Origin of the sequence: Streptomyces sp. WAC 01529, assembly GCF_003945545.1 — a bacterium.
Taxonomy (GTDB): Bacteria; Actinomycetota; Actinomycetes; order Streptomycetales; family Streptomycetaceae; genus Streptomyces; species Streptomyces anatolicus.
Window position 1 is genome coordinate 5145149 of record NZ_CP029617.1, and the last position, 230686, is coordinate 5375834.

General features: G+C 70.6%; 170 protein-coding genes, 2 tRNA genes and 3 pseudogenes (2 of these 175 cut by a window edge). 102 read left to right on the plus strand and 73 right to left on the minus strand.

Annotated features, from left to right (window positions below; genetic code table 11):
- Nucleotides 1–1075, minus strand: the 5' portion of a protein-coding gene (locus DMA15_RS23330) for a hypothetical protein (RefSeq protein ID WP_125514694.1). It extends 44 nt beyond the left edge of the window; only the first 1075 of its 1119 coding nucleotides appear in the window; its start codon is at nt 1073–1075; its stop codon lies beyond the left edge, outside the window.
- Nucleotides 1076–1200: 125 nt separating this feature from the next.
- On the opposite strand from DMA15_RS23330, the gene DMA15_RS23335 reads away from it, so the two are divergent.
- The gene (locus DMA15_RS23335) at nt 1201–2364 is read left to right on the plus strand and encodes a cystathionine gamma-synthase (RefSeq protein WP_125514696.1); all 1164 of its coding nucleotides are present in this window, start codon (nt 1201–1203) and stop codon (nt 2362–2364) included.
- 71 nt (nt 2365–2435) lie between these two features.
- On the opposite strand, the gene DMA15_RS23340 is transcribed toward DMA15_RS23335, so the two are convergent.
- The 3 genes from DMA15_RS23340 to DMA15_RS23350 form a co-directional block, all read right to left on the minus strand.
- Nucleotides 2436–2687, minus strand: a complete 252-nt coding sequence (locus tag DMA15_RS23340) for a hypothetical protein (RefSeq protein ID WP_125514697.1) — start codon at nt 2685–2687, stop codon at nt 2436–2438.
- The gene (locus tag DMA15_RS23345; protein WP_125514698.1) at nt 2684–3160 is read right to left on the minus strand and encodes a sigma factor-like helix-turn-helix DNA-binding protein; all 477 of its coding nucleotides are present in this window, start codon (nt 3158–3160) and stop codon (nt 2684–2686) included. Before DMA15_RS23345 ends, DMA15_RS23340 begins: the two co-directional genes overlap by 4 nt.
- 85 nt (nt 3161–3245) lie before the next feature.
- Nucleotides 3246–3764, minus strand: a complete 519-nt coding sequence (locus DMA15_RS23350) for a MarR family transcriptional regulator (protein WP_125514699.1) — start codon at nt 3762–3764, stop codon at nt 3246–3248.
- Between the two features lie 157 nt (nt 3765–3921).
- On the opposite strand from DMA15_RS23350, the gene ilvA reads away from it, so the two are divergent.
- The 4 genes and pseudogenes from ilvA to DMA15_RS23370 all read left to right on the plus strand — a co-directional run bounded on the left by ilvA (nt 3922) and on the right by DMA15_RS23370 (nt 7417).
- Nucleotides 3922–5151 (plus strand): threonine ammonia-lyase, encoded by a 1230-nt coding sequence (ilvA, locus tag DMA15_RS23355; RefSeq protein ID WP_125514700.1) that lies wholly within the window; start codon nt 3922–3924, stop codon nt 5149–5151.
- A gap of 117 nt (nt 5152–5268) precedes the next feature.
- Nucleotides 5269–6249, plus strand: coding sequence for an ATP-binding cassette domain-containing protein (locus DMA15_RS23360; RefSeq protein WP_125514702.1), 981 nt, complete (start codon nt 5269–5271; stop codon nt 6247–6249).
- Nucleotides 6246–6368 (plus strand): annotated as a pseudogene (locus DMA15_RS37580) (ABC transporter permease); the annotation flags it as partial. The gene DMA15_RS23360 and the pseudogene DMA15_RS37580, both read left to right, overlap by 4 nt.
- A gap of 182 nt (nt 6369–6550) precedes the next feature.
- Nucleotides 6551–7417 (plus strand): ABC transporter permease, encoded by an 867-nt coding sequence (locus tag DMA15_RS23370; RefSeq protein ID WP_125514703.1) that lies wholly within the window; start codon nt 6551–6553, stop codon nt 7415–7417.
- A gap of 392 nt (nt 7418–7809) precedes the next feature.
- Here DMA15_RS23370 and DMA15_RS36745 read toward each other — a convergent pair whose 3' ends face one another.
- Nucleotides 7810–7962 carry a hypothetical protein gene (locus DMA15_RS36745; protein WP_164551646.1) on the minus strand — a complete coding sequence of 51 codons (153 nt, stop codon included), beginning with the start codon at nt 7960–7962 and terminating at the stop codon, nt 7810–7812.
- A gap of 529 nt (nt 7963–8491) precedes the next feature.
- On the opposite strand from DMA15_RS36745, the gene DMA15_RS23375 reads away from it, so the two are divergent.
- Together DMA15_RS23375 and DMA15_RS23380 are read left to right on the plus strand one after the other, a co-directional pair.
- Nucleotides 8492–8956: a hypothetical protein gene (locus tag DMA15_RS23375; RefSeq protein WP_125514705.1), complete on the plus strand. Its 465-nt coding sequence runs from the start codon at nt 8492–8494 to the stop codon at nt 8954–8956.
- Nucleotides 8957–9430: 474 nt separating this feature from the next.
- Nucleotides 9431–9888: pseudogene (locus DMA15_RS23380) on the plus strand (ABC transporter permease); the annotation flags it as partial.
- 96 nt (nt 9889–9984) lie between these two features.
- Here the strand turns inward: DMA15_RS23380 and greA are convergent.
- Nucleotides 9985–10482, minus strand: a complete 498-nt coding sequence (gene greA, locus DMA15_RS23385) for a transcription elongation factor GreA (RefSeq protein ID WP_125514706.1) — start codon at nt 10480–10482, stop codon at nt 9985–9987.
- A gap of 188 nt (nt 10483–10670) precedes the next feature.
- The gene (locus tag DMA15_RS23390; protein ID WP_125514707.1) at nt 10671–11090 is read right to left on the minus strand and encodes a DUF4307 domain-containing protein; all 420 of its coding nucleotides are present in this window, start codon (nt 11088–11090) and stop codon (nt 10671–10673) included.
- A 115-nt stretch (nt 11091–11205) separates the two neighbouring features.
- Here DMA15_RS23390 and mca point away from each other — a divergent pair, with 115 nt between their 5' ends.
- The 3 genes from mca to DMA15_RS23405 all read left to right on the plus strand — a co-directional run bounded on the left by mca (nt 11206) and on the right by DMA15_RS23405 (nt 13720).
- Nucleotides 11206–12087, plus strand: coding sequence for a mycothiol conjugate amidase Mca (gene mca, locus DMA15_RS23395; protein ID WP_125514709.1), 882 nt, complete (start codon nt 11206–11208; stop codon nt 12085–12087).
- Nucleotides 12088–12106: 19 nt separating this feature from the next.
- Nucleotides 12107–12388 carry a hypothetical protein gene (locus tag DMA15_RS23400; protein ID WP_206302953.1) on the plus strand — a complete coding sequence of 94 codons (282 nt, stop codon included), beginning with the start codon at nt 12107–12109 and terminating at the stop codon, nt 12386–12388.
- Nucleotides 12389–12616: 228 nt separating this feature from the next.
- Nucleotides 12617–13720, plus strand: a complete 1104-nt coding sequence (locus DMA15_RS23405; RefSeq protein ID WP_125517961.1) for a serine hydrolase domain-containing protein — start codon at nt 12617–12619, stop codon at nt 13718–13720.
- A gap of 40 nt (nt 13721–13760) precedes the next feature.
- Here the strand turns inward: DMA15_RS23405 and DMA15_RS23410 are convergent, their stop codons facing one another.
- The 7 genes from DMA15_RS23410 to DMA15_RS23440 all read right to left on the minus strand — a co-directional run bounded on the left by DMA15_RS23410 (nt 13761) and on the right by DMA15_RS23440 (nt 23028).
- Nucleotides 13761–15089 carry a wax ester/triacylglycerol synthase domain-containing protein gene (locus DMA15_RS23410; protein ID WP_125514713.1) on the minus strand — a complete coding sequence of 443 codons (1329 nt, stop codon included), beginning with the start codon at nt 15087–15089 and terminating at the stop codon, nt 13761–13763.
- A 23-nt stretch (nt 15090–15112) separates the two neighbouring features.
- Nucleotides 15113–16318: a beta-ketoacyl-[acyl-carrier-protein] synthase family protein gene (locus DMA15_RS23415; protein WP_125514714.1), complete on the minus strand. Its 1206-nt coding sequence runs from the start codon at nt 16316–16318 to the stop codon at nt 15113–15115.
- Complete coding sequence (locus DMA15_RS23420) at nt 16315–16590, minus strand: acyl carrier protein (protein ID WP_125514715.1); 276 nt, start codon at nt 16588–16590, stop codon at nt 16315–16317. The genes DMA15_RS23415 and DMA15_RS23420 overlap by 4 nt, the downstream gene beginning before the upstream one ends.
- A gap of 56 nt (nt 16591–16646) precedes the next feature.
- Nucleotides 16647–17969: a wax ester/triacylglycerol synthase domain-containing protein gene (locus DMA15_RS23425; RefSeq protein ID WP_240659903.1), complete on the minus strand. Its 1323-nt coding sequence runs from the start codon at nt 17967–17969 to the stop codon at nt 16647–16649.
- A gap of 139 nt (nt 17970–18108) precedes the next feature.
- Nucleotides 18109–19428 (minus strand): WS/DGAT domain-containing protein, encoded by a 1320-nt coding sequence (locus tag DMA15_RS23430; protein WP_164551807.1) that lies wholly within the window; start codon nt 19426–19428, stop codon nt 18109–18111.
- 16 nt (nt 19429–19444) lie between these two features.
- Complete coding sequence (locus DMA15_RS23435; protein ID WP_125514719.1) at nt 19445–19699, minus strand: acyl carrier protein; 255 nt, start codon at nt 19697–19699, stop codon at nt 19445–19447.
- A 113-nt stretch (nt 19700–19812) separates the two neighbouring features.
- A complete protein-coding gene (locus DMA15_RS23440) occupies nt 19813–23028 on the minus strand; it encodes a tetratricopeptide repeat protein (RefSeq protein WP_125514721.1) in 3216 nt (1071 codons plus the stop codon).
- 134 nt (nt 23029–23162) lie between these two features.
- Here DMA15_RS23440 and DMA15_RS23445 point away from each other — a divergent pair, with 134 nt between their 5' ends.
- Entirely contained in the window at nt 23163–25184 is a 2022-nt protein-coding gene (locus tag DMA15_RS23445; protein ID WP_125514723.1) for a thioredoxin domain-containing protein, read from the plus strand.
- 235 nt (nt 25185–25419) lie between these two features.
- Here the strand turns inward: DMA15_RS23445 and DMA15_RS23450 are convergent, their stop codons facing one another.
- Both DMA15_RS23450 and DMA15_RS23455 read right to left on the minus strand, forming a co-directional pair.
- Nucleotides 25420–26154 carry a Mut7-C RNAse domain-containing protein gene (locus tag DMA15_RS23450; RefSeq protein WP_125514725.1) on the minus strand — a complete coding sequence of 245 codons (735 nt, stop codon included), beginning with the start codon at nt 26152–26154 and terminating at the stop codon, nt 25420–25422.
- A gap of 28 nt (nt 26155–26182) precedes the next feature.
- Nucleotides 26183–26899 carry a hemolysin III family protein gene (locus DMA15_RS23455; protein ID WP_125514726.1) on the minus strand — a complete coding sequence of 239 codons (717 nt, stop codon included), beginning with the start codon at nt 26897–26899 and terminating at the stop codon, nt 26183–26185.
- A 288-nt stretch (nt 26900–27187) separates the two neighbouring features.
- On the opposite strand from DMA15_RS23455, the gene DMA15_RS23460 reads away from it, so the two are divergent.
- Nucleotides 27188–29032, plus strand: coding sequence for a phosphoenolpyruvate carboxykinase (GTP) (locus DMA15_RS23460; protein ID WP_125514727.1), 1845 nt, complete (start codon nt 27188–27190; stop codon nt 29030–29032).
- A 75-nt stretch (nt 29033–29107) separates the two neighbouring features.
- Here the strand turns inward: DMA15_RS23460 and DMA15_RS23465 are convergent, their stop codons facing one another.
- Together DMA15_RS23465 and DMA15_RS23470 are read right to left on the minus strand one after the other, a co-directional pair.
- Nucleotides 29108–29518, minus strand: a complete 411-nt coding sequence (locus tag DMA15_RS23465) for a hypothetical protein (RefSeq protein WP_125514728.1) — start codon at nt 29516–29518, stop codon at nt 29108–29110.
- Nucleotides 29519–29614: 96 nt separating this feature from the next.
- Nucleotides 29615–30826: a pyridoxal phosphate-dependent aminotransferase gene (locus DMA15_RS23470; protein ID WP_125514729.1), complete on the minus strand. Its 1212-nt coding sequence runs from the start codon at nt 30824–30826 to the stop codon at nt 29615–29617.
- A gap of 208 nt (nt 30827–31034) precedes the next feature.
- Between DMA15_RS23470 and DMA15_RS23475 the strand changes: the two genes are divergently transcribed.
- Nucleotides 31035–31889: a trypsin-like peptidase domain-containing protein gene (locus DMA15_RS23475; RefSeq protein WP_125514731.1), complete on the plus strand. Its 855-nt coding sequence runs from the start codon at nt 31035–31037 to the stop codon at nt 31887–31889.
- Between the two features lie 74 nt (nt 31890–31963).
- Here the strand turns inward: DMA15_RS23475 and DMA15_RS23480 are convergent, their stop codons facing one another.
- The 3 genes from DMA15_RS23480 to DMA15_RS23490 form a co-directional block, all read right to left on the minus strand.
- A complete protein-coding gene (locus DMA15_RS23480) occupies nt 31964–32362 on the minus strand; it encodes a DUF2267 domain-containing protein (protein WP_125514732.1) in 399 nt (132 codons plus the stop codon).
- Nucleotides 32363–32417: 55 nt separating this feature from the next.
- Complete coding sequence (locus DMA15_RS23485; protein WP_125514734.1) at nt 32418–32840, minus strand: Hsp20/alpha crystallin family protein; 423 nt, start codon at nt 32838–32840, stop codon at nt 32418–32420.
- Between the two features lie 149 nt (nt 32841–32989).
- On the minus strand, nt 32990–33367 hold the full coding sequence (locus DMA15_RS23490; RefSeq protein ID WP_125514736.1) for a hypothetical protein: 378 nt from the start codon (nt 33365–33367) through the stop codon (nt 32990–32992).
- Nucleotides 33368–33814: 447 nt separating this feature from the next.
- Between DMA15_RS23490 and DMA15_RS23495 the strand changes: the two genes are divergently transcribed.
- The 6 genes and pseudogenes from DMA15_RS23495 (at nt 33815) to DMA15_RS37070 (ending at nt 38225) form a co-directional block, all read left to right on the plus strand.
- Nucleotides 33815–34162, plus strand: coding sequence for a MerR family transcriptional regulator (locus DMA15_RS23495; RefSeq protein WP_125514737.1), 348 nt, complete (start codon nt 33815–33817; stop codon nt 34160–34162).
- A 319-nt stretch (nt 34163–34481) separates the two neighbouring features.
- On the plus strand, nt 34482–34685 hold the full coding sequence (locus DMA15_RS23500; RefSeq protein ID WP_010986199.1) for a cold-shock protein: 204 nt from the start codon (nt 34482–34484) through the stop codon (nt 34683–34685).
- 274 nt (nt 34686–34959) lie between these two features.
- On the plus strand, nt 34960–36510 hold the full coding sequence (locus DMA15_RS23505; protein ID WP_125514738.1) for a DEAD/DEAH box helicase: 1551 nt from the start codon (nt 34960–34962) through the stop codon (nt 36508–36510).
- A 56-nt stretch (nt 36511–36566) separates the two neighbouring features.
- A complete protein-coding gene (locus tag DMA15_RS23510; RefSeq protein ID WP_125514740.1) occupies nt 36567–36854 on the plus strand; it encodes an SCO5918 family protein in 288 nt (95 codons plus the stop codon).
- A 255-nt stretch (nt 36855–37109) separates the two neighbouring features.
- Nucleotides 37110–37727 (plus strand): annotated as a pseudogene (locus DMA15_RS23515) (class I SAM-dependent methyltransferase); the annotation flags it as partial.
- Nucleotides 37719–38225, plus strand: a complete 507-nt coding sequence (locus DMA15_RS37070; protein ID WP_206302954.1) for a DinB family protein — start codon at nt 37719–37721, stop codon at nt 38223–38225. The pseudogene DMA15_RS23515 and the gene DMA15_RS37070, both read left to right, overlap by 9 nt.
- Nucleotides 38226–38281: 56 nt before the next feature.
- On the opposite strand, the gene DMA15_RS23520 is transcribed toward DMA15_RS37070, so the two are convergent.
- The gene (locus DMA15_RS23520) at nt 38282–39910 is read right to left on the minus strand and encodes a D-aminoacylase (RefSeq protein WP_125514741.1); all 1629 of its coding nucleotides are present in this window, start codon (nt 39908–39910) and stop codon (nt 38282–38284) included.
- 638 nt (nt 39911–40548) lie between these two features.
- Nucleotides 40549–41832 carry an amino acid deaminase gene (locus DMA15_RS23525; protein WP_125514743.1) on the minus strand — a complete coding sequence of 428 codons (1284 nt, stop codon included), beginning with the start codon at nt 41830–41832 and terminating at the stop codon, nt 40549–40551.
- Nucleotides 41833–42043: 211 nt separating this feature from the next.
- Between DMA15_RS23525 and DMA15_RS23530 the strand changes: the two genes are divergently transcribed.
- From DMA15_RS23530 to DMA15_RS23550, 5 genes are all read left to right on the plus strand, one after another.
- A complete protein-coding gene (locus DMA15_RS23530) occupies nt 42044–43108 on the plus strand; it encodes a sugar kinase (protein WP_276314394.1) in 1065 nt (354 codons plus the stop codon).
- Nucleotides 43105–43863, plus strand: a complete 759-nt coding sequence (locus DMA15_RS23535) for an IclR family transcriptional regulator (RefSeq protein ID WP_125514747.1) — start codon at nt 43105–43107, stop codon at nt 43861–43863. Before DMA15_RS23530 ends, DMA15_RS23535 begins: the two co-directional genes overlap by 4 nt.
- Before the next feature lie 10 nt (nt 43864–43873).
- Nucleotides 43874–44284 (plus strand): RidA family protein, encoded by a 411-nt coding sequence (locus DMA15_RS23540; protein WP_125514749.1) that lies wholly within the window; start codon nt 43874–43876, stop codon nt 44282–44284.
- Between the two features lie 115 nt (nt 44285–44399).
- On the plus strand, nt 44400–45896 hold the full coding sequence (locus DMA15_RS23545; protein WP_125514751.1) for a gluconate:H+ symporter: 1497 nt from the start codon (nt 44400–44402) through the stop codon (nt 45894–45896).
- 211 nt (nt 45897–46107) lie between these two features.
- Nucleotides 46108–46398: a DUF6355 family natural product biosynthesis protein gene (locus DMA15_RS23550; protein WP_125514752.1), complete on the plus strand. Its 291-nt coding sequence runs from the start codon at nt 46108–46110 to the stop codon at nt 46396–46398.
- 69 nt (nt 46399–46467) lie between these two features.
- Here DMA15_RS23550 and DMA15_RS23555 read toward each other — a convergent pair whose 3' ends face one another.
- The gene (locus tag DMA15_RS23555; RefSeq protein WP_125514754.1) at nt 46468–47811 is read right to left on the minus strand and encodes a M14 family metallopeptidase; all 1344 of its coding nucleotides are present in this window, start codon (nt 47809–47811) and stop codon (nt 46468–46470) included.
- A gap of 292 nt (nt 47812–48103) precedes the next feature.
- On the opposite strand from DMA15_RS23555, the gene DMA15_RS23560 reads away from it, so the two are divergent.
- The 15 genes from DMA15_RS23560 (at nt 48104) to DMA15_RS23630 (ending at nt 60630) form a co-directional block, all read left to right on the plus strand.
- A complete protein-coding gene (locus DMA15_RS23560; protein ID WP_125514756.1) occupies nt 48104–49435 on the plus strand; it encodes an Nramp family divalent metal transporter in 1332 nt (443 codons plus the stop codon).
- A 151-nt stretch (nt 49436–49586) separates the two neighbouring features.
- Nucleotides 49587–50498: a hypothetical protein gene (locus DMA15_RS23565; protein WP_125514757.1), complete on the plus strand. Its 912-nt coding sequence runs from the start codon at nt 49587–49589 to the stop codon at nt 50496–50498.
- Between the two features lie 100 nt (nt 50499–50598).
- The gene (cpaB, locus tag DMA15_RS23570; protein WP_125514759.1) at nt 50599–51309 is read left to right on the plus strand and encodes a Flp pilus assembly protein CpaB; all 711 of its coding nucleotides are present in this window, start codon (nt 50599–50601) and stop codon (nt 51307–51309) included.
- Nucleotides 51310–51319: 10 nt separating this feature from the next.
- Nucleotides 51320–51535, plus strand: a complete 216-nt coding sequence (locus DMA15_RS23575) for a hypothetical protein (RefSeq protein ID WP_125514761.1) — start codon at nt 51320–51322, stop codon at nt 51533–51535.
- 10 nt (nt 51536–51545) lie between these two features.
- A complete protein-coding gene (locus DMA15_RS23580; protein WP_125514763.1) occupies nt 51546–53183 on the plus strand; it encodes an AAA family ATPase in 1638 nt (545 codons plus the stop codon).
- A 62-nt stretch (nt 53184–53245) separates the two neighbouring features.
- On the plus strand, nt 53246–53572 hold the full coding sequence (locus DMA15_RS23585; RefSeq protein WP_125514765.1) for a TadE/TadG family type IV pilus assembly protein: 327 nt from the start codon (nt 53246–53248) through the stop codon (nt 53570–53572).
- A gap of 33 nt (nt 53573–53605) precedes the next feature.
- Nucleotides 53606–54943 carry a CpaF family protein gene (locus tag DMA15_RS23590; protein ID WP_125514767.1) on the plus strand — a complete coding sequence of 446 codons (1338 nt, stop codon included), beginning with the start codon at nt 53606–53608 and terminating at the stop codon, nt 54941–54943.
- Between the two features lie 34 nt (nt 54944–54977).
- Nucleotides 54978–55925, plus strand: coding sequence for a type II secretion system F family protein (locus DMA15_RS23595; protein WP_125514769.1), 948 nt, complete (start codon nt 54978–54980; stop codon nt 55923–55925).
- Between the two features lie 17 nt (nt 55926–55942).
- On the plus strand, nt 55943–56833 hold the full coding sequence (locus DMA15_RS23600) for a DUF5936 domain-containing protein (RefSeq protein ID WP_276314367.1): 891 nt from the start codon (nt 55943–55945) through the stop codon (nt 56831–56833).
- 308 nt (nt 56834–57141) lie between these two features.
- The gene (locus DMA15_RS23605) at nt 57142–57348 is read left to right on the plus strand and encodes a hypothetical protein (protein WP_125517963.1); all 207 of its coding nucleotides are present in this window, start codon (nt 57142–57144) and stop codon (nt 57346–57348) included.
- 8 nt (nt 57349–57356) lie between these two features.
- On the plus strand, nt 57357–57950 hold the full coding sequence (locus DMA15_RS23610; RefSeq protein ID WP_276314395.1) for a pilus assembly protein TadG-related protein: 594 nt from the start codon (nt 57357–57359) through the stop codon (nt 57948–57950).
- Between the two features lie 32 nt (nt 57951–57982).
- The gene (locus DMA15_RS23615; RefSeq protein ID WP_125514771.1) at nt 57983–58582 is read left to right on the plus strand and encodes a hypothetical protein; all 600 of its coding nucleotides are present in this window, start codon (nt 57983–57985) and stop codon (nt 58580–58582) included.
- A 2-nt stretch (nt 58583–58584) separates the two neighbouring features.
- Nucleotides 58585–59265: an OmpA family protein gene (locus DMA15_RS23620; RefSeq protein ID WP_125514773.1), complete on the plus strand. Its 681-nt coding sequence runs from the start codon at nt 58585–58587 to the stop codon at nt 59263–59265.
- Nucleotides 59266–59307: 42 nt separating this feature from the next.
- Nucleotides 59308–60138 carry a class I SAM-dependent methyltransferase gene (locus DMA15_RS23625; protein WP_125514774.1) on the plus strand — a complete coding sequence of 277 codons (831 nt, stop codon included), beginning with the start codon at nt 59308–59310 and terminating at the stop codon, nt 60136–60138.
- 27 nt (nt 60139–60165) lie between these two features.
- Nucleotides 60166–60630, plus strand: a complete 465-nt coding sequence (locus DMA15_RS23630; protein WP_125514775.1) for a helix-turn-helix domain-containing protein — start codon at nt 60166–60168, stop codon at nt 60628–60630.
- 212 nt (nt 60631–60842) lie between these two features.
- Here the strand turns inward: DMA15_RS23630 and DMA15_RS23635 are convergent, their stop codons facing one another.
- A complete protein-coding gene (locus tag DMA15_RS23635; protein WP_125517965.1) occupies nt 60843–61217 on the minus strand; it encodes a DUF192 domain-containing protein in 375 nt (124 codons plus the stop codon).
- A gap of 331 nt (nt 61218–61548) precedes the next feature.
- Between DMA15_RS23635 and DMA15_RS23640 the strand changes: the two genes are divergently transcribed.
- The gene (locus DMA15_RS23640) at nt 61549–62058 is read left to right on the plus strand and encodes a hypothetical protein (protein ID WP_125514776.1); all 510 of its coding nucleotides are present in this window, start codon (nt 61549–61551) and stop codon (nt 62056–62058) included.
- Nucleotides 62059–62060: 2 nt separating this feature from the next.
- On the opposite strand, the gene mgrA is transcribed toward DMA15_RS23640, so the two are convergent.
- A complete protein-coding gene (gene mgrA, locus DMA15_RS23645; protein WP_125514777.1) occupies nt 62061–63098 on the minus strand; it encodes an L-glyceraldehyde 3-phosphate reductase in 1038 nt (345 codons plus the stop codon).
- 131 nt (nt 63099–63229) lie between these two features.
- Here mgrA and DMA15_RS23650 point away from each other — a divergent pair, with 131 nt between their 5' ends.
- The 4 genes from DMA15_RS23650 (at nt 63230) to DMA15_RS23665 (ending at nt 68220) form a co-directional block, all read left to right on the plus strand.
- Nucleotides 63230–63991: an isoprenyl transferase gene (locus DMA15_RS23650; RefSeq protein ID WP_125514778.1), complete on the plus strand. Its 762-nt coding sequence runs from the start codon at nt 63230–63232 to the stop codon at nt 63989–63991.
- 329 nt (nt 63992–64320) lie between these two features.
- Nucleotides 64321–65643 carry a PhoH family protein gene (locus DMA15_RS23655; RefSeq protein ID WP_125514779.1) on the plus strand — a complete coding sequence of 441 codons (1323 nt, stop codon included), beginning with the start codon at nt 64321–64323 and terminating at the stop codon, nt 65641–65643.
- A 380-nt stretch (nt 65644–66023) separates the two neighbouring features.
- A complete protein-coding gene (locus DMA15_RS23660) occupies nt 66024–66770 on the plus strand; it encodes a lytic transglycosylase domain-containing protein (protein ID WP_206302810.1) in 747 nt (248 codons plus the stop codon).
- A 133-nt stretch (nt 66771–66903) separates the two neighbouring features.
- A complete protein-coding gene (locus tag DMA15_RS23665; RefSeq protein WP_125514781.1) occupies nt 66904–68220 on the plus strand; it encodes an AI-2E family transporter in 1317 nt (438 codons plus the stop codon).
- Between the two features lie 99 nt (nt 68221–68319).
- Here DMA15_RS23665 and DMA15_RS23670 read toward each other — a convergent pair whose 3' ends face one another.
- Nucleotides 68320–68853: an alkyl hydroperoxide reductase gene (locus DMA15_RS23670; protein WP_125514782.1), complete on the minus strand. Its 534-nt coding sequence runs from the start codon at nt 68851–68853 to the stop codon at nt 68320–68322.
- Between the two features lie 15 nt (nt 68854–68868).
- The gene (locus tag DMA15_RS23675) at nt 68869–69423 is read right to left on the minus strand and encodes a peroxiredoxin (RefSeq protein WP_030793682.1); all 555 of its coding nucleotides are present in this window, start codon (nt 69421–69423) and stop codon (nt 68869–68871) included.
- A gap of 132 nt (nt 69424–69555) precedes the next feature.
- Here DMA15_RS23675 and DMA15_RS23680 point away from each other — a divergent pair, with 132 nt between their 5' ends.
- On the plus strand, nt 69556–70521 hold the full coding sequence (locus DMA15_RS23680; protein ID WP_240659905.1) for a hydrogen peroxide-inducible genes activator: 966 nt from the start codon (nt 69556–69558) through the stop codon (nt 70519–70521).
- A 111-nt stretch (nt 70522–70632) separates the two neighbouring features.
- On the opposite strand, the gene DMA15_RS23685 is transcribed toward DMA15_RS23680, so the two are convergent.
- From DMA15_RS23685 to DMA15_RS23695, 3 genes are all read right to left on the minus strand, one after another.
- Nucleotides 70633–72945: an FtsX-like permease family protein gene (locus DMA15_RS23685; protein WP_125517967.1), complete on the minus strand. Its 2313-nt coding sequence runs from the start codon at nt 72943–72945 to the stop codon at nt 70633–70635.
- 101 nt (nt 72946–73046) lie between these two features.
- Complete coding sequence (locus DMA15_RS23690; RefSeq protein ID WP_125514783.1) at nt 73047–73733, minus strand: ABC transporter ATP-binding protein; 687 nt, start codon at nt 73731–73733, stop codon at nt 73047–73049.
- On the minus strand, nt 73730–74257 hold the full coding sequence (locus DMA15_RS23695; RefSeq protein WP_125514784.1) for a PadR family transcriptional regulator: 528 nt from the start codon (nt 74255–74257) through the stop codon (nt 73730–73732). The genes DMA15_RS23690 and DMA15_RS23695 overlap by 4 nt, the downstream gene beginning before the upstream one ends.
- Nucleotides 74258–74534: 277 nt before the next feature.
- Between DMA15_RS23695 and DMA15_RS23700 the strand changes: the two genes are divergently transcribed.
- Complete coding sequence (locus DMA15_RS23700; protein WP_125514785.1) at nt 74535–76790, plus strand: transglycosylase domain-containing protein; 2256 nt, start codon at nt 74535–74537, stop codon at nt 76788–76790.
- A 76-nt stretch (nt 76791–76866) separates the two neighbouring features.
- On the opposite strand, the gene DMA15_RS23705 is transcribed toward DMA15_RS23700, so the two are convergent.
- From DMA15_RS23705 to DMA15_RS23720, 4 genes are all read right to left on the minus strand, one after another.
- Nucleotides 76867–78762 carry an ATP-binding SpoIIE family protein phosphatase gene (locus tag DMA15_RS23705; protein ID WP_240659906.1) on the minus strand — a complete coding sequence of 632 codons (1896 nt, stop codon included), beginning with the start codon at nt 78760–78762 and terminating at the stop codon, nt 76867–76869.
- A gap of 200 nt (nt 78763–78962) precedes the next feature.
- Nucleotides 78963–79604 carry a methyltransferase domain-containing protein gene (locus DMA15_RS23710; protein WP_240659907.1) on the minus strand — a complete coding sequence of 214 codons (642 nt, stop codon included), beginning with the start codon at nt 79602–79604 and terminating at the stop codon, nt 78963–78965.
- A gap of 116 nt (nt 79605–79720) precedes the next feature.
- Entirely contained in the window at nt 79721–80410 is a 690-nt protein-coding gene (locus tag DMA15_RS23715) for a DUF402 domain-containing protein (protein WP_125514787.1), read from the minus strand.
- Nucleotides 80411–80491: 81 nt separating this feature from the next.
- Nucleotides 80492–81943 (minus strand): class II fumarate hydratase, encoded by a 1452-nt coding sequence (locus DMA15_RS23720; RefSeq protein WP_125514788.1) that lies wholly within the window; start codon nt 81941–81943, stop codon nt 80492–80494.
- Between the two features lie 122 nt (nt 81944–82065).
- On the opposite strand from DMA15_RS23720, the gene DMA15_RS23725 reads away from it, so the two are divergent.
- The gene (locus DMA15_RS23725; RefSeq protein WP_125514789.1) at nt 82066–83601 is read left to right on the plus strand and encodes a ricin-type beta-trefoil lectin domain protein; all 1536 of its coding nucleotides are present in this window, start codon (nt 82066–82068) and stop codon (nt 83599–83601) included.
- Nucleotides 83602–83741: 140 nt separating this feature from the next.
- Here DMA15_RS23725 and DMA15_RS23730 read toward each other — a convergent pair whose 3' ends face one another.
- Nucleotides 83742–85409, minus strand: coding sequence for a fumarate hydratase (locus DMA15_RS23730; protein ID WP_164551809.1), 1668 nt, complete (start codon nt 85407–85409; stop codon nt 83742–83744).
- A gap of 179 nt (nt 85410–85588) precedes the next feature.
- Between DMA15_RS23730 and DMA15_RS23735 the strand changes: the two genes are divergently transcribed.
- Nucleotides 85589–86272, plus strand: a complete 684-nt coding sequence (locus DMA15_RS23735; RefSeq protein WP_125514791.1) for a DUF1707 domain-containing protein — start codon at nt 85589–85591, stop codon at nt 86270–86272.
- A gap of 126 nt (nt 86273–86398) precedes the next feature.
- Nucleotides 86399–86773, plus strand: coding sequence for a WhiB family transcriptional regulator (locus DMA15_RS23740; protein WP_125514792.1), 375 nt, complete (start codon nt 86399–86401; stop codon nt 86771–86773).
- A gap of 139 nt (nt 86774–86912) precedes the next feature.
- Here the strand turns inward: DMA15_RS23740 and glpX are convergent, their stop codons facing one another.
- Nucleotides 86913–87944 (minus strand): class II fructose-bisphosphatase, encoded by a 1032-nt coding sequence (glpX, locus tag DMA15_RS23745; protein ID WP_125514793.1) that lies wholly within the window; start codon nt 87942–87944, stop codon nt 86913–86915.
- A gap of 163 nt (nt 87945–88107) precedes the next feature.
- On the opposite strand from glpX, the gene DMA15_RS23750 reads away from it, so the two are divergent.
- Complete coding sequence (locus DMA15_RS23750; RefSeq protein WP_125514794.1) at nt 88108–88632, plus strand: DUF4245 domain-containing protein; 525 nt, start codon at nt 88108–88110, stop codon at nt 88630–88632.
- Between the two features lie 106 nt (nt 88633–88738).
- Here DMA15_RS23750 and DMA15_RS23755 read toward each other — a convergent pair whose 3' ends face one another.
- From DMA15_RS23755 to DMA15_RS23770, 4 genes are all read right to left on the minus strand, one after another.
- Nucleotides 88739–89329 carry a malonic semialdehyde reductase gene (locus tag DMA15_RS23755; RefSeq protein ID WP_125514795.1) on the minus strand — a complete coding sequence of 197 codons (591 nt, stop codon included), beginning with the start codon at nt 89327–89329 and terminating at the stop codon, nt 88739–88741.
- Nucleotides 89330–89447: 118 nt separating this feature from the next.
- The gene (locus tag DMA15_RS23760; RefSeq protein WP_125514796.1) at nt 89448–89720 is read right to left on the minus strand and encodes an exodeoxyribonuclease VII small subunit; all 273 of its coding nucleotides are present in this window, start codon (nt 89718–89720) and stop codon (nt 89448–89450) included.
- 95 nt (nt 89721–89815) lie between these two features.
- Nucleotides 89816–91030, minus strand: a complete 1215-nt coding sequence (gene xseA, locus DMA15_RS23765; RefSeq protein WP_125514797.1) for an exodeoxyribonuclease VII large subunit — start codon at nt 91028–91030, stop codon at nt 89816–89818.
- Between the two features lie 176 nt (nt 91031–91206).
- Nucleotides 91207–92610, minus strand: coding sequence for an APC family permease (locus DMA15_RS23770; protein WP_125514798.1), 1404 nt, complete (start codon nt 92608–92610; stop codon nt 91207–91209).
- Nucleotides 92611–92687: 77 nt separating this feature from the next.
- Here DMA15_RS23770 and DMA15_RS23775 point away from each other — a divergent pair, with 77 nt between their 5' ends.
- Both DMA15_RS23775 and DMA15_RS23780 read left to right on the plus strand, forming a co-directional pair.
- On the plus strand, nt 92688–93680 hold the full coding sequence (locus tag DMA15_RS23775; RefSeq protein WP_206302814.1) for a 4-hydroxy-3-methylbut-2-enyl diphosphate reductase: 993 nt from the start codon (nt 92688–92690) through the stop codon (nt 93678–93680).
- 80 nt (nt 93681–93760) lie between these two features.
- Nucleotides 93761–94504 (plus strand): polyphosphate--glucose phosphotransferase, encoded by a 744-nt coding sequence (locus DMA15_RS23780; RefSeq protein WP_125514800.1) that lies wholly within the window; start codon nt 93761–93763, stop codon nt 94502–94504.
- A gap of 26 nt (nt 94505–94530) precedes the next feature.
- Here DMA15_RS23780 and DMA15_RS23785 read toward each other — a convergent pair whose 3' ends face one another.
- Nucleotides 94531–95166, minus strand: a complete 636-nt coding sequence (locus tag DMA15_RS23785; protein ID WP_125514801.1) for a DUF6542 domain-containing protein — start codon at nt 95164–95166, stop codon at nt 94531–94533.
- Nucleotides 95167–95391: 225 nt separating this feature from the next.
- Between DMA15_RS23785 and ychF the strand changes: the two genes are divergently transcribed.
- The 8 genes from ychF to DMA15_RS23825 all read left to right on the plus strand — a co-directional run bounded on the left by ychF (nt 95392) and on the right by DMA15_RS23825 (nt 108865).
- Nucleotides 95392–96480, plus strand: a complete 1089-nt coding sequence (gene ychF / locus DMA15_RS23790; RefSeq protein ID WP_125514802.1) for a redox-regulated ATPase YchF — start codon at nt 95392–95394, stop codon at nt 96478–96480.
- 556 nt (nt 96481–97036) lie between these two features.
- Nucleotides 97037–99469, plus strand: coding sequence for a class I SAM-dependent DNA methyltransferase (locus DMA15_RS23795; protein ID WP_125514803.1), 2433 nt, complete (start codon nt 97037–97039; stop codon nt 99467–99469).
- The gene (locus DMA15_RS23800) at nt 99466–100668 is read left to right on the plus strand and encodes a restriction endonuclease subunit S (RefSeq protein WP_125514804.1); all 1203 of its coding nucleotides are present in this window, start codon (nt 99466–99468) and stop codon (nt 100666–100668) included. The genes DMA15_RS23795 and DMA15_RS23800 overlap by 4 nt, the downstream gene beginning before the upstream one ends.
- The gene (locus tag DMA15_RS23805; RefSeq protein ID WP_125514805.1) at nt 100665–103751 is read left to right on the plus strand and encodes a type I restriction endonuclease subunit R; all 3087 of its coding nucleotides are present in this window, start codon (nt 100665–100667) and stop codon (nt 103749–103751) included. Before DMA15_RS23800 ends, DMA15_RS23805 begins: the two co-directional genes overlap by 4 nt.
- A complete protein-coding gene (locus tag DMA15_RS23810) occupies nt 103738–104460 on the plus strand; it encodes a SprT family zinc-dependent metalloprotease (RefSeq protein ID WP_125514806.1) in 723 nt (240 codons plus the stop codon). The genes DMA15_RS23805 and DMA15_RS23810 overlap by 14 nt, the downstream gene beginning before the upstream one ends.
- A 197-nt stretch (nt 104461–104657) precedes the next feature.
- A complete protein-coding gene (locus DMA15_RS23815; RefSeq protein WP_125514807.1) occupies nt 104658–106184 on the plus strand; it encodes an AAA family ATPase in 1527 nt (508 codons plus the stop codon).
- Nucleotides 106185–106204: 20 nt separating this feature from the next.
- Nucleotides 106205–107053 (plus strand): hypothetical protein, encoded by an 849-nt coding sequence (locus tag DMA15_RS23820; protein WP_125514808.1) that lies wholly within the window; start codon nt 106205–106207, stop codon nt 107051–107053.
- A 429-nt stretch (nt 107054–107482) separates the two neighbouring features.
- A complete protein-coding gene (locus DMA15_RS23825; RefSeq protein ID WP_240659908.1) occupies nt 107483–108865 on the plus strand; it encodes a site-specific integrase in 1383 nt (460 codons plus the stop codon).
- Here the strand turns inward: DMA15_RS23825 and DMA15_RS23830 are convergent.
- The gene (locus DMA15_RS23830; RefSeq protein ID WP_125514809.1) at nt 108785–109768 is read right to left on the minus strand and encodes a hypothetical protein; all 984 of its coding nucleotides are present in this window, start codon (nt 109766–109768) and stop codon (nt 108785–108787) included. The genes DMA15_RS23825 and DMA15_RS23830 overlap by 81 nt on opposite strands.
- Nucleotides 109769–111246: 1478 nt before the next feature.
- Here DMA15_RS23830 and DMA15_RS23835 point away from each other — a divergent pair.
- A complete protein-coding gene (locus DMA15_RS23835) occupies nt 111247–111921 on the plus strand; it encodes a sigma-70 family RNA polymerase sigma factor (RefSeq protein ID WP_240659909.1) in 675 nt (224 codons plus the stop codon).
- On the opposite strand, the gene DMA15_RS23840 is transcribed toward DMA15_RS23835, so the two are convergent.
- Together DMA15_RS23840 and DMA15_RS23845 are read right to left on the minus strand one after the other, a co-directional pair.
- The gene (locus DMA15_RS23840) at nt 111886–112239 is read right to left on the minus strand and encodes a hypothetical protein (RefSeq protein ID WP_125514810.1); all 354 of its coding nucleotides are present in this window, start codon (nt 112237–112239) and stop codon (nt 111886–111888) included. The two genes, DMA15_RS23835 and DMA15_RS23840, sit on opposite strands and share 36 nt — an antisense overlap.
- A 162-nt stretch (nt 112240–112401) precedes the next feature.
- Nucleotides 112402–113079 (minus strand): class I SAM-dependent methyltransferase, encoded by a 678-nt coding sequence (locus DMA15_RS23845; protein WP_125514811.1) that lies wholly within the window; start codon nt 113077–113079, stop codon nt 112402–112404.
- Nucleotides 113080–113383: 304 nt separating this feature from the next.
- Between DMA15_RS23845 and DMA15_RS23850 the strand changes: the two genes are divergently transcribed.
- From DMA15_RS23850 to DMA15_RS23950, 14 genes are all read left to right on the plus strand, one after another.
- On the plus strand, nt 113384–114874 hold the full coding sequence (locus DMA15_RS23850; RefSeq protein WP_125514812.1) for a DHA2 family efflux MFS transporter permease subunit: 1491 nt from the start codon (nt 113384–113386) through the stop codon (nt 114872–114874).
- A 106-nt stretch (nt 114875–114980) separates the two neighbouring features.
- Nucleotides 114981–115727 (plus strand): alpha/beta fold hydrolase, encoded by a 747-nt coding sequence (locus DMA15_RS23855; RefSeq protein WP_164551810.1) that lies wholly within the window; start codon nt 114981–114983, stop codon nt 115725–115727.
- A 243-nt stretch (nt 115728–115970) separates the two neighbouring features.
- On the plus strand, nt 115971–122495 hold the full coding sequence (locus tag DMA15_RS23860) for a type I polyketide synthase (RefSeq protein WP_125514814.1): 6525 nt from the start codon (nt 115971–115973) through the stop codon (nt 122493–122495).
- On the plus strand, nt 122492–133147 hold the full coding sequence (locus DMA15_RS37585) for a type I polyketide synthase (RefSeq protein ID WP_125514815.1): 10656 nt from the start codon (nt 122492–122494) through the stop codon (nt 133145–133147). Before DMA15_RS23860 ends, DMA15_RS37585 begins: the two co-directional genes overlap by 4 nt.
- A gap of 56 nt (nt 133148–133203) precedes the next feature.
- Complete coding sequence (locus tag DMA15_RS23870) at nt 133204–143880, plus strand: type I polyketide synthase (RefSeq protein WP_125514816.1); 10677 nt, start codon at nt 133204–133206, stop codon at nt 143878–143880.
- 55 nt (nt 143881–143935) lie between these two features.
- Entirely contained in the window at nt 143936–155164 is an 11229-nt protein-coding gene (locus tag DMA15_RS37590) for a type I polyketide synthase (RefSeq protein ID WP_240659910.1), read from the plus strand.
- A 56-nt stretch (nt 155165–155220) separates the two neighbouring features.
- A complete protein-coding gene (locus DMA15_RS23915; RefSeq protein ID WP_164551811.1) occupies nt 155221–156654 on the plus strand; it encodes a cytochrome P450 in 1434 nt (477 codons plus the stop codon).
- Between the two features lie 52 nt (nt 156655–156706).
- Nucleotides 156707–157291 (plus strand): DUF2867 domain-containing protein, encoded by a 585-nt coding sequence (locus tag DMA15_RS23920; RefSeq protein WP_125514818.1) that lies wholly within the window; start codon nt 156707–156709, stop codon nt 157289–157291.
- A gap of 122 nt (nt 157292–157413) precedes the next feature.
- Nucleotides 157414–165627 (plus strand): type I polyketide synthase, encoded by an 8214-nt coding sequence (locus tag DMA15_RS23925; RefSeq protein WP_125514819.1) that lies wholly within the window; start codon nt 157414–157416, stop codon nt 165625–165627.
- Between the two features lie 44 nt (nt 165628–165671).
- A complete protein-coding gene (locus DMA15_RS23930; RefSeq protein WP_125514820.1) occupies nt 165672–166829 on the plus strand; it encodes an acyl-CoA dehydrogenase family protein in 1158 nt (385 codons plus the stop codon).
- Nucleotides 166830–166952: 123 nt separating this feature from the next.
- Nucleotides 166953–167978: a phosphoribosylglycinamide synthetase gene (locus DMA15_RS23935; RefSeq protein ID WP_240659911.1), complete on the plus strand. Its 1026-nt coding sequence runs from the start codon at nt 166953–166955 to the stop codon at nt 167976–167978.
- Between the two features lie 231 nt (nt 167979–168209).
- The gene (locus DMA15_RS23940; protein ID WP_240659912.1) at nt 168210–171173 is read left to right on the plus strand and encodes a BTAD domain-containing putative transcriptional regulator; all 2964 of its coding nucleotides are present in this window, start codon (nt 168210–168212) and stop codon (nt 171171–171173) included.
- Nucleotides 171174–171301: 128 nt separating this feature from the next.
- Complete coding sequence (locus tag DMA15_RS23945) at nt 171302–171487, plus strand: hypothetical protein (protein WP_125514823.1); 186 nt, start codon at nt 171302–171304, stop codon at nt 171485–171487.
- 143 nt (nt 171488–171630) lie between these two features.
- Nucleotides 171631–172344 carry a response regulator transcription factor gene (locus DMA15_RS23950; protein WP_125514824.1) on the plus strand — a complete coding sequence of 238 codons (714 nt, stop codon included), beginning with the start codon at nt 171631–171633 and terminating at the stop codon, nt 172342–172344.
- 3 nt (nt 172345–172347) lie between these two features.
- On the opposite strand, the gene DMA15_RS23955 is transcribed toward DMA15_RS23950, so the two are convergent.
- The 5 genes from DMA15_RS23955 to DMA15_RS23975 are packed head-to-tail and all read right to left on the minus strand — an operon-like array spanning nt 172348 to nt 180728.
- Complete coding sequence (locus tag DMA15_RS23955) at nt 172348–173421, minus strand: acyl-CoA dehydrogenase family protein (RefSeq protein WP_125514825.1); 1074 nt, start codon at nt 173419–173421, stop codon at nt 172348–172350.
- Nucleotide 173422: 1 nt separating this feature from the next.
- A complete protein-coding gene (locus DMA15_RS23960; RefSeq protein ID WP_125514826.1) occupies nt 173423–174595 on the minus strand; it encodes an acyl-CoA dehydrogenase family protein in 1173 nt (390 codons plus the stop codon).
- Nucleotides 174596–178723: a non-ribosomal peptide synthetase gene (locus DMA15_RS23965; RefSeq protein WP_125517972.1), complete on the minus strand. Its 4128-nt coding sequence runs from the start codon at nt 178721–178723 to the stop codon at nt 174596–174598.
- 5 nt (nt 178724–178728) lie between these two features.
- A complete protein-coding gene (locus tag DMA15_RS23970) occupies nt 178729–179853 on the minus strand; it encodes a M20/M25/M40 family metallo-hydrolase (protein ID WP_125514827.1) in 1125 nt (374 codons plus the stop codon).
- The gene (locus tag DMA15_RS23975; RefSeq protein ID WP_125514828.1) at nt 179850–180728 is read right to left on the minus strand and encodes a RimK family alpha-L-glutamate ligase; all 879 of its coding nucleotides are present in this window, start codon (nt 180726–180728) and stop codon (nt 179850–179852) included. Before DMA15_RS23975 ends, DMA15_RS23970 begins: the two co-directional genes overlap by 4 nt.
- A 279-nt stretch (nt 180729–181007) precedes the next feature.
- Between DMA15_RS23975 and DMA15_RS23980 the strand changes: the two genes are divergently transcribed.
- The 6 genes from DMA15_RS23980 to DMA15_RS24005 are packed head-to-tail and all read left to right on the plus strand — an operon-like array spanning nt 181008 to nt 186607.
- The gene (locus DMA15_RS23980) at nt 181008–181739 is read left to right on the plus strand and encodes a sulfotransferase family protein (protein ID WP_125514829.1); all 732 of its coding nucleotides are present in this window, start codon (nt 181008–181010) and stop codon (nt 181737–181739) included.
- Nucleotides 181740–181795: 56 nt separating this feature from the next.
- Entirely contained in the window at nt 181796–182392 is a 597-nt protein-coding gene (locus tag DMA15_RS23985; protein WP_125514830.1) for a hypothetical protein, read from the plus strand.
- Between the two features lies 1 nt (nt 182393).
- Nucleotides 182394–183446: a BtrH N-terminal domain-containing protein gene (locus DMA15_RS23990; RefSeq protein ID WP_125514831.1), complete on the plus strand. Its 1053-nt coding sequence runs from the start codon at nt 182394–182396 to the stop codon at nt 183444–183446.
- A gap of 52 nt (nt 183447–183498) precedes the next feature.
- The gene (locus DMA15_RS23995; protein ID WP_125514832.1) at nt 183499–184794 is read left to right on the plus strand and encodes a DegT/DnrJ/EryC1/StrS family aminotransferase; all 1296 of its coding nucleotides are present in this window, start codon (nt 183499–183501) and stop codon (nt 184792–184794) included.
- A complete protein-coding gene (locus DMA15_RS24000) occupies nt 184791–185633 on the plus strand; it encodes a transketolase (RefSeq protein ID WP_125514833.1) in 843 nt (280 codons plus the stop codon). Before DMA15_RS23995 ends, DMA15_RS24000 begins: the two co-directional genes overlap by 4 nt.
- Complete coding sequence (locus DMA15_RS24005; RefSeq protein ID WP_125514834.1) at nt 185630–186607, plus strand: transketolase C-terminal domain-containing protein; 978 nt, start codon at nt 185630–185632, stop codon at nt 186605–186607. Before DMA15_RS24000 ends, DMA15_RS24005 begins: the two co-directional genes overlap by 4 nt.
- A 64-nt stretch (nt 186608–186671) precedes the next feature.
- On the opposite strand, the gene DMA15_RS24010 is transcribed toward DMA15_RS24005, so the two are convergent.
- The 3 genes from DMA15_RS24010 to argC (DMA15_RS24020) all read right to left on the minus strand — a co-directional run bounded on the left by DMA15_RS24010 (nt 186672) and on the right by argC (DMA15_RS24020) (nt 190226).
- On the minus strand, nt 186672–187880 hold the full coding sequence (locus DMA15_RS24010; RefSeq protein WP_125514835.1) for an ATP-grasp domain-containing protein: 1209 nt from the start codon (nt 187878–187880) through the stop codon (nt 186672–186674).
- Between the two features lie 11 nt (nt 187881–187891).
- Nucleotides 187892–189124 (minus strand): ATP-grasp domain-containing protein, encoded by a 1233-nt coding sequence (locus DMA15_RS24015; RefSeq protein ID WP_125514836.1) that lies wholly within the window; start codon nt 189122–189124, stop codon nt 187892–187894.
- A gap of 70 nt (nt 189125–189194) precedes the next feature.
- The gene (gene argC, locus DMA15_RS24020; RefSeq protein ID WP_125517973.1) at nt 189195–190226 is read right to left on the minus strand and encodes an N-acetyl-gamma-glutamyl-phosphate reductase; all 1032 of its coding nucleotides are present in this window, start codon (nt 190224–190226) and stop codon (nt 189195–189197) included.
- Between the two features lie 319 nt (nt 190227–190545).
- Between argC (DMA15_RS24020) and DMA15_RS24025 the strand changes: the two genes are divergently transcribed.
- From DMA15_RS24025 to DMA15_RS24050, 6 genes are all read left to right on the plus strand, one after another.
- Entirely contained in the window at nt 190546–191739 is a 1194-nt protein-coding gene (locus DMA15_RS24025; protein WP_240660253.1) for an ATP-grasp domain-containing protein, read from the plus strand.
- The gene (locus tag DMA15_RS24030) at nt 191736–192803 is read left to right on the plus strand and encodes a fatty acid desaturase family protein (protein ID WP_206302819.1); all 1068 of its coding nucleotides are present in this window, start codon (nt 191736–191738) and stop codon (nt 192801–192803) included. Before DMA15_RS24025 ends, DMA15_RS24030 begins: the two co-directional genes overlap by 4 nt.
- Entirely contained in the window at nt 192790–194121 is a 1332-nt protein-coding gene (locus DMA15_RS24035; protein WP_125514838.1) for an O-acetylhomoserine aminocarboxypropyltransferase/cysteine synthase family protein, read from the plus strand. The genes DMA15_RS24030 and DMA15_RS24035 overlap by 14 nt, the downstream gene beginning before the upstream one ends.
- Entirely contained in the window at nt 194118–194837 is a 720-nt protein-coding gene (locus DMA15_RS24040; protein WP_125514839.1) for a gamma-glutamyl-gamma-aminobutyrate hydrolase family protein, read from the plus strand. The genes DMA15_RS24035 and DMA15_RS24040 overlap by 4 nt, the downstream gene beginning before the upstream one ends.
- Before the next feature lie 18 nt (nt 194838–194855).
- Nucleotides 194856–196028, plus strand: a complete 1173-nt coding sequence (locus tag DMA15_RS24045) for a homoserine O-acetyltransferase (RefSeq protein WP_206302821.1) — start codon at nt 194856–194858, stop codon at nt 196026–196028.
- Between the two features lie 84 nt (nt 196029–196112).
- On the plus strand, nt 196113–197156 hold the full coding sequence (locus tag DMA15_RS24050; RefSeq protein WP_125514840.1) for an aminotransferase class I/II-fold pyridoxal phosphate-dependent enzyme: 1044 nt from the start codon (nt 196113–196115) through the stop codon (nt 197154–197156).
- Nucleotides 197157–197226: 70 nt separating this feature from the next.
- Here the strand turns inward: DMA15_RS24050 and DMA15_RS24060 are convergent, their stop codons facing one another.
- The gene (locus tag DMA15_RS24060; protein WP_240659913.1) at nt 197227–198435 is read right to left on the minus strand and encodes a phosphopantetheine-binding protein; all 1209 of its coding nucleotides are present in this window, start codon (nt 198433–198435) and stop codon (nt 197227–197229) included.
- 2 nt (nt 198436–198437) lie between these two features.
- Complete coding sequence (locus tag DMA15_RS24065; RefSeq protein WP_125514841.1) at nt 198438–199382, minus strand: alpha/beta hydrolase; 945 nt, start codon at nt 199380–199382, stop codon at nt 198438–198440.
- 289 nt (nt 199383–199671) lie between these two features.
- On the opposite strand from DMA15_RS24065, the gene DMA15_RS36750 reads away from it, so the two are divergent.
- The 3 genes from DMA15_RS36750 to DMA15_RS24080 all read left to right on the plus strand — a co-directional run bounded on the left by DMA15_RS36750 (nt 199672) and on the right by DMA15_RS24080 (nt 202044).
- Nucleotides 199672–199845, plus strand: a complete 174-nt coding sequence (locus DMA15_RS36750; RefSeq protein WP_240659914.1) for a lysine biosynthesis protein LysW — start codon at nt 199672–199674, stop codon at nt 199843–199845.
- 149 nt (nt 199846–199994) lie between these two features.
- On the plus strand, nt 199995–201278 hold the full coding sequence (locus tag DMA15_RS24075) for an MFS transporter (protein WP_125514843.1): 1284 nt from the start codon (nt 199995–199997) through the stop codon (nt 201276–201278).
- Nucleotides 201271–202044, plus strand: coding sequence for an SDR family oxidoreductase (locus DMA15_RS24080; RefSeq protein ID WP_125514844.1), 774 nt, complete (start codon nt 201271–201273; stop codon nt 202042–202044). The genes DMA15_RS24075 and DMA15_RS24080 overlap by 8 nt, the downstream gene beginning before the upstream one ends.
- A gap of 98 nt (nt 202045–202142) precedes the next feature.
- Here DMA15_RS24080 and DMA15_RS24085 read toward each other — a convergent pair whose 3' ends face one another.
- The 11 genes from DMA15_RS24085 to DMA15_RS24135 form a co-directional block, all read right to left on the minus strand.
- Nucleotides 202143–203171 carry a C45 family peptidase gene (locus DMA15_RS24085; protein ID WP_125514845.1) on the minus strand — a complete coding sequence of 343 codons (1029 nt, stop codon included), beginning with the start codon at nt 203169–203171 and terminating at the stop codon, nt 202143–202145.
- Nucleotides 203162–203779, minus strand: a complete 618-nt coding sequence (locus tag DMA15_RS24090; RefSeq protein ID WP_240659915.1) for a GNAT family protein — start codon at nt 203777–203779, stop codon at nt 203162–203164. Before DMA15_RS24090 ends, DMA15_RS24085 begins: the two co-directional genes overlap by 10 nt.
- Nucleotides 203780–203784: 5 nt before the next feature.
- Nucleotides 203785–204060 (minus strand): acyl carrier protein, encoded by a 276-nt coding sequence (locus tag DMA15_RS24095; protein WP_125514847.1) that lies wholly within the window; start codon nt 204058–204060, stop codon nt 203785–203787.
- Nucleotides 204050–205570, minus strand: a complete 1521-nt coding sequence (locus DMA15_RS24100; protein ID WP_125514848.1) for an AMP-binding protein — start codon at nt 205568–205570, stop codon at nt 204050–204052. Before DMA15_RS24100 ends, DMA15_RS24095 begins: the two co-directional genes overlap by 11 nt.
- Nucleotides 205567–207546 carry a class I tRNA ligase family protein gene (locus DMA15_RS24105; RefSeq protein ID WP_125514849.1) on the minus strand — a complete coding sequence of 660 codons (1980 nt, stop codon included), beginning with the start codon at nt 207544–207546 and terminating at the stop codon, nt 205567–205569. Before DMA15_RS24105 ends, DMA15_RS24100 begins: the two co-directional genes overlap by 4 nt.
- Complete coding sequence (locus tag DMA15_RS24110) at nt 207543–208610, minus strand: FAD-dependent oxidoreductase (RefSeq protein ID WP_125514850.1); 1068 nt, start codon at nt 208608–208610, stop codon at nt 207543–207545. The genes DMA15_RS24105 and DMA15_RS24110 overlap by 4 nt, the downstream gene beginning before the upstream one ends.
- The gene (locus DMA15_RS24115; RefSeq protein WP_125514851.1) at nt 208598–209938 is read right to left on the minus strand and encodes a SidA/IucD/PvdA family monooxygenase; all 1341 of its coding nucleotides are present in this window, start codon (nt 209936–209938) and stop codon (nt 208598–208600) included. The genes DMA15_RS24110 and DMA15_RS24115 overlap by 13 nt, the downstream gene beginning before the upstream one ends.
- Nucleotides 209939–209979: 41 nt before the next feature.
- Nucleotides 209980–211161, minus strand: coding sequence for a saccharopine dehydrogenase C-terminal domain-containing protein (locus DMA15_RS24120; protein ID WP_125514852.1), 1182 nt, complete (start codon nt 211159–211161; stop codon nt 209980–209982).
- Nucleotides 211154–212185, minus strand: a complete 1032-nt coding sequence (locus DMA15_RS24125; RefSeq protein WP_125514853.1) for a saccharopine dehydrogenase — start codon at nt 212183–212185, stop codon at nt 211154–211156. Before DMA15_RS24125 ends, DMA15_RS24120 begins: the two co-directional genes overlap by 8 nt.
- Nucleotides 212186–212226: 41 nt before the next feature.
- Nucleotides 212227–213378 (minus strand): acyl-CoA dehydrogenase, encoded by a 1152-nt coding sequence (locus DMA15_RS24130; protein WP_125514854.1) that lies wholly within the window; start codon nt 213376–213378, stop codon nt 212227–212229.
- Between the two features lie 189 nt (nt 213379–213567).
- Nucleotides 213568–214917, minus strand: coding sequence for a hypothetical protein (locus DMA15_RS24135; protein WP_125514855.1), 1350 nt, complete (start codon nt 214915–214917; stop codon nt 213568–213570).
- 238 nt (nt 214918–215155) lie between these two features.
- Between DMA15_RS24135 and argC (DMA15_RS24140) the strand changes: the two genes are divergently transcribed.
- From argC (DMA15_RS24140) to argF, 6 genes are all read left to right on the plus strand, one after another.
- A complete protein-coding gene (argC, locus tag DMA15_RS24140) occupies nt 215156–216187 on the plus strand; it encodes an N-acetyl-gamma-glutamyl-phosphate reductase (protein WP_125517977.1) in 1032 nt (343 codons plus the stop codon).
- Nucleotides 216188–216208: 21 nt separating this feature from the next.
- Nucleotides 216209–217081, plus strand: a complete 873-nt coding sequence (locus tag DMA15_RS24145; protein WP_125514856.1) for a [LysW]-aminoadipate kinase — start codon at nt 216209–216211, stop codon at nt 217079–217081.
- Nucleotides 217078–217641: an adenylyl-sulfate kinase gene (gene cysC, locus DMA15_RS24150; RefSeq protein WP_125514857.1), complete on the plus strand. Its 564-nt coding sequence runs from the start codon at nt 217078–217080 to the stop codon at nt 217639–217641. The genes DMA15_RS24145 and cysC overlap by 4 nt, the downstream gene beginning before the upstream one ends.
- A gap of 77 nt (nt 217642–217718) precedes the next feature.
- Complete coding sequence (gene cysD, locus DMA15_RS24155) at nt 217719–218591, plus strand: sulfate adenylyltransferase subunit CysD (protein ID WP_240660255.1); 873 nt, start codon at nt 217719–217721, stop codon at nt 218589–218591.
- 2 nt (nt 218592–218593) lie between these two features.
- Nucleotides 218594–219895: a GTP-binding protein gene (locus DMA15_RS24160; RefSeq protein WP_125514858.1), complete on the plus strand. Its 1302-nt coding sequence runs from the start codon at nt 218594–218596 to the stop codon at nt 219893–219895.
- Nucleotides 219896–219993: 98 nt separating this feature from the next.
- Nucleotides 219994–220977, plus strand: a complete 984-nt coding sequence (gene argF, locus DMA15_RS24165) for an ornithine carbamoyltransferase (RefSeq protein WP_125514859.1) — start codon at nt 219994–219996, stop codon at nt 220975–220977.
- 73 nt (nt 220978–221050) lie between these two features.
- Here the strand turns inward: argF and DMA15_RS24170 are convergent, their stop codons facing one another.
- The 6 genes from DMA15_RS24170 to DMA15_RS36755 form a co-directional block, all read right to left on the minus strand.
- Nucleotides 221051–221230, minus strand: coding sequence for an acyl-CoA carboxylase subunit epsilon (locus DMA15_RS24170; RefSeq protein ID WP_125514860.1), 180 nt, complete (start codon nt 221228–221230; stop codon nt 221051–221053).
- 20 nt (nt 221231–221250) lie between these two features.
- The gene (locus DMA15_RS24175) at nt 221251–222795 is read right to left on the minus strand and encodes an acyl-CoA carboxylase subunit beta (protein WP_125514861.1); all 1545 of its coding nucleotides are present in this window, start codon (nt 222793–222795) and stop codon (nt 221251–221253) included.
- 44 nt (nt 222796–222839) lie between these two features.
- Nucleotides 222840–223271, minus strand: coding sequence for a hypothetical protein (locus DMA15_RS24180; RefSeq protein ID WP_125514862.1), 432 nt, complete (start codon nt 223269–223271; stop codon nt 222840–222842).
- Nucleotides 223272–223432: 161 nt separating this feature from the next.
- Nucleotides 223433–224224: an AfsR/SARP family transcriptional regulator gene (locus DMA15_RS24185; RefSeq protein ID WP_125514863.1), complete on the minus strand. Its 792-nt coding sequence runs from the start codon at nt 224222–224224 to the stop codon at nt 223433–223435.
- 409 nt (nt 224225–224633) lie between these two features.
- A tRNA-Val gene (locus DMA15_RS24190) sits at nt 224634–224731 on the minus strand.
- 30 nt (nt 224732–224761) lie between these two features.
- A tRNA-Val gene (locus tag DMA15_RS36755) sits at nt 224762–224856 on the minus strand.
- 197 nt (nt 224857–225053) lie between these two features.
- On the opposite strand from DMA15_RS36755, the gene DMA15_RS24195 reads away from it, so the two are divergent.
- The 6 genes from DMA15_RS24195 (at nt 225054) to fabI (ending at nt 230095) form a co-directional block, all read left to right on the plus strand.
- Complete coding sequence (locus DMA15_RS24195; protein WP_125514864.1) at nt 225054–226046, plus strand: DUF2156 domain-containing protein; 993 nt, start codon at nt 225054–225056, stop codon at nt 226044–226046.
- 57 nt (nt 226047–226103) lie between these two features.
- Nucleotides 226104–226268, plus strand: a complete 165-nt coding sequence (locus DMA15_RS36760) for a hypothetical protein (protein WP_164551814.1) — start codon at nt 226104–226106, stop codon at nt 226266–226268.
- 187 nt (nt 226269–226455) lie between these two features.
- Nucleotides 226456–227574, plus strand: coding sequence for an acyl-CoA desaturase (locus DMA15_RS24200; RefSeq protein WP_125514865.1), 1119 nt, complete (start codon nt 226456–226458; stop codon nt 227572–227574).
- Nucleotides 227574–228974, plus strand: a complete 1401-nt coding sequence (locus tag DMA15_RS24205; protein ID WP_125514866.1) for an MFS transporter — start codon at nt 227574–227576, stop codon at nt 228972–228974. The genes DMA15_RS24200 and DMA15_RS24205 overlap by 1 nt, the downstream gene beginning before the upstream one ends.
- Nucleotides 228975–229010: 36 nt before the next feature.
- Entirely contained in the window at nt 229011–229334 is a 324-nt protein-coding gene (fdxA, locus tag DMA15_RS24210; RefSeq protein ID WP_125517979.1) for a ferredoxin, read from the plus strand.
- Nucleotides 229331–230095 (plus strand): enoyl-ACP reductase FabI, encoded by a 765-nt coding sequence (gene fabI, locus DMA15_RS24215; RefSeq protein WP_125514867.1) that lies wholly within the window; start codon nt 229331–229333, stop codon nt 230093–230095. The genes fdxA and fabI overlap by 4 nt, the downstream gene beginning before the upstream one ends.
- Before the next feature lie 86 nt (nt 230096–230181).
- Here the strand turns inward: fabI and serS are convergent, their stop codons facing one another.
- Nucleotides 230182–230686 carry the 3' end of a serine--tRNA ligase gene (serS, locus tag DMA15_RS24220; RefSeq protein ID WP_125514868.1) on the minus strand. 773 nt of this gene lie beyond the right edge of the window, so only the last 505 of its 1278 coding nucleotides appear in the window; its start codon lies off the right edge, out of view; the stop codon is at nt 230182–230184.

The window sequence follows — 230686 nt, forward strand, 5'->3', positions numbered from 1 at the left end:
CCGCCACGGCGAGCGCGCGGTACACCGCGTAGCTCTCGGCCGGGTCGGGGGTCAGGGTCCAGGGCAGGGCGCCGACGTGGCCGTCCACGTGCACCAGCTGGTGCATGGCCTCGCCCCAGCGCTCGCAGCGGACCAGGAAGAACACCAGGAGGTGGCGGACGTGCGCCAGCATCGGGTCGTCCGGCCGCGCGGCGTGCACCGCGAAGAGGGCGCCCTCGATGGCCTTGGTGACGACCTCGCTCTCATAGAAGCCGCGGACCAGATTGACCTCGGGCATGTGCTCGTAGACGGCGAAGAGCGGGAGCGCCGCGAGCAGGGAGGCGCGAGGGGCGCGCGCCGCCGCGGCCTCCGCGAAGCCGTACGCGAGGTCGCGCGAGCCGTGCCACTTCTCGCACCAGTAGTGCAGCGCCGCCAGATGCGCGCCCATGTGCGCGGGCGCGCGGTCCAGGATCTTCAGCCACAGCTGCTCGAACTCCTCGCGGGGGTACGCGAGACCGCGCGCGATGGACAGCTCGATGATGTACGGGACCGGGTCGCCCGGCGCGAGCAGCGCCGCCTGCGCGCACGCCTCCCGGGCCTCCTCCAGAATGATCCGGAACTCGTCCGTCCCCCGGTCGGCCGTCCGCCACGCCTGCTGGACCAGGAACTCCGCGTGCACCGCGGCGCCACCGGCGTCCTTGGGCGCCTCGGCCCGCCACACCCGCAGCCACTGCCCGCCGGGGCTGTCGCTCACGCCGCCCGGCCGCTGCTGGAGCTCCAGCGAGGCCGCCCCCGCGAAGGCCTGCACCCGCTGCCAGCGCTGCTCGCCGTGCGTCTCCGTGCCCGCGAGGAGCTGCGAGGCGGCCTGCCACCCCTGCGTGCGCTGCACCAGGTCGAGGACTTCCAGGAGATCGGCGTCCGCGCCCGGCATGCGGATGTCCAGCTCCTCCTGGCGCAGGAAGCCGTAGTCCGCCGGGTCCGCGGCGTCCGGCGAGCCGGGCTCGACCTGCCGGATCCCGCCGCGCCTGCGCAGCAGCACGGGTCCGAGGACCGCGCCGATCATGACCACCGCGAACAGGAACCAGAGAATCTCCATGGCTCAAGCGAACCAGACGGGTCCGACAATTGGCGAACCTGCCGGGACGTACCCGTACCGACGTGGACGGAAAGCACCCCCGCGCCCAGGCGGGACGCCCCACCCGCGCACTACGCTCAGGCCGCATGAGTGACTTGCACAGCACGCCCGGCACACAGAGTTTCGAGACCGTGGCGATCCACGCGGGCAACACGGCCGACCCGCTCACCGGAGCCGTCGTCCCGCCCATCTATCAGGTGTCGACCTACAAGCAGGACGGCGTCGGCGGACTGCGCGGCGGCTACGAGTACAGCCGCAGCGCGAACCCGACGAGGACCGCCCTTGAAGAGAACCTGGCCGCGCTGGAGGGCGGCCGCCGCGGGCTCGCCTTCGCCTCCGGCCTCGCGGCCGAGGACTGCCTCCTGCGCGCGCTGCTCGGCCCCGGTGACCACGTGGTCATCCCCAACGACGCGTACGGCGGCACCTTCCGCCTCTTCGCCAAGGTCGTCTCCCGCTGGGGCGTCGAGTGGTCGGTGGCCGACACCTCCGACCCGGACGCGGTGCGGGCCGCGATGACCGACCGTACGAAGGCGATCTGGGTGGAGACCCCCTCCAACCCGCTGCTCGGCATCACCGACATCGCCGCGATCGCCCAGATCGCCCGCGAGACCGGCGCCCGCCTCGTCGTCGACAACACCTTCGCGAGCCCCTACCTCCAGCAGCCCCTCGCCCTCGGCGCGGACATCGTCGTGCACTCCATGACGAAGTACATGGGCGGCCACTCGGACGTCGTCGGCGGAGCGCTGGTCGTCAACGACGCGGCGCTCGGCGAGGAGCTGGCCTACCACCAGAACGCGATGGGCGCCGTCGCCGGGCCCTTCGACGCCTGGCTGGTGCTGCGCGGCATCAAGACCCTCGCGGTGCGCATGGACCGGCACAGCGAGAACGCCACCAAGGTCACCGAGATGCTGACCCGCCACGCGCGCGTGAAGCGCGTCCTGTACCCGGGCCTTCCGGAGCACCCCGGTCACGAGGTCGCCGCCAAGCAGATGAAGTCGTTCGGCGGCATGGTGTCGTTCCAGGTCGAGGGCGGCGAGGAGGCGGCCGTCGAGGTCTGCAACCGCGCCAAGCTCTTCACGCTGGGCGAGTCCCTGGGCGGCGTCGAGTCCCTGATCGAGCACCCGGGCCGCATGACGCACGCCTCGACCGCCGGCTCGCTCCTCGAGGTCCCGGCGGACCTGGTACGCCTGTCGGTGGGCATCGAAGCGGTGGACGACCTCCTCGCCGACCTCCAGCAGGCACTGGGCTAGTCCGTCCGGCACGGACATCCCTCCGCTGCCGGCGAGCAAGCGGCGGGCAGTCCGGCACGGGCATCCCCCCGCTACCAGCGAGTAAGCGGCGGAGTCGTCTCCGAAGGCGGCTCCGCCCACGGCTGCGCGGCCGACGCCCACACGGCGAACGCCACCACGCAGGCGAGCAGCACCACCCACAGGAGCCTGCGCAGCACCACGCGCCTCCGCAGCATCCGCCCGCCCCGCCGCACGGCGTCGTCGAAGAGCCCCGGCGGCACCGACGCCTGCGCACTCTCCAGCAGCCGCCGCACGGCCGTCTCCTTGCGCTCGTACTGGCTCATGGCCGCACCACCCCGCTCAGCGCCCCCGCGGGCCCCCGCGGCGGATGCAGGGCCGTCGCCATGGCACGGGCGCAGATCCCCCGGACCCGGTCGGCGGGCAGCCCGAGAAGCGCGGCGGTCTGTTCCTCGGCCACTCCCTCGTACATCCGGAGCACGAGGATCAGCCGTTCCTGGGGGTTCAGCCGCTCCAGGACGCCACCGTGGCCCCGGTGGCGACGCCAGGCCCCACGGGCGAAGCGGAGGGCGACCTGCTGGCGTGTGCGGTCGTACGGATCCTCGCCGCGCAGCCGGTCCCACGCCGCGTACGTATGCGCGAGGGCGGCGGTGAGCAGGGCACGCGCGCGTGGGTTGTCGTCGGGGCGTTCCGCGGTGAGCAGCGTCGCGGCATGCAGGAGCCTGCCTGCCGCGCCCGCGACGAACGCCTCGAACTCCCGGGCACGGCGGGCGTCCTGGAACGCCTGCCGTTCACGCACCGCGCCTCCCGGCCGCAAGCAGAGGAGGGCAACCCCCGGCAAGGGGGCGTCCTGGTCTCATATGAGGCCAGACGCGGCGCCGGGGTCAAGACTCCGGAGTGGCCGGAACCTCTCCGCCGGGTGCCGCGTGTGACATCTGCCGGGCCGAGAGGGCGGAATTGAAGCGTGTGAGGAGCGCGCAGAAGCTCTCCCGCTCCTGTGGCGCCCAGTCCTGCGTCAGCTCGGCCATCAGCTCGCGCCGCGAGGAACGCACCTCGTCGAGCCTGGCCTGGCCGCGCGGCGACAGCTGGAGCACCACGGCACGGCCGTCCTCGGGGTGCGAGGTGCGCTTGACGAGCCCGGTGTCGACCAGCGGGGCGACCTGCCGGGTGACCGTCGAGGAGTCGATGCCCATGCTCGCCGCGAGCGCCTTGACGCCCATCGGCCCTTCCTTGTCGAGGCGGTTCAGCAGCAGATAGGCGGCACGGTCCATGGAGTTGCGGACCTGGCCTACCCCGCCGAGGCGGGTCTGCTCCGCGCGGCGGGCGAAGACGGCCACCTGGTGCTGCAGGCTGTCGAGAAGGCCGGGTTCACTGGCGGTCGTCATGTCCGGAGTTGTGGGCATGGCCGGGGGCTCACTTCATGCGAGGGCGGTGGGTTGGGGGACAGGGTACGCGGCCACGGCGCGGACCGTACCTGCGCTGCGCAAACCTACGCGCAGAACAGTCTCGGCCCTTGGTCACCGAAGGAGGACTCCGGCGACGGCTGCGAGACTTGGGACCATGAGCTACCGCACGCCGCACTTCCTGCCGACAGTCACCCTCGACGACGTGCGCGGCGCACGGAAGATGCTCTCCGGAGTGGCCCGGATGACGGCGATGGAGGGCAGCAGGCACCTGTCCCAGCTGGTCGGCGCGCCGGTCCACCTCAAGTGCGAGAACCTCCAGCGGACGGGTTCGTTCAAGCTGCGCGGGGCCTACGTACGGATCGCGGGGCTGCTCCCCGAGGAGCGCGCCGCGGGTGTGGTGGCCGCCAGCGCGGGCAACCACGCGCAGGGCGTGGCCCTCGCCTCCTCGCTGCTCGGCGTGGGCTCCACCGTGTTCATGCCCGCCGGCGCACCGCTGCCCAAGGTCGCGGCGACCAGGGAGTACGGCGCCGAGGTGCGGCTGCACGGCCAGGTCGTCGACGAGACGCTGGCCGCCGCGCAGGAGTACGCGCGCGAGACGGGCGCGGTCTTCATCCACCCCTTCGACCACCCCGACATCATCGCGGGGCAGGGCACGGTCGGCCTGGAGATCCTGGAGCAGTGCCCGGAGCTGCGCACCCTCGTGGTCGGCGTCGGGGGCGGCGGTCTCGCGGCGGGCATCGCGGTGGCCGTCAAGGCTCTGCGCCCCGACGTGCGGATCGTCGGCGTGCAGGCGGCGGGCTCCGCGGCCTACCCGCCCTCGCTCGCCGCCGGGCACCCGGTGTCGATCGACAACCCCGCGACCATGGCCGACGGCATCAAGGTCGGACGCCCCGGAGACGTGCCGTTCCAGCTGATCGAGGACCTGGTCGACGACATCGTCACGGTCTCCGAGGACGAGCTGTCCAGCGCCCTGCTGCTCTGCCTGGAGCGCGCCAAGATGGTCGTCGAACCGGCCGGCGCCAGCCCCGTCGCGGCCCTGCTGAGCAGCCCGAAGTCGTTCGACGGCCCGGTCGTGGCGCTGCTCTCCGGCGGCAACGTGGACCCGCTCCTGATGCAGCGCATCCTGCGCCAGGGCATGGCGGCGGCGGGCCGCTACCTGTCGCTGCGGCTGCGCCTGACCGACCGCCCCGGCGCGCTGGCCGACCTCCTCGGTGTGCTGACGGTGATGGATGCCAACGTCCTCGACGTGAGCCACGTACGCACCGATCCGCGCCTCGGTCTCACGGAGGTGGAGGTGGAGCTGCACCTGGAGACGAAGGGCCCCGAGCACTGCGCCGAGGTGGGCACGGCGCTGCGCGAGGCGGGCTACACGGTCATCGGCTGAGCCGCCCGCGGTGCGCCCGCGCGACGGCCGTACCGGCATTTGCCGGGCGCGGAAGGTCCGGCAAACCTAGACTTCTCCCAGAAAGTCCTTCATCCCCGGACCTCTGGGAGAACCCACATGCCAGGCGCCATATACGCCGAAGGCCTGGTGAAGACCTTCGGCGAGGTCAGGGCTCTGGACGGCGTCGATCTGGACGTCCCGGAGGGCACCGTGCTCGGTCTGCTCGGACCGAACGGCGCGGGTAAGACCACCGCGGTGCGCTGTCTGACGACGCTCCTGACCCCCGACAGCGGCCGGGCCTTCGTCGCCGGGATCGACGTGCTCAAGCATCCGAACGAGGTGCGCCGCTCCATCGGCCTCTCCGGTCAATTCGCGGCCGTGGACGAGTACTTGACGGGCCGTGAGAACCTCCAGATGGTCGGTCAGCTCTACCAGATGAAGGCCAAGGAGGCCAAGGTCAGAGCGGGCGAGCTGCTCGACCGGTTCAACCTCGCCGACGCCGCCGACCGCCCCTCCAAGACGTACTCGGGAGGCATGCGCCGCCGCCTCGACCTCGCGGCCGCGCTCGTCGTCTCGCCGCCGGTGATGTTCATGGACGAGCCCACCACCGGCCTCGACCCGCGCAACCGCCAGCAGCTGTGGGAGGTCATCGAGGAACTGGTCTCGGGCGGTACGACGCTGCTCCTGACCACGCAGTATCTGGAGGAGGCCGATCACCTGGCGCACGACATCTGCGTCGTCGACCACGGCCGCGTCATCGCCCGCGGCACCGCCGACCAGCTCAAGGCCAGGACCGGCGGCGAGCGCGTCGAGGTCGTGGTGCACGAGCGCGAGCACATCGCCACCGCCTCCGAGGTCCTGCGCGGCCTCGGCAAGGGCGAGGTCACCGTCGCCGAGCACACGCGCAAGCTGACCGTGCCCGTCACCGGCGGCGCCAAGCTGCTCGCCGAGGTCATCCGCGAGCTGGACACCCGCGGCATCGAGATCGACGACATCGGTCTGCGCCGCCCCACCCTCGACGACGTCTTCATCTCCCTCACCGGCCACGTCGCCGCGCTGGAGGACGAGGACGAGGGCACGAAGGAGGCCGGCAAGTGAGCACCCTCACCGACACGCCGCGCGCGACGGCCCCCAGGCCCGCGGGCGGCATCGGCCAGTCCGTCAGGGACTCCCTGGTCGTCGCCAAGCGGAACCTCATCCGCATGTCCCGCACCCCGAATCCTGTTGGCACAGCTTCGATTCGGTCCAGCTCACCACAGGCCATCCGAGAGACTGACTCCCTTGCCCTTGCGCTCAGGAACCTGATCCGCGTGAGCCGCGACCAGGATCGTGCTCGCGCGTCTCAGCTAGGTAGCGCCTCAGGCATGCGGCGGCCTGACGCCGGGAAGGAGCAGACGAAGTGAGCGCTGTATCCGACCGTCGACCGCTCTTGGCACCTCGCCCTAAAGGCGGCATCAGCCAGTCGGTCCGGGATTCGCTGGTCGTGGCACGCAGGAACCTGATTCGTATGACCAGGATTCCTGAAATGATCCTCTTCGGGGTCATTCAGCCGGTGATGTTCGTGGTGTTGTTCACGTATGTCTTCGGCGGCTCCATCAACATTCCAGGTGCGCCCGGGGGGAGCGCGAGTGCCTACAAGGAATTCCTGATGGCGGGCATCTTCGCGCAGACCGTCACCTTCGCCACCGCGGGCGCGGGCGCCGGTATCGCCGACGACATGCACAAGGGTCTCATCGACCGCTTCCGGTCGCTGCCCATGGCGCGCGGCGCGGTACTCACCGGCCGCACCCTCGCGGATCTGGTGCAGACGGCCGTGACCTTGGCCGTGCTGGCGCTGGTGGCCCTGATCGTCGGCTGGCGCACGCACGAGAACCTTGGAAAGGTACTGGCGGGCTTCGGCCTGCTCCTGCTGCTCGGATACGCGTTCACCTGGATCGGCGCACTGATCGGCCTGTCTGTGCGGACCCCGGAGGCAGCGACCTCGGGGGGGCTGATCTGGTTGTTCCCACTGACGTTCATCTCGAATGCGTTTGTGCCGGTCAACGGGATGCCGAGGTTTCTCCAGTACATCGCCGAGTGGAACCCGTTCAGCGCCACGGTGGCGGCAGCCCGAGAGCTGTTCGGCAACACGATCGAGGGTGTTCCGAAGTCAGTCACCGGAGCTTGGCCGATGGAGCACCCCGTCTTGGCTTCGTTGATTTGGTCCGTGATCATCATCGTGGCGTTCCGCACGCTGGCGGTCCGCAAGTATCGCTCGGCGACCTGACCAAGAGGCGCAGCCACCAACGGAGAGAGCCCCTGCCAGGGGTACAGGCAGGGGCTCTCGCGCTTAAGCCTACGGGGTCAGACCGTCTGAGTGCGCAGGGCGCTTACGAAGGCCCTCAGGCATCACCTGAAACGTCAAAGACACCACCTCAGGAACCTAGCTGTCCCTGACGGTGACACTCCCGTGCGCGAGGGCTCGGGCCCGCGCCCAGAAGATCGGGCGCGTGTCCGCGCTGCCAGGGCGGCGCAACTCCTGGAGCAGGCACAGATCCGTGCGATGCCGGCGACGCTGATCCCGCAGGTCTGCGGCCGAGGGCCCCACGATACGAACGTGAGGCACCAGGACGAGGTCACCGGACACGAGTGATCGAGGGATGACGGCTGAGTGTCCCCTCAGCCGACCGTCAAAACTAGCCCTTGGCCGAGTGCAATCAGCACGGCCATGATGGCACCGACCACCACCAGGACTCCGAGGAGCCGGGCAGTCCGGCGCTGCTCTCCGATGGCGTACCGCACTGTGCGCCACCACTCCTTGCCGAGCTTCATAAGCCTCACCCTTCAGTCTGTGCAGGTGAGTTGAGAGTCCAGGACCCCTCACAGTGATGATTCACGGCGATACGCTGTGCTCCACAAAGAACCGTGGTGAATCGTGGTGAACCGAGCCTTCGGCTCCACGAAAGGGAGGGACACCTTGCCAGGGTCAGCCAGTCGAGCGGTAGAGATTCCGGACGCAATCCCTAAGGGGCCGCTCCGCACGTGGTTGGAGTGGCTGAAGGAGCTGCGCTGGAAGGCGGGAACGCCTTCGCTGTCCGCCATCGCGGAGCGGACCGCAGCGAGAGGGCAGAAGATCAGTACCGCCACGGTGCGGCGCCTGCTGTTGGGAGAGACATGCAGTGAAGGCCCCGCGGTTGCCTTGGCCTACACCCTGGCTGAACTTGACACTCGGCCGGTTGTAGGCCGACCTGCTGACGATTGGGATGCTTTCGATTCACGGTTGTCCGCCCTAATCTCTGGACTGCGTTCCACGAGCGGGATCACACGGAAACTTGCTCCGCTCTATCCTTCTACGTGCCCTATGGAACGGACTGCTACCGGTATCTGTCCCCTCTGCGACCAGTCACATGAAACGGCGGGTGACGAGGGGATCAAAGCAGGGGCAAGAATTGAAATTTTTCAGAAGTTGAACCACCGCGCTCTGCCCGTTCCTGAAGGAGTTTCCGGTGAGTTTGAGCTACCAAGGTCCATCGGCGCTTGCGCCGATGTCGAGCCAGAGGCCAAACGAGTCCTGGCTGAGACGTTGCATGGGATGCTTGGCGCGCTTGAAATAGATGCCGCTGCATTCACACAGAGATGGCACCTGGAGCCCTGGGGTGCACGGGTTTACACAACGGGTGTTGTGGTCCCTTCAAGGGAATTCATCGATCTCCTCGTGCGGCTGTACGAGGAAAAGCATGGCCCGCTGAGCGAAAGGGCAAGAACTCATCTTCTGGCGATGTATGTGGCAGCTCTTGAAGCTGGCACCGGAGCCCCAAGGGCATAGACCAACCGACTCCAATGATGTTGTTACCGCACCCCATCTGATGCAGCATCGCGAGCCGTCTGAGCCTGCGTTGCCGGCTGGCTGTTTGAGACCGAAGGGCAGGAAGGCAGGGCGAAGAAGATGCTGGCTGCGGTGGACAGGTTGGTACCCGCCTTGACAACTTCACCTTTGAACAGAAGCTCGACAGGCTCGATCTGCTTGACGTTCGAGTGCAGATCACCGGCAACGCCCCCTGTCGAGGTCACTGATGAGATGTGGGACAAGGTGCGGGGAACCCTGTCGGGGAACCGACAGTGGACGGAGTTTGGCTCCGGGGAGTAGGAGCGGGCTCTAGAGGCCCTGGCGCCTTACGAGCGTGTCCCTGTGCCGCCTGCACGCGTGCTGCCCCCCATGCTGGTGACAGGCGCGGCCGACCCGGAGTTCGCCGCCGAACGTGCAGCTCAAGGGCGGTGCGAAGACAGCTGCAACAACGCAAAGACCGCGCTGACCCTGCTCGTCCTCGCGGTCGTGGCGCTGCTCGTCGGCTGGCGCGTCCACGAGGGGATCGGGAAGGCGCTCGGCGCCTTCGGCCTGCTGCTCCTGCTCGGCTACGCCTTCACCTGGGTCGGCGCGCTCATCGGCCTCTCGGTGCGCACCCCGGAGGCGGCCACCTCGGGCGGGCTGATCTGGCTCTTCCCGGTCACGTTCATCTCGAACGCGTTCGTGGACTCCAGCCAGATGACGCCCTGGCTGCGGCACGTGGCCGACTGGAACCCCTTCAGCGCCACCGTCCAGGCCTGCCGCGAGCTCTTCGGCAACCCGGGCGTCTCGGCCTCCACGGCCTGGCCTGGCCCATGGAGCATCCGGTCTGGGCCTCGGTGATCTACTCGATCCTGATCATCCTGGTCTTCCGCACGCTGGCGGTCCGCAAGTACCGCTCGGCGACGGCCTGAGGCCTCTGAGAAGACTCCTGAGACCCCTGAGGCACCCTGGCACACGACGGGGCCCCGGCACTCACCGTGCCGGGGCCCTGTCGTGGAAAAGCGGCGTCAGGCCTTGTACGGCTTGGCGTCGAGGATCTTGACGGAGGCGAGCTTGCCGTTCGGCAGTTCGTACTGCGCGTCCGCGCCGATCTTCTTGCCGTTCACGCCCGAGCCCAGCGGGGACTGCGGCGAGTACGTCTCGATGTCGTTGCTCGCGTACTCGCGGGAGGCGAGCAGGAACGTCAGGGTGTCGTCCTCGTCGCCGTCGAAGGCGATGGTCACGACCATGCCGGGCGCCACCATGCCGTCCGCGGCCGGGGCCTCACCGACCTTGGCGGTCTCCAGGAGCTGGGTCAGCTGGCGGACGCGGAGCTCCTGCTTGCCCTGCTCCTCCTTCGCCGCGTGGTACCCGCCGTTCTCGCGCAGGTCCCCCTCCTCGCGCGCCGCCGCGATCTTCGCGGCGATCTCGGTGCGCGCGGGACCAGACAGGTGCTCCAGCTCGGCCTTGAGCTGGTTGTACGCCTCCTGGGTCAGCCAGGTGACGTTCTCGCTGGTCTGGGTCACAGGTGCTCCTCGTAGGTACTGGGAAGACAAAGCATCGCCCTACCCAGAAGGATGTTCCCTTACGGGTGGGCGAAACCACGAGCCTAACAATTGAGGCGGGCCAGGGGGAGGACATAAGCCATCAGAATCGCGTCAACGCAGGTGAGGACGGTAAAGCCGGCCTCGCCGCCGTCGTGTCGGTCCGCGTGTCAGTCGGCGTGGCAGCCCAGCAGCTCGACGCTGGTCGCCTTCGACGTCGTACGGAGCGTGACGACCTTGTCGATGCGGCCCTCGCGCTGGTCGAAGCGGAAGTCCGCGCGGCCGACCTCGGCGCCGGACTCGGCCTGCGAGCGCAGGGTGCAGTAGCCCTTGGCCCCGGCGTCCTTGCGCACCTCCAGGTGCGCCTCGACGGTGGTGGCCGAAACGACGTCGAATTTGATGACCTCGGCGCTGACCTTCGTACCGTTGATGTAGTCGTAGCCGAACCAGCCGACGACGCCGAGCAGGACCACGCCCAGCACGGAGCCCACGACCTTGAGCTTGCGGTCGGCGGCCTCGTCGTCCGTGCGCGAGCGGCCGTACCGCCCTTGGGGAAGCCCCTCGGAAGGCTTCGGACCCACCGCCGCCATGATCGTCCTCCAGGAACAGGGGATGCCGGAATTTTCCGCCCCCCGGTTCCGTCACTATAGAAGCCGCGTGTTGCGCCGGATCACCGAGGGCGCCCGATTACTTGAGGATCGAGTCTTGACTGAGCAGCTTCGACTGATGGCCGTGCACGCCCACCCCGACGACGAGTCGAGCAAGGGCGCGGCCACCATGGCCAAGTACGTGTCCGAGGGGGTGGACGTGCTCGTCGTGACCTGCACGGGCGGTGAGCGCGGCGACATCCTCAACCCGAAGCTCCAGGGTGACACCTACATCCAGGAGCACATCCACGAGGTGCGCAAGAAGGAGATGGACGAGGCGCGCGAGATCCTCGGCGTCAAGCAGGAGTGGCTCGGCTTCGTCGACTCGGGGCTGCCCGAGGGCGACCCGCTGCCGCCGCTGCCCGAGGGCTGCTTCGCGCTGGAGGATGTCGACAAGGCGGCCGGTGAGCTGGTGCGCCAGATCCGTTCCTTCCGTCCGCAGGTCATCACGACGTACGACGAGAACGGCGGCTATCCGCACCCCGACCACATCATGACCCACAAGATCACGATGGTGGCGTTCGAGGGCGCGGCGGACGCGGAGAAGTACCCGGAGAGCGAGTTCGGCCCGGTTTTCCAGCCGCAGAAGCTCTACTACAACCAGGGCTTCAACCGCCCGCGCACCGAGGCGCTCCACCAGGCGATGCTCGACCACGGTCTGGAGTCGCCGTACGGGGACTGGCTCAAGCGGTGGGACGAGTTCGAGCGGGTCGAGCGCACCCTGACCACCCACGTCCCGTGCGCCGACTTCTACGAGATCCGCGACAAGGCCCTGATCGCCCACGCCACGCAGATCGACCCCGACGGCGGCTGGTTCCGCGTCCCGATGGAGCTGCAGAAGAAGGTCTGGCCCACGGAGGAGTACGAGCTGGCGAAGTCGCTCGTCGATACTTCCCTCCCCGAGGACGACCTCTTTGCGGGCATCCGCGACAATGCCTAGCGTGAACGCACATCTGGCAATGACGCATCTCGTCCCTCTTGCCAAGGAGGTCGACGACGACAAGGTGACCCCCGGCGTCCTCGGATTCATCGTCTTCGCGGTGATGGCCCTGGCCGTGTGGGGCCTTATGAAGTCGATGAACCGGCACATGGGCAAGGTCGACTTCAAGGAGCCGGAGACCGGTCGGCGGCCGGGAGCGGGCGAGAAGACGGATGACCGGGCGGTCGGCGCGGCGGCCGGCGGGGACGGCGCTCCGGCGGCGAACCCGGCCCGCAAGCGCGCCGACGGCGACAGGTCCTAGCCGACCGCGAGCCCGGGGGTTAGCCCCACCCGGGCCGGGAGGGCAGCCGGATGCCCTTGGAGGGGTGCGGCTGGGGATGCTGGACGCGGCCTCGGCGCACGCCCTGGCCGCCCCGGATTCCGTAGGAGTTGGCCCGTGCGTGAGCAGGCTTGGCAGAGGTTCCGTTCCCCCTGGACGCGCGGTCGGCGCGGGGTCGTGTCGGTCGGCGCCGCGGTGGCGCTCGGCGTCATGGCGACCGGCGCCCTCGCGCCCGTGGCGTCCGCGGCGTCCGCGGGGCCCGCGCCGCACGCCCCCAGGACGGACGCCGTCCAGCGGGGCCTGGACTCCCTCGTCCGCTCCGACCACGTGCCCGCCGCGCTGGCGAGCGTCAAGCACGGCAAGGGCCCCACCCGCACCTACACCGCAGGCGTCGGCGATCTGGCCACCGGTGCGCCGGTGCCCAGGGACGGCCGGGTGCGGATCGGCAGCAACACCAAGACGTTCACCGCCGTCGTCGTCCTGCAACTGGTCGGCGAGGGGAAGATCGCCCTCGACGCCCCGGTCGACACCTACCTCAAGGGCGTCGTACGCGGAGACGGGATCGACGGCCGCCGCATCACCGTCCGCCAGCTGCTCCAGCACACCAGCGGGCTCCCCGACTACACCAAGTACCTCGGCGACGACGTCCGCCACTACGAACCCCGCGAGCTCCTCGACATCGCCCTCCGGCACAAGGCCGACTTCGACCCCGGCGAGAAATGGGCGTACAGCAACACGAACTACGTCCTGGCCGGCCTGATCGTCCAGGAGGTCACCCGGCGCCCCCTCGCCGAGGCGATGGAGCAGCGGATCATCAAGCCCCTCGGACTGCGCCACACCTACTTCCCCGCCCCCGGTGACGCCACCATCCGCGGACCGCACCCCAAGGGCTACTACCAGGACCCGGCGGGCGGCGCGCCGCACGACATCACGGAGATGGACCCCTCCTGGGGCTGGGCGGCGGGCCAGCTGATCTCCACCAACTCCGACCTCAACCGCTTCTTCACCGCACTCCTCTCCGGCGACCTCCTCCGGGACGAGCAGCTCGCCCAGATGCGTACGACGGTCCCCGCGGAGACGCCCTTCGCCCCGGGCGCCCGCTACGGCCTGGGTCTGGTCAGTACGCCGCTGTCGTGCGGCGGCGTCTACTGGGGTCACGGCGGCAGCATCCCGGGATACGAGACCCGGGGCGGGGTCAGGGGGGACGGGAAGGCGGCCGCCAACGTGGCGGTGACCATCCAGCCGAACGACACGGCGACCAAGAGGCACGTCGAGCGCGTCGTGGACACGGCTCTGTGCCGCCCCGGCCGGTGAGCCTCGGCGGGGCGCCCCGAGCGCCGCTACCGGTGCCGGTTCACGGAGCGGGCGCCGCCTGGGCGGAAGTGGACGCCGTCTGAGCGGAAGGGGGCGCCGCCTGGGCGGGCGCGGGCGCCGAGGTCGCCACCGCTGCCAGTTCCTCCGCCACGGCGTCGGCGATCCGCCCGGAATCGTCCGGGCCGAGGTGGCTCACGACGGTGAGCACGTAGGCGTCGGCGGTCTGGACGAGGCTGACGCTCGTGGTGCCGGGGGAGGAGAGCGCGGGCAGGGAGACGACGCTGCTCAGGCGGCGGCCGTGCAGGTGGCTCGGGTTGTCCCGCCACTTGAACGCCGTGCACACGGCGGTGGTGATCTCGGGCCGCGCCATGCGGGTGGCCAGCACCGTCGTCAGCCAGGGCAGCCTACGTACGACACGCTCCAGGACGGGGAGGACCACCTGGTGCGTCCCGCGGCGCTCGGGGAGGTCCGCCATCAGCTTCTGGCACGCGTGCAGGCGCCCCGCCGGGGAGTCGGTGCCGAGCGGCAGCGGCAGACGGACGGCGGTGATGAGGTTGCCGAGCTGCTGCGCCTCGCACCGGCTCCGCAGATCCACGGGCACGGTGGCGTAGAGAGGAGCCGAACCCCGGGGCCCCGACGAGGCGGTGCCGTAGCAGGCGGGGAGGGCCCCGGCCAGGGCGCCGAGGAGTAGTTCGTTCAGGGTCGCCCCGCGTCCGTCGGCCGGACGGCGGCGGGCCGAGCGCACCACGTCCGGGTCGAGCCGGGTGACGGCGAGCGAGGGACGGGTCCCGCCGGGCGCCGACGGCAGGCGCATCCCCGGGGCGTTGCTGTCCCGGAACTCCCTGAACAGGTCGGCGGGCCGGACGGAGAGCCGCCGCCGCGCCGCGGGACCCGGCACCGCTGCCCCGGTCCGGGCGGGCCGGGAGTCGTCCATGAGGAGGCGGAGGAGCGTCCCCATGGAACTGCCGTCCAGGAGCGCGTGGTGGGCAAGGAGCACGAGGGCGTGTTCGCCGGTGGGAGCCGCCTTCGGCACAAGCAGCTGCCACGGGGGCCGGTCGGACCGCAGCCGCCGGCCGACAGACGCGGCCATGAGCGGCTGCGGCTCCAGGTCGGAGGCGCGGACGTGCTCAGCGGCGTCGAACGGCCCCGGGACCGCCCAGCGGTGGCCGGAGAGCGCCGCCGGTCCGCGGGGCGGCACAAGGACCTGGTGCATCCGGTCGAGCCCTCCCCACCGCTCGCTGACGCGGGACCGCAGCTCGCCCAGGTCGAAGGGGTCTCCCGTGAACAGCGCGACGGTGCCGATCGTCCCGGGCAGCCCGTCGCGCACGAAGCCCTCGTCAAGCCCCGAAAGCCTCGGTTTCCGCCCCATCAGCGACCTCGGTTTCCGCCTCATCAGCGCTGGGCCGAGTCGAGGACGACGCAGGCGTTGTGCCCGCCGAAACCGAAGCTGTTGCTGAGCGCCGGTCCCGCGGAGAGCTTGCGGGGCCGGACGACGACGTCCAGCTCGCACTGGGGGTCGAGCCGCGTGAGGTGGGCGGTGGGCGGCAGGAGCCCTTCGTGCAGCGACATGGCGGTGATCACGGCCTCCAGCGCTCCCGCCGCCCCCAGGGAGTGGCCGGTCACCGACTTGGAGGCGGTCACCGGCACGGCGGCGGGACCGAACACGGAGGTGATGGCGCGCGCTTCCGCCAGGTCGTTGAGCGTGGTGCCGGTGCCGTGCGCGTTGACGTGGGTGACGGCGTCGGGCGCGATACCGGCGTCGGCGAGCGCCTGCTCCATGCACGCGGTCGCACCGGCGCCGTCGGGGTGCGGTGCCGTGAGGTGGTGGGCGTCGGATGTGCACCCGTACCCGATCAGGGTGGCGTAGATCCGCGCGCCCCGGGCGCGGGCGAGGTCCAGCCGTTCCAGCACCATGAAGGCGGCCGCCTCCGCGAGGAGGAACCCCCGCCGCTCCGCGTCGAACGGCCGTGACGCGCGGGCGGGTTCGTCGCACTCGGTGACCATGGCGCCGGACCGTGCGAAGGCGAGCGCGGTCGTCGCGGTGAACGGGCTCTCGTGGCCCCCGGTCACGACGGTGTCGGCGCGCCCGCTCCGGATCAGCTCCATCGCCTCGCCCACCGCGTGGGTGCCCGAGGCGCAGGCGGTGGAGAGGGTGAGCGAGGGGCCGGTGATACCGAACTTGGAGCTGATCCAGTACGCACCGGCGTTGGGCATCACCCGGGCCGGGTAGAGCACGTCGGGCTGCCCGATGCCGTGCTCCTGGCTGATCACTCCACCGTAAGTGGTGCCGGTGACGACCGCCGCGCGACCGGCGGGGGTGTGCAGCCCTCCGGCGTCCGTGACCGCGTCCATGGCGGCGCAGACCCCCAACTGCACCGAACGGTCCGTCCGTTTCACCTCTTTCGGGGTGAGGTAGCCCTCGGGCGTGAAATCGGGCATGGGGTAGGCGGGGTGGACGACGGTGTTCTCGTCGTCGAAGGCGTGCAGGGTGGCCGTGGAGCGTGAGTGGAGGAGGTTCTCCCACAGTTCACGCGTCGTGGCCCCGGCCCCGCAGCGGACTCCGAGGCCCGTGACCGCGACTGCGTCTTCGCGTGTCATCCAGCGACCACGCCCGGGGCGGACTCGGTGCGCTGCCTCACGATGAGGTCGGCGACGTCGCCGACCGTGGAGACCGCGGCGGGGTCGGTTCCCTTGAGGGATACGCCGAACAGTTCCTCCGAGGCCACCTGCAATTCGGTGACGTCCAGGCTGTCGGCTCCGAGATCGGCCACGAGCCGGGCCTGCGGCACCACGTGCTCGGGTGGTACGGACATGATGTGCGCGCAGAGGGTGCGCAGCTCGTCCCAGACGTCTTCGTACTCTGCTTCCACGGTGCTTTTCCCTACTTCTGCTGTCGTCACTTCTGCTGTCGTGTCTTTTGGTGTCGTCATGTCTTCCGCTGCCTCCGTGCCAACGCCTCGAACTCGTCCACCACGGCGTCGGCGAGCCGCTGGGCGCTGTGGGGAAGCAGGTGGCAGACCACGGTGAGCGTGCAGGCACTGTTGTTCTGCGCCAGCAGGAAGCTCGCGCTCCCCGGCCGGTGCAGCGGGGGCAGCCCCACGACGTGCCGCAGTCGGCTGCCCTGGAAGGCGGATGACGTGTCACGCCACTTCAGGACGGTCGTCGCTGTCGCCGCGAAGGTGGGCCGAGCGGCTCTGTCGGCCATCCGCGCGACCGTCCACGGCGCCACACGCTTGACCGTTTCTCCCCACGGGAGCAGTGCGGCGGCGTGGACGCCGGACCGTGCGGGCACCGTCTGCAGCGACGTACGGCAGACCCGCAGGCGAGCCACGGGGTCGTCGACGTCGAGGGGCAGCGCGACCTGGACGGCCGTGGCGCCGTTGCCCAGTTCGTGCTCGTTGTCCCGGGCGCGCAGATCGCACGGCACGGCCGTGTACACGGGCCGCGTGCCCGGCCAGTGGGGCGAGGGGCCGAAATGCGCGCGCAGCGCCCCGGCCACCGCACTGATCAGCAGCTCGTTCGGCGTCGCGCCGCGCGTGCCCAGGGGGTGCCGACGCGCGGCTCGGAACGTATCGCTCGACAGTGTGCGTACGGCGATCGAGGGGGACGTCCGGTGCGGCGAAGGCGTGGGGAGGGCCTGTCCGCGGGCCGTCAGCGCCTTGAGTTCCCTGCCCACGGCACCGAGCCGGACGCGGGGCAGCGGCGGGCGGCCGGTGGCCCGTACGGGGACGATGTCGTCCATCAGGGCGTGCAGCAAGGTCTCCAGGGAGCGCCCGTCGAGCAGCACGTGCTGGGCCACGAGCGCCAGGGCGAAGCCGCCTTCCGGCCCGCCCGGGACGACGTGGAGCCGCCAGGGCGGCGGACCGTCGGGGAGCGGGCGGTCGAATACATCCGCCCACAGGTCGTCCAGCCCGTGCCGCGCGGCGAGGACGTGCGTCGCGGGGCGGAACGGCTCTCGTACGACCCAGTGGGCGCGGCGTCGGTGCGCCGCCCGGCGCCCGTCGCCCCCCGAGACGCCCGAGGTATCCGGGGAGTCCGGGGCGCCCGGGGAGTCCGGGGAGTCCGAGGTGCCCGGGGCGTTCGAGGTGTCGAGCACCTGGCTCATCCGCCGCAGGGCCGTCCAGCGTTCGGCGACGCGTGCCCGGACCTCCCGCAGCTCGGGCGCTTCCCCCTTGAAGACCGCCGCCATACCGACCACACCAGGGCACCCGTTGAGCAACAACGCCTCATCGGGGAAGGACAGTCTCATGCGATACGTGGCCAACTTCTCCTCCGCTGCGGGATCTTCACTCCTCGACGCCTGTTGCTCACGGTCACAGGAGAAACGAGATTCACATCGGTGAGTTACGATCCGGCGCTTCCTGTCGGTGTGCCGGGCCCCGCGCCGGTCACCGTGCCGGAGCGCTGAGTTGGGGCCCGACGGCCCCGGCGAGGGAGGTCAGTTCGCGGCCGAACGCGTCGGCCAGCAAACGGGCTTGGCCCGCGGGGGTGTGGCTGACCACGCAGAGGGTGAACGTGTTCGCGTAACTCGTCAGGGTGAGGCTGACCGCCCCCGGGATCTGTACCCGGCCCAGCGGGATCACCCTCTCCAGCGGCGCGCCGTCCAGGGACCACGGGCCCCGGGGCCATCTGATCGCCGTACAGGACACGGGGGCCCACCGGGGCGAGGCGGCGCGCCTGGCGAACAGGCGCAGCCCCCAGGGGCCCAGCCGGGCGGCGGCGCAGAGCAGGCGGGTGGTGGTGTCCGGGCCCTGCGTGGGGCCCGGGGCGGCCGACGAGGCCCGGCAGGCCGCCAGGCGCTCCCGGGGGTCGGCGATTTCCACGGGGAGCGGCAGCCGCACCGCCGAGACGATGTTGCCGAGCGTCGCCGCCTGCTCCGGCGTGCGCAGGTCCACGGAGTACACGCCGTGCAGCGGGCGGGAGGCCCCTGCCCGGCCTTCCGGCTCGCCGTGGACGGCTCGCAGGGCGCCCGCGGATGCCGCGAGCAGCACTTCGTTGAGGGTCGCGCCGAGGCCGGGCAGGGCCCGGCGGGCGGCCCGCACCGCGTCCGTGTCCAACTCCGTCCAGGCGAGGTCCCGCCGGGTAAGCAGCGGCTTCGCGGAGAGCGGCAGGGCCCGCCCGGAGCGCAGCGCGTCGAACAGCCGACCGGAGTCCTGCGCCTGTCCGTCCGGCGTCCTGCCTTCGGGGCGGGTGGGCCGAGGAATCCGAACAGGTGGCGCAGCCTTGGGGGTTGCGGCCCCGCGACCCGTGCCTCCGTCGAGGAGTCCGCTCATCAGCAGCTCCAAGGACCGCCCGTCCATGAGCGCGTGATGGACGGTCAGTACGAGCGCGAACCGCTGCTGCGCGGCGTCCTCTTGGCGGCCCGCCCGTACGAGCCGCAGCCGCCAGGGCGGAAGGCCGTAGGGCACGGGCTGGGCGACCAGGCGGCCGAGCAGACCCGTGAACGCCCCCTCGCCTTCGCCCTCGTCCTCTGCTTCGAGGACATGGGTGCGTACGTCGAAGTCGTCGAGCGGCAGCCAGTGATGCGGGCGCAGCCACGCGGGCCGGGCGGGCCGCAGCAGGGCCCGGCGCAGCAGGGGCAGGCCGCCCCAGCGCTCGGCCACGCGGTCGCGGAGATCGGCGAGGCGCGGCGGTTCCCCCGTGAACAGCGCGGCCATTCCGATAGGGGGGTCGGGGAGGGCGCCCGTGCCGCAGAGAAGTTCCTCCACGGCCGAGAGGGCAATACTATTTTTCATGTGAGGCGCTGACGGCCGGCGCGGCATCGAGGAAGGCGGCGATCTCGCCCAGCGTCGTGTCGAGGGTGAGCTGGTCCTCGCTGAACGGCCGGCCGCTCCGGTTCTCCAGGGCGACGGCGAACTCGACCTGCGCGAGCGAGTCCAGATCCACGTTCTCCATCGTGGAATCGGGTGACAACTCCTCTTCCACACAACGGAATTCGCTCACCAGAATATCCACGACGGTGCTGTATCCCGTGGCCATCACATCTCCTCGTGACGTCGGAACGAACCGGCTGCCGCCGGTTCCTGTGACCCCCAATCCTCACGCCGCGACACGGCATTACCGGCCGACCATGGGCATTTCACCTATATGGATTAATCGCGCGGTACCTCCACCCCCATCACCTCGCGCGCGTGCCGGCTCGGCACCATGCCGAGGCGCCACGCCTGCCACCCCGTCTCCAGCTCGGCGCCCCGCTCCAGGAGCAGCCCGTACGCCTGGAAGTAGTCGGCGAGCTTGCCGTCGCGCGTCGGGTGGTCGGCGCGGGCCAGCTGGTTCAGCTCCTCCTGGGCGACGGCCGTGCCGATCTCCCAGCCGCCCGGCGAGGCGTACGGCAGCAGGGTGCAGCGCAGGAAGCGGGCCCAGTCCTCGCCGCGGCGGTCGCCGTAGGAGGTGAACAGGGCGACCGCCTCGTCGCACAGGGCCAGCGCCTGCTGGGCGCGGGTGTTGCCCGCGTCCACGACCGCCAGCTCCAGACACGTCCACGCCTCGCCGTGCGCGACGCCGATCCGCTGGAAGTCGGCGCGGGCGTCCACCAGGAGCTGGCGGGCGAAACCGGAGTTGCGCAGCGAGCCGGTCTGGGCGGCGCGCTGGTCGCGGGTGACGCGCGCGGAGTGGTGGCGGGCGCACGCGAGGCCGTACACGTCCCGCATCCGGGAGAACATCGTGCGCGCCCGCTCCAGGTCGCGTACCGCCTGGTCGAGGCTGCCGGTCTCCTCCAGGGCCTGGCCGAGGTAGTACAGGGTCCAGGCCTCGCCGCGCGCGTCCTCGTTGTCGCGGTGCCGGGAGGCCGCCTGGCGCAGACCGTCGACCGCGGGCGAGGGGTCGCCGTCCACCAGGCGGGCCCGCGCGAGCTGGGTCATGGCCCAGGCCTCGCCGCGCTGGTCGCGCGTGCGGCCGTACAGGTCGAGGGCCGCGCGCAGCTCACCCTCCGCGCGCGGCACGTCGCCCATGCGCAGGCGCAGCTGCCCGAGCTGGAAGTGCGTCCAGGCCTCGCCGTGCACGGAGCCGCTGGCGCGGTGCAGGGCGAGCGCGCGCCGGAGCATGTCGAGGGCGTGCGCGAGGTGGGCGCGGTCGCGCTCCACCGCGGCGAGGGCGTGCAGCGTCCAGGCGCGGTCGCCCGCCAGCTCGTCGGAGGCCTGTAGGTCCAGCGCCTCCGTCAGCCGGGCCGCGGCCTCCGTGAGATTGCCCTGGTGGTGCAGGGTGATGCCGAGGGAGCCGAGCGCGCGGGCTGCGGCGGCGTCCTGGTGGGCCTCGAAGTAGAGGTCGACGACGGAGTTCAACGTCGTACGGGACTGGTCGAGTTCGCCGAGCTGGCGGGCCGCGATGCCCGTGCGCCACTGCACGCTCCGGCCGAGCAGACCCTGGTCGATGGCCTGGGTGAGTTCGTTGATCTCGCCCAGGCGGTAGAGGTCGCCGCGCAGCAGGCAGTAGTCGCACAGGGCGCCGAGGAGGTTCAGGACGACGCGCTGGTCGACGTCCTCCGCGTGCCGCAGCGCCGCCGTGATGAACGTCGACTCGTCGTCCAGCCAGCGCAGCGCCGCTTCCAGGGAGGCGAAGCCGTGCTGCCCGAACTGGTCCGCGCGCGTGGACGTCTTGCCGTCGACCAGGCGGATCACCGTGTCCGCCAGCTCGCCGTAGCTGGCGATGAGCCGCTCCTGCGCGGTGGTGCGCTCGGCGGGCTCCTCCTCGTCCAGGAGGCGGGCCAGGGCGAAGGAGCGTACGAGGTCGTGCAGGCGGTAGCGGCCGCCCTTGAGCCGGTCGACGAGGCCCGCGTCGGAGAGCGCGGTGAGGTGGCGGCCCGCCTCCTGCTCGTCCGTGGCGAGCAGCGCCGCCGCGGCGGCCGGGCCCAGCGAGGCGCGCCCGGCGAGGGCGAGGCGCCGCAGCAGCCGCCGGGCGGTCTCGGACTGGTCGGTGTAGCGCAGCCACAGGACGCGCTCGACGGGGGCGACCTTCTCGGCGGGACCGTACGCCGCCAGGTCGGCGGCCAGTTGGCGCGGTGTACGCGGGCCGAGCGAGGAACCGGCGGCGCGCAGCGCGAGCGGCAGACCGCCGCACAACTCCCTTACCGCGTCCGCCGATTCGGCGTCGTAGGGCCCCGAAAGATCCTCGGCGGACTCGCGCAGCAGCTCCTCCGCGCCCGCCTCGTCCAGTGCCTCGACCGGCAGCCGGTGCACCCAGGCGGGCAGGTCGGAGGGGAGTTCCAGGGGCTCACGGGCGGTGACGAGGACGAGGCTGTCGGAGCGCTCGGGGATCAGAGTGCGCACCTGTTCGGCATCGCCCGCGTCATCGAGGACGATCGCCACCGGCACGCCCGTCAGATACTGGTGGTACAGCTCGCTGAGCCGCTTGACCTGCTGTTCCTGCGAGGAACGCTCCCGGAAGAGCAGCTGCTCGCGCGGCGCGCCCAATCGGTTCAGGAGATGCATCAGCGCGTCGCGCGTCGACAGCGGGGTCTCCCGCGGGGCGGCGCCGCGCAGGTCCACCAGGCACGCGCCGCGGAACTGGTCGCGCAGATCGTGCGCGGCCCGCACCGCGAGCGACGACCTGCCCGAGCCCGGCGCGCCGTACAGCATGACGACCGTGGGCCGGGTGTCGGTGCTGGCGCGCGCCGCGTGCACCCAGCGGGCGATCTGTCCCAGCTCGTTCCTGCGGCCGGCGAAGGGGCCGTCGTTCTGCGGGAGTTGGGAGAAGGACCGTTCCAGCGCGGAGCGCCTGCGGGCGGCCGCGCTCTTGTCGGTGCCCCGCAGCTGCGGCGCGGTCTTCTTCGTCGTACGCGTGCCCGTCGACGCGGCGAGGACCCTCTGCTGGTCGATGAAGGGCCTGATGCCCCGCACCTCCAGCGCCGTCAGCCACTGGAGCCGCAGCTGCTCGGGCCCGCCCGGCTGGCTGAGCGCCCCGGCGCGGCGGCTGGCCGCCGGCACGTGGGAGGCCGTCACCTTCAGGACCGTCGCCGCCGCGCCCGCCACGGCGACGACCGCGCCGGTGCCGAGAGCCGTGCCGACGCTCGTGCCGAACGACAGGTCGGAGACCCCGGCGGCAACGGCGGCAACCACCGCCACCAGCAGGGGAGTTCCGGCGCCCTCGCGCGCGTACCGCTCGCCGAAGCTGAGCCGTCCGGCGTCCGCCTCGTCCAGCGCCCGGGTGTACGCCTCGTACTCCTCGGCGGCCGTCTGCGCCATGGCGTCGAGCGAGGCGCGCGCCCGCGAGAGCAGGATGCCCCCGTCGACACGCCCGCCCGAGCGCCGCACCTCTTCCTCCACGGCCCGTGCCAACAGCCGCTCGGCCTCGGCCCGATGGCTGTCCCGCATATGGGTCCCCCTCCGAGAGCAACAGTCACCAGCGGCCACAAGTGTGCTGCGTACGGGCGCTCGGCGCGAGGGAGTGGGCGGATCAGGGCCCGGCGTACGTGAGCCGGGCGCCCGGTGTGCGCGAGTATGGGGGCATGCCGAACCGACTGGCCCATGAGACGTCCCCCTACCTGCTCCAGCACGCCGACAACCCCGTCGACTGGTGGCCCTGGTCGGCCGAGGCCTTCCAGGAGGCGCGCGAGCGCGGTGTGCCGGTGCTGCTCAGCGTCGGGTACAGCAGCTGTCACTGGTGTCACGTCATGGCGCACGAGTCCTTCGAGGACGAGGCGACGGCCGCGCTCATGAACGAGAAGTTCGTGAACATCAAGGTCGACCGCGAGGAGCGGCCCGACGTCGACGCCGTCTATATGGAGGCCGTGCAGGCCGCGACCGGCCAGGGCGGCTGGCCCATGACCGTCTTCCTCACCGCCGACGCCGAGCCCTTCTACTTCGGTACGTACTTCCCGCCCGAGCCCCGGCACGGAATGCCCTCCTTCCCGCAAATCCTCGACGGCGTCCACCGGGCGTGGACGGACCGGCGCGGCGAGGTCGCCGAGGTCGCGCAGAAGATCGTGCGCGAGCTGGGGGAGCGGCAGCTCACCCACGGCACCGGGGAGAAGCCCGGCGAGGACGAGCTGGCGCAGGCGCTGCTCGGCCTGACCCGTGACTACGACGCGGCGCACGGCGGCTTCGGCGGCGCGCCCAAGTTCCCGCCGTCGATGGCGGTGGAGTTCCTCCTGCGCCACTACGCCCGCACGGGCGCGGAGGGCGCGCTCCAGATGGCCGCCGAGACCTGTGAGCGGATGGCGCGCGGCGGCATCTACGACCAGCTCGGCGGCGGTTTCGCCCGTTACTCCGTGGACCGGGAGTGGGTGGTGCCGCACTTCGAGAAGATGCTGTACGACAACGCGCTGCTGTGCCGGGCGTACGCCCATCTGTGGCGGGCCACGGGCTCGGACCTCGCGCGGCGCGTGGCGCTGGAGACCGCGGACTTCATCGTCCGCGAACTGCGCACGAACGAAGGCGGGTTCGCCTCCGCGCTCGACGCGGACAGCGAGGACCCGGCGACGGGCAAGCACGTGGAGGGCGCGTACTACGTATGGACGCCCGCGCAGCTGCGTGAGGTGCTGGGGGAGGCCGACGCGGAGCTGGCGATGGCCTGTTACGGCGTGACGGAGGAGGGCACCTTCGAGGAGGGCGCCTCCGTGCTGCAACTCCCGGCTGTCGAGGGCCCGTTGGCGGACGCCGCGCGGCTCGCCTCGGTGCGGGAGCGGCTGCTCGCCGCGCGTGCCGAGCGGCCGTCGCCCGGCCGTGACGACAAGGTCGTCGCCGCCTGGAACGGCCTCGCGATCGCCGCGCTCGCGGAGGTGGGCGCGTACTTCGACCGGCCGGATCTCATCGCTGCCGCCGTGGGCGCCGGCGATCTTCTCGTACGTCTCCACATGGACGCCCGCGCGCGGCTCGCCCGCACCTCGAAGGACGGTCGCGTCGGTGCCAACGCGGGCGTCCTGGAGGACTACGCCGATGTGGCCGAGGGCTTCCTCGCGCTGGCCTCCGTGACGGGGGAGGGTGTGTGGCTGGAGTTCGCCGGTTTCCTGCTCGACCACGTCCTCGCGCACTTCGTCGACGAGGAGAGCGGGGCGCTGTTCGACACGGCGGTGGACGCGGAGCGGCTCATCCGGCGGCCGCAGGATCCCACGGACAACGCGGCGCCCTCCGGGTGGACGGCGGCGGCCGGTGCGCTCCTGTCGTACGCGGCGCATACGGGGGCCGAGCCGCACCGGAGCGCGGCGGAGCGGGCGCTCGGCATCGTCAAGGCGCTCGGCCCTCGCGTGCCGAGGTTCATCGGGCACGGGCTGGCGGTCGCCGAGGCGGCGCTCTCCGGTCCGCTGGAGGTGGCCGTCGTGGGCGAGGTCCTGGGGGACCTGCACCGGACGGCGCTGCTCGGCTCGGCGCCGGGGGCGGTGGTGGCGGCGGGTCCGCCCGGCTCCGACGAGCTGCCGCTGCTCGCGGGGAGGGGGCTGGTGGACGGGCTCCCGGCGGCGTACGTCTGCCGTTCCTTCGTGTGCGGGGTGCCGGTGACTGATGCGGGGGCGCTGGCCGAATCCCTCTCCTAGCCGGTGGCTCCGGGCTCCTTCCTGGCCCGCCGCTTCGCGGCGGATGCCTCCCACCCACCCACCCGTTCGCCCCGCGCTGGAGACGTGGACGTAGGGGGTGGGTGGGCGGGAATCTTGAGCCTGTCCGGGGACGTGCCGGGTGGCGTGAATTGGAGCCCGTCCAAGGACGTGCCGGGTGCGGAAATCTGAGCCCGTCCGGCGTTTGAGGACGAGTCCGGCGGAGCCGGGGATTGGGCTAGCGCAGAGCCCCGCCGAAGTCCCTCAGCGCCCCCGCCACAATCGCCGAGAGCCGATCATGATGGGCGCCCCGCCAGTAAACGCGGGAGCACTCCCCGCACTGGGCGAACACCTCGTACGTGCCCCGGGTGCCGCCTTCGAGGAGGTCCGTCACCTCCTCCTTCGTGGTCGCCCGCAGCGAGCCGTTGCAGGCCGTGCACCGCGTCCAGGGCCGCAGCTCCGGGGCGAACCGGCCGAGTACGTCACGGAGCTGGTCCTCGGGGCGGTCGCTGTAGACGTACGCTCCCGCCCACAGCTCGCGGCGCCGCAGCAGCCCCCGGTCACGGCTCAGCAGAACGCGCCGCTCGGCGGCGGAGAGCGCGGCGAGCGCCGGATCGCCGAGGTCCGTGCTCTCGTACGCCGCGTCGACGCCGAGCAGCCGCAGCCGCCGGGCCAGCGTGCCGAGATGGACGTCGAGGAGGAACCGGAGCGGGGCCCCCGGCACCGGCTGGGGGCGGCTCACCGCGCGTACGAAGAGGGACTCGCCCGCCCCCGGAACGTGTCCGGCGGCGACCTCGCGGCCGTCCACCACGAGCGCGCCGACCTCGGTCAGCGGGACACCGAGGGACTCGACCACGTGCCCGAGCGTGGCCGCGCCGTCCGTAACGGCCCTGGTGGGGCCATTCCTACGCTCCTGGGGGACGAACACGCCCAGCTCGGGGGCGAAACTGACGAGGATCTCCGGACCGTTCATGCGGTCAGGATGGCAGCCGGGGGACGGATCAGCCGTGTCGGTATGCCACCAGGGAGATGCCGATGTAGTGCACGGCGAAGGCCGCCAGCGTCAGCGAGTGGAAGACCTCGTGGAAGCCGAAGAAGCGGGGCGAGGGGTTCGGCCGCTTGATGCCGTAGATCACGCCGCCCGCGCTGTAGAGCAGCCCGCCGACGACGACCAGGACGAGCACGGCGATGCCGCCCGTACGCATGAAGTCCGGCAGGAAGAAGACGGCGGCCCAGCCCATCGCGATGTAGCACGGCGTATAGAGCCAGCGGGGGGCGCCGACCCAGAACACGCGGAAGGCGATGCCCGCGACGGCCGCGCCCCAGATGCCCCAGAGCAGCCACCGCCCCTTCGAATCGGGCAGCAGCAGCATCGTCAGCGGGGTGTAGGTGCCCGCGATGATCAGGAAGATGTTGGAGTGGTCGAGCCGACGCAGGACGCCGTCCGCGCGCGGGCTCCAGTTCCCCCGGTGGTAGAGCGCGCTCACACCGAAGAGGAGGCAGGCGGTCAGGGCGAAGACACCGCAGGCGATCCGGCCGCGGGTGGAGTCGGCGAGCGCGGTCAGCACCAGGCCGGCCACGACCACCGCGGGGAACATGCCGGCGTGCAGCCAGCCCCGCATCTTCGGCTTGACGGGCAGCGGCATTTCCTGCGGGGACGGGACGAGCGAGGGGGAGTCCTCGGGTTCCGGAAGCGCTTCGGAGACGGAGGCGGTCATGGTCCGCATCGTACCTACGCCCCCGTAAGTCGGACATCAACCGGACATCAACCGAACGTAAACCACTCATCAAATCGGACGGAACCCCCGCCCGCGCCCGAAGCCGTACAAGTGGCGATCCTCACGCCGCTCAGGTGTGAGGCCCTCTGGACAGATGCGCGGCCGCGTCGGATGATCAAATGAGTGCGGTCGGCACCGGATGAGCGCCAGAGGATTTACACGTGAAGCGTCCGGGTCGCAGCCCCCACGGGGCATACATCCTCAAAAACCCCTCGATTAGGAGCAATCGTGGCGCGCGACATCGCGGCTCCCAGCACCCCGACCAACACCGTCCCGACCCGTCACAAGGAGCTTCTCGCCTGGGTCGAAGAGATCGCCGACCTGACGCAGCCGGACAGTGTGGTCTGGTGTGACGGCTCCGAGGCGGAGTACGAGCGCCTGTGCGAGGAGCTCGTCGCCAAGGGCACCTTCAAGAAGCTCGACCCGGTCAAGCGCCCGAACTCGTACTACGCGGCCTCCGACCCGACCGATGTCGCGCGCGTCGAGGACCGCACCTTCATCTGCTCCGAGAAGGAGGAGGACGCGGGCCCGACCAACCACTGGAAGGCCCCCGCCGAGATGCGGGAGATCTTCCAGGGCGCCGATGGCGAGGGCGGCGTCTTCCGCGGTTCGATGAAGGGCCGCACGATGTACGTCGTGCCCTTCTGCATGGGCCCGGTCGGCTCGCCGCTGTCCGCGATCGGCGTCGAGATCACCGACTCCGCGTACGTCGCCGTCTCCATGCGCACCATGACCCGGATGGGCCAGGCGGTCCTGGACGAGCTGGGCGAGGACGGTTTCTTCGTCAAGGCCGTCCACACGCTCGGCGCCCCGCTCGCCGACGGCGAGGCCGACGTGCCGTGGCCCTGCAACTCCACGAAGTACATCTCGCACTTCCCCGAGGACCGCGAGATCTGGTCGTACGGCTCCGGCTACGGCGGCAACGCCCTGCTCGGCAAGAAGTGCTACGCCCTGCGCATCGCCTCCGTCATGGCGCGCGACGAGGGCTGGCTGGCCGAGCACATGCTGATCCTCAAGCTGACGCCTCCGCAGGGCGAGTCCAAGTACGTCGCCGCCGCGTTCCCCTCCGCCTGCGGCAAGACGAACCTCGCCATGCTGGAGCCCACGATCTCCGGCTGGACCGTCGAGACGATCGGCGACGACATCGCCTGGATGCGCTTCGGCGAGGACGGCCGCCTCTACGCGATCAACCCCGAGGCCGGCTTCTTCGGCGTCGCGCCCGGCACCGGCGAGCACACCAACGCCAACGCGATGAAGACGCTGTGGGGCAACTCCGTCTTCACGAACGTGGCGCTCACCGACGACGGCGACGTCTGGTGGGAGGGCATGACCGAGGAGACCCCGGCCCACCTCACGGACTGGAAGGGCAACGACTGGACCCCCGAGTCCGGCACCCCGGCCGCCCACCCGAACGCCCGCTTCACCACGCCCGCCTCCCAGTGCCCGATCATCGCGCCCGAGTGGGAGGACCCCAAGGGCGTGCCGATCTCGGCGATCCTCTTCGGCGGCCGCCGCGCCACGGCGGTCCCGCTGGTGACCGAGTCCTTCGACTGGCAGCACGGCGTCTTCCTCGGTGCGAACGTGGCCTCCGAGAAGACCGCCGCCGCCGAGGGCAAGGTCGGCGAGCTGCGCCGCGACCCGTTCGCCATGCTGCCGTTCTGCGGCTACAACATGGGCGACTACATGGCGCACTGGGTGAAGGTGGGGGCCGACAAGGACCAGTCCAAGCTGCCGAAGATCTACTACGTGAACTGGTTCCGGAAGAACGCGGACGGCAAGTTCGTGTGGCCCGGCTTCGGTGAGAACTCCCGCGTCCTGAAGTGGATCGTGGAGCGCCTCGACGGGAAGGCCGAGGGCGTCGAGACCCCCATCGGCGTCCTGCCGACGGTGAACGCGCTCGACACCGACGGCCTCGAACTGGCCGACGCGGACCTGGAGTTCCTGCTCACGGTCGACAAGGAGGCCTGGCGCGAGGAGGCCGCCCTGATCCCCGAGCACCTCAACACCTTCGGCGACCACGCGCCCAAGGAGCTGTGGGACGAGTACCGCGCGCTGGTGGAGCGCCTCGACTGACGTCCCGCGCCGCTCTGGCCCACGGGGTTTGGTGGCACCCGGTCCGCGGCCTCACCGGCCGCGGACCGGGGCCGATCAGGAGGCGCCGACCAGGCGCGTGGCGGCCGCGTGGGCGTCCATGCGCTCGGCGGCGAGGATCGCCGCCGCGGTGTCGGCGCGGGAGGCCGCCACGACCAGGGCGCGGCCCGCGAGGGCGTGGGCGCGCTGGTGCAGGGCGGCCAGGTGCGGTTCGTGGATGGCGGCGGCCACGGAGGAGCGCGCGGGCTCCTCGCCGCGGCGCAGCCGCGCCACCTGGACGGCCAGCCGCTCGGCGGCGGTGTCCAGCTCCGCGCTCGGGGCCAGGGCGCGCAGCTCGTCGGTGACGGCGAGGAGCGCCGCGAGGTGCCCGGCGAGCTGGATGTCCAGCTCTTCCTCGCGGGAGCGGTGCGGGAAGCTCGCGTCGTCGGCCATCGAGTGGACCGACTTGGTGCGGATCGGCTCGTACATGGGTGGCCTCCAAGCGGTATGGGGACCATCCTATCTTAGATTCCGTCTAAAGTTGAGCGCGGTCCGGGCGGGCCTGTCGCCCTCGGCCCGGACCCGTCAGGGCTGGCTGTAGCCGTCCAGGAAATTGCCGATCCGGGTGATGGCCTCCGTGAGGTCCGTCGCCGTGGGCAGCGTCACCACGCGGAAATGATCGGGCTCGGTCCAGTTGAAGCCAGTACCATGCACGACCATGATCTTCTCGGCGCGCAGCAGATCGAGGACCATCTGCCGGTCGTCCTTGATCTTGAAGACCTTCGGATCGAGCCGCGGGAAGAGATACAGCGACCCCTTCGGCTTCACACAGCTCACGCCGGGGATCTGCGTCAACAGGTCGTACGCGATGTCGCGCTGCTCCAGGAGCCGCCCGCCGGGCAGCACCAGGTCGTTGATCGTCTGGCGCCCGCTCAGCGCGGCGACGACGCCGTGCTGGCCCGGCATGTTCGCGCACAGGCGCATATTGGCCAGGATCGTCAGGCCCTCGATGTACGAGGTCGCGTGTGCCTTGGGCCCCGAGACCGCCATCCAGCCGACGCGGTAGCCCGCCACGCGATAGGCCTTCGACATGCCGTTGAAGGTGAGGGTCAGCAGGTCGGGGGCGATGGCGGAGGTCGGGGTGTGCGTCACACCGTCATAGAGGATCTTGTCGTAGATCTCGTCCGAGCAGACCAGGAGGTTGTGACGGCGCGCGATGTCGGTCAGGCCGCGGAGCATCTCGTCGCTGTAGACGGCGCCGGTCGGGTTGTTCGGATTGATGATCACGATCGCCTTGGTGCGGTCGGTCACCTTGCGCTCGATGTCGGCGAGGTCCGGCATCCAGTCGGCCTGCTCGTCGCAGCGGTAGTGCACGGCGGTGCCGCCGGAGAGCGAGACGGCCGCGGTCCACAGCGGGTAGTCCGGTGCCGGTACGAGGACCTCGTCGCCGTCGTCGAGCAGGGCCTGCATGGCCATCACGATCAGCTCGGAGACGCCGTTGCCGATGAAGACGTGCTCGACGTCGGTCTCGATGCCGAGGGTCTGGTTGTGCATGACCACCGCGCGGCGGGCCGCGAGGAGGCCCTTCGCGTCGCCGTAGCCGTGCGCGTCGCCGACGTTGCGGAGGATGTCCTCCAGGATCTCGGTCGGGCACTCGAAGCCGAAGGCGGCGGGGTTGCCGGTGTTGAGCTTGAGGATGCGGTGGCCTGCCGCTTCCAGCCGCATCGCCTCCTCAAGGACAGGGCCCCGGATCTCGTAACAGACGTTGGCGAGCTTCGTCGACTGGATGACCTGCATGGCGGCGAGCTTACGGGGTGTTCCGGCGGGCGGGGGAGCGGATTTCCCCGGGCGGTCCTCTGTGTGCGGGTCGGTGTGTGGCTGGTCGCGCGGTTCCCCGCGCCCCTTACGGGGCGGGACAAGGCGGTCTTGTCCCTGCGGGGTCGAGGCCCAACAATGCGCATGACAAAACAACCGGACTGGACTGTCAGCGGAGGGGACCCCCCACATGAACAAGCCTCTCGTCGGTGCGTGTTTCGCCGTGCTCTTCCTGGGAGCGACGGCGGGGCCCGCGACGGCCGTCGGCCCTGAGACGTCCGTCGAGCCGAAGGTCAAGGCCGTCGACTTCGCCGGGACCGTGGCGCTCAGCAACTGTTCCGGAGCCGTCGTCCGCGTTCCCGGCTCGCAGTCGGGAGACCCCGCGTTCGTCCTGTCGAACGGCCACTGCCTGGAGAGCGGCTTCCCCGCGCCCGGCGAGGTCGTCGTCGACAAGCCCTCGTCGCGGAGCTTCACCCTGCTGAACGCCTCGGGCGGCCGCCTCGGGACGCTCAAGGCCAGCAAGATCGCGTACGCCACGATGACCGACACGGACATGTCGCTCTACCAGCTCACCAGCACCTACCGCGACATCGAGAGGAAGTACGGGATCAAGGCGCGGGAGCTGAACGCGGCACGGCCCGAGCAGGGCCGGGCGATCACCGTCGCCTCCGGGTACTGGAAGAAGATGTACAAGTGCGGCGTCGACGGCTTCGCCTACCGCCTCAAGGAGGGGAGCTGGACCTGGAAGGACTCGGTCCGCTACACCCCCGCCTGCCAGACGATCGGCGGCACCTCGGGCTCCCCGGTGATCGACGACGTGACCGGCAAGGTCATCGCGGTCCACAACACCGGCAACGACAGCGGCGGCCGGTGCACGGACAACAACCCCTGCGAGGTCGACGAGAACGGCAAGGTCACCGTGCGCGAAGGCATCAACTACGGCCAGCAGACCTACACGCTCGTGCCGTGCGTCGGCATCGGCAACAAGATCGACCTGGGCCGGCCCGGCTGCACGCTGCCGAAGCCGGTCGGGGGCCTTCGCTGACCCCCGAGAACGGTTCGGGCGCCGTCCGGCCGCCCCGCGCGGGGGGGCGTGGACGGCGCCCGTGTGTCACGTCCTCAGGCCGCCGGCGCCAGCTCGGCCCTGCCGAACAGCAGGGCGTAGCCCGGCGGCAGGAGGCTCAGCAGGCGGTCGACGAGCTGCTCGTCGACCGCCCGCGCCAGGGTGGTCAGGACGGAGCTGACGTCCCATCGGGCGGTGGCCGGCGTGGCGCCGTCGAGCCGCAGCGCCACGCTCTCGACGAACTCCGGTGCCGTGAGCCGCCGCGTCACGGGCACCTCGTCCGCGATCACCTTCGCGGCCTCGACCGGCAACTGGCTCGCCAGGTCGACGCGTTCGTCCCCGACGACGTGGCCGCCGAGGGCGGACAGGACGGCGCGCGTCACGCGCTCCGCCTCCGCCGCGGTGGCGTACTGGCCGGACTCCCTTACCGCCGCGATGAGTTCGCTCCATCTCATCGAGTCGTTCTCCTCCGTTTCGTGTGGTCGACCGCCGTTTCCGTCCCGTCGGCCGTCAGCCGCTGATCTGCCTGCGTCCGCTTCCGCCGCCGCTGATCTGGATCTTGCGCGGCTTCGCCTGCTCGGCCACCGGGATGCGCAGCGTCAGGACACCCGCGTCGTACGAGGCGTCGATCCGCTCGGTGTCCAGGGTGTCGCCGAGGAACAGCTGGCGGGAGAAGGTGCCGGTGGGGCGCTCGGCCGCGATCATCTCCACGCCCTCGGGGGCGGGGGAGCGGCGCTCGGCCCGTACGTTCAGCACGTGGCGTTCCACGTCCAGGTCGATCGACTCCGGGTCGACGCCCGGCAGATCGAAGTGGACCACGAAGTCGTCGCCCTCGCGGTAGGCGTCCATCTGCATTCCGGCCGGACGCGCGCTGTTGAAGACCTGCTGGGCGAGACGGTCGAACTCGCGGAACGGGTCGGTGCGCATGAGCATCACGGGTCACTCCCTTCCTCAGGTGCTGGGTGCGATGCCCTACGTTTTTCTATATAGCCCGAAGGAAGAAAATTGACAAGGCCGGACTCAGGTCTGGTTCCGGACGCCCGTCGTGGCGCGGCGCGGGGCCAGACCTGAGTCCGGGGCGGTCAGTGATCGGAGTAGCTGAGGTCCCCCACGGTCCAGGCGCTCACGTCCTGGATCGGGATGCGGTACATCCCGCCCGTCTCCGGCAGGGCCACGCTGCCCTGAAGGATCCGGGCCAGGTGGAAGTGCAGGTGGGTGGGGGGCGTGGCGTCCCGCGGCGGAGCGGCAGAGGTTCCGTCGGCCTCGAACACGGAGGCGAACGGACCCAGCTGGTCGGAATCCTTGAGGACTTCGGCGACGCGTCGGCGCCACAGGGATTCGGGGGCCAGCCGTCCGGTGATGACGGCACCGGCCACGACCACGGTGAGGGACATCTGATTGCTGTGCTCGGACTCCACCAGGGTGGCGATGTCTACGAGCAGTTCGTCAGGCTTCGACATGACTGGTGAGCCTACCGAGGGGAGGGGGCGTGTGGGTGCCCCGATCCCTCCTCCTCCGCTCCCGAAAATCTATCGCGGCTGGAGTAGACATGCGTGACCACCGTTGTTAGAGTTCCTGGTGTAGTCAGAGACTTGCAGCAAGGCGTTCTCTCCGGACGTCCGGCAAGCCCCGTACGACAAGACCCGTTCAGAAAGCCCCGTTCAGCAAGAGAGGAGTGGACGCCATCAGGATCGCCTGGGCGAGTTCGTCATCGCCCGGGTACCGCAGACCCCGGATTGGAAGGTGGTCCCCGGTCACGCATCCGCGATCCCCGCATCCCCGCCCCTCCGGGCGGCCGTGCGGAAACAGATAGCCGGCACACGCGGCCGGTAGATGGTGTTGAAACCCCTCGGGGCCTGGTGCCGCTACGGCACCAGGCCCCTCGACGCGTTCCAGAAAAGGTGCAAATGCCCCCAGAGACCCTGACGCAAGGCCCCGACCGGTTCGACGACGAGGATTACCCCGCCTACACGATGGGCCGGGCCGCCGAGATGATCGGCGCCACGCCCGGCTTCCTCCGCGCGGTCGGCGAGGCCCGCCTGATCACCCCGCTGCGCTCCGAGGGCGGCCACCGCCGCTACTCGCGCTACCAGCTGCGCGTCGCCGCGCGCGCCCGCGAACTCGTCGACCAGGGCACGCCGATCGAGGCCGCCTGCCGCATCGTCATCCTGGAGGACCAGCTGGAGGACGCGCTGCGCCTCAACGAACAGCTGCGCCGCTCCCCGGTCGGTTCCGAGGGGGCGCCGTCGTCCTGAGGGCGCCGCCGACGAAACGCTGCGTCTGACGGCGCCAGATATCTGTGACGGCAAATGCAGAATTTCGCGTGATGCGCGATGAGGGTTTATCGGCCGACCGGCTGAACGATAAAGAAACCCCTGCGCCGCCGGCGACGGCATGCTACTGTCGTTACCAGTTGCAGTTGTGGTTCCCAAGAGACTTCAAGTGCTCAGTCGACGTTATGGTGTCGGCGGGGCACTTTGTATTGCCGGTCATTACCGGACGGGGTAATCATTGCGGCGACGCGGAGTTCGCACAGTGTGGACTCCACGGGCACTGCCCCGAAGGAGATATGACATGGCTACTGGCACCGTGAAGTGGTTCAACGCGGAAAAGGGCTTCGGCTTCATCGAGCAGGACGGCGGCGGCGCCGACGTCTTCGCTCACTACTCGAACATCGCCACCCAGGGCTTCCGCGAGCTGCAGGAGGGCCAGAAGGTGACCTTCGACGTCACGCAGGGCCAGAAGGGCCCGCAGGCCGAGAACATCGTTCCCGCCTGACGCTGACGCGCACTTCGTAGCTGGGGCCCGCACCTTGGGTGCGGGCCCCAGCTCGTTTTGTTTCCGGGGAAACGCTCCCCGATGATCCGACGCAACACCCAGACACCCCGGTGAATCCGCCCCGGAGCGTGTCCTCTTCTTGACCGGCCGCTCTCGGACGAATTCCGGCGGCCGGAATTATGTTTCATTTTTCCCGGCCGTTCCTGCAATTCTCGACACCGTCACGGTGTCGGTATGAATTCCTCGATACGCGCCGCATCGAGGAAGGTTCTTCATGAACCGCTCAACTCGCACGAACGGCCGACAGGGCAGCCCCCGCTCCTCCGGCGGCTTCCGCGCCTCGGAGGGCTCCCGTTCCGGCGGCGGCCCCCGCTCCGGCGGACCCCGCTCCGGCGGACGGTCCTACTCCAAGGGCCCCTCGCGCCGCCCCGCCGCACTCCAGGGAGAGTTCGCCCTCCCGGTCACCGTCACCCCGGCCCTGCCGCCCGTCGAGGACTTCGCCGCGCTCGGCCTGCCGGACGGTGTGGTGCAGACCCTCACCCGCCTCGGCGTCACCCAGCCCTTCCCGATCCAGGCGGCCACGCTGCCCAACTCCCTCGCGGGCCGCGACGTCCTGGGCCGCGGGCGCACCGGATCGGGCAAGACCCTCGCCTTTGGCCTCGCGGTGCTCGCCCGCACCGCCGGACAGCGCGCCGAGCCGCGCCGCCCCCTCGCCCTGGTCCTCGTACCCACCCGCGAGCTGGCGCAGCAGGTGACCGACGCGCTCACCCCGTACGCCAAGGCGGTGCGGCTGCGCATGGCCACCGTGGTCGGCGGCATGTCGATCGGACGGCAGGCCGGTGCGCTGCGCGCCGGGGCCGAGGTCGTCGTCGCCACGCCCGGACGGCTCAAGGACCTGATCGAGCGCCGCGACTGCCAGCTCGACGATGTCGCCATCACCGTCCTCGACGAGGCCGACCAGATGGCCGACATGGGCTTCCTGCCGCAGGTCACCGAGCTTCTCGACCAGGTGCGGACCGGTGGCCAGCGCATGCTGTTCTCGGCCACCCTGGACCGCAACGTCGACCTGCTGGTCCGTCGCTACCTCAACGACCCGGTCGTCCACTCGGTCGACCCCTCGGCGGGCGCCGTCACCACGATGGAGCACCACGTGCTGCACATCCACGGTGCCGACAAGTACGCGACCACGACGGAGATCGCCGCCCGCGACGGGCGAGTCCTCCTCTTCCTCGACACCAAGCACGGGGTCGACCAGCTCACCACGCACCTGCTCAACAGCGGGGTGCGGGCCGCGGCGCTGCACGGCGGCAAGTCCCAGCCCCAGCGCACCCGCACGCTCGCCCAGTTCAAGTCCGGCCAGGTCACGGCGCTGGTCGCCACGAACGTCGCGGCGCGCGGCATCCACGTCGACGACCTGGACCTCGTCGTCAACGTCGACCCCCCGGCCGACCACAAGGACTACCTGCACCGCGGCGGCCGCACCGCCCGCGCGGGTGGTTCCGGCAGCGTCGTCACGCTGGTCACCTCGGCGCAGCGGCGCGACATGAACCGCCTGATGATGGCCGCGGGCATCACCCCGGAGACCATTCAGGTGCGCTCCGGCGAGGCCGAGCTGACCCGCATCACCGGCGCGCGGACCCCCTCGGGGGTTCCGGTGACCATCGCCGCCCCGCCGAAGGAAGGCGCCCGGCGCGGCGGCTCCCCGGCCCGTGGCCGCCGCCCCCGCGACGGCCGCGCGCGCCGCGCCTACACCGCCCGCGCACAGGGCGGCGGCGCGGCGCAGGGCGGGGCCTCGCAAGGGGCCTCGCAGAGCAGGGCCGCCTGAGGCCCGTCCGGCCCGGCCCGTCAGGTCTTCCCGCCCCTTCCCTTCTGTGAGGCACCATGCGCTGTGTCATCGCCCGATTCCCCTTCGACCTGTTCAAGAGTGAGGTCGAGCAGGCCATGAAGGGCGTCAAGCCCGAACCCGTCACCGGTGAGTCCGTGATCATCGGCCGGCGCCACTACCCCGTCAAGCAGGTCGGGGAAGTGATCACGCGGCAGGACCGCCGTGACTTCTCGGCGCAGGAAGTGACCCGGGCGCTGTCCGGCCTCGGCTTCACCTGCCGCGCCATGCCCGCGCCCGTCGCGCCGGAGCCCGCGGAGCAGGCCTGGCCGACTACGGTCGTCTAGCCTCAGCAGGCCCGAACGGCGCCTGATCGGTCTCTCAAGGGACCGGTCGGGCGCCGTTCGCATGTGCGCGCGCGTTCCTTGCGGGCCGAACAGGATGAGCAGCTCCAGGGGGCCCGGCGCCGCCCGCTCGCCGGCCGGGACAGCGTGCTCCGCGAGGCGGGGTCCACCGCGCCATCTTGCCGGAACCGCAAGATGGCGTGCCAGATCTGGGGGGCCGGAGAAGACTGCGGGCGTTCCCGACAGAAGGAGCCCCCGATGAACTCCACCAGCGCGGTCACGTTCTGGGACGGCGTCTACGCGGCACGGCCCGCGGCCACCGAGCCGCGGCCGAACGCACGGCTCACCGAGACGGTCACCGGCCTGCCGCCCGGCGACGTGCTCGACCTCGGCTGTGGCGAGGGCGGCGACGCGCTGTGGCTCGCCCGCCAGGGCTGGCACGTCACCGCCGTCGACGTCTCGGCCGTGGCGGTCGAGCGGCTCACCGCGCTCGCCCGCGCCCACGGCCTCGACGACCGGCTCACCGCCGAACGGCACGATCTGCCCGGGTCCTTCCCGCGCGGCGCGTTCGACCTCGTCAGCGCCCACTACCTCCAGACCCCCCTCGCGCTGGACAGGGCCACCGTCCTGCGCAAGGCCGCACACGCCCTGCGGCCGGGAGGGGCGCTGCTCGTCGTCGACCACGGGTCGACCGCTCCCTGGTCGTGGAACCAGGACCCCGACGTGCGGTACGCGACGCCCCACGAGGTCGCCGCGGACCTCGGCCTGGATCCGGCGGCGTGGACGGTCGAGCGGGCCGACGCGCCGCGCCGGACGGCGACCGGGCCGGATGGCCGCACCGCCGAGGTCACCGACCACGTCCTGATCATCCGCCGCGCCCGCCATGTCGGCCGCGCCCGCCGCGGTGACACCCCGCCGCCCAGGACCGGCGGCAGCGAGGCCGAGGTCCTGCGCGGCTTCCTCGACTACCTGCGGGAGTCGGTCTCCGTGAAGGTCGAGGGCGCGCCCGAACCGGCTGTCCGCACCGCCGCGGTGCCCTCGGGCACCCATCTGCTCGGCCTGCTCGGCCACCTCACCTCCGTGGAGCGGGCCACCTTCCTCGGGGAACGGGTCGACGACTGGTCGGCGACCTTCCGGGCCGCGCCCGGTGACAGCGTGGCCGATGTCGTCGCCCGCTACCGGCAGGCGGTCGCCGAGGCGAACGGCGTACTCGACGGCTGTACGGACCTCAGCGCGCCCGTGCCGCGTCCGCGGTCCAACGGCCCTGCCCCGAGCCTCCGTTGGGCGCTCACCCATCTGATCGAGGAGACCGGGCGGCACGCCGGTCACGCGGACATCCTCCGCGAGCTGATCGACGGGGCGACCGGGCGCTGACGGTGGTCGCGGGTGCTCGCCGTGGGCGCGGTCGGGGGCTACGGCGTACGAAGAGGTCAAGGCGTACGGCGTACGGCGCGTCCCGCGAGGACGTCGGTGCGCCGGCCGTCGCGCATCACGAACCGGCCGTCGATCAGGACGTGCGGGATGCCGGTGGGGAGTGTGCGGGGCGCCTTGAAGGTGGAGCCCGCCGCGACCGTCTCCGGGTCGAAGAGGACCAGGTCGGCGCGGTAGCCCTCGCGGACCAGGCCCCGGTCGGGGAGGCGGAGGCGGGCGGCGGGCCGCGAGGTGAGATGGGCGACGGTCTCCTCGACCGACATGACACCCAACTCCCGTGCGTAGCGCCCGAGATACTGCGGGAACGTGCCGTACGCGCGCGGGTGCGGCTTGAACCCTTGCAGGATGCCGTCGCTGCCGCCGGTGTGCACGCGGTGGCGCATGATCGCCCGTACGTTCTCCTCGTGGCCCACGTGCTGGAGGATCGTCGAGCCCAGCCTGTCGGCGATGAGCAGGCGGCGGGCGGTGACCCAGGGCTCCTCGCCGCGCGCGTCGGCGGACTGCTGGATCGTCTTGCCCACGCAGGACGCGAGCCCCGGATCGCTGACGCCGGAGATCTCGATCGTGTCCCACTCGATGGGCACGCCGTGGCAGCCGTCGGCGCCGATGACCTCCATGTGGTGGCGGATCCTCTCGGCGGTCCCCTCGTCCTTCAGGCGGGCGAGGATCGCGTCGGGCCCGCCTTCACTCGCCCAGCTGGGCAGCATCGCGACGAGCGTCGTGCAGCCGGGGGTGTAGGGGTACGTGTCCAGGGTGATGTCCGCGCCCCGCGCGAGGGCGTCGTCGAGGAGGGCGAGGAGGTCGGGGGCCTTGCCCTTGTTCACGCCGAAGTTCATGGTGGCGTGGGCCAGGTGCAGGGGGCAGCGTGCGGTGCGGGTGAGGTTCACCATCTCCTCGTACGCCTGGAGGGCGCCCGCTCCGTAACTTCGGTGATGGGGGCAGTAGTAGCCCTTGTGGGCGGCCACGACCTCGCACAGCGCGGTGAGTTCGGAGTCGTCGGCGTACATGCCGGGGGTGTAGGTGAGGCCCGACGACATGCCGACGGCGCCCTCGCGCATGCCTTCGGCGACGAGCTGCTTCATCCGGGCCAGCTCGGCGGGGGTGGCGGGCCGGTCGTCCCAGCCGACCGCGTACATCCGCACCGTGCCCTGGGGGATGAGGTAGGCGGCGTTCACCGCGATGCCGTGGCCGCCGTGGGCGGTGTCGAGGGCGTCCAGATAGCCGCCGACGGTGCGCCACGTGAAGTCGATGTCGGCGCCGTCGCCGTTCCAGCCGGTGATGGCCTGGCGGACCTGGGCGAGCGTGCGGTCGTCGACGGGGGCGTAGGAGAGTCCGTCCTGGCCGATGACCTCCAGGGTGACGCCCTGGGCGGCCTTCGCGGTGTGCGCGGGGTCGCGGAGCAGGGCGAGGTCGCTGTGCGCGTGCATGTCGATGAAGCCCGGCGCCAGCGCGAGGCCCTGGGCGTCCAGGGTGTGCCGGTGCCCTGTCGGGCGCCGGTCGCGGTTGCCCCGGGCCCCGTCCTCCCTGTGGATCGTGGCGATCCTGCCCTCGTGTACGCCGATGTCGGCGCGGTAGGCGGGGTGGCCGGTGCCGTCCATCACTTGGGCGTCTCGGATCACCAGGTCCATGGTTGGCCTTTCTTGCGGGGCGCTTGGGCGGTCGGTCCTGTCCGGCCTCCGGCCGGGGTCTTGCCCACCCGTGCGGGTGGGCCAGGTGCGGGTAGGTCCGGCCTTCGGCCGGATGGGTTCCCACCCGCACCACCCGTGCGGGATTCGTGTTCACCTGCGGGTGGCCCTGGTGGGGGTTTGCCGCCGTCGGCGAGTGCGGGTGGGTCCGGCCTTCGGCCGGATGGGTTCCCACCCGCACCACCCGTGCGGGTCTCGTGTTCACCTGCGGGTGGCCCTGGTGGGGGTTTGCCGCCGTCGGCGGCTGCGGGTGGGTCCGGCCTTCGGCCGGGGATTCTCCGCCCGCCTGGCCGTGCGGGTCTCGTGGACGGGTTCGGCCTCCGGCTGGGGCGTTCCCCACCCGCCCACCCACCCGTGCGGGTTCGTGGTCAGGTGCGGGGGCCCTCCGTCCACCCGTCCAGCACAGGGCAAACGGGTGGGTGGGTGGGGGGCATCCGTCGCGGAGCGACGGGTCAGGGAATGGTGCCGGGTACGCGTCCCGCCCCGCCAGGGGAAACCTCGCTCGAGACCTCCAGGTCAGGGAACGGCGCCGGGTCCGCGCCCCGGCCCGCCAAGGGCGAACCCCGCTCAAGACCCCCAGGTCAGAAGAGCGTTCGGAGGTAGTCCACTACCTCCCCCTCCCCCTCCACCACCGGAATCAACTGCCACTTGTCGAACACCGTGCACGGATGCGAGAGCCCCATCCCCACCCAGTCGCCCACGGTGATCTCCGCCTCCGGGGCGGTCCGGAGCCAGCCGTGCTGGTCGGAGAGGCCCGTGACCGTGATCCCGGTCGCGGGGCCGAGCACGCCGTCCCGGCGGACGACCCGCGCCTCGGGCAGGTCGAGGTCGTACGCCGCGTCCCGCTTCCCCGCGTTGGTGAACGCCTGCACCGAAGAGGGCCGCGACACCACCTGCGCCCAGAGCAGGAACGCGGGCTCCAGCGCCCCCTCCTCCGGCACCCGGTTGAACGGCGTCAGCCGCCGGTAGTGACCGTCGTCATGAGAGACGTACGCACCCGAACGCAGCAACTTCAGCAGCGGCACGGACAGTTCGGGGATCTCCGCGAACACCGACGCCACCGCGTCGAACCACGCGCTGCCCCCGGCACTGACCACGACCTCCGGCAGATCCGTGAACATCCCCGCCTTGTCCAGCTCGACGAGGAGCGCGACGAGCCGCCGCAGCCACGCCGTGACCCGCTCCGTGGAGGCTTGCGGCACCTCGCCCTCGTACCCGGCGACGCCCACGAGCCGCAGCGTGTCCGCGCCCGCGACGGCGTTGGCGATCTCGAAGCACTCGGCCTCGGTCCGCACGCCGGTCCGCGCCTCGTCGCCCGCCGCCAGTTCGAGCACGACGTCCACGGGACGGTTCGCGCCCGCCTCGCTGAGGGCGGCGTGCATCAGCTCGACGCCGCGTACGGAGTCGACGTAGCAGATGAAGCGGAAGGCCGGGTCGGCGTTGAGTTCGCCGGCCAGCCAGCGCAGCGCCGCCGCGTCGACCAGTTCGTTGGCGAGGAAGATCCGCGGGGTGCCGAACGCCCGTGCCACCCGCACCTGGTGGGGGACCGCGAGCGTGATGCCCCACGCCCCGCGCTCCATCTGCCGGGCGAAGAGCTGCGGCGCCATCGACGTCTTGCCGTGCGGCGCGAAGGCGAGGCCGTGCCGCTCGGCGTACGTCTCCATGAGCGCGAGGTTGTGTTCGAGGCGCTCGGCGGAGAGCGCGAGGACCGGAGTGGTGAACCCGCCGGTGAAGAGGTTCCGGCGCTGGGCCGCCAGCTCGCCGACGGTGAGGCCCTCCGCGTCCGGGGGAAGGCCCTTGAAGCGGTGATCGATCCGCTCGTCCGCGAGCGCGGCCAGCGAATCGGCGGGGTTCCGGGCGGCCATGGGCGCCTCCTCCAGAGGTGCGTTGCATCATCTGCAACAGTCATTGCGTATGTCGCTGACAGCTGTCTAACATCCGAGCCAACGCCGGGTCAACGGATCCGAGGAGACGGTCAGAGAGAGTCCGAAGAGACGGTTGAAGGGCTGGGAGAGCGTGACCGCACAGGCAGCCGCAGGGGTCGTCACGGAGTCGGAGACGGCCGCACGGGCGGCGGTGGACGTCGTCACGGAGACCGCCGCACGCGCGGCGGTGGACGTCGTGGCGCTCGGCGAGTCCATGGTCACCTTTCTGCCCGCCCGGCCCGGCCGCCTCGCCGACGTGCCCTCCTTCGACCGCGGGATCGGCGGCGCCGAGTCGAACGTCCTCTGCGCGCTCGCCGCCGCCGGGCACACCACCCGCTGGGTCAGCCGCGTCGGCGCCGACGGCTTCGGCGACCACCTCGTCGAGGCGATCGCCCGCTATGGAGTGGACACCTCCGCCGTCGGCCGCGACCCGCACCGCCCCACCGGCATCTACTTCCGCACCGCCGACGACCGCGACACCGACGCCCACGAGGTCGTCTACTACCGCGCGGGCTCGGCCGCCTCCGTCATGGCCCGGGGCTCCGTGGACGAGGACGCGCTCACCTCGGGCCGCGTCCTGCACCTGTCGGGCATCACACCCGCCCTCTCCGCCGACTGCCTCGACCTCGTACGCCACCTCTGCGCCCGGCGCACCGGCCGCGCGCCCCTCGTCTCCTTCGACGTCAACCACCGCCCGGGGCTGTGGAAGGACGCGGCCGCCGGACCGGACGTCCTGCTCGACCTCGCCCGCGGCGCCGACCTCGTCTTCGTCGGCGAGGACGAGGCCGCCACGGCCTGGGGCGTGACCGGCGGGCCCGACGCCGTGCGCGCCGCCCTGCCCGAACCCGCCACCCTCGTCGTCAAGCAGGGCCACCGCGGCGCCACCGTCCTGCGCCACGGCGAGGACCCCGTCTTCCAGGCCGCCCTGCGCGTGGACGTCGTCGCACCCGTGGGCGCCGGTGACGCCTTCGCCGCCGGGTTCCTCTCCGCCACCCTGCGCGGCCTGCCCGCCGCCCAGCGGCTGCGCCACGGCCACCTCATGGCCGCCGCCGCCCTCACCGTCCCCGGCGACCTCGCCACGCCCCCCGCCCGCGCACACGCCGACCGCCTCGCCGCTCTGGACGACGCCGCCTGGGGGACACTGCGTCTCGGCCCCGGCTGGACGGCGAACGCCCCGGAGGAAAGCGGGGCCGAGGAGGAGGTACGTACCCCATGAGCCAGACCGTCGACCGCGCGCTCTCGATCCTGCCGCTGCTCGCCGAGGGCCCCGCCGACCTGGGCCAGGTCGCCGACCGGCTCGGCGTCCACAAGTCCACGGCGCTCCGGCTCCTGCGCACCCTCCACGAGCACGGCCTGGTCTTCCGCCAGTCCGACCAGCGCTACCGCCTCGGCGCGCGCCTCTTCGCGCTCGCCCAGGAGGCCGTCGAGAACCTCGACGTGCGCGAGATCGCCCACCCCCACCTCCTCGCCCTCAACGAACGCTGCGGCCACACGGTCCACCTCGCCGTCCACGAGGACGGGGAAGTCCTCTACATCGACAAGGTCGAGAGCCGCTACCCGGTGCGGATGTACTCCCGCATCGGCAAGCCGGTGGCGATCACCGTCGCCGCCGTCGCCAAGCTCCTCATCGCCGACTTCCCGGAAGCCGAGCGCCGCGCCCTCGCGGAGAAGCTCGACTACCCCACCTACACGTCCCGTTCCACCCCCAACGCCCCCGCGTTCCTGCGGGAGTTGGAGAAGGTGCGCGAACAGGGCTGGGCCACCGACCTCGGTGGCCACGAGGAGTCCATCAACTGCGTCGGGGCGCCCATCCACGGCGCGGACGGACGCGTCATCGCCGCCATGTCGGTCTCCGCGCCGAATGTCGTCGTCACCGCCGAGGAACTCCTCACCCTGCTCCCGCTGGTGCGCCGCACGGCGGACGCCATCAGCCGGGAGTACTCCGGCAAGTCACCCCTGAAGGAAGCCTGAAGGACAGCTCATGACCGAGAAGACCGCCCTCACCCCCGCCACCCACACCGCCCCGCCCGCCAAGTTCTCCCACGGCGTGCGCAAGGGCAACATCCTCCAGGTCGCCGGGCAGGTCGGCTTCCTCCCCGCCGAGGAGGGCAAGGCCCCCACCCCGGCCGGCCCCACCCTGCGCGAGCAGACCCTCCAGACCTTCGCCAACGTCAAGGCGATCCTCGAAGAGGGCGGCGCGACCTGGGACGACGTGATGATGATGCGCGTCTACCTCACGGACGTGGACCACTTCGCGGAGATGAACGAGATCTACAACGCCTACTTCGAGGAGCAGGGCCTCAAGGCCCCCGCCGCGGCCCGCACCACGGTCTACGTGGGTCTGCCCAAGGGCCTGCTCATCGAGATCGACGCGCTCGCCGTGCTCGGCTGACCCACATCACTCTCCCGCAAGCCGTACGTCGTCACGGCACGGTGCCCCCTCGCGACGGGGCGCCGTGCCGCGATCCCCCCTGCCCCGAAAGCCTTATGCACTTACGAGGTCAACGATGTCCCCGTCCCCCACCGCCACCGCCGTGCTCGCGGCCGCCCCCGCCGCCGAGGCGCCACCGCACACCGGCGGCATCCTCGCCCTGATCGACGGCACGGCGGGCCTGCTGACCGTCGCCGCGCTCGGCATCGTGCTCCTGCTCTTCCTGATCATCAAGGTCAGGCTGCAGCCCTTCGTGGCGCTGCTCGCGGTCTCCATAGCCGTCGGCCTCTCGGCCGGCCTCTCCGTCACCGAACTCTTCGGCACGGTCCAGAAGTCCGACGCGGTCTCCGTCATCGAGTCGGGCATGGGCGGCATCCTCGGCCATGTGGCGATCATCATCGGCCTCGGCACGATGCTCGGCGCGATCCTGGAGGTGTCGGGCGGGGCCGAGGTGCTGGCCTCGCGCCTGCTGGGCCTCTTCGGCGAGAAGCGCGCGCCGCTCGCCATGGGCCTGACGGGCCTGATCTTCGGTGTCCCGGTCTTCTTCGACGTGGGCATCTTCGTCCTCGCGCCGATCGTGTACGCCGCCGCCAAGCGCAGCGGCAAGTCGATCCTCCTCTACTGCCTGCCGCTCCTCGCGGGCCTGTCGATGACCCACGCCTTCCTGCCCCCGCACCCGGGCCCGGTAGCGGCGGCCGGGCTCCTGAAGGTGGACCTCGGCTGGGTCATCCTCATGGGCATCGTCTGCGGTATCCCCGCGGTGCTCGCCGCCTGGGTGTACTCGGCGTGGATCGGCAGGCGCGTCTTCGTACCCGTTCCCCAGGACATGGTCGAGGCCGCCGAGGAGGCGAAGGCGGCGGTCGTCGCCGAGCAGCGGGAGGCGGGGGTCGCCCCGCAGGAGAAGCCGGTGCCGCTGGGCGTCGTCCTCGCGATCATCGGCACGCCGCTCCTCCTGATCCTCCTGGCGACCTTCTCCTCCATCGCCTTCGACCCCTCGACAGCCCGCTCGGTGATCGAGTTCTTCGGCAGCCCCTTCGTGGCGCTCACGATCGCCCTCTTCATGGCGTACTACCTGCTGGGCATCCGGCGCGGCTGGTCCCGCAAGTCCCTGGAGCGGGTGTCGACCGCGTCCCTGAAGCCGGTCGGCAACATCCTGCTCGTGGTCGGCGCGGGTGGCGTCTTCGGCGCGGTCCTGAAGGCGAGCGGCGTGGCGAAGGCCCTCTCGGACACCTTCCAGGACGTGGGCCTGCCGGTCCTCGTCCTGGCCTACCTGCTCTCCCTGATCCTGCGCGTCGCCCAGGGCTCGGCGACGGTGGCGATCGTCACGACGGCGGGCATCGTGGCCCCGCTGCTCGCAGAGGGCGACTACTCGCAGGCGTTCGTGGCCCTGGTCATCATGGCGATCTCGGCGGGCTCCATCTTCGCCTCGCACGTGAACGACGGCGGGTTCTGGATGGTGGCGAAGTACTTCGGCATCAGCGAGCGGGACACGTTGAAGACGTGGACGGTCCTGGAGTCGGTGCTCTCGGTGGCGGGGTTTGCGGTGGCGGCGGTGGTGAGCCTGTTCGTGTAGGGCCGTGCGGAGCACAGGTCCTCGCCGGAGCGGTCCCGACCGGCGAAGAGCCATCCGATCGGCCCAGAGGCGGAACGATTCGGCGGGTGAAGCGGCCGGGGCCCGCGACTGGCCGAGTTCACCGGCGGGCAGTCCTGCGGCGGCAAGTTCCTAACGGGGCGGCATCCGCGAGGCGTTGCGGACGACCCCGTCGTAGCTCAAGGAGTACACCTTGCGTGTTCGTCGACTCGTGACCAGTGCCTTCGCCGCCGCCGCACTCACGCTCACCTCTCTCGGCGCGGTGACCGTCACCGCGAGCCCCGCGGCAGCCAACCCCTGCGGCTTCTACGAGACCCACTCCGACGCCTATTACAACCACTGCACCAGCGACGGATCGAAGGTGGTCATCCACGTCAGGGTCGCCCTCGCGCCCGACTACGAGCGGTGTGTCGCACCCGGCCGGACCTGGCTCGGCTCCGCCAGCAAGATTCAGGGTGCCCACTACATCGGCCGCACCTGCTGACCCGTTCCGGGGCCCGCCACGTGCCGCGGCCCCGGACCCGTGCGAGGTCCGGGGCCGCTGCCGCGAGGGTCAGCCCGTGCAGTACTGCTGTTCCTTGCCGATCGAGCGGTACATGCAGTCCGAGTTCTCCAGGAGTTGCAGGACCGCGTCACGGTTGCGCGAGGTCTCGCGCTCGATGACCTCGTCGGGCGGGTAGAAGCCGCCGCCGCCCGCCGACGACGGGTACATCTCGAACGTGTAGCTGAAGATCTTCTGGTTGCCCCACAGCCAGTCGTCGATCGTGCCGTCCGTGATGTAGAGGTCGCTGGCCTGCTCGGGCGTGTAGCCGTTGCTCGCGGCCATCTTCCTGCCGACGGCGGCGTGCGCGTCGCGGTCGTCCTGGGTCAGGCCGGGGGCCGTGTCCGCGTACGTGTAGCCGTAGGGCCACAGGATCAGTTCGCTGTACGTGTGGAAGTCGATGGACGCCCTGATCTGCTGCTTGCCGCCGACGACCCGGCTGCGCACGAAGTCCGCGACGACCTTCACCTCGGGCGCCGACTCGGGGGCACGCCCGCGGTAGGTCTCCGAGCCGGTGGAGCCGGAGGAGCCGCCGCAGCAGCCCCACTTGTAGTTCCAGTTGCGGTTCATGTCGGTGCCGACGTTCGACGAGCCGCTGTTGGGCTGGCGGTTCTTGCGCCAGCTGCGGTAGGAGCCGGTCGCGATGTCGTACTCGCCGCCGTCCGGGTTCATGTCCGGCACGATCCAGATCTCGCGCGAGTCGACCATCTTCTTGACCCGCGCGTCCGTGGCGTAGTCGTCGCCCAGCTCGCGCAGCAGGTAGAGCGCCATCTCCACCGTCAGGTGCTCGCGGGCGTGCTGGTGGTGGGTGAAGAGGACCTCGGGCTCGGCCTCGTCCGTGGCCACGTTGTCGCTGATCTTGATGGCGACGATGTCCCGGCCCGCGTACGACTTGCCGATGACCCTCTTGCTCATCAGGTTCGGGTGGGCCGCGACGCGCTGGTCGATCGCGGCCGTCATCTCGGCGTAGTTGTGGTACCGCGCGTCGGCGGGCGGGAAGTCCTGGGGCTCCACCGCGTGGCCGCCCGTGCGCTTCGGGGGGCCGGGCAGGGCCTTGAGCGTGTAGCCAAGGCCGCGCAGCTTCGCCGCCTCGCGGCCGTCGGCGGAGACGACCACCGCGCGGGCGTCGACCTCGTCGATGGCGACGCCGGTGCGGGCGAGCGCGGTGCGCGCGGTGCGGTCGTCGGGGAGGGGGATCTCGTACTGGCGGGTCTCGTTGTCGTCCGCCGTGGCGGTGCTGCGGGCGGCCGGGTCGGCCGCGGACGGGGTGGCGTTGGCGGTGAGAGGGGCGGCCACGGCCAGGGCGAGCAGGGTCGCGAGAGCCGCGGATCTTCTGCCGCGTATGCGGAGTCGCATGAAGTCTCCTCAGGGGTGGGGGGTGGTCCAGTGCGACGCGTGGGGTGTGTGTGGGGGGCCTGGCCCGGGTGGTGCGAGATGTGGGGTGCGGGGTGTGGGGGTGTGTCCGGGCCGTGCGGGACGCGGGGTGCGCGATACGTGGTGCGGTGGGTGTGCGCGGTACGTGGTGCGCGGTGCGTGGTGCCGGGTGCGGGGTACGCCGCCCCATCGTCGGGGCGTGGCATGCTCCGGTCAACGCTGTCTTCCGGCCAACCCCTTGTGCCCCGCGCCGCTTTGCGCTTTCTTGATCGGCATGGCTGAAACCACAGGCAGTGGCACCACCGCCGGCGCATCCGCCCCCCAGCCCCGCAAATCGAGCTGGAAGTACATCGGCCCCGGCATCGTCGTCGCCGCGACCGGCGTCGGCGCCGGTGACCTCGTCGCGACCCTCATCGCGGGCAGCAACTTCGGCTACACCCTGCTGTGGGCCGCCGTCATCGGCTGCGTCGTAAAGATCTCGCTCGCCGAGGCCGCCGGCCGCTGGCACCTGTCCACCGGCACCACCCTCTTCGACGGCTGGGCGAGCCTCGGCCGCTGGACGACGTGGTTCTTCGTCGTCTACGTGGTGATCTGGGGGTACGTCTACGGGGCCGCGGCCATGTCCTCGTCGGGCCTGCCCCTCCAGGCGCTCTTCCCCGACGTCATGGAACTCAAATGGTGGGCGATCCTGACCGGCCTCGTCGGTCTGGTCTTCGTCTGGTTCAACAAGTACGCCGTCTTCGAGAAGGTCATGACGGTCCTGGTCGGCGTGATGTTCGTCGTCACCGTCTACCTCGCCGTCCGCGTCACCCCGCACCTGGGTGAGGCCTTCGCGGGCCTGCTGCCCGTCCTGCCCGACGAGAAGGACTCGATCCTCAACACGCTCGGCCTGATCGGCGGCGTCGGCGGCACCATCACCCTTGCGGCGTACGGCTACTGGGTGAATGCCAAGGGCTGGACCAACACCGGCTGGATGAAGGTGATGCGGCTCGACAACCGCGTCGCGTACATCACCACCGGCGTCTTCGTCGTCGCCATGCTCTTCGTCGGCGCCGAGATGCTGCACTCCGCGAACGTCGCCATCGCCAGCGGTGACAAGGGGCTCGTACAGCTCTCCGACATCCTGGAGAAGGAGTACGGCGGCGCCACCGCCAAGCTGTTCCTGGTCGGCTTCTTCGCCACCTCCTTCACCTCGCTGATCGGCGTCTGGCACGGCGTGAGCCTGATGTTCGCGGACTTCGTCGAGCGCTACCGCAAGCAGCGGGTTGGCGCGGACTCCACCGCGCTGAGCGGCGAGGAGGTGGCGTCCGGCGCCCGCGAGAAGTCGGTGCCGTTCCGCGCGTACCTGCTCTGGCTGACCTTCCCGCCGATGATCCTGCTCTTCCAGGGCCAGCCGTTCCGGCTCATCATCATCTACGGCGTCCTCGGCGCGGCCTTCATGCCGTTCCTGGCGCTGACCCTGGTCTGGCTGCTCAACTCCTCGCGCACGCCCAGGGAGTGGCGCAACGGCTGGCTCAGCAACGGCATGCTGACGGTCGCGGGCCTGCTCTTCCTGGTCCTGTGCGTCAAGCAGATCTCCGACCAGGACTGGAGCAGCTTCTTCTAGCCCGCGCCCACGCCTCGGAACACCACCCGCTTCCCGGTACGGAACAGTCACCTCTGCGTGAACACTGGGAAGTTGGGTGTTGAGGCGGGCCCCGCGTGGATATGGTGCTTGAGCCGAGGAGAAGTGCAGGGGGAGCCTCAGGGGGGCGCGCATGCCGACCGCCGTAGCCGTCACCGGCCCCGACCTCGTGCTGCCCTCGCCCGACCGGCACACCCCCTCGGCCGCCGTCCTCCAGTGCGCCGTGCGCTCCCCGCGGGCGTACTCCCTGGACCAGGCGCTCACCGAGATGGACATGCTCATCGAGCACCACGGATACGTGATCGTGCTCTGCCCCGCCTCGGCGCCCGCGGCCCTCACGCACCGGTTGTACGCGGTCCGCTCGGTCCTGGAGAGCGACCGGATCGCCGTCGTGCGCTCCGACCTGCCCCCGCTCGGCCTCGCCGTACTCGCGCTCCAGTTACGGCAGTTGTCGGTCTGCGACTTCAGCCCCGGCGTCCTCGCCTCCGCCGCCCGGCTGCTCTCCCACTACATCTACGCGGGCGCCCTGCTCGGCTCCGTCGCCAAGCTCGACCGCGTCCCCGTCACCCTCCAGTCGCACGCCAAGTCCTGGCTGCCCGGCGCCCGGTTCGCGGTCCTCGCCACGCCGCGGCCCGAGCTGGTGCGGCTCTCGGGAGACGGCTCGCAGGCGGGTCTGTCCGGCCCCGGGTTCGGTACGAAGATGCTGTACGCGCCCGGGCAGTTGGCCTCCGACTGGGTCACCGGGCACCTCGCCCCCGACTGGCGCTCCCAGGGTGTCGAAGAGGTCCGCCTGCCCGCCGAGTCCACGCGGTGGTGGGCCACCGGCAAGCTCGTCGAGTTCGCCGCGGCCATCCCCGACATCTCCGTGCTCTACCAGCTCGTGTCGTCCGTCCGCCGCGACGACTGCCACTGGTGCGGGCTCGAACTCATCGGCGACCGTTGCGCGTTCTGCGCCGCGCCCCTGCCGCCGCCCGAGGACCGCCCCGACCGCTCCGTCCGTCCCGGCCGCCCCGTGCGCGGCCTCCTGCCCCGCGGCGCGACCTAGCCGCCCTCCGCCCTCGACCCCTGCCCCTCGACCCTCGTACGTGACGACCCGCACCGCTCACTGTCCGTAGCCAACCGCACCGATCGAGGTAGTCCGGTCCATGAACTCACGCCAGCGCCGCGGCGTCATCCTGCTGGTCCTCTCGGTCCTGTGCGCGTTCGGCGCGTTCGCGGGGGTGCTCTCGGTGATCCGTGACGTGAACTCGAAGGTGGGGCCCGAGGTCGCCGCGTACAAGCTCAAGGGGGACATCGCGCCCTACAAGGAGCTGACGGCGGAGCAGTTCGAGAAGGTCGAGATGCCCGAGCGGTGGCTCTCCGACAACGCCGTCACGAACCTCCGCGAGATCCGCGGCAAGATCGCCGTCACCCAGCTGCGCAAGGGCTCGCTGCTCCAGAACGACATGATCGTCAAGCGGCCCGAACTCGGCCCGGGCCAGCAGGAGATCGCCATCATGATCGACGCGGCGACCGGTGTCGCCGGCAAGATCACGCCGGGCTCGACGGTCAACATCTACGCCACCTTCGAGGGCGAGAGCGACAAGGCGAAGGACCAGTCCAAAGTCATCGTGGAGGGCGCCAGGGTGCTCGACGTCGGCAAGCTGACCCCGCTCGAACCGGACCAGGACGACCGCACGCGCCGCAGGGCGAGCGAGGCCGTGCCGATCACGTTCGCCCTCGGCACGGCGGACGCGCAGCGCGTCGCGTACGCGGAGTCGTTCGCCACGCATGTGCGGCTCGCCCTCATCGGCGCGGGCGGCGATTCGACGGTGCCGCCGCGGGATCGTACGTACACCCTCGACGAGGACAAGTAGGAGGTCACGTATGGCCACGCGGATCCTGCCGGCCGTCGGGGACATCGAGGCGGCGCGGGCGTTGTCCACGCTCACCGGGCGGCTGCCGGACGCGGGGCCGGTCCTGCCGGCCGGTGGCTGCGCGGCGGTGCCCGATGCCTTCGTCCGGTCGGCGCGGGCCGGCGCGGGCGGCGATTCGACGGTGCCGCCGCGGGATCGTACGTACACCCTCGACGAGGACAAGTAGGAGGTCACGTATGGCCACTCGGATCCTGCCGGCCGTCGGGGACATCGAGGCGGCGCGGGCGTTGTCCACGCTGACCGGGCAGCTGCCCGACGCCGAACCGGCGCTGCCCGTCGGGGACTCCACCGCGCTGCTCGACACCCTCGCCCGGCTCGCCGCCGAGTCCGTCGACGAACTGCCCGAGGTCGTCCTCGTCCACGAGCGGATCGGACCGGTCCCGGCGCTCGACCTCATCCGCGACCTCGTCCTGCGCTTCCCCGCCGTCGGCGTCGTCCTGATCACCGCCGACACCAGCCCCGGCATCCTCACCGCCGCCATGGACTGCGGGGCACGCGGCATCGTCGGCGTACCGCTCGCCTACGACGCCCTCGCCGAGCGCGTCCAGGCCGCCGCCGCCTGGTCCGCCGGGATGCGGCGCCACCTCGGCAGCGGGGGCGGGGGGCTCGAACTGTACGGCGGCGGCGCGGGCGGGCCCGGGGCGCCCGGCGGCGCCGGCACCGTCGTCACCGTCAGCGGGGCGAAGGGCGGCGTCGGGGCCACCCTCGCGGCCGCCCAACTCGCCCTCGCCGCGCAGGCGTCGGGCCGTACCGTCGCCCTCCTCGACCTCGACCTCCAGTCCGGCGACGTCGCCTCCTACCTGGACGTGCAGTTCCGCCGCTCGGTCGTCGACCTCGCCGCCATCACCGACATCACGCCCCGCGTCCTCCAGGACGCCGTCTACACCCACGAGAGCGGCATCGGCCTGCTCCTCGCCCCCGCCGAGGGCGAACGCGGCGAGGAGGTCACCGACCGCGTCGCCCGCCAGATCCTCGGCTCCCTGCGCGCCCGCTACGACGTCGTGGTCGTCGACTGCGGCGCCTACGTCACCGCCGCGAGCGCCGCCGCCGTGGAACTCGCCGACCACGCGCTGCTGCTCCTCACCCCCGACGTGGTGGCGGTACGCGCCGCCAAGCGCATGGTGCGGCTGTGGGACCGCCTCCAGATCCGCAAGGCCGAGGAGACCCTCACCGTCGTCAACCGCCACGGCAAGGGCGCGGAGATACAGCCCTCCCTGGTGGAACGCGTCACCGGCACCCGGGTCGCCCGCACCACCGTGCCCGCCGCCTTCAAGGAGCTCCAGGCCGCGGTGGACGCGGGCCGCGTGCAGGACCTCGACAGCCGCTCCTCGGTGAAGCAGGCGCTGTGGGGCCTCGCCGGTGAGCTGGGGATCGTCGACGCGGAGGCCGCGGGCGGGGCGGCGGGCAAGCGGGGCGGGCTCTCCCTGAGGAGGAAGGCGGCGGGCGGCGACCGGGGAGCGGTCACGCTGGAGTTCGCCGGGATGTTCCCGCTGCTGCTGGCCGTCATGGCGATCCTGTGGCAGTGCGCGCTGTACGGCTACACGTACTCCCTCGCCGGGAACGCGGCGGACGAGGCGGCACGGGCGGCCACGGCGGCGTACGCGGTGGGGGAGGGCGGCGCCGGGGCCTGCTCCGACGCGGGTAAGGAACACCTGCCCGACGCCTGGCAGGACGCCACGGTGACCTGCACGGACGAGGGCTCGGTCTGGAAGGCCCGCGTCTCGGTGGACGTGCCCGTGTTCTTCCCCGGCCTCGACGCGGGGTGGCACGTCGACGGGGAGGCGGGCGCGGCCAAGGAGGGGGAGGACGGATGAGGGCGCCGAGGTTTCCGCGGTTCCCGAGGCGCCGCCGCTGTTGGGGCGATCGCGGGGTCTCGATGCTGGAGTTCGCCGGTTTCCTGCCGGTGCTGCTCCTCGTCGGCCTCGCCGCGATCCAGCTCGGCCTGGTCGGTTACGCCGCCAACCAGGCGGGCTCGGGCGCCCGCGCGGCGGCCCGCGCGGCGTCCCAGGGCGAGTCGGGGGAGGCGGCGGGCGCTGCGGCCATGGACGGCGGACTCAGCTCCTCCATCGGGGTCGGCACGGGCGGCGACACGACGACCGCCACCGTCGAGGTCCAGGTGCCGACGCTGCTGCCCTTCGTGGACGCGGGCTGGAGCGTCACCAAGGAGGCCACGATGCCCAATGACGACGACGGCGAGTACTGAGCCCCGTACCCCTGAAGGAGGTCGAAGGACGCCATGAGCCTGCGCGACCGCGTCGCCCCCACCCACCAGACCGAGCCGAGCCGCGACGACGGCCTCGTCGCCGTCTACCGCGCCAAGCTCCTGGAGGAGATCGACCTCGCCGAGATGTCGTCGCTCGCTGCCGCGGACCGCCGCGTCCGCCTGGAGCGCGTCCTCGGCCACATCATCAGCCGCGAGGGCCCCGTACTCTCCACCTCCGAGCGCGCCCAGCTGATCCGCCGCGTCGTGGACGAAGCGCTCGGACTCGGCGTCCTCGAACCTCTCCTCGCCGACGCCTCCATCACGGAGATCATGGTCAACGGCCCCGACTCCGTCTTCGTGGAACGCGCCGGCCGCGTCGAGCAGCTGCCCCTCCGCTTCGCCTCCAACGACCAGCTGATGCAGACCATCGAACGCATCGTCTCCACGGTCAACCGCCGCGTCGACGAGTCCAACCCCATGGTCGACGCCCGCCTGCCCACCGGCGAGCGCGTCAACGTCATCATCCCGCCGCTCGCCCTGACCGGCGCCACCCTCACCATCCGCCGCTTCCCGCGCGCGTACACACTCCCCGAACTGATCAGCCTCGGCTCGCTCGACGAGCAGATGCTGATGCTCCTCGCGGCCTTCGTGCGCGCCCGCTTCAACCTCATCGTCAGCGGCGGCACGGGCAGCGGCAAGACGACCCTCCTCAACGCGCTCTCCGGCCTGATCCCGGCCCACGAGCGCATCATCACCATCGAGGACTCGGCGGAGCTGCAACTCCAGCAGGACCACGTCATCCGGCTCGAATCGCGCCCGGCCAACGTCGAGGGCAAAGGCCAGATCACCATCCGCGACCTCGTCCGCAACAGCCTGCGCATGCGCCCCGACCGCATCATCGTCGGCGAGGTCCGCGGCGGCGAGACCCTCGACATGCTCCAGGCGATGTCGACGGGCCACGACGGCTCGCTCGCCACCGTCCACGCCAACACCGCCGAGGACGCCCTCATGCGCCTGCAGACCCTCGGCTCCATGTCGGAGGTCCAGATCCCCTTCGAAGCGCTGAAGGACCAGATCAACTCGGCCGTCGACGTGGTCGTCCAGCTCGCCCGGCACAGCGACGGCTCCCGCAAGATCGCCGAGATCGTGCTGCTCGTCTCGCACGGCCGCCAGCAGTTCCGCATCGCGCCCGTCACCCGCTTCGTGCCGCGCCCGATCGGCCCCGACCGCGTCGTCCACGGCCACTTCGAGCACCTGCCGCTGCCGCGCGAGATCGCCGACAAGCTGTACGGGGCGGGGGAGCCGGTGCCGCCCGCGTACGGGGTGGCGGAGGCCATCGACGTACTGGACACGAGGGAGGCGATCGGATGACGCCGTACGCGTCCTCGGCGGAAGGCACCGCACGATGAACGACCCCGCGCTCCTCGCCCTGGGCGCCACGGTCCTGACCGGCACACTGGCCGTCGCGGGCGTCCATACGTACGCCTCCGGGCGCGCCCAGCGCCAGGCGCTCGTCGACCGGCTGGCGCTCGGCCCGGGAAGCGGGGACGGCGGCCCGCCCGGCCGCGCGCGCCGTTTCGCGGCCGTCGACCGCCGCCTGCGCCGCACGCGCCTGGGCAGATCGATCCAGCTGCGGCTCTCCTCGACGGGGCTCGACCTCACGGCGGGGGAGTTCTTCACGTACGTGGTCGCCGTTGTCGCCGCGCTCTGGCTGATCGCGGCGGCGACGCTCGCGCCCTTCTTCGGCCCGATCGCGGGCGTCGTCGCGGTGTGGAGCGCGGTCGCCTTCCTCAACTGGCAGCGCCAGAAACGCATCGAGGCGTTCATCAACCAACTCCCCGACGTGGCCCGCATCCTGGCCAACGCGACGGCGGCGGGCCTGGCCCTGCGGACCTCGCTGGCGATGGCGGCGGAGGAACTGGAGGCGCCCGCGGGCGAGGAACTGTCCCATGTCGCCGACCAGTTGACGCTGGGCCGCTCCATCGACGACACCCTGGGCGAGCTGGCCGCCCGCCTTCCGTCCCGCGAGCTGATAGTCCTCGTCACCACGCTGGTCCTCTCCAACAAGGCGGGCGGCACGGTGGTCAACTCGCTGCGGAACCTCACCCAGACCCTGGAGGACCGCAAGGAGACGCGGCGCGAGGTCCGCACGATGCTCTCGGAGGTCCACGCGACGGCGTTCACGGTCCCGCTGCTCGGCCTCGGCTCCCTGCTCCTGATCAACTCCTCGAACGAGGGCGCGCTGGAGCGGGTGACCGGCTCCCCGATGGGCCAGACGCTGATCCTGATCTCGCTCGGCCTCTATGGGATCGGCTTCTTCGTGATCAGACGCCTCGGAAAGATCGAGGTCTAGATGGGAGGGGAGTTGCGTTGCTGGGCTTGCTGCTAGCGGTGGCGATGGGCCTCGCCGTGGCCGGTGCCTGCCAGGGCGTCCGCATGTACCGGGCGGACGCGAAGCTGCCCTCCGACCTGGCCGTGGCCCTGGAGGTCGGCGCGACCCGCGTCTCGGCAGCGGGCTCGGCGGTGGACCGGCTCGGGATGCGCTTCGCGCCCCTCGTGCTGCGCCTGATGGGTCCCAGGCGGGTCGACGCCAAGCGCCGCAGGATCGACATGGCGGGCAACCCCGGGGGCCTCACGATCGACCGCTACGCGGCTCGGCGCGCGGTCTACGGCGTCTTCGGCGTGGTCCTCGGCCTGGTCTTCCTCACGAACGGCTCCCCGCTCCTCGGCCTGCTGACGTTCGCTTTCGGGGCGACGGCGGCGGACGCCCTGATCTGGCAGGCCATCCGGGAGCGCCGCGAGGTCATCGACCGCACCCTGCCGGACTTCCTGGACGTGCTGGCGGTGGTGGTCTCGGCGGGCCTCGGCTTCCGCCAGGCGCTCGACCGGGTGGCGGAGCGGTACGAGGGGCCCTGGGCGGACGAACTGCGCATCACCCTGCGCCAGATGGACATGGGCGTCAGCCGCCGCCAGGCCTTCGACGAACTCCGCCGCCGCAACGCGTCCGAGCAGGTGGCCCAGTTCGTCTCGGCGCTGCAACAGGGCGAGGAGCTGGGGTCCCCGATCGCGGACACGCTGATCCAGATCGCCACGGACATGCGGCGCACGGACGCGCAGAACTCCCGCCGGCGTGCGGCGAAAACGATCCCCAAGGCGACGATGGTGACCCTGGTCTTCATGCTCCCCGCCACGATGATCCTCATCGCGGCGGGCATGTTCCTTGGCTCGGGGTCGAACTTCGGCTCGATTCTGGGGCGATGACGATGGCGATGGCGACGATGACGGCGCGGCGTACAGCGGCTGCTTCATCAACTGTGCGAAACCCCTTCGCGGGTGCAATGCGATGTGGGACAGTCGGATCCGAGTTCACGGTTCGCGGGAGGGGGCGTCGTGCATGGTGATCTCACCGAGGGGGAAGGGAACCCGCCAACTTGCGGACGGGGCACCCCGGTTACCGCATACGTCGCGCAGAGTCGCTGCCGATGCACGCCTTGTGGCGTACGTTGCCTCTGACCACAAAGGGCGCGGTATCTGGTGGGAGAGAAGGGGCCGTCGTGCTGAAGGAACGCGTGCTCGAAGTCTGGATCTTTTGGACGGCGTCCGTGGCGTCCCGGGTCCGGGGGAGGGATCGGGATGCGGGGGCGGGGTTCGTGGAGTATGCGGGGCTCATGATTCTTATTGCGGGGATCTTTACGTTGATCGACCAGCTGGGGCTGGACGGGACGATCTCCAGCGCTATCGGGGACGCAGTCGACGATGTGGTCGGAGGCGGCTGAGCGCCCGCCTGCACAGCGACCGAGGGCAGACTCTCCCCATCTATATCTGGATGACGGGGATTCTGCTCTTTGTCGCGTTCGCCTTCTTCGCGTTCGCCCAAGCCGCCTCAGCCCGCAATGGTGCGCAATCAGCCGCTGATGCGGCGGCGTTGGCGGCAGCGCAGGACGCCAGAGACGAACTCATGGATGGATTCGAGCTGTCCATCGGCGAAGGAGACGACTGGCTCGACTGGCTCGGCGGAGACAAGTTCACCGGCGAGGGGGCGCGAGGCGCGGCGGATGCCCTGGCTGCCGAGAACGACTCCACCGTCATCGGGTTCGGGCCCGCCGAAGTGAACGGCTACCCGGGGTTCCGCGCGGAGATCGAGACCACGTACACCGTCGGCGACTCGATCATCCCGGGTACGGAGTCCCAACACGCCAGGGCCGACGCTACGGCCATCGTCAAGCCGCGCTGTGACGTCGACCCATCGGCCGACCCGGAGAAGGCCGTGGAATTTGATTGCGACGGGGGCGAGTCCTTCGAGATCGATCCGGACGAATTCGAACTGGGTGATCTCCCTGAGGCATCCGCCCTCTTCTCTGTCCACCTGGCCGACTGACCGGAGATCGACGAAAGAAGGAAGCGGTAGCGATGAGCATTCGGCGCTCCATGTTGACCCGCAGGGCAATGACCGCTGTGGCGATCACGACTGGGCTGGTTCTCACGGTCGTCGGCTGCGGTGGCGGGGACAACGGAGATAATAAGCCGGACAAGTCGGGTCCTTCAGCTTCGGCGGGCAAGAAGGGCGGAGATGGCGATGGGCAGAAGCAAACTGAGTCGCCTTCGACCGACGACATATTGGCGGAGTCCAAGGACGGTGACATCAGTGTCACGATCAATTCGGCCCGCCGGGACGGAGGCGGATTCGTCACGGTCTCCGGCACGGTGAAGAATAACGGCGCCCGGTCGTGGATGGGCGCCAACTGGGCCAGTGACGAGCGCGAGTTGAGGTCGAACGGAGGTTCCCTTTCCGGGGCCAGTTTGGTCGACCACGACGGGAAGAAGAAGTACCTGGTTCTCAGGGACACCTCGGGGCGTTGTCTCTGCACCAAGTTCAATGGCCGTGTGAAGCAGGGGGAAACCGCCAGTTGGTTCGCCCAGTTCCCCGCACCGCCCGAGGGCACCGACAAGGTCACCTTCCAGGTGGGGTCCATGCCCCCCGCCCCCATACAAATCTCCGAGGGCGAATAACCATGACCCGCCACCACCTCCGAACCACCGGCGCCGCCACCCTCGTCGCGCTGGCCCTGCTGGCCGGTCCCGTGCCCGCCTGGGCCGATGGGGGGGACCCCAGTTCGCCCCCCGGCAGCACCACCACCTCCCCGCCCCCGGACGTCGACTCCAACAGTCCGGGGCTGAAGCTCGCTGACGGGGCCACGCTCGCGCCCGCGAAGGTGCTGGACATCAAGTCCGTCGTCGAGGACCTCGGCGGCGAGGAGCGGCGCGAGGACACCAACACGGACGTGAAGTTCGCGCTGCAGGCGGAGGTCCTGTTCCCCAAGGACAGCGCGAAGCTGAACCCCGAGGCGAACGCCCGTATCAAGGCGATCGCCGAGGAGGCCAAGGCGCAGAAGGCCACGGACGTCAGGGTGTTCGGCTTCACGGACAACCTCGGCTCCTACGGCCACGGCAAGAAGCTCTCCCGGCAGCGCGCGGAAGCGGTGCACGACGAGCTGGCCGGCCATCTCGGCCCCGAGGTCACCTTCTCCGTACGCGGCTACAGCGAGGACTACCCGATCGCGGACAACGGCTCCGAGGAGGGCCGCAAGAAGAACCGCCGCGTCGAGGTCTCCTTCCCCCGGGGAGCGTCCGGCAACGACACCGGCACCAGCAGCGGCAAGGGCACCGGCAGCGGCGCCGACAACACCGCGTGAGCCATCTCCGCACCCCCGCACATCCGGTGCCACGATTACCCCATGAGCACCGATTCCCCCGAGCCCCCCGCCACCCCCACTGACCCCACCACCCCCCGCACCTTCGAGGACCTCGTCGCCGAAGCCGAGGCCGCGCCCACCGAAGGGTGGGACTTCTCCTGGTTCGAGGGGAGGGCAACCGAGGCGCGGCCCTCCTGGCGGTACGCCGACGCGATGGCCCGGCGCCTCGCGCGGGCGGAGGCCTCGCTCGACATCCAGACCGGCGGCGGCGAAGTGCTCGCCTCCGCCGCCACCCTGCCGCCGCTCGCCGTCGCCACCGAGGGCTGGCCCGCGAACGTGGCCAAGGCCACCGCACTGCTGCACCCGCGAGGCGTGGCCGTCGTCGCCTCCCCGGAGGAGGCCCCGCTGCCGTTCGCGGACGGCGCCTTCGACCTCGTCACCAGCCGCCACCCGGTGCGGGCCCGGTTCGACGAGATCGCGCGCGTACTGCGGCCCGGCGGCACGTACTTCGCGCAGCACGTCGGACCCGCCAGCGTCTTCGAGGTCGTCGAGTACTTCCTCGGGCCCCAGCCGGCGGAGGTCAGGAACGCCCGCCACCCCGACCTGGAGCGCGCCGAGGCCGAGAAGGCGGGCCTGGAGGTCGTGGACCTGCGGGCCGAGCGGCTGCGGATGGAGTTCTTCGACATCGGAGCCGTCGTCCACTTCCTGCGCAAGGTGGTGTGGATGGTCCCCGACTTCAGCGTGGAGAAGTACCGCCCGCTCCTGCGCGAGCTGCATGACCGGATCGAGGCCGAGGGGCCCTTCGTCGCCCACAGCGCCCGCCACCTCTTCGAACTCCGCAAGCCCGTACAGTCTGTACTGTCGTTGCGGTAAGTGGCCCAGCGCGCGGAGGAGTTGGTCGTGGTGGAGGAGCAAGCGCCGTACGCCTGTGGGCTCGACGCCGCCGTGGACGTCGTCGGCGGCAAGTGGAAGCCGATGATCCTGTGGGCGCTGCACGCGGGCCGCACGCTCCGGTTCGGCGAGCTGAAGCGGCACATCCCCGGGGTGAGCGAGAAGATGCTGATCCAGCAGCTGCGGGAGCTGGAGTCGGACGGCATCGTGCACCGCGAGGTCTACCGCGAAGTGCCGCCGAAGGTCGAGTACTCCCTGACCGATCTCGGCCAGTCCCTCAACGCGGCCCTGCTTCCCCTCGGGTTGTGGGGCGACACGCACATGGCGCAGATCGTGGCCAGTAAGGCGAGTAGGGCGGGAAAAGCGAGCAAGGGGAGTGAGGGGAGTCATAAGGGGAGTGGGGGGAGTAAGGGGAGTGCGGCGGCCAAGGGGAGCAACGCGAGCGCGGGGAGCACCGTGGCGCGCGCCGTCTGACGGGGCGCCTGGTGCGCGATTCCGGCAAAGTCCGCCTACCGCCCACATCCTGACGTAACTCCCGGAATCGAAGCCCTGATTCCGCATCGTTATCAATACTGGCTCGATCCACCCCTGATCGTCACGTAAGTTCAGACCAAGGCTAATTCGCGTGAGCAAAGCTGCGCGTGCGGTGCCGCGCGGTGGAGGGGGCCGCGCGGCACCGCGAGCCGTCATCCCGCGCCGCGCACGACGATCCGCGCGCCCCGGCGTACGCCCCACCCCGCCATCGCCCCGGCCTCCGCCTCGATCACATGCCTGGCCCGCGGCCGCGGCAGCCCGATCCGGCCCGGGCGCATCGTCCGGACCGCCAGCACCCGCAGCTCGCGGTCGAGATACGCCACGTCGACGGCGAACCGCATCCCTACCGTGTGCACGCCGCTTGCCGGTGTCAGCAGCAGCGCCCCCGCCACCCCCGCGCGCCCGAGCAGGCCGCGCCGCCGTGCCCGCGCGGAGTCCGCGATCTCCAGCGGGATCTCCCACGGGGCCTCCGAGGCGGCCTCCGCGGTGATCCCCGCCGCCGACCCCGCGGGGCCGATGACCTCCATCGTCGCCATGCCCGCGAAATTAGCGGTCCGGACACCCGGCGCGTCAAGCGCGCGAACCCTGCCGGGGTCCCCCGTGGGGAGTACCGCCGGGCCCGGCCGAAATCCGCCTCCGAACCCCGGATTCCGCCCGGAGAACGGGGGTCTCGCAGTCGTCGCGTGACTTCGGAGAGTAGTTGTGGGGCGCCAATGCACGCAGCATCACTTACAAAGGGTTATGGTGGAAACCCCCCCTCGGGCCGGTCCGTCTCCCCCCCACGGACCGGCCCGTTTTTTGTGCCCGCGCGTCAGGGCCCGCCGATCAAGGTCGCCCGCCCCCGTTATGGTCAGGGACATGTCGAACGACTTCCCCCCGCCGCACCAGAACCCGCAGGTCACCCCGGAGCCCCACCCCCAGAACCACCCTCAGCCCACCCCGCACACAGGCCTGCCCGCCTACCCCGGCCCCGCCCAGGACGCCGCGTACGCCTACGGCCCGATGGCCCCGCAGCGGATGCCCGGCAGCGTCCGGGCCGCGCAGATCGTCCTCTGGGTGCTCGCCGGACTCGTCCTGCTCGCCGCGATAGTCATCGGCGCCACGGGCGACGCGGTGACGGCAGGCGCCGTCATCGGAGTGAATGTGCTGGTCATGGTGGCCGCGAGCCTGGCCTGGACGTTCCACAAGGCCGGCTCCGGTATCCGCGTGACGTGCATCGTCCTGATGTCGCTGCACGCCCTGAGCGCGCTCGGCGGGGCGGCCAACGGCAACCCCGGCGGTCTCCTGCCGCTGCTCGGCGCCATCGCGGTGGTCGTCCTGCTCTCCCAGGGGACCGCGGGCGCCTGGTTCAAGCGCCCGCGCCCCTAGCGTCAGCCCCGCCCGGCCCAGATGTTGGTGCCGGGCGTCGAGACCGCGAACGTGTCGATGGCCGACAGCTCCGCGTCCGTCAGCTCCGGGCCCGCCAACGCCGCCACGTTCTCCTCCAACTGCTCCACGCTGGACGCGCCGATCAGCGCCGAGGTCATCCGCGCGTCGCGGAGCACCCAGTTGAGGGCGAGCTGGGCGAGCGACTGGCCGCGGCCCGCCGCGATGTCGTTCAGGCCGTTGAGCCGGCGTACGACCTCGTCGCTCAGCAGCTCCGGGTCCAGGGACTTGCCCTGCGTCGCACGCGAACCCTCCGGGATGCCCTTCAGGTACTTGTTGGTGAGCAGCCCCTGGGCGAGCGGCACGAAGGAGATGCAGCCCATCCCGGCCCGCTCCAGCGTGTCGAGGAGGCCGTCCTCCTCGGTCCAGCGGTTGATCATCGAGTACGACGGCTGGTGGATGAGGGCCGGGACGCCCATCTCCCGCAGCAGCCGCGCCGCTTCGGCCGTCTGCTCGCTGTTGTAGGACGACACGCCCACATAGAGCGCCTTGCCCTGCTGGACCGCGGACGCGAGCGCGCCCATCGTCTCCTCCAGCGGGGTGTCCGGGTCGAAGCGGTGGGAGTAGAAGATGTCGACGTAGTCGAGGCCCATCCGCGCCAGCGAGGCGTCCAGCGACGACAGCAGGTACTTGCGGCTGCCCCACTCGCCGTACGGGCCCGGGTGCATGAGGTATCCGGCCTTGGTCGAGATGACCAGCTCGTCGCGGTACGAAGCGAAATCCTGTGCGAAGAGCTTGCCGAAGTTCAGCTCCGCGGAGCCGGCCGGCGGCCCGTAGTTGTTCGCCAGGTCGAAGTGCGTGACGCCCAGGTCGAAGGCGCGGCGCAGGATCGCGCGCTGCGTGTCCAGGGCCTTGTCGTCACCGAAGTTGTGCCAGAGACCGAGGGAGACCGCGGGCAGCTTCAGGCCGCTGCGGCCCGTGCGCCGGTACTCCATGGTGTCGTAGCGGTCCGGGGCCGCTCGGTACGAAGACGTGTCGTTCATGGGGATGAAGCTACTTCAGCCGAGCGCACCCGACTTCGGTGGGAGGTCCGTGCAGCGGTAGGGTGTCGCCCTCGGGGACTGCCCTACGCACACCCCTTGAGGACCGCCATCTGCTGGAGGGGCTGACAGACGTGAACCTGCGCGACCTGGTGTACGGACTTTACGCACGCCGGGTGGAAGGCCGCCTCGACCACGACCAGGTGCCCAAGCACATCGGGGTCATCCTCGACGGCAACCGCCGCTGGGCGAAGGCGTCCGGCGGGACCACCGCACAGGGCCACCAGGCGGGCGCGTACAAGATCGAGGAGTTCCTCGGCTGGTGCGCCGAGACCGACGTCGAGGTCGTCACGTTGTGGATGCTCTCCACCGACAACTTCGACCGGCCCGAGGAGGAGCTGACCCCGCTCCTCGGCATCATCGAGGCCACCGTCCGCTCGCTCGTCGCCGACGGCCGCTGGCGCGTGCACCACGTCGGCGCGCTCGACCTGCTGCCCGCCCGCACCCAGGCCGTCATGAAGGAAGCCGAACAGGCCACCCACGACAACACCGGGATACTCGTCAACGTCGCCGTCGGCTACGGCGGCCGCCAGGAGATCGCCGACGCGGTGCGCTCCCTGCTCCTGGAGCACGCGGCCAAGGGCACCAGCCTGGAAGAGGTCGCGGAGAGCGTCGACATCGACCTCATCTCCAAGCACCTCTACACCAGCGGCCAGCCCGACCCCGACCTGGTGATCCGTACGAGCGGGGAACAGCGTCTGTCGGGCTTCATGCTCTGGCAGTCCGCCCACTCGGAGTACTACTTCTGCGAAGTCTTCTGGCCGGCCTTCCGCAAGGTCGACTTCCTGCGCGCGCTGCGTGATTACGCGGCCCGCCACCGCCGCTACGGCGGCTGACGCGCGCACGCCCCTGAGGTCGGGGTCATCCGGAGTTAACCAACGCGTCGTCATATGCCATGGCATGGCTGCGCTTGTTCGAGGGAATAAGCCTTCCAGGTCGACGTTCCGCAGTATCCGAGAGGGACGTCGTATCTCAGCGGACGCCATGAGGCCGTCCGCCCGGGAGGCCCTTTGCACCAGGACGACCGTGTGAGCAGCGCGGGCGACGTGGAGGGCCGGCGTCCGGCCCGCGCATCGCGGCCGCGCCGGGCCTGGATCACCTTCGCCGGCCCGCCCGGATTCCCTCCCGTCGCTCCCCGACCTCATCCGAGGGGGTACGTCCTTCCGTGATGACCAGCACAAAGCGCCGCATGCCCGACAGGCGCACCTACGTTCTCGACACCAGCGTCCTGCTGGCCGACCCGAACGCCCTGACACGCTTCGACGAGCACGAAGTCGTGCTGCCCGTCGTCGTGGTGACGGAGCTGGAGGCCAAGCGGCACCACCCGGAACTCGGCTACTTCGCCCGGCAGGCGCTGCGCCTGCTGGACGACTTCCGCATCCGGCACGGCAGGCTGGACGCCCCGATCCCGATCGGGGACCTCGGCGGCTCGCTGCGCGTCGAGCTCAACCACTCCGATCCCGGCGTGCTCCCGGCCGGCTACCGGTTGGGGGACAACGACTCACGGATTCTCGCCGTGGCCCGCAACCTCCAGGCGGAGGGGTACGACGTCACGGTCGTCTCCAAGGACCTCCCGCTCAGGATCAAGGCGTCGTCCGTCGGACTGCTCGCCGAGGAGTACCGCGCGGAGCTGGCCATCACGGACTCCGGCTGGACCGGCATGGCCGAACTGACCCTCTCGGGCGAGCAGGTGGACCTCCTCTTCGAGGAGGACCAGCTCTACGTCCCCGAGGCGGCGGGCCTGCCCGTCCACACGGGCCTGACCATCCAGTCCGAGCGCGGCAAGGCGCTGGGCCGCGTCACGGCCGAGGGCAACGTCCGGCTCGTACGCGGCGATCGCGAGGCCTTCGGCATCAAGGGCAGGAGCGCCGAGCAGCGGATCGCGCTCGATCTCCTCCTTGACCCGGACGTCGGGATCGTCTCGATGGGCGGGCGCGCGGGCACCGGCAAGTCGGCGCTCGCCCTCTGCGCGGGCCTGGAGGCCGTCCTGGAGCGCAGGCAGCACCAGAAGGTGATGGTCTTCCGGCCGCTGTACGCGGTCGGCGGGCAGGAGCTTGGCTATCTGCCCGGCACCGAGGCCGAGAAGATGGGCCCCTGGGCGCAGGCGGTCTTCGACACGCTCGGTTCGGTGGCGGGGAAAGAGGTCATCGAGGAGATCAGCGCGCGCGGGATGCTGGAGGTCCTGCCGCTCACCCACATCCGCGGCCGCTCGCTGCACGACGCGTTCGTCATCGTGGACGAGGCCCAATCCCTGGAGCGGAACGTCCTGCTGACCGTTCTGTCCAGGATCGGGGCGAACTCCCGTGTCGTCCTCACCCATGACGTCGCCCAGCGCGACAACCTCCGAGTCGGGCGGTACGACGGGGTGGTGGCCGTCGTCGAGAAGCTGAAGGGGCATCCGCTCTTCGCGCACGTCACCCTCACGCGCTCCGAGCGTTCGCAGATCGCGGCCCTGGTGACCGAAATGCTGGAGGACGGCCACATCTGAGTCAGTTCACCGCGTATGTACGGTAGTTGGCGCCGCCCGGCGAAGCGAAGGAGCCTAGCCGGGCGGCGTCGTCGTGCGCGCCGCTTTCCGGAAAACTGCTGGGCCAAACGGCGTGTGAGCTTTCCCACGCAACGGAGAATTGCCTTGCGGCGTCGAGCTGGGGCAGAGTCTGGGTCCTGTCAGGCCCCGCATGCGACACACCTGTACCCCCAGCGGTACTGAACCCCAGAACTTCATAGTGGCCGTCGCATGCCGCCCGAGCACCACGCGGCGCTCCCGCCAAGGGAGTTGTCCACCGGGCCCGTGCCTCCCGTGACCGAACGCAAGCGGAGGCCAGCGCCAGGGGCACGATTGCGTCCGCGAGGTCACCTATGCGGGCGATGCTGGAAGGAAACCGTGTGAGCCGGATTTCGGTCCGGGGATTCGCCGTGGCGTCAGCCACCGCGGTCACCACCGTCGGAGCCGTCGTGGGTGTTGCCTCGGGCAACGCCCAGTCCTCGAACTCGAACGACTTCGAGGCAGCGGCGAGCGAGGCCACTCTCCTCGCAGAGATCCCCGCGGGCCAGCAGGCCCAGGTCCAGACCGCGTCCCTGACGCAGCAGGCGGACGCGCAGGCCATGGCCGCCGACACCGCGGCGAAGAAGACCGCCGCGGAGGAGGCCCGCAAGCAGGCCGCCGCCTCGGCGATCGAGAAGCAGAAGGCGGCGGAGAAGGCGGAGGCCGCCGAGAAGGCGCAGAAGGCCGCCGCCAAGAAGGAGCGCGAGGACAAGGCCGAGACCAAGGCCAGCCGCTCCTCCGCCCGGGACGCCTCCAGCTTCACCCCCCAGAGCTCCTACACGGTCGCCCAGGTCCAGGCGATGGCACGGCAGATGGTCCCCGGCGACCAGTTCCAGTGCTTCAGCAACATCGTCAACCACGAGTCCACGTGGAACTACAAGGCGCAGAACGCCTCCTCCGGGGCGTACGGCCTCGTCCAGGCGCTGCCCGGTTCCAAGATGGCCTCGGCGGGCGCCGACTGGCAGACCAACCCGGCCACGCAGATCAAGTGGGGCCTGAACTACATGAACGACCGCTACGGCAGCCCGTGCGGCGCCTGGGACTTCTGGCAGGCGAACAACTGGTACTAGGCGGACGCCGACCGTACCGCTCAACCTCGGGAGACCCCTCACCGTCCTTCGGTGGGGGGTTTCTCCCATGTACGGTCGGTGCGGACAGCTCCAGGGAGGAGTGGTGGGGAAAGACGGGGGTAGAGGACGGATCATGTCGCGAGTGCCAGGATGGATCGGTCGGCTCGGTGCCGGACTGAGCGAGATGGGCGAGCGGTTGAACGAGAAGCGCCGCGACGAGGACGCCGACCCGGACAACGGCGAGCCGAACGACCCCTCCGGCGGGGAGCAGGAGCACGTACCGCCGCCACCCGCCTACGCGCCGGAGGTGGCGCCCAGACCCGACCCCGTCGCGGCCGTGCCGTGGGGCATGCGGGTCGCGGCCGAGGCGGGCTGGCGCCTCCTCGTCCTCGCGGGCACGCTCTGGGTCCTGATGAAGGTCATCAGCGCGGTGCAGCTCGTGGTGCTCGCCTTCGTGGCCGCCCTGCTGATCACCGCGCTGCTGCAGCCGACGGTGGCGCGGCTGCGCAGGCTCGGTCTGCCCCGCGGTCTGGCGACGGCGGTCACCGCGATCCTCGGCTTCGTCATCATGGGCCTGGTCGGCTGGTTCGTGGTCTGGCAGGTCATGGAGAACGCCAACGAGCTGTCCGGGCAGGTCCAGGACGGCATCGACGACCTGCGCAAGTGGCTGCTCAACAGCCCCTTCCACGTGACCGAGGATCAGATCAACGACATCGCCACGAGCCTGCGCGAGGCGGTCGGTGCCAATACGGAGGAGCTGACCTCCGCGGGCCTCGAAGGCGTCACGGTCATCGTCGAGGCGCTGACCGGCATCCTGCTCGCGATGTTCTCCACGCTCTTCCTGCTGTACGACGGCAAGCGCATCTGGCAGTGGTTCCTGAAGCTCGTGCCGGAGCAGGCGCGGCCCGGTATCGCGGGCGCGGGGCCGAGGGCCTGGCGCACGCTCACCGCCTATGTGCGCGGCACGGTGATAGTGGCCATGATCGACGCCATCTTCATCGGCCTCGGCACCTACTTCCTCGGGGTGCCGATGGCGGTGCCGCTGGCCGTCATCATCTTCCTGGCCTCGTTCGTCCCGCTCGTCGGCGCCGTGGTCTCCGGGGCGCTCGCCGTGGTCGTCGCGCTGGTTACGCAGGGCGTGTTCACGGCCGTGATGGCGCTCGCGGTGGTCCTCGCGGTGCAGCAGATCGAGGGGCACATCCTGCAGCCGTTCATCCTCGGCCGCGCGGTGCGGGTGCATCCGCTGGCGGTGATCCTCTCGGTCGCCGCGGGCGGCATGGTCGCCGGGATCGGCGGGGCGGTCGTGGCGGTGCCGCTGGTCGCCGTGACGAACACGGTGGTCGGCTACCTGCGCTCGTACGCGCGTGAGACGGCCCTGAAGCAGAGGCCGCGCTCCCGGGAGGCCACCCCGACGGACGTGTCCCTGACGGATCCGCCACCGCAGCAGTAGCTCCTCGGATACGCGAAACGCCGGACGGGCTGGGGATTCCAGCCCGTCCGGCGTTTCGCGGACGAACCCGGCGGAGCCGGTGATCGACGGTGCGGAGGGTTACTCCGCCAAGTGAGCCTCGGAGTCGAGCGTCACGCCGACCGCCTGGATGACCGCGGCGACCTTGACGGCCTCCTGGATCGTCTCGCGGTCGACGCCGGCCTTGCGCAGGACCTGCTCGTGCGAGTCCAGGCACTGGCCGCAGCCGTTGATCGCGGAGACCGCGAGGGACCACAGCTCGAAGTCGACCTTCTCCACGCCCGGGTTGCCGATGACGTTCATCCGCAGACCGGCGCGCATCGTCCCGTACTCCGGGTCGGAGAGCAGGTGACGCGTGCGGTAGAAGACGTTGTTCATCGCCATGATGGCGGCGGCCGACTTGGCGGCCGTGTACGCCTCGGGGGAGAGGTTCGCCTTGGCCTCGGGCTCCAGCTCGCGCAGCACCTTCGGGGAGCGGGACGCGATGGCGCAGGCCAGCACGGTGCCCCACAGCTGCTGCTGCGGCAGGTCGCTGTTGCCGATGACCGAGCCGAGGTTCAGCTTCAGGTCCTTGGCGTAGTCCGGTACGGCGGACTTCAGTTCGTCGAGTGCCATGTCAGAGCCTTCCGTTCACTCGCCCGAGAGCAGCGCGACCGGGTCGAGGGTCTCGTCGCCCTTGGTCCAGTTGCAGGGGCACAGCTCGTCGGTCTGCAGGGCGTCGAGGACCCGCAGGACCTCCTTGGGGTTACGGCCCACGGAACCGGCGGTCACCATCGTGAACTGGATCTCGTTGTTCTGGTCGACGATGAAGACGGCGCGCTGCGCGAAGCCGTCCTCGCCCTCGATGCCGAGGGCACGCATGAGCTCGTGCTTGGAGTCGGCCAGCATCGGGAAGGGCAGGTCGGTCAGGTCCGGGTGGTCCTTGCGCCAGGCGTGGTGCACGAACTCGGAGTCACCGGAGAAGCCGAGGATCTGGGCGTCACGGTCGGCGAACTCGTCGTTCAGCTTGCCGAAGGCCGCGATCTCGGTCGGGCACACGAAGGTGAAGTCCTTGGGCCACGCAAAGACGATCTTCCACTTGCCCTCGTAGGTCTTGTGGTTGATCTGCTCGAACTCCTTGCCCTGCTCCAGGGAGACACAGGCAGTCAGGTCGAACTCGGGGAACTTGTCACCGACAGTGAGCACGCATACTCCTTGCGACGAAGAAATCCCTTTTGGGGAGTTTCCTGCGGGGTTGGACTGATGTCGATGGTGGCACAGGGTGCATTGATTAGGGAAATAGCTAGAGTGGGTCGTGTTGATCGGAGGTAGTTATCAGTGCGAGCCATAAATAGGGGAAAGTTCCCCGGCAAGCAGAGCAACGGCAAGCAGCCCAGCCTGGCGCAGCTGCGGGCCTTCGCCGCGGTCGCCGAGCATCTGCACTTCAGGGACGCCGCCGCCGCGATCGGGATGAGCCAGCCCGCCCTCTCGGGTGCCGTCGCGGCCCTGGAGGAGGCACTGGGTGTCCAGCTCCTGGAGCGGACCACGCGCAAGGTGCTGCTCTCCCCGGCCGGTGAGCGCCTGGCCGTGCGGGTCAGAGCGGTCCTCGGTGAGGTCGAGGCGCTCCTGGAGGAGGCGGAGGCCGTCAAGGCGCCGTTCACCGGGGCGCTGCGGCTCGGCGTCATCCCGACCGTCGCCCCGTACCTGCTGCCGACGCTGATCACGCTGGTCCACGAGAAGTACCCGGACCTGGACCTCCAGGTGCACGAGGAGCAGACCTCCTCGCTGCTGGAGGGGCTCGCGGCCGGACGGCTCGACCTGCTGCTGCTCGCGGTGCCGCTCGGGATGCCGGGGGTGACCGAACTGCCCCTGTTCGACGAGGACTTCGTGCTCGTCACCCCCCTCGACCACTGGCTCGGCGGCCGCGAGGGCATCCCGCGCGAGGCGCTGAAGGAGCTGAACCTGCTGCTGCTCGACGAGGGGCACTGCCTGCGCGACCAGGCCCTGGACATCTGCCGCGAGGCGGGCCGCGCGGACGCCCCGGTCACCACGACCGCGGCCGGGCTCTCCACCCTCGTCCAGCTGGTCGCGGGCGGGCTCGGCGTGACACTGCTGCCGCGGACCGCCGTGCGGGTGGAGACCAGTCGCAGCAATCAGCTGCTGACCGGGTACTTCGCCGATCCGGCGCCGACCCGGCGGGTCGCCCTCGCGATGCGGGCCGGTGCCGCGCGGGCGGCCGAGTACGAGGAGTTGGCCGAAGCCCTGCGGGGGGCGGTGCGGCCGTTGCCGGTGCGGGTGGTGTGACCCCGCACCGGCAACGGCCGCACGACCGATGCCGGTGCGCGGGGCGCGGGCCGCATGTGGCTGGTCGCGCAGCTCCCCGCGCCCCTTCGGGCGCTTCCCCCGGGCGCAGGCCTACTCCGTCCGCAGGCCCTCCGGCCGCATCATCCGCCACAGCGGCGGCAGGCTGAGCAATGTCACCACCGCCACGAGCACCCCGCCCGCCACCGTCAGGGGGACGAACATCCACCAGTCGGTGACCGACTTCTGGATCATGCGGACCATGACGTAGCCGAGGCCGAGACCGCCCGCGACGGCGAGCGCGAGGCCGATCGCGACCGGGATCGCCGTCTGCCACAGCACCGACCACGCCATCGAGCCGCGCCGCGTACCGAAGGCGGTCAGGGCCGCGAGCAGCCGCTTGCGCTCGCGCAGTTGCTCCAGCATCGACACCAGCATGGACGCCGCGATCAGCATCATCGTGGCCATCGCTCCGGCCTGGATACCGGTGTGGATGGTGGCGTACTGCTTGTCGCGTTCGACCGCGTGCAGCGTCATCACGTCGAGGAACGGGTCGACGTGGGCCGCGGTGTTGCGGATGTACTCCTCGGCGTCCGGTACGTCCGGATCGACCTGGACCATCGCGGTCGTCGAGGCGTCGACCAGCTTGCTCAGGTCGACCGCGCCCGGGGTGGCGTAGACGCCGTCGTGCACCTCGCCGCCCGGGTCGGGGCGGGCCCTGACCGTGCGGGAGTCGGCGGGCAGCGTCCACAGGACGTGCCGGTGGCCGGGCTCGTCCCAGCTGACCGGGTTGAGGTCCAGCTGCTTGCCGGGGCGGGCCGACGCGTCGACCCACTTGTTCAGCCGCTTGTTGCCGGTGTGCACGACGAAGGTGTCGCCGTCCTCGCACGTGCCGATGCGGGCCAGCTCGCGCAGGTTCGCGCAGCTGGCGACGGTCAGTTCCGTGAGGGGCCGCAGGGTGTCGGCGCTCATCTTGCCGGGTCTGACGGCGTACGTGGTGACCGTGCCGATGACGTTCTTGACGCCCTTGGTCGTACGGAACTTGTCGATCATCCGCTCGGCGAGCTGCCCGTCGCCGACATCCGCCCTGACCACCAGCTTGGCGCGGCCGGGGTCGTTGTCCGTGGCCCGGTTGAAGTCGTCGTGCATGGCGCCGAACATCATCTGGAGGGCGACCGCGCCCGCCACCGCGACGGTGATGCCGCCGACCGCCCGGGCCGCCGTACCGCTGCTCAACTGGAGCCTGCGCGTGGCCAGCTGCCAGGGCACGGGCCCGCCCCCGCGCAGCCGCGCCACGCTCGCCTCCACCAGCCACGGCAGCAGCGCGGCAAGGCCCACCAGGGTGAGCGTCGAGCCCAGGCCGATGGCGTAGACCGGCGGGCCCATGTCGCCGCCGACGCGACCGGCCGCCAGCAGGATGCCGAGGCCGAGCAGCGGCATCACGAGCCGCCACCACAGCCTGCGCCGACGGGGCTTGGAGCTGCGGACGACGCCCAGCGGCTCGATGGAGACGGCGCGCAGTGAGATCAGCGTGACCACGACCGCCGTCACCGGCACGGCCGCGAGGATCAGCAGGGCGAGCCCGGGCAGCGGCACGACGTCCGAGGGGAAGGCGCTGACCTGCGTGAGGTCGAACATGCCGAACAGCTCGCGCAGGCCGAGGAAGGCGATGGCGCCCACGGCGAGACCGAGCAGCGCCCCGCTCAGCGACTCGCCCGCCGCGATCCGCCGTACGGTGTGCGCGTCCGCGCCCACCAGCCGCAGCGCCGCGAGGCGCCGGTCGCGCCGGTCGCCGCCGAAGCGGACGGCCGTACCGATGAAGATGATCACCGGCGTCAGCAGGACCACGCAGGCCAGCACGACGAGTACGACAAGGAGCGGGTCCAGGGGCTCGCCGGGCTGTGCGTAGCCGAACTTCGCGACGCGGTGGCCGCCCTTGGCCGGGGTGAGGGCGTGCGAACCGGCGTAGTAGTAGAGCTCCTTGGGGTGGATCAGGCCCGCGTCGCCGATGGTGCCCGTGACCCGGTACTTCCCGAAGCGCTCCTTCAGCAGGGCGCCCTCGGAGCTGTCCAGGAGGTCGCGCAGGGCGGGCGAGACGACCATCTCGCCGTCCGCCGGGATCTTCTCCAGGCCGGGCGGCAGCACCGGACGCGAACCCTCGGCGCGCAGCACGCGGCCGTTCACCGTCATGTCCCGGAAGTCGGTGGTGAGGTCGCGCTGGAGGACCGTCGAGTCGGACCTGTCGACCTTCTTCCCGGAGAACTGGTCCTCGGCGGAGCGGGCGACCGAGCGGTCCTCGCGCCGCTCCATCAGCTCGGGCACGGAGGCCGCGCCGAGCAGCAGCGCCACGCCGAGGCCGACGCCGACCGCCGTCAGGATCGTGCGGGTCCAGCCCTCACGGCCGCCGGCGGCGAAACGCATGCCCATGGCGAGGTCGCGGGCCCAGGCGCGCACGCCCCTCGGCGCGGTACGCCCAGCGCCGGGTGGTCCGGGCCGGGCAGCGCCGGCCGTGGCGCGGGTGTCGAGGCTCATATGACCCGCTCCATGTCGCGCGACCTGCCGTCGCGCACGACGATCTCGCGGTCGGAGTAGGCGGCGACGCGGGTCTCGTGGGTGACCAGGACGACGGCGGCGTTGGTGGAGCGGGCGGCGTCGGTCAGCAGTTCCATCACGCGCTCGCCGTTGAGGGAGTCCAGGGCGCCGGTCGGCTCGTCGGCGAAGACCACGCGCGGGCTCGTGGCGAGCGCGCGGGCCACGGCGACGCGCTGGCCCTGGCCGCCGGAGACCTCACCGGGCCGCTTGGCGGCGACGTCGTCGACCTCCAGGCGCTCCATCCAGGTACGGGCGGTCGCCTCGGCCTCCTTGCGCCGCGCGCCGTTCAGCCGCAGCGGAAGGGCGACGTTCTCGACGCAGGTCAGCTCCGGCACGAGCTGGCCGAACTGGAAGACGAACCCGAACTCGCTGCGGCGCAGCGCGCTCAGGGCGGAGTCCGGCATGCCGGTCAGCTCGCGGCCGTCGTAGGTGATGGAGCCCTCGTCGGGGCGGACGATCCCGGCGAGGCAGTGCAGCAGGGTCGACTTGCCGGAGCCCGAGGGGCCCATGACGGCGACGACCTCGCCGGGGTGGATGGAGAAGGCCGCGCCGTCGAGCGCGGTGGTGGGGCCGTAGGCCTTGCGGAGTCCGTGGGCCGTGAGGAGGGAGCCTGCGGGGGTCATGCGGAGCGCACCTCCTGGGCGAGCTTGCCGAGGCGTGCGGCGGCCAGCTCCAGCCAGCGCAGATCGGCTTCGAGGTGGAAGAGCGCGTGGTCGCAGATGAGCTGGTCGGCGAGGTCGCCCTTGCGCTTGCGGTCGGTGAGGATGCGCATCAGGCGCAGATGCTCGGCGCGCTGGACATCGAGGAGTTCGGCGGCGTCGCGGCCGGTGAGGAGCGCGAGGACGACCTTGGTGTAGAGGGTCGACTGGAGGTAGGGCTCGGGCTTCTCCGGGGTGGCGAGCCAGCGCTGGACGTCCGTGACGCCGGCGTCGGTGATCGCGTACCGCTTGCGCTCGGGGCCGCCGCCCGCCTCTATGCCGTCGACCTCGACGAGGCCGTTCTTCAGCAGCCGGGACATGGTCGAGTAGACCTGCCCGTAGTGCAGGGGCTTGTCGTGCCCGAACTTCTCGTCGAAGGCGCGCTTGAGGTCGTAGCCGTGCCGGGGGCCCGACTCCAGGAGACCCAGAAGGGTGTGGCCAATGGACATGGCCCGCAGTCTACACGGTGTGTATACGTGCCGTGTATACACCCGGTGAGGAGTGCAGGAGTTCGAAAAGGGGGCAACCTTCCAGGGCCTGAAACGGTCGGTTCCTTAGGGGCGGGTGCTCATTGTCACGTCCGGAAAAGACCGGATCGGATGACCTTTGTCCCTAGGTGCGGTGTTAGTTTCATGAGCTGACTTAGCCACCAGCGCCTTGCCAGTGAGAAGACGAGACGTACGAGAAGTACGGGTCGTACGAGACGGAAGCGGAGCACTCTCAGTCATGGGCCGAGCCGAAGAACGACAAGCGCGGCAGCGCGGTGCCCGCCGGGCAGCGCGCGGGCGCCCGTCCGGCGGCAAGCGCACCGGCATACGCCGCTTCTTCACCTGGAAGAAGCTCCTCGGGACGTTCTTCGGGTTCTGCCTGCTCGGCATGCTCGGTTTCGTGATCCTCTACATGGTCGTCGACATCCCCGAGGGGAACGCCGCGGCGAAGATGCAGAGCAACGTCTACCGGTACAGCAACGGCGACGTGATCGCCAGGACCGGCGACGTGAACCGCGAGATCGTCGACCTGGCCAAGGTCCCCGAGGACGTCCAGAAGACCTTCGTCGCGGCCGAGAACAAGTCCTTCTACAAGGACGAGGGCATCGACTTCAAGGGCACCGCCCGCGGTGTGCTCAACACGGTGACCGGCAAGGGCAAGCAGGGCGGCTCGACGATCACCCAGCAGTACGTGAAGAACTACTACCTCAGCCAGGACCAGACCGTCAGCCGCAAGCTGCAGGAGCTGGTCATCTCGCTGAAGGTGGACCGCCAGAAGAGCAAGGACGACATCCTCGCGGGCTACATCAACACCAGCTACTACGGCCGCGGCGCCTACGGCATCCAGGCCGCCGCCCAGGCCTACTACGGCATCGACGCCAAGAAGCTGGACGTCGCGCAGGGCGCCTACCTCGCCGCCCTCCTCCAGGCCCCGAGCCAGTACGACTGGACCTCCGCCACGGCGACCGGCAGGAAGCTGGTCAAGCAGCGCTGGAACTACGTACTCGACAACATGGTCGAGGAGGGCTGGCTCGACTCGGGCAAGCGCGCGGACCTCGCCTTCCCCAAGCCCGAGACGCCCAAGGCCCCGCCCGGCCGCGAGGGGCAGATCGGCTACCTCGTCGACGAGGCCAAGCGCGAGGTGCTGCGCGACAGCGGGCTGAGCGAGGCCGAGTTCGAGGCCGGCGGCTACACCGTCACGCTGAACATCGACCCGAAGAAGCAGAAGCAGCTCGAGAAGGCCGTCGACAGGAAGCTCAACGACAAGCTCGACCGGAAGAAGAACAAGGCGGACGCCCGGGTCCAGGCGGGCGCGGCCTCCGTCGACCCGAAGACCGGCAAGGTCCTCGCCATGTACGGCGGCGAGGACTACGTGAAGCACTTCACGAACAACGCCACCCGCCGCGACTACCAGTCGGCCTCCACCTTCAAGCCGCTGATCCTCGCCGCCGCCCTCGAACAGGGCGCCACGACCCAGGACGGCAAGCCGATCACGGCGGGCACGATCTACGACGGCACCAGCGAGCGCCCGGTCAAGGGCAGCGAGGTCGGCTTCGCGCCGCCGAACGAGGACGACGTCAACTACGGCCCCGTCACCGTTCAGAAGGCGATGAACAAGTCCATCAACTCCGTCTTCGCGCAGATGGGCGTGGACGTCGGGATGCCCAAGGTGATGGAGATGGCGGGCAAGCTCGGCATGGACGTCGAGGGCCTGCCCGCCGTGCCCGCCCAGACGCTCGGCTCCATGGGCGCGAGCCCGCTGGAGATGGCGGGCGTGTACGCCACGCTCGACAACCACGGCAAGAAGGTCACCCCCGCCCTGGTCGGCTCCGTCGAGCACAAGGACCGCACGATCGACCTGCCCGACCCGATCGGCGACCAGGTCGTCAAGCGCGGCACCGCCGACTCGCTGACCTCCGTCCTGACCGGCGTGGTCGACGACGGCACCGGCCACGCCGTGCGCAACCCCGTGCAGGACGTGGCCGGCAAGACCGGCACCTCCGACGACAACAAGTCGGCCTGGTTCACCGGCTACACGCCGAAGCTGGTCACCTCCGTGGGCCTCTTCGGCGAGGGCGCCCCCGGCACGCCGGAGAAGAACAAGCAGGTCTCCATGAGGGGCGCGGGCGGTCTGCCGCGCGTCGACGGCGGCAGCTTCCCCGCCGAGATCTGGGCGGCGTACACCTTCGACGCGATGGGCGCGCCGAGCAAGTTCGACCTCGACACGGACATGGGCGCGGCCATCGCGCCGCCCCCGGAGCCGACGAAGTCGCAGGCGCCCAAGGAGCCGTCGAGCACGCCGTCGAAGCCGGAGAAGGACCCCTCGTCCAAGCCGCCGACGCAGTCGCCGTCGTCCAAGCCCCCGACGCAGTCGCCGTCGTCCAAGCCGCCGACGCAGTCCCCGTCGTCGAAGCCGCCGACGCAGGAGCCGGACCCCACGCACACGATCGAGATCCCCGACGACCCCGATGACCGCGTGCCCGGCAGGGACTGACGGGGCTCGCGCCCACACGAGAGGCGCCCGGAACCGCGATGGTTCCGGGCGCCTCTCGTCGTGTGCGGCTCCGGCTCTAGCTCCGGTTCAGTTCGAACCAGACGACCTTTCCCGTGCTCAGCCGTGTCGCGCCCCACCGCCGGGCCATCTTGTTGACCAGGTAGAGCCCGCGGCCGCCCTCGTCCGTGGCGCGCGCCTGGCGCAGGCGGGGCAGTTGCGGGACGTCGTCGCCGACCTCGCAGCGCAGCACGTCCGTACGCAGCAGCCGCAGCGTGATCGGCCGCGACGCGTACCGCACGGCGTTCGTCACCACCTCGCTGACCAGCAGCTCCACCGAGTCGGTCATCTCCTCCAGGCCCCAGCGCACCAGCGCGCTGCGGGCCAGCCTGCGGGCGCGGGACGGGGTGGCGTTCTCCGGCTCCAGGAACCAGTACGCCACATCGCTCGGCGCGATGCCGTCGAAGCGGGCGGCGAGCAGCGCGATGTCGTCGTCCCGGTCGCCGGGACCGAGCATGTCGAGGACCTCGTCGCAGAGCGCCTCCAGGGGCGGCGGGTGGTCCGGGCCCGTCAACTGGGCCGTCGCGGCGAGCCGTTCGCGCAGCTGCTCTATGCCGGTCCACACATCGCGCAGCCGGGACTCGACGAGCCCGTCCGTGTACAGGAGCAGGGTCGCGCCCGCGGGGGCGTCCAGCTCCACGGCCTCGAAGTCCACGCCGCCCACGCCGATCGGCGCGCCCGGCGGCACGCGCAGCACCTCCGCGCGGCCGCCCAGATGCAGCAGCACGGGCGGCGGGTGACCGGCGTTGGCGATGGTGATGCGGTGCGAGACCGGGTCGTAGACCGCGTACAGGCAGGTCGCCATGCGGTCGGAGCCGAGCCGCTGCGCCTGCTCGTCCAGGTGGTGCAGGACCTCCTGGGGCGGCAGGTCGAGCCCCGCGAGGGTCTGCGCGGTCGTCCGCAGCTGGCCCATGATCGCCGCCGAGGTCATGGAGTGCCCCATGACGTCACCGACGACCAGGGCGACGCGGCTGCCCGGCAGCGGGATCGCGTCGTACCAGTCGCCGCCGACCCGGGCCGTCTCGGCCGCGGGGAGGTAGCGCGAGGCGAGCCGCACACCGGTCGGGCGCGGCAGCGTCTCGGGCAGCATCGTGCGCTGCAACTCGTCGGCGATGTACGCTTCGCGGCCGTACAGGACGGCCTTGTCGATGCCGAGCGCGCTGTGCGTGGCCAGCTGGGCGGCGACCAGCAGGTCGTCCGCCTCGAACGCGGGGCGCTCCGGGCGGCGCAGGAACACGGCCGCGCCGATCACCCTGCGGCGCCCGCGCAACGGCGCGAGGACGGCCCGCTGCCCCGCGGGCACGGTCCGCCCCTCGCCGAGCAGTTCGCGCAGGGCCGCCCGCGCCGCCGCCGAGTCCGCGAAGACCGGACGCACCCCGCGCAGCACCTCGGCGAGCGCGCCGCCCTGCCGCACCTCGCACAGCTCGGCGGTCCCCGTCACATCGGTGATGTCGGGCGGCACCACCTGGAGTGAGGTCAGCGTGCCGCCGTCGGTGTCCGGCTCCTCGGCGCCCTCCTCGATGGAGCGCAGCCGGTCCGTGCGGCGCAGCCGCAGCACCAGGGGGCCGGTGGGCCGCTCGTCGCCGACGGGCAGCGGGTCGCGCAGATAGACCAGGATCGCGTCGGAGAACGTCGGGACCGTGGCCCGGCACAGGCCCATCACGATCTCGTCGAGGTCGATGCCGCGCGCGATGCGCCGGGTCGCGGCGCCCACGAAGCGCAGCCGGTCGCCGTCGCGCCGCATCGCCACGGGTCCGGCGTCCGGCGGCCGCGGCCGGCCGGTGCGCCGCTCCTCGCCGCCCGGCGGCCCCTCGGGCGGCCCCGGCTGCGCGGGCACGCCCTCGGGCGCGGGGCGCGGCCGGCCCGGGTCGGGCTCGGAGGCGGACGGCTGGGAATGCTCACTGGTCGGCGGCACCGATGCTCCCGGGGATGTGTCACGCGCACCCTGTGGCGTCTCGGGGGAACGCAGCAGCGCCCCGCGGGGATCCGCGGGGGCGGTCGGCCGGGCAGCTGGTGCCTCGCGACCCTCGTGGGGGGTGAGGTGCTCCGTCACGCGTTTCGAATCCGTCCGTCCGGGGCTGCGCGCCGTGCGCGCCGTCCAGCGTTGCACGTCGCTCAGCCGCGTCGGCAGTGCAGAAAGACCTGATGTTCCGGTGGTACGTCGGTGCTCGCGGGGGCGTACGAGTACGTGTCCTCGCCGGTGATCTCGAAACCGGCGTCCCGCACGACCTGCCGCAGTTCGTCCCGCAGGTAACCCGATACCCGGATCGTGTGCCCCAGGAACGGAATCGCCGCGTCGTCGAGGTCGGCCTCGACCATCGACAGCTCCATCAGGCCTCCCGGCCGCAGCAGGCCGTGCAGCCGCCGCAGCGCCCCGGGGATCTCCGGGCGCGGCAGCATCAGCAGCGCGAAGAAGCAGGCGATGCCGTCGAACCGGCCGATTCCGTGCGGGCCGTCGGCTGCCAGGTCCGCGATGTCGATCTGCCGGAACTCAGCCCCCGGGACGTTCTTTTCGGCCAGGGCCAGCATGCCCGCCGAGATGTCCGTGCCGAGGACGGAGTGACCCTTCTCGGCCAATTGCAGAGCGGTGGGCAGACCCGTGCCGCAGCCCACGTCGAGCACCCGGGAACCGGGTGCGAGCGCCTCGGCGAGAAGACGTCCCGCGGCGAGCTGACCCTCCTTGTGGGGGAAGGCCTCGTCATAGTGCCGCCCGATGGCGTCAAAGGCCTCGGCCTGGCCCCTGCGGTCCTCGCTCACGTTCTGCCGCCCTTCAATGACTTCCTGTCAGACAGCGCGCGGACTCTCGGAGTTGTCGCTGTGCGCCCTTGCGGAGGACGATCCTACGTTTGAACCACGGGGGCGCATCAAGGGTCTCATGAGGACACATGCGCGGGCGTACGGTCCCAGTCATCCGGAAGGGGTGGTACGACCCAGGACGGATCGGGACGCCAGTGTTGCCAGCCGTCCGAAAACGGTGCCCCCCAGGCGTCGATCACGTCAAGGGCGGCCCGCCCGGCGGCACGTACGTCAGCGGCCTTTTCCGCGTCCATCAGACCCACCCGCAGGGCCTCGGCGAACTCGTCCTCGTCGTGCCAGCGCCAGCTGCCGTCGGGGCGCACGGAGATGTCCAGAAAGTGATCCTCGGAATCCACGCCGTCCGACCAGCGGGCGCGCGGTTCCTCCAGGTTCACGTACCAGTTCTTGAACCGCCAGCCCGGCTCCCAGAAGAGCCAGACCGACCACGGGTCGCCGGGGCGGGCCAGTTTCAGGACGCCGGTGCCGAACCAGCGGTCCCTGCGGACCGTGCGCGGCTTGGTGTAGCGGGTGGCCAGGGGCTCGTGGTGCAGGGGGGTTCCGTCGGCCAGCACCGGCTTGACGCATTCGGTGCCGGGCGCCATCCAGACGGCGAGCAGCTCCTCGCTGTCCTGGACGACGGTGACGGGACGGCAGATGTGCACGTGGTCCCCGGCGTTCTCCCGGTACCGCCACAGGATGTGGTCGCCGGGGGCCCACCGGGCCGCCGCACCGTCACCGTCCGTCGTCTTCCCGTCGAGGTCTGTCATGGACAGATATTAGACGCCCCTCCTGTGCCGGCCCCGGGGGTCAGCGGAGTCCCCGGGGTCACCGGGGTCACCGGGGAGCCGTCACGCCTGGGGGCGCGTCATGCGCAGTACGTCCAGTGCCTCGTCCAGCTGCTCCCGGGTGAGGTCGCCCCGGTCGACGTAGCCGGACTCCAGAACGACCTCGCGGATCGTCTTGCGCTCGGCCAGGGACCTCTTGGCGACCTTCGCCGCCTCCTCGTAGCCGATGTACTTGTTGAGCGGCGTCACGACGGACGGCGACGACTCGGCGTACTCCCTGGCGCGTTCGCGGTTGGCGGTGATGCCGTCGACGGTCCGGTCGGCGAGCAGGCGGGAGACGTTGGCGAGCAGCCGGATCGACTCCAGTACGTTCTTGCCGATCACCGGAAGCATGACGTTCAGCTCGAAGTTGCCCGCGGCGCCCGCCGCCGCGACCGTCGCGTCGTTGCCGGTGACCTGCGCCGCGACCATCAGCGCGGCCTCCGGGATGACCGGGTTCACCTTGCCCGGCATGATCGACGAACCGGGCTGGAGGTCGGGGAGGTTGATCTCGGCGAGGCCGGTGCGCGGACCCGACGCCATCCACCGCAGATCGTTGGCGATCTTGGTCAGGCCCACGCCGATGGTCCGCAGCTGCCCGCTGGTCTCGACGATGCCGTCCCGCGCGCCCTGCGCCTCGAAGTGGTCGCGCGCCTCGGTCAGCGGCAGCCCCGTGGCCCGCGCCACCTCGGCGATGACGGCCGCGGAGAAGCCGGGTGGGGTGTTGATGCCGGTGCCCACGGCCGTGCCGCCGAGCGGCAGTTCGGCCAGGCGCGGCAGGGAGGCCTTCAGGCGCTCGACGCCGTACCGCACCTGGGCCGCGTACCCGCCGAACTCCTGGCCGAGGGTGACCGGGGTGGCGTCCATCAGATGCGTACGCCCCGACTTCACGACGTCCGCGAACTCCTCGGCCTTGCGCTCCAGGGCGGCGGCGAGGTGTTCGAGGGCCGGGATCAGATCGCCGGTGACCGCGCTCGTCGCCGCGATGTGGATCGAGGACGGGAAGACGTCGTTCGAGGACTGCGAGGCGTTGACGTGGTCGTTGGGGTGTACGTCACGGCCGAGCCGCTCCGTCGCGAGCGTGGCGAGGACCTCGTTCGTGTTCATGTTCGACGAGGTGCCGGAGCCGGTCTGGAAGACGTCCACGGGGAAGTGCGCGTCCCAGCGCCCGTCGGCGACCTCGGCCGCCGCCTCCGCGATGGCGCCGGCGATGTCCTTGTCGAGCACGCCCAGCTCCGCGTTCACCTTGGCGGCGGCCGATTTGATCTGGGCGAGGGCGGCGATGTGGGCCCGCTCCAGGCGCTGGCCCGAGATGGGGAAGTTCTCCACCGCGCGCTGGGTCTGGGCACGCCACTTGGCGTGTGCGGGCACCCGCACCTCACCCATGGAGTCGTGCTCGGTCCGGTACCCGCCGGTGCTGCTGCCGGTGTCGATCCCGGTGCTGCCGGTGCGGTCGTCGCTGGCGTCGCTGGTCATGCCCTGAACCTACCTCTCCGCTCAAACCCCGTGAAAAGTTGAGCACTTGTCTTGTTCCAGGTATTCCCAAGCCTGCTACCCACCAGTAAAAACCCTGGGTAACACCACACCGGGGAGGCGCAATGGAGCGCATCAGACGCAGTGGACGGTCCCGTCTGCGATGTTCGTTCGCGGCAGCCGTCGCGATGGCGGCCGTGCTCGGCACGGCGGCGGCACCCGCGCAGGCGGCGGGCGGGAGCGAGGCGCAGGCGCCCGTGTCGACCCCGCTCCCGCCCGAGCTGGAGAAGATCCGGGCGGCCGAGGCCACCAAGCTGTACGGCAGCCCTGCCGAGCGCCCGATGGCCGACCGCAAGACCGGCCTGATCTCGCTCGGTGACAGCGAGATCTCCGGCGAGGGCGTGGGGACGTACGAACCGGGCACCGACGGCCCCGACAACTGGTGCCACCGCTCGCCGGACGCCGCGATCCACCGCACCGGCATCCCCGCCGACGTGACGTACAACGTCGCCTGCTCGGGGGCCCAGACGGTCAACATCAGGATCGGCGGCCAGAAGCAGTACGCCGACGAGCTGGTGCAGAGCGACAACCTCGCCATCAAGGCGCGCAACACGAGGATCAAGACGATCCTGCTCGTCGTCGGCGCCAACGACGACCTCCAGTTCTCGCCGGTGATGACGGACTGCGTCACCCGCTACCTGCTCAGCCAGGGTGCGTGCGCGGGCAAGTACCACGACGGCTGGCAGGCGCGCGTGGACGCCCTCGTGCCCAAGGTCGAGCAGTCCCTCCGCGACCTGAAGACGGTCATGAAGGACGCGGGCTACCAGGAGGGCGACTACCAGCTCGTCGCCATGGGCTACCCGAGCCCGATCGGCCCGGACTTCCGCGACAACCCCAAGTTCCCCGGCAAGCTGGCCTGCGGCGGGCTCGGCTACGACTCCGACACCGAGTGGGGCCGCAACTACGCGGTGCCGACCTTCGAGAAGGGCATGCGCAGGGCCGCCAGGAACGCGGGCGCGACCTACCTCGACAACTCCCGCCTCTTCCACGGCCACGAGGTCTGCATGGAGGACACCTGGGCACGCGGCCTCTACGTGGACGTGACCAATCCGTTCCCGCCGGACTCCAACTCCGTACGCCAGTCCTTCCACCCCAACGCGCGCGGCCACGCCGCCTTCGCGTCCTGCCTCACCCAGCTGTACGCCTCCGGCAAGCGCGAGGCCAGCTGTGCCGACCCGGCGAGCACGGGCAGCCCGAAGCTGTACGAGGGCGCCTGGGACGACATGTTCAAGCCCCTGAGGAACGAGGGCACCGGTACGTGCGTGGACGTCGACGCGTCCAAGAGCCGCAACGGCACGAAGGTGCAGGGCTGGGAGTGCACGGGTAATCGCAACCAGATCTGGTGGTACGACGAGTCGCGAGGGTCCCTGCATACGGGGCTGACCCAGGACCGGTGCCTGGACGTGGCCGACGGCGCCTACAAGGAAGGCGCCGCCGTGGTGCTGTGGAACTGCCACGGGGGTGGCAACCAGAAGTTCGTCCGGGAGGGCGGGACCGTGCGGCCCGCTGCCGCGAGTGGGCTGTGTCTGACCCTTGCGGGGGGCACGGAGCCGGTGCGGCTTCAGAAGTGTGCCGGGACTGCGAATCAGCGGTTCGCCTGAGGGGTTGGCTTTCTGCGGGTGCGTCGTGGCTGGTCGCGCAGTTCCCCGCGCCCCTGACGGGGCGCACCCGCGCCTGTGCTACGCCAGGCCCACGCCCCTGACGGGGCGCGTCCCCTGACGGGGCGCGCCCCTTACGGGTGCTACGCCAGGCCCGGGCCCCGCACCGGGATGTGCGTGAACGTCGGTTCGGGGGCCGGGTTCTGGAAGAAGTCGTTGCCCTTGTCGTCGACGACGATGAAGGCCGGGAAGTCCTCGACCTCGATCTTCCAGACCGCCTCCATGCCGAGCTCCTCGTACTCGACGGCCTCGACCTTCTTGATGCAGTCCTGGGCCAGGCGCGCGGCCGGACCGCCGATCGAGCCGAGGTAGAAGCCGCCGTGCGCGCCGCACGCGTCGGTGACCTGCTGGGAGCGGTTGCCCTTGGCGAGCATCACCTTGGAGCCGCCCGCGGCCTGGAACTGCTCCACGTAGGAGTCCATCCGGCCCGCCGTGGTCGGCCCGAAGGAGCCCGACGCGTAACCCTCGGGGGTCTTCGCGGGACCGGCGTAGTAGACCGGGTGGTCCTTCAGGTACTGCGGCATCTCCTCGCCCGCGTCGAGCCGCTCCTTGATCTTGGCGTGCGCGATGTCGCGGGCCACGACGAGCGGGCCGGTCAGCGAGAGGCGGGTCTTGACCGGGTGCTTGGTCAGCTCGGCGAGGATCGCGTCCATCGGCTGGTTGAGGTCGATCTGGACGACGTCCGCCGACTCGTCGAGGTGCTCGTCGGTCGTCTCCGGCAGGAAGCGCGCCGGGTCCGTCTCCAGCTGCTCCAGGAAGACGCCCTCGGCGGTGATCTTCGCGGTCGCCTGGCGGTCGGCCGAGCAGGAGACGGCGATCGCGACGGGCAGCGAGGCGCCGTGGCGCGGCAGGCGCACCACGCGTACGTCGTGACAGAAGTACTTGCCGCCGAACTGCGCGCCGATGCCGATCTTCTGCGTCAGCTCGAAGACCTTCTCCTCCAGCTCCTTGTCGCGGAAGCCGTGACCGGTCGGAGAGCCCTCGGAGGGCAGCTCGTCCAGGTAGTGCGCGGAGGCGTACTTCGCGGTCTTCAGGGCGAACTCGGCGCTGGTGCCGCCGACGACGATCGCCAGGTGGTACGGCGGGCAGGCGGCCGTGCCCAGAGAGCGGATCTTCTCCTCCAGGAACTTCATCATGGAGGCCTCGTTCAGGACGGCCTTCGTCTCCTGGTAGAGGAACGACTTGTTGGCCGAGCCGCCGCCCTTGGCCATGAAGAGGAACTTGTAGGCGCCGCCGTCGGTCGCGTACAGCTCGATCTGGGCCGGGAGGTTGGAGCCGGTGTTCTTCTCCTCCCACATGGTCAGCGGGGCCATCTGGGAGTAGCGCAGGTTCAGCTTCGTGTACGCGTCGAAGACGCCCCGGGAGAGCGCCTTCTCGTCCTCGCCTTCGGTGAGGACGTTCTGGCCGCGCTTGCCCATCACGATCGCCGTGCCGGTGTCCTGGCACATGGGGAGCACGCCCGCGGCCGCGATGTTCGCGTTCTTCAGCAGGTCGAGCGCGACGAACTTGTCGTTGGACGACGCCTCGGGGTCGTCGACGATGCGGCGCAGCTGGGCCAGGTGCGCGGGCCGCAGATAGTGCTGGATGTCGTGGATCGCCTCGGCGGCGAGCGTGCGCAGAGCCTCCGGGTCGACCTTGAGGAACGTCCGCCCGTCGGCCTCGAAGGTGGAGACACCCTCGGAGGTCACCAGCCGGTAGGGGGTGGTGTCCTCTCCCAGGGGGAGCAGATCGGAGTATTCAAACTCTGGCATTTCGGCCATTCCTCACTCGGCAGACAGCGGCGCGGCCTCCATTGGCAACGCGCCAACCAGCGTAGAACGCGCCCGGCGGACCGGGTCTGTGAGGTAAGGCTCAGTAGGGTGCGGGGCCCGCCGCGCCGGTTGTCCACAGAGGCTAGTCGCGATCTATCGCGTTTCGATACGCTGCTGGCGTGGACCTCGAAAAGCGCCTCCCGCAGCCCGCTCCCGCCGCAGCCGAGCCGGGTTCCCTCCGCGCCTCGGACGCCGACCGCGACCGCACGGCCGACATCCTCCGCGAGGCGCTGGCCGAGGGCCGGCTGACCGCCGAGGAGCACGCGGACCGCGTCGAAGGGGTCTACCGCGCCAAGACCATGGCCGAACTGCGCCCGCTGGTCGGCGACTTGCCCGCCGCCCAGGAGCAGCCCCGGGCCGGGTCCACGCCCGAGCGCGCCCCGGCCCGCCCGTCCCCGGGAGCGGTCCCGCCGGTCGCCGACGAGAACATGGTCGCGGTGCTCAGCGGCTCCGTCCGCAAGGGCCGCTGGCGGGTGGCCCGCCGCACCCACGCGTACGCGATCTTCGGAAGCGTCGAGATAGACCTGAGCGAGGCGATCTTCGAGCAGCGCCAGGTGATGATCAAGGCGGTCTCGATCTTCGGCTCGGTCGAGATCCGCGTGCCGGAGAACGTCTCGCTGCGCGGCAGCGGCCTCGGCGTCCTCGGCAACTTCGAGGTGGACACGCTCGACTCCGCCGAGCAGGACGCCCCGGTCGTCTTCGTGGACGGCGTCGCGGTCCTCGGCAGCGTCGAGGCGCGGGCCAAGCGCGGCAAGCGCGTCCATGACCTGCACCGCCGGCTGCGCAAGCACCTCGGGCACTGACGGCCGGGGCCCCGCGGCGGGAGCCCGAGGCTCCGGCGCATCGGAACTCAGTGCATAGGCGCGCACACAGCGGGTAGAGCTTGCTGCATCGTCTCTCGCTCGCGAAGCCGTCGTCAGGAGTAGACCGTGCTGCAACCGTCGCATCAGTCCTTGCAGGTCGCCGCTGTCCCGGCTCAGCGGGGGCCGGCGCGGGATCGGACCGACGACGCCCCATGGCACACGGAAGCCGTGTGCCGCCGCGACGAGGCCGGACTGTTCTTCGCCCCGTCCAAGGAGCCGACCGCGTCCAGGCTCTCGCGCGAGGAGGCGGCCAAGCGGGTCTGCGCCCGCTGCCCCGTGATGGTCGAGTGCCGCGAGCACGCCCTGCTCCAGCCCGAGCCGTACGGCGTGTGGGGCGGACTCACCGCCGCCGAGCGCCGCGTGGTCCTGGCCCGCCGCCGCAGGCGCGACCTCGAACTGCAGAAGGCGGCGCACGCGACGGGCATCGCCGCCGCCGGGTAGGCGGGCCGCGCGGGCGGCCCCCGGACTCACCGCGGCGCGGCTCACCACGGCCCCCGGACTCATGACGGAGGGGGCGTCCCCCGCACGGGACGCCCCCTCCGCCGTACGAACCGTTCTCTCCGGCCCGCCGCTGTTCCCGCTACTTCGCGCGGTCGAAGTCGACGGCGCTGTAGGCGCGCAGCTTCGAGAGCCGGTGCTCGGAGTCGATCTTGCGGATCGTGCCCGACTTGGAGCGCATGACCAGCGAGGACGTCGAGGCGGTGGCCGCGCGGTAGCGGACGCCCTGGAGCAGCTCGCCGTCGGTGATGCCGGTGGCGACGAAGAAGACGTTGTCGCCCTTGACCAGGTCGTCGGTCGAGAGCGTGCGGTCCAGGTCGTGTCCGGCGTCGAGGGCGCGCTGGCGCTCGGCGTCGTCCTTGGGCCACAGCTTCCCCTGGATCACACCGCCCAGGCACTTGATCGCGCAGGCCGAGATGATGCCCTCGGGGGTGCCGCCGATGCCCATGAGCAGGTCGACGCCGGTGCCCTCGCGCACGGCCATGACCGAGCCGGCCACATCGCCGTCGGAGATGAACTTGATGCGGGCGCCGGTCTCGCGGATCTCCTTGACGATGCCCTCGTGGCGGGGGCGGTCGAGGATCATGACCGTGACGTCCTCGGGCGAGGAGTTCTTGGCCTTGGCGACGCGGCGGATGTTGACCGAGGCGGGCGCGTTGATGTCGACGTAGTCCGCGGCCTCGGGGCCGGTGACCAGCTTGTCCATGTAGAAGACGGCGGACGGGTCGAACATCGCGCCGCGGTCGGCGGCGGCCAGGACGGCGATGGCGTTCGGCATGCCCTTCGCGGTCAGCGTGGTGCCGTCGATCGGGTCGACGGCGATGTCGACCTCGGCGCCGGTGCCGTCGCCGATGCGCTCTCCGTTGAAGAGCATCGGGGCTTCGTCCTTCTCGCCCTCCCCGATGACGACGACGCCGTTCATCGAGACGGTGTGGACGAGGGTCCGCATGGCCCTGACCGCGGCGCCGTCCGCGCCGTTCTTGTCGCCGCGGCCGACCCAACGGCCCGCGGCCATGGCGGCTGCCTCGGTGACCCGGACTAGCTCCAGGGCGAGGTTGCGGTCGGGAGCCTCGGGGGAGACCTCTAGCTCGGACGGAAGATGATGCTCGGTCATCGGGACGCACCTCTCTGCTGATACGACGACGGCCGGATGAGGGATTGTGACGACTCTATCCGTAGGTCGACAAAATGAGCAGTGGGCCCTACGCATGAGCGGACCGGACGCCGGGGGAGGCACCGGGGGAAGGCGCGCGTTCCGCGCCTGAGACCATGGAGGCGTGGCAGGCAGACAAGGCAACCAGACCGTCAAGAACATGCTGTGGTCGTTGGTGGTGATCACCCTGGTCGCGGGCGTGATCTACATCTTCGTCCCGCATGACGAGTCCAAGACCCCGGTCAAGCGGGTCGACTACCGCGTGGAGCTGCTGACGGCCCGGCGGGCCGCGGCGTATCCCGTGGCGGCGCCCGAGGGTCTGTCCAAGGCGTGGAAGCCGACGTCCGTGCGGTTCAACGGCGCCGAGCACGACGACTGGCACCTGGGCTTCCTCGACCCGGACGGCGAGTACGTGGCGGTCAAGCAGTCCACCGCCAAGCCCGCCAAGTTCATCGAGGACGCCACCCAGGAGGCCACGAGGACCGACGCCACCGAGAAGATCGGCGGCCGGACGTGGCAGCGCTACAAGGGTTCGACGTACGACGCCCTGGTGAGCACCGAGAAGGGCGCGACGACGGTCGTCACCGGCACGGCCCCCTTCCGGCAGCTGGCGAAGATGGCGGAGTCGCTGGAGATGAAGAAGGCGTGAGCGCGCGGCACGGCGTGACCGTGCGGCGCTGAGCACGCGAAGGGCCCCCGGCGGTGTGCCGGGGGCCCTTCGCGTGGCTGAGCGGTCAGCTGGGTCGCTGTGTCGCTCAGACCGTGGTGACGACGTCGTCGTAGGCCAGGCGCGGGGAGCGCGGGAACCAGGCGTCCTCGCCCGGCTTGCCGATGTTGACGACCATCAGCGGGGTGTGGTCGTCGTCCAGGAACTCCTTCTGGACGCCCGCGAAGTCGAAGCCGGTCATCGGGCCCGCGGCCAGACCGGCGGCGCGGACACCGACGATGAAGTAGCCGGCCTGGAGGGTGGCGTTCACCAGCGCGGCCTGCTCACGGGCCGGGCGCTCGGCGAAGAACACGTCCTTGGCCTGCGGGAAGTGCGGGAACAGCGCCGGCAGCTCCTCGTGGAACTCGTTGTCCGCGGAGAGGATCGCGACCAGCGGCGCGGTCGCGGTCTTCGGGCGGTTGCCCTCGGCCATGTGCGCGACCAGGCGCTCGCGGGCCTCGGGGGAGCGGACCAGGGTGACGCGCAGCGGCGACTGGTTGAAGGCGGTCGGGCCGTACTTGACCAGGTCGTAGATCGCCTGGACCTGCTCCTCGGTGACCGGCTCGTCGGTGAAGGTGTTCGCGGTGCGGGCCTCGCGGAAGAGCAGGTCCTGGGCGGCGGGGTCAAGGGCGAGAGACATGGATCTACCTTCTCGATACGTGCTGTGGATCAGTGGCACTCACGACACTACGACAGCTGACGTTTAAGATTCAACCAAAACGGGGTCCCCGTGATCCGCCTCACAGGATCACGCGCGGTCAGCTCTGGTCGTCGTCCCCGGCGCCCTCGCCGCCCCGCGCGCCCCCGGCCTCCTCGCCCGCGAGGGCCGCGTCCAGGCGGGCGCGCGCGCCGTCCAGCCAGCGGCGGCACACCTTCGCCAGCTCCTCGCCCCGCTCCCACAGGGCGAGCGATTCCTCCAGGGTCGTGCCGCCGGTCTCCAGGCGGCGTACGACCTCGATCAGCTCGTCCCGCGCCTGCTCGTATCCGAGCGCGTCCGCCGGGCCCGTGGCCTCGTCCGTCTTGCTGGTCATGCGCCCACCCTAATCGTCGGCTTGTTCGGTTCATGCGGCTTGCGTGGCTTATGTGACTTGGGCCTACGCGGCCCGGGCTATGCGGTGCGCTCGGGCTATGCGGTGCGCTCGGCGCGTACGGTGAACTCGCCCTCGGCGACGCGGGCCCGCAGCTCCTCGTCGGCGCCCACCTCTTCAGGTGCCCTGACCACCGCGCCGTCCGCCTTCTGGAGCACCGCGTACCCCCGCTGGAGGGTCGCGGCGGGGGAGAGGGCCACCACGCGCGCGTGGGTGTGCGTCAGCTCGGAGGAGGCCCGGTCGAGCAGGTGCCCGAGCGTGCGGCGGGCGCGGTCGGCGAGGGCCGAGACCTGCTCCTCGCGCTCCTCCACCATGCGGTGCGGATGCTCCATGGAGGGGCGGCCCAGGGCGTGCGCGAGGCCGCGGTCCTCGCGGTCGAGGAAGGCGTCCATGCAGCGCCGGGCGCGCTCGCGCAGGGCCTGTACGCGCTCGTACTCCTCGCCGACGTCCGGGACGACCTTCTTGGCGGCGTCGGTCGGGGTGGAGGCGCGCAGATCGGCCACGTAGTCCAGGAGGGGGTTGTCCGGCTCGTGCCCGATCGCCGAGACCACGGGCGTACGGCAGGACGCCACCGCCCTGATCAGCTGCTCGTCCGAGAAGGGCAGCAGGTCCTCCACACTGCCGCCGCCCCGCGCCACGATGATCACGTCGACCTCGTCGAGGGCGTCCAGCTCCCGCACGGCCTGGACGACCTGCGGCACCGCGTGCACGCCCTGGACGGGGACGGCGCGCACCTCGAAGCGGACGGCGGGCCAGCGGTGCCTGGCGTTCTCCAGGACGTCCCGCTCGGCGGCCGACGCGCGGCCCGTGACCAGGCCGATGAGCTGCGGCAGGAAGGGCAGCGTCTTCTTGCGCTCGGGCGCGAAGAGGCCCTCCGCGGCGAGGCTCTTCTTCAACTGCTCGATCCGCGCGAGCAGTTCCCCGACGCCGACGGGCCTTATCTCGGCGGCCCGCAGGGACAGCTGGCCCCGCGGGGCGTACCACTCCGGCTTGGCGTGGACGACGACGCGGGCGCCCTCGGAGACGACGTCCGCCACGGCGTCGAACACCTGGCGGTAGCAGGTGACGCTCACCGAGATGTCGTGCGACGGGTCGCGCAGCGTCATGAAGACGACGCCGGCGCCCGGTCTGCGGGACAGCTGGGTGATCTGCCCCTCGACCCAGACGGCGCCGAGCCGGTCGATCCAGCCACCGATGAGCCGCGACACCTGCCCCACGGGCAGCGGCGCGTCCGCGGACGTGTTGAGAGCCATGCGGCGAGCCTAGCGGGAGGGTGTGACAGCCCAGGGCTGCCTGTTCGGCGCGGATCCGGCGCGGGGCAACGGCCCCTACGGTGCGGCTCCGGCGCGGGGCAAACGGCCCCTACCCCGCCGATCCGGCGCGGGGCAAACGGGTGGGTGGGTGGGAGAGATTCGCCGCGAAGCGGCGCCTAGGACACCCGCCGCGCCCCCTGAACAACAAGAACCACCAACCCCACCCCCAACCAAACCGCCCCCACGACCTGCGCCGAGCCCGACGCCTCCCAAATAACGGCCACCACGATCAACGCCCCCAGCACAGGGATCAGCAGATGCCGCCACCAACTGAACCCGTCACCCCGGCGCCCGCGCCCAGGCCGCACCACGAACCACCCCACCACGCTCGCGTGCAGCAACAGGAAGGCCGTAAGCGCCCCGATGTCCACCACGGACACCAGGTGGTCCATCCCGTCGTCCCGCCGAGCCGCCCACACCGCCGCCACCAGCGTCACCACGGCCGCACACAGCAGCGCCACCCGAGGCGTCCCGGAGTCCGTCCGGGAGAGCACCTTCGGCAGCCGCCGGTCCCGCGCCATCGCGAAGAGCAGTCGTCCCGCCGCGGCCTGCCCCGCCAGCGCGGCGAACGCCGCGCCGATCGCCTTGCTGACGGCCACCAGATCGTGCAGCCACGCCCCGGCCGCCGAGTCCACGGAATCGTAGAAAGCGGTCCCCTGCTTCCCCGGCTCCGCGGCCAGCTCGGCGGAGGACAGCGGCTCAAGGAGGGCCACCAGATACGTCTGGGCGACGAACAGCACACCCGCGAGCGCCAGACAGAACAGCACCGCCCGCGCGACCTTCGCCGAGCCGCCCGTCACCTCCTCCGCGAAGGAGGCGATCGCGTCGAAGCCCAGATAGGACAGGACGGCGATCGACACCGCCCCCACCACCGCCGAGAGGGCGAACGCGCCCTGCGAGCCGTCGCCCGTCAGCGGCGACAGCCAGTCCCGCCGCGCCCCGTCCTGGACGAGGACGACCACCGCCGCGACGATGAAGACGATCAGGACCACGACCTCCATGGCGAGCACCGCGAAGCCGACCCGCGCCGCCGCCCGCACCCCCCAGAGGTTCAGCGCGGTCGTGATGAGCACCGCGATCGCCGTCCACACCCACCGGGACACCGAGGGGACGAGCGCGTTCATGGCGATACCGGAGAAGAGATAGGCGACCGCCGGGATGAGCAGGTAATCGAGCATCGCCATCCACCCGGCGATGAACCCGGGGCCCTTTCCGAGCCCCGCGCGCGCGTAGGCGAAGACGGACCCCGCCTGGGGCACCACCCGCACCATCTGCGCGTAGCTGAAAGCGGTGAATGCCATCGCGACCGTGGCGATCAGATAGACGAGGGCGACGGCGCCGTGCGACTTCGCGTCGAGCGTGCCGAAGACGCCGACCGGCGCCATGGGGGCGATGAAGAGCAGACCGTAGACGACGAGGTCCCGGAAGCCGAGACTGCGCCGCAGCCCTGTGCCGTCGGCGGTCTCGGCGGCCTCGGTGCCTCCGGAGGGGGCTCCCGTACTGGCGGACTGTCCGGACATCGTGCCTCCGTAGATCAACGCAGGGCCTCCAGTCTCCCCAACGCGCCGATCTTTGACGCGCTGGACGCGGCCTTACGATGGGGGGCATGACTGCAACGCCTGGCTCCCGCCGTGTCCTGCTCGCCGCTCCCCGTGGCTACTGCGCGGGCGTGGACCGTGCCGTGATCGCCGTCGAGAAGGCCCTGGAGCAGTACGGGGCCCCTATCTACGTACGCCACGAGATCGTCCACAACAAGTACGTGGTGCAGACGCTGGAGAAGAAGGGCGCCATCTTCGTCGACCAGACGGCGGAGGTCCCCGAGGGCTCCATCGTCATGTTCTCCGCGCACGGCGTGGCCCCGACCGTCCACGCGGAGGCCGCCGAGCGCAAGCTCGCGACGATCGACGCGACGTGCCCGCTGGTCACCAAGGTCCACAAGGAAGCGGTGCGGTTCGCCAAGGAGGACTACGACATCCTCCTGATCGGCCACGAGGGCCACGAGGAAGTCATCGGTACGTCCGGCGAGGCGCCCGACCACATCACGCTGGTCGACGGCCCCGAGGATGTGGCGAACGTCGAGGTCCGCGACCCCGACAAGGTCGTATGGCTCTCCCAGACCACGCTGTCCGTCGACGAGACGATGGAGACGGTCGACGCCCTGAAGGGCAAGTTCCCGAACCTGCTCTCGCCGCCGAGCGACGACATCTGCTACGCCACGCAGAACCGCCAGACCGCGGTGAAGAAGCTCGCCGAGGACGCCGAGCTGGTCATCGTCGTCGGCTCCAAGAACTCCTCGAACTCCATCCGCATGGTCGAGGTCGCCCTGGACGCGGGCGCCGCCGCCTCGTACCTCGTGGACAACGCCGACGAGATCGACGAGTCCTGGCTGGACGGCGTCACCACGGTCGGCCTGACCTCGGGCGCTTCCGTGCCGGACATCCTGGTGGACGGCGTCATCGAATGGCTCGCCGAGCGGGGCTACGGCGACGTGGAGACGGTGAAGACCGCCGAGGAGTCGATCACCTTCTCGCTCCCCAAGGAGCTGCGCAGGGACCTGCGCGCGGAGGCGGCGGAGCTGTCACAGCGGTGACCGGGCCGACCGAGCTGTCATAGCGGTGACCGGGCCGACCGAGCTGTCACAGCGCTGACCCTCCCCGTAACGTGGGGGCCATGCAGATCTTCGGAGTGGACATCGGCGGATCCGGGATCAAGGGCGCTCCCGTTGACCTGGACCGTGGAGACCTGGCGAAAGAGCGGCACAAGGTCCTGACCCCGCATCCGGCGACGCCGGAAGCGGTGGTCGAGGGCGTGCGGGAGGTCGTGGAGCACTTCGGCTGGACGGGGCCCGTCGGCGCCACGTTCCCCGGAGTGATCACCGACGGCACCGCCCGCACGGCCGCCAACGTCGACAAGAGCTGGATCGGTACGGACATCCGCAAGCTGGTCTCCGACCGCCTTGGCGGCACCCCCGTGACCGTCCTGAACGACGCGGACGCGGCGGGCGTCGCGGAGATGCACTTCGGCGCGGGCAAGGGGCGTACGGGCACGGTCCTGATGCTCACCCTCGGCACGGGCATCGGCAGCGCCCTGTTCACCGGCGGCCGCCTGGTGCCCAACACCGAGCTGGGCCATCTGGAGCTGCACGGCCACGACGCGGAGAAGAAGGCCTCCTCCAAGGCGCGCGAGGACGAGGACCTGACCTGGGAGCACTGGGCGCGGCGCGTGCAGAAGTACCTCGCGCACGTGGAGATGCTGTTCTCGCCGGAGCTGTTCATCATCGGCGGCGGGGTGAGCCGCAAGGCGCACAAGTTCCTGCCGCTGATCGAGGGCATCTCGGCGGAGATCGTCCCGGCGCAGCTGCAGAACAACGCGGGCATCGTGGGCGCGGCGATGGCGGCGGACGGCAGGGCGTAGTCCTGACCGGTGGCGAGCCGGTCGGATCAGGCGGCGGGGACGCGTTTCCCGCCGCCCGGCTGACGGGGCTGCGCGGGGCGCGGCTGCCTGCGCCGCTGGGCCATGAGCCGCACCTTGCGGACGGTCACGATCACTCCGGCGACGAGCGTGCCTCCGTAGAGCCATCCCGCGTGCAGCGCCAGCGACGTGACGAGCCCCATGACCTGGCCGCCGAACCCGCCGGTGCCGCCGGAGATCGGCAGGATCCCGGCGGCGAAGGAGATCGGCACGGCCACCGGCGCGGTGACCAGGTCTGCCGGGCGCACCCACAGCGCGGTGAGCGCGGCGACGGGCACGAAGAGTACGCCGTACGCGACGAGGGAACTGCCGAACAGCAGCCGCAGCAGACAGGCGAACAGGAACATCACGGCCGCGCAGAACAGGCCGCTGCCGAGCCCCGTCAGACGCGGGTTCGGCATCTGCCGCAGCCTGCGGTACAGCGGGGAGCGGCGCAGCGCCCGCACGAACGGCGGGACGGGCCGGCGCGGACGGGCCGCGGCCCGGTACACGGTGCCGGACCCGGCCGCCCTGCCCTGCGGGGGCAGCGGCGCGGTCCGGCGGGGCCAGGCTCCCGCGGCGGCCTTCGGCTCGGACTGAGAGGGACGCGTCCTGTGTTGCTCCACTGGACCAACCTAGGTCGGCCCCCGCGCGGAATCAGGCGCGGGACACGCCCTTTGGGTGACCTTGGCCATGCGTTCGACAGGGAGACGGCCGGGCGGACAGCCGTCCGGAAGGGCAGTCGGCGGTACGCCGTAGACTGGTGGATCGGCCCACGTACGAAGCGCACGCACGAAGCGCCGGTACGAGGGGACCGCCCCACCCAGCCCTGACGTACGGGAAGTCGCAACGTGTCGCTCACGATCGGAATCGTCGGTCTGCCCAATGTCGGCAAGTCGACCCTGTTCAACGCCCTGACCAAGAACGACGTGCTGGCGGCCAACTACCCGTTCGCCACGATCGAGCCGAACGTGGGCGTGGTCGGCGTCCCCGACCCCCGCCTGACGAAGCTGGCCGAGATCTTCTCGTCGCAGAAGGTGCTCCCCGCCACGGTCGACTTCGTCGACATCGCGGGCATCGTGCGCGGCGCGAGCGAGGGTGAGGGCCTCGGCAACAAGTTCCTCGCGAACATCCGCGAGTCGGACGCGATCTGCCAGGTCATCCGCGCCTTCAAGGACGAGAACGTCGTCCACGTCGACGGCAAGGTCTCGCCCAAGGACGACATCGAGACGATCAACACCGAGCTGATCCTCGCCGACCTCCAGACCATCGAGAAGGTCTTGCCGCGCCTCCAGAAGGAGTCGCGCATCAAGAAGGACGTCGCGCCGAAGGTCAAGGCCGTCGAAGAGGCCAAGGAGATCCTTGAGAAGGGCGACACGCTCTTCTCCCAGGGCATCGTCCAGGGCGCGGAGCGCTCGGAGCTCCTCCACGACCTGCACCTGCTCACCACCAAGCCCTTCCTCTACGTCTTCAACGTGGACGAGGACGAGCTGACGGACGACGACTTCAAGGCCGAGCAGCGCGCGCTGGTCGCCCCTGCCGAGGCGATCTTCCTCAACGCCAAGCTGGAGGCGGACCTCGCCGAGCTGGACGACGAGGAGGCCCTGGAGCTCCTCCAGTCGGTAGGCCAGGAAGAGCCCGGCCTCGCCACCCTGGCCCACGTCGGCTTCCGCACCCTGGGCCTCCAGACCTACCTCACGGCAGGCCCCAAGGAATCCCGAGCCTGGACGATCAAGAAGGGCGCGACGGCCCCCGAGGCGGCCGGCGTCATCCACACGGACTTCCAGAAGGGCTTCATCAAGGCCGAGGTCATCTCCTTCGCCGACCTGGTCGAAACGGGTTCGGTCGCCGACGCCCGCGCGGCGGGCAAGGCGCGCATGGAGGGCAAGGAGTATGTGATGCAGGACGGGGATGTGGTGGAGTTCCGGTTCAATGTTTAATTGAACTTTCAATCAAAATTCCTCGCTCTGTGAGGGTGCAGGTCAAGGGGGCCCGTCAATCCAAGACGGGCCCCTTTTGCGGCTCCAACGAAGGTCGGACGGTGCATTGGGCTGGACGCTGTCCCGGAGGCTGTCCCGTGCTGACATTGCGCTGTGCAGGATTGTGGGCCTAGGCCGCGGTTGGTGCAGGCGGACGCTGGGGGCATAAGTAGCGCGGGACATGGCGAGGTGCACCTCCGCGGGACAACGGTTGCTTTGCTCAGCTGGCACGAACAGGGGCTGACCTTCGCACCTTGATGTCTGTTGCAGGCGTCGAGTCCAACTCGTTGCGCGTGACACGAGCTAGACCCTTGAGCGCCGCGGACTGACGGCATCCTGCGAGAGAACCCGGCGCTATCGTTGGGGCACCTAGCTTGGGCGTTGCCTCTAGTGGCAACGCCGTCGCGCACAGACATACGAGGGATGGGCGCCGAAGAATGGACAGGTCGCACGTACAGCTCACCGCGGGATCGCGGTCAGACTCTGGGCTTGGCGCCGGCAAGGGGGTGGCGTGCTAGTGGCTCTCAAGAAGTCGGACCTGTACAGCTCGCTGTGGCGGAGTTGCGACGAGTTGCGTGGCGGCATGGATGCCAGCCAGTACAAGGACTACATCCTGACGCTGCTGTTCGTGAAGTATGTGACGGACAAGGCGAAGTCCGATCCAAACTCCCTGATCGACGTCCCCGTCGGCGGATCCTTCGATGACATGGTCGCACTTAAGGGCGACAAGGAGATCGGCGACAAGATCAACAAGATCATCGGGCAGCTCGCCGAGGCCAACGGACTCGAGAAAGTCATCGACCTTGCCGACTTCAATGATGAGGAGAAGCTCGGCAAGGGCAAGGAGATGCAGGATCGCCTCTCCAAGCTGGTGATGATCTTCGCTGACCTCGACTTCCGGGGTAGCCGCGCTGAGGGCGACGACCTGCTTGGTGATGCTTACGAGTACCTAATGCGGCACTTCGCAACGGAGTCGGGCAAGTCGAAGGGGCAGTTCTACACTCCGGCCGAGGTCTCTCGGGTACTCGCCAAGGTCGTTGGCATCGGAGCGGGCACCCGGCAGGACCACACGGTCTACGACCCGACATGTGGGTCGGGCTCGTTGCTCCTCAAGGTAGCTGACGAGGCCCCACGTGGCCTTACCATCTACGGTCAGGAAAAGGACAACGCCACCTGGGCGCTAGCCCAGATGAACATGATCCTGCACGGCTACGAGGACCGTGACATTCGCAAGGGTGACACGATTACCAGCCCAGAGTTCACCCAGGGCGCACGGCTACAGACCTTCGACTTCGCCGTCGCCAACCCGCCGTTCTCGATCAAGTCGTGGAGCAACGGCCTGGAGAACGAATACGGTCGCTTCGAATTCGGCCGGCCACCGGAGAAGAACGGCGACTACGCCTTCCTGCTCCACATCCTCAAGTCCCTCAAGAGCAACGGCAAGGCCGCAGTCATCTTGCCGCACGGTGTGCTGTTCCGCGGTCATGCCGAGGCCAACCTTCGTAAGGAACTGCTGCGCCGTGGCTACATCAAGGGCATCATCGGCTTGCCCGCAAACCTCTTCTACGGCACAGGCATTCCGGCCTGCATCATCGTCCTCGACAAGGAGAACGCCCAGGCACGAACGGGCGTCTTCATGATCGACGCTTCCAAGGGTTTCACGAAGGACGGCAACAAAAATCGTCTCCGGAGCCAAGACATCCACAAGATCGTTGACGTCTTCAACAAGCAGACCGAGATCGATCGCTACTCGCGCATGGTGCCGCTCCACGAGATCGCCGACCCGAAGAACGACTACAACCTCAACATCCCGCGATACATCGACTCCTCCGAGCCGGAGGACATCCAGGACCTTCACGCTCACCTTCACGGCGGGATCCCGGACCGTGACCTGGACGCACTCAACGGGTACTGGGAGGCGTTCCCGAGCCTGCGCTCCACGATCTTCAAGCCAAACCGTCGTGGCTACAGCGACCTCGCGGTCGGCGTAGCTGAGGTACAGCAGGCCATCCTGGACTCCGACGAGTTCCAGAAGTTCGCTAGGGACGTCCGCGGCCAGGTTGACGACTGGTTCGCCGCGCACCGGCTGGCCCTGCAAGCGCTCAACGCGGACACTGTCCCCAAGGATCTGATTGTTCGCGTCGGCGACGATCTACTGGCCCGGTTCAAGAACATCCCTCTGCTCGACGAGTACGACGTCTACGAACAGCTCATGACTTATTGGCACGGCGTCATGCACGACGACGTCTTCCTCGTCATGAACGACGGGTGGTGTGAAGCGGCGAAGCCCCGCAAGACCATCGAGGACAAGGAGCGCAAGCTCTCCGAGGCCCCGGACCTTGTCATTGGCTCGGGGCGCAGCGCCATCAAGTACAAGATGGATCTCATCCCGCCGACGTTTGTCGTCGCTCGCTACTTCGCGGACGAGCAGTCCAAAGTTGATGCGCTACACGCGGCCACTGAAGAGGCAAGCCGTGCTGTCGAGGAGTACATCGAGGAGCATGCCGCAGAGGACGGCCTGCTTGTCGAGGCGATGGACGATGGCAAGATCTCTAAGGCTCTCGCTTCGACACGCCTCAAGGTGGCTCGGCATGAGGGAGCTGATGCGGAGGAGATCAAGGCTCTCCAGCGCCTGGTCAAGCTGTACAACGACGAAGCGGTGGCCAAGAAGACCGCCAAGGAAGTCCAGGCCGCCCTCGATCTCGCGACCCTCAAGAAGTACGGCGACCTCACTGAGTCTGAGATCAAGCAGCTGGTACTCGACGACAAGTGGCATGCGACCGTTGCTAGCCGCGTGGCAGCAGAGGGCGAGTCGCTCACGCTCGCACTCGTCTCACGGATCCAGCAGCTCGGCGAGCGCTACGCCGAGACTGTCAGTGAGCTCAGCGCTGAACTGGAGAAGCTGGAAACCAAGGTGGCTGGTCACCTGGCAGACATGGGGGTCCAATGAGCACAACCGATATTGAGGGTTGGGTGACGTCTCGCCTCGGAGATATCGGTCAGTGCCTCATCGGACTGACCTACAGCCCTGGTGATGTTAAGCGGTCCGGAACGCTCGTATTGCGATCCTCAAACATCCAGAACGGTCGACTTGTTTTTCATGACAACGTTCATGTCGACAGCGTGATTCCAGACAAGATTAGGGTCCGTGAAGGCGATATATTGATCTGCGCCCGAAATGGGAGTCGTCAACTCATTGGCAAGAGCGCGATGCTCGATCGCCGTGTCGTCGGGCAAACGTTTGGCGCCTTCATGGCTGTTTACCGGTCTTCATGCAACCGCTACCTTCGATACTTCTTCCAGTCTGGAGATTTTAAACGTCAGATTGACGATCATCTTGGCGCAACTATCAATCAGATCACCAATGCGAGCTTGAGAAGTTTCATCGTCGCGCTGCCGAGCCCAGCTGAGCAGGAGGCAATCGTCTCTCGCTTGACCGACGTGGATCGCTACATCGCCGCGCTGGAGAGGATGATCACTAAAAAGCAGGCGATCAAGTATGGCGTAATGCAGCAGCTACTCACCGGTAGGACTCGCCTCTCGGGGTTCAGTGCTCCATGGAATACTCGCCACCTCTTGGATCTTGTTTCACTCAAGTCTGGCCAGGTGGATCCGAGAAGACCCGAGTATCAGGCCCTCCCCTTGATTGCTCCCGATCACGTGGAGTCCGCGACAGGCCGCCTCCTAAAAGTTGAAACTGCCAGGGTGCAAGGGGCCATTAGTGGAAAGTATCTTGCGGCGTCGGGAGATGTTATTTATAGCAAAATTCGCCCCTATCTCCAAAAGGCTGTCCAGGTGAACGGCCCGGCACTGTGTAGCGCTGATATGTATCCGCTCACGCCGAAACCAGGTGTAGACGGGGCCTTCATTTTGCATACGCTACTGAGTGAGCGTTTCACGAACTTCGCCGTCAGCGTATCTGCGCGAAGCGGCATCCCGAAAATCAATCGAACCGAGCTAGCAGAATTCACGCTACCAGCTCCTGATCTGTCGGAGCAGCAAGCGATTTCATCGGCCGTGAATCAGATGGATGAGCAGATTTTTGCTCTCGAGAAGCGGCTAGCTAAACAGAGGTCTGTCAAACAAGGCATGCTGCAAGAGCTTCTCACCGGCCGCACCCGCCTTCCCGTCAAGGAGAGCGCAGCATGAGCAACGTCGGTCAGCCGGAGCGCAAGACTCAAGACCGTGTCATCAATCTGTTCCGAGACTCGCTGGGCTACGAGTACCTCGGAAACTTGGAACACCGTGCGGCAAACTCCAACGTCGATGTGGAGCTGCTCACTCAAAATCTCCGTGCCCGGGGCTACAGCGACAACCTCATCAACAAGGCGATCGACAAGCTGAAGAGTGACGCCTCGCTCGGTGGCGGCCGCGATCTGTACGAGGCGAACCGGGACGTCTACGGCCTGCTCCGGTACGGGGTGAAGGTCAAGCGCGGCGTCGGCGAGCAGACAGAGACGGTGTGGCTCATCGACTGGAAGAACCCTGGGGTCAATCACTTCGCCCTGGCGGAGGAAGTGACGGTGCTGGGGCAGCACTCCAAGCGCCCTGACATCGTGCTGTACGTCAACGGCATCGCCCTCGGGACGATTGAGCTCAAGCGTTCGAAGGTCGCCGTCTCTGAAGGTATCCGGCAGAGCATAGGGAACCAGCGTCCCGAGTTCATCCGGCCGTTCTTCACGACGGTGCAGCTCGTCATGGCCGGCAACGACGTGGAGGGGCTGCGTTACAGCACCATTGATACGCCGGAGAAGTACTGGCTCGGCTGGCGTGAGCCTTCCGATATCGCCGATTCCCTCGATCGGTCCTTGACACAGCTCTGCTCCAAGGGGCGCCTGCTTGAGCTGGTTCACGACTTCATGGTTTTTGATGCGGGGCAGAAGAAGACATGTCGGCACAACCAGTACTTCGGCGTCAAGGCTGCTCAGGAACGGATTGCCAAGCGCGAGGGCGGCATCATCTGGCATACCCAGGGCTCCGGCAAGTCGTTGACGATGGTGTGGCTGGCTAAGTGGATCCGCGAGAATCAGCCAGACGCCCGCGTTCTTCTCATCACTGACCGGACCGAACTGGATGAGCAGATTCAGAAGGTCTTCCAGGGAGTCAACGAGGTCATCTACCGAACCAAGAGCGGCGCTGACCTCGTCGCCACGTTGAATGCGAGCGATGAGTGGCTGGTCTGCTCGCTGGTTCACAAGTTCCGTGGCTCGGAGGATGGTGCCGCCCGTGATGAAGCTGAGAGTGAGTTCATTCGTGAGCTCACCGCGACCGTCCCCAAGGACTTCCAGGCCAAAGGCAATCTCTTTGTCTTCGTGGACGAAGCCCACCGTACGCAGTCGGGCAAGATGCACGACGCCATGAAGGCGCTCATGCCGGGGGCCATGTTCATCGGCTTCACCGGCACGCCTCTTCTCAAAGAGGACAAGGACACCACTGTCCAACGGTTCGGCACCTTCATTCATACCTATAAGTTCAACGAGGGAGTTGCCGACGGCGTCGTGCTCGACCTGCGGTATGAGGCGCGCAACATTGACCAGGACTTGACCTCGCCGGCGAAGGTCGACCAGTGGTTTGAAGCCAAGACCCGTGGCATGACTGACCTCTCCCGTGCTGAGCTCAAGAAGCGCTGGGGCACCGTGCAGAGAGTCGCTAGCTCGGAGCCGCGGGCTCGGCAGATAGTCAACGACGTCCTGTTCGACATGGAGACCAAGCCGCGGCTGATGGATGGTCGAGGCAATGCGATGCTCGTCAGCCAGAGCATCTACCAGGCGTGTAAGTTCTACGAGCTGTTCATTCAGGCCGGGTTCAAGGGTAAGTGCGCCATCATCACGTCGTACGCACCGCAGGCGAGTGATATCGCTAAGGAAGACTCAGGCCACGGTGCGACCGAGCGACTGCGTCAGTACGAGATCTACCGGCAGATGCTCGCAGATCACTTCAACGAGCCTGCGGATCAGGCGATGAGCAAGGTCGAGCAGTTCGAAAGGGACGTCAAGGAGCGGTTCGTCAGTGACGCAGCCCAGATGCGGCTGCTCATCGTTGTCGACAAGCTCTTGACTGGCTTCGACGCTCCGAGTGCGACGTACCTCTATATCGACAAGAAGATGCAGGATCACGGTCTGTTTCAGGCGATCTGCCGGGTCAACCGCCTCGATGGTGAGGACAAGGACTACGGCTACATCGTCGACTACCGCGACCTGTTCAACTCCCTTGAGTCCGCGATTACGGACTACACCGTCGGCGCTCTCGAAGGCTACGAGTCGAAGGACATCGAAGGGCTGCTGTCAGATCGGATCGACAAGGCACGCGACGACCTCGATGAGGCTCTGGAGAAGGTTCGGGCGCTCTGCGAGCCGGTCGAACCACCAAAGAACACCCTCCAGTACCAGCAATACTTCTGTGCCCGGGAGCAGGGCAACGCCGAGCAGCTCAAGGCCAACGAACCCAAGCGGGTTGAGCTTTACAAGTCCGTGGCGGCCGTCACTCGCGCGTACGGCAACCTCGCCAACGAAATGTACGCCGCTGGGTACAGCGACGCCGAAGCCGCAGCGATCAAGGAAGAGATCGCCCACTACGCCAACGTGCGTGAAGAGGTGAAGCTCGGCGCCGGTGAGAATGTTGACTTCAAGCAGTACGAGGCCGGCATGCGGCACTTGTTGGACACCTACATCAATGCCAGCCCTTCGGAGGTGGTCTCTGACTTCCAGGAAGCCGGGCTGGTTAAGTTGATCGTCGAGATGGGAGCTGGTGCGCTCGACAAGCTTCCTGCGGGTATCAAGAAGGACCCGGAAGCGGTGGCAGAAACGATCACCAACAATATGCGCGCTGTGATCATCGACGAGCGCCCGATGAACCCCAAATACTACGACAAGATGTCAGAGCTGCTCGACGCCATACTGGAGGAACGGCGGCAGAGAGCCCTGGACTACAAGGAGTATCTCGCGAAGCTCCTGGAGCATGCGTCCAAACTTGGCAAGGGCGAGTCAGACACCCAGTACCCGGATTGGGCTGACAGTGGTGGTCGCCGGGCTCTGATTGATTTCTTCGGTCCGTCACCTGAGCTGGCCGTGCTTGTGGACACCACTATCCTCCATACCAAGCCCGACTCGTGGGTGGGAAACGTGATGAAGGAAAAGAAGGTCAGACGCGCGCTCGCTCAGGCGCTGACCGCCGACTTCGACCGGCTTGATGAGCTACTGGAATTGCTGAAGGCGCGTCATGAGTACCGGTAGTGCCTCTCTCACCGTCCGTGGCATCGATATTGAAATCATCTACAAGAACATCAAGAACCTGCACATCGGTGTCTATCCACCACTGGGGCGCGTCCGTGTAGCAGCGCCGCACCAGCTCGACGATGAGCAGGTGCGACTCGCTGTAATCCAACGCCTGTCGTGGATCAAGGAGCAACGAGAGCAGTTTAAATCTGCCGACCGGCAGTCCACGCGGGAGATGGTCACAGGCGAGTCCCACTATGTGTGGGGCGTTCGTCGCAGGATGAAGGTGGTGGAGCGTCCCGGGCGGGCTCACTTTGAATTGGACGGTGAACGGCTGCTGCTGTACGTCCCGGTCGGCACAACAGCTGAACGGCGGCGGGACTTGCTGGACCGCTGGTATCGGGAGCAGCTTCGAAATGTGCTCCCGGGTTTGATTGCCAAGTGGGAAGCCCTCCTCGAGGTTTCGGTGCCGCGATGGAACCTCAAGCGGATGAAGACCAAGTGGGGTTCGTGTAATCGTGAGACCGGGCGCATCTGGTTCAACGTCGAGCTTGCGAAGAAACCTCCAGGCTGCCTCGAGTACATCGTCGTCCACGAGATGACGCACTATCTGGAGCGCAACCACGATGAGCGCTTCACTAAGCTCATGGAGAGGTTCATGCCGAATTGGCGGAAACTTCGTGACCAGCTAAATGACGCCCCACTTGCAGAGGAAGAGTGGGCCTGAGGGGGCGGTAGCAGGAGCCCTTTGTGGGACGTATCCGCGCAAACCGGGTTACTGCGTGGCCGGCGCGTGAGCTGCCAGACGGGCGCACGGCCTTGAGCCGAACTCGTCGTGATCGCTCTGTCAGAGCGAGGCGATAGGGTCCAAACTCAGTTCGACCGTAGTGCGGGTGTCCGCCGCAGAACCGGAGGCTCGACCCGGTGAAGTTCATTGTCCTGCCCCAAGACACGCCTGTGCGCTCAGGCCCCGAGGCCGTGGTCCTAGTAGCCGACGACTGGGATGACTTCGGCTTCCGCACCGGCTACATGCTTTGGTACCGAGACTCACAGACGCAGACGAACCTGGGTTTTGTCAAGATCGCCGTCGCTGGGCAGGAAGACGGGCCCAGCCCCATCCGTCCCGGGGTCTACGATGGCTCGCCACCAGGTGAACTCTTCTCTCTCGGGCAGAGTGATCGCTACTACGACAACATCAAGAAGCTTGGACACGACAGGCGCGAAGAAATTCTTCGCGGGCTCTCTGACGTGGCCTACAACCCCGAACTTCTTGACAGCGCGATGCAGTACTCAGTGACACGGTCATCACTGCTGCGGGCGATCCAGGAACAAACGGTCAGGGCCCAGTTCAACCGGATCGCACGTGGCGGAGTCCGGCTGACCGAGTACCGGTTCCGCTACGTCGCACCGGGAAAAAGGGCTGAGAGTACTCTCGACTTCGAGGTCGATCCTGACTCTACGCCGTCCAGCAATATTCACGTCCTCATCGGTCGCAACGGAGTTGGCAAGACGACCTTACTGCGGAATCTTGCCGCTGCAGTTGTCTGGCCCGAGAGGCACATGGAATTCGGCAGCGTGGATATGCTCCCGACGTCCGCTTCTGTATCCGGCGAGCGGTTCGTGAACGTTGTTTCGGTCACCTTCAGTGCCTTCGACCCCTTCGTCGAAGTGGTAGAGGAGAGCGATGCTCAAGCGGTGAAATACACCTACGTTGGCCTACAAGGCACCGCTCTCGATGATCTACCCGCAGGCCCCCACCAGCAACGCCTGCAAGCAGCCTTCAATGCTGGAATCCATGACGTCATCAACTCGCGCGACCTCATGCGCTGGCGTGAGGCGATAATGCTCTTGAGTCGTGACCCGCAGTTTGCCAACTCCGCTATCGCGGCCTATGCCCGCGACGTACGAGACGGCATGGAAGTTACGGAATCCCACGTACAGGAGCTGGCCTCTGCCTTCGGGCGGATGAGCTCAGGTCACGCCATCGTGACGCTGACCATGACACAACTCGTGCATCTCGTGGCTGAGCAGTCCCTGATCCTACTCGACGAACCTGAAGCGCACTTGCATCCGCCGCTGCTGGCTTCCTTCATGCAGGCACTATCTAACCTTTTGTCCGCGCGCAACGGCGTCGCAGTAGTTGCTACGCACTCGCCAGTCGTACTCCAGGCGGTGCCGCAGTCCTGCGTCTACAAGCTCATACGCCAAGGCGAGAGTAGTCGCTCCGAGCGTCCGCTGATTGAGACCTACGGCGAGAACGTGGGCGTGCTCACCCATGAGGTGTTCGGGCTTGAGGTGATGGAGTCCGGTTTCTACGCGGAGATCGGCAGAGCGGTGGCCGCGTTGGACACATACGAAGAGGTTCTTGCTCACTTCGATGGCAAGCTCGGCGGGGAAGCAAAGGGGTTGGTCCGGATCCTTCTCGCAGAGAAGTCGGATGGACTCCTTTGATGTGGCCCCTAAAGGTTCCCATGCGGAAGGCGAGTGACAGCTATCAGGCGTGTGTCGCTCGCACCAAGGCGGAGGAGCGGCGCGAGCGGCTGCTCAACGCTGCCAACGCTGTGCAGAAGGCTGGCCAGGCGCTTCGTGAGGCCGCGGCTGCCAGGAATCTACATGACCTTGACCCGAAAGGCTTTAAGGTTCCCGAGATCGCCGATGATGCCTTCGTGGATTGGGCCTACGAGAACGGCATGCAGACCGTCGGGGGGCGGGTGATACGTGACGAGCTGATGGCCGCCCCGGTTAACGAACGATGCCCGCTGTGTAGGCAAGGTACCGTTCGCCAACTTGACCACTTCATGCCGAAGAGCCATTTCCCCGCGTTGTGTGTCGATCCGCTCAACCTTGTCCCCGTCTGCGAACAGTGCAATTTAATCAAGGGGAACAAGCGGCCGGACAGTGCAGAGAGCACACTCCTGCATCCATATCTCGACCGGGTATCCCATGAGGGATGGTTAGATGCGCGATCGATCCATGATTCGGGTACGGTGCGGCTGCAGTTCTTTGTCAGCCCGCCGGCATCCTGGGATGCGACGCTCATCGCGCGGGTCAAGAACCACTTCAGGCTCTTCGAGCTGGGGAAGCGCTACGCCATCGAAACGAATCGCGCAATCTCCGATGTGACGTATAGCGTCGAGAGACAGCGAAAACGCGGTGGTGCACGCATGGTGCGTGTCTATCTGGAGGATGAAGCGGAGAGCCGGTTCGCTGTAGATCTCAACAGCTGCGAAGGCATCACATACCGGACACTTGCGGCCGACCATCTCTTTTGCGAAGGCCCCACAGGGCAAGACAGTTCCAGCTCGGTGGACTCGCTGTAACGAACCAGATCGAGTATGGCGACGCAGACCTTCGTCGATCCGGTTGCTGTCTGGCGGCTGGAGTCTTCTGACCTGCGTATCCTTGCGCTCCACAGGCCGTGGTGCCCTTGACGTCGAGGAGAACGGCCAGACCGGCAACGCCGTTCATTCGGCCTGGGGGCGAGGGGTGGCACGATCGCTGAAACGAGTGGATTTGTGACGAACGGCTTGTCCCGTTGTGAGGCGCTGGCGACGATCTCAGGTGCTGGGTCCAGCTGAAGATCGGGTACTTGGGTGGCGAGCGTCTTTCAGCGGTGCAAGCGTGATGTCCGCGATCGGAACTATCCCTGCACGCGCCCAAGATGCGGTCACGCGTGGACCGTGCGGTATCGGGAGCCAGGCGGCAGGCGAGGGCGGCAGCGAGAGAAGTCGTTTCCACGAAGGATCGGCTTGGACGGTGCAGACGCTTTCGCTGCCGTCGTGGAGAAGGATAAGAAGGCCCGCGTCTGCATCGATCCTGCGCGCGGCGCCATGTCCTTGTCGCTGTGGGCTGAGGAGTGGTTGGAGCGACGAGCCATCGTAGAGGCGACTCGCTGCAACTACGAAGGGTTCATCCGCAACCATCTCGTGCCGAGCCTTGGCCGTAAGCCCCTGGCTGGGCTGGCGCGCCGGGACTTTGAGAAGTTCATCAAGGACGTCTACCGAGGCGGTGCAGGGCTGGCTGCATCGACGGTGAACGACCGCATGGTGATGGTGGCCGCCATCATGGAGGCGGCTGTCGTGGACAAGCGCATCACGGAGAACCCGGCCCGGGGTATCCGGATCTCCCGCAGGGATGCAATGGCGGTGGACGAGGACGAAGTTCCGACGTCAGCCGAGGTCGATCTGATCGCTGCGCACATCGCGCCACGCTTCCGCCTCACCGTCTACCTTCAGTCCGGCACTGGCCAGCGCCCCAGCGAGGCCCTGGCCTTCTCCGCCGAGTGCAGGCGGCCTGGCCACATCAGGGTTCGATGGCAGGTCAGTGCCAAGGCGCACCGTGAGGACTGCCAGACGCCCTTCGTGCCGCTCAAGCGTCGGCTGGAGAAGGAGTGCCGAGACGTCCCAACCGCCCTGTTCGTTGAGCAGGAGATCGACGCGCACCTCCTGAAGTGGAAACCGGTGCCCGTCGTCTTCACTGGGCAGAAGGGGAAACGGATTCGGCTCGAGACCTTCTTTGCTCCACGTCAGCCTGGCGCCGGCGTGATGCCGTCCATCGCGTCCTACGGCTACCAGTTCAAGAAGGCATGCCTCTCGGCCGGCCTGGTCGATCTGGGCGGCAATGCCAAGTACACGCCCCGCAGCTTGCGGCACTTCTTCGCCTCCACGGCCCTGGCCAACGGTGTGCCGATCCACGAGGTCTCGCGCTGGCTGGGTCACCGCTCGGTCAAGACGACGGTGGACATCTACGGGCATCTGCTGCCGAGTGCATGGGACCGCTGCAGGCAGGTTCTGCAGCACGCCATGCGTCCCGTGCCCCTGGATGCAACTCTTCAACCATCGAACGAAACGGCCTTGCTGGAACCTCCCTGCTGTTCCGAGGGGGTTTCCCTAGTGCAGACGGCTCTCTATCGACTGACGACATCAAGCCCGGCGATGCCGTCGACGGAGTCTCTACCTAGCGGTGGAAAGGGCGTGCCGTCGAGAGTTCATTCCGTGGCCGCATGCAAGATCGGGCACAAGATGATGCCCTTCCACGGGCTCAAAGCTGATTCACCACGGGCTGCGTCGGTTTCCAGGTGCTATGGAGCTTCCGTGGAGACCGACCGCTACGGACCCCGGGCCGTCGGGTGAAAGAGCGCGGAGGATCAAGTCGATGACGTAGTCGCTGCTGGCACCTCGCGTACCTAGCCATCCATCCTTGAGAAGCGTGGCGAACGTGGTGTTGTTCAGATACCTGGGCACATCTCCTTCCCGAAGGCGCCTGCCCCCACGAGTGCCTCGAGCGAGCGGGCTGTCGATCAGTGCCTTGAAGTGAGGGCGGGTGAGGTACATGCCGGGGATGAGCGCAGTGGAGCTCATGACGAAGGGCACGTTCCGACACAGCTTGACCATGCTCGGAGCGGTGACGAGCCGAGGATCCAAGCCGTCGTCGAGCTGTTCGCACTCCTTGTCCACCATCGCCATACGCTCCAGCTCGCGCTCCGCGGTCGCGTCGTACCGATATGTCCAGAGGTCGGCCTCCTTGCGCATCCGTTTGTACTGGACTGTGGTAACACCTCCCGTGAACTCGTTCACGTAGATCATGTCGACTCCGGTGACGGTCTCTACGTTGTGGCGGTTGGCGTTGTACACGAAGAGGCGATGGCCAGTCGGCCCACCGCTGCGGCGGTAGATGCGCCACCCCACCTCGATCGCGTCCAAGCCCGTCATCCCCGGAAACCGGTGGTAGTCGTGCACGATCTGTTGGTCCTCGATCTGTCGGAGATCGGGGAGCCCCGCGAGAAAAGGAATAGAGCGGGTCTCCAGGACTTCGGACGCAACAGGAGACTGCCAGGACTCGACCACGTCACGCTCCATGCCCGCGGCCTCGAGCAGTATGCCTACGGCGTCCTTCTCCAGGTTCAGTTTCTCGCCGACGGCCCCTGTTGGTGGGTGCATTCCCAGTGACTGCTCCAGGCCGGAAAGCGTCGATTCCAGCTCGGGCCTTAGCTGACGTACACATTCGAGCAGTCGTTGGTCCGCTACTTCCGACATGCGGCCGTCGTCTTGAAGGAAACGGCGGCTTGCTCCCATCGGTTTCTCAAGATCCGCGAGTGGGAGCGGCCGGGACAGTGGGGTGAAATCTCTGGTGAGCAGGGAGCGTTCGTAGGTCCCTGATCGTCTCCCTGGGAAAGTGCCACCGACGCCGATGACAGTGCGCTTGTCGAAGTCGGGGTCCCGGTCGGTGAAGAAGGCCAGGCACCATCATCGGGGCTTTCGCCACTCTTTGTACGGGTAGGCGAAGCTCCGCTCGTCTCGCTGAAGCCAGCGTGGTGGGGGTTCCGGGAGGCGCTGCAGCATGAGGGCGGTGGAGTGAACCAGCGCGACGGATGCCACGAGAATCTCCCGATGATGTAGCAGTTCGAGTGGTCATTCTCGGGTACGTGCGAGCACCGTGCAACCTGTTGATCAAAAGTGCGACGCTGGCGGTTCGTGAAGTGCAGTAACGGAGAGCGTTGACCGCCGGTGGCTAGTCGTGCATCTGGTCATCGCGTCCTCCGCCACGGTCAGCGAGCTGAAAGTTCGGCGCTATGCCCTACTGGTTGGCCCTCGAAGTCGGGCCACAGAGGTCGGCATGGGTGTCGGTCGGCCTGGTCGACCTGGACACCATGCAAAGTGATCTACGGGCGTCTGCTGCCCAGCGCGTGGGACCGCTGCCGGGAAGTCCTGCAGCGCGCCATTCGGCCCGCATCACCGGGTGCGACGTCCCTTCCGTCCGAGGAGGCGAACTGGAGCGCCGGTAACCGAGCTGCTTAGGAGCACGAGAGCCGGCCCGTCTGCATGGTGCTGGGATTGAACGCCCGTGCTGGGATGGTGCTGGGATGACCCCTGCAGAACCCGCGTTTCCGCAGGTGGGAGCTCTGTACTACAGATTCCGGTTCAACGTGTGAGCGGATGGATCAGCACCACGTCGGCGGCCTGGTAAACATCCGGTCAAATTGGGGTCGGCTCTTTCGGGAGTCGGCCCCTTGCCATTTCAGCTCTCGTCCGTTTCCGGAGCCCGGCTGATTGGTGCAAGTGTGTAACAGCCTTGGTCGGCCGGCGGCGCCGTTGCGTGGGGGCGGCTCGTGTGGCCGACTCCACACGTCGGCTACTGAGCAGTTCAGAGGGGTTGATGTGGCGTCGGGCCGGTGTCGGGGGGATGGGGGCGGGCGGTGCGAAAGTAGGCGTTGACTGCTTCGTCAATAATGGCCGCCAATGGTCTCATCAGGCGCGTCCTGTGTTTCGGCGTCCCGCGGGGCCGTCCTCGATGGCGGGGGTAACCGGTTGAGTGCCTTTCGCAGGGCGTCCGGGATGATCCAACTCCGTGCCCTTTGGCCTGAGTTGAGGGCCTACTTCCCGGACTCTCCCCATAGGGCACCGTTTAAGTAAGCGTTGACACTGCGCCTTGGGGCCGCCGTATAGTTGCATCCTGTAGCGATAGGGGCGGTGGTTTTGAGCCTCTATCTCTAAGTGAGAGCGACGGGGGAAGCATGGAAGGTCTTGCTCTGCACGAACTGGTGGACGAATGCCTGGGGGGGAGCCAGGAGAGCTGGAACCGGATCGTCGACCGCTATACACCTCTGATATGGGCCATAGCCCGCGGGCACAGGCTGTCCACAGCCGACTGTCAGGACGTCAGCCAGACCACCTGGATGCGGGTCATCCAGCATCTGGGGAAGCTCAGGGATCCTGAGAAGCTGGCCCACTGGATCTCCGTCTCCGCCCGCCGAGAGAGCCTCAAGCACATCCAGAAGTCCGGCCGGAGCACGCCGATCGAGGACCCGGAGGTGTTCGACCGGCCCCAGCCGTCGTCGAACCAGCCGGAAGAGACGGCACTTGACCGCGAGACCCGTGACGAGGTGCTCCTCGCCTACTGCTCGCTGTCGCCCAAGTGCCAGGCGCTGCTGGGTCTGTTGGTGGCCGAGCCGCCGATGTCGTACGACGAGGTGAGCGCGACGCTGGGGTTGGCGCGTGGCTCCATCGGTCCCATGCGGGGGCGCTGTCTGAAGCATCTGCAGCGCGCGCTGGAGTGTGAGGAGGGCCGTTCCGAACAGGCCAGAGAACTCTTCGACTCCATCAAGAAGATGGGCCTGCGGACCTTCGCCGAGGAGAACGGCTCCGAACTGGGGTCAGCAACCAGGGGGAGCCGAGTACCGTCCTGCTGAGCCGGCGGGCCGGCCCTCCAGCGTGGCGAGCGACGACTCCTCGTATCCCAACGCGTTGTAGTCCAGAGCGTCGGGTTCCATCGCGTCGCGTCCCAGCGCCTCGTACTCCAGCGCGTCGTTGTCCAGGAACTCGCCGTCCAGGACAGCGCCGTCCAACGCGTCGTCGTCCATCGCGGCCGCCAATGCGATAAAGGGAAACAGTGCCTTGGCGTTCTCGGCCGCCTCCTGCGCGGGCGTCCCGAGGGCTGCCGAGAGCCTGTTCAGCGCCGCGCTGCCAGCGTCTTCGTCGGCGTTGTGCACCCCGGTCACCTCCAACATCTAGTTCACCCCTTAACTAGATGAAGAGTAAAGGAGTGTCCCGCAAACCGCGATACCAAGCGGGCATTTGGTTTGCGGGGCTACCGCTTTCCGGCCACATCCTTGGGCGCGGCGGGTGAACTCCGCAAGGCTGCTTTCAGAACTTGTGGGGTCGGACCGGGGTCAGGGCACCTCGGCCTCGAAGAGGGCCGTGCAGCCGTGGACGGAGACCTTGTGGACGGGGAACCGGGCGGCCAGCTCCGCGCGCAGATCCTCCAGGCTGTCCCCGGAGTTGTTCAGGTACCCGCGCCGGTTCCACACCGAGAAGCCGACCCGGGCGGCCGGACCCACCGGTACGCCCCGGGCGAGCACGGTGGCGCCGAAGAGGCGCCCGCCCGGCCGTACGCAGGCCGCGATGTTGTCCAGCACCTTCGCCTTCTCGCGGATGGTGCCCGGCACGCAGTGCAGCAGGAAGTTCAGGGACGCCGAGCCGAAGGCCGCCTCGGGGAGCGGGAGCGGTTCCAGGGCGTTGGCCCGGACCGTCCTGACGTCGAAGCGGGCCAGGCGGCGGGCCGCGTGGCGCAGCGAGTGCTCGTTGAGATCGGCCAGCGTGATGGCCTGCCGTGGCGCGGTGCGGCAGTTGTCGAGGAAGTAGCCGGTGCCCACGCCGACGTCCAGGTGGTCCGGGGAGATGTTGCGGTCGAACATGGCGACCACTTCGGAGACCGGGACCCGGAAGAGGAACTTGCAGTTGATCTTGAAGGCCATGAGGTCGTACAGGGGCAGCGTCCACGGCCGGTAGATGGTCTGGCCGGCATGCACCTGATCCGAGGCGGGCGGTGGCGAGGGCGGGGTGGTCACGGGAACCTCCGGCCGGAGTGGGCGAGCGGGGTCTGAGCGCGGCTGCCAGTACTGACCGACGACTATACGGGGCGGGCTTCGAGCGGTCGGGGGCGATCCAACTTCCCACTTCCCGGCGGGGGATCGGGCCGAACACCGAAGGCGGGGCCGGTGGGTGTGATGTGCGCCGCAGTCGCGAGAAATTTTCGGCGCGGGTGTATCCAGAGCGCGCGACGCGGGATCTGTGGGCTCGTGGCACAGGGGCGCGGAGCCCCTCTCGAGGGGCGCGTGGTGGTCCCACGGGGCAATCGGCGGAAGGAATCCCGTGACCGTTCAACGTAATCCGTGGTCGGCGTTAGGCGCGCTGCTCGTCGGATTCTCCCTCATCTCGCTCGACATGACCGTGGTGGCGGTCGGCAACCCCGTGATCATGGAGGGCCTGAAGGCCAGCGTCTCCGAAGTGATCTGGGTGACCAGCGCCTACCTGCTCGCCTACGCGGCGCCGCTGCTGTTCACCGGCCGCCTCGGCGACCGCTTCGGCCCCAAGAACGTCTACCTCGTCGGCCTGTCGGTCTTCACGCTCGCGTCGCTGTGGTGCGGCGTCTCCGGGAACATCGAGACGCTGATCACGGCCCGTGCCGTGCAGGGCTTCGGGGCCGCGCTGATGACGCCCCAGACCATGGCGGTGATCACCAAGATCTTCCCCGCGGACAAGCGCGGTGCCGCCATGGGGACGTGGGGCGCCGCCGTCGGTGTCTCCGTGCTGCTGGGTCCGATCGTCGGCGGCTTCCTGATGGACACCGCGGGCTGGGAGTGGATCTTCCTGATCAACGTCCCGATCGGTGTCATCGGCTTCGTTCTGGCGTGGAAGCTGGTTCCGGCGCTGGAGACCCAGCACCAGAAGTTCGACCCGGTCGGCATCGTGCTGTCCTGTGCGGGCATGTTCCTGCTGGTCTACAGCCTTCAAGAAGGCAACAACGAGGACTGGTCGGCCGGTATCTGGCTGATGATGGCCGCGGGCATCGGTGTGCTCGCGCTCTTCGTGGTGACGCAGGCGTTCAGCAAGGGCGAACCCCTGCTGCTGCTCAGCCTGTTCCGTGACCGCAACTTCGCGCTGGCGAACGTGGGCATCGCCGCCATGAGCGCCGCGGTGACCGCGATGACCGTGCCCTCGTACTTCTTCCTCCAGGGCGTCCGGGGCCTCTCCTCGACGGAGTCGGCCCTGATCTTCGCGCCGCTGGCCGTCATGACCGCCATCTGCTCGCCGGTCGTCGGCAAGATGTCCGACAAGGCGCATCCGCGCACCTTCACCACCATCGGCTTCGTGCTCTTCGCCCTCACCATCGTCAGCTACAGCATGCTGACCGATCCGGACTCCTCGCTGTGGCTGTTCTCGGCGACGGCCGCGGTGACCGGCGTCGCCAACGGCATGGTGTGGGGCCCGCTGGGCGTCATCGCCACCCGCAACCTCCCCGTGCACCAGTCGGGCGCGGGCTCGGGCATCTACAACACGAACCGGCAGATGGGCGCCGTGCTCGGCAGCGCCGCGGTCGGCGCGCTCTTCGCCAACCGGCTCGAGGCGCACCTGCCGGCCGTCGGCGGGGGCGGCGGAGGGCACGTCGAGGGCGGCGTCACCGAGATCCCGGGCGCGCTCCACGAGCAGTACAGCTCGGCCCTGAGCGAGACGACCCTGCTGCCCGCCGTCTTCCTGGTGCTCGGCGCCCTCACCTGCCTGATGTTCCTCCGCTTCCCGCCGCGCGAGCCGCAGGAGGAGGTCGAGGGCGCCGTCCCGCAGAAGGTCGACGGCGCCGTGTGAGACAGCCCGGCGGGAGGACAGTGTGAGATCGACAGGGAGTTACGGGGAGTGACGGGGAAGGTGTGGCATGGCTACCGCTGAAGATTTCGATCTTTGGATACGTAAGTTGAGCGCCGGGAATGCTGCCGAGTCGGGGGCCGCGGACGCTCCCAGGGCCAGGGTGATCTGCTTCCCGCACGCCGGAGGTTCGGCGAACTTCTACTTCCAGTTCGCCCGCGGATTCGGCGAGTTGGACGTCTACGGGGTCCAGTACCCGGGCCGGCAGGACCGCAGGCACGAGCCGTTCCGCGACAGCATCGGGGAGCTGGCCGACGAGATCGCCGACGTCCTGGGCGACTGGGACGATCTGCCCGTCATCCTGCTGGGCAACAGCATGGGCGCGCTGGTCGCCTTCGAGGTGGCCCACCGGCTGGAGGCCAGGGGCCGGGCGCCGCTCGCCCTGTTCGCCTGCGGCCGGGTGGCCCCGATGCTGCTCAAGGACCAGCAGACGCACCTCAAGGGCGATGACGCCTTCATCGAGGAGATGGCGCTGCTCGGCGGCATGGCCCACGATTTCCTGCGGGACAAGGAGATCCTCGACCTCTTCCTGCCCTCGATGCGGGCGGACTACCGGCTGGCGGAGACCTACGCCTGCCCGCCGGAGATGCGGATCTCCGCGCCGATCCACGTGCACATCGGCAGGTCGGACCCCAAGGTGACCCAGGACGAGGCGGCCCAGTGGGCGCTGAGCACCAGCGGGGAGTTCACCTTCGAGGTCCACGAGGGCGGGCACTTCTTCTTCACCGACAACGGCGACCGGCTCACCGCCGCCATCGCCAAGTCGGCCGAGAGCGCCCGCGAAGCGCGGACGTGACCAGCGTCACGAGGTGCGTCCGGCGGTAGTCCGCCCACCTCGGCGCGCCCGCGGAAGGGGGCGGTCCCGCCCGTCACCGGCACTGTTGTGCCGCGGTGACGGGCGGCGCCGCCCCCTTTGACATCGCCTGGCAGCACCGGCCGGGAAAAAGCTTCCGCGTGGCTGTATCCGGCGGGACCACCGCCGGATCTAGCAGGTCGACCACATGGTTGCCGGCATAAACCCGAAGGTGGGGAATCAAGCATGGCCCTCGAGAAGCACGACGTCGTCGGCGCCCTGCGCAAGTCGCTGAAGGAAACCGAGCGTCTGCGGCGGCAGAACCAGCAGTTGCTCGACCAGGCGGGTGAGCCGCTGGCGATCGTGGGCATGAGCTGCCGATTCCCGGGAGGCATCGCCTCGCCGGAGGACCTGTGGTCCCTGGTCGCCGAAGGGCGCATGGGCATCTCGGAGTTCCCGGGCGACCGCGGCTGGGACCTGGACAACCTCTACGACCCGGACCCCGACCACGCGGGTACCGCCTACACGCGCCACGGCGGATTCCTCGACGGCATGGCCGACTTCGACGCGGAGTTCTTCGGGATCAGCCCGCGCGAGGCGCTCGCCATGGACCCCCAGCAGCGACTGCTCCTCGAAGGGGCGTGGGAAGCCTTCGAGGACGCGGGGATCAACCCCACCGGCCTCAAGGGCAGCGACACCGGCGTCTTCTGCGGGCTCATGTTCTCCGACTACCAGTTCGTCGCGAGCCAGAGCGAACAGCGCCCGGACATCGAGGGCTACCTCTCCATCGCGTCGTCGCCCAGCGTGGCGTCGGGCCGCATCAGCTACACCCTCGGTCTGGAGGGCCCCGCGGTCACCGTGGACACGGTGTGCTCCTCCTCCCTCGTGGCGATCGACCTGGCGGGCAAGTCCCTGCGCTCCAAGGAGTGTTCGCTCGCCCTGGTCGGCGGAGCGACGACGCTGGCGCGGCCCAGCGCCTTCGTGGAGTTCAGTCGGCAGCGCGCGCTGTCGCCGGACGGCCGCTGCAAGGCGTACGCGGCGGCGGCGGACGGTGTCGGATGGGCCGAGGGCATGGGCCTGCTCGTGCTGGAGCGGCTCTCCGACGCGAAGCGCAACGGCCGCAGGATCCTCGGCCTGATCCGGGGCTCCGCCGTCAACCAGGACGGTGCGAGCAACGGTCTGACCGCGCCGAACGGCCCCTCCCAGGAGCGGGTGATCCGCCAGGCGCTCGCCAACTCCGCGCTCTCCCCGGCCGATGTGGACGCCGTGGAGGGCCACGGCACGGGCACGCCGCTCGGCGACCCGATCGAGGCGGAGGCGCTCCTTGCGACGTACGGCCAGAACCGCGAGAACGGCCCGCTGTGGCTCGGCTCGATCAAGTCGAACTTCGGTCACACCCAGGCGGCCGCCGGTGTCGCCGGTGTGATCAAGATGGTGATGGCGATGCGGCACGAGACGCTGCCGCCGACCCTGCACGTGGACGCGCCGTCCCCGCACGTGGACTGGGAGTCCGGCGAGGTCGCCCTGCTGACCGAGGCCAAGCGGTGGCCCGCCGGTGAGCGCGCCCGCCGCGCCGGTGTCTCGTCCTTCGGCGTGAGCGGTACGAACGCCCACGTCATCCTGGAAGAGGCACCGCGCGAGAGCGCGGCCCCGGCGGACGAGGCGCACGAGCCGAGCGGCGCGCACCCGGCCGCCCTCCGCGGGCCCGTGCTCGTGCCGCTCTCCGCGCGCGGCGAGGCGTCCCTGCGCGAGCAGGCCGACCGCCTGCGGGCCCACATGATCGCCCGGCCCGAACTGGACCACCTGGACATCGGGTTCTCCCAGGCGACCGCACGCGCCCACCTCGAACGCCGTGCCGTCATCCTCGCCCCCGACCGGGGCGCCCTGCTGACCGGCCTGAGCGACCTCAGCTCGGCCGAGCCCGCGGCGAACGTGGCGGAGGGCCAGGTCACCGGATCGGTCGTCAAGCCGGTGTTCGTCTTTCCGGGGCAGGGTGCCCAGTGGCTGGGCATGGCGGTCGATCTCCTTGATTCCTCCCCGGTGTTCGCGGCGGAGATCGGTAAGTGTGCTGAGGCGCTGGCGGAGTTCGTGGACTGGGACCTGGTGGATGTCCTGCGGAGCGCCCCGGGGGCGCCGACGCTGGACCGCGTCGATGTGGTGCAGCCTGCTCTGTTCGCGGTGATGGTGAGTCTGGCGGCGCTGTGGCGTTCGTATGGTGTGGAGCCGTCGGCGGTGGTGGGGCATTCGCAGGGTGAGATCGCTGCCGCGTATGTGGCGGGTGGGTTGTCGTTGCGGGATGCGGCGCGGGTTGTGGCGGTGCGCAGTGTGCTGGTGCGGGATCGTCTTGCCGGGCTTGGCGGGATGATGTCGGTGGCGTTGCCGGTGGAGCGGGTCGAGGAGTTGATCGCTCCGTTCGCGGGTCGTGTGTCGGTGGCGGCGGTGAATGGTCCGGCTGCTGTGGTGGTGGCGGGTGAGCCGGGTGCGTTGGATGAGGTGTTGGCGCGTTGTGAGGGTGAGGGTGTTCGTGCGCGTCGGGTGAAGGTGGACTATGCCTCGCATTCGGCGCAGGTGGAGGCCATCGAGGGGGAGTTGCTGGCGGCGTTGGCGCCGGTGAGGCCGGTGAGTGGGCGGGTGCCGTTCTACTCCACGGTCACGGGTGGCTTTGTCGACACCGCGGGCATGGATGCCGGGTACTGGTACACCAACCTGCGCAGCCCCGTCGGGTTCGAACCCGCCATCCGCGCCCTCACCGAGAAGGGCATGGGCTGCTTCGTCGAGGTCTCCCCGCACCCCGTACTGACGATGGCGGTCTCGGAGACCCTTGAGGCCGCGCACGGCACCGACCAGCGCGTGGGCGTCGTCGGATCCCTGCGGCGCGACGAAGGCGGTCTCGGCCGCTTCCTGCTCTCGCTCGGCGAGGCGCACACCGTCGGCGTCAAGGTCGACTGGGACGCCGTCTACGCGGGCGCCGGGGCCAAGCGCGTGGACCTGCCCACGTACGCCTTCCAGCGCGAGCGGTTCTGGCTGACGCCCTCGCTGCGCGGCGGTGACCTCACCGCGGCGGGCCTGGAGCGGACTCGGCACCCGATCCTGGCCGCGGCCGTACAGGTCGGCGACCGCGACGAGTGGGTCTTCACCGGCCGCATCTCCACCGACACCCAGCCCTGGGTACGCGACCACGTCGTACTCGGCGCGGTCGTCGTGCCCGGCGCCGCGCTCGTCGAACTCGTCCTCGCCGCCGCCCGGCACATCGGCTGCGACCTCCTCGACGAACTGATCCTGGAGGCCCCGCTCACCCTCGACGAGGACAGCGCCCGGCACCTCAAGGTCACCGTCGGCCCGCCCGACGAGGACGGCCGCCGCGAGATCGTCGTCCACTCCCTCTCCGAGACCGGCACCGACCCCCAGGCCGGGGCCGGGACCGGACAGGACGAGGCCCGGCAGGTCGTCCGGCACGCCCGAGGCCGCCTGGCGCCCGAGGCGGAGCCCCTCACGCCGTTCCCCGCCCACTGGCCGCCGGTCGCGGGCACCGAGACCTCCGTCGACGCCCTGTACGAGCGCCTCGCCGACATCGGGCTCGACTACGGCCCCCTCTTCCAGGGCGCGCAGACGGTGTGGCGCAGCGGCTCCGAGATATACGCCGAGGTGGCCCTGCCCGAGGGCACCGCCGTCGACGGATTCGCCGTCCACCCGGCGCTGTTCGACTCCGCGCTGCACGCCACCATGGTGGACAAGGAGCCCGGCACCGCACCCGACCTGCCCTTCTCCTGGTCCGGGGTCCGGTGCGGCAGCGCGACGCCCGCCGTGGCGCGGGTGCGCATCGCCCCCGCGGGCGAGTCCGCCTTCCGCATCGACGTCGTCGACGAGAACGGCGACCTCGTCGTCGCCGTCGACAGCCTCGCCGTACGCCCCGTGGACCCTGCCCGGTTCGCGGCCGCGGGCGGCGGCCAGAACACCCTGTTCCAGCTGGAGTGGACGCCGGTCACCGGAACGCCGGGGCAGGCCCGCATCGCGGTCATCGGCGACCTGGACGCGCCGGGCGAGCGCTACGCCGACCTGTCCGCCCTGGAGACCGCGCGCGCCGAAGGGGCCCTGGACGTCGACCTGGTCCTCGCCGCGATCGAGACCCCGGCCGACGAGGACCCCGCCCGCGCCGCGAGCGCGGTCGCCGAGAGCACTCTCGCCCTGGCCCAGCGGTGGCTGGCCAGCGAGTGGCTGGGCGAGGCCCGCCTGGTCGTGGTGACCCGCAACGCGGTCGCCGCCGCCGCCGACTCCGTCGACCTCGCGCAGGCACCCGCCTGGGGCCTGCTCCGCAGCGCCCAGACCGAGCACCCGGGCCGCTTCGTCCTGGTCGACACGGACGGTGGAGCCCAGCCCGACTGGACGTCCCTGACCGGCCTGGACGAGCCGCAGCTCGCGGTGCGCGGCGGAGCGCTCCTCGCGCCCCGCCTGGCCCGCGCGACCGCGGGTCCTTCCGGCGACGCGTGGCGCCTGTCGAGCACCCGCAAGGGCTCCCTGGAGGACCTCGCCATCGTCCCCTCGGACGGTGCCCGCGCGCTGGGCGTCGGCGAGGTCCGCGTCGCCGTGCGCGCCGCGGGGCTCAACTTCCGCGACGTGCTGATCGCCCTCGGCATGTACCCGGGTGACGCGCCGCTGGGCAGCGAGGCGGCCGGTGTCGTCATCGAGGTCGGCTCCGCCGTGACCGACCTCAAGCCCGGCGACCGGGTGTTCGGCCTGGTGATGGACGCCTTCGGCCCCGTCGCCGTCGCCGACCGCAAGACCGTCGCACGCATGCCGGAGCAGCTCACGTTCGCCGAGGCGGCCGCGATCCCCGTCGTCTACCTGACCGCCTACTACGGCCTGGTCGACCTCGCCGACCTCAAGGCGGGCGAGAAACTGCTCGTGCACGCGGCCGCCGGAGGCGTCGGCATGGCCGCCGTGCAACTCGCCGAGCACTTCGGCGCGGAGATCTTCGCCACGGCGAGCCCGGCCAAGTGGGACGCCGTGCGCGCGCTCGGCGTGCCCGCCGAGCGCATCGCCTCCTCCCGCGACCTCGGGTTCCGCGACGCCCTGCACGAGGCCACCGGCAAGACCGGCGTGGACGTCGTGCTGAACTCCCTGGCCGGTGAGTTCGTCGACGCCTCGTTCGAACTGCTGCCGCGCGGCGGACGCTTCATCGAGATGGGCAAGACCGACATCCGCGACCCGGAGGCCGTCGCCCGCCAGCGCGAGGGGGTGCGCTACCGCTCGTACGACCTGTTGGAGGCGGGCCCGGACCGCATCCAGGAGATGCTGGTCGAGATAGCCGGCCTGTTCGAGCGCGGCACCCTGACCCCGTCACCGATCCGCGCCTGGGACGTACGCCGGGGCGCGGAGGCCTTCCGCTACCTGCGCGAGGGCCGCAACGTCGGCAAGGTCGTGCTGACCGTGCCCGCGCCGCTGGACCCCGAGCGCACCGTACTGATCACCGGCGGCACCGGCGGCCTCGGCGCCCTGTTCGCCAAGCACCTCGTCAACCGGCACGGCGTACGGCACCTGCTCTTGGTCAGCCGGCGCGGCCCCGCCGCCGACGGCGCCGCCGAACTGGTCGCCGAACTGGAGGCGCTCGGCGCACAGGCCCGGGTCGCCGCCTGCGACGTGGCCGACCGGGAGCAGGTCGCCACCCTGCTCGACTCCGTCGAACGCCCGCTCACCGCCGTCATCCACACGGCCGGCGTGCTCGCCGACAGCGTCATCGAGTCGCTCTCTCCCGAGCAGATACGACACGTCATGCGGCCCAAGCTGGACGCCGCGTGGCACCTGCACGAGCTGACCTCCCGCATGGACCTGTCGGCGTTCGTGCTGTTCTCCTCCGCCGCGGGCCTGCTCGGCAACGCGGGCCAGGCCAACTATGCCGCCGCCAACTCCGCGGTCGACGCGCTCGCCGCGCTGCGCCGGGCGGCGGGCCTGCCCACCCTCTCCCTGGCGTGGGGCCTGTGGTCCGACTCCACGGGCATGACCGGCGAGCTGGACGAGGCGGACCTCGCCCGCATGGAGCGCACCGGCATCGGCGCGATCTCCAGCGGCCTCGGCCTGGAACTGTTCGACCAGGCGCTGAACTCCGAAGCCGCCCTGCTCGCCCCGGTCCGCCTCGACCTCGGCGCACTGCGCGAGCAGGCCAGGTCCGGCATGCTGCCCGCCCTGCTGCGCGGCCTGGTGCGCACCCCCGCGCGCCGCGCCGACAACGCCCGGTCGCTGGAGCGGCTGCTCACCGGTGTGGCCGAGGCCGACCGCGAGCAGGTCGTCCTCGACCTGGTGCGCAACCAGGTCGCGTCCATCCTCGGCCACGCTTCCGCGGACGCCGTCGACGCCGAGCGCGCCTTCAAGGACCTGGGCTTCGACTCCCTGGCCGCAGTCGAGTTGCGCAACCGGCTCAGCCAGGTCGCCGGGATGCGGCTGCCCGCGACGCTGGTGTTCGACCATCCCACCCCGGTCGAGGTCGCCCGGATGATCCTCGCCGAGGTCGGCGGAACGGCCGCGGGGCCCGGCCCCTCGCCCCTCGAAGGGGAGCTGCAACGCCTTGAGGCGCTCCTGATCGCCGTGGCGGGCGACGCGCAACAGCTGGGCGGTGCGGAATCCCGTATGCGTTCGCTCAGCAACCGCCTGCTCACGCTGCTGAGCGCGACGGACACCGACCAGGACGACACCGAAGACAACCTCGAAGAATCCCTCGACTTCGTCTCCAACAGCGAGATGTTCGACATGATCGACAAGGAGCTCGGATCCGCATGACCGGGAAGACTGAGGACGGCCGGGCCGGATTGACGAGCGACGAGCAGAAGCTCCGTCAGTACCTGATGCGCGTGACCGGCGAACTGCGCACCGCCAACCGCCGGGTGCGCGAGCTGGAGCAGCGCGACGTCGAGCCGATCGCGATCGTCGGCATGAGCTGCCGGTACCCGGGCGGCGCCAACTCGCCCGAGGAGCTGTGGGAGCTGGTCGCGGCGGGCCGCGACGGCATGGGCCCGTTCCCGACCGACCGGGGCTGGGACCTGGAGGGGCTCTACGACCCGGACCCGGAGCAGCCCGGCACCGCGTACGCGACCGAGGGCGGCTTCATCGACACCGTCACCTCCTTCGACGCCGACTTCTTCGGGATCAGCCCGCGCGAGGCGACCGCCATGGACCCGACCCAGCGGCTGACGCTGGAGACGGCCTGGGAGGCCTTCGAGGACGCGGGCATCGACCCGACGACCCTGCGCGGCAGCGACACCGGCGTGTACGCAGGGACGGTCTCCTCCGACTACGGCCCGTCGACACTGCCCGAGCTGGAAGGGTTCCGGGTGACCGGCACCCAGAGCAGCGTGATGTCGGGCCGAGTCGCCTACAGCCTGGGTCTGGAGGGCCCGGCGGTCACCATCGACACCGCCTGCTCCGCGTCCCTCGTCGCCCTGCACCTGGCGGCGAACGCGCTGCGGTCCGGCGAGTGCTCGCTGGCGCTGGCCGGTGGCGTCACCGTGCTCGCGGGCCCCTTCCTCTTCGTCGAGTTCAGCCGCCAGCGGGGCCTGGCCCGCGACGGCCGGTGCAAGGCGTACTCGGCGTCGGCGGACGGCACCGGCTTCTCCGACGGCGTCGGCATGGTGGTCCTGGAGCGCCTGTCCGACGCGAAGCGCAACGGCCGCAGGATCCTCGGCCTGATCCGTGGCTCCGCCGTCAACCAGGACGGCGCGAGCAACGGCCTGACCGCGCCGAGCGGCCCGGCACAGGAGAGGGTGATCCGGCAGGCGCTGGAGAGCGCCGGGCTGAGTCCCCTTGAGGTGGACGCGGTCGAGGGCCACGGCACGGGTACGAAGCTTGGCGACCCGATCGAGGCGCAGGCGCTGCTTGCCACGTATGGCCAGGAGCGGGACGGCGATCCGCTGTGGCTGGGCTCCATCAAGTCGAACATCGGTCATACGTCGGCTGCGGCGGGTGTGGCTGGTGTGATCAAGATGGTGATGGCGATGCGGCACGGTGTGCTGCCGCAGACGCTGCACGCGGACGAGCAGTCACCGCACGTGAACTGGGAGTCGGGCCGCGTCGAGCTGCTGACCGAGGCGCGGGAGTGGAGGGGCGGGGACCGTCCGCGTCGGGCGGGTGTGTCGTCGTTCGGCGTGAGCGGGACGAACGCGCACGTGATCCTGGAGGAGGCGCCGGCCGCCGAGCCGGCCGAGGCCGAGCCTGTCGAGGCGCCCCGGCCCGCGGGCCCGGTGCCGGTGGTGTTGTCCGGGCGGACGGATGCGGCGCTGCGGGCGCAGGTGGAGCGGTTGCGTGAGCGGGTGTCCGCTGATGCGGGTGCCTCGGTCGCGGATGTTGCTCTCTCGTCGGTGACGTCGAGGGCGTTGCTGGATCGCCGGGCTGTGGTGGTTGCCTCGGATCGTGCTGAGTTGCTGGCGCGGTTGGGTGAGGTGTCGGCGGAGGCTGGCGTCTCGGGCAAGTCGGCGTTCTTGTTTACGGGGCAGGGGTCTCAGCGGGCCGGGATGGGCCTGGAGCTGGCTTCAGGGTTCCCCGTTTTCGAGCAGGCGTTGAGTGAGGTGTGTGCGGAGGCTGATCCGAGGTTGGGTCGGTCGTTGCGGGAGCTGCTGGCGGCTGAGGGTGACGTGCTGGACTCGACGGAGTTCACGCAGGTCGCGTTGTTCGCTGTAGAGGTCGCCCTGTTCCGGCTCGTGGAGTCGCTGGGGGTTCGGGCGGACTTCCTGATCGGTCACTCGGTCGGCGAGATCGCTGCCGCGCATGTATCAGGGGTTCTCTCCCTTGCCGACGCCTGCGAACTGGCGGTTGCTCGTGGGCGGTTGATGGGTGCGTTGCCTGCGGGTGGGGCGATGGTCGCGGTGCAGGCCGAGGAGGCTGAGGTCGCGGAGTCGCTGGCCGGGTTCGAGGGGCGTCTCGATATCGCTGCGGTGAATGGGCCGCGTGCGGTCGTGGTTTCCGGTGACGCGGACGCGGTGGAGGAGTGGCTGCTGCTGTGGGAGGGGCGTAAGACGACCCGGCTTCGGGTTTCGCACGCCTTCCATTCGGCGCGGATGGAGCCGATGCTGGCCGAGTTCCGTGCGGTTGCGGAGGGGCTGACGTTCGCGGAGCCTCGTATCCCGATCGTCTCGAACGTCACCGGTGAGTTGGTCACCGTCTTCGATGCTGAGTACTGGGTGAAGCACGTACGCCAGGCGGTGCGCTTCGCTGATGGCATCCACACCCTGTGGGAGTCGGGCGTCCGCCGCTTCCTGGAGCTGGGCCCCGACGCGGTCTTGTCCGCGATGGCCCGCCAGTGCGTGGAAGACTCCGAGGCCGCCTTCATCCCCGCGCTGCGGGCCAAGCGCGGCGAGCGCGAGACCTTCGCCGCCTTCGTCGGCCGCGCCCACACGGCAGGCATACGGGTGGACTGGGACGCCTTCTACACCGGTACGGGCGCTCAGCGCGTCGAGCTTCCCACGTACGCCTTCCAGCGTGAGCGTTTCTGGCTGACGCCCGGCACCGGTGCCGGGGATGTCGCGGCCGCCGGGCTCACCGCCGTCGACCATCCGCTCCTGGCGGCCGCCGTCCAGATCGGCGACCGCGACGAGTGGATCCTGACCGGGCTCGTCTCGGCCGAGACGCAGCCCTGGGTGGCGGAGCACCTGTTGCTCGGCACCATGGTCGTGCCCGGCACCGGGCTTGTGGAGCTGGCCCTCACGGCCGGACGCCACGTCGGCAGCCCCGTACTCGACGAGCTGGTCCTCGAATCGCCGCTGCTCATTCAGGACGGCGTCACCCGCCAGCTCCAGATCACCGTCGGGGCGGCGGAGCCGGACGGCCGACGCGAGCTCGCCGTCTACTCACGGCCCGAGCACGCCACCGGGGAGACCGAGAGCACCTGCCACGGCCGGGGCACCCTCGGCCCCGACAGCGCGCCCGCTGCGGCCTGGTCGGAGCAGTGGCCGCCGCGGGACGCCGAACAGGTGCCCGTCGACGACCTCTACGGCCGCCTCGCCGACCTCGGCTACGACTACGGCCCCCTCTTCCACGGCGTCGAGGCCATGTGGCGCGACGGCGACGAGACGTACGCCGAGGTGACCCTGCCCGAGGGGCACGAGGGCTTCGGCATCCACCCCGCGCTCTTCGACTCCGCGCTGCAGAGCGGCGTGGTGCTGCTCACCGGGGAGGGTGCGGCGGCGCACCTCATGCCGTTCAGCTGGAGCGGGGTACGGCTCGACCGCGCCGGTGTCTCCCGGCTGCGGGTCCGCTCGACCATGACCGGTGACACCTCGCTGCGGCTGGACGCCGTCGACGAGGACGGGAACCCGGTGGTGTCCGTGGGTTCCCTCGTGGTGCGCCCCGTGGAGCAGGAGCGCATCGACGGCGCGCGCGGCGACGCGCGGCAGTCCCTGTACGCGGTGGACTGGACGCCGATCGAGACCGGTACGGGTACGGCCGTCGACGCGCGGGACGCGGATGTCGTACGAATCGGCGCGGGGGAGACCTACCCGGACCTGGACGCACTGGAGCAGTCACTCGCCGGGGGTGAACCGGCGCCACGAGCGGTGCTCGCCGCCGTTCCCACCACCGGTGGGTCCGCCCCCGCCTCGGTGCACGCCACGGCCGCCCAGGCACTCGCGCTGGCGCGGCGCTGGCTGGCCGCCGGTGAGGGGCTCGCCGAGTCCCGGCTGGTGATCACGACCCGAGGCGCGGTCGCCGTGGACGGCGAGGGCGCTGATGCCTCTGATGCCGCCCAGGCGGCGGTGTGGGGTCTGCTGCGCAGTGCGCAGACCGAGCATCCGGGGCGGTTCCTCCTGGTCGACCTCGACGACGACGATGTCGTCGAAGGGCTGCACTGGGGCGGTCTGACGGAACTCGACGAGCCGCAACTCGCCGTACGAGGCGGCCGTGTCCTGGCGCCCCGGCTGGCCCGGGCGGACGCCGGGCAGGCGGTGACCGAGTTCGACGCGGACGGGACGGTGCTGGTCACGGGTGGTACGGGTGGCCTGGGTGCGGTGTTCGCGCGGCATTTGGCTTCCGTGCATGGTGTCCGTCATTTGCTGCTGTTGAGCAGGCGTGGTCTGGAGGCTGAGGGCGCGGCCGAGTTGGTGGCGGAGCTGGCGGGGCTGGGGTGCCAGGCCCAGGTTGCCGCGTGTGACGTATCCGATCGGGAGCAGTTGGCTGCGGCGCTGGCTTTGGCGGAGCGGCCGTTGACGGGTGTGGTGCATGCGGCTGGTGTGCTGGATGACGGTGTCATCGAGTCGTTGTCGGCCGAGCAGGTCGAGCGGGTGATGCGGCCGAAGGTGGATGCGGCTTGGCATCTGCATGAGCTGACGGCGGGGGCGGAGCTTTCGGCGTTCGTGCTGTTCTCGTCGGTGGCCGCTTTGATCGGCAGCCCTGGGCAGGGAAATTACGCGGCGGCGAACGCGGCGTTGGATGCGCTGGCCGCCTCCCGTCGTGCTGCGGGACTGCCCGCCACCTCCCTCGCCTGGGGGCTGTGGGGCGACGCCGGCGGTATGGCGGACCAGCTCGCCGAGGCCGATCTCGCCCGCCTGGAGCGCACCGGTGTGGGCGCGCTGTCCAAGGAGCGCGGACTCGAACTGTTCGACCTGGCGCTCGGCGCGGACCGTGCCCTCCTGGCGCCCGTACAGCTCGACCCGGCCGCGCTGCGCGCCCAGGCCAGGGCCGGTCTGCTGCCCGCGCTGCTGCGCGGTCTGGCTCCCGCCCCCGCCCGGCGCGCGGAGACCGGCGGTTCGCTCGCCCAGCGCCTGGCGGGCACCACGGAGGCCGACCGGGAACGGATCGTCCTGGACGCGGTGCGGGAGCAGGTCGCAGCGGTACTCGGTCACGCCTCCGCGGCGGCGATCGACACCGAACGCGCCTTCAAGGACCTCGGGTTCGACTCGCTCAGCGCGGTCGAGCTGCGCAACCGGCTCACCCAGAACACGGGCGTACGGCTGCCCGCCACCCTCGTCTTCGACCACCCCACCCCGGACGCCGTCGCGAAGCTGCTGCTCTCCGAGATCGGTGGCGCGGTGGCAGCGCCGAGGAAGCCCGTCGCCCGTGCGAAGCGGGGCGAGCCGGACGAGCCCCTCGCGATCGTCGGCATGAGCTGCCGCTACCCCGGCGGGGTGACCTCCCCGGAGGAGTTGTGGAAGCTGGTGGCCGCCGGCCGTGACGCGGTGGGAGGTCTGCCCACCGACCGTGGCTGGGACCCGAACATCTACGACCCCGACCCGGACAAGCCCGGGAAGATCAACACTCGGGGTGGCGCCTTCCTGGAGCGGATCGGGGAGTTCGACGCCGAGTTCTTCGGCATCAGCCCGCGTGAGGCCGTGGCCATGGACCCGCAGCAGCGGCTGCTGCTAGAGGCGTCGTGGGAGGCCTTCGAGGACGCGGGCATCGACCCGACGACACTGCGGGGCAGCGACACCGGCGTGTTCGCCGGTGTGGTGACCACCGACTACGGCGGCATGGCCTCCGCCGAGCTGGAGGGCTACCGCCTGACCGGCACCACGACGAGCGTCGTGTCCGGCCGTATCGCGTACACGCTGGGCCTTGAGGGCCCCGCGCTCTCCGTGGACACGGCCTGCTCGTCCTCCGCCGTCGCCCTGCACCTGGCCTCCCAGGCGCTGCGGTCCGGCGAGTGTTCGCTGGCGCTGGTCGGCGGTGTGACCCTGCTGGCGGGCCCGTACCTCCTCACCGAGTTCAGCCGCCAGCGGGCCGTGTCGCCGGACGGCCGCTGCAAGGCCTACTCGGCGTCCGCCGACGGAACCGGGTTCTCCGACGGTGTCGGCGCGCTCGTGGTGGAGCGGCTGTCCGACGCGAAGCGCAACGGGCACAGGATCCTCGGTCTGGTCCGTGGCACCGCTGTAAACCAGGACGGTGCGAGCAACGGCCTGACCGCGCCGAACGGCCCTTCCCAGGAGCGCGTGATCCGGCAGGCGCTCGCGAGCGCCGGTCTCGCGGCGTCCGCTGTGGACGCGGTCGAGGGTCATGGCACGGGTACGAAGCTGGGTGACCCGATCGAGGCGCAGGCGCTGCTTGCCACGTATGGGCAGGAGCGGGACGGCGATCCGCTGTGGCTCGGCTCGATCAAGTCGAACATCGGTCACACGTCCGCTGCGGCGGGCGTGGCGGGCGTCATCAAGATGGTGATGGCGATGCGGCACGGTGTGCTGCCGCCGACCTTGCACGCGAATGAGCCGTCTCCGCATGTGGATTGGGACTCGGGTGAGGTGCGGCTGCTGACGGAGGCCCAGGACTGGGCGGTTGATGGGCGTCCGCGTCGGGCGGGTGTGTCGTCGTTCGGCGTGAGCGGGACGAACGCGCACATCATCGTCGAGGAGGCGCCGGCCGAGGAAGCGCCGGTGGCGGTGGAGCGGGTTGTACCCGTGGCCCCGGTGCCGATGGTGTTGTCCGGGCGGACGGATGCGGCGTTGCGGGCGCAGGTGGAGCGGTTGCGTGAGCATGTGGCGGCGCGGCCTGAGCTGGCGGTGACGGACACGGCGTATTCGCTGGTGACGTCGAGGGCGTTGCTGGACCGGCGGGCTGTGGTGGTTGCCTCGGATCGTGCTGAGTTGCTGGCGCGGTTGGGTGAGGTGTCGGGCGGCGAGTCGGCTGTCGGTGGTAAGTCGGCGTTCTTGTTCACGGGGCAGGGGTCTCAGCGGGCCGGGATGGGCCTGGAGCTGGCTTCAGGGTTCCCCGTTTTCGAGCAGGCGTTGAGTGAGGTGTGTGCGGAGGCTGATCCGAGGTTGGGTCGGTCGCTGCGGGAGCTGCTGGCGGAGGACGGTGACGTGCTGAACTCCACGGAGTTCACGCAGGTCGCGTTGTTCGCTGTTGAGGTGGCGCTGTTCCGGCTCGTGGAGTCGCTGGGGGTTCGGGCGGACTTCCTTATCGGGCACTCGGTCGGCGAGATCGCTGCCGCGCACGTATCAGGGGTTCTCTCCCTTGCTGACGCCTGCGAACTCGCTGTCGCCCGTGGCCGGTTGATGGGCGCGCTGCCTGCGGGTGGGGCGATGGTCGCGGTGCAGGCCGAGGAGGCCGAGGTCGCGGAGTCGCTGGCCGGGTTCGAGGGTCGTCTCGATATCGCTGCGGTGAACGGGCCGCGTGCGGTCGTGGTCTCCGGTGACGCGGACGCGGTCGAGGAGTGGCTGCCGCTGTGGGAGGGCCGTAAGACGACCCGGCTCCGGGTCTCGCACGCCTTCCACTCGGCGCGGATGGAGCCGATGCTCGCCGAGTTCCGCGCGGTCACGGAGAGGCTGACGTTCGCGGAGCCCCGTATCCCGATCGTCTCCAACGTCACCGGTGAACTGGTCACCGCTTTCGACGCCGAGTACTGGGTGAAGCACGTACGCCAGGCCGTGCGCTTCGCCGACGGCATCCACACCCTGTGGGAGTCGGGCGTCCGCCGCTTCCTGGAGCTGGGCCCCGACGCGGTCCTGTCGGCAATGGCCCGCCAGTGCGTGGAAGACTCCGAGGCCGCCTTCATCCCCGCGCTGCGGGCCAAGCGCGGCGAGCGCGAGACCTTCGCCGCCTTCGTCGGCCGCGCCCACACGGCAGGCATACGTATCGACTGGGACGCCTTCTACGCCGGTACAGGCGCTCAGCGCGTCGAGCTTCCCACCTACGCCTTCCAGCGTGAGACCTACTGGCTCTCTCGCAAGCCCGGCTCCGGGGACGCCTCCGCCGCCGGGATGGACCGGATGCGGCACCCGATTCTCGCCGCGGCCGTGCAGGTCGGTGACCGCGACGAGTGGCTCTTCACCGGCAGCCTGTCGCAGGAGACGCAGCCGTGGACGCGCGACCACATGGTGTTCGGCATCGTGCTCGTGCCCGGTACCGCGATGTGCGAGATGGCGTTGACCATCGGCAGGCGGCTCGGCTGTGACGTCGTGGACGAGATGATCATCGCCGCGCCTCTGGTGCTGGAGGACGACGTGACGCGGCAGATCCGGGTCACCGTCGGCGTGCCCGGCGAGGACGGGCGCCGCGAGATCGCGATCTTCTCCCGGGTCGAGGCGGGCGAGGACGTGGCCACCGAGCTGACCTGCCACGCGCGCGGCTGGCTCTCCGCCAAGGCCGAGCCCCTGGAGCCGCTGCCGGTCGCCTGGCCGCCCGCGGACGCCGAGCCGCTCGCCGTCTCCGAGCTGTACACGCTGCTCAACCGGAACGCCCACCTCACCGATGTGGGCTTCGACTACGGCCCGGCCTTCCGTGCCGTGCAGGCCGCCTGGCGCCGGGACGACGAGGTCCTCGTCGAGTTGGCGCTGCCCGAGGCGGCCGGGCCGGCCGACGGGTTCGCCATCCATCCGGCGATGTTCGACTCCGCCCTGCACGGCGGGCTCGGCATGCTCGACATGGGGGAGAACAACCCCAGCGGCCTGCCGTTCTCATGGTCCGGCGTCCAGTTGCAGCGCTTCGGCCTCACCCGGCTCCGGGTGCGGATCACGCTGCCGGACCCGATGTCGCTGCGGCTCGACATCGCGGGCGAGGACGGGCTGCCCGTGGCCTGCCTGCGGCGACTCGACGTCCGCCCGGTGGAGGAAGCGCACCTGGAAGCGGCACGGGGCGACGGCGAACGCGACCTCTACGCGCTGGACTGGGTGCCCGCGCAGGCCGCCGCGCCACGGGCCGTCGCGCTCGCCGCGATCGGCACGGCCGGCTCGGACGGTGGGGCGATCGAGCGGTTCGCCGATCTGGAGGCGCTGGAGAAGGCCCTGTCGAACGGTGCGGCCGCGCCCGACGCGGTGCTGGCCGAGGTCGGTACCCCGGCCGGTGCCACGGTCGTTGACGTGGCCGGGGCTGCCCGGTCGGCTGTCGGCGGCGCGCTGGAACTCGTACAGAAGTGGCTGGCCAGTGAGACGGCACCGGCGGAGTCCCGGCTCGTGCTGGTGACGCGGAACGCGGTGTCCACGAAGGGCGAGGCTCCCGATGTCGCCCAGGCGGCGGTGTGGGGTCTGCTGCGCAGCGCCCAGTCCGAGCACCCCGACCGGTTCCTCCTGGTCGACCTCGAAGACGGCGGCGACGAGCCCGACTGGGGTGCGGTCCTCGACACGGATGAGCCACAACTCGCCGCCCGGCAGCGCCAGTTGCTGACGCCGAGGCTCGCACGTGTCGGTACGACGGTCAGCGCGGCGCCCGCTCTCGGTGACGCGGACGGGACGGTTCTGGTCACGGGTGGTACGGGTGGCCTGGGTGCGGTGTTCGCGCGGCATCTGGCCTCTGTGCATGGTGTGCGTCATCTGTTGCTGCTGAGCAGGCGGGGTCTGGCGGCTGAGGGCGCGGCCGAGTTGGTGGCGGAGCTGGCGGGGCTGGGCTGTGACGCCCAGGTCGCCGCGTGTGACGTATCCGATCGCGAGCAGCTTTCGGCAGTGCTCGCGTCGCTGGCGCGGCCGTTGACGGGTGTGGTGCATGCGGCTGGTGTGCTGGATGACGGTGTCATCGAGTCGTTGTCGGCCGAGCAGGTCGAGCGGGTGATGCGGCCGAAGGTGGATGCGGCGTGGCACCTGCACGAGCTGACCTCCCGCATGGACCTGTCGGCGTTTGTGCTCTTCTCGTCGGTTGCCGCTTTGATCGGTAGTCCTGGGCAGGGCAATTACGCCGCCGCGAACGCGGCGCTGGACGCGCTGGCCGCCTCCCGTCGTGCTGCGGGGCTGCCTGCCACCTCCCTCGCGTGGGGGCTGTGGTCGAGCGCCTCCGGCATGGGTGCCCAGCTGGGTGAGGCCGAACTGGCCCGCCTGGAGCGGTTGGGTTCCAAGGCGTTGACGGAGGAGCAGGGGCTCGCTCTGTTCGACCAGGCGCTCGCTTCGGACGCGGCGCTCCTTGCGCCGGTCCGGCTCGACATGGCCGTCCTGCGCGCCCAGGCCAGGACCGGATCGATCGCGGCCGTCCTGCGCGGGCTCGCGCCCGTCGCGGCCCGGCGCGCGGCCGCCCCGACGGTCTCTCTCCGCGACCAGCTGGCCGGAGTCGACGCGGCCGACCGGGAGCAGATCGTGCTGGACACGGTCCGCGCCCACGTGGCCGCCGTACTCGGCCATGCGTCGGCGGCGGCCATCGAACCCGACCGCGCCTTCCAGGAGATGGGCTTCGACTCGCTCGGCGCCGTCGAACTGCGCAACCGGCTCACGCAGGCCACCGGTATGCGGCTGCCCGCGACGCTCGTGTTCGACCATCCCACGCCCGCGGAGATCGCGCGCCTGCTCCTCTCCCAGCTCGGGGGCGTCGGCACCGAACCACTCATCGAAAAGGAACTGAAGAAGCTGGAAGACATGCTCGCCGCGATCGCGGACAACGAACGGCGGCAGGTGGCCGACCAGTTGCGCCGCATGCTCTCCGCCGTCAGCGACCACGGGGAGCACGGGGAAGAGGAGAGCACCGCCGAGCGCATCGAGGCGGCCAGCTCCATGGACGAGGTCCTCCAGATGATCGACGCCGAGTTCGGCGAAGCGTGACAAGGGGCGGGCGACGCGTGACAACGGGCGGGGAAAGCGTGACAAGGGGCGGGGAAATGGCAGAGAACACCGATCAGCAGGAGAAGATCGCCCGCTATCTCAAGAAGATGGCGAGCGACCTCAACCAGGCCCGCGCCCGCATTCGCGAGTACGAGTCCCGTGACGGGGAGCCCCTCGCGATCGTCGGCATGAGCTGCCGCTACCCCGGCGGGGTGACCTCACCGGAGGAACTCTGGGAGCTGGTGGCCTCGGGAAGTGACGGCATCGGCCCGTTCCCGACGGACCGGGGCTGGGACCTGGAGGGGCTCTACGACCCGGACCCGGACCGGCTCGGCACCGTGTACGCCAGGGAAGGCGGGTTCATCGACGGCGCCGCCGAGTTCGACGCCGACTTCTTCGGGATCAGCCCGCGCGAGGCGACCGCGATGGACCCGCAGCAGCGACTGCTCCTTGAGGCGTCGTGGGAGGCGTTCGAGGACGCGGGCATCGACCCGACGACGCTGCGCGGCAGCGACACCGGCGTCTTCTGCGGTGTGGGCCCCTCCGACTACGCGGCCATGCCCGCGGGATCCCTGCCCGAGATCGAGGGCTTCCGGCTGACCGGGTCGACCACCAGCGTGGTCTCCGGCCGTGTCGCCTACAGCCTCGGCCTGGAGGGCCCGGCCGTGTCCGTGGACACCGCCTGCTCCGCCTCCGCCGTCGCCCTGCATCTCGCGGTGAACGCGCTGCGCTCCGGCGAGTGCTCGCTGGCGCTCGCCGGTGGCGTCACCGTGCTGTCCGGTCCGTTCCTGCACATGGAGTTCAGCCGCCAGCGCGGGCTCGCCCCCGACGGCCGGTGCAAGGCGTACTCGGCGTCGGCGGACGGCACCGGCTTCTCCGACGGCCTCGGCATGGTGGTCCTGGAGCGCCTGTCCGACGCGAAGCGCAATGGTCACCGCGTCCTCGGCCTGATCCGGGGCTCCGCCGTCAACCAGGACGGCGCGAGCAACGGCCTGACCGCGCCCAACGGCCCCTCCCAGGAGCGGGTGATCCGGGCGGCCCTGGCCAACGCCGGTCTCTCGACCTCCGACGTGGACGCGGTCGAGGGCCATGGCACGGGTACGAGGCTGGGCGACCCGATCGAGGCGCAGGCGCTGCTTGCCACGTATGGCAAGGAGCGGGAGGGGGACCCGCTGTGGCTCGGCTCGATCAAGTCGAACATCGGTCATACGTCGACCGCCGCCGGTGTCGCCGGTGTCATCAAGATGGTGATGGCGATGCGGCACGGCGTGCTGCCGCCGACCCTGCACGCGGACGAGCGGTCCCCGCACGTGGACTGGGAGTCCGGCCGTGTCGAGCTGCTGACCGAGGCGCGGGAGTGGGCGGTCGAGGGCCGTCCGCGTCGGGCGGGTGTGTCGTCGTTCGGCGTGAGCGGGACGAACGCGCACATCATCGTCGAGGAGGCACCGGCCCCGGAGCCGACCGAGGACGGGCCCGCCGAGGCGCCCCGGCCCGCCGGCGCGGTGCCGGTGGTGCTCTCCGCACGCAACGATGAAGCGCTGCGGGCGCAGGCGGAGCGGTTGCGCGAGCGGGTGTCGGCTGACGCGGGCGCCTCGGTCGCGGACATCGCCTTCTCGTCGGTGACGTCGAGGGCGTTGCTGGATCGCCGGGCCGTGGTGGTCGCTTCGGACCGCGATGAGTTGTTGGCGCGGTTGGGTGAGGTGTCGGGCGGCGAGTCGGCTGTCGGTGGTAAGTCGGCGTTCTTGTTTACGGGGCAGGGGTCTCAGCGGGCCGGAATGGGCCTGGAGCTGGCCTCAGGATTCCCGGTCTTTGAGCAGGCGTTGAGTGAGGTGTGTGCGGAGGCTGATCCGAGGTTGGGTCGGTCGTTGCGGGAGCTGCTGGCGGCTGAGGGTGACGTGTTGAACTCGACGGAGTTCACGCAGGTCGCGTTGTTCGCTGTTGAGGTGGCGCTGTTCCGGCTCGTGGAGTCGCTGGGGGTTCGGGCGGACTTCCTGATCGGGCACTCGGTGGGGGAGATCGCTGCCGCGCATGTGGCGGGTGTGCTGTCGCTGGCCGACGCGGTTGAACTGGCTGTTGCTCGTGGTCGGTTGATGGGTGCGTTGCCTGCGGGTGGGGCGATGGTCGCGGTGCAGGCCGAGGAGGCTGAGGTCGCGGAGTCGCTGGCTGGGTTCGAGGGTCGTCTCGATATCGCTGCGGTGAATGGGCCGCGTGCGGTGGTCGTCTCCGGTGACGCGGACGCGGTCGAGGAGTGGCTTCCGCTGTGGGAGGGGCGTAAGACGACCCGGCTTCGGGTCTCGCACGCCTTCCACTCGGCGCGGATGGAGCCGATGCTCGCCGAGTTCCGTGCCGTGGCCGAGCGGCTGTCGTATGCGAAGCCGAGTACTCCGGTGATCTCGAACGTCACCGGTGAATTGGTGACCGCTTTCGACGCCGAGTACTGGGTGAAGCACGTACGCCAGGCGGTGCGCTTCGCTGACGGCATCCACACCCTGTGGGAGTCGGGAGTCCGCCGCTTCCTGGAGCTGGGCCCCGACGCGGTCTTGTCCGCGATGGCCCGCCAGTGCGTGGAGGACTCCGAGGCCGTCTTCATTCCGGCCCTGCGGGCCAAGCGCGGTGAGCGCGAGACCTTCGCCGCCTTCGTGGGCCGCGCCCACACGGCAGGCATACGGGTGGACTGGGACGCCTTCTACGCCGGTATGGGCGCTCAGCGCGTCGAGCTGCCTACGTACGCCTTCCAGCGTGAGCGTTTCTGGCTGACGCCCGGCACCGCTCCCGGGGATGTCTCCGCCGCCGGACTCATCGCCGTCGACCACCCGCTGCTCGCCGGGCGGGCGCTCATCGGGGACCGCGACGAGTGGCTCTTCACCGGACGTGTCTCCACCACGCACCAGCCGTGGACGCGCGACCACGTCGTCATGGGCACGATCGTCGTACCCGGTGTCGCGCTGGTCGAGATGAGCCTGGCCGCCGGGCGCGAGCTCGGCTGCCCCGTACTCGACGAACTCGTCATCGAGGCCCCGCTGGCACTGGACGAGGCGTCGGCGCGCCAGGTGCAGATCGTCGTCGGTCAGGCCGACGAGGACGGGCGCCGGGAGTTCGTCATCTTCTCGCGCCCCGAGCACGACGACGCGAACGCGAACGCGGGTGGAGACGCGGACGAGCGGCGCGAGACGACCTGCCACGGTCGCGGCTGGCTGGGGGCCGACCCCAAGCCCGCTCCCGCATGGGATGTCGCATGGCCGCCGCAGGACGCCGAGCCCCTGTCCGCCGAGTCGCTCTACACCCGGATGGCCGGCATCGGCTACGACTACGGTGCGCTGTTCCAGGGCGTGGTCGAGGCATGGCAGGACGACGAGGCCGTCTACGTCGAGCTTGCGCTGCCGGACGGCGCCGACGCGGGCACCTTCGGTATCCACCCCGGGCTCTTCGACTCGGCGGTGCAGAGTTCACTCTTCGGTGAGAAGCCGGACGACACGCTCGTCATGCCGTTCTCGTGGAACGGCGTACGGATCGGCCGGACCGGCGTGACCCGCGCCCGCGCCCGGCTCACCCCGGCGGGCGACGCCGCCTTCCGCATCGACATCGTCGACCAGTACGACGAGCCGGTCCTCAGCATGGACAAGCTCGTGTTCCGCCCCGTCGACCGGGCCCAGCTGACACGGGCTGCCGACACCCAGGGCTCGCTGTACCGGCTCGACTGGACCCCGGTCACGGTCGGCGCGGGCCAGGACGGACGGGTCGCGGTGCTCGGCGGACTGCCCGCCCAGGGCGAGCCGTTCGAGAACCTGAGCGCGCTGGAGCAGTCCGTGGCGGACGGCGCCCAGGCTCCCGACCTGGTGCTCGCGGGCATAACGGCCCCCGAAGCGGGGACGGCCGCCGTCGAGGCACTGGCTCTGGTCCAGCGGTGGCTGGCCGGAACCGGCTTGGGCGGCGCCAGGCTGGCCGTGGTGACGAGGCGCGCGGCCGCCATCGGGGACGGGGCCCCGGACGTGGCCCAGGCGGCGGTGTGGGGTCTGCTGCGCAGCGCCCAGTCCGAGCATCCGGGGCGGTTCCTCCTGGTCGACCTCGACGACGACGATGTCGTCGAAGGGCTGCACTGGGGCGGTCTGACGGAACTCGACGAGCCGCAGCTCGCCGTACGAGGCGGCCGTGTCCTGGCGCCCCGGCTGGCCCGGGCGGACGCCGGGCAGGCGGTGACCGAGTTCGACGCGGACGGGACGGTGCTGGTCACGGGTGGTACGGGTGGCTTGGGTGCGGTGTTCGCGCGGCATTTGGCTTCCGTGCATGGTGTGCGTCATCTGTTGCTGTTGAGCAGGCGTGGTTTGGAGGCTGAGGGCGCGGCCGAGCTGGTGGCGGAGCTGGCGGGGCTGGGGTGCCAGGCCCAGGTTGCCGCCTGTGACGTATCCGATCGGGAGCAGCTTTCGGCGGCGCTGGCTTTGGCGGAGCGGCCGTTGACGGGTGTGGTGCATGCGGCTGGTGTGCTGGATGACGGTGTCATCGAGTCCCTGTCGGCCGAGCAGGTTGAGCGGGTCATGCGGCCGAAGGTGGACGCGGCGTGGCATCTGCATGAGTTGACGGCGGGGGCGGAGCTTTCGGCGTTTGTGCTGTTCTCGTCGGTTGCCGCTTTGATCGGCAGCCCCGGGCAGGGCAATTACGCGGCCGCGAACGCGGCGTTGGACGCGCTGGCCGCCTCCCGTCGTGCTGCGGGGCTGCCTGCCACCTCCCTCGCGTGGGGGCTGTGGTCGAGCGCCTCCGGCATGGGTGCCCAGCTGGGTGAGGCCGAACTGGCCCGCCTGGAGCGGTTGGGTTCCAAGGCGTTGACGGAGGAGCAGGGGCTCGCTCTGTTCGACCAGGCGCTCGCTTCGGACGCGGCGCTCCTTGCGCCGGTCCGGCTCGACATGGCCGTCCTGCGCGCCCAGGCCAGGACCGGATCGGTCCCGGCCGTCCTGCGCGGGCTCGCGCCCGTCGCGGCCCGCCGCGCGGCATCCGGCGGATCTCTCGCCCAGCGCCTCGCGGGCGTACCGGAGTCGGAGCGTGAACAGGCCGCGCTCGAAGTCGTACTGACGCAGGTGGCGGGCGTGCTCGGCCACGCCTCGGCCGCTTCCCTCGACCCCGAACGCGCCTTCAAGGACATCGGCTTCGACTCGCTCGCCGCGGTCGAGCTGCGCAACCGGCTCACCCAGAGCACGGGCGTACGGCTCCCCGCGACCCTGGTCTTCGACCACCCGAACCCGGTGGCGGTCGCCCGTTTCCTGGTGTCGCAGGTCGCCGTCGACGTCGCGGCCGTCCAGCCGCGTACGAGGCGAGCACGGCGCGTGGACACGGCCGAACCCCTGGCGATCGTCGGCATGAGCTGCCGGTTCCCCGGCGGGGTGAACTCGCCCGAGGAGCTGTGGGAGCTGGTGGCGTCCGGCCGCGACGGCATGGGCCCGTTCCCGACCGACCGGGGCTGGGACCTGGAGCGGCTGTACGACCCCGACCCCGACCAGGTCGGCACGGTGTACACGCGGACCGGCGGATTCGTCGACCGCATCGGTGAGTTCGACGCCGACTTCTTCGGGATCAGTCCGCGTGAGGCGCTCGCGATGGACCCGCAGCAGCGGTTGCTGCTCGAAGCGTCGTGGGAGGCCTTCGAGGACGCGGGCATCGACCCGACGACGCTGCGCGGCAGCAACACCGGCGTCTTCTGCGGCACCGTCGCCTCCGGCTACCACGCGACGATGGTCCCCGAGCTGGAGGGCTACCACCTCACCGGCACCACGATGAGTGTCGTGTCCGGCCGTATCGCGTACACGCTGGGCCTTGAGGGCCCCGCGCTCTCCGTGGACACGGCCTGCTCGTCCTCCGCCGTCGCCCTGCACCTGGCCTCCCAGGCGCTGCGGTCCGGCGAGTGCGAGACGGCCCTGGTCGGCGGCATCTCGCTGATGGCCACGCCCGATCTGCTCATCGGCTTCAGCCGCCAACGCGGCCTGGCCGGAGACGGCCGGTGCAAGGCGTACTCGGCGTCGGCGGACGGCACCGGCTTCTCCGACGGCGTGGGCCTGGTGGTCCTGGAACGACTGTCGGAGGCCAAGCGCAAGGGACGCCGGATCCTGGGCCTGGTCCGTGGCACCGCCGTCAACCAGGACGGTGCGAGCAACGGCCTGACCGCGCCGAACGGTCCCTCCCAGGAGCGGGTGATCCGGCAGGCCCTGGCCAACGCCGGTCTCTCGACCTCCGATGTGGATGCCGTTGAGGGGCATGGCACGGGTACGAAGCTGGGTGACCCGATCGAGGCGCAGGCGCTTCTTGCCACGTACGGCCAGGAGCGGGAGGGCGATCCGCTGTGGCTCGGCTCGATCAAGTCGAACATCGGTCACACGTCCGCTGCGGCGGGCGTGGCTGGCGTCATCAAGATGGTGATGGCGATGCGGCACGGTGTGCTGCCGCCGACCCTGCACGCGAATGAGCCGTCTCCGCATGTGGATTGGGACTCGGGTGAGGTGCGGCTGCTGACGGAGGCCCAGGAGTGGACGGTTGATGGTCGTCCGCGTCGTGCGGGTGTGTCGTCGTTCGGCGTGAGCGGGACGAACGCGCACGTGATCCTGGAGGAGGCCCCGGCCGCCGAGTCGGCCGAGGCCGAGCCCGTCGAGGCGCCCCGGCCCGCGGGCCCGGTGCCGGTGGTGTTGTCCGGGCGGACGGATGCGGCGTTGCGGGCGCAGGTGGAGCGGTTGCGTGAGCATGTGGCGGCGCGGCCTGAGCTGGCGGTGACGGACACGGCGTATTCGCTGGTGACGTCGAGGGCGCTGCTGGACCGCCGGGCTGTGGTGGTTGCTTCGGATCGTGATGAGTTGCTGGCGCGTCTGGGTGAGGTGTCGGCGGAGGCCGGCGTCTCGGGCAAGTCGGCGTTCTTGTTTACGGGGCAGGGGTCTCAGCGGGCCGGTATGGGCCTGGAGTTGGCCGAGGCGTTCCCCGTTTTCGAGCAGGCGTTGAGTGAGGTGTGTGCGGAGGCTGATCCGAGGTTGGGTCGGTCGCTGCGGGAGCTGCTGGCGGAGGACGGTGACGTGTTGAACTCCACGGAGTTCACGCAGGTCGCCCTGTTCGCCGTCGAGGTCGCCCTGTTCCGGCTGGCTGAATCGCTGGGCATCCGCACCGACTTCCTGATCGGGCACTCGGTCGGCGAGATCGCTGCCGCGCACGTATCAGGAGTTCTCTCCCTTGCCGACGCCTGCGAACTCGCGGTCGCCCGTGGGCGGTTGATGGGCGCTTTGCCTGCGGGTGGGGCGATGGTCGCGGTGCAGGCCGAGGAGGCCGAGGTCGCCGAGTCGCTGACCGGGTTCGCAGGCCGCCTGGACATCGCTGCGGTGAACGGGCCGCGTGCGGTCGTGGTCTCCGGTGACGCGGACGCGGTCGAGGAGTGGCTTCCGCTGTGGGAGGGCCGCAAGACGACCCGGCTCCGGGTCTCGCACGCCTTCCACTCGGCGCGGATGGAGCCGATGCTCGCCGAGTTCCGCGCCGTCGCCCAGCAGCTGTCCTATGCCGAACCCCGTATCCCGATCGTCTCGAACGTCACCGGTGAGTTGGTCACCGCTTTCGACGCCGAGTACTGGGTCAGCCACGTACGCCAGGCCGTGCGCTTTGCCGACGGCATCCACACCCTGTGGGACCTGGGCGTCCGCCGCTTCCTGGAACTGGGCCCCGACGCGGTCCTGTCCGCGATGGCCCGCCAGTGCGTGGAAGACTCCGAGGCCGTCTTCATTCCGGCCCTGCGGGCCAAGCGCGGCGAGCGCGAGACCTTCGCCGCCTTCGTGGGCCACGCCCACACCGCAGGCATACGGGTGGACTGGGACGCCTTCTACACCGGCACCGGCGCCCGCCGCGTCGAACTCCCCACCTACGCCTTCCAGCGCGAGAACTACTGGCTCTCTCCCAAGTCCGGCTCCGGGGACGTCTCCGCCGCCGGGCTCACCGCCGTCGGCCATCCGCTCCTGGCGGCCGCCGTGCAGGTCGGTGACCGCGACGAGTGGGTGTTCACCGGGCGCATCTCCGCCGAGACGCAGCCCTGGGTGAGCGATCACGTGGTGCTGGGTTCGGTGATCGTGCCCGGTACGGCGTGGGTCGAGCTGGCTTCGGCCGCCGGCCGTGAGGTGGACGCGCCGGTGGTGGACGAGCTGGTGATGGAGGCGCCTCTCCTGCTGGAGGAGGGCGCGGCCGTCCGGCTGCGGGTCACCGTGGGTGCCGTGGCGGAGGACGGCCGCCGTGAGGTCGCCGTCTTCGCCCACCCCGAGGCCGGGGGCGATGAGCGGGCCGAGATGACCTGCCACGCGCGTGGCCTGCTGGCCCCCGAGGACAGCGCACCGGAGACATGGGTACCGGCTCAGTGGCCGCCGGCCGGCGGAGTCGAGCTGACCGGAGACGCGCTGTACTCCGGGATGGCGGAGCTGGGATTCGATTACGGCCCGGTCTTCCAGGGTGTGCGTACGGCGTGGCGCGTGGGCGACGAGGTGTACGCCGATGTCGCCCTGCCCGGCGGCACCGGGGGCGAGGGCTTCGGCCTCCACCCCGCGCTCTTCGACGCGACGCTGCACAGCGCGTTCGCCGAGAAGGGGGCCGGGGGCGGCGCGACGCCCCTGCCGTTCTCCTGGTCGAAGGTGAGCATCGGACGCACCGGCCTTTCGCGGGTCCGGGTGCGGATCTCGCCCGCCGGTGACGCGGCGCTGTGCGTGGACGCCGTCTCCGAGGACGGCGAGCCGGTGCTGAGCCTCGGCAGGCTGGACATGCGTCCGGTCGACCCCGCCCAGCTGGAGCGGCTGCGGCGCACCGGTCAGCAGCCGGTCTACCGGCTCGACTGGGCGCCCGTCGCGGTCGAAGCGGGCCGGTCCGCGCAGGTGGCGGTCGTGGGCGGCGCGGCGGGAACCGGCGAGACGTTCCCGGACCTGGCCGCGCTGGAGAAGGCCGTCGGTGACGGCGGCCAGGCTCCGCACCTGGTGGTCGCCGCCGTCGACACCTTCGGGGGAGGCACCCCCGTCGGAGACACGGCCGCCGGAGGCACCCCTGCCCGAGACGCGGCCGTCGCCGCCAGGGAGGCCGCCGTCCAGGCGCTCGCCCTGGTACGGCAGTGGCTGGCGGTCACCTCGCTGGGCGACGCCCGGCTGGCCGTCGTGACCCGGCGTGCCGTCGCCGTCGCCGACGAGACGCCGGACATCGCCCAGGCGGCGGTGTGGGGGCTGCTGCGCAGCGCCCAGTCCGAGCACCCCGACCGGTTCCTCCTGGTCGACCTCGACCTCGACCTCAGCGGCGACGGCGGCGACGACGAGCCCGACTGGGCCGGGCTGCTCGACGCCGACGAGCCGCAGCTCGCCGTCCGCGGGAAGCAGGCGTTCGCGCCCCGCCTCGCCGCGTCCACCCCGCCCGCGACACCCACCGGCACCGGCGAAGTCACCGGTAGGCCCGCCGACCTGGCCGACGGCACCGTGGTCGTCACCGGCGGCACCGGTGGCCTGGGCGCACTCTTCGTACGCCACCTCGTCACCGGTCACGGCGTACGCGACCTGCTGCTGCTCAGCCGCCGCGGCCCCGCCGCCGACGGCGCCACCGAACTGGTGGCGGAAGTGGCGGAACTGGGTGCCAAGGCACGCGTCGTCGCCTGCGACGTGTCGGACAGGGAGCAACTGGCCGCCGCGCTCGGTTCCGTGGAGCGCCCGGTCACCGCCGTCGTCCACACGGCGGGCGTACTCGACGACGGTGTGGTCGAGTCACTCACGGCGGAGCAGATCGAACGCGTCATGCGGCCCAAGGTGGACGCCGCCTGGCACCTGCACGAGCTGACGGCCGGCGCGGACCTGGCGGCGTTCGTCCTCTTCTCCTCGGCCGCCTCGCTGATGGGCAGCCCTGGTCAGGCCAACTACGCGGCGGCGAACGCCGCTCTCGACGCGCTGGCCGCGTCCCGCAGGGCCGCCGGACTGCCCGCCACCTCCCTCGCCTGGGGGCTGTGGTCGGGCACCGCGGGCATGGCCGTACAGCTGGACGAGGCCGAACTGGCCCGCCTGGAGCGGATGGGCATGAGCGCCCTCACCGCGGAGACCGGCCCCGCGCTGTTCGACCAGGCGCTGGACGCCGACGCGGCCGTGGTCGCTCCAGTGCTCCTTGAGACGGCGGCGCTGCGCGCGCAGGCGCGGGCCGGGACGCTCCCGCCGCTGCTGCGCGGTCTCGTCCGGATGCCTGCGCGAGCGGCCGACTCGGGGGCGGCGGCGCTGACCCAGCGGCTGGCCGCGACGCCGGAGGCCGAGCGCGAGCAGGTCGTACTCGACCTGGTCCGCACCCAGGTCGCCGGAGTCCTCGGGCACGCCTCGGGCACGTCCATCGACCCCGAACGCGCCTTCAAGGACCTCGGCTTCGACTCCCTCGCCGCGGTCGAGCTGCGCAACCGGCTCAGCCGGGCCACCGGCGTGCGCCTGCCCGCCACCGTCGTGTTCGACCACCCGAGCCCGGTGGCCGTCACCCGCTACCTGCTGCCGGAACTGGTCTCCGGCACCGCCGCCGCCGCCGGGCCGCGGTCCGAGCAGGACGAGATCCGCGCGCTGCTCGCGTCGATCCCCGTCGACCGGCTCCGCAAGGCCGGACTCCTCGACACCCTGCGCGAACTCGCCGACAACGATCCGCCGGAGTCGGCCGCGGAAGAGGGCGACACCGAGTCCTACGACGACATGGACGCGGAAGCCCTGATCCGTATGGCCCAGGAGGACCTCGCATGAACCCGGCAGTGAGCGCCGCCGTCGCCGCACCGAGCACGAAGACGAAGGAATAGACATGGCCACCGATCAGAATCAGCTCGTCGAGGCGCTGCGGAAATCCCTCAAGGAGACCGACAGGCTCCGCCAGCTCAACAAGCGGCTGCTCGCGCAGTCCGGCGAACCCCTGGCGATCGTCGGCATGAGCTGCCGCTACCCCGGTGGCGTCACCTCCCCCGACGAACTGTGGGACCTGGTCGCGTCCGGCCGCGACGCCGTCACCGGGCTCCCCGCCGACCGGGGCTGGGACCTGGATCGGCTCTACGACCCGACATCGAGCCGCCCCGGCGCCGTCACCACCAGCGGCGGCGGCTTCCTGGACCGGATCGGGGAGTTCGACGCGGAGTTCTTCGGGATCAGCCCGCGCGAGGCCATGGCCATGGACCCGCAGCAACGGCTGCTCCTCGAGGCGTCCTGGGAGGCCTTCGAGCACGCGGGCATCGACCCGACCTCGCTGCGCGGCAGCGACACCGGCGTCTTCTGCGGCGTCAGCACCAGCGACTACTGCACGGTGCCCGCGGGCAGCCTGCCGCAGATCGAGGGCCTCCAGCTGACCGGCGCGGCGGCCAGCGTCTCCTCGGGCCGCATCTCGTACCTGTTCGGCCTGGAGGGCCCCGCGGTCTCCGTCGACACCGCCTGCTCCTCCTCCGCCGTCGCCCTGCACATGGCCACGCAGGCCCTGCGGGCCAACGAGTGCTCCATGGCCCTGGTCGGCGGTGTCACCGTCATGTCGGGACCGTTCCTGCTCTCCGAGTTCAGCAGCCAGCAGGCGGTGTCGCCGGACGGCCGCTGCAAGGCGTACGCGGCGTCGGCGGACGGCACCGGCTTCTCCGACGGCCTCGGCATGGTGGTCCTGGAACGCCTCTCCGACGCCCAGCGCAAGGGTCACCGCATCCTCGGCCTGATCCGTGGCTCCGCCGTCAACCAGGACGGTGCGAGCAACGGCCTGACCGCGCCCAACGGCCCCTCCCAGGAGCGGGTGATCCGGGCGGCCCTGGCCAACGCCGGTCTCTCGCCGGCCGACGTCGACGCGGTCGAGGGCCACGGCACCGGCACCGTCCTCGGCGACCCCATCGAGGCGCAGGCGCTCCTCGCCACGTATGGCCAGGAGCGGGAGGGGGACCCGCTGTGGCTCGGCTCGATCAAGTCGAACATCGGCCACACCTCCCTGGCCGCGGGCGTCGCCGGTGTGATCAAGATGGTGATGGCGATGCGGCACGGCGTGCTGCCGCCGACCCTGCACGTGGACGAGCCGTCCCCGCACATCGACTGGGAGTCCGGCCGCGTCGAGCTGCTGACCGAGGGCCGGGAATGGTCCGCGGGGGAGAAGCCCCGGCGCGCCGCCGTGTCGTCGTTCGGCGTGAGCGGGACGAACGCGCACATCATCCTGGAGGAGGCGCCCGCGGGGGAGCCCGCCGAGGGCGCCGCCCCGGTACGTTCCCTGCCGGCCGTTCCCGTGACGGTGTCCGGACGGACGGCGGCGGCGATGCGCGCCCAGGCCGGCCGGCTCCACGCCCACGCGCTGGCACGGCCGGACCTGTCACCGGCCGACCTGGGCTTCTCCGCGGCGACCACCCGCGCGCACCTGGAACACCGGGGCGTCGTGGCCGCCGCCGACCGCGACCAGCTGCTGTCCGGCCTGGCGGCGCTCGCCGGCGGTGAGCCTTCGCCGGTGGCCGTCGAGGGCCGCGCCGAACCGGGCGCCAAGCCGGTCTTCGTCTTCCCCGGGCAGGGTGCCCAGTGGGAAGGCATGGCGGTCGAACTCCTCGACTCTTCCCCGGTGTTCGCCGCGGAGGTAGCCAAGTGCGCGGAGGCGCTGGCGGAGTTCGTGGACTGGGACCTGGTGGATGTCCTGCGGAGCGCCCCGGGGGCGCCGGGCTTCGATCGGGTTGACGTGGTGCAGCCTGCTCTGTTCGCGGTGATGGTGAGTCTGGCGGCGCTGTGGCGTTCGTATGGTGTGGAGCCGTCCGCGGTGGTGGGGCATTCGCAGGGTGAGATCGCTGCCGCGTATGTGGCGGGTGGGTTGTCGTTGCGGGATGCGGCGCGGGTTGTGGCGGTGCGCAGTGTGCTGGTGCGGGATCGTCTTGCCGGGCTTGGCGGGATGATGTCGGTGGCGTTGCCGGTGGCGCGGGTCGAGGAGTTGATCGCTCCGTTCGCGGGTCGTGTGTCGGTGGCGGCGGTGAATGGTCCGGCCGCTGTGGTGGTGGCGGGTGAGCCGGGTGCGTTGGATGAGGTGTTGGCGCGTTGTGAGGGTGAGGGTGTTCGTGCGCGTCGGGTGAAGGTGGACTATGCCTCGCATTCGGCGCAGGTGGAGGCCATCGAGGGGGAGTTGCTGGCGGCGTTGGCGCCGGTGAGGCCGGTGAGTGGACGGGTGCCGTTCTACTCCACGGTCACGGGTGGCTTTATCGACACCGCGGGCATGGATGCCGGGTACTGGTACACCAACCTGCGCAGCCCCGTCGGGTTCGAACCCGCCATCCGCGCCCTCACCGACAACGGCACCGGGTGCTTCCTGGAGATGTCCCCCCACCCCGTGCTCGCCATGGCCGTGGAGGACACCGTCGCCGCACACGGCACGGACCAGCGCGTCGGCGTCGTCGGTTCGCTGCGGCGGGAGGAGGGCGGCCTGCCCCGCTTCCTCCTCTCCCTCGGCGAGGCGCACACCATCGGCGTCAAGGTCGACTGGGACGCCTGCTTCGCCGAATCCGGTGCCCGGCGCGTCGAACTGCCCACCTACGCCTTCCAGCACAAGCACTACTGGCTGGACACCACCGGCCTCGCCGACGCCTCGGCGGCCGGCCTCGGCCGCGTCGAGCACCCCGTCCTCGCGGCGGCCGTACAGGTCGGCGACCGCGACGAATGGCTCCTCACCGGCCGCGTCTCCCCGCAGGGCCAGCCCTGGACACGTGATCACGCCCTGTTCGGCACGGTCACCCTCCCCGGCGCCGCCCTCCTTGAACTGGTCCTGTCCGCGGGCCGTCACGTCGGCTGCGACCTGGTCGAGGAACTGCACCTCGAAACCCCGCCGGTCCTCGACGACGACGCCCTGCGCGTCCAGGTCGTGCTCGGCGACGCCGACGCCGAAGGCCGCCGCGAAGTGACGGTCTACTCACGGCCCGACACCGACGGCAGCCGGTCCACCGAAGCCGTGTGCCACGCCCGCGGCCGCATCGCCCCCGGGGCCCAGCCGCTCACCGGCCGCCTGGCCGCGTGGCCGCCCGCCGGAGCCGAAGCGGTCTCGGTGGACGCCCTCTACACCGCGCTGGCCGAACTCGGCCTCGACTGCGGCGCGCTGCTCCAGTGCGCGCAGTCCGCGTGGACCCTCGACGGCGAGGTGTACGCCGAACTCGCCCTGCCCGACGGCATGGAACCCGGCGCGTACGCGATCCACCCGGCCCTCCTTGAGTCCGTCCTGCACACCGCCCACCGCCCCGGAGCCGAAACGGCCCCCTCGGCGGCATCCTGGTCGGGCGTGCGCGTCATCGGCGACAAGCTCCTCCAGGCCCGCGCCCGCATCACGCGGGCCGGTGACGGCGTGCTGCGCCTCGACCTCTTCGACACCGAGGGCGAACACGTCGCGCACGCCGACCGGATCTCCGTACGGGCCGCCGACCCGGCCACGCTCGGGCAGCGGCGCCCGGGGCAGAACGCGCTGTTCCGCCTCGACTGGTCCCCGCTCACGGTCGGCGCGGCCGAGCCGGTGAGGACCGCCGCGCTCGGCGAGGTCCCGGGAATGGCCGACCACCACACCGACCTGGCGGCGCTGGAGCAGGCCATCGCGGAGGGCGCCCCCGCCCCGCGGGCCGCCCTGACCTTCCTCGACACGGCGGCGGGAGAGACACCCGCGGCCGTGCGCGACGCGGCCGCACGGGCCGTGGAACTGGTACGGCGGTGGCCGGCCGGCGGCGCGCTCGGCGAGACCACGCTCGTCGTGCTCACGCGCGCAGCGGTGACGGTCGGCGACGAGGCCCCCGACCCGGCGCAGGCCGCCGTCTGGGGTGTGCTGCGTGCCGCGCAGTCCGAACACCCGGGCCGCTTCCTCCTCGTGGACCTGGACACCGACGACGTACGCGACTGGGGCGCGCTGCTCGCCCTGGACGAGCCACAGCTCGCCGTGCGCGACGGCAAGGTCCTCGCCCCCCGCCTCGCCCGCATCCAGGGCGGCACGCCGGACGGGCCCGCGCTCGTGGACCCGGCGGGACCCGAGGGCACCATGCTGGTCACGGGCGCTGTGGGCGCCCGGTTCGCCGAGCACCTCGGCACGCGCCACGGCGCCCGCCACGTCGTCCTGGCCGTCCCGCACGGCTCGGACGCCGAGCCGACCATGGAGCCGGCCGCCTTCGGCGCCCAAGTGCGCGTCGCCCCCTGCGACCTCACCGACCGGGACCAACTGGCCGCGCTCCTGGGCTCCCTGGAGCACCCGCTGACCGCGGTCGTGCACACCGCGGGAGTCCCCGACGCGGGCCTGTTCGAGACGGTCTCCGACGAGCGCCTCGAAACGGCCCTCCGGGACACCGTCGACACCGCCTGGCACCTGCACGAGCTGACCGCCGACGCGGACCTCTCCGCGTTCGTGCTGTTCTCCTCCTTCGCCGGACTCGTCGGCATGCCGGGCCAGGCCGCCGCGTCCGCCGCCGACGCGGCCCTGACGGCGATCGCGGGCGCCCGCCGCGCCGCCGGGCTCCCCGGCACCGCGCTGGCCTGGGGCCCCTGGACGGACGGCGACACCGGTATCGACGCGTCCGGCGCCGACCCCGCCCTCCTGGCGCAGGCCGGCATCGTCCCGCTCACCACCGGCCTCGGCCTGGAACTGTTCGACCGCGCAGTCGCCGCGGGCGAACCGCTGCTGGCCCCGGCCGGCCTCGACCCGGCCGCCCTGCGCGAGCAGGCAAGGGCCGGACTGCTGCCCGCCGTGCTGCGCGGCCTCGTGCGCGTGCCCGCCCGGCGCGCCGCGTCCGGCGGCTCCCTCGCGCGGCGCCTCGCCGAGGTGCCGCCCGCCGAGCGGGAGGCCCTGGTGCTCGAACTGGTGCGGGCGCAGGTCGCGTCCGTGCTCGGCCACGACTCCGCCGACGAGGTGGACAGCGCCCGCGCCTTCAAGGAGCTGGGCTTCGACTCGGTCAGCGCGGTCGAGCTGCGCAACCGGCTCTCGCGGAGCACCGGCGTGCCGCTGCCCGCCACCGTCGTCTTCGACCACCCCACCCCGACGGCCCTCGCGCGGCTGCTGCTCGCGCAGGCCGACGGCGCGGCGGAGAGCGCACCGGCGGCCGTACAGAAGCGGCGCGGGACCGTGGACGAGCCGCTCGCCATCGTCGGCATCGGCTGCCGCTACCCCGGCGGCGTCGCCTCCGCGGATGACCTGTGGGAGCTGGTGGCCGAGGGCCGCGACGTGATCGGCCCGTTCCCGGCCGACCGCGGCTGGGACCTGGAACGGCTGCACGGCACGGACCCCGAGCGGACCGGCACCACCAACGCGCGCGGCGGCGGCTTCGTCTCCGGCATGGCCGACTTCGACGCCGAGTTCTTCGGCATCAGCCCGCGCGAGGCCATCGCCATGGACCCCCAGCAGCGGCTCCTCCTGGAGACCTCCTGGGAGACCCTGGAGCACTCCGGCATCGACCCGGCGTCCCTGCGCGGCACCGACACCGGCGTCTTCATCGGCATCACCGGCTCCGACTACAGCCTCGTACTCCCCAGCGAGTACGAGGGGTACCGCGTCACCGGCACCATGGCGAGCGTCGCCTCCGGCCGCATCTCGTACACCCTGGGCCTGGAAGGCCCGGCCCTGTCGGTGGAGACGGCCTGCTCCTCCTCCGGCGTCGCCCTGCACCTCGCGGCGCAGGCGCTGCGCAACGGCGAGTGCTCGCTCGCGCTGGCGGGCGGCGTCACCATCATGAACACGCCGGTCATGATGACCGAGTTCAGCAGGCAGGGCGCGAACTCCCCCGACGGCCGCTGCCGGGCCTACGCGGCATCGGCGGACGGCACCGGATTCTCCGACGGCCTGGGCCTGGTCGCCCTGGAACGGCTCTCCGACGCGAAGCGCAACGGACGCAGGATCCTCGGTCTGATCCGGGGCACCGCCACCAACCAGGACGGCGCGAGCAACGGCCTGACCGCGCCGAGCGGCCCGGCACAGGAGCGGGTGATCCGGCAGGCGCTCGCCGACGCCGGACTCTCCCCCGCCGACGTGGACGCGGTCGAGGGCCACGGCACCGGCACCAAGCTCGGCGACCCCATCGAGGGGAACGCCGTCCTCGCGACGTATGGGCAGGAGCGCGAAGGGGACCCGCTGTGGCTCGGGTCGATCAAGTCGAACATCGGCCACACCTCGGGAGCCGCGGGCATCGCCGGTGTCATCAAGATGGTCATGGCGATGCGGCACGGGACGCTGCCGAAGACCCTCCACGTCGACGCCCCCTCCCCGCACATCGACTGGGAGTCCGGTGAGGTCGAGCTGCTGACCGAGGCCAGGGAGTGGACCAGCCGCGGCAGGCCCCGCCGGGCGGGCGTCTCCGCGTTCGGCGTGAGTGGCACCAACGCGCACATCATCGTCGAGGAGGCCCCCGCCGAAGCACCGGCCGCCCCCGAGCCTGGGGCCCCGGCTCCGGCTCCGGCGCCCGCGCTGCCGGTACTGCTCTCCGCGCGCACCGAAACGGCCGTACGCACCCAGGCCGAGCGGCTGCGGCGGCACCTGCTCGACAACCCCGGGCTCTCGCTGCCCGACCTCGGCCACTCCCAGCTGACCACGCGGGCGCTCCTGGAGCACCACGCGGTGCTCGTCGCCGCCGACCGGGACGAACTGCTCGCCGAACTCGCCGCTTTCGCCGTCGGCGACGTGACCGAGCAGACCGCCTCCGGCCGCCCCGCGGGCGCCGTCAAGCCGGTGTTCGTCTTCCCCGGGCAGGGCGCCCAGTGGGAGGGCATGGCCGTCGAACTCCTGGACTCCTGCCCGGTGTTCGCCGCCGAGGCCACCAAGTGCGCCGACGCGCTCGCGGAGTTCGTGGACTGGGACCTGATCGAGGTGCTGCGGGGCGCCCCGGGCGCGCCGACGCTGGACCGCGTCGACGTGGTGCAGCCCGCCCTGTTCGCGGTGATGGTGAGCCTGGCGGCGCTGTGGCGCTCGTACGGAGTGGAGCCCTCCGCGGTGGTGGGCCACTCGCAGGGCGAGATCGCCGCCGCGTACGTCGCGGGCGGGCTCTCGCTGCGGGACGCCGCCCGGATCGTCGCGGTGCGCAGCAGGATCGCCCGCGACCGGCTCATGGGAACCGGCTGCCTGGTCTCGCTCGCCGTGCCGGTGGAGCGGGCCGAGGAACTGCTCGAACCGTTCGGCGGCCGGATGACCGTGGCGGCCGTGAACGGCCCGGCCTCGGTGATCGTCGCCGGTGACCTGGAGCTGGTCGACGCGCTGATGGAGCAGTGCGACCGCGCGGAGGTCAGGGCAAAGCGGGTCGCGGCCACCTTCGCCTCGCACTCGCCGCACGTCGAGGTGGCCCGCGAGGAGATGCTGGAGGCGCTCGCCGCGGTCGAACCGCTCAGCGGGAGCATCCCCCTGTACTCCACGGCACTCGGCGCGTTCACCGACACGGCGACCATGGACGCCGACTACTGGTACGCCAACCTGCGCAACCCGGTCGGCTTCGAACCCGCGATCCGCGCGCTGACCGAGGGCGGCACGGGCTGCTTCCTGGAGATGTCCCCGCACCCGGTGCTCGGTGTGGCGACGGAGGAGACCGTCGCCGCCGCGGGCGGCCGGGCCGGCGTGGTCGGCTCGCTCCGGCGCGGCCAGGGCGGGCTGAAGCGCTTCCTGCTCTCCCTCGCCGAAGCGCACATCGCCGGGGTACGGGTCGACTGGCCCGTCGCCTTCGCCGGCACGGGCGCCCGGCAGGTCGAACTGCCCACGTACGCCTTCCAGCGCAAGCGGTACTGGCCGACCGTGCGCCCGGCCACGGGCGACCCGGCCGTCTCCGGCCTCGGCCGCGTCGACCACGCGATCCTGACGGCGGGCATGCAGCTCGCAGACCGCGACGAGTGGGTGCTCACCGGCCGGATGTCCCACGAGAGCCAGCCCTGGCTCCGCGACCACGTCGCCTTCGGCCTCCCCATCGCCCCCATGGCGACCCTCGCCGAACTGGCGCTGGCCGCGGGCCGCGGCGTCGGAGCGCCGCTGCTCGACGAGATGATGCTGGAGGCGCCGCTGCTGCTGCCCGACGGCGCGGCCGTGCAGATCCAGGCGCTCGTCGGCGCCCCGGCGGAGGACGGCCGCCGCCCGGTGACCGTCCACTCCCGCCCGGACGGCGACCAGCACGCCGAGTCGACCCGCCACTGCACGGGCTGGCTCGCCGAGGAGACCGAACCCGCGCCGGGCCTCGCGGGCCAGTGGCCGCCCGCCGGCGCCGAGCCGCTGCCGGTCGACGGGCTGTACGCGGCCCTTGCCGACCTCGGCCTCGACTGCGGCCCGGCGCTCCAAGGGGTGCGCGCGGCATGGCGCTCGGGCACCGAGGTCTACGCCGAACTCGCCCTGCCCGAGGAGACCGGCGCCGCGGGGTACGGCATCCACCCGGCCCTGCTCGAAGCCGTCCTGCACACCGGACAGTGGCGCTTCGCCGAACAGGGCACGACCAAGCTCCCCGTCTCCTGGTCCGGAGTGCGGCTGGCCGCGACCGGCGCCACCGGCTGCCGCGCACGCGTCGTCCCCGACGGCGACACCCTGCGCCTCGACATCTTCGGCGAGGACGGCACGCTCGTCCTCGGCGCCGAACGCATCGCCTTCCGCGACGCGGACCCGGCGCACATCGAGGAGCTGCGCCGCGGCCAGAGTGCGCTGTACCGGGTGGACTGGGTCACGGCACAGCCCGCTGCCGCCGCTCCGGTGCGCCTCGCCGCGCTGGGCGGGGCTGCGGCGCAGGCCGCGGACCACTACGCCGACCTGGCCGCACTCGAAGAGGCCGTGGACGGCGGCGCGCTGGTGCCGCAGGCCGTGCTCACCGTGATCGACACCCCGGCGGGCGACGGCGCGGCCGCGGTGCGGGGCGCGGCCGAAGCGGCGTCGGAACTGGTGCGGAGCTGGGCGCGGCACCCGAGGTTCGGCGACACCCGGCTCGTCGTGGTGACGCACGGGGCGGTGGCGGCCCGGGACGGGGAGGTCCCCGACCCGGCGCGGGCGGCGGTCTGGGGCGTACTGCGGGCCGCGCAGGCCGCACACCCCGGCCGGTTCCTCGTCGTCGACGCCGACGGGGGCGCCGAGCCCCGGTGGGAGGCGCTGCTCGGGCTCGACGAGCCGCAGCTCGCGGTGCGTTCCGGGCAGGTCCTGGCGCCGCGGCTCGTGCTGGCCCCGGCCGGTCCGGGCGAGCGTCCCGCGTTCGCGGAGACCGAAGGCACGGTGCTGGTCACCGGCGGCCTGACCCCTCGGGGCGCGGCGCTGACCAGGCACTTGGCCGCCCACCACGGCGTACGGGACCTGCTGCTGCTCGGCGACGACCCGGCCACCGCGGACGGGCTGGTCGAGGAGCTGGCGGGACTCGGGGCGCGAGCCCGCGTCGAGGCGTCCGCCCCGGACCGGCTGGCCGAGGTGGTCGGGTCGCTGGAGCGGCCGCTCACCGCGGTCGTCCATACGGACGGCGATCCCCAGGGGCTTGAACTGGCCTGGCGACTGCACACGTTGACGCGGGAGGCCGCTCTCGCCGCCTTCGTGGTGTGCACCTCGTTCGCCTCGCTGGCTTCGCTCGCCTCTCCCGAGGACGGTGACGGTGACGGCGGGGGACAGGCGTCCGCGGCCGACGCGGCAGGGGAGGCGCTGGTGCGGGCGCGGCGCGCGGCCGGCCTCGCCGGTACGACGCTGGCCTGGGCCCCGTGGCCGGGACACGGCACGTGCTCCGGCGCCACGGAACTCCCGGCCGAGCGCGCCCTGGAGCTGTTCGACCAGGCCCTCGCCGCGGACGGCGCCCTGCTGGCGCCGGTGGAGCTGGACCCGGCGGCGCTGCGGTCGCGGGCCCGCGACCGGAGCCTGCCGGCGCTGCTGCGCGGCCTGGTGAGGCTGCCCGCCCAGCGGGAGGCCGGAGGCGGCTCACTGGCGCAGCGCCTTGCGGGCGTCACGGACGCGGACCGCGAACGAGTCGTCCTCGAACTGGTCACGGTGCACGTCGCGGCCGTGCTCGGCCACGCGGCCGATGAGCGGATCGACGCCGAACGCAGGCTCAAGGAGCTGGGCATGGACTCGCTGAGCGCGGTCGGGCTGCGCAACCGGCTCTCGCAGGCCACCGGCCTGCGGTTGCCCGTCTCCTTCGTCTTCGAGCACCCCACCCCGGCGGAGATCGCCAGGCAGCTGCTCAAGCAGGTCGGTTCGGGCGCGCCGGAGACCGGGGCGACCGGGTCGGCCGAGGCGGCTGGATCAGCCGGATCGGGCGGGGCGACGATCGGACGGCGGCTGCGGCACGCCGCCGATTCCGGCACCCTGCCCGAGGCGTTGCGGGAGTTGGTGGACGCCGTGGGCGACGGGCCGGTCTTCTCGTCGGCCGCGGAGCTGCCCGGCAGCGGGGCGCGGCTTGCGCAGCTGGCCTCGGGACCGGGCCGGGTGAAGATCGTCTGCGTGCCGTCCTATGTGTACGTGGTCGGTTCGGGCCAGGAGCAGTTCATGCGCCTGGCCGACCGCTTCGAAGGCGTACGGGACGTACACGTCTGCACCCTGCCGGGCTTCGGGAGCGAGCTGTCACCGCGCTCCCGGGAGGTCGCCCTGGAGGTCCTGGAGGGCGCGATCCGCGCGGCCGTCGGCGACGCGCCGTTCGTTCTGGTCGGCTACTCCATGGGCGGCACCGTGGCGCGTACGCTCGCCGAACGCCTGGAGGCCTCGGGCGCCGCGCTCACCGGGGTCGCCATGCTCGACACACTGGAGTTCGACGGCGAGGGTGAGGCCGGCAGCGCCGACGACGCTGGCGCGGGCGAGGCCGGTCACGCGTTCGCCGACGTGCTCGCGGGCATCCTCACGCGCGAGCAGCGCGAGATCTCCATCGGCGACGCGAACTGGCTCTCCATGGGCGCCTATCTGCGCCTGTTCTCCGGGACGCGGCCGCGCCCCCTCGCCGCCAGGACCCTGATGGTCCGCGCGGCCGAACCGCTCGGCGCCCCGACGCCGGACGGCCCCCGGTACGCGGACGCCGACACGTATGTCGAGGTCGCCGCCGACCACTTCGCCCTCATCGAGACCGCCGCCGCGGACACGGCGGACGCGATCGAGGGGTGGATCGAGGAATGACCGCCGGCAACCGCAGCGGCAACGAGACAGAACCAGACAGAAGGAAGCAACAGAAAATGGATCTCTCCAGTACGGCACACGGCGCCGCGGGTACGTCCGAAGGCAAGTGCCCCGTCGACCACTCCGCCGCCGCCCCGCGCGAGGTCATTCCCGCCTCCCGGCTGCCCGTGGTCGGCATGGCCCGGATGCGGCAGGCGCTGAGCATCTGGTCGCGTCCGGAGCCGTTCCTGCGCAAGTGCCGCGCCGAGTACGGCAGTCGGTTCCGCGTGACGATCGTCCCCGGCGCCCAGCTCTTCGTGATCTCCGCGCCGGAGGACATCAAGGAGATGTTCCTCGCGCCCAGGGACGTCCTGCACACCGGTTCCAGCAACACGTCCATCGAGAAGTGGACCGGGCAGAACGGCCTCGCCTGGCTGGACGAGGCGCAGCACACCGCGCGGCGGCGCAGCGTCATGCCGAGCTTCCGGGGCGAGGCGCTCAAGCGCGTCGAACGCGAGGTCATCCGGCTGGCCGACGAGGAGGTCGGTTCCTGGCCCCGCGACCGGTCCGTGTCGGTCCACCCGTTCGCGCACCGCTACACCACCAGGGTCATCCTGGAGGTCCTCTTCGGAGAGCACCGCCCCTCCAGTGAGAACGAGATGTTCCGGGAGGTGATGAAGATGCTGGAATTCAACTCCCGCCCGGCGACGATGCAGCCCTTCCACATGCTGCCGGCCTGGAAGATGAAGCGGATGCGGCTGTTCCGGCCCAACGGCGTCAACGACTTCCTCACCCGCCGCGACCGCGTCCACCGGATGCTGGACGAGGCCATCGAGGAGCGCGCGCGCTCCGGCGCGGCCGGTGACGACCTGCTCGGCGTGATGCTGAACATCGTCGACGCCGACGGCTCCTCGCCGAGCCGCACCGAGATACGCGACGAGATGATGACCCAGTTCCTCGCGGGCACGGAGACCACCGCGTCGGCCATCTGCTGGGCGCTCGAGTTCCTCACCCGCCACCCCCGGGTGGTCGAGCGGCTGCGCGCGGAGATCGCGGAGGGCAAGGAGGACACGTATCTGACGGCGGTGGTCACCGAGGTGCTGCGGCTCGGTCCGCCGATCCCGCTGATCGTCCCCCGCGAGGTGATGAAGACGGTCGAGATCGGCGGCGTGCGCTACGAGCCCGGTGCCCGCCTGTGGGCCAGCGCCTATCTGCTCAACCGGGACGAGAACATCTACCCGGAGCCCGACGAGTTCAAGCCGGAGCGCTTCCTCGGCGTCAAGCCCGCCTCGCACACCTGGATCCCCTACGGGGGCGGCCACACCCGGTGCCTCGGCGACCGGATCGCGCTCATGGAGCTGAAGGCCACGCTCACCGCGCTCCTGACCAACTGCGACATCGAACGCGTCAACGCCGAGCCCGAGCTGGCGCGCCGCCGCACGGTCGTCCACATCCCGAAGGACGGCGCCCGGATGATCTTCCGGCCGCGCAGGGTGAAGGCCTCGGTCTGAGGCCTTCGGTCCGGTCGCTTCGCGCATCACCCGCACGAGAACTGGAGTTGGTATGAGGCTGCCGAACACCGCGTTCACCGAACACCCCTGGCGGATCCACGAGTTCATCGAGGACTTCGAGGTCGAGGACGTCTGGTACCTGGACACCCCGGGAGGCCCCGACGACCTGGCCGTCCTGGTACGGCAGTCCAGCGGCGACGGCACCGCCGCCGAGAAGTCGTTCATGTACAGGCTGCTCTTCGCGATCCGCTGGAAGCTCGGCGTCCTCTTCAAGTGGGACGGGGAGGAGAACGGCGTCGGTCCCGGCAACCCCTCGCTGCGGGACCGGCTCCCCGGCGACCTGCGTGAGGGACCGCGCGGCCCGGATCTGCGGACGGTGCCGATGAAGTCGGTCTATCAGGCCTCCGACGAGTGGGTGACCGAGGTCGTCAACAAGACCGTGCACGCGGTGATGCACATCGGCTGGGTGGCCGACGGGGAGGGCGGGTACCACGGCCAGATGGCCGTTCTCGTCAAGAAGAAGGGCCTGCTGGGGAAGGTGTACATGCCCCTGATCCTGCCCTTCCGGCGCGTCTTCGTGACGCCGAACCTGGTCAAGTCGATCGGCACCGCCTGGCGGGCGCGGCCGGCCGGATAGCCCCGGGGCGGGCCCGGCCCGCGCGCCGATCGGGAATTCACCGAACTCGCGGCCTCGAATGTGTATCCGCGGACGCCTCTCGCAGATCTTCTGACCAAAGGCGAAGAGAGGGCTGGAGCTCCATGGATGTGAACGAGCGCGTGCAAGGGCCCGTCGGGGCGGGCCGGGATGCCGTCGCCGTCGTCGGGATGTCATGCCGGGTCCCGGGCGCCGACGGCATCCGCTCCTTCTGGAAGCTGCTGAGGGACGGTGAGCACGCGCTGGCGGACGCGCCGGCCGACCGGTGGCCCACGGACATCGAGGAACTGGCGCGCCACCCGCGAGGAGGCTTCGTCGACGGCGTCGCCGACTTCGACGCGGGGTTCTTCGGCATCTCCCCGCGGGAGGCCGCCGTGATGGACCCGCGCCAGCGCATGGTCCTCGAACTGGGCTGGACGGCCCTGGAGGACGCCTGCCTGCCGCCGGAGAGCCTGCGCGGCAGCGCCACCGCCGTCTTCCTCGGCGCCACCGGCGACGACTACGCCTCCCTGGTGCACCGGCAAGGCGGCGACGCCCTCTCCCACCACTCCATCGCCGGACTGAGCCGGGGCCTGATCGCCAACCGGCTCTCGCACCAACTGGGCCTGCACGGGCCGAGCCTGACCCTGGACACCGCCCAGTCGTCCTCCCTCGTCGCGGTGCACATGGCCTGCGAGAGCCTGCGCTCGGGAACCGCGGACCTGGCGCTCGCGGGCGGGGTCCACCTGAACCTCGTACCGGAGAGCACGATCGCCTTCGCCCGCTCCGGGGCACTCTCGCCCGACTGCCGCAGCCACACCTTCGACGCCCGCGCCAACGGTTTCGTCCGCGGTGAGGGCGCGGGTGTGGTCGTACTCAAGCGGCTCTCCGACGCGATCGCCGACGGTGACTCCGTGTACTGCGTACTGCTCGGCGGCGCCGTCAACCACGACGGCCCCGGCGCGCTGACCGTCCCCAGCGCCCAGGCCCAGAGCGCCCTGCTGAGCGAGGCCTGCCGCGCCGCCGGGGTGAGCCCCGCGCAGGTGCGGTACGTCGAACTGCACGGCACGGGCACGCGCGCGGGCGACCCGGTCGAGGCGAGCGCCCTGGCCGAGGTCTTCGGCGCGGACCGCGACGCCGGACAGCCGCTCCTGGTCGGCTCGGTGAAGACCAACATCGGCCATCTCGACGCGGCCGCGGGCGTCCTCGGCCTCATCAAGGTCGGCCTGTCGATGCGGCACGGCCTGCTGCCCGCCAGCCTCAACTACGAGACGCCGCATCCGGACATCCCCCTGGAGCAGTGGAAGCTGCGGGTCAACGCCGCCGCCGCGCCGTGGCCCGAGGGCGCCCGGCTGGCCGGCGTCAGCTCCTTCGGCATCGGCGGCACCAACTGCCACCTCGTCGTCGCCGCTCCGGAGCCCATGGAACCCGGGCCGGAACCCCAGCCGGACGCGAACGGCGTCAGCGGCACGCGCGTCCCGGTGACGCTCTCCGCGCGGACCCTTCCGGCGCTGCGGGCCCAGGCCCGCCAACTGCACGACTGGGTGCGCGAGGACACCGGCCTGAGCCCGCTGGACGTCGGCCACTCCACGGCGACCACCCGGTCCTCGCTGAAGGGCCGGGGCGTCGTGCTCGCCGCCGACCGCGACGAACTGCTCGAAGGGCTCGCCGCGCTCGCCGACGGCACGCCGTCCGCCCGGGTCGTCACCGGCACCGCCACCGACGCCGGCGGCGTGGTCTGGGTGTTCTCCGGGCAGGGCGCGCACTGGGTCGGCATGGGCAAGGGCCTGTGGGACACGGACGAGGTGTTCGCGGCCCGCATGGACGAGTGCGAGCGGCTGCTCGAGCAGTACGCGGGCTGGTCGCTGCGGGAGGTGCTCGGTGATGAGACCGCCCTGAAGCGGATGGACGTCGTACAGCCCGCGCTGTTCGCCGTGATGGTCTCGCTCGCCGAGGTGTGGCGCGCGGCGGGCGTGCGGCCCGACGCGGTCATCGGCCACTCCCAGGGCGAGATAGCCGCCGCGACCGCGGCGGGCATCCTCTCCCTTGCCGACGGCGTACGACTCATCGTCGCCCGCGCGCAGATCATCACCGAGAAGCTGTCGGGACGGGGCCTGATGGCCGTCCTGGACCTGCCGGCCGACCAGGTCGACTACGAGGGCGTCTCGGTCGGGGCGGTCAACTCGCCCGGAACCGTGGTCATCTCCGGCGACCCCGACGGCGTCCGCGCGGCCGTTGCCGACTGCCGGGCCAGGGGCATCCGGGCCCGCGTCGTCCCGGTCGACTACGCCTCCCACTGCTACCACGTGGAATCGATCAGGGACGACGTGCTCCGCGGGGTCGCGGGCGCCGAGACCACCGACACCGGCGTGGCGTTCTACTCCACCGTCGAAGCGGGCCGCGTCGACCCGGCGACCCTGGACGCCGAGTACTGGTACCGCAACCTGCGCGAGCCCGTCCGCTTCGCCGAGACCGTCGAGGCGCTGGCCGCCGCGGGGCACGCCGTGTTCGTGGAGGTCAGCCCGCACCCGGTGCTCGCCATGCACGTCGCCGCCACGGCCGGCTCCGCCGTCGTGCAGGCCACGCTGCGCCGCGACGAGGTGGAGACGGACCGGCTGCTCCTCTCCATGTCCGAGCTGTACAGCAGGGGCGTGGACCTCGACTGGGGGGACCGGTTCACCGGCGCCCGCCGCGTGCCGCTGCCCACGTACGCCTTCCAGCGCGAGAGCTACTGGATCGACGGCGCGGCCGCCGGAGCACTCACGGCGCGCCCGGCCCCCGCCGCCGCGCCCGGCACGACCCCCGCCGCCACCATGTCCGCCACCCCGTCCGCCGCCCTGTCCGAGCAGGAGCTGTGGACGCTGGTGCGCGGCGAGGCGGCGGTGCTGCTCGGGCACGCCGACGCCACACGCATCGGCGCGGACAACACCTTCAAGGAGCTGGGCTTCGACTCGGTGACGGTGGTGCAGCTGCGCGACCGGCTCAACGCCGCGACCGGCCTCCAGACGCCCTCCTCCCTCGCCTACGACCACCCGACCCCCGCCGCTCTCGTGCGGCACCTGTCCGGACTGCTCACCGGCCCCGGCGAGAACCGGACCGACGCGGCGGCCGCCCCGGCCGCCGCCACCGCCCGCCTCGACGACGAGCCGATCGCGATCGTCGGCATGAGCTGCCGGCTGCCCGGCGGCGTCACCACGCCCGAGGAGCTGTGGCGCCTTGTCGCCGACGGCGTCGACGCGATCACCGGCTTCCCCGAGGACCGGGGCTGGCACGTCGACGGGGACACGGACTTCATCCCGGCCGGCGGCTTCCTCGACGGCGCCGCCGACTTCGACGCGGGCTTCTTCCGGATCAGCCCGCGCGAGGCCCTCGCCATGGACCCGCAGCAGCGGCTCGCCCTGGAATCCGTGTGGGAGGCGCTGGAGCACGCGGGCCAGGACCCGGCCGCGCTGCGCCGCACCCCCACCGCGGTGTTCATGGGCGCCATGGCCCAGGACTACCTGCCCCGGCTGCAGGACGTGTCGGGCAACCTCGCTGGCCACGCGCTGACCGGCGGCTCCGGCAGCGTCGTGTCCGGCCGGATCGCCTACTCCCTGGGTCTTGAGGGAGCGGCCGTCACCGTCGACACCGCCTGCTCCTCCTCCCTGGTCGCCGTGCACCTGGCCGCCCAGTCGCTGCGGTCGGGGGAGAGTTCCCTGGCCCTCGCGGGCGGGGTGACGGTGATGTCGACCCCCGGCATGTTCGTGGAGTTCGCCCGGCAGGGCGGCCTCGCGGCCGACGGCCGGTGCAAGGCGTTCTCCGACGATGCCGACGGCACCGGCTGGTCCGAGGGCGTCGGCGTGCTCGTACTGGAACGGCTCTCCGACGCCCGCCGCAACGGCCGCCGCGTCCTTGCCGTGCTGCGCGGCAGCGCGATCAACCAGGACGGCGAGAGCAACGGCCTCACCGCCCCCAACGGCCCTTCCCAGGAGCGGGTGATCCGCCAGGCCCTCGCCTCGGCCGGTCTCTCCCCCGACGGGGTCGACGCGGTGGAGGCGCACGGCACCGGCACCAGCCTCGGCGACCCGATCGAGGCGCAGTCACTGCTGTCCGTCTACGGCCGCGACCGCGAGGAGCCACTGTGGCTCGGATCGCTGAAGTCCAACGTCGGGCACACCCAGGCCGCCGCGGGCGTCGCCGGCGTGATCAAGATGATCATGGCGATGCGGGCGGGCGTACTGCCGAGGACCCTCCACGCCGAGCAACCCTCCAGCCGGGTCGACTGGTCCTCGGGCGCCGTGCGGCTGCTTGCCGAGGAGCGCGAGTGGCCGCGGGCCGACCGCCCCTGGCGCGCCGGTGTCTCCTCCTTCGGCATCAGTGGCACCAACGCCCACGTGATCATCGAGCAGGGCGACCCCGTCGGCGCGGAGTCCGCCGGGCGTCCCGCCGGGCCGCCCCGGGGCGAGACCGTGTGGCCGGTGTCCGCGCACAGCGCCAAGGCGCTGGCCGGGCAGGCCCGCAAGATGGCCGCCGCGCTCACCGCCGACCCCGCCGCCGCCCCGGCCGACGTGGCCCTCTCCCTGGTCACCCGGCGCTCGGCCCTCGACCACCGCGCCGTGATCATCGGGGCGGACCGCGAGGAACTCCTCGCCGGTCTCGGCGCCCTCGCCGAAGGGCGCCGCGATTCCGGTGTGGTCACCGGTCACGCGTCCGCGCCGCCCACCGTGGGCGTCCTCTTCTCCGGGCAGGGCAGCCAGCGCCTCGGCATGAGCCGGGGGCTGATCGAGGCCTTCCCCGTCTTCGCCGAGGCCTGGCGCGAGGTCTGCGCGGAGCTCGACCCCCTGCTGGAACACCCCGTCCGCATCGACGAGGTGGTCACGGCCGAACCCGGTTCCGGGACGGCCGGACTGCTCGACGAGACGTCGATGACGCAGCCCGCCCTGTTCGCCTTCGAGGTCGCCGCCTACCGGCTCCTGACCTCCCTCGGGGTCGAACCCGAGGTGCTCGTCGGGCACTCCATCGGCGAACTGGCCGCCGCGCACGTGGCGGGCGTGTTCTCGCTCGCCGACGCCGCCCGCATGGTCGCCGCCCGCGGCCGACTGATGGGCGCGCTGCCGCGCGGCGGCGCCATGGTGGCCGTACAGGCGAGCGAGGAGGAGGTACGGGCCGCCCTGGCCGGATACGAGGAGACGGTCGCCGTCGCCGCCGTGAACGGCCCCGCGTCCGTCGTGATCTCCGGTGCGGAGGAAGCCGCCACCGAGGTCGCGGAGGCCCTGGCGGCCGACGGCCGCAAGACGACCCGGCTGCGCGTCTCGCACGCCTTCCACTCGCCGCTGATGGACCCCATGCTCGACGAGTTCCGGCGCGTCGCCGAGTCGGTCACCTACGCGCCCCCGCGGATCGCGGTCGTGTCGAACGTCTCCGGCGCCGTCGCCGAACCCGGCGAGCTGGAGCAGCCCGGCTACTGGGTGCGCCACGTACGCGAAGCCGTGCGCTTCGCCGACGGGGTCGCCGCCGCCGTGAAGGCGGGGGCCGAGGCACTGGTCGAGGTCGGCCCCGACGGCGTCCTGTGCGGAATGGCCGCCGACGTCCTCGCCGACGCGGCCGCCGTCGCCACACCCCTGGCCCGCAAGGGCCGCCCCGAGGCCCGCTCGGCCGCGGAGGCGCTGGCCCGGCTCCACGTCCTGGGCGTCCCGGTCGACTGGCGGAGCTACCTGGACGCCGTCGGCGCCGCGGGCCTCCCCGTCGACCTGCCCACCTACGCCTTCGACCACCAGCGCTACTGGGCCGACCCGGCAGGCCCGGCCCAGCCGCACGGCGATGTCGCGAGCGCCGGCCTGGAAGCGGTCGGGCACCCCTTCCTGGCCGCCGCGACCGAGCTTGCCGTCGGCGGACAGGTGGCGTTCAGCGGACGGATCGACCTCGCCGCCGAACCCTGGCTCGGCGACCACGCCATCTTCGGGAACGCCGTGTTCCCCGGCGCCGCCCTGGTCGACCTGGTGCTGCGCGCGATCGAGGACACCGACTGCCGCGCCGTCGAGGAACTGACCCTCCACGCACCGCTCACCCTGACCGAGGGCGCCGTGCGGACGCAGGTCGTCATCGGGGAGGCCGAGCCCTCCGGGAGGCGCTCCGTCGGCGTGTACTCGCGTCCGGCCTCGGCCGCCTCCGGCGCCTGGACCGCCCACGCCACCGGCCACGTCGTCCCGAGGCCGCCCGCCCGCGCCCCCATGGCGGACGTATGGCCCCCGCAGGGCGCCGAGCCGGTGGACGTGGCCGCCCTCTACCCGGAGCTCGCCGAGCGCGGTTACGGCTACGGCCCGGCCTTCCGGGGCCTGCGCGCGCTGTGGCGGCTCGGCGACGAGGTCTACGGCGAGGTCGAGCTGCCCGCGAAGGTGCCGCACGCCACGTCCGGATTCGCCGTACACCCGGCCCTCTTGGACGCCGCGCTCCACCCGGTGCTCACGCTGATGCTGACCGACGACCCCGACCAGGTCGTGCTGCCCTACTCCTGGTCCGCCGTCGCCCGCCACGCGCGCCCCGAAGGACGGCTGCGCGTCCGGGCCACCCGGATCAGCGCGACCGAGGTGTCCCTGGCGGTCACCGGCGCCGACGGCACGCCCGTACTGAGCGTGGACTCCCTCGCCCTGATGCCCGCCACGGCCGCCCAGCTCTCCCGGGGCTCCCTGGCCGACGCCCTGTTCGGCGTGGGCTGGACGCCCGCCGAGCAGGACCCGGAGCGTGCCGCGGGCACCGCCGACCTCGCACACGTCAGGATCGACGTCGACGGGGCGACCGACATGCCGGCGGCGGCGCGGGCGAGCGCCCGTGCGGCCCTCGCCCTGGTGCAGCGGCGGCTTGCCGACCACCACGACCGCCCGCTCGCCCTGGTCACCGAGAACGCGGTGGCGGCCCTCCCCGGCGAGACGCCCGACCCGGCGCTCGCCCCGGTGTGGGGCCTGGTGCGCTCGGCGCAGATCGAACACGGCGACCAGTTCGTGCTCGTGGACACCGACGGCAGCGAGGAGTCGCTGCGCGCGCTCGAGCACCTGGACCCGGCCGTGCCCGAACTCGCGCTCCGCCAGGGCCGGGCCTACGTGCCGCGCCTGGTGCCCGCGCCCGCCACGGCCACCGCGCCGCGCGCGTGGGACCCGGACGGAACGGTCCTGCTGACCGGCGCGACCGGCGGTCTCGGCACCCTGCTCGCCCGGCACCTCGTCGTCGAACACGGGGTGCGCAACCTCCTGCTGCTCAGCCGCTCGGGCGCGGCCGGGGTGGCCGCCGAACTGACCGGCCTCGGCGCCCGGGTCACGGAAGCGGCCTGCGACGTCTCCGACGCCGACGCGCTGGCCGGGCAGCTGGCGCGGATCCCCGAGGACGCGCCGCTCACCGCGGTGGTGCACATGGCGGGCGTGCTCGACGACGCCGCCGTGGAGCTGATGGCGCCCGAGCGCATCGACCGGGTCTTCGCACCCAAGGCCGACGCCGCGTGGCACCTGCACGAACTCACCAAGGGCATGGACCTGTCGGCCTTCGTCCTGTACTCGTCCGTGGTGGGCTCGGTCGGCAACGCGGGCCAGGCGAACTACGCCGCGGCCAACGCCTTCCTCAACGCCCTCGCCGAGCACCGGGCCGAGGCGGGGCTGCCCGCGCTCTCGCTGGCCTGGGGCCCGTGGGAGACCGGCATGGCGAGCACGCTCGGCGAGGCCGACCTGGCCCGCTTCCGGCGCCAGGGCATGGTGCCCCTGACGGCGGAGAAGGGCATGGCCCTCTTCGACGCGGCACTCGGCTCGACGGACGCGCTGCGCCTCCCCGTCCAGATCGACAGGGGCACCCTGGCCCATGACGCGCCCGCCCTGGTGCGCACCCTGGCCACGCCCGAGCCCGCGTACGCTCCCGCGCCGCCGGAGGAGTCCCTCCCGGCCGAGGAGGACGGGCAGTCCCCGATGGTGCGCAAGCTCGCCGCACTCTCGCCCGAGCAGCGCAGCGAGGAACTGGTGAACCTGCTGCTCGAGACCGCCTCCGTGGTGCTCGGCTACTCCTCCGCCGACGACATCGACGCGGAGATGTCGTTCCAGGAGATCGGCTTCGACTCCCTCAGCGGCGTCGAGTTCCGCAACCAGGTCAAGAAGGACACGGGGGTCCACGTCCCGGCCACGGTGATCTACAACTACCCGACGCCCGCCGCCCTGGCGGAGCGCCTGCGGGAGCTGCTGTTCCCCGAGCCGGGCGCGCAGGACGAGACCGTGGCCGCCGACGACCTCGCCGGGGCTCGCGACGGCGATCTCGACGAGGACCTCGACGGCGACCTCGACGACCTCGACATCGAAGCCCTCGTGCAGCGGGCGATATCCCAGTGAGTACGTCCGTGCCCCGACACGCCGGACCCGGAAGTGGTGGAGAGATGAAGCCGGAAGACCTGAAGGCCGTTCGCACGTTCGTCAAGGAGTGCCTCGACGGCCGTCACACGGAACTGGACGCCTTCGACGACAAGCCCTCGGACGTCTACGACAAGTTCCGGGAGACGGGGCTCGCCAACTGGTGGCTGCCCCAGGAGCTGGGCGGCCGCGGACTCAGCCTCGAGGACAGCGTCGAGATCGTCAACGAGATCGCCTACGGCGACGCCGGGGTGGCCTTCACGCTCTTCATCTCGGTCCTCGGCACCAGCATGGTCCAGCTGTACGGCTCCGAGGAGCTGAAGGCCCGCTACCTCAAGCCCATGGCCGACCGGGGCTCGTTCTGCGCGACGCTCGGCAGCGAGCAGGCCGCGGGCAGCGAACTGGGCAAGATCGAGACGGTCGTCAGGACGGAGGGGGACGAACTGGTCGTCACGGGCGAGAAGTTCTTCTCGACCAACACCGACTTCGCCGACTTCCTCGTCGTCATCGCCCGCTCGGCCGAGGACCCCGAGGCGTACCACGCCGTGCTGATCCCGCGTGACACCCCGGGTGTCGAGGTCGTGCGGCGCTGGGACGTCATCGGCCTGCGGGCCTCGTACACCTACCAGGTCAGCCTGAAGGAGTGCCGGGTCCCCGCGGCGAATCGCCTCGAAGGCTCGGGCCTGCGTCTCCTCGAGATCGGTCTCAACGCCAGCCGCATCCTGATCGCCACCACCGCGCTCGGCGTGGCCCGCCGCATCCGCGACCACTGCATGACCTACGCCAAGACCAAGCCGCTGCGCGACGGCGTCCTGGTGGAGAGCCCGGTCTTCGCGCAGCGGCTCGGGCAGATGGAGATGCAGATCGACGTCATGAAGAGCCACCTCCTGCGCGCGGCCCGCGACTACGACGCGATCATGTCGGAGCCCGATGCCGCCGCCCGCTTCCACCGGCAGGGCACCCTCAAGTCCGCCCTGACCGCCAAGATGTTCTGCGGCCAGGCGGGCTGGGATGTGGCCAGTACGGGCTCCGAGATGTTCGGCGGGCTCGGCTACACGCACGAACTGCCCGTCGGCAAGCTGATGCGCGACATCCGCTACGTCTCGCTCGTGGAGGGCGGTGACGACGTCCTGCGCGATCTGCTCTTCAGCCGGTACGTCATCCCGGTGCCCCGCCGCACCTGAGCGGTCCCGGTGGGATCGTTCGGTGGGGAAGGGAACGGGAACGGGGCGGGAAGGGCGGCGTACACAGTGGCGACTATGTGTGCATACTCCCCGAGGAGCTCGCGGCCCAGGCTGCTGCTGGTGATGCCAAGCCACCAACTCGTGCGGAAGGGAGCCGAGTTGGGGTTCCGGATCTGGTCCGTGTGGGATCCGTCCCAGCTGGAGGCCGACTTCGCACCGCGTGTCGAGGAGGTCTCCGAGGAGCTGCTGCTCGTCGATTTCACCGACGAGGCCGGTCTGCGCGAGGTCATCGCGCGGACCGTGCGGCGCCATGGCATCGACGCCGTGCTGCACTGCGGCGACGGCGCCTCCGTGCTGCCGGTGGCCCGGGAGGCCTGGCAGCTGGGGCTCTCCCCGAACCCGCCCGCCGTGTACGAGCGGCTGCGGGGCGGGGAGAGCCGGGAAATCGGGGAAACCGGGGAAAGCGGGGAGAGCGGGGAAGGCAACGGACCGGGGGAGGAGTGGACCCCCGCGGAGGCCCCCAGGGTGAGCGTCGAGACGCTGACCGTGCGCGGCGCCCACCACATCGTGGGGATGACCGCCCAGCGCACCACGGGGCCACCGCACTTCCTCGTGACGGGCTACCTCCACCCGGCCCCGCTGACCGACGACGAACAGAAGATCATCGGGGCGGCGGTCGAGGAGCGGCTGACGGCCGGCGGATACCGTTTCGGGCCCGCTCACACCCAGGTCGCCCTGCTGCCCGACGGACCGCGGATCGTGTCCTGCCGTCCGCACCTGGGCGCCGACCGCATCCCCCTGCTCATCGAGATCGCGCGCGGGTTCGACCTGGAGGCCGCGGTCTTCACGGCCCTCTCGGGGGAGCCCCCCGTCGTGCCGAGCGCCTCCGGGTACGCAGAGGTCGGCTTCTTCCTGCTCCCCGAGGGGCGCCTCGAGACGTACACGGGTACGGAGGACATCGCCGTGACCCCCTGGGTCCGCGGCGCCCGCTTCCCGTACGCGGTCGGTGACCGGATCGCACCCCTCGGTGATCCGCGCGCCCGCCGCGCCTATGTGGTGGTCGAGGGGGACACCCCGGAGGTGACCCGCGAACGAGTCGCCAAGGCGCGCGAGGACCTCATCACCGATGTCAGGCCCCCCAGCCGGTGACGCGCACCCGGTAGTTGTGTTTTCCTTCTGGACGAAGCGAAGGCACGGGGGACGGGACACGAGACCGAACATGCCTGGTGCATGTGCCGAGGGAGACGATCTGCTCTCGCGGCAACGTGCGTCCGATCCCCTCGCTGACCGGGGGGAGCCAGAATGCGGGCCACTACATCAAGACATGTGCGGGACGACGCGAGTCCAAGGCCGGAATTCTCCGTTCTGGGATCGCTGGAAGTGCGTTGTGGCAGCGAAGTGGTGCCGGTCAACGGGGCGCTGCAACGGCGCGTCCTCGCGATGCTGCTCCTGGAGGCCGGGCGCGTCGTGCCCGTCTCCCGGTTGGTGGCGGCCGCGTGGAACGAGGAACCGCCGGACAGCGCCGAGCACCAGGTGCGCAAGACGGTCGCCAAACTGCGCGGCCGCATTCCGTACGGACCGGACATCATCGTCACCGACGGGCCCGGGTACCGCGCGGTCGTCGACACCGACCGCCTCGACCTGCTGCGCTACCAGAAACTGCTGCGACAGGCCAGGGAATCCCTCGACGCGGGGGAGGCGGAGCAGGGCGCCACGCGGCTGCGCGAGGCGCTGGCGCTGTGGCGGGGGCCGGTGCTCTCCGGTTCCGCCGGCCGCGTCGTCGACGCCGCCTCGACGGCCCTGGAGGAGCAGCGCCTGACCGCCGCCGAGCAGCTCTACGACCTGTGCATCGAAGCGGGCGAGGCCGCCGAGGTCACCAGTGAGCTGCGCGCCCTCGTCGACGAGCACCCGCTGCGCGAGACGCTGCGCTGCCGGCTGATGCTCGCCCTCTACCACTCCGGGCAGCAGGCCGCCGCGCTCGACGAGTTCGCCCGCGCCCGCGCCCACCTCGCGGACGAACTGGGCATCGACCCCGGCACCGAGCTGACCGGGCTGCACGAGCGCATCCTGCGCCAGGACCCGGCGCTCACCCGCCCGGACCGCGCCGTCGCCCGTGTCCCGCACCAGGTGACCGAGGCCCCGCACGCGCTGCCGTTCGACGTGCCCGACTTCTCCGGCCGCGGCTCCGAGCTGGAGTGGATCTGCGACGCGGCCCGGCGCGCCCCGGAAGGCTCGCCGACGATCCTCGCCCTGGACGGCATGGGCGGCGGCGGCAAGACGGCGCTCGCCATCCGGGCGGCCCACGAACTGGCCGAGCGGTATCCGAACGGCAGCCTCTTCATCGACCTGCACGGCTTCACACCGGGCCAGACACCGCTCAGCGCCTTCCACGCGCAAGGGGACCTGCTCGCCGCCGCGGGCATCCCCAGCGAGGAGATCCCCACGGTGCCCGCGGGGCGCGCCGCGCGGTGGCAGTCGTACATGCGGGGGCGCCGCATGCTGCTGGTCCTGGACAACGCCGCCTCGTCCGAGCAGGTGCGGGCGCTGATCCCCGCCTCCTCCGACAGCCTGGTCCTGATCACGAGCCGCCCGCGGCTGACCGGTCTCGACGGGGGCGAGTGGCTCTCCGTGGGCGCCCTTCCGGAGCTGGACAGCCACCGGCTCCTGCGCAAGACCCTCGGCGCCGAACGCGTCGAGAGGGAGCCGGACGCGGCCGCCGAGCTGCTGCGGCTGTGCGGCGGACTGCCTCTGGCGGTCAGGATCGCGGCCGCCCGGCTGGCGAACCGGCCGCACTGGACCGTGCAGCGGCTCGTCGAACGGCTGCGGGACCACGACCGGCGCCTGGACGAACTGACCAGCGAGGGCCGCGGGGTGGCGGGCGCGCTCCTCCTGTCGTACCAGTCCATGCCCCGCGACCAGCAGACGGCCTTCCGGCTCCTCGGCCACCATCCCGGCCGCTACCTGGACACCTCGGAAGCCGCCGCGCTGTGGGACACCGATGTCCTCACGGCCGAGGACGTACTGGAGGAACTGGTCGACGTACGCCTCCTGGAGGCCAGGGAGCGCGGGGTGTACGCCCTGCACGACCTGGTGCGCAGCTTCGTGCAGCGGGTCGCGCAGGGGCAGCAGGCGCCGGAGGACGGACAGGCGGTGCGGCGGCTCCTCGACCACTACCTGACCACGGCCGAGAGCGCGTGCGACAAGCTCTTCCCCGGGCGGCGGCGCTTCGGGGACGGCGAAGGGGGCGGTGGGGGCGCGGGCCGGGCCCGCGACGAGTTCGACCACCACGACAAGGCGCTCCACTGGCTCGACCAGCACCGTGACAGCCTGCTCGCGGCGGTGGACGCCGCCTACGACGGGGGACTGCTCTGGCACGCCGCGCGGCTCCCCCGCGAGCTGGGCTTCCACTCCAGCATCCGCGGTTACGACGCGAGTGCCAACGCGGCCCTGGAGAAGGGCGTCAGCGCGTCGCGGCAGCTCGGGGACCGGCCGCTGACCCGGCTGAACCTGATGAATCTGGCCATGGGCAAATGGCGCCTCGGGCAGCTGCGCGACGCGGTCGCCCGGCTGGAGGAGGCGGTCGAGCTGTCCCGGCGGATGAAGGACGTGCAGAGCGAGGCGGAGTGCCGGGCCCGTCTCGGCCAGGCGTGCAGCAGCATGGGCGAGCTGGAACGCGCGCTGCGGCTGTGCCAGGAGGCCAACGCCTGCGCACAGCAGCTCGGCTTCACCCGGCTCGACGGCTCGTCGCTGAGCACGCTGAGCCAGATCCAGGTACGGCTCGGACGGTTCGAGGAGGCGGCCCAGTCGGCGGAGCGGGCGGTCGACATCTTCAACTCGATCAAGGAGATCCAGCTCTCCGTCGACGCGCTGAGCAATCTCTCCCAGGCGATCGAGGGCCTCGGCCGCTTCGAGGAGGCGCTCGGCTGGGCCGACGCGGCGCTGGAACGGTGTCAGCGCATGAGCATGCCCTCCGTGCTGCCGCTCGTACTCGCCCGAAGGGCCGATGTGCTGGTGCGCATGGGCGAGCTGGACGAGGCGTCGGAGAGCGCGGGCCACGCGCTGGCCAAGGCCACCAGCAGCACCGACGACATCCACCGCGCCACCGTCCACCTCTCGGTCGGGCGCGTGCGGTACGCGCAGGGCGAGCTGGAGCTGGCCCAGGCCCAGCAGCTGCTGGCGCACGAGATCGCCTGCCGCATGGAGCTGCGCTACGACGAGGCGTGCGCGCTGTGGGGCCTCGCCCGCACCGCCGAGGCCCAGGGACACGAGCAGACGGCCCGCAGGCACCGCTCGGTGGCGGACAACCTCTTCGACCTCATGAACGTGCCGGAGACCGCGCGGTGAGTGCCCCGCGCCGGGCGGTGCCCGGCGCGGGGATCGGGCGGGTGTCCAGAGGGGAACGGGCAGGGAAGGCAAGTCGGGAGCATCAGCGGAGTCGAAAAGGCCGCCGGCCCTTCCAAAGGAGCTTCTTCATGCGCGTCACCGCTATCGCCGCCTCCGTCATCGCCCTCGCCGCGGTTCTCGGGGGAGTCACGGTCTCCGCCGACGGGCAGGAGACGGCCGGGCAGCGCACCGCCGCCGTCGCCCCCGCGACGCACGTCGTCCTCGCGGCGGACGCGGCCGTTCCGGCGCCGCGCGGCAACAACGGCAACGGCTGAGCCGGTGGGCCGCGGCCACCGGCCGCGGCCCACCGGTCGATGAGGCCGAACAGGCGCCTTCCGGGGCGAGTCTCGCGATCTCCGCGCGCCGCGATCCCGTACATGACAGCGAGGCTTCTACCCATCCTTACCGGGGGAACACAATGACCATTCGGGTGCTCATCTGTGACCAGCTGCCCGTGATCGCGGACGGTCTCAAGACCATCCTGGACGCGGTGCCGGACATCGACGTGATCGGTACGACCCACAACGGCATGGAAGCCATCGTTCTCGTGCGCACCACGCGGCCCGATGTCGTGGTCACGGACCTGAACCTCCAGACCATCTCCGGCATCGAGCTGATCCGCAGGCTCGGCAAGGAGGACGAGCCGCCCAACGTCGTCGTGTTCACCGCCTCCGACGCCGACAAGACCGTCAGCGACGTGCTGCACGCCGGTGCGAGCTGCCTGCTCGGCAAGGACGCCAGCCCGCAGGAGCTGATCACCGCGATCCAGGCGGCGGCCGCCGGACAGACCATGCTCGCGCCGAACATCGCCCAGCGCCTCGTCACCTGGTTCCGCGCGCAGCCCGAACCCCAGGAGACCGCGATGTGCCCGGAGGTGACCGAACTGACCCCGAGGGAACGGGAAGTGACCAGGATGGTGGCGCGGGGCATGTCCACCGAGGAAGTCGCCCGCGAACTGATCATCGGCGAGGCCACGGTCCGTACCCACCTCTACCGCGTACGCACCAAGCTCGGCGTCCGCGACCGCGCCGAGCTGGTCTCCCTGGCCTACCGCACCGGCCTCATCCACTCGGCCGGGGAGCCCCTCGGCGACGAGCGGCTCGTGCCGCAGAGGGGCCTGCGCGCCAGCTGACCCCTACGGCCCGGCCGTCGCCGCCACCGGAAGCTCTTCTCCGGCGGTGGCGCGCCGGGCCGTGCGGACGCGGTCGGCGCCGACCATCCGCCACAGCGCGGCGGGATCGCCGTACCGGGCGGACTCCGCGGCGGCCAGCCGGAAGTACCGGTGCAGCCCCAGCTCCGTCGTCATCGCGCGCACCCCGCAGCTCTGCATGCTCACCCGCACCACATCGCGGGCCGTCTCGGCGGCCATCGCCAGCGCCATGACCGGCGCGGTGCCCACGGCGTCCGGCTCGGAGTCGACCAGCCACGCCCCCCGGTACACCGCCGCCCTCGTCGCCCGCAACGCCACCATGGCCCGCGCCAACGGGAAGGCGACCGCGGGCAGATCACGCAGCCTGGTGCCGAACTGCCTCCGGAAACCGGCGTACTCCACCGCCACCTGATGTGCGCCGTCGGCGATGCCCAGCAGATAGGCGGCCTGCCGCAGCCGCGCCCGCGCGAGGACACCGGTGGGCGACTCGTCCAGAGCCCCGACCACGTCCGCCGCCCCGACCGGTGTGGCAGCGAACCGGACGACCGGCGGCCAGCACCCGCCTTCCACGCCGACACCCCTCGCCCCGCGCGGCACCGCGACGAGCACCGGCTCCCCGCCCGTCCTGGTCGCCACCAGGAACGTACCGGCGCCCGCGTCGTCGACCGTGGCCGCGCCGGTCAGCTCCCAGCCGCCCGCGCGCGGGGTCGCGGTGACCCCGCCGCCGGTCGGCAGCGCCTCAAGGCCGGCGAGCGCCGCGCCCGCCGGGCCGTCCAGCCCGGCCGCCACCGCGTCGGCCCGGTAGGGGTTTCCGCGTGCCGCGCGGCCCAGCTCCTCGCTGACGACCACACCGGCCGTAAGACCGAGGCCGAGCCCGCCGGCGGAGGCAGGGCGTTCGAAGTCGGCCGCCTCCAGCGCGTCGAGAACCGTCCGGGCGGGCCCGCGGGCACCGTCGGTCACCGGCGCGCCGTGCAGCTCCATCCGGGCGGGGACACCGGCCAGGCCCGTACGCAACGCCTTGCGCAGCTGGACGACGAGCGGATCGGGGGTGGGGTGCATGTCAGTGCTCTTCCTGTCCGATGGAGTCGAACGCGGCGGCCATGATCTGGAGCATCACCTCGGAGGTGCCCGCCGACAGCGTGAGCCCCGGCGCCTCCCGGTGGGCGGAGTCCAGGGTCAGGGCCGCCCTGGTGCGGTCCGCCCGCTGCCCGGGGCCGGGGATGTCGGTGGCCCACGCCGCGATGGCCTGGGCGAGTTCACTGCTGTGGTACTTGGCGACGGCCGTGGAGACCTGGTCGACCTGGTCCGAGGCGAGCCCGGAGAGGACCTCCCAGGCGAGGACGTGGTCGGCGGTGAGCGCGCCGTGCCAGCGGCCGATCTGTTCGAGATGCGCGTCGTGCGAGGAGTCCGGGTCGCGGTCGATCAGCGCCTCCAGGGCGGCGTCGAGCCAGTGTTCCGCCTTGAGGAAGTAGTCGAGGCCGGTGCGCTCGATGGCCAGCGCCTCGTTGAGCAGCGGCCATCCCTCGTCGCGCGGTCCGATGAGGTCGTCGCCCGAGACCGGGACCGCGTCGAGCTCCACCCGGTGGAAGTGCTCGTCGCCGACGCCGGGGATCATCGACACCGTCACCCCGGGCGCGCCCAGGTCGACCAGGAACAGGCTGATCCCCTGGTACTTCCCGGCGCCCGGCGTCGTACGGGCCGCGCAGAGCCCGTAGTCGACGAACCGTGTCTTGAGGCTGAACACCTTCGTGCCGGTGATGCGGTAGCCCCCGCCGTCACCGTCACCGTCGCCGTCCGGTTCGGCCACGGCACGCAGCGCGCCGAGGTCCGACGCCGCGTCCGGCTCCGTATAGAGCACCGAGGCGAAACGCTCGCCGCGGGCGATAGCGGGCAGGTGCCTTCGCCGCTGCTCGTCGCTGCCCGCCATCAGCAGGAACTGCCCGACGATCTGGATGGTGTTGACGTGCAGGGTGTCCGGGACCCCCGCCCGCACCAGCTCCTCGGCGACGATCGCCGCGTCGGTGAGCGGGCGGCCCTCGCCGCCGTACTCGACGGGCCAGTGCACGGCGAGCAGGCCCCGCTCGCCCAGCAGGCGGTAGAGGGGACGCGCGTCCGGCTCGACGCCGTCCGCGCCGGTGGCCGCAGCCGCGGCGGCCTGCACCTCGGGGGAGCGCAGCCTGGCGCGCACGTCCGCCCGGAACCGCTGTTGATCCTCGGTGAATCCGAACCGCATCTACGTCTCCTCAGAGGCGAGCGTCTCTTCGATCGCCGCGACCACCCGGCTCAACGCCGGTTCTGTGAACAGGGTGTAGTGGTCGGCGGGCACGCTTTCGGCCCGGAACGGGCCCGTGCACACCGTCCGCCACTGCTCTTCCATGGCGGGGTGGGGCGAGGCGGTGAGCACCGTGACCGGTCCGCCGTACGCGGCCGGGGGGCGGTACGCCTGCATCGACAGGGCGCAGGACCGGAAGGTCTCGAAGCGGGAGGTCAACTCCTGCTCGGTCAGCTCCAGTTCGACGCCGAGGCCCTTCAGGGTCTGCCCGACGTCGGCCGCTCCGGCGGCCGGGTCGTCGAGCACCGCGCGCACCTCCGGGCCGTCCCGCCCCGTCAGCCTGGCGACGTCGTGCACGAACCGCTGCCGCACCGTCGCCTCGTCGAGGGGGACGGTGTCCTCGTCGTAGGCGGCGTCCAGCAGGATCACCGGCGGCCGCTGCCCGGTCGTACGCTCGATCTGCCGGGCGACCTCGAAGGCGAGCACGCCGCCGTAGGACCAACCGGCCAGGCAGCACGACTCCGGCAGACCGCTCTGCGTCAGGGAGCGCGCGATCCTGGCGGCGGTCGCCGCCATCGCCTCGTGCGGGGCCACGGACGTGTCCCGCGGGTCGGCGGCGAAGCCCGTCACGCCGATGTCCCCGCGCAGGGCCCTGGACAACGGGATGTAGCAGAACAGTTCGCCGCCCGAGGGATGCACCAGGATGACCTGGGCGGGGCCCGCGGCACGCATCACCACCGGCGGCCGGTCGGCGTCCTTTGAAGCGACCGGAGCGACCGAAGCGACCGAAGCGGCCGGGGTGGCCACCTGCCCGGACAGGCTCTCCAGCGCGTCGAGCGGATCGCCGTCATCACTCCGTGCGGCGCGCGCGGCGTCGATGGTGGCGGCCAGGTGCGCGACGGTCGGCGAGGCGAAGAAGTCGCCGAGCGCGATCTCCACCCCGAACCTGCGGTTGATCGCCGACATCAGCTGGACGGCCTGGAGGCTGTTGCCGCCCGCCAGGAAGAAGTCGTCGCGCACGCCGATCCGGTCGTCGTGCAGCAGCGGGGCGAGCACGTCGTGCAGCAGCCGCCGTTCCGTCACGGTGAGCGACTCGTCGCTCGGGCCCTCGCCCGTCCGGCTGAGGTCCGGCGCGGGGAGCCTGCGCCAGTCGACCTTGCCGCTGCTGGTGAGCGGCAGTTCGTCGAGCACGACGAAGTACGACGGGATCATGTACGAGGGCAGGCGCGCGCCCAGATGCTCGCGCACCGCGGGCACCTGCTCCTCGGTGACCCCGGTCAGGTAGCCGACCAGGTACTTGTCGCCGTTGTCGTCGGCCCGCGTGCGCACGCTGACCGGCCCGATGCCCTCGAAGCCGGTCAGCGCCGACTCCACCTCGCCCAGCTCGATCCGCAGCCCGCGGATCTTGACCTGCTGGTCGAGCCGGCCGAGGAAGACGAGCCGTCCGTCCGGCAGCCGCTTCACCAGGTCGCCGGTCCGGTAGAGCCGGCCGCCGGGCGCGGTGCCGAACGGGTCGGGGACGAACTTCTCCGCGGTCAGCTCGTCGCGGTCGAGGTAGCCGCGCGCGAGACCGCCGCCGCCGACCACCAGTTCGCCCGGCACACCGACGGGCACCTGGCGCAGGTCGCGGTCGAGGACGTGTGCCACGTGGTTGGCCATGGGCAGGCCGATCGGCGGCGAGGTGTCCCAGGTGCCCGGGCACTCCTCCACGATCATCGTCACCGTGCACTCGGTGGGACCGTAGCCGTTGAACAGCCGCCTGCCCGGGTTCCACCGGTTCACCAGCTCACCGCTGAACGCCTCGCCGCCGACGAACGCGATGCGCAGGTCGGTGAAGTTCTCGGGCGCCAGCAGCGGCATCACGGTCGGCGGCAGGTCGATCACGGTGATCCCGGCCTGCTCCATCAGCGCCTGCAACCGGTCGATGGACAGCCGCTCGTCGTCGGTCGCCAGACACAGGCGCGCGCCGGTCAGCAGCGCCGAGAACGTCTCGAAGACGGAGACGTCGAAGGTCGACGAGGCGAAGCCGAGCACCCGGTCGGCCGGGGTCAGCTCGAACAGGTCGCGCGTGGAGTCGATGAAGTTGACGACGCCGCGGTGTTCGAGCAGGACGCCCTTCGGCTTGCCGGTGCTGCCGGAGGTGTAGATGACGTACGCGACATCACCGGGCCCCGCCGCGAGCGGGGGATTCCCGCCGGGCAGCGCCGCCAGTTCCTCGCGGACGTCGTCCAGCGTCACGACGGGCGCGCCGACCTCGGCCACCGTCTTGGCGACGTCGGCGTGGGCGATCACCGTGCACAGCTCCGCGTCCGCGGCGATCTCCGCGACCCGCGCGGGCGGATGCGCGGGGTCCAGCGGCACGTAGGCGGCGCCGGTCTTGAGCACCGCGAGGATCGAGGCGGGCACGTCCACGTTCCTGCGCAGGCAGAGGCCGACCCGCATGCCGGGCCCGACGCCGCGCTCGCGCAGCAGGGCGGCGAGCCGGTTCGCCCGGGTGTTGAGTTCGACGTAGCTGGTCGCGGCGCTGGTGACGACGACCGCCACGCTCTCCGGGGCCTCACGGACGCGCGCCTCGAACTCCTCCACGATGGTGGCTTCGCGGATCGGCCGCATCGGACCCTTGCTGACCTCGTCGAGGAACTCCTTGTCCGCACGGCTCAGCACCTCGGCGGCGGAGAGCGGGGTGTCCGGGGCCGCGGTCAGGGTGCGCAGCAGCCCGTCGTAGTGCCGGGCGAACCTGGCGACACTGCATGCGTCGAACAGGTCGGTGTTGAACTCGACGCGCAGCACCGCGTCGGCGCCGGGGGCGGACTGCTCCGCCAGGCTCCAGCTCATGTCGTACCGGGAGGTGCCGGTCGGGACGGTCTCGCGCCAGGTGTCGAGGCCCGGCAGACCGGCCGTGGCGGCCGCGCTCTGCACGCCGAACACGATCTGGAAGACGGGGGAGCGCGACGGGTCGACGACCGGGTCCGCCGCGTCGATCAGCTTGTCGAGGGGCAGACCGCCGTGCTCGTACGCCTCGGCCGACACGCGCGTGACCCGCCGGACGAGGTCGCGGAAGGTCGGGTCGCCGGAGAGGTCCGCGCGCAGCACCCGCATGTCGGTGAAGAGGCCGACGACCGAGGCCAGGGCGGCGTGCGTGCGGTTCGCGTCCGGCGAGCCGATCACCAGGTCGTCCAGGCCCGAGTAGCGGTGCAGCAGGGTGAAGAAGGCGGCGACGAGCACGTCGTACGGCTCCGCGTCCTCCGCACGCGCCAGTGCCGCCGCCCGCTCCACACCCTCGTGCCCGACGAGGAAGCTGGCGCCGTCGCCCGCGAAGGTCCGGGTGTCACCGCGCGGCCGGTCGGTCGGGAACTCCAGTACCTCGACACCGGCCAGCTTGTCCCGCCAGTACGCGGCCGCCCCGTCCAGGTCGCCGCCGCGCGAGCGCGCGCGTTGCCACGCCGCGTAGTCCGAGTACTGCACGGGGAGTTCGGGCAGCCGGGGCGTGTCGCCGTCGCGCGACGCCCGGTAGCACTCGGCGAGTTCACCGATCAGCACCTCGCGCGACCGGGCGTCGCACACGAGGGGAGGTACGTCGAAGACGAAGAGGTGGTCGTCCGGCGCGACCCTGATCAGCTTCGCGCGCCACACCGGCGCCCGGCTCAGGTCGGACGGCGTGCCGCCGGGCCGCTCCACCAGCGTCCGCGCGGCGGCGAGCCGCTGCTCGTGGTCAGCGCCCTCGGCCTCGATCAGCGGCAGTTCGACCTGGACCTCGTCCACGACCACCTGCATCGGACCGCCCTCGCGCTCCACGATCACGGTCCGCAGGGCGTCGTGCCGGGCCACGACCGCGGCCAGCGCCGAGCGCAGCGCGGGCACGTCGAGGCCGCCGCGCAGGCGCAGGCAGAGCGCGTTTCCGGCGGCGGGGCTCTCCGGCGCCGGGCCGTCGATGAAGCGCAGGGTCTCCTGCGCGTACGACAGCGGCACCGGGCCCGTGTCACCGCGCGGCGTCGGGCCCCGCCTCGCCGCGGCGTCCGCCTGCTCCCTCAGCCGCGTCAGGAACCGCGCGCGGCGCTCCGCGGGCAGCGCGGCGAGGCGCTGGGTCATGTCGGTCACCTGAGGCTCCTTACGGGCGGCGGCGCGTCGGTCGCCCGGTCGTCCGCGCGCACGGGCAGGTGGGCCAACTCCGAGATGGCGAGGGTCAGTACGTCGATGCCCCGCATGTAGTCCGAGAGGACGATGTGCTCGTCGTCGGCGTGGTCGAGGCTGCTGTCACCCGGGCCGTAGGTCGCCATCGGGATGTCCCAGACCTCGGCGAGGGTGTTCATGTCCGAGGTGGCCGTCTTCACCACGAGGCGTGGCTGGGCGTGCAGGCGCCGGACACCGGAGACCAGCGAGCGGACCACCGGGTCGGCGCGGCCCACCCGGCAGGCCGCCACCGAGTTGAGGACCTCCAGGTTGCCGGCCGGCAGCCGCTCGCGCAGCCCGTTCACCAGCCCGTCGACGTCGAAGCCCGGCGGGATGCGGATGCTCAGGTCCGCCGTCGCCGAGGTCAGGTCCCCGTTGAGCTGGCACAGGGTCGCGCCCGGCTGGTCGAACACGCCGTGGCTCGCGTCCGGTCCGAGCAGCTCGACCAGCGTGTCCCAGCAGGCGACGGCGAGTTCGGACGCCTTCGGCACCGGGTTGCTCGGGTGGGTGGCGGGGCACTTGACGGTGTAGCGCAGATCGAGCTTGCCCTTGTAGCCGAGCACCACGCTCGACCAGCCGCTGGGCTCACCGATGATCAGCGCGTCCGGCCGGTCGTGGGTGGCCCGGACCGCCATCGCGCCGCGCGAGCGCGGGGTCTCCTCCTCGACGACGCCGATCACCACGATCCGGCCGGGGAAGTCCACCGCGCCGGCCGCGGCGCAGATCATCGCCGCGAGCGGTCCCTTCGCGTCCACCGCGCCGCGGCCGTAGAGCCTGCCGTCCTCGGAGCGGACCGGGACGTGGCCCGAGACCGTGTCCAGGTGGCCGAGGAGCATCAGGGTCGGTCCCGCACCGCGCTCGATCACGCCGATCACGTTGCCCACGCCGTCGATGTGCGCCTGGAAACCCAGGTCGGTCATCGTCTCGGCCAAGTAGTCGGCGAGCGCGCGCTCTTGGTAGGACGAGGAGGGGATCTCCAGCATCTTGCGCAGCAGTCCGGTGGCGTACGTCTCGGTGACGTTGCCCGACGATGTGAACGCCCAGTTCATCGTTGCGCTCGTTCCAGTAGGTGGTCGACGATGTGGTCCGCGACGTCGACCTGGTCGGCGAGCGCGGCTTGGAAACCGGAGAACTCCACCCGGTGGTTGACCTCCAGGACCAGCAGCCTGCCGTCGCGGTCCTCGATCAGATCGACACCGGCGATGTCGGCGCCGACGGCGGCGGCCGCGTCGAGGGAGAGCTTGGTGATCTCCGGTGTCACCTCGCACGGCAGGGCCTGCCCGCCGAGTGCCACGTTGGTGCGCAGGGACTCGCCGGTCCGGTAGACGGCGCCGAGCACCCGGCCGCCGACCACGATCACCCGGATGTCCCGGTCGGGCTTCTCGATCAGTTCCTGTACGTACCCCAGGTGCGACTGCGGGCCGGGCAGCGCGGCGGCGTACTCCAGCACGCCCTCCGCGCTCGCCCGGTCGGGCAGCTGGACGATCAGCCGGCCCCACGAGCCGACCAGCGGTTTGATCAGCGCCGGGTAGCCGATGGTCTCCAGGGCGTCCAGCGCGGCCTGCGGGGTGAGGCCGAGCGCGGTGCGCGGTGTGGGCACCCCGGCGGCCTCCAGGGCCAGCGTGGAGCGCCACTTGTCGCCGCACACCTCGGTGGCGTCGGCGCTGTTGACCACTTCGACGCCCGCCGCGGCGAGGCAGCGGGCCGCGTACGCGGCACGGACCTGGCCGATCTCCCGGTTCAGGGCGAGGCCCCAGGGCAGCTCGCGCCGCCCCGCCTGGAACCACTGCCGACGCGTGTCGACGTGGTCGAAGGGGACACCGCGCCGGTCGAACGCGTCGAACAGCCGTTTCTCGTCCGCGCCGACCCTGCTGGCGAGCACCGCGATCCTGCGGTCACCCGGGCGCTCTGGTGTCGCTGACACGTGACCTCCGTATTAGAACCACTGAATGGGCCGGTCGGTACCACCGGCCTGCCGCGTGAAAAGGAATCTACGAGCACACCGGAGCCGTGTGCATCCGCGACAAGTTCATGTACGGCGACGCATCGCGTTGACTTTCAACCCCCCTGACTGCGAAGTCTGCTTACCCGCCCGCGGCCGACCCCGTGCCACGCTTGAGCGGATTCGCATACCTGCCGCATTGGCTCACTGCGCGCTTTTCGTTCGGCTGTATCCAGCCGCGCCCGAGACGAGGGGGAAAACGTGGAACACACATCGGAGCGGATACCGGTGCTCGCTTTGTGGAGCGCGCCGCGCTGCCGCTCCACCGCATTCATGCGGATGATGACGGAGCGGGGCGACCACGTCGTCGTGCACGAGCCGCTCTCCCGGGTCGTCGACTTCGGTGAGGTGGAGGTCGGCGACCGCATCGCGCACTCCGAGCAGGAAGTGCTCGCGGAACTCCGTGCCATCGCGGCGCACAAGCCGGTGTTCTTCAAGGACACCACGGACTTCGCCTACCCGGCGCTCCTCGCCGACAAGGCCTTCCTCTCGGCCGCGACCCACACCTTCATCATCCGGGACCCGGCCGAGGCCATCGCCTCGCACCACGCGCTCAACCCGGAGCTGGGCCGCGACGAGATCGGCTTCGCCCGGCTGTACGAGATCTTCACCGCGGTGCAGGACGCCACCGGGACCACGCCGGTCGTCATCGACTCCGACGACCTGCTCGACCGGCCGGCCGAGACCGTGCGGGCGTACTGCTCGGCGGTGGGCATCCCCTTCCTCCCGGACGCGCTGAGCTGGCAGCCGGGGATGCGCTCGGAGTGGCAGACGACCAGCAAGTGGCACAAGTCGACCAGCGAGACCTCCGGTTTCAAGCGCGGCTCCAGCGACGGCGCCGAGAAGGTCGCGGCGGACCCGGTGCTGCGCGCCTACCGCGACTACCACCAGCCGTACTACGAGAAGCTGCGCGCCGTCGCGCTGCGGCCATGAGCGTGAACTGTGAATGAACGGGCTAGGTTCGGAATGCAGAACGGCTTTCCAGTGAGGTGGGTCACTTGACGGACATTTCGGTGTCCTCCGCCAGGACCGGTCTTTGCGATACGGTCGATATCTCCGGCCATCGCAACAACACGGCGATCTCCGCGGCGACGGAGACCAAAGCGGGGGCATTCAACGTATGGGGAAACTCGTTCGCGGCGGAATATCTGCCCGCGGGCGAGAGCCTCGTCCACGTGGACGGTGTTCCCTTCGAGTTTCCTCCGGTCTGCGACGGACCGGACAACGTCCGCTGCGCCGGACAGTTCATCCGCGTACCCGAGGGCCGCTACGACTGGATCCACGTCCTCGCCGCGTCCGAGCGGCGCAGTGAGGAGACCGTCGAGCTGACCTTCGCCGACGGCTCGGTCGACCCGGAACCGCTGCGGGTCTCCGACTTCTGGGCGGCGCCCGCGTGGTTCGGCGAGGTCAAGGCGTTCGAGAGCCTCGTCATGCACTACCCGCACCACGTGCAGCGCGGCGTGCCCGCCGTCATGTGGGCACAGCGCGTGCCGGTGACCCGGCGCGCCGGCCTGACCGGCATCCTGCTCCCCCGCAACGTCGCCGTACACGTCTTCGCGGTCACCCTCCAGCGGACGGAGTCCTGACATGACCGTCGACATGACGTCACGGACGTACATGATCACCGGGCCGGAACCCGAGTGGTGGTACCGCGACCTCATCAGCTGCCTCCAGTCCACGTTCGGTTCGCTCCTCATACGGGAGGGCGCCGACCCGCTGGCCGTGCTCGGCGCGGGCTGGCAATTCCTGCACCTGCCGGGCGACGTCAGGTCCGAGGAGTTCTACTACCCCTGCGCCCCCGACGAGTCCGGCGCCGCCGACCTCGGCGCCGCGCTCGCCCCCCACCACCAGCTGCGCTCGCGCTGGTGGCAGCCCGCCGACGAGAACGACGTCTGGCGCGAGGTGCGCGAGACGCTGGCCGGCAACCGGCTCGTCATCGCCGCCGTGGACAACTACCACCTGCCGTTCCGGCCCGCGTACGGAGACGTGCACGCCGCGCACCTCGTGGTGATCTACGGCCTGGACGAGACCCGGGGCGTGGTCTACGTCGCGGACGCGATGCCGCCCGCCTTCCGCGGCGCCGTCCCGATCGAGGAGTTCCTGCGCAGCTGGGGCTCGGCGAACCCGAACGACGTCCAGGACGCCTTCTTCAGCGACGCCCGCATCGGCAGGCGCTGCCTCGACGTCCGCCTCGACGCGCCGCCCGCGCCGCTCACCCCCGAACTGCTCGGCGGCTACCTGCGCACCGACAACGAAGGCTTCACCACGGCCACTTCGTCCCGCACCGGCCTCACCGGATACGACGAGTTCGCCGCCGAACTCCTCGACCGGTGCCGGGCCGGGGACGCCGGGGCCCTGCGTGAGCTGTACCCGTTCGGCTGGGGCATGCAGGCGCAGGCCTCGCTCCACGGCGAGCTGCTGCGCCGCTGCGGCCGCCAGTGGGACGACCCGGCGCTGGCCGGGGCGGGCCGGGCGGTCGAGGCCGTCGCGCACGCCTGGACCGGACTGCGCTTCACCGGCGCGCACGGGCTCGACGACCCGCGCGCCGCCTCACCCGACATCGCGCACCACACCACGGTGCTGCGCGGCGCGTACGCACGCGCGGTCGACGCCGTCGGCGCCGTGGCGGCGCGACTGTGACCGTGTGGACCGTGTGCCGAACGACCGACGTGACCCTGTGGAGGGGAGTTCGATGAGCAAGCTGGCAGCGTTCGGCGGCACGGCCACCGTGCCGAGGGACCGGCGCCATGTGCAGTGGCCGTTGGTCGAGGACGAGGACCGCAAGGCCGTCCTCGACGCGCTCGACGGCGCGAGGATGGTCTCCGACACCGACGGCGTGAACTCGGTCTCCGTCCTTGAGGAGAAGTGGGCCACCCGCTTCGGCCACGAGCACTGCGTCGCGGTCTCCAACGGCACCGCGGCCCTCTCCCTCGCCCTCGCCGCGCTCGGCGTCGGACCGGGGGACGAGGTGATCGTGCCCGCGCTCAGCTTCATCGCCACCGGGCTCGCCCCCGTGCACCAGATGGCCGTCCCCGTCTTCGCCGACATCGACCCGGTCACCTTCAACATCGACCCGGACGACATCGAGCGCCGGATCACCCCCCGGACCAAGGCGATCATCCCCGTCCACCTGCACGGCGCCCCCGCCGACATGGACCGGATCACCGAGATCGCGCGCAAGCACGGCCTCGCGGTCGTCGAGGACGCCGCACAGGCCCCCGGCGCGACCCACCGCGGACGGCCGGTCGGCGCCCTCGGCGACGCGGGCGCCTTCAGCCTCCAGGTCAGCAAGAACATCCCGACCTGCGGCGAGGGCGGCCTGCTCGTCACCCGTAACTCCGAGCTGGCCGAGGCGATGCGCCGCGGCAGACAGTTCGGCGAGGTGATCGAGAGCGGCCGCGAGCGCGACTACGTCTCGTACGGCCTGGGCTGGAACCACAAGATCAACGCCCTCCAGGCCGCGTTCACCAACGCGCAGCTCGACCGCTTCGACGGCTACGAGCAGGCGCGGCAGCACAACGTCACCGAGTTCCTCGGGCGCCTCGCCGAGCTGCCCGGACTGCGGGTGCCGACCGCGCTGCCGGACACCACCCACGCCTGGCACATCCTGCGGTTCCGCTTCGACCAGGCCGCGTTCGGTCTGGACGGCGTGCGGCCCGAGGCGCTGCGCGGGGCGCTGCGGCGGCTGCTGCGCGCCGAGGGCGTACCGATGTCGCAGTACCAGCTGATGCCGCTGCCCGACCAGAAGGTCTTCGTGGACCGCTCCGGCTTCGGCTCGGGCTACCCGTGGTCCGTGACCGGCGCGCCCGGCACCACCGCGGGCGAGGGCTACCCGGTGACCCGCGCGGTCATCGCCGACTCCCTGACCATCCAGAAGCGCCACCTGCACCCGGGGGCGGGCGAACTGCTCGGCCTCTACGCCGACGCCTTCGAGAAGGTGTGGGCCAACCGCGACATGGTCGCCACCCTCGCCAAGGCGGCGTCATGACCGTCGCCCAGGTCCTTGAGCGGGACACCCTGGACACGGTCGCCGCACGCATCCGCGCACACGTCGTCGACATGTGCGCGGGGCCCGAGGGCGGCCACCTCGGCGGCGCCTTCTCCTGCGCCGACGTGCTGACCGCGCTGTACTTCTCGGTGCTGAACGTGGACCCGGAGCGCCCGGACGACCCGGACCGCGACCGCTTCCTGCTCAGCAAGGGCCACGCCGCCGTCGGCCTGTACGCCACGCTGGCCGAGCGCGGCTTCTTCCCGGTCGGGGAACTCGCCGGATACGGCCGCCCCGGCAGCAGGCTGATGGGCCACCCGGTGCGCGCGGTGCCCGGGGTGGAGATGCCGACCGGTTCGCTCGGCCACGGGCTCGCCCTTGGCTGCGGGTTCGCGCTGGCCGCCCGGTACGCGGGCAGCGCCTCGCGCAGCTTCGTCCTGCTCGGCGACGGCGAACTCCAGGAAGGCTCGGTGTGGGAGGCGGCCATCGCGGCCGCTTCGCTGAAGCTGGACCGCCTGGTCGCGGTGGTGGACCGCAACGGCCTCCAGCTGACCGGCGCCACCGACGGCATCGCCCCGATGGAGCCGCTGGCCGACCGCTGGCGCAGCTTCGGCTGGGCCGTGCGCGACGTGGACGGCCACGACCCGGACGAGCTGGCGGAGCACTTGGGCGCCGCGCCGTGGGAGCCGGGCAAACCGAGCGTGCTGATCGCCCGCACGGTCAAGGGCCAGGGCCTGCCGTTCCTGGAGGGCCGCAGCTCCAGCCATTACGTGACCCTCTCGCCACGCAACCACGCACGGGCGGTACGCGCCCTACGAGCCACGGAGGCCGCAGAATGAGCCGCGCGACCCGCGAGGCCTACCGGGACAGCCTGCTTCCGCTCCTGGGGCGGCACCCCGAGCTGATGTGCCTGGACTCCGACACCGGTCTGTTCAACGCGGAGTACGCCGCGACCGCCGGTGACCAGTACCTCAACCTCGGTATCGCCGAGCAGAACCTGATGGGCGTGGCCGCCGGGATGGCCGCGTGCGGGCGGATCCCGTTCGTCAACACGATGGCCGCCTTCGCCACCTCCCGGGCACTGGAGGCCATCAAGATCGACATCGCCTACAACCGGCTGCCGGTCCGCATCATGGCCACCCACGGCGGCCTCGCCGCGGGCCACCTCGGCCCGACGCACCAGGCCCTGGAAGACCTGGCGGTGATGCGCGTACTGCCCGGGATGACCGTGGTCGTGCCCGCCGACGCCGCCGCCACGGAAGCGTTCGTCGAGCAGAGCGTGAGCCTGCCGGGACCGCTCTACGTCCGGCTCGGCCGCAAGCCCACCCCGGCGCTGCCCGCGGCGCCGCCGCCGGTCATCGGGCAGGCGCAGACGCTGCGGCAGGGCGGCGACGTGGTGCTCGCGAGCTGTGGTCCGTACCCCGTGCTCGCGTGTCTCGCCGCGGCGGACGCCCTGGCCGGACACGGCATCGAGGCCACGGTGTTGAACATGCACACGCTGCGGCCGTTCGACACCGAGACGCTGGTGGCCGCCGCACGGCCGGCCTCGCTCGTGGTGACGCTGGAGGAGCACTGGCGCAGCGGCGGCCTGGGCGGCGCGGTCGCCGAGGCGCTGTCGGAGGCGGCGCCCACCCGGGTGGTGCGCCTTGGCATGCCGGATCAGTTCGTCAGCGAGGTGGGCAACCAGGAGCACCTGGTCGCGCACTACGACCTCACCGCGGAGCGGGTCGTGCGGGAGGTGCGTGCCGCTCTCGACGGGGCGGGATCGCCGGCCGGTTCCCCGGCCGGTTCTCTCGCCGGTTCTCTGAGCTGACGACAACGACCGAGCGGGCCACCCTCGATTCGAGGGTGGCCCGCAGTGGTGTGTGCGAGGTGCTTCAGACGCTGGGCGGGGGCACGATGCGGTAGTCGAGCGTGCTGATGACGGCCGCCACGCGCTCGCGCAGCAGGCTCACGGAATCGGCGGTGACCGTGAAGCCGAGGAAGAAGTTCTCCTGCTCCAGGTTGCTGACCTGGTAGCCGTCGACGACGTCCGCGTCGCCGACGCCGGGCAGTGCGCGCAGGTCGTCCGCGCCGGTGCGGATCTCGACGGTGCCCAGCTCGTCGGCCTCCACATAGACCAGGCCGGTGACCGGCAGGTCGGGGACCGGGACCAGCTCTTGCGGGTCCAGGGTGTACTCGCCCAGCGACATGGAGACGTACGCGTCGATCGGGTCGACCCCGCCGGGCCCGTGGACCGCCGGGAAGTGCATGCCGCGCCCGGGCCGGGGATTGATCTCCACCAGCTCCGTCCGGCCGTCCTCGGTGGTCCGGCCCTCGACGTGCAGCCAGAGCTGGTCGAGGCGGAGGTCGGCGCAGAGCGCGCTGACCGCCTCGCTGAGATCACGTACGCCCTCGCGGATGTGCTTCCGCTGGGGCGGATGGAGGTTGATCCCCGCGTCGTGGTGCCTGGTCTCGTCCAGGTCGGGCTTCTCGCCCGCGAGTATCGGGTGGAAGCGACCGGCGACGACGGGGCCGTCCACGGTGTACTCCGTACCGGGCAGGTACTCCTCGACGATCAACTCGATCCCGGCGAGGCCTAGTTCGGCGAGGCGGCGCCGGTAGGCGAGGAGGTCGTCGGGCCCGTCGACCCGGCTGACGAGCCGCGAGGCCCCGGACTCGCCCGAGGGCTTGATGATGGCGGGGAAGAAGTCCACCTCCGCCGGGTCGTCGGAGAAGCGCATGCCGGAGAGCCCGAGGGCCCGCATGCGTTCCCGGACCCGCGTCTTGCTGAGCAGCACCTCGCGGCCGGGGTCGGCGCCCGGCAGGCCGTAGTGCGCGGCTATCTCGATCTGCCAGGGCATCAGCACTTCGAGCAGGTTGACGACGGCGACGGGGTCGATGCCCCGCCCGTCGAGCCGGGCGGCCAGCGTGGACAGGTCCTCGCTGTCCCAGTCCAGCAGGACGTGGTCGTCGCAGAGGCCGCGGTTGCGGTCGTCGGGAAGATCGGAGATCAGCACCGGACTCAGGCCGCGGGCGCGCAGCCTTTCGACGGCCGGGGCCACGCCGCCGGCATTCCATCTGGAGAGGATGAGTACGGATTTCAAGCCGCTACCGCCTATCGGGAACTGTTGTCGTACAGATGGTCCTCTTCGATCTGCCGCAACTTCTGATAGTCGGCGAGAAGCTGTGCCGGATCGTCGGAGATGAGGAATACGTATCCGGGCTGTGTGGCCACATCGATCGTCCGGCCGATCGGCTGCCCCTCCGAATGCCTCATCACGGTGAAGACGTGGGACGGCAGCGCGCGAATGGCGGCCATCGCCTCGTGGGAGGGGATGACGCCGTGCTCCAGCGGATTGATGAGATGGACGAAGCGGTGGTGCTGGAGCAGCTGGTACGCGGTGGTGGGCAGGCGGTCGAACTCGTCCGGTTTCGCCACGGACAGCGCGAGCATCTCCACCTGGTTGGTGCCGAAACAGCGGTTGTTGATCTCAAGGACCTGGCCGCCGCCCATGCGGGCCGCGCTCTCCACGAGCACCGGGCCCCTGGAGGTCATCATCACCTCGGTGTGGCCGGCCGCGTTGCGCACCTCCAGGGCGTCGAGCACCTGGTGGGTGTACGTCTCCAGCTCCCTGGCGACCGGATCGTCGGGGGCGAGCGGCTCGTTGTAGTCGTAGATGATGTTGCCGCCGGGGAGCCTGAGCTTGAAATAGCGCCAGATCTCGACGGTGTGGTGCCCGCCGTCACGGCTGACGGTATTGACGAAGTACTCGTCGCCCTCCAGGAACTCCTGGGCGAGCACCGTGGTGTTGGGCATTCCGTGGCGGTCGGTGCTGTGCAGAATTCTCTCGTGGACGGCGCGGATCTGTTCCGGGGAGGAACACGCCACCACGTTGTCCGTGCTGGAGCTCGCGACCGGCTTCAGGATGACCGGATAGCCCACGGTCGCCTCGGCCCACGCGATGATCTCCTCGACATCGGTCGAGACCATGCTCGCCGCGTGCGGGAGGCCGGCGTCGCGCAGTGCGAGGGCCATCTCGAACTTGTTGCGGCGGGCGGTCGGGCGGCTCATGCCGTTGCCGGGGGTGCCGAGTTCGGCGGAGAGCTGGTCGGCGAGTTCGACGCCCGCCTCCTGGCCGGCGATCACATGGGTGACCCCGTGCCGGCGCAGCACGGACGCGGTGGCCTCGACGTCGCCGAAGTGCCGGACGTCGTCGACGAAGGTCCCGGGGGAGCCGGTCAGGAGGACGTCCGGATGGGGGGACCGGACGTGCACGCACTCGATGTCGTACTGGTCGAGTACGGCGGGCAGGAGGCCCCCTGTCGAGTAGGCGTCGACAATCGCCACGCGCTTCGTTCGTGTACCGAGGTTCGTCGGCATCGTCAGCCACTTCCCTTCTGGGTTGGGTCGGCCGGGGTTAGAGGGGGTGGAGGCCGGGGAAGGTCAGGCCGAGGGTTTCGGGCCATCCCATGCGGATGTTGAGGCATTGCAGGGCGTTGCCTGCGCCGCCTTTGACGAGGTTGTCCAGGGCGGCGATCGTGGTCAGGCGGCCGGTGTCCTCATCGAGGGCGTAACCGACGTCGCAGTAGTTGGAGCCCAGCAGGATCTTGGGGTCGGGGTAGCGGAAGATGCCGCGCTGGTGGGCCACCACGCGCACGAAGGGCTCCTCGGCGTACTGCTCACGAAAAGCCCGCCGCACGGTCTGTTTGTCCACGCCCGGGCGCAGGGTGGCGTGGCAGATGGTCTGTACTCCGCGGACCGCCTCCACGCCGGTGGCGGTCATCGCCGCGGGCAGGCCCAGGTGGCGGGTGATCTCCGCTTCGTGACGGTGCCCGGTGGGGGCGAACACGCGCATCGCGCCACTGCGTTCGGCATGCAGGTTGGCAGGGCCCGCGGTGGCACCCGAGCCGCTGGAGCCGGTACGGGCATCGAACTGCGCCCCCGCCTGAACCTCGATCAGATCCCGGGCGACCAGCGGATACAGGGCCAGCACACCGGCCGCCGCCATACAGCCGGGCACACTCACCATGTCGGCGCCGCGCAGGGCCTCGCGGTGCAGTTCGGGAAGACCGGGCACGAACTCGTCCAGCAGATGCGGCGCCTCGTGCTTCTCCCCGTAATACCGCTCGAACACCTCGGTGTCGTTGAGCCGGAAGTCCCCGGTCAGGTCGATGACCAGCTTCGCCCGCTGGCTCCACTCCTCCACCTGCCCCATCGCCACCCGGTGCGGCAACGCCAGGAACACCGCATCACACTCCGCGACCTCCTCCGCCGAGCAGAACAGCAGATCGGTCGCGGCCCGCAGATTCGGATGCACCCCATCGACCCGCTTACCCGGGAAACGCGAGGAGACCGCCCCCACCACCTCCACCTCGGGATGCCCGATCAACAACCGCAACAACTCACCGCCGATATAACCCGCCGCACCCACCACCGCAACCCGGATCACCGGCACACCCCGCTCACAGACCCGCTCAAGCCCACCACCACGACATCCTCCCGACGCTGGAAGTACTCGATCGACCGGACGGCACAACCCAACCGCCGTATCGAAAAAGCAACTTACGTAGCGGCCCGCGCTCGGCGCGTCCGCGAAAGGCGCATCCGCCACGACGCGCCGGACTGACATTGCCGCCGCACGACTACGCGTCCGGATTACTCGGCCGGAACCCGGCCCATGCCACCCTCGAATCCGGTCGTCGGGTTCCAAGCCGGGCTTTCGGTAGACCTCACAACACCAGACCTCGGGAGGTAGCGGCTTGAAATCCGTGCTCATCTTCTCCAAGCAACACTTCGGCGGAGTACCCCTTATCGCCGGGCAACTGCGCGCCCGCGGCCTGCGTTCGGTGCTCGTCTCCGAGCTTCCCGACAATCGGCACCGGGACAAATGCGATGACCATGTAGTGTTCGACTGGTTCGGCGAGGAGCTGCCCGTACTCGCGGCCCGGCTCGAAGAGCGCGGAATCGAACCCGTCGCCGTCGTCAACCTCCTCGAATCGTTGTCGCACTGGCAGATGGCCGTGGCCGCGCACTACGCCGTCCCGGGTGCCGACGAGAGCCGTCATGTGCTGCTCAGCAAGGTGCTCGTCCGCGAGCACATGCGGGCGCTCGGCCTTTCCGACCTGCGTTTCTCCGGTGATCCGGCGACAGTGGACTTCTTTCCCGCCATCGTGAAACCCGCACGCGATTCCGGGGCCTCCCGGCTGGTCAGCCGCGTCAATGGGCCGGATGAACTCCGCGCCTACCAGGACCGTCTCGCGGAAGCGGGTCTCGCCGACACCGAGTTGATCGTCGAGGAGTATCTGTCCGGGGTCGAGTTCTCCGTGGACGGCCCTGTCGTCGACGGGAAATTCCATCCGCTCCTGACGGTCGAGAAGCCCGAGCACGACCAGGTGAAGCACCACGACGCGGGACTCGAATTCCACCCGCCCGAGCAGGAGCACGTGCGTGAGGGGGTGCGCGTCCTCTGCGAGAGGGTCGACGCGTTCTGCGCCGATCTGCGCCTGGATCAGTTCTGGCTGCACTTCGAGGGCCGCTCCACCGAGGACGGCAGGACGGAACTCATCGAGATCAATCCGCGTTTCGGCGGCGGCATGATCCCGGCGGCGGTCCGCGAGGTCAGCGGGATCGACCCGATCGAGGCGGTCGTCTCCATGGCACTCGGCGAATTCAAGCTCGACGGGCCGATGCCCCTCCGCGAACGGCCGGTCATCGGCTGGATCGACATGGAGGGCGACGAACTCGGCACGGTCGAGGTCAGCACCACAGAAGACGACCTGCGTGAACTGCCCGGCATGGTCGGCGCACAGATCACCAATGGATACCGGATCACCGACCTGGAGCAGGAGAACTTCTTCCTCCGCTTCGCGGTCACCGCCGATTCCGTGAGTCAGTTGCGTGAACGTGTGGAGACCGTCCGGAACAAGATTGATTACCGCATCACAAGCGAGGGGGGCGAGTGAGTACTGACACAACGACCTGGGCGTACACCGGTCGGCGATACACCATGTATCGCTTCCCGACGGATGTGGCGCACGACCTGAAGGCGCTGAACACGCCCGACAATTGGCATGCGCTGCTCGCGTGGGTCGAGGACCTGGTGTGGATGGCCGGCTGCGTACTGCTGTGCGTCTACGGCTCGTACTGGTTCTATCCCCTGGCGGCACTCGTCATCGGTGCCAGGCAGCGCGGTCTTTCCACGATTCTGCACGACTGCGCGCACGGGGTGGGGATAAAGAACCGCGCGCTGCAGATGGCCGTCGGTACGGTGCTGACCGCATACCCGATCTTCCAGCAGCATTACGCGTACAAGGTGTCGCACGTCTATACCCACCACCCGCGTCTCGGCAGCCCTGACCTCGATCCGGATCTGCGGTTCTTCATCGAGCAGGGGGCCTACAAGAAGGCCACGGCACCGACGTACATCCGACGGGTCGTCCTCATGCCGATTTTCGGCTCGCAGACCTGGGCCTACATCCGCTACCTCATCCGCAACCGCTACCGGGTGCTCACCGGGGCGGAGAAGACGGCCGCCCCCACCAATCCCGTGCAGCGGCGCAAGCGGATACTCGACGGGCTCGGCTTCTGGGTGTTCTGGGTGACCGTCTCCGGCGCGGCCTGGTACGGGGACTGGGTCTTCGAGCTGCTGCTTTTCTGGGTCATTCCCTATCTGACGAGTTTCCAGATCCTGGGCTGGTACATCGAGTTGTCGGAGCACACGCCCCTGGTGCGGGACTCCTCCGTGGATCTCTACATGACGCGCAACCGCAAGAGCCGCCTCTGGGAGCGGCTGCTCACCGGGATCCACAACGACCACTTCCACCTGGAGCACCACCTCGACCCGCGCACGCCCTTCTACAAACTGCCCGAGGCGCGCGAGATACGGATGAGAGACCCGAAGTACGTAGAGGTGGACGCCCAGTTCGGCGGCCTGTGGCACCGCGGTCCACAGGGGCAGCCCAGTGCGATCACCGCGATAGTCCGCTCCATGGTCCGAGAAGAGGAGGACAACGGTGTCCCGGCCTGAGGTACCCGCACGAGGCAAGACATTCCGCGCCGCGGAGACGGCGGCCATCCACGGCGGATACGAGTGGCGGCTCGGCATCACCCCGCCGGTCGTCACGCCGATCTACCAGACCTCCGCCTACGAACTGCCCAGCACGGCGGACGCGGCCGGGATCTTCGACCTGCAGCAGGACGGGCACGCCTACACGCGGCTGAACAACCCCACCTGCGATGTGCTCGAAGAGCGCATGGCCGCCGTCGACGGGGCCGCGGCCGGACTCGCCGTCGCCTCCGGGCAGGCGGCGATCTCCCTCGCCCTGCTCAACCTCTGCCAGGCCGGCGACAACATCGTCAGCTCCAACGAGCTGTACGGCGGCACGTGGAACCTGCTCGCCAACACCTTCAAGCGGTTCGGCATCGAGACCCGCTTCGTCAGCCCCTCGGACCCGAAGAACTTCGCCGCCGCCACGGACGAGCGCACCCGCTGCTACTTCGGCGAGACCCTGCCCAACCCGCGGCTGAGCGTCTTCCCCATCGAGGCCGTCGCCGAGCTGGGCGAGCAGGCGGGCGTACCGCTGATCCTCGACAACACGATGGTCCCGTACGTCTGCCGGCCCATCGAGCACGGCGCCCACATCCTGGTCTACTCCGCCACCAAGTACATCGGCGGCCACGGATCGACCCTCGGCGGGCTCATCCTCGACTCCGGGCTCTTCGACTGGGAGGCCCACGCGGACAGGCACCCGCTGCTCACGCAGCCGGACGCGGCACACGGCGGTGCGGTGTGGACGCGTACCGGCAAGGACCTGGACAGTCCGCTCGGCCGCAGCAGCTATCTGCTCAAGGCCCGCGAGACGCTCCTGCGTGACCTCGGCCCCTGTCTCAGCCCCTTCAACGCCTGGCTGCTGCTCCAGGGCCTGGAGACCCTCCACCTGCGGATGCGCGCCCACGGCGAGAACGCGACCGCGGTGGCCGGCTTCCTCGCCTCCCACCCCAAGGTCGGCGCGGTCCGCCACCCCAGCCTCGCCAGCGGCGAGGAGGCCCGGCTCGCCGCACGCTACTTCGGCGGCAACGGCGGCCCGCTCGTCCAGTTCGAGCTGACCGGCGGACGCGAGGCAGGCTGCCGGTTCATCGAGTCCCTCCAGCTGATCTCCCACGTGACCAACGTCGGCGACGTGCGCTCGCTCGCCACCCACCCGGCCTCCACCACGCACGCCCAGCTGCCCGAGCAGGAGCAGCTCGCCGCGGGGGTCACCCAGGGATCCATCCGGCTGGCCGTCGGCGTCGAGCACATCGACGATCTGCTGGCCGACCTCGGTCAGGCGCTGGACGGCTCATGACCCGCCCGCTCGTCGCCCTCGCGTGCTCGGCCGAGACCTGGGACGAGGTGCCCCACGACGCCGTACGCCACGCCTACGTCGCCGCGCTGGAGGAGGCGGCCGAGTGCACCGTCGCCCTCATCCCGGGGCCCGGCCACACCTTCGTCGACCAGCTGGACCGGTTCGACGCGGTGGTGCTCGGCGGCCACGAGACGAACGTGGCCCCGGAACGGTACGCGGCGACGGACGGGCCGGGCCCGTTCGACACCGACCGCGACACGCTGGCGCTCGCGGTGATCCCGGCGGCCGTCGAGGCGGGCCTGCCGCTCCTCGGCATCTGCCGGGGGCTGCAGGAGCTGAACGTCGCCCACGGCGGCACCCTCCGCGCCGTCGAAGGTCATCGCGAGGACCTCTCACTCCCGCGGGACGAGCAGTACCTGCCCGCACACGCAATACGGATCCACGCGGACGGAACGCTGTACGAGCTGACCGGCCGCACCGCCTCGGCACGGGTGAACTCTCTCCACGGCCAGGCCATCGACCGTCTGGGGCCGGGGCTTCGGATCGAGGCACAAGCCCCCGACGGTGTCATCGAAGCGGTATCCGTCGCCGACAGCCGTGCCTTCGGGCTCGCCGTGCAGTGGCACCCCGAGTGGTATGCCACCACGGACCGGCTCTCCAGGAAGATCTTCCGAGCTTTCGGTGACGCTGCCCGGAAACACGCGGCGGGCCGCTGACTTCTGGAGGACAAGACCTTGAACGCGTTTCCCGTCACCGAGGACCACAGGACCGCCACCTACGGCGTTCCCGCGCAGCTCAGCCGCCATCTGAAGATCGCCACTCTCTTCACTCCGGAGTATCCGCTCGTTCTGGAGTCGGGCCGCTCGCTCTCCCATGTGCAGGTCGCCTACGAGGAGTACGGAACCCCCTCACGCCACCGCGACAACACGGTGTTCGTCTGCCACGCCCTGACCGGGGACTCACACCCGGCACGGCACGACCCGGACGACATCCCCGGCTGGTGGGACGTGATGGTCGGGCCGGGCCGCCCGATCGACACCGACACCTTCCACGTCGTGAGCGCCAACGTCCTCGGCGGCTGCGCGGGCACCACGGGCCCCCTCTCGCCGGGGGAGACGGGCCGCCCGCTGGGCCCCGACTTCCCCGAGGTCACGGTCGCGGACATGGTCACCGTGCACCGGGCGCTCCTCGCCCACCTCGGCGTCGACCGCCTGCACTCGGTGGTCGGCGGCTCGCTGGGCGGCATGCAGGCGCTGGAGTGGCTGCTGCGCCACCCCGGCGACGCGCGGCGTTTCGTGCTCATCGGCACGGCGGCCGGCCTCACCACCGACGGCCTCGCGGCCCACGCGGTCAGCCGGGCGGCGATCCGCTCCGATCCGTGTTTCGACGGCGGGCGTTACGTGGACGACCTCATCGGGCCGGGGCCGCGGGACGGCCTCGGCATCGCGCGGATGGTCGCCCACCTCACCTACATGTCGCCCGAATCGCTGGAGAGCAAGTTCGGGCGGGCCGTCCAGCCGGGCCGTGAACCCACCGGCCCGGCCCACGGCCGGTACGCCATCGAGCGCTATCTCGAACACCAGGCCCGCAAGTTCGTGGACCGCTTCGATGCCAACAGCTATCTCCATCTGACGACCGCGATGGACCGGTTCACCGCCTTCGAGCGCCCGCACGCCATCGCAGCGGAGAACGATCCGGCGGTCCACGTCTTCAGCTTCGCCTCGGACCGGCTTTTCGGCCAGGAGGTCACCAACGCGCTCCTGGCGCAGTTGACGGCCACCGGTCTGACGACTGTCACCCACCACCGGGACAGCACCTCGCCCGCCGGCCACGACGCCTTCCTGCTCAACGTCCCCGGATATCTGCGGGAGATGCGAGCCGTGCTCGCCGCGCCGTCGGCCGCCTGACGCCGACCGTTTCACGCCGACCGTGCCACACCGATCGTTCCACGCCATTCGATCCATCATCCGCGACGCCTGTAGGGACATGCCGTGATTGACAACGCGCCGACAGTATTGGACGCACAGGGCGGGGACCTGAGAAGTCTCCCCGACCGGGAATTCCTGGACCTGGGCACCTGCGTGAACCGCTACGGCCCGCCGCCCGCGGTGGAAACCGCCTTGCGCTGCATCAAGCCGGAGCACCTTCTCGCACATCCCTACGGGGACGAGGAGCGGTTCATCGAGGCCTATGCGGAGTTCATGGGGGCGGCCCCGGACCGGCTGATACCCGGACGGGGCATCACCGAATTCATCCGCGTCCTCGCCCAGCTGCTCCCCACCGATCAGGTCGCCGTCGTCACGCCCGACTACACCGACACCATCCGGCGGTTCCCCACGCATCTCGACCCGCCCTCGGGAACCGCGGAGACGGCACAATCGCGCCTTGACCGGGTCGAGTTGGGGATGCGTACCCACCCGTACGTATTCCTGTCCAACCCGAACAATCCGCTGGGCTTCTATCTGCACCGCGACGACCTGATGGAAATCTGCCGGGCCAACCCGGATTCGGTGCTCATCGTCGACGAGGCGTACATCGAGTTCCTGCCCGATCACGCCGAACTCTCGATGACGCAGAGCGGCCTGTCCAATGTCGTGGTGCTGCGCTCCCCGAACAAGTTCTTCGGCATCGCCGGCACGCGCACCGGGGCGCTGTGGACGCTGAACCCCGAGATCTTCCACAAGGTGGCCGAGCGCAAGCTCAACTGGACGCTCTCCCATGTCGACGCCGTCCTTGCGATCGCCGCCCTGGGCGAGACCGAGTGGGCCGAGCACACCCGGTCCGCCCTGCTGGCCAACGCCACCGGCCTGGAGGAGATCCTCGGCGACCGCTTCCCCGGCCTGGTGCGCGGCGTCCCCGTCCACTACCGCTTCATCGCCACCGACGACCCCGTCGCGGACCACCGCTTCTTCCTCGACCACGGGGTGGCCGTGCGGGCCCTCGACGGCAGGCAGCCGGGGCGGGTCTCCGGCCTGCGCATCACGGCGCCCACCGCCGCGGAGCTGGCGAACCTCAAGGACTCCCTGGCCCGGTGACGGTCGAGTCGACGGAAAACACGAAGAGCCGGGGGCGGAAACGCCCCCGGCTCTTCGCTTGCCCCCGACCTCACGTCGTGGTCGGCCTGCGCTCGTCGATCAGCGCGGCGATGTCCGCGATGCTCAGGTCGCCGACGAGTTCGCTCATCTCCACGTTGACCGAGGTCTCCTGGAGGATGCGGAACTGCAGGGCGACCGTCTGCAGCGAGCCCGCGCCGAGCTGGCGCGGGGTCCGCGTGTCGACCTCCTCGGACTCGGGCAGCTGCATGACCTTGCGGACCGTGGTCCGCAGGTTCTCCAGCGTGGCGGGGGAGGCTTCGACGCTCTTCTGCACTTCGGTGACTCCTTCATGGATGTGGGCTCGCAGCAGGACGCACATCCGCAGCCCGGACACGCTCGACGCCAGCAGATAGAGCCCGCCGTCCCGGAGGGTGCCGGCGGAGCGCTGGTCGGCGAGGTTGATCAGCGGGTCCGCGGCGAAGCAGTGCCCGACCCTGGCGATGTTCGAGGTGTCCAACTGGGACTGGGCGAACCCGGCCTGCACCTCCTTCATCGTCACGACGGGGAGGAAGATGTTGTTGTGCAGCAGGCCGTCGATCGCCTCGATGCCGATACCGGCCTCGGCGAAGATCAGTTCGTTGGCGGCTCTGGCCAGATCGGCGCTGATCTCGTTGCCCCGGCCCAGCGCGGCCGGGTCCTGGGCGGACGCGTCGGCGACCCACTCGTAGGACTCAGGGGCACCGGCCACCCGCCGCGAGACCAGGCAGCTCGCCGCCCCGTCGCTGAAGAGCGCGAAGTCGGTGAGCCGCTCGGATTCCGCGGCCACCCGGTCCGCCGTGATGACCAGTACGGTCCGGTGGCGGCCCGAGGCGACCATCCCGGCGGCCACGCGCAGCCCGGAGAGCATGTTCGCGCAGCGGTTCAGCGTGATGCCGGTGACCGGCACGGAGCCGAGCTCAAGACCGCCGAGCACCGACGCGATCAGCTCGCCGTGCGCCTCGACCTCGGCGGGGAACGTGGTGGAGCACAGCACGAGCGCGTCGACCTCGGACGGCTCGACGGCCGCCGCGCGCAGGGTCCGGCGGCCCGCTCGCACCGCGAGGGCGGCCGTGTCGAGCGCCGTGGTGTGCACCGCGCCCCAGCCCCACATGTCGGCGTCGGGCATCATCTGCCGCTGGTCGATGAAATCGGCGAAACCCTTGATGTCGGTGTGGTCTATCGCGGTCTCGCCGAGCACGTACCTGGGCGCGCGCAGAACCACACCGGTGGTGTCATCCAATGTCAATTCACCCCCAGCCGCTTGCGCAGGAATTCGGCGATCACGTCGAACGCCTTCCTGGAGGTGTCGAGGATCGACGACAGGGCCAGGAAACCGTGCGGAAGGTCCTCGTAGCGGTGATACTCCACCGGGACACCCGCGCGCGAGAGCGCGTCCGCGTAGGCTTCGCCCTCGTCGTGCAGCGGACAGAACTCCGCGGTCATCATCAGCGTCGGCGGAAGTCCGCTGTGGTCGGCCGCCTTGAGCGGTGAGGCGTAAGGGGAGTCACCGTCGGCGGGCTCGGCGAGGTAACGGCTCCAGAACCACTCCGAGGAATGGGCGTTGAAGAACATGGGGTCTTTGTTGTCGTCCATGGACTTCGTCACCGCGTCGTTGACCATCGGCGGGTAGACGAGCACCTGGGCGGCGATCGAGGGCCCCTTCTGGTCCCGGGCCATCAGGGCCATCGCCGCGGCGAGGTTGCCGCCGGAGCTGTCTCCCGCCAGACCGATGCGCGCACTGTCGCCACCGAGCTGCGCGGCGTTGTCCCCCACCCATTTCACGGCGGCGTAACAGTCGTCGGTCGCCGCCGGGAACGGGTGCTCGGGCGCCAGCCGGTACCCCACGGACACGATCACGCAGGGCACCTTGCCGGCCAGCGCGCGGCAGATCGCGTCCGATGTGTCGAGAGAGCCGACGACCCAGCCGCCGCCGAAGAAATACATCAGGACGGGAAGCGGGCCCTCGCTCTCGCTCTTCGGACGGTAGACCCTGAGCGTCAGGGGGCCGGTCGGGCCCGGGATATCCAGATCGAATACCTCAGCAGGCTGTTCGTGCCAATCCCAGTTCTCGGCCTCGGTCTCCCGATCCGCTTTCCGGGCCTGGTCCACCGACATTGTGTAAAGCGGCGTGAACCCGGTTGCGACACGATAGTCCCGGACTCCCGCAACGGTCGGATCAAGCGGCATTCAAACTCTCCCAGTCGTCTTCACGTTCAGCTCGTTCGCGGGGTATCAAGAAACACTCGAACCAGCATCAAGAGTGGCACGGGCGGGGTGCACGCCGGGGTAAACGAGATGCGTAGCCGCAGGGGGGAAAGGTCAACGCGATGTGTCCCCGCGAATGCACTTGTCGCGGACTCCCGTTACGTCGAAGCGGTCGTACCGTCCCTTTCGATGCGGCAGACCGGTTGCCGGTCAGTACCGCCCCCGATACGGCGGTCCGCTCCGGAACAACCGATTGAAAGGAAACCGTCACATGACCACCATGCAGGCCTGTCCGGAGTGTGAGGACCAGGTACAGATCAGCCAATCGGCGCGGCTCAACGAGATCATCGATTGTGCGGGCTGCCGAAGCGAGCTAGAGATCGTGGCGTTGAGTCCGGCGGTGCTCGCCCTCGCGCCCGAGGTCGAAGAGGACTGGGGCGAGTAGCACGTGGCCGGCGCGGCCGGCCGAAAGGCCGGCGACCGGCGTAGGGGCGGTGCGTGGCGTGCGGTGTCGCGCCACGCTGCGCCCCGGTCCGCGCGGGCGACCAGAGCCTTCCGTCCGGAGACCGTTCCGACTTACGAACTGGAGCACGCGTGAGTACCGAGGCAACCGACCGGTCGAGCGTCGACGAGCCACGTTTCCGTGACACTCTGCGCGGCCTGCCCCGCCGGGTCTGGATCATCAGTCTCGGCAGCCTGATCCTCCAGGTGGGCAGCTTCCTGCCCGTGTTCATCGTGCTCTATCTGACCCAGCGCGGCCATTCCGCCGGGGCCGCGGGGCTCGTGCTGGGCGCGGCCGGTCTCGGCAGTGTGCTCGGCAACGTCATCGGCGGCTATCTCGCCGACACCATCGGCCGGCGCCCGGCCATCCTGCTCTCCGTCGTGTCCACCTCCGGACTGACCGCGCTCGTGCCGTTCGTCGCACCGCTCCCGGCCATCGTCATCGTGGTCGGGCTCATCGGCGTGACGTCACAGATCCACCGGCCGGCGATGGCCGCGGTACTGGTCGACGCCGTGTCGGGCACCAAGCAACGCCTCGCCGCCTTCGGCGTGTTGAGGTTCGCGATGAACATCGGCGCCGCCCTGGGCGGCGTACTCGGCGGCGTCGTGGCCAGCATCTCGTACGTGGGGCTCTTCCTCGGCGAGGCCGCCGCGCTGCTGCTGTTCGGACTGCTCGTGGCGGTGCTGCTGCGGGACACGAAGGCGCCGGAGCCCGACCCCGAGGACGCGGAGAAGCAGGCGGAGTTGACGATCGGGTACCGGCAGGCGCTCGCCGACCCCACCCTCGTGCGGTTCCTGCTGATGACCGTGTTCGCCATGTTCGTCTACATCCAGACCACCGTCGGTTTGCCCCTGCACGTCAGCGACGTGGGCCTGAACGAGCGCCACTTCGGTCTCCTCATGGGGCTCAACGGCCTGATGGTCGTGGTGCTCGAACTCCCCATCATCAGCGTGATCTCGCGGTTCCGGCCGGAGTACGTCCTGGCCGTGGGCAACCTGTTCACCTGTGTCGGTCTCACGCTGACCGGCTTCACGACCGGGATGGGCCTGCTGGCCGCCGCGGTACTGATCTGGACGTTCGGCGAGATCGTGTACTCCTCCATCGTCCAGGCCCACCTGGTGAGTCTGACCCCGCCGGGCATGGTCGGGCGCTACCAGGGGCTGTACGGCGCCGCCTACACCGTCGGCACGGGCGCCGGGCCGGTCATCGGCGGCGCCGTGTTCGCGTTCGCCCCTTGGGCGCTGTGGACCATGACCGGCGTACTGGGGCTGCTGAGCGCCCTGCTCTGTCTGCGGCTGCGGGCCCCGGCCGCTCCGGCGGACGCACCGAAATCCAACCCCCCAATGGCGAAACAACAGGAGACAACCAGTGAGTGACTTCGAAGGACTCGTCGCGATCGTCACCGGCGGTGCGCAAGGGATCGGTCTTGCCACGGCGAAACTGCTGAAGAGCAGGGGCGCCTCGGTCGCCGTACTCGACCTCAAGCCGGACGGCCTCCCGGACGGCATCATGGGCATCGAGGCCGACGTCAGCGACGACGCCCAGGTCAAGGCCGCCGTGGACGCCGTGGTCGAGCGGTTCGGCAGGCTCGACGTGGTGGTGAACAATGCCGGCATCCCCGCCGTCGGTGACGTCGCCGCGAACGGTGACGACGAGTGGCTGCACGTACTGAACGTGAACGTGGTCGGCATGGTCAGGGTCTCCCGGCACGCGCTGCCGCACCTGCGGAAGTCTCCCGCGGCGGCGATCGTCAACACCTGCTCGATCGTGGCGTGGGCCGGGCACCAGATGCGTGCGCTGTACTCGACGAGCAAGGGCGCGGTGTACTCCCTGACGCTGGCCATGGCGGCGGACCACGCCCGCGAGGGCATCCGGGTCAACTGCGTCGCCCCGGGCACGACGGACACCCCGTGGGTGGAGAAGCAGTTGAACGGGACGGCTGACCCGGCGGCCGCGCGGGCCTCGATGGAGTCGTTCCTCGCCCCGGGCCGGCTGGTGACGGCCGACGAGGTGGCGGGCGCGATCGCCTACCTGGCGAGCCCGCTCTCCAGCGCTTCCGTGGGCACGATGCTCGCCGTGGACGGCGGCCAGCACGGGCTGCGGCTGCGCCCCAAGGACCAGCAGCACCTCATCGGCCGCTGAACCCCACGCAGAAGGACCCCGCTCGTTGTGAGCGGGGTCCTTCTGCGTGGGGATCTTCCGCGTGGGGATCCTTCCGCGTGGTGAGGACGCGGCGGCGGTCACCGCAGGGAGTGCACTTGCTCCGGCACCTTGGACGGATCGCCGGGCCAGAGCCGGAACTCCCCGATGTCCGGGCGCATGATCACGGCCGCGACGGTCCGCTCGCGCCGGATGTCGCCGTTGTCGGGCACGAGGATCGGTGGCGTCGACAGGAGCCGGTGATGGCCCGCGGTGTCGCCCGGCTCGGGGATGCCCGCCTCCCGAACCGCCTCCAGGCGCCGCCGCGACGAGTTCTTGGCGAAGACGTTGATCTCGTCCCGGTCGGCGAAGTCCGGGTCCAGGAAGTGGTTCGTGTGCGACAGGTCATCGCCTTCGAGTACGCGCCGCTCCGCGCCCAGGGCCTCCACGCACACGGCCCGCCGCTCGCCGCAGACCATGAACGACCGCGAGCTGGCCAGCGGCAGCGCGCGGAGCGTCTCGACGGCCTCGTCGACGCTGCCGGCGGTGTCCAGGGCGTGCCGGATCGCGAGATACGGCGGTACTCCCGGCGCCCACTCGCCGCCGAGGACGAGGTTGAGGCCGATGGCGACGCCCGCGTCGTTGACGCCGAGGTAGCCCAGGAGACCGCCGAAGCTGAGCACCAGGGAGCGGCGGCGCGGTCCGGTGACCGACAGGACGGCGATCTGGTCGTCGAGGTCGCCGTTCAGGTCCACCGTCTGCGCCAGCACGGGCCCGCCCCTGACCGAGGCGTACGTGGTGCAGTCCCCGGCGGTGACACGGCTGTAGCCCAGCAGCTCGCGGCGGAGTTGCAGCAGCCAGGCCGCGTCGCGGTCGATTCCGGCGCCGGCGGCGAGACCGTCGATCTCCTCGGCGAGTTCCGGCATCGCGGCGACGACGGCGTCGCGGTGGGTGGCGATGTCCGGGCGCAGCGGGTCGAGGTCCACCGGCAGGTCGCCGAGGTGGCCGAGGCGGGCGAGCGAGTCGTCGAGGAAGCCGCGGAGCCGCCCGGCAAGCGCGCGCCCGTGGGCGATCCCACGGGCGCGCGGCGAACCGGACAGCTCAAGGAGCGGCACGCTGTTCACGCGCACGGGTTGACTGCCCTGCCGAGCCGGCTCAACTGGTCCTTCACCGACGCCCATTCGGCGCGCAGGACCGAGTAGTAGATCGCGTCGCGCCGCCTGCCCTCGGGCATGGGGTTGAAGCTGCGCATGACGCCTTCCTCGTAGGCACCGATCTTGCGCAGTCCGGCGCGCGCCTGGGCGTTGAGGACGTCGGTCTTGAACTCGACGCGTTCAGCGCCCATGTCCTCGAACGCGTGCTTGAGCAGCAGGTACTTGGCCCATCGGTTGATGCCCTTGCCCTGGAAGTCGACGCCGAGCCAGGACCAGCCGATCTCCAGGCGGCCGTCGGCCTCGGCGAGGTTGCCGTAGCTGGAGCTTCCGGCGACCTGGCCGGTGCTCTTGTCGACGATCACGTACACCGCGCGCTTGCCGCTCTTCTGGTCGGCGAGCATGGTCTCGAAGAAGGTGTCGAAGTCGGCGTCGTTCTCCACACGGGAGACGAAGTACGTCCAGATCCGGGAATCGAACGCGACCTTGCGGATGGGTTCGCGGTCGTCCTCCGAGATCGGATGGAGTTCGACGTGCTCGTTCTCCAGAAGTGCGGAGGCGCTCTGGCTCCAGGCGGTGCGGCTCACGGAACTCATCCCTTCTGGGCGGTCGGCTGGGGGGCGTGGGGCCGGAGGGCGTCGACGACGTCGCCGAGGGTGCGCATCCGGGAGAGGTCGTCCTCGGTGAAGTTGTCGAGACCGACCTCGGCCGCCTTGCACAGGGAGGTCAGGAACAGCACCTTGTTGAGGGAGGTGAGCCCATAGGTCTGCACGAGGTCCTCGTCGCGGTCGAGGCTCGCGGGCTCGGGGTGGTCGCGCAGCACCTGGGAGAGCTTCTCGCGGGCCAGGGTGTCCAGGTCAGTGGGCATTGATACCTGCCTTGGGGTTGTCGATGTCATCGCGGTAGCGGTCGGCGATGCGCTTGCGGATCGGTTTGAACTGAGAGGTGAGAAGCCCGTTGTCGACGCTGAACGGTTCGTCGGCGACGATCACGCGGGTGATGCGCTCATCGGCTTCGGATGCGGCGTTGACCGAGGCGAGGGCCTCGGTGATCGCGTCGGTGTCGACCGGGCCCGGGTGGGGGGAGACGACGGCGACGAGGCCTGCCTGGCTCGGGCAGTACAGGACGCACTCGGCCACCGTGCCCGTGTCACGGAAACGGGTCTCGACGGGCCTGACGATGATCTTCTTGCCGTTGTCGAGGACGATCACGTCGTCGGAGCGGCCGAGGATGTACAGGAACCCGTCCTCGTCGAGGCGGCCGAGGTCCCCGGTGCGCACGATGCCGCCCGCCTTGAACATCTTCTCGCTGTCGCCGGGAGCGGCGTAGGTGTACGCGGTGTTGACCGGGTGGTCGCTGCGGACGCAGACCACACCCTCCTCGTCGATGAGGATTTCCTTGCCGTCGAGAGCCCGGCCCACGCTGCCCTCACGGTGGGCGCCGGGGTGGTTCTTGGTGGCGATGCAGGTCTCGTTGAGGCCGTAGCCCTCGAAGAGGGGCAGCCCGATCTCGCCGAAGAACTTGAGCGTGGTCGCGTCCGCGGGGGCCGAGCCCGTCCACAGGTAGCGGATGCGGTCACCGAAGAGTTCGGCGGCCGCCGCGGCGGGTTCGGCGCCCGCGGCGAGGCCGGCCTCCAGGTGCCGCTTCGCGCTGTCGAAGAAGGCGGGGACGCCCATGACGACGGTGGGGCGGACGGTCGACATCACGGCGAAGACCGACTGATAGGTCGTGATGGTGAGGTCGTGGCCCCAGTACAGCGCCGAGTAGAGCCAGTAGCGCTGCTGGAGGAGCGAGAGCGGCAGGAACGTCAGGATGTCGTCGCCCGGCCGGTGGTCGAACAGGCTCTGCACGGCGCGCAGCGACGAGTCGATGCTGCCGGCGGTGGCCTCAAGCCCCTTGGGGGCTCCGGTGGAGCCGGAGGTGAACTTGACGGTGGTGCACTCCTTGGCCCCCCATTCGGCCGGCTCGAACGCCTCGGTGGCCTCCTCCTCGGCGTAACCGGCGACCGCCGAGATCGGCACCGCCCGGGACGGGGCGTCATCGGTGAGCGGGGCGTCGGTGAAGAGCAGGTCGAGGCCGTAGCGCTCGATCAGCTCCGTGTCGGGACGGAACTTGCCGGGTTCAAAACCGGCCGTCTGCGCCTTGAGCATGAGCGCGGCGACGTCGAGCAGCACCCACTCCAGACGGTTGGCCGACAGGATGCCGATGCGATCGCCCGCACCGACACCCCGGCGGCGCAGCGCCTCGGCGACGGCCCTGGCCCGGTCGTGGAACTCGGCGAGCGGCAGGGTGGTGCGGTGCCCGAGGCCGGTGACGGTGAGGGCACCGTCGTGGGCCGGCCTCGTGGCGATGACGCGGTTGAGGATGGATTCGGTCATCGCTGCTCGTCTGCGGTGAAGAAGCGGGTGCCCGAGAGGGTGCAGCGGCTGCCGGGCTCGACGAGGTCGGCGGTCTCGGGCCAGGTGGCGATCGCCGGGATGCCAAGCGCGGTGGACAGCTTGGCCGAGAAGCGCGGCATCAGGGGCGCCGCGGCGGTGGCGAGGAGGCGGGCCGCGGCCAGTTCGAGCGCGAGGGCGGTACGGGCCTCGGAGCTCCACCTGTCGGCCTTGGCCAGGGGGGCCTGCTGACGGGAGAAGGCGCGGACGTCGGTGACGATGCCGTCGAGCGCGGCCGCGGCGGACCGCAGCGAGAACCCCTCGGGGTTGAGCGCCGCGGTGACCTCGTCGAGCCGTAGCGAGAGGCGGGCCAGGAAGGCGGTGTGCTCGCTGGTCCAGGTGCCCGCGTCGGGGGCGACGCCGTCGAAGTGGGTGTCGATCCGCTCGCCGAGACCGGTGAGCCACCCCTCCCACTGGCCGACCAGGTTCTCGGTGCGGGCGCGGTCGAACTCGGCGCGCCGGAAATCCGTGCGCTCGCCCTCGGGGCGGGTGCGAGAGAGGTAGTAGCGGACGGCGTCGACGCTGTCGGGGGTGAGGATCTCCTTGCCCCAGATCGCGTGCCGCCTGCTGGTGGAGAACTTCTCGCCCTCAAGGAGGTAGAACTCGTTGACGTGGTAGTCGATGTCCGGGTTCCACTCGGGGAAGGCCAGCCGGTAGAGGACCGGGTAGAGGATCGAGTGGTAGAAGCTGTTGTCGTAGCCGAAGAAGTGCACGATCTTCCAGTCGGCGGACGGCTCCTCACGCGACCAGTCCTTGCCCGCGCCGGCGCCGAGCCGCTCGATGCCGTGGAGGAAGCCGTAGCTCATCTCCGGCCAGACCCAGATGACCTGTCCGTCGAGGTCGTCCTCGGCGGGCCGCACTCCCCAGTCGGAGGGGTGGGAGACCGGCAGGTCGAGCGTGTCGCGGGCGAAGACGCGCTCGGCCAGCTCGCGCAGCCGGGCCGGGACCCGGCCCAGCCGGTGGTGGTCGGCGACGGCGTCGGCGAACTCGTGCAGCGGCAGCGTGTAGCGCTCGACCTCGGTGTGCTTGGGCGCGTCGCCGCTGATGCCGGAGGCCGGGTCGACGAGGTCGGCGACGAGGTTGGGCTCGCCGCACTCCTCGCAGATGTTGCCACCGGCGCGGTGCGAACAGCCCGGGCAGACGCCGCCGACGTTGACCTCGTACAGGTACTCGCCCGTCTTCGAGTCGGCGAGGGCGGGCGTCGCCTTGGGGGCCACCTGCCCGGACTCGACAAGGCGGGAGAAGAAGCGCTGGAGGCCCTCGGAGTAGCCCTCGTCCACGCTGGTGACGGAGTACTGGTCGACCTCGATGTCCATCGCCTTGAGCGTCGCGGCGATCTCGGCCGAGAAGTGGGCGGCGACCTCCGCGGGCGTGGAGTCCTCGCGCTCGGCGACGGCCCCGACGTAGCTCTGGAAGTCGTCGCTGCCGGTCAGGTGCCAGGCCTGGTTGCCGCTCAGGCGCTGGTAGCGGACGTAGACGTCGGCACCGAGGTAGGGGCCCGAGAGGTGACCGAGGTGGAGGTCGCCGTTGGGGGTCGGCGGGGTGGAGAACACGAACTGGGGGCGGTCGGTGTGGCGCGTGCGCGAGAGCGCCGAGGCGCGGGCGCGGGCCGAGTCCCGCCAGTACTGGGTGAAGAAGACCAGGTCGCTCTCGCCGGTGTTGGTGATGGTGTGCGACTCGAACGGCTCGAAGAGGACCACGGTGCCGGGCCGGGCCGGGTGGGTGCGGCCGTCGACGGCCAGCTCGCCCGTACCGGCGACGATGACGAAGAACTCGGTCTCGTCGTGCTGGTGGCTGGTGGAGGCGACGCCGGGGGCGACACGGCCCCAGCCCGCGCCGACACCTAGGCCCTCGACCGAGGACATGTCGATGCCGAAGGCTTCGGACAGTTCGGATTCGCTGTACTGGTTGAGGATCATGACTGCCTCTGTCGTGGCTGGGAGACGGTGCGGGACGGGGTGAGATCCAGGGCGGCGACGGTCTCGGCGGCGATGGCGGGCGCGAGCCGGTAGCCGGAGCCGCCGGCGGCCCCGGCGAGGACCAGGCCGGGCCGGAGTTCGGCGACGACGGGTTCGCGGCGGGGGCTGTAGGCGTCGCAGAAGACCCGGCCGGAGTCGCACCGGTCCACCAGACCGGGCGCGAAACGGCCGAGGACGGCCCGGGCGTCGTCGAGGTCGGACCGCTCGAGGACGAGGCCGACGTCGTCGGGGGAGACGTCCCAGCGGTCGCAGGTGTAGCTGAACAGGTAGTGGCCGCGCTCGTGGAGCGGCAGGAGGAAGGCGTCCTCGTCGTGGAAGACCGTGAGCGGGGCGTCGGGCCCCGGGGACGAGGCGACGTGCGCGGCGACGATCTTCTTGACGCGCAGGCCGAGCGGGGCGACCAGGTCGGCCCAGGCGGGGTGCGCGATCCACGGGCCGGGGGCCAGGACGACCCGGCGGGCGAACAGCTGCCCCCCGTGGCCGAAAGTGAGGCGGTGGCCGTCGCCGTCGGCGGCGACTTCCGTGACCTCGGTGCCCTCCAGGACCGTCACCTGGTCGCGCAGCCGGGCAAGCACGCGGCCCGCGACGCCCTGGACGTCGGCGTAGTGGCACCCGTGCAGGGCCCACGCCCGGGCGCCCGCCGGAGCCGTCAGGCCGCGGTCCGGGTCGGCCGGGGAGGTCTCGTCACCGAGCCGCAGATAGGTGGCGCGGACGCCGTCGGCGTCGCCGGTGGCGACGACCGTGGCGCCCACTTCACGGATCGGCAGACCGAGTTCGCCGGCCAGCCGCTCCCACACCCGGTGGGAGTGGTCGGTCATGGACCTGACCCGCGCGGTCGCCCCGCGCGGGAAGTGGACACCGGCCGAGCGGCTGGAGGCCCCCTGGCCGATCAGACCGCGCTCCAGGACGGCGACGGTCGCCCCGGGGTGAGCCGCGACCGCTTCATGGGCGATGAGCGCGCCGATGACTCCGCCGCCGACTATGGCGAGGTCTACCGTGTCCACTGAGTGCCCCGCCCGTTCTTCGCCGACCAGTCGATGAACGACATCGCGGGCTCGGGGGCGTTGAGGCCCCGCAGCCGGTTGGCGATGCGCTGGGCGCGCCAGGCGTTCAGGCTCAGGTTCACGTCGGGCAGGCCGCGCTGACCGCGCACCGCGTTCTGCACGAAGATGTTGCGGTCCGGCGGGCCGTCCCAGCTGATCGCGTAGTCCTCGTCGACACGGACCTCGCCGTTCTCGGTCTCCACGCGGTCCATCAGGGGCTCCAGGAACGCCTTGGGCGCGGGGCGGAAGCCGGTCGCCCACACCACCGCGTCGACCGGCAGGCACTGGCTCTGGCCCGACTCGTCGTTGTGGCGCAGCGACACCTCGAAGGTGCCGGTGCCCGTGCGGTCGGCGGACATGACGGTCCGGTTGGGCAGGAGCCCGAACCGGTGCTCGTCCCGCTCGATGAACTGCAGCCGGTACAGCTGCTGGTAGATCGCCCGCAGCGTCGACTCGGAGATCCCGTCCGAACTCAGCAGGTGGGCCGAGTTCAGCTCGGCGCGCTTGGCCTCCGACAGCCGGTAGAAGTAGTCGGAGTACCCCGGCATGTAGAAGTCGTTGGTGAACGTCGAGTCGTCGATCGGGAAGTAGTTGCGGCGCCTGGAGACCCACGAGACCCAGGCCGGACGCTCGGACTCGGGGCGCGAGATCAGGTCGAGGAACGCCTCGGCGCCGGACTGGCCGCCGCCGATCACGGCGACCCGCTTGCCCGCCAGTTCCTTCGCGTGGCTCAGGTACTGGCTGACGTGGAAGTGGCCCTTGCCCAGGTGCGGTTCGGCGAACTCGGGCACCCACGGGACGGTGCCGACGCCCACGGCGATGTTGTCGGCGGTGATCTGGCGGCGGTCGGTGGTGACGCGGAAGACCCCGTCGAAGTCGACCCGCTCGACGGACTCGGAGAAGACCACGTTCTCGTTGGTCTCGGCCGCCCACGCCAGGTAGTTGCGGAACTCGTTGCGCGGCACCTCGGCGAACTGGGCGTTGAGGAAGTGGTACATCCGCCCGTGCTCGTGCAGGTACGACATGAACGAGAACCGGTTGGTCGGGTCGGAGAGGCTCACCAGGTCCTTGAAGATCGACACCTGGAGTGTCGCACCGGTGATGAGCTGGTCGTCGTGCCAGGTGAAGCTCGGCTTGCGGTCGATGAAGAGGTTCGGCTGCTCCGGGTCGCCGTGCAGCAGTGCGGCCAGACCCAGGTTGGCCGGTCCCGCGCCGATGCCGATCAGCCGCTGGTGGCCGTTCTGCTCGGCGGAGCCGGACGCCGTCCTTGGCTTCGGTACAGGTCCCACGTCAAGTCCTTCCGGTGGAGGTGCAGGCTGTTGAGCCCGGTTCACGACGCCTTGGCGGGGTCTGGTGCGGGCGGGCTTGTGGATTGGAAAGTGCAGGTGAGGCCGGTGGCGGCGAGCTGGTCGAGCCAGCGGCTCGCGTCCTCGGTCGCGGCGGCGGCCCGGTGCAGGCCGGGCGGCAGGGCGGCGGCGAGCACGCGCCGGATGCCGGCGGCGGCGGTGGTCGAGACGCACCGGGCCATCGCGGTGTCGGTGTCGTCGCCGGTCACGTCGAGCCGGTATCGGCCGGACCAGTGCCGGCCGCCGCCCTCGACGTCCAGGCCGACGGTGAGCACGACGCGGTCGCGGTCGGCGGCGGTGGTCGGATGCCGCTCGGCCAGTTCGTCGGCGAGGGCAGCGAGACGCTCGCGATCGCCGGAGGCGACGGTGTCGAAGACGCTCTTCCACGCCGCCCGCCACCCCTGGGGGCGCAGCGTGCCGCGGACGAAGGCGTCGGTGCGCCAGCCCTCGGGGAAGCCGTACTGGTCGATGAAGCCGACGCTGTCGCGGTTGGGGTAGACCTCGAAGGCCTCGCCGTCGAGCACGAGTTCCTCGGTGTCCTCCCAGGGCCGCTCGACCTCGCGCACCTGGCCGTCGCGCACATAGCGGGCGGGGGAGGCGAGGGCGGTCAGCACGCCGAGCGGGGCCCAGCTGAACTGGTAGCGGAACTCGTTCGGTTCGGCGGGGATGCCTCCGCAGTACGAGGTCAGCGAGACGCGCTCGGCGTGGTCGCCGACCGTCTCGCGCGCCCGGGCGACGAGCAGGTGCGTCATGAGGTGGTCGATGCCGGGGTCGAGTCCGGCTTCGGTGAGGACCACCAGGCGCCGCTCGGCCGCCTCTCGCGCCAGTTCCTCGATCTCGGGAGTGGTGTAGCTGGTGCAGGCGAAGTGGGCACCGGCGTCGATCGCGGTGCGCAGCAGGCCGGGGTGGTGGGCGGCCGGGAGCATCGAGACGAGTACGTCACCGGGGCGCAGGGTGCCCGCGAGGTCGTCGCGGCCCAGACCGCGTACCTGTACTCGGGCTCGGGGGGCGAGGGCGTCGAGGCGGGCGGCGGCGCGTTCCCGCGTACGGCCCCACAGGACGACCTCGGCTCCTTGGCCCAGCAGGTCGAGTCCGGTACGGCCGGTCGACAGACCGGTGCCGACCCAGTGGACCGTCCCGGTGGGCGGGACGGGAAGCTCAGACATCACGCGGACCTCTCTCGCTCACTGCGGTGTGAAAGGCTCGGCGGCTGCGTTCCCAGCAGTCGCCGTCGGGCAACCGCGGCAGGTGCGCGGCCAGTTGGGTGGAGAAGTCGTCGCTTGCCTCGCGCGGCAGCAGGGAGGGGAGGTTGTCGATGGCGATGACCGCGAGCCCGTCGGCGACGGCGCGGACCGGCTCGTCCCAGCTGGTGAGGCGGTCGTAGACCGGCAGCAGATGGGCGGGGCCGCCGACGTCGCAGGTGACGTCCACGACGAGCGAGAGGCGGCGGTCGGCGCGCAGGTGCTCGGGGGCGAGGAAGGGCTCGCCGGGCTCGGTGAGCTGGACCGCGTTGATGAGGATGTCGTGGTCGAGCAGGGCGTCGCGGTCGAGGTCGGCGGTCTCGGCCAGGTCCCACAGGGTCACGTCGACGCCCGTACGTTCGAGAGCGGCGCGGGCGCCCTGGCCGCAGCGTCCACGGGCGCCGATGATGAGGACGCGCGGCGGGCGCGCGAGCGGGCCGAGGGAGTCGTCGAGCACGGCCTTGGTGGTCGGCCGCAGCGGTCCTTGCAGGTCGCCGGTCCACTGCCGGACCGCGAGCGCGGCGCCGATGTAGCCGGCCCAGTGGCCGAAGGCGGCGAGGCGCCGTCCGTCGGCGTCGGTGAGGTACTCCAGGTCGAGGATCTCGCCGCCGCCGGTCACGAAGCGGTCCAGGAGTTCTTGGGCGCCCCGCTGTCCCTTGTAGGCGTGTGCGAAGTACAGGTGGCGGCCGCCGAGCGGGGCGGTGTCCGCGGGGAGCGCCTTGAGCCCGAGGACGCAGGCGTCGGCGGGCGCGCCGGTCCAGGAGCCGGCCGGGGCGGGCCGGGCACCGGCGTCGAGGTAGGCGTCGATCGGGTGGCAGCGTACGGGCGAGTGCTCGACGGTCACCTGCGCGCCCTGCTTGACGAGCGTGGCGGTGTCGGCGGGGGTCAGGGGGGTGCGCTGCTCGCCGGGGTGGGTCTCGGCGCGCAGCCACAGGTGTGGTGGCGTCATGGGTGTCTTCCCTTGTCGAGCCTGGGGGCGGATGGGGCCGTTTACAGGGCGTCGGCGATCGTCATCTCGATCACTTCCGATGACCCCTCGTAGATGCGCAGGGAACGGATCTGGCGGTAGAGCCGCTCCATCACGCTGCCGGAGACGAGCCCGGCGGCGCCGAGTATCTGGACGGCGGCGTCGACGATCTCTCCGGCGGCCTCGGTGCTGTAGAGCTTGGCGGTCGAGGAGTGCTTGGCGTGGTCGAGACCGGCGTCCATCGCCCAGGCGGCGCGGGCGGTCAGCAGGGAGGAGGCCGCGAGTTTCACGTCCATGCCGGCGAGGGAGGCCTTGACGAGCTGGAGGTCCCCGAGCCTGCCCCCGTAGGCCTTGCGGGTACGGGCGTGGTCGCGGGCGAGCCGGAAGGCGCGCCTGGCGAAGCCGATCGCGGCGGCCGCCACGGTCGCCCGGGCCCGTTCGAGCACGTCGAGGGCGACCACGAGGCCCTGGCCGCGTTCGCCGAGCACGGCCTCGGGGCCCACGCGGCAGTCGGTGAAGGTCAGTTCGGCCCAGGAGCGGGGCGCGATCGCACCGATGGGCTCGGCCTTGAAGCCGGGGGTGTCGCAGTCGACGAGGAAGGTGGTCAGGCCCAGCGGTCCCGGGCCGTCCCCGGTGCGGGCCAGGACGACGCAGACGTCGGCGATGTCGCCCTGCGCGATCCACGTCTTGGTGCCGTTGAGGACGAACCCGTCGCCGTCGGGGGTCGCTTCGAGGACCACGGCGGCGAGGTCGGAGCCCGCGCCGGGCTCGGAGACGGCCAGCGCCCCCGCGCTCGTCCCGTCGGCCAGGCCGGGCAGGTAGCGGCCGCGCTGCTCGTCGCTGCCGTGGCGGATGATCGCGGCGGCGGTCAGCTCCTGGATCGAGTAGGTGAAGTCGGCCAGGTCCTCGTGGTACGCCAGGGCCTGGCGCCTGAGGCACAGGGACCGGACGTCGGAGTCGTCCTGGCCGGGGTCGAGGTGGCGCAGCCGGCCCGACTGACCCAGTTCGGTGAGCATGGCCCGGCCGGTGGCGGCGGGGTCGGTGGCGTCGAGCCCCGCCCACGCCTCGGCCCGCTCCCCGCACCAGCGCGCCATCTCGTCGGCGAGGGCGCGGTGGGAGTCGTCGAACAGGGGCAGGGCGAGGACATCGGCATCGAACACTTCGGAGAGACTCATCGTGATCCTCACTCGGCTGGTCAGCACGGCGACTGGCCTTTCGAAAGGCGGTCCGTCGCGTGGAAAGGACGCTACGGCCACCCCCTCATCAGGAGCGTCCGCGAGAAGTTCATCCACCGGGACGTATGGCGGTTACCGCGCTTCCCGGCGAGTGCGCATCTCGCTTACGCGCTTACTCCGTACGCGCGCCTACTCCGTACTCGGGCCGACATGGAATCCGGACCCGAGGAGCGCTCCGAGATCGCGGTTGAGCACATCGATGTCACCGTCCGCGGGGGCACAACGGGTGAGCAGCCCGCCATATCCGGACGTCATCAGAACCACGCCCCAGTTGACGATCCAGGGCCGCGTCTCGCCGTCCGGCTGCGGAAAGGGCTCGGGGACGGCGTGGATTCGCTTCTGCACTACATAAGGGCCGTCCATGGCATCGACCAGTATCCTGCGCCAGTCCTCCGGAGTGACCTCCGGTGACCAGCCGGGGACAATTCCCTGTCCGCCGTACAACAGGGTGGGTTTGAGGATGAGTTCCTGCTGATGTGCCACCGCGTGATCCAGCAGTGAACCCTCGGTGCCGTCCTCCAGGACGACGGGTTCGGAAGTCACCGGGGAGGTCCAGGGAATCAGCCGGTCGATGACGGCCAGTTCCTCGTCGGAGAAGAGTTTCCGGTGCGCGCGGTCGGAGAGCATGGCCAGCGACGCCTTGCTTCCGTACAGTTCCGACTCGAGTGAGGTGAACATGCGTACCTCACCGTCTTCCAGCGCCCCGAGCAGGGGTTCCAGCAACGCGTCGACGTTGTCGTCGAGCAGGTCCTGCATCATGAATTGCCGGTAGACGATGTCGACGGGGCGATCGCCCAGCCACAGCCTGCCGTCCCGCCGCTCCAGCTGCCCGACGTGGCACGGGTGCGCGTCGAGGCCGTGGTCGCTCCACAGCTTGACGAGGGCGTTCATGTACGGCGCGAGCTCCGTCAGGTTCGCCGGCCATTCGGTGAGGGCGACGACGGGCCGGTCATCGGGCGCAAGGCCCATCTCGTGCCGGAACGTGCGGACTTGTTCGACGACCGTGTCGACGTAACGGAGATTCTCCTCCGCGGCGAAGGGGCCGAACTCGGGGTCCGCCAGCATTTCCCGGCACATGTCCCCGTTCTCGTAGCCGATCGTGCTGCCGATGTTGAATTCCATGAGGCGGAAATCGAATCGGTCGTGGTAGAGATCCGCTCGCCCCATGCTGGTCAACGCGTCCGGCATGGCGGCGGAACAACGCTCGACGGCGCGGACCTGTCCTTCGTCCATTCCGTTGGCGCGGGCGAACGCGCCGATGTCGCCGCCGAACAGAAGTCCCGGAAGGCGGTAGAGCGCACCGCGCAGCACTTCCAGATCCCTGGTCAGCCGCTGTATCTCCGCCGCGCCGAGGAAGACCGGGCGGGGCGCGTATTTCCCTCCGTAGCAGACACGGGCGAACTCGCTCTCGTGTGCCGGACGCAGGGGCCTCCCTACCTTCTCCAGGTACCTCTCGGTCAGTGCGAGATCGCGTGACATCTGCTGTGGTTCCCCTCTCTTGCGTTCACCGAGGGTGGCATGTGCGGGGTTCGCCGCGAGTAATCGGAGCGCGTAGTCGAACGGTGGGAAAGTCAGTGCGGTGCGTCCTTCGGAATGCGTTTGTCGCGGACGCGGGCGATGCGGGCGGACTCGTAGTTTTCCTTCGCATGGGTGGGCGGTTCGGACCGGAGGGAGTTGTCGTGACGGGTCGGTGTATGTCGGTGTGGGGGGTGTGCTGGTGATCCGGGCTGCGGTGGTGGGTGCGGCGGGTTATATCGGCGGTGAGTTGTTGCGGTTGTTGATCGGGCATCCCGAGGTGGAGGTGGTGGGGGCGGTCTCCTCGCGTTTCCCGGGTAAGCGGGTCGATGGGGTGCATCCGAATCTGCGGGCCGCGACCGATCTGCTGTTCTGCTCCGCGGAAGAGGTCGCGGAGTGTGATGCGGTGTTCCTGGCGCTGCCGCACCGGGTGGCGATGGGGCAGGTGGAGGAGTGGAGCCAGCGGGCGAAGCTGGTCATCGACCTGACCGGGGACTTCCGGCTCAACGACACCGAGGTGTTCGAGCGGTATTACGGGGAGAAGCACGAGGCGCCGCATCTGCTGGACGAGTTCGTGCCCGGTCTTCCCGAGCTGCACCGCGAGAGCCTGCGCGGCGCGGATCTGGTGAGTGTGCCCGGATGTATGGCGGCGGCGGGGGTGCTGGCGCTGTATCCGCTGGTCGCCCGGGATCTGATCGAGGTTCAGGCGGGGGCGCAGTTCGATGCCCGTACCGGCTCCAGCGGCTCGGGTGCCACCGCGGGCCCTGCCAATCTGCATGCTGAACGCAGTGGCGCGATGCGCGTGTTCGCCCCCACCGGGCACCGTCACGAAGCGGAGATCACCCGCCACCTGGGCCTGCCGGCGGCGATGACCGCCACCGGCGTGGAGGCGGTCCGCGGAGTGCAGACCATCTGCCACGCCACCCTGCGCCCGGGCGTGGACAAACAAGCGGTGCGGCGGGCTTTTCGTGAGCAGTACGCCGAGGAGCCCTTCGTACGGATCGTCGCCCACCAGCGCGGGATCTTCCGCTACCCCGACCCCAAGATCCTGCTGGGTTCCAACTACTGCGACGTCGGTTACGCCCTCGATGAGGACACCGGCCGCCTGACCACGATCGCCGCCCTGGACAACCTCGTCAAAGGCGGCGCAGGCAACGCCCTGCAATGCCTCAACATCCGCATGGGATGGCCCGAAACCCTCGGCCTGACCTTCCCCGGCCTCCACCCCCTCTAACCCCGCCACATCGGAGAGACCGTGACCAGCAAACCGCTGACCGTCGTCAAATGCGGCGGCAATCCCGCCGTGGACGCCGCGGGCATCTGCGCCGACATCGCCCGTCTCGTCCACGAGGGACACTCCATCCTCCTCGTCCACGGAGGCTCCGGCGAGATCGGACGCCTCGCAGGCCGGCTCGGCGTCGCCCAGCGCACCCTCGTCGCCCCGGACAACGTGTCCACGCGCTACACCGACCCCGACACCCTCGAAGTGGTCGTCCTCGCCCTCGCGGGCGCGGTCAAACCGGCACTCGTGGCGGAACTCTCCCGCCACAAGGTGCCCGCGGTCGGCCTCACCGGCATGGACGGCGGCATGCTCCGCGCCCGCCGGAAGTCCGCCGTCCGCGCCGTCGTCGACGGCCGTACCGTCCTGATCCGCGACAACCACAGCGGCCGGATCACGATGGTCGACACCGAACTCCCCGAGACCCTCCTGAAGGCCGGTTACGTACCGGTGGTCTCGCCGCCCGCCATCGACGAACACGACCGTCCCGTCAACGTCGACGCCGACCGCGCCGCGGCGGCACTGGCCGCCGCGCTCGGCGCCGACCAGCTCCTGCTGCTCACCGGCGCACCCGGCGTCCTCGCCGACGTCGACGACCCCACCAGCGTGCAGAGCACCCACCAGATATCGCCCACCGGCCCGCCCGACGCGTCCGCCACCGGCGGCATGGCGCTCAAACTCATCGCCGCGCGCGAAGCGCTCACCGGCGGAGTCGCCACCGTACGCATCGCGGACGGACGCACCCCCGAACCCGTGAGCCGAGCACTCGCGGGGGCCGGCACCACGGTCCACGTCTCCAGCGCGGGGGCGCCGACTCACAGCTCACGCACAAGGGAGATCCGCACATGAGCGAACCGAATGGCACACCAGCCGAGTGGCAGGGCGGCACGGTCTGGCTGACCGGGCTGCCGAGCGCGGGCAAGACCACCATCGCGAAGGGCCTCGCCGAGCGGCTGCGCTCCGCCGGGCACCGCGTGCAGGTGCTCGACGGCGACGAGGTCCGCGCCGCCCTCTCCGCGGAACTGGGCTTCTCGAAGGAGGACAGGGACACCAACGTACGGCGCATCGGTTACGTCGCCGGGCTGCTCGCCGGGCACGGCGTCACGGTGCTCGTGCCGGTCATCGCCCCCTACGCGCTCTCCCGCGCGGCGGTCAGGGAGCTGCACGCGGAGCGCGGCGTGCCCTACCTCGAGGTACACGTGGCGACCCCGGTGGAGATCTGCGCCGACCGCGACGTCAAGAGCCTCTACGCCAAGCAGGCCGCGGGCGAGCTGAGCGGGCTCACCGGCGCGGACGACCCCTACGAGGCGCCGGTCGACCCCGACCTGCGCCTCGACACCCAGCACCAGACCGCCGACGAGTCGGTCCGGCAGGTCCGCGCGCTGCTCACGGAGAGGGGTCTGTCATGAGCGCCCCCGTACAGGAAGCGCCCACCGGACACCTCGGTCCGCGGGCGGAGGCGGTGCCCGCGCTGACGCACCTGGAGATGCTGGAGGCCGAGGCGGCCCACATCTTCCGCGAGGTGGCGGGGGAGTTCGACCGCTCGACGCTGCTGTTCTCCGGCGGCAAGGACTCGATCGTCATGCTGCACGTGGCGCTCAAGGCCTTCGCGCCCGCGCCCCTGCCGTTCTCCCTGCTGCACGTGGACACCGGGCACAACTTCCCCGAAGTGATCGCCTACCGCGACCGGATCGTCGAGAAGCACGGCCTGCGGCTCGACGTGGCGTCCGTGCAGTCGTACATCGACGAGGGAACGCTGCGCGAGCGGCCGGACGGCACCCGCAACCCGCTCCAGACCCTCCCGCTCCTCGACGCCGTCCGCGACGGCCGGTTCGGCGCGGTGTTCGGCGGCGGCCGGCGCGACGAGGAGAAGGCGCGCGCCAAGGAGCGGGTCTTCAGCCTGCGGGACGAGTTCGGCGGCTGGGAGCCGCGCAGGCAGCGCCCCGAGCTGTGGCAGCTTTACAACGGCCACCACCTGCCCGGCGAGCACTTCCGCGTCTTCCCGCTCTCCAACTGGACCGAGCTGGACGTCTGGCAGTACATCGAGCACGAGAACATCGAACTGCCGGAGATCTACTTCGCGCACTGGCGCGAGGTGTTCCAGCGCGACGGCATGTGGCTGGCGCCCGGCGACTGGGGCGGCCCCCGCGACGACGAGTCCGTGGGCGAGCGCCGGGTCAGGTACCGCACGGTCGGTGACATGTCCTGCACCGGCGCGGTCGACTCGTCGGCCTCCACGGTGGCCGAAGTGATCACGGAGATCTCCGCGAGCCGCGTGACCGAGCGCGGCGCGAGCAGGGCCGACGACCGGATGTCCGAGGCAGCCATGGAAGACCGCAAGCGAGAAGGGTACTTCTAGAGATGTCAACGGGCGCCGCGGAAGCGGAAGTTCAGACGTATGCCACCAGCGGCCTCCCGGGTGGGCTGCTGCGGCTCGCCACCTGCGGGTCGGTCGACGACGGCAAGTCCACGCTGGTCGGACGGCTGCTGTACGACACCAAGTCCGTCCTCGCCGACCAGGCGGCGGCGATCGAGGAGGTGTCCCGCAGGCGGGGGCAGGAGGGACCCGACCTGGCGCTGCTCACCGACGGCCTGCGGGCGGAGCGCGAGCAGGGCATCACCATCGACGTGGCCTACCGCTACTTCGCGACGCCCAGGCGGCGGTTCATCCTCGCGGACACGCCCGGCCATGTGCAGTACACGCGCAACATGGTGACCGGCGCCTCCACCGCGGACCTCGCGGTGATCCTGGTCGACGCACGCCAGGGCGTGGTCGCGCAGACCATGCGGCACGGCGCGATCGCGGCGCTGCTTCGGGTGCCGCACGTCGTGCTCGCCGTCAACAAGATGGACACCGTCGGCTACCAGGAGTCCACCTTCACCGCGATCGCGGAGGAGTTCACCCAGCGGGCCAGGGAGCTGGGCATCACCGATGTCACCGCCATCCCGATGTCCGCGCTGACCGGCGACAACGTGGTCGAGCCGTCGACCAGGATGGACTGGTACGGCGGCGAGACGCTCCTGGCCCACCTGGAGAGCGTGCCGCTCGGGACGGAGTCGGCGAGCAGGCCGCTGCGCCTGCCGGTGCAGTACGTGGTCCGCCACCCCGCGCCCGACCGCCAGGTGGTGGAGCGCTGGCTGGCCGGCCAGGTCGCCTCCGGTCTGCTCAGGGTCGGCGACCCCGTGGTCGTACGACCGTCCGGCGCGACCAGCACCGTGGCCGGGCTCAGCGTGCTCGGCAAGGAGACCGACAGCGTGTGGGCGTCGCAGTCGGTGGCCGTACGCCTCGCCGACGAGATCGACATCTCCCGGGGCGACATGCTGACCGCGGGTCCCGCCCCCCAGATGCTGCGGGACCTCACCGCCAGCGTGTGCCATCTGCACGACCGCCCGCTGCGCGCCCGCCAGCGCGTACTGCTCAAGCACACCACCAAGACGGTTCCCGCGATGGTGGAGCGGATCGAGTACGGCATGGACGTCACCGACGGCAGCAGGCTGCCCGCCCAGGACGCCCTCTCCGTCAACGACATCGGCGGGGTGCGGATCCGCACCGCGGAGCCACTCGCCGTCGACGACTACCGGGAGAACAGGCGGACCGGCTCGTTCCTGCTCATCGACCCGCAGGACGGGGCGACGCTCGCCGCGGGGATGGTCATTTGTTGACCCGCTGAGACTGCATGTTAATGTAAGGGTCTGCATGATTATCGACCCAGCCATTGACCCAGTGCCGTCGGGGCTGGTCAGACTTCGGAGGTAGTGCCGTGACGATTTCGGGCCTCAAGGGGCGCAGTCTGCTGTCCCTGCGCGAGTTCAGCGGCGACGAGATCCGCGAGCTGCTGGTCAAGGCGGCCGACCTCAAGGAGCGCACGGCCCTCGGGCAGAACGTGCCCGCTCTGGCGGGCAAGAACATCGCCCTGATCTTCCTGAAGCCCTCCTCCCGTACGCGCGTCTCCTTCGTCGTCGCCTCGACGCAGTCGGGCGCGCACCCGGAGATCTTCAACGGCGACGACATCCGCTTCGGCGTCAAGGAGTCCGTCCGGGACATCGCGCGGGTCTTCGGCCGGGTCTTCGACGGCATCATGTTCCGCGGTTACGAGCACGCCACGGTCGCCGAGTTCGCGCACTACGCGGGCGTTCCCGTGTGGAACGGCCTGTGCGACAGCTACCACCCCACCCAGGTCCTCGCCGACCTGCTCACCCTGCGGGAGAACTTCGGCGACCTGGCGGGACTGCCGCTGACGTACGTCGGTGACGGCCGCAACAACATGGCCGTCACCCTCGCCATCGCCGCCGCCAAGCTCGGCCTCGACCTGCGCATCCTCGCGCCGGAGCCGCTCCAGCCCGACCCGGAGCTGATCAAGGAGCTGCTCGCCGGGCGCGAGTCCGAGCAGGCCCGGGTCCTTGTCACGGACTCGCGCGAGGAGGCGCTGCGCGGCTCGGCCTGCGTCTACGGCGACGTGTGGGTCTCCATGGGCGAGGAGGACCAGACGCAGGAGCGCATCGCCCTGCTGCGCGACCTGAAGGTGACGAACGACCTGATGGCCCTGACCGGCCGTGAGGACAGCATCTACCTGCACTGCCTGCCGGCCTTCCACCTCCTGGACACGGAGACCGCGATCGCGCACCCCGACATCCGCGAGGTGGACGACGACGTCTTCGAGGGCCCGCGGAGCCGGGTCTTCGACCAGTCGGAGAACCGCATGCACACGGCCAAGGCCCTGATGCAGCTGACCATCGCGGGCTGAGACCCGCCGCACACGGCCGAGAGCGCGCCCCCCGGTGTCCGGGGGGCGCGCTCTCGCGGTGCCGGGCGGGCCGTCAGCCCTGCCAGCTGTGCGGTGCGTGGAAGTCGTCGCGGCGCCAGGCCGTCGTGGGCGGTGCCGGGCGGGCGGTGGTCCGGGTCGGGGCGGCGGCGCGGGACAGCAGGAGCACGGTCACGGCCGCCAGCTCGTCGTCGGTGACCTCGCCTTTCTCGATGCGGATGTCGGCTGTGGGCATGGGACCTCCGGTCGTGGGCGTCACTGCGGGGGATTGCCGTGCTTCCTGGCGGGACGGTCCGCGTGCTTGCCCGCGAGCATGGCGAGGGAGTCGATGAGGACCTGGCGGGTCTGTGCGGGGTCGATGACGTCGTCGACCAGGCCGCGTTCGGCGGCGTAGTAGGGGTGCATCAGCTCGGCCTTGTACTCCTTGACCATGCGGGTGCGCATGGCTTCGGGGTCTTCGGCGGCGGCGATCTGGCGGCGGAAGATGACGTTGGCGGCGCCTTCGGCGCCCATGACGGCGATCTCGTTGGTGGGCCAGGCGTAGGTGAGGTCGGCGCCGATGGACTGGGAGTCCATGACGATGTAGGCGCCGCCGTAGGCCTTGCGCAGGATCAGGGAGATACGGGGCACGGTGGCGTTGCAGTAGGCGTACAGGAGCTTGGCGCCGTGGCGGATGATGCCGCCGTGCTCCTGGTCGACGCCCGGCAGGAAGCCCGGCACATCGAGCAGCGTCACGATCGGGATGTTGAAGGCGTCGCACATCTGCACGAAGCGGGCGGCCTTCTCGGAGGCCTCGATGTCAAGGACCCCGGCCAGCGCCTGCGGCTGGTTCGCCACGATCCCGACGACCTTGCCGTCAAGACGGGCCAGAGCACAGATGATGTTCCGCGCCCACCGCTCATGGACTTCGAGGAAATCGCCGTCGTCGACGAGTTCTTCGATCACCTGGTGCATGTCGTAGGGGCGGTTGCCGTCCACGGGGACCAGGTCGAGCAGGGCCTGGCAGGTGCGGTCCGCCGGGTCGGCGCAGTCGTGCGCCGGGGGCGTCTCGCGGTTGTTCGATGGCAGCATCGACAGCAGATAGCGCACTTCTTCGAGGCAGGTCTCCTCGTCGTCGTACGCGAAGTGGCAGACGCCGGAGGTCTCGGCGTGCACATCCGCGCCGCCCAGACCGTTCTGCGTGATCTCCTCGCCGGTCACCGCGCGGACCACGTCCGGCCCGGTGATGAACATCTGCGACGTCTCGCGGACCATGAAGACGAAGTCGGTCAAGGCCGGGCTGTAGGCCGCACCGCCCGCGCACGGGCCGAGCATCACGCTGATCTGCGGGATGACACCGGACGCCTTCGTATTGCGCTGGAAGATGCCGCCGTAGCCCGCGAGAGCCGTGACGCCCTCCTGGATACGCGCGCCCGCGCCGTCGTTCAGGGAGACCAGCGGGGCACCCGCGGCGATGGCCATGTCCATGATCTTGTGGATCTTCGTGGCGTGCGCCTCGCCCAGCGCGCCGCCGAAGATGCGGAAGTCGTGCGCGTAGACGAAGACCGTACGGCCCTCGACCGTGCCCCAACCGGTGACGACACCGTCCGTGTACGGCCGCTTCGCCTCCAGGCCGAAACCGGTCGCCCGGTGCCGGCGCAGGGGTTCGACCTCGCGGAACGAGCCCTCGTCCAGGAGCAGTTCGATCCGCTCGCGGACGGTGAGCTTGCCCTTGGCCTTCTGAGCGGCGGTGGCCGGTTCGGAGGGGCCCGCGAGGACCCGCTCCCGAATCGCCGCCAGCTCCGCGACGTGGCGTCTCATCTCTCCCCTTACCGATTGCCGTCACCGGGGACGTTGCGAGTGGTTCAGTTGGTGAGCTTGCGCAGGCCGTTGATCTGGAGCACGGCGAACCCGCCGACGGTGGCGGCCTGCATGAGGATCCACACCGTGCCGATCGTGTTCGGGTCGAACCAGCCGAACAGGGCGGTGGCGACGCTGGCGACGGCCCACAGCAGGTTCGCCTCGATGACGATCTTCGTGGCGGCGGCGGACGGCACCTGCTGGGAGGCGAGGACGCCGACGAGGATGCCGTAGACGGTGAGGAAGGCGCCGATCCCGCGCAGCAGGCCGGTGTTCATGTCGAGGAGGTCCCCGACGGGGCCCGCGGCGATCAGGTAGATGAGGCCGTTGCCGGCCGTGACGGCGGCGTCGAGACCGAGGAAGAGACGCAGCGGGCGCGCGGCGGACGAGTTCGTGGCCGCGGTTCCAAAGCGTGCGGAGGTCTGGCTCGTGGTCATGAAATCTCCAGGTGCGTACGGTGGTTGGATTCCCTGCGCGCCGCGCGGGACGCGTACGGGGGGTCCGCGCGGAGTGCGGGGGCCCGCTCTTTTCCGTTCCGATGGTGGCAACTGGCGCTGACCGGACGCTGACATCCCGCGTGCGCGGGCGGCGCGGGACCTCAGGCGGGCTGGAGCAGGGTCCGGGCGCCGCCGGTCAGGGCCGGATCGTGGGCGAGGATCGCGTGTTCGACGTGGCGCAGCGCGGGGGAGGGGTCGATGCCCAGCTCGTCCGAGAGGTGCCGGCGCATGGCGCGGTAGACGTTGAGGGCGTCGGCCTGGCGGCCCGAGCGGTAGAGGGCGACCATCAGCTGCTCACAGAAGCGTTCCCGCAGCGGGTGGTTGCTGTGCGCCTCGTGGAGTTCGGCGAGCATCGCGGCGTGGTGGCCGAGGCGCAGCTCCGCCTCGAAGCGCAGCTCCATGGCGCGCATGCGGTACTCCTCGTACCGCGCGCAGGCGAGCTGGCAGATGGTGCCGCCGGGGAAGTCGCCGAAGACGGGGCCGCGCCACAGGGCGAGCGCGCGGCCGAGCAGTTCCGCCGTGGCGGCGGCGTCGGCGGCGCCCGCCGCCTCGGCCTGCCGGACCGATTTGGTGAATTCCGCCGCGTCGAATTCGCCTTCGTGGATGGTGAGCCGGTATCCGGAAGGGTGAATGGTGACCCGGGACACCGCGAGTTCGGGTTCCAGGCTCTTCAGTTTGCGGCGGAGCCGGCTGATGTGAGCCTGCAGAGCATTGGCCTGCTTGTCCGGGACGGAGTCGCCCCACATTTCTTCGACGAGGCTCTCGCCCGAGATCGGGCGGCCCTCGCTGACGAGCAGGGTCTGGATCAGATTCCGCTGGAGATCTCCCGAGATCTCCGCGAATCCTGACGCGGTGCGGATCTGCAGTGCTCCGAGAATCGAAAAGCTCAGCATGCCGTTTCCCCCTTGGCTTTCGTTGCTGCAACGTCGGGGTGGTTCACCTTCCGGGTCGCCAGAGCCATCGGTGCTGCGGTGTGGGGGCCCGCGGGTGGAGGTCGGCGTGGCGATCTCTGGGCGTCCCCGCCCGGGGGAGGCAGCGGGCACGACCCCTGACTCCCTTCCAGCGAAGACCCTCTCACGGTATCATTCCTTTGGGAAGGTATTTTTTTGAACGAGCCTGACCGTGCGATCGAGAGCGGACTTGACCTGCGGGTTCATCCGGCAAGAGGTCGACACGGAGAGGCGCGTCCGGTGGACGCAGACCCGCCCCGGCAGGCCTTGCCGCTCTCGCGGGGCGCCGGGGCGGTCGCTTCACCGGGGCGGGGGAGGCCCGGGGAAGTGCATATGGAAGTCAGTATTCCGCTGGCGGAGAGGGCAGGATTCGAACCTGCGTGGGCCGCGTACGACCCGACCTTGAGCGTGAGCCCGAGATCCCCGATAAGCCACTCCGGGCACCTCTCCTGGTGGTGCGGGCACGGTGTTCTGTGCCTGCGGAGAGGGCAGGATTCGAACCTGCGTGGGCCGCGAGCGACCCGACCTTGAGCGTGAGCCCGAGATCCCCGATAAACCACTCCGGGCACCTCTCCGTGTTCCCGGCCCGGTTTCCCGTGCCGTTCACGAGAAGAACATTGCCAGGCACTTCTGACGGGCCGCTGACACTTCTCTGACGCACGGTCACGCATGCGGCAACCACCTGCCCCGTGAGCTTTACGCCCTTCCCATCAAAGGGGCGGCGGTGCTCTACTCTCCTCGACCGCAACGGCTTCCGAAAGGGAAACGGATCATGACCGTGACCGTAGTGGAAAACCCGATTCTCAAGGCGGTCCGCACCCATACGCGGGCCGAGAATCCCAGCGCGTTCCTCGCGCTCAACAGTGGCAACAGCACCTTCACGCTGCCGGGCGCGGACGGCGTCGTCGTCTACCGCGCGACCGGCCGGTTCGCCGTCCAGTTCGGCGGCCCCTTCGCCGCCCCGGACGACTACGACACCCTCCTCTACGGCTTCCGCCACCACCTGAAGGAGCGGGGGCTGACGCACGTGGGCGTCCAGCTCCAGCGCGACGACGCCGAGCGCTACGCGGCGCGCGGCTTCACCGTCAACCAGATCGGCGCCTCCTGGGCGGTGAGCCTCGCCGAGTTCACGCTGCGCGGCACCCGCTTCATGCAGCTGCGCAACAAGATCTCCCGCGCCTACCGCAACGGTCTCCAGATCCAGGAGGTCAAGGCCGACGCCTGGCGGGACGCGCTGGAGACGATCGACGGCGCCTGGCTCTCCAGCAAGGGCGCGGCCCGCCCCCTGGAGTTCCTGGTCGGCGAGATCGGCGGCGAGGCGCAGGAGCACCGGCGGCTGTTCGTCGGCACGATCAACGGGGCCCCGGTGGCGTACATCTCGTACTCCCCGGTCTACGGCAGTCGCGCCGGGTGGATGCACGACCTGAGTCGGCGCGTGCCGGACGGCTCGCCGGGTCTGATGGAGGCCATCAACGCGCACGCCATCGAGGTCTTCCGCGGCGAGGGCGTCGCGTGGCTGCACTTCGGCTTCACGCCCTTCACCGGCCTTGACCCCGCCCATGAACTGGAGGGCCACAGCCCCGCGTTCCAGTGGCTGATGCACGCCCTGTGGGCGGAGGGCGCCGCGCTCTACCCGGCCCAGACGCAGCTCTCGTACAAACACAAGTGGGCGCCCGACGCGACCATCCCGGAGTACGTCGCCTTCGACGGGCCCGCCTCACTGGCGTCGTTCGCGCACATATTCCGCGCCTGCAACGCCTTTTGACGGTACGTCAGCCCTATCTGCCCGCACCCCGACCGACACCGACAGGAGTGAAAGACGATGAGCGGCAACACCGAGACGACCGACGCGCTCAAGCACGCCATGGTGGAACAGCTCATGGGCGTCATCGCGGCCCCCGACGACGAGGACGTGGCCCGCGCGGCGGACGCCGTGGTCCGGGAGCTGGACGCCCTGCTCCGCGCCGAGCAGGACCCGGCGGCCTGAGCCGGACCCCGATCAGCCCAGCATCAGCGCCACATCAGCGCTCCACGGAACGCTGCACCCACGTTCGCCCGGCGTCCGGCCGGTGGGGCACCGCACGCGCTCGCCGCACTGTGCTCCAGCGGATCCCGTGCGCCGGGCGAGCGCCGCCGCCGCCCGGTTCGGGCACTTCTTCCGAGGAGAGCTTCGTATGCAGCGTCCGCACGTCCAAGAGACCGGTGTCGCCGTCGACCCGCAGCGCCCCGCTGTGTCTCAGCACAGCACAGCCCCGCAGCGCACCGGGGCCTCCGCCACCTTCTCCGAGCTGCTCAAACGCGTGAAGGCGGAGGGGCTGCTCGACCTCGACCCGCGGTACTACATAGGGCGGCTGACCCGGAACACCACGCTGCTGGTGGCCGGGCTCACCGCGTTCTTCCTGCTGGGCGACTCGTGGTGGCAGCTCGCCGTGGCGGTGTGGATGGGCCTCTGCGGCGGCCAGTCCTCCTTCATGTGGCACGACGCGGGCCACAAGGCGATGTTCCGCGACAAGCGGGCCGCCTCCGCCGTCGGCTACTTCCACGCCAACTTCGTCAACGGGGTCAGCTTCGGCTGGTGGGTCAACCACCACAACCGCCACCACAGCAACCCCAACCACCTGGACATGGACCCGGACATCGGCCGGCGCACCGCGATCTTCGACATCAAGCAGTACGCCACCCGGACCGGCGTGCAGCGCTTCATCGTGCGCTACCAGAGCGTGCTCTTCTTCGTGCTGCTCGTCCTCGAGTCGTTCAAGATGCACAAGACGGCCGTGAAGTCGATCGCGCAGGGCCTGACCAAGCACCCCGTGCTGGAGTCCACCCTGCTCCTGCTGCGCGCCGCGATCTATCTGACCTGCGTCTTCACCGTCCTGTCGCCGGTACTCGCGGTCACCTTCATCCTCGTCCAGCAGGCCACCCTCGGCGTCTACTTCGGCATGATCTTCGCCCCGAACCACAAGGGCATGGACGTGCGCGACGGCGACGAGGAGACCCTGGACTGGCTGGAGCGCCAGGTCCTCACCTCCCGCAACATCCGCCCCTCGTGGTTCATCGACTTCCTGTACGGGGGTCTCAACTACCAGGTCGAGCACCACCTGTTCCCCGCCATGCCGCAGAAGAACCTGGGCCGTGCCCGCGAGCTGACCCGCGAGTACTGCGCCGAGCGCGGCGTCCCGTACCACGAGGTCGGCTTCTGGGCCTCGTACCGCGAGGTCGCCTCCTACCTGCACGAGGTCAGCGCCCCGGTCCGCCGCGGTGACGTCGACGCGCACCTGGAACGGGCCGCCTGATGGCCGACACGCTCTCCAGACCGGCGGCCGGGGCCACGGCCACCGCGCGCGCCTCGATCGGCGTCCGGCTCGACCGGATGCCGATCACCCCGACCCACCGCAGCGTCACCGCGGTCATCGGCGTCGGGCTGCTCTTCGACACGTTCGAGAACAACCTCTCCGGCACCATCGCCAAGGTCCTCCAGAACGACTTCGCGTTCGGCGCCACCGAGCTGAAGCTCGTCCTCGCCTCCGCCTTCATCGGCCAGTTCATCGGCTCGCTGGTGCTCGGCAAGGTCGCGGACCGGTACGGGCGGCGCCGGGCGTTCCTGATCAACCTCGCGATCTACTCCGGCTTCTCGCTGCTCGGCGCCTTCTCGCCGAACGCGGCCTGGCTGATCGCGACCCGGTTCTTCGCCGGCATCGGCATCGGCGCCGAACAGTCCCTTTCCGACTGCTACTTGTCGGACGTGCTGCCCGCCAAGAAGCGCGGCCGGTACATCGCCTGGGCCTACACGCTCGCCTTCTGCGGAGTGCCCGCCGTGGGCTTCGCCGCCCTGTGGCTCGTGCCCCTCACCCCGCTCGGCATCGACGGCTGGCGCTGGCTCTTCGTGATCGGCGCGCTGGGCTCCGCCGTGGTGTGGGTGCTGCGCAGGCGGCTGATCGAGTCCCCGCGCTGGCTGGCGACGGTCGGCCGCGAGGACGAGGCGGAGGCGCTGGTCGCCCGCATGGAGGCGGAGGTCCCGGGCGGCGCCCCCGCGGTGCCCGCCGCCGACCTCGCGGACGCCGCCGCCAAGGCAGCGGCCCCCGCCACCCGGCTGCGGGACATCTTCCAGCCCCACCTGCGGCGGCGCACCACCATGCTGTGGATCTTCTGCGCGCTGTCGACGGTCGGCTACTACGGCTTCGGCACGCTCGCCCCGCAGATCCTCGCCGCCAAGGGGTACGGGATCGTCGCGGGCATCGGCTTCACCGCGGTCTGCTTCCTCGGCTACCCCGTGGGCTCCGCGCTCGCCCTGCCGATCATCGACCGCGTCGAGCGCAAGAGGCTGGTGGTCGCCTCGGCGGGCGCGATGGTCGTGGCCGGGCTCGGCTTCAGTTACGCGGGTTCCCCGACGGTCATCATGGTCTTCGGCTTCGCCTACACGGTCTTCAGCAACCTCTTCTCCAGCGTCTCGCACGTCTACCTCGCCGAGCAGTACCCGACCGCCATCCGCGCGGCCGCGTCCGGCGCCGCGTACTCCCTGTCCAAACTCAGCGCCGCCGCGCTGCCCTTCGCCCTGCTCCCGGTCCTCCAGACGTACGGGCCAGGGGCGCTGTTCGGCGTCATCGCCGCCGTGATGGCCGCGCTCGCCGTCACCGTCCTCACCCTGGGCGAACGCACCACCGGCGTCTCGGTCGACCGCGTGAGCGCCGACTGACCCCACCGTCCCACCGACGTGAATGAGGTATCCCGCATGGCCTACGTCATCGCCCAGCCCTGCGCCGACGTGAAGGACAAGTCCTGCGTCGACGAATGCCCCGTCGACTGCATCTACGAAGGCGGCCGCGCCCTCTACATCCACCCCGACGAGTGCGTGGACTGCGGCGCCTGCGAGCCCGTCTGCCCCGTGGAGGCCATCTACTTCGAGGACGACGTGCCCGGCGAGTGGGGCGACCACCGCGGCTCCAACAGCGCCTTCTTCGCGGAGATCGGCTCCCCCGGCGGCGCCACCGCGCTCGGCCCGCTGCCGCACGACTCCGCCCTGGTCGCCTCCCTGCCGCAGGCGGTGGCGTCATGAGCGGGCTGCTCGCGGGCAAGCGCGTCCTGGTGACCGGCGTCCTCACCGAGGCGTCCATCGCCTTCCACGCCGCCCGCATCGCCCAGCTGGAGGGCGCCGAGGTCGTGCTGACCGGCTTCGGGCGGCTCTCCCTGATCGAGCGGACCGCGGGCCTGCTGCCCAAGCCCGCCCCGGTCGTCGAGCTGGACGTCACCGACCCGGCGCACCTGGACGGCCTCGCCGGCCGTCTCCGCGAGTACGTCGACGGCCTCGACGGCGTCGTGCACTCCATCGCCTACGGCCCGCCCGGCGCCTTCCACTTCCTCGACGGCACCTGGCAGGACGTGTCGAGCGCCGTGCACGTCTCCGCGTACTCCCTGAAGTCCCTGACCACCGCCTGCCTGCCGCTCCTCGAACCGCGCGGCGGCTCGGTCGTGGGCGTCACCTTCGACGCGACCGTCGCCTGGCCCAAGTACGACTGGATGGGCGTCGCCAAGGCGGCCCTGGAGTCCACCAGCCGCTACCTCGCCCGCGACCTCGGACCCCGCGGCATCCGCTGCAACCTCGTCGCCGCGGGCCCGCTGCGCTCCATGGCCGCCAAGTCCATCCCGGGCTTCTCCGAGCTCGCGGACGACTGGCACACCCGCGCCCCGGCGGGCTGGGACCTCACCGATCCGGACCCGGCGGCCCGCGGCATCGTCGCCCTGCTCTCGGACCTCTTCCCGCGCACGACGGGCGAGATCGTCCACGTCGACGGCGGGGCCCACATGATGGGCGCGTGACCCACGAGGCCACGACCGAGGGGGAGTTCGGGTGACATCACCCGAACTCCCCCTCGTCGTGCGGGCGGCTGCACTCCGTCACTCCGTCACTCCGTCGTGCCGTCCGGCAGGATCCGGCGGAATCCGGTGTACGAGATCAGCGCCTCGGGCAGCTCCACCGAACCGTCCGGCCGCGCGCCCTGCTCCAGGAGCGCGGCCACCGTGCGCCCGACGGGCAGCGCCGAGCCGTTCAGCGTCGCCGCGTACTCCTTGCGGCCGTCCGCCGTGCGGCACCGGATGCCGGCGCGGCGGGCCTGGAAGGTGCCGCAGTCGGAGACCGAGGAGATCTCGCGGTAGGAGCCGCTGCCCGGCAGCCACACCTCGATGTCGTACGTCGTCCGGGCCGAGAACCCGAGATCACCGGCGGGCAGCAGCACCACGCGGTAGGAGAGTTCCAGGCGCCGCAGGCACTCCTCGGCGTGCCCCAGCATCAGCTCCAGCTGCGCGGGCGCGTCCTCGGCCGCGCAGACGCGGACCAGCTCCACCTTCTCGAACTGGTGCAGCCGCAGGATCCCCCGGGTGTCCCTGCCGTACGCCCCGGCCTCGGCGCGG

Coding starts and splice junctions, on each gene's coding strand:
- DMA15_RS23335 (WP_125514696.1), top strand. CDS start 1,201: ATGAGTGACTTGCACAGCACGCCCGGCACACAGAGTTTCGAGACCGTG.
- DMA15_RS23340 (WP_125514697.1), bottom strand. CDS start 2,687: ATGAGCCAGTACGAGCGCAAGGAGACGGCCGTGCGGCGGCTGCTGGAG.
- DMA15_RS23350 (WP_125514699.1), bottom strand. CDS start 3,764: ATGCCCACAACTCCGGACATGACGACCGCCAGTGAACCCGGCCTTCTC.
- ilvA (WP_125514700.1), top strand. CDS start 3,922: ATGAGCTACCGCACGCCGCACTTCCTGCCGACAGTCACCCTCGACGAC.
- DMA15_RS23360 (WP_125514702.1), top strand. CDS start 5,269: ATGCCAGGCGCCATATACGCCGAAGGCCTGGTGAAGACCTTCGGCGAG.
- DMA15_RS36745 (WP_164551646.1), bottom strand. CDS start 7,962: ATGAAGCTCGGCAAGGAGTGGTGGCGCACAGTGCGGTACGCCATCGGA.
- DMA15_RS23375 (WP_125514705.1), top strand. CDS start 8,492: ATGGAACGGACTGCTACCGGTATCTGTCCCCTCTGCGACCAGTCACAT.
- DMA15_RS23390 (WP_125514707.1), bottom strand. CDS start 11,090: ATGGCGGCGGTGGGTCCGAAGCCTTCCGAGGGGCTTCCCCAAGGGCGG.
- DMA15_RS23400 (WP_206302953.1), top strand. CDS start 12,107: ATGACGCATCTCGTCCCTCTTGCCAAGGAGGTCGACGACGACAAGGTG.
- DMA15_RS23405 (WP_125517961.1), top strand. CDS start 12,617: ATGGCGACCGGCGCCCTCGCGCCCGTGGCGTCCGCGGCGTCCGCGGGG.
- DMA15_RS23410 (WP_125514713.1), bottom strand. CDS start 15,089: ATGGGGCGGAAACCGAGGCTTTCGGGGCTTGACGAGGGCTTCGTGCGC.
- DMA15_RS23415 (WP_125514714.1), bottom strand. CDS start 16,318: ATGACACGCGAAGACGCAGTCGCGGTCACGGGCCTCGGAGTCCGCTGC.
- DMA15_RS23425 (WP_240659903.1), bottom strand. CDS start 17,969: ATGAGACTGTCCTTCCCCGATGAGGCGTTGTTGCTCAACGGGTGCCCT.
- DMA15_RS23435 (WP_125514719.1), bottom strand. CDS start 19,699: ATGGCCACGGGATACAGCACCGTCGTGGATATTCTGGTGAGCGAATTC.
- DMA15_RS23440 (WP_125514721.1), bottom strand. CDS start 23,028: ATGCGGGACAGCCATCGGGCCGAGGCCGAGCGGCTGTTGGCACGGGCC.
- DMA15_RS23445 (WP_125514723.1), top strand. CDS start 23,163: ATGCCGAACCGACTGGCCCATGAGACGTCCCCCTACCTGCTCCAGCAC.
- DMA15_RS23450 (WP_125514725.1), bottom strand. CDS start 26,154: ATGAACGGTCCGGAGATCCTCGTCAGTTTCGCCCCCGAGCTGGGCGTG.
- DMA15_RS23455 (WP_125514726.1), bottom strand. CDS start 26,899: ATGACCGCCTCCGTCTCCGAAGCGCTTCCGGAACCCGAGGACTCCCCC.
- DMA15_RS23465 (WP_125514728.1), bottom strand. CDS start 29,518: ATGTACGAGCCGATCCGCACCAAGTCGGTCCACTCGATGGCCGACGAC.
- DMA15_RS23470 (WP_125514729.1), bottom strand. CDS start 30,826: ATGCAGGTCATCCAGTCGACGAAGCTCGCCAACGTCTGTTACGAGATC.
- DMA15_RS23475 (WP_125514731.1), top strand. CDS start 31,035: ATGAACAAGCCTCTCGTCGGTGCGTGTTTCGCCGTGCTCTTCCTGGGA.
- DMA15_RS23480 (WP_125514732.1), bottom strand. CDS start 32,362: ATGAGATGGAGCGAACTCATCGCGGCGGTAAGGGAGTCCGGCCAGTAC.
- DMA15_RS23485 (WP_125514734.1), bottom strand. CDS start 32,840: ATGCTCATGCGCACCGACCCGTTCCGCGAGTTCGACCGTCTCGCCCAG.
- DMA15_RS23490 (WP_125514736.1), bottom strand. CDS start 33,367: ATGTCGAAGCCTGACGAACTGCTCGTAGACATCGCCACCCTGGTGGAG.
- DMA15_RS23495 (WP_125514737.1), top strand. CDS start 33,815: ATGCCCCCAGAGACCCTGACGCAAGGCCCCGACCGGTTCGACGACGAG.
- DMA15_RS23500 (WP_010986199.1), top strand. CDS start 34,482: ATGGCTACTGGCACCGTGAAGTGGTTCAACGCGGAAAAGGGCTTCGGC.
- DMA15_RS23505 (WP_125514738.1), top strand. CDS start 34,960: ATGAACCGCTCAACTCGCACGAACGGCCGACAGGGCAGCCCCCGCTCC.
- DMA15_RS23510 (WP_125514740.1), top strand. CDS start 36,567: ATGCGCTGTGTCATCGCCCGATTCCCCTTCGACCTGTTCAAGAGTGAG.
- DMA15_RS23520 (WP_125514741.1), bottom strand. CDS start 39,910: ATGGACCTGGTGATCCGAGACGCCCAAGTGATGGACGGCACCGGCCAC.
- DMA15_RS23525 (WP_125514743.1), bottom strand. CDS start 41,832: ATGGCCGCCCGGAACCCCGCCGATTCGCTGGCCGCGCTCGCGGACGAG.
- DMA15_RS23535 (WP_125514747.1), top strand. CDS start 43,105: ATGAGCCAGACCGTCGACCGCGCGCTCTCGATCCTGCCGCTGCTCGCC.
- DMA15_RS23540 (WP_125514749.1), top strand. CDS start 43,874: ATGACCGAGAAGACCGCCCTCACCCCCGCCACCCACACCGCCCCGCCC.
- DMA15_RS23545 (WP_125514751.1), top strand. CDS start 44,400: ATGTCCCCGTCCCCCACCGCCACCGCCGTGCTCGCGGCCGCCCCCGCC.
- DMA15_RS23555 (WP_125514754.1), bottom strand. CDS start 47,811: ATGCGACTCCGCATACGCGGCAGAAGATCCGCGGCTCTCGCGACCCTG.
- DMA15_RS23560 (WP_125514756.1), top strand. CDS start 48,104: ATGGCTGAAACCACAGGCAGTGGCACCACCGCCGGCGCATCCGCCCCC.
- DMA15_RS23565 (WP_125514757.1), top strand. CDS start 49,587: ATGCCGACCGCCGTAGCCGTCACCGGCCCCGACCTCGTGCTGCCCTCG.
- cpaB (WP_125514759.1), top strand. CDS start 50,599: ATGAACTCACGCCAGCGCCGCGGCGTCATCCTGCTGGTCCTCTCGGTC.
- DMA15_RS23575 (WP_125514761.1), top strand. CDS start 51,320: ATGGCCACGCGGATCCTGCCGGCCGTCGGGGACATCGAGGCGGCGCGG.
- DMA15_RS23580 (WP_125514763.1), top strand. CDS start 51,546: ATGGCCACTCGGATCCTGCCGGCCGTCGGGGACATCGAGGCGGCGCGG.
- DMA15_RS23585 (WP_125514765.1), top strand. CDS start 53,246: ATGCTGGAGTTCGCCGGTTTCCTGCCGGTGCTGCTCCTCGTCGGCCTC.
- DMA15_RS23590 (WP_125514767.1), top strand. CDS start 53,606: ATGAGCCTGCGCGACCGCGTCGCCCCCACCCACCAGACCGAGCCGAGC.
- DMA15_RS23595 (WP_125514769.1), top strand. CDS start 54,978: ATGAACGACCCCGCGCTCCTCGCCCTGGGCGCCACGGTCCTGACCGGC.
- DMA15_RS23615 (WP_125514771.1), top strand. CDS start 57,983: ATGAGCATTCGGCGCTCCATGTTGACCCGCAGGGCAATGACCGCTGTG.
- DMA15_RS23620 (WP_125514773.1), top strand. CDS start 58,585: ATGACCCGCCACCACCTCCGAACCACCGGCGCCGCCACCCTCGTCGCG.
- DMA15_RS23625 (WP_125514774.1), top strand. CDS start 59,308: ATGAGCACCGATTCCCCCGAGCCCCCCGCCACCCCCACTGACCCCACC.
- DMA15_RS23635 (WP_125517965.1), bottom strand. CDS start 61,217: ATGGAGGTCATCGGCCCCGCGGGGTCGGCGGCGGGGATCACCGCGGAG.
- DMA15_RS23640 (WP_125514776.1), top strand. CDS start 61,549: ATGTCGAACGACTTCCCCCCGCCGCACCAGAACCCGCAGGTCACCCCG.
- mgrA (WP_125514777.1), bottom strand. CDS start 63,098: ATGAACGACACGTCTTCGTACCGAGCGGCCCCGGACCGCTACGACACC.
- DMA15_RS23660 (WP_206302810.1), top strand. CDS start 66,024: ATGCTGGAAGGAAACCGTGTGAGCCGGATTTCGGTCCGGGGATTCGCC.
- DMA15_RS23665 (WP_125514781.1), top strand. CDS start 66,904: ATGTCGCGAGTGCCAGGATGGATCGGTCGGCTCGGTGCCGGACTGAGC.
- DMA15_RS23670 (WP_125514782.1), bottom strand. CDS start 68,853: ATGGCACTCGACGAACTGAAGTCCGCCGTACCGGACTACGCCAAGGAC.
- DMA15_RS23685 (WP_125517967.1), bottom strand. CDS start 72,945: ATGGGCATGCGTTTCGCCGCCGGCGGCCGTGAGGGCTGGACCCGCACG.
- DMA15_RS23690 (WP_125514783.1), bottom strand. CDS start 73,733: ATGACCCCCGCAGGCTCCCTCCTCACGGCCCACGGACTCCGCAAGGCC.
- DMA15_RS23695 (WP_125514784.1), bottom strand. CDS start 74,257: ATGTCCATTGGCCACACCCTTCTGGGTCTCCTGGAGTCGGGCCCCCGG.
- DMA15_RS23700 (WP_125514785.1), top strand. CDS start 74,535: ATGGGCCGAGCCGAAGAACGACAAGCGCGGCAGCGCGGTGCCCGCCGG.
- DMA15_RS23715 (WP_125514787.1), bottom strand. CDS start 80,410: ATGACAGACCTCGACGGGAAGACGACGGACGGTGACGGTGCGGCGGCC.
- DMA15_RS23720 (WP_125514788.1), bottom strand. CDS start 81,943: ATGACCAGCGACGCCAGCGACGACCGCACCGGCAGCACCGGGATCGAC.
- DMA15_RS23725 (WP_125514789.1), top strand. CDS start 82,066: ATGGAGCGCATCAGACGCAGTGGACGGTCCCGTCTGCGATGTTCGTTC.
- DMA15_RS23730 (WP_164551809.1), bottom strand. CDS start 85,409: ATGCCAGAGTTTGAATACTCCGATCTGCTCCCCCTGGGAGAGGACACC.
- glpX (WP_125514793.1), bottom strand. CDS start 87,944: ATGACCGAGCATCATCTTCCGTCCGAGCTAGAGGTCTCCCCCGAGGCT.
- DMA15_RS23755 (WP_125514795.1), bottom strand. CDS start 89,329: ATGTCTCTCGCCCTTGACCCCGCCGCCCAGGACCTGCTCTTCCGCGAG.
- DMA15_RS23760 (WP_125514796.1), bottom strand. CDS start 89,720: ATGACCAGCAAGACGGACGAGGCCACGGGCCCGGCGGACGCGCTCGGA.
- xseA (WP_125514797.1), bottom strand. CDS start 91,030: ATGGCTCTCAACACGTCCGCGGACGCGCCGCTGCCCGTGGGGCAGGTG.
- DMA15_RS23770 (WP_125514798.1), bottom strand. CDS start 92,610: ATGTCCGGACAGTCCGCCAGTACGGGAGCCCCCTCCGGAGGCACCGAG.
- DMA15_RS23775 (WP_206302814.1), top strand. CDS start 92,688: ATGGGGGGCATGACTGCAACGCCTGGCTCCCGCCGTGTCCTGCTCGCC.
- DMA15_RS23780 (WP_125514800.1), top strand. CDS start 93,761: ATGCAGATCTTCGGAGTGGACATCGGCGGATCCGGGATCAAGGGCGCT.
- DMA15_RS23800 (WP_125514804.1), top strand. CDS start 99,466: ATGAGCACAACCGATATTGAGGGTTGGGTGACGTCTCGCCTCGGAGAT.
- DMA15_RS23805 (WP_125514805.1), top strand. CDS start 100,665: ATGAGCAACGTCGGTCAGCCGGAGCGCAAGACTCAAGACCGTGTCATC.
- DMA15_RS23810 (WP_125514806.1), top strand. CDS start 103,738: ATGAGTACCGGTAGTGCCTCTCTCACCGTCCGTGGCATCGATATTGAA.
- DMA15_RS23820 (WP_125514808.1), top strand. CDS start 106,205: ATGCGGAAGGCGAGTGACAGCTATCAGGCGTGTGTCGCTCGCACCAAG.
- DMA15_RS23830 (WP_125514809.1), bottom strand. CDS start 109,768: ATGTCGGAAGTAGCGGACCAACGACTGCTCGAATGTGTACGTCAGCTA.
- DMA15_RS23835 (WP_240659909.1), top strand. CDS start 111,247: ATGGAAGGTCTTGCTCTGCACGAACTGGTGGACGAATGCCTGGGGGGG.
- DMA15_RS23840 (WP_125514810.1), bottom strand. CDS start 112,239: ATGTTGGAGGTGACCGGGGTGCACAACGCCGACGAAGACGCTGGCAGC.
- DMA15_RS23860 (WP_125514814.1), top strand. CDS start 115,971: ATGGCCCTCGAGAAGCACGACGTCGTCGGCGCCCTGCGCAAGTCGCTG.
- DMA15_RS37585 (WP_125514815.1), top strand. CDS start 122,492: ATGACCGGGAAGACTGAGGACGGCCGGGCCGGATTGACGAGCGACGAG.
- DMA15_RS23870 (WP_125514816.1), top strand. CDS start 133,204: ATGGCAGAGAACACCGATCAGCAGGAGAAGATCGCCCGCTATCTCAAG.
- DMA15_RS37590 (WP_240659910.1), top strand. CDS start 143,936: ATGGCCACCGATCAGAATCAGCTCGTCGAGGCGCTGCGGAAATCCCTC.
- DMA15_RS23915 (WP_164551811.1), top strand. CDS start 155,221: ATGGATCTCTCCAGTACGGCACACGGCGCCGCGGGTACGTCCGAAGGC.
- DMA15_RS23920 (WP_125514818.1), top strand. CDS start 156,707: ATGAGGCTGCCGAACACCGCGTTCACCGAACACCCCTGGCGGATCCAC.
- DMA15_RS23925 (WP_125514819.1), top strand. CDS start 157,414: ATGGATGTGAACGAGCGCGTGCAAGGGCCCGTCGGGGCGGGCCGGGAT.
- DMA15_RS23930 (WP_125514820.1), top strand. CDS start 165,672: ATGAAGCCGGAAGACCTGAAGGCCGTTCGCACGTTCGTCAAGGAGTGC.
- DMA15_RS23935 (WP_240659911.1), top strand. CDS start 166,953: ATGCCAAGCCACCAACTCGTGCGGAAGGGAGCCGAGTTGGGGTTCCGG.
- DMA15_RS23945 (WP_125514823.1), top strand. CDS start 171,302: ATGCGCGTCACCGCTATCGCCGCCTCCGTCATCGCCCTCGCCGCGGTT.
- DMA15_RS23950 (WP_125514824.1), top strand. CDS start 171,631: ATGACCATTCGGGTGCTCATCTGTGACCAGCTGCCCGTGATCGCGGAC.
- DMA15_RS23955 (WP_125514825.1), bottom strand. CDS start 173,421: ATGCACCCCACCCCCGATCCGCTCGTCGTCCAGCTGCGCAAGGCGTTG.
- DMA15_RS23960 (WP_125514826.1), bottom strand. CDS start 174,595: ATGCGGTTCGGATTCACCGAGGATCAACAGCGGTTCCGGGCGGACGTG.
- DMA15_RS23965 (WP_125517972.1), bottom strand. CDS start 178,723: ATGACCCAGCGCCTCGCCGCGCTGCCCGCGGAGCGCCGCGCGCGGTTC.
- DMA15_RS23970 (WP_125514827.1), bottom strand. CDS start 179,853: ATGAACTGGGCGTTCACATCGTCGGGCAACGTCACCGAGACGTACGCC.
- DMA15_RS23990 (WP_125514831.1), top strand. CDS start 182,394: ATGACCGTCGACATGACGTCACGGACGTACATGATCACCGGGCCGGAA.
- DMA15_RS23995 (WP_125514832.1), top strand. CDS start 183,499: ATGAGCAAGCTGGCAGCGTTCGGCGGCACGGCCACCGTGCCGAGGGAC.
- DMA15_RS24000 (WP_125514833.1), top strand. CDS start 184,791: ATGACCGTCGCCCAGGTCCTTGAGCGGGACACCCTGGACACGGTCGCC.
- DMA15_RS24005 (WP_125514834.1), top strand. CDS start 185,630: ATGAGCCGCGCGACCCGCGAGGCCTACCGGGACAGCCTGCTTCCGCTC.
- DMA15_RS24040 (WP_125514839.1), top strand. CDS start 194,118: ATGACCCGCCCGCTCGTCGCCCTCGCGTGCTCGGCCGAGACCTGGGAC.
- DMA15_RS24065 (WP_125514841.1), bottom strand. CDS start 199,382: ATGCCGCTTGATCCGACCGTTGCGGGAGTCCGGGACTATCGTGTCGCA.
- DMA15_RS36750 (WP_240659914.1), top strand. CDS start 199,672: ATGACCACCATGCAGGCCTGTCCGGAGTGTGAGGACCAGGTACAGATC.
- DMA15_RS24095 (WP_125514847.1), bottom strand. CDS start 204,060: ATGCCCACTGACCTGGACACCCTGGCCCGCGAGAAGCTCTCCCAGGTG.
- DMA15_RS24100 (WP_125514848.1), bottom strand. CDS start 205,570: ATGACCGAATCCATCCTCAACCGCGTCATCGCCACGAGGCCGGCCCAC.
- DMA15_RS24105 (WP_125514849.1), bottom strand. CDS start 207,546: ATGATCCTCAACCAGTACAGCGAATCCGAACTGTCCGAAGCCTTCGGC.
- DMA15_RS24120 (WP_125514852.1), bottom strand. CDS start 211,161: ATGTCTGAGCTTCCCGTCCCGCCCACCGGGACGGTCCACTGGGTCGGC.
- DMA15_RS24125 (WP_125514853.1), bottom strand. CDS start 212,185: ATGACGCCACCACACCTGTGGCTGCGCGCCGAGACCCACCCCGGCGAG.
- DMA15_RS24130 (WP_125514854.1), bottom strand. CDS start 213,378: ATGAGTCTCTCCGAAGTGTTCGATGCCGATGTCCTCGCCCTGCCCCTG.
- DMA15_RS24135 (WP_125514855.1), bottom strand. CDS start 214,917: ATGTCACGCGATCTCGCACTGACCGAGAGGTACCTGGAGAAGGTAGGG.
- cysC (WP_125514857.1), top strand. CDS start 217,078: ATGAGCGAACCGAATGGCACACCAGCCGAGTGGCAGGGCGGCACGGTC.
- cysD (WP_240660255.1), top strand. CDS start 217,719: ATGCTGGAGGCCGAGGCGGCCCACATCTTCCGCGAGGTGGCGGGGGAG.
- DMA15_RS24160 (WP_125514858.1), top strand. CDS start 218,594: ATGTCAACGGGCGCCGCGGAAGCGGAAGTTCAGACGTATGCCACCAGC.
- DMA15_RS24170 (WP_125514860.1), bottom strand. CDS start 221,230: ATGCCCACAGCCGACATCCGCATCGAGAAAGGCGAGGTCACCGACGAC.
- DMA15_RS24175 (WP_125514861.1), bottom strand. CDS start 222,795: ATGAGACGCCACGTCGCGGAGCTGGCGGCGATTCGGGAGCGGGTCCTC.
- DMA15_RS24180 (WP_125514862.1), bottom strand. CDS start 223,271: ATGACCACGAGCCAGACCTCCGCACGCTTTGGAACCGCGGCCACGAAC.
- DMA15_RS24185 (WP_125514863.1), bottom strand. CDS start 224,224: ATGCTGAGCTTTTCGATTCTCGGAGCACTGCAGATCCGCACCGCGTCA.
- DMA15_RS24195 (WP_125514864.1), top strand. CDS start 225,054: ATGACCGTGACCGTAGTGGAAAACCCGATTCTCAAGGCGGTCCGCACC.
- DMA15_RS36760 (WP_164551814.1), top strand. CDS start 226,104: ATGAGCGGCAACACCGAGACGACCGACGCGCTCAAGCACGCCATGGTG.
- DMA15_RS24200 (WP_125514865.1), top strand. CDS start 226,456: ATGCAGCGTCCGCACGTCCAAGAGACCGGTGTCGCCGTCGACCCGCAG.
- DMA15_RS24205 (WP_125514866.1), top strand. CDS start 227,574: ATGGCCGACACGCTCTCCAGACCGGCGGCCGGGGCCACGGCCACCGCG.
- fdxA (WP_125517979.1), top strand. CDS start 229,011: ATGGCCTACGTCATCGCCCAGCCCTGCGCCGACGTGAAGGACAAGTCC.
- fabI (WP_125514867.1), top strand. CDS start 229,331: ATGAGCGGGCTGCTCGCGGGCAAGCGCGTCCTGGTGACCGGCGTCCTC.